Here is a 172194-nt window from a genome sequence, read left to right as displayed (position 1 = left end):
GCTACGACAGATGCCCCATCGTCTTCCTGTCCGCCGTCGCTCTCGCCGCTACCGTCCTCTTCTGGCTCTGAAATCAATGAGTCTGGAGCCTAGCCACGCGAGACGGAAGAGGGATCGAAAGGTGGCGCTATGCCGCGGCCCCCGTCTCGGGATCGGTCGCCGCATAGGGCGGGTGCAGCGTTGCGGGTTCCGGTGTCAGACGGATTCCCTTCTTCCGCACTGCCGCATCGACACGGCCGAAGATCTCGGTCCGGCAGGCGAGTTCGCGATCGTGGCGCGGCACCCAGTATTTCACGCGGTAGGTGATGCCCGCCGGGCCGTAGCGGAAGACCTGCACCTCCGGCGCCCGCCCGGTCATCATGGCGCGGGACGGGGCGAGGGCCTCGTCGATCATGGCTCGCGCATCCCCGACCGGCAGATCCCCCGGCAGCGTCAGCTCGACATGATCGCGATATTCCTGCCGGGGCGCGCTGAAATTGGTGATCCTCTGGCGCGAGATCTGGCTGTTGGGCAGGATGACATAGGTGCTGTCGCGCGTGATCAGCCGGGTCGTGCGCCAGCCGATTTCCTGCACCCGGCCCTGAGCCAGGGTTTCGATCCGCACCCAGTCGCCGATGCGGAAGGGCGCCTCGAACCCCAGCGCCAGCCCTGAGAACACGTCGGCGACGACGTTCCGCACGGCAAAGCCGAGCATCGCCAGCACCAGCCCCGATCCGGTCAGAATGCCCGAAAGATCCTGCCGGAACATCAGCGACAGGCTGATCAGGGTCGCCAGCGCGAACAACGCTGCCCACAGCAGATCCAGCGCCACCTTGGGCACCCGGTGCTTGCCCTTGGGGCGTTCGACCAGCCGGTTCAGGGCCAGCAGATAGAGCAGATGCGCCCCTGAAAACAGCGCCAGCGAGACGATTCCCCGCTGGAGGGCGCCGCTCAGCCCTGCAAGGCCCAGCCCCGCCGGCAGCAGCGCGATGAGCGGCGTGGCAAAGACGGCCAGCAGCGAAAGGCCGATGAATGTGAGAAATGCCGTCAGGCGCTTCGTGCGCGAGGGGATCAGGTCAGCCCTGGTCAAGGCGGCTCTCGATCGTGGGCATGGGCGGCAGCTGTTCGAAGGGGGTGCGGCAGAGCGGGCAGCGATATGCCGCGGCGCGGGGCACGCGGATGCCGCAATGGGAACATTTCGCAGGGGGATGGGGCGGTTTCATGGGATCACCTGTGGTTGCAAGACGGCGAAAAGAAGCTGTCACCCCGACCACGTCCGCTGCATGCCGCAGCTATCGCGGTCGGGGCGAAACATGCGCTTTCTCGCCGCGCAACGATCCCGCAGGTCTACCCACGCGCCTCACCCTCATTTCCAGATTGAAAAACAGCGGTCTTGCGGCGCTGTAGTGTCGATATGGGGTTGAATTCAGGTATTTCAAGGGCTTGCGAGACGCACGCCAGACGGAACGCCTGATCGCCGAGCTTGGCTGGCCCGACATGGCGGTCTGCTCGCTGGAGGGAGCCTCAGCGGCGCTGCGCAGCAATGCCTGGAAAGCCCCGCATCCTTCCCGGACCAGCCGCTCACACCCGAGCCGGATATTTTGCGGCAAACCGCGCCCATGCCGGTGAGCGAAAAGAATCCGCCGGGAAGCTCGGGAGTGCCCGGACCTGCCCGCAGCCGATCGCCGGCTCCCGACGATGCCCTTGTCATGTGGACCTCCCGCAGCCCGGCCCGGGAAATGGAGCCGGAACCCTCGGCCCTTCGGGTCTAATCCGCGACCTTTTTCACGAACTGCGATTTCAGTCCCATCTGACCGATGCCCGGAATCTTGCAGGCGATATCATGATCTCCGTCCACCAGCCGGATGCCGCGGACCTTCGTGCCCATCTTGACGACCGAAGACGAGCCCTTGACCTTCAGATCCTTGATCACGGTGACCGTGTCGCCGTCGCGCAGGACGTTGCCCACGCTGTCACGCACCTCCAAGGCCTCCTCAGAGGTCGTCTCCGGCTGCCATTCGAAGCCGCACTCGGGGCAGGTCAGGAGAGCGTCCACCTCGTAGGTGTAGGCCGAGGCGCATCGGGGGCATGGAGGCAGAGGATCGGTCATGCTGTCCGTATAGCTGCGGCAGACCCAGCAGACCAGACGCCGCGGGGGAGGGGATACGCTCGTCAAGGGCCGGACGAACAGGAGCCGCGCTGCACTGCAGCTTTCCCGAGAGCGGCCGGTCCGGTCAGCATTTCCGCGTCAGCCACCGACCTCGCGCGCACACGTCTTCGGACGGTAGCGGAATAAAGCCCAGCCCCGCCGGGCGCCTGCGTGACGTTCGGCGATTCGCTCACGTCCGCAGGACGTCGCCGCAGGGGCGTAAGATACTCAGGGGGGCTGTGAAAGCCGACTCCGACCCTCTCGCCCTGTTTCAGCAGCTCCCCATCGAGCCGGTGCGGATGCAGCCCACCACCGCAGCAGCGCGGGCGCGCTTTGCCGATCCCGCGCCAGCGCGCCCGCTTGCGGCGGTCCGCCACCGGCGTTTGCGGATCTGGCCGCCGCGGCCCGCGATCCGCACGCCGAAGCCGCGAAACTCTGTGCTCCCGGACCTGCATCGGCTTGCCTCCCTCCGGCATATCGGGCAGCGTCGCGCCGCAGATTGAGAATCGATCCGACGTCTGATTGCAGGCAGTTGGAAACACGCAGAAGTCAGGGCGAGCGGTCCGCAACTCCGCCGGGGAGACCCTTGCCGGGTTCGATGCCAGGCTCGCCACCATCCATTTCGATGGTGACGGTCCCCCCGCTGCGGGGCGCCGGCGCCTCGGCAGCCAGACGGCAGGCCCCATGTCCCATTCCGACAAACCCGAAAAGCCGACGCACACCAAGGCAGATGCGCCCGAATCCGCCGGACCCGACAAGGCCGCCGAACGCGCCGCCCGGCAGGAGCGGAACCGCGCCGACCGCTCGGCGCGGCAGGCCGCCAACAAGGCCGCCCGCGCCGAGCGCAAGCAGCAGCGCGAGGGCAGCGCCGCAGAGCCGCTGGAGAAACGGGCAAAGGCCGGGCAGGGGAGAGTTCAGGCGACTCCCCCGAGCCGGACACCGCCCTTCAACATCCTCGCCGTCGCGCAGTCCGGCCGGTTGGAGCGGCAGGCCGCGTTGCTGGCCGCGAGCTTTCGCCACAGCGCTCCCGATTTTCCCGGCCGGCTGATCGTCGCCGAACCGCAGCCCACCGGCGCGTGGGAGGGCCGCGACGTGCGCATGTCGCCCGAAGGCCGCGCGGCGCTCACCGCACTCGGGGCCGAGATCGTGCCGCTTCACGCGCGGGTCTTCGGCCAGTCCTACCCCTACGGCAACAAGATCGAGGCGCTTTCGCTGCTGCCGGCGGGCGAGCCGTTCCTGTTCCTCGATTCCGACACCCTCGTCACCGGCCGTCTCGATGCGGTGCCGTTCGACTTCGCCCGCCCCACCGCCTCGATGCGGCGCGAGGGGACATGGCCCAAGCCGCCGCTCTACGGCCCCGGCTTCGAGGCGATCTGGAGCTCGCTGCACGACCGCTTCGGGTTGGACTTCGAGTCGTCGCTGGATCTGTCGCAGCCCGACGAACACTGGGAGCGTTATCTCTACTTCAACGCTGGCTGGTTCTGCGGCGCCGATCCGACCGAGTTCGGCCGCCGTTTCCTCGCCTGGTCGCGCGAGGTCCGCGACAATCCCGGCGAGGCGCTCGCCGCGCAGGAACTGGAGCCGTGGCTCGACCAGATCGTGCTGCCGCTGGTGATCCACAGCCTCGGCGGCGGGCGGCCGGGGCCGGAACTGGATGGCATGGATGGGGACGTCACCTGGCACTACCGAAAGCTGTCGCTGCTCTATGCGACGGCGCCCGACAGCGCGGCGCGGACCATCGCGGCGTTGGCGGACCTGCCGGAGCTTGCCCCGATGATGGCCGAATGGCCGGCATGGCAGCAGCTCGTCCGCGGCGGCGATGGCGCGCGGCTGATCCGGCCGATGTTCAACCGCGCCCGCCTTCCCGCGACCGAGCAGCCGATCCGCCATGCGCTCAAAGCCGAAAGCCTCTGGTTGGACTGAAGTGCCGGGACTGACCGGCAGGGATCGGGCCGCCGCTTGCGCGAATGCCGCCCGATCCTGTAGTGCGGAGCCCAGCCGAAGGAGCCGCCATGCGCCATGCCACGATCACCCGCAAGACCGCCGAAACAGACGTCACCGTCACGCTGGGCCTCGATGGCACGGGGGCCTACGCGAACCAGACCGGCGTCGGGTTCTTCGACCACATGCTGGACCAGCTGGCGCGCCATTCGCTGATCGATCTGGACGTGAAGGCCACGGGCGACCTGCATATCGACGATCACCACACGGTCGAGGATACCGGCATCGCGCTGGGTCAGGCGCTGACCCGGGCGCTGGGCGACAAGCGCGGCATCCGCCGCTATGGCAGCTGCCATCTGGTGATGGACGACACGCTGGTCCGGGTTGCGCTGGATCTGTCGGGGCGGCCGTATCTGGCCTGGAACCTGCCCTTCACTGCCGCGACGATCGGCCGCTTCGACACCGAACTGGTGCGCGAGTTCTTCCAGGCGCTGTCCACCCATGGCGGGATCACCCTGCATGTGGACCTGATCCGCGGCATCAACAGCCATCACATCGCCGAGGCGGCGTTCAAGGCGCTGGCCCGCGCGCTGCGCGAGGCGGTCGAGCCCGATCCGCGCATGGCGGGCGTGCTGCCCTCGACCAAGGGTGCGCTGTGATGCGGCTGGTGCTGATCGACTATGACAGCGGCAACCTGCATTCGGCCGAGAAGGCCTTCGCCCGGATGGGCCGCGATGTCGGCGCGGTCGCGGTCGAGGTGACGTCCGACCCCGAGGCGGTGGCCCGCGCCGACCGGATCGTGCTGCCGGGCGACGGCGCCTTCCCGGCCTGCCGCGCGGCGTTCGACGCGCGCCCCGGCCTGCGCGAGGCGCTGGACGAGGCGGTTCTGCGGCGCGGCGTTCCCTTCATGGGCATCTGCGTCGGGATGCAGCTGCTGGCCGATCGTGGCTTCGAGCATCGGGAAACGCCCGGCCTCGGCTGGATCGCGGGCGAGATTCACGCCATTACGCCCGCCGATCCGTTGCTGAAGGTGCCGCATATGGGCTGGAACGACCTTCAGATCCGGCGCGAGCATCCCGTGCTGGCAGGGGTCAGGACAGGGGATCACGCCTATTTCGTCCATGGCTGGCAGTTCGTCCCCAGCGATCAGGATGCGCTTCTGGCCGCGGTCGATTATGGTGGGCCGGTCACGGCGGTGGTGGGGCGGGACAACGTCGTCGGCACCCAGTTCCATCCCGAAAAGTCCCATGACGTGGGGCTGCGGATCATCCGCAACTTCCTGGAATGGCAGCCCTGAGACTTGCGGGCTGCTGAGGCGGGCGCTGCCGCGAGGTGCGGGCATCGCTGCCCATGACCGGCGCGGAAGATCGCCTCACGCCGCCTGTTGAGCAGGCCCCGAGCCGGACTCCTGCTGCCCCGCCCCGCCCGCACCTGAGGGTCGTGTCTCGGCGGTGCGGAAGTGGCCCATCAGCCGGCCCAGCTCGTCCACCTGCGACGACAGCGCCGCAGCGGCCGCCGCATACTGGCCCGACATCGACAGGTTCGCCTGATTGACCCCGTCGAGCTGCGACAGCGCCTCGGACACCTCGTGCACGCCGTGCGACTGTTCGGTGGTCGCGTGGGCGATGCCGGTGATGTTCTGGACCACCCCGCTGACGGCGGCCTGGATCTGATCGAGCGAGATGCCCGCATCGCGCACCAGCCTGACGCCCGCCTTCACCTCGGTCTCGCTCTTGCCGATCAGGTCGGCGATGTTCTGCGAGGCTTTGGCAGATTGCTGGGCGAGGTTGCGGACCTCGTTGGCGACGACGGCGAAGCCCCGGCCGACCTCGCCCGCACGCGCGGCCTCGACGGCGGCGTTGATCGACAGCAGGTTGGTCTGGAAGGCGAAGCCTTCGATGACGCGGGTGAACTCGCCCATCTGGCGTGTGTGCTGGTCGATCCGCTCGATCGCCTCGATCGCCTGCGACACGACCTCGGCCCCTTTCAGCACGACCTGAAGCGCGTCGCGGGCGGCCGCATCCGCGTCGCGGGCGGCCTGGCTGGTCATGGCGATGTTGCCCGAGATCTGCTCGACCGCGGCCGCCGTCTGCTCCATCGAGGCGGCCTGCGCTTCGCCCCGCCGGGCAAGCTCGCCCGCGGCGATGGCGATCGCCTCGGATTCGCTGTTCATCGCGTTGGTGCGGCTGCGCACGTCCAGCACCATGTCGCGGAAACCCGTCATCATGCCGTTGAAGGTTTCCCGCACCGGCCCGAACTCGCCGCCGACCTCGGGGCCGAGACGGGCGCCGAGGTTGCCGCGCGAGAGCGAGCCGAGCCCGGCGATCAAACTGTCCACGGCGGCGCGGCGCTCGGTCACGTCCATCACGAGCTTCAGCACCGAGGCGATCCGGCCCCACGCATCGGTGACGGGAACGTAGCTGCCGTGAACCCAGACGGTGCTTCCGTCCGCACGCACCCGCCTGTACTCGCCCGAGATGCTGACGCCGCCGGAAAGGCGGTTCCAGAGCAGGCGATAATCCTCCCCCTCGGCGTCCTGCGGGGGAACGAGCAAGCGGTGATGGCGGCCGACGATGTCATCCAGCCGGTAGCCGGTCATGGCCAGGAAGTTGTCATTCGCGCCGAGGATCTGGCCCTGCGGCGAGAACTCGATCAGCGCCTGTGCCTGACCCAGCGCCTGCAGCTTGCCGAGCGCGGCCTGCGCTGCGACCTTGGCGGCGGTGATGTCGGTCCCGAGCATGACGATCTGATCCACCTGCCCGGCCGCGTTCCTGACCGGGCTGTAGACGGCGCGGATCCAGTAGCTCGACCCGTCGCGGGCGACGCGCTGGAATTCGCCTGTCTGCGCCTCTCCGGCCCGCAGCCTTGCCCAGAAATCGGGCTGGCCGCGGGACACGGGGTCCGCCGGGTCCAGAAGGATGCTGTGGGGCTGGCCGATCAGCTCGCCCTGCTGATAGCCGCAAAGCTCCAGCTGGCGCGGACTGGCCGAGACGATCCGCCCGTCGGGCGAATGGACCAGCACGCATTGCACCTTGTCGATCAGCGCGAGGGCCGTGTCGGTGTCGTGATGGATGAAGCTGGTGGCAGACATGCGAGGCCCTTTTCCGCTGCGTTGTCCGCAGTGTTAGGGCCGCCCGGTTAAGATCGGGTTAGCTGCGCCGGGACGCTGGCCGGAATCGCCTGAAATCGCGCTCAACCGGTCGCCTGTTCTGCGCTGTCGGACGAGGGCGGGCCGAATCGATGGGCCATCCGGCCCAGGATCTGGTCGCGCGCCGCGCGATAGGCGGCGAGCTTGCCCTCGCGGTCCTCGGCAAGGCCGGTGGGGTCCATGATCGGCCAGTATTCCACATGCACATGCGCGCTGCGCGTCAGTTCCAGCGCGTACCGCTGGCTGGCCGGGGTCAGCGCCACGATCAGGTCGAACTGGCCCAGATCGTCGCCCCAGTCGCGCATGTCCTCGAAGCTGCGCGAGCGGTGGCGGGACAGTTCAACCCCCATTTCGGTGCAGACGGCCACGGCGAAGCCATCCACCTCCATGTCGCTGCGCACGCCCGCCGACTGCACATAGGCGCGGCGGCCGTAGAGCATCTTCATCAGCCCCTCGGCCATGGGCGAGCGAATGGCGTTGTGATCGCAGCAGAACAGGACCGAGCGGGGAAACCGGTCCGTCATGTCAGTCCGGGATCAGCGCGCAGACCAGCGTGAAGAGGCGCCGGGCCGTGTCGATATCGACCTCGGCCTTGCCTTCCAGACGCTCCTGCAAGGTGCGGGCGCCTTCGTTGTGGATGCCGCGCCGGGCCATGTCGATGGCCTCGATCTGGGAGGGGGGCAGCTTGCGGACCGCCTCGAAATAACTGCGGCAGATCTGGAAATAATCCTTCACCACCTGACGGAACGGACCCATCGACAGGTGGAACTCCGCCAGCGCCGCGCCGGATTCGGTGGTCAGGTCGAAGACCAGCCGCCGGTCGCGGACGGCCAGCAGCAAGGCGTAGGGACCGGGCGGGATCTCCACCCCGTCGCGGACCGGCAGGGCGAAGCTGTTGTCTTCCAGCAGGTCGAAGACGGCGACGCGGCGTTCCTGCTCCATCTCCGGCGTGGCGGGGGGCAGGGCGCTGTCGTCGATGTCGATGCGGATGATGCGGGTCATGGCGGTCATCCTTCGTTGAGCGAGTCCAGCCGCGCCTGGACCGAGCGGGCATGGGCGGACAGTCCTTCGGCCGTCGCAAGCTGCACGGCGGCGGGACCGATGGCGGCAAGCGAGCCGGGGCCGAGGCGCGAGATCGTGGTGCGCTTGAGGAAATCCATCACCGACAGCCCTGACGAGAACCGGGCCGAGCGGGCGGTGGGCAGGACGTGGTTCGGTCCGCTGACATAATCGCCCGCGGCCTCGGGCGTCCAGCCGCCCATGAAAATCGCGCCCGCGTGGCGGCAGAGCGCGGCGAGCGGTTCGGGATCGTCCACGCAAAGCTCCAGATGCTCGGGGGCGATGCGGTCGCTGAGGGCGGCGGCCTCGGCCAGATCGCGGGTCACGATGATCGCCCCGTGATCGCGCCAGCTTGCGCCGGCGATGGCGGCGCGGGGCAGGGTGGGCATCAGCCGCTCGACAGCTTCCGCAACGGCGGCGGCCAGCGCCGGATCGGAGGTGACGAGGATCGACTGGGCGTCGGCGTCGTGTTCGGCTTGCGCCATCAGGTCCAGCGCCAGCCATTCGGGGTTCTGCCCCGCCTCGGCGATGATGAGCACTTCCGACGGACCTGCGATCATGTCGATGCCGACGCGGCCGAAGACCTGCCCCTTGGCGGCGGCGACATAGGCGTTGCCGGGGCCGGTGATCTTGTCCACGGGGCGGATGGTTCCGGTGCCGTAGGCCAGCGCCGCGATCGCCTGCGCGCCGCCGATCCGGTAAATCTCGTCCACCCCGGCGATCTGGCAGGCGCGCAGGACCAACGGGTTGACCGCGCCATCCGGTGTCGGCACGCAGACCGCCAGCCGCTCCACCCCGGCCACCCGCGCCGGAATGGCGTTCATCAGCACGGACGAGGGATAGCTTGCCTGCCCGCCCGGCACATACAGCCCCGCAGAGGCAATGGGGGTCCAGCGCCAGCCAAGCTCCGCGCCGGCCGCGTCCGTCCAGCGTTCATCGGCGGGCATCTGGCGCTGGTGATAATCGCGGATGCGCGCGGCGGCGAGGTCCAGCGCCTCGGCGTCCTGCGGCGAGACCTGCGCGGCGGCGGCGTCGATCTCCTCGGGGGTGAAGCGCAGCTGGTCGGGGGTCAGCGTCAAGCGGTCGAAGCGGGTCGTCAGATCGATCAGCGCCGCATCACCCCGCGCGCGGACGTCGCGGATGATCGCAGCGACGGCATCGCCCACATCGGCCGAATCCTCGCGCTTGGCGGCGAGCAGGGCGGCGAAGCGCGCCTCGAAATCGGGATCGGTGGTCGAAAGCGTCACGGGCATGGGCGCGGCCTTTCCTGCGGTCCAGCCCTGTTAGCCGCTGCCGACTGCCCGCTCAAGTGCGCGAGAGCGTCGGAACCCCGGTCGCGCTTGGGTTGTTGTTTGGCAGATAAGGCAATGAAAGGATTTCGCAATGGATGCGGATGTCATCAAGGGCAAGTGGAACCAGCTCAAGGGTTCGGTCAAGCGCGAATGGGGCGACCTGACCGATGACGAGATCACCCAGATCGACGGCGATGCCGACAAGCTGTCGGGCAAGCTGCAGGAACGCTATGGCTGGGCCAAGACGGATGCCGAGGAGAAGATGAACGACTTCTTCCGCCGCAATCCCTGACGCGGCAAGGCAAAGGCCATGAATGGACAAGGGCGCCCACGGGCGCCCTTCTTGATGCGTTCTGCACGGATGGTTTCAGCGCGTGTCGGGCGCGGCGGCCGCGTTGCGCTTGTTCCAGCGCAGCGAGGACAGGAACGACAGCCCGATCACCGTGGCACCGCCAAGGCCGGTGATCGCCTCGGGAATGTGCCACATGCTCTGGGCGAACATGACGATGGACAGGATCAGGATCGACCAGAACGCGCCATGCTCCAGATAGCGGAATTCGGCCAGCGTGCCCTTTTCCACCAGCATGATGGTCATCGAGCGGACATACATCGCGCCGATCCCGAGACCGATGGCGATCAGGAACAGGTTCTGGGTGAGCGCGAAGGCGCCGATCACGCCGTCGAAGCTGAACGAGGCGTCCAGCACCTCGAGATACAGGAATCCGCCCAGACCCGCCTGGCCCGCCGCGGTGGCCTGCCGGCTGCCCCAGCGGTCGAGGACATGCCCCAGCGCGTCCACGGCCAGGTAGGTCACGATCCCCCACATCGCGGCGAACATGAACGTGCCCTCGTCCCCGACCGGCAGCAGGATCGTGAACAGCAGCACGAAGATCAGGACGAACCCGACCTCCATCCCCCGGATGCTGCCCATGCTGCGCAGACGCTTCTCAAGCACCTCGACCCAGTGGACCTCTTTCGACTGGTCGAAGAAGTAGTTGAGCGCCACCAGCATCAGGAACGCGCCGCCGAAGGCCGCGATGGGCAGGTGGGCGTCGCCGATCATCTGCGCGTAGGTGTCCGGGTCGGTCGCGGCCAGCCGGACGGCGGCCCAGGGGCCGATCTGCGCGGCGATGACCACGATGAGCAGCGGAAAGATGATCCGCATCCCGAAGACGGCGATGACGATCCCCCAGGTCAGGAACCGCCGCTGCCAGACCGGCGACATCGTCACCAGCTTGTTGGCGTTGACGATCGCGTTGTCGAAGGACAGCGAGATTTCCAGCACCGCCAGCACCGCGCCGATCAGCAGGAACGAGAGCATCCCCGAAACGCTGTGCGAATAGCCCCAGCCGATCCACGCAGCCAGCAGAAGGCCGGCCACGGTCACGATCAGGGGCCACTTCAGATACGACAGGGTGGACTTCATGCGGGCTCCCGACTCGCTGCTTCGTGATGCTGGGCCTTGCGGCTGGGTCCAGATATGCCCGAGGCGGTCGGACAGCAAGTGTGGCCTGGGCGGCGGCTTGCCTGCAAGGCGGTGCGGGCCGCGCAGGAAATGGACGGGCGGCCCGGCCAGAGGCTCGGGCCCGCCCGCCGTTTCAGGTCAATGCGCCTCGGCCCGCTTGCCGGTGACGGCCGAGATCAGCGGATTGATGACGTGATGGGCGACCGGGATCAGCAGCAGCCCCAGCAGCAGCCCGAAGATCCCGTCGAAGAACGCAGTCACCGCCCAGCCGATGATGCCGGAAACCGACGGCGGCGCGGCGTGCGAGGCGCCCGCGGACCAGTGATGGATCGTGTCGTAGGGCAGGGGGAAGCCCAACTCGTAAAGGCCGTGCAGCACGATGTTGCCGCCGACCCACAGCATCGCGGCGGTGCCGACGATGGTCAGCCCCTTCATGAAGCCGGGCATGAACTTGACGATGCCGATTCCCACGCGCTCCAGGAATCCCGTCCGCCGGCGGGCCAGCGACAGGCCGTAATCATCCGCCTTCACGATCAGCGCCACCGCGCCATAGACGGCGACCGTGATCAGGACCGCCACCGCAAAGAGGACCAGCGCCTTGATCCACAGGCTCTGCTCGGGCGGAATGGTGGACAGCGCGATGGTCATGATCTCGGCCGACAGGATGAAGTCGGTCTTGATCGCGCCCTTGACCCTGGCTTCCTCCAGATGCGCCTTGTCGCCGCCCTGCGCGTCGTGGGCCGCGTCCTCCTCGTGCGGGCCGGAGATCGCGTGCCAGACCTTCTCGGCCCCCTCGAAGCACAGATAGGAGCCGCCCAGCATCAGCAATGGCGTGATCGCCCACGGCGCGAAAACGGTGAGCAGCAGGGCGATCGGCAGCAGGATCACGACCTTGTTGAAGATCGAGCCGCGCGCGATCTTGAACACGATGGGCAGTTCCCGGCTGGCATCGGCGCCGTGGACGTATTTCGGCGTGACCGCCGCATCGTCGATCACGGCGCCGGCGGCTTTCATCCCCGCCTTGGCCGACATGCCGGCCACGTCATCGACGGATGCCGCCGCCACCTTGGCGATGCCCGCCACGTCGTCCAGCAATGCGAGAAGTCCGCTCATCTTTGTCCCTTCGTGTCCTTGCGCCGCTATCGGCCTTGCGCCGGAACGCGCGGCGCGCCGTTCCGGTTCAGCGTCCGCACCTTGCACCCACCTTCCGAATCCGCCATCACCCGTTGACGACAGTGAAAGGGGCGGGCCATGGCCGATCTGGACCAACACGCGAAACCGACCGAGGACATCAACGTCCGCGACGTCTTCGGCGTCGATAGCGACATGAAGGTCAAGGGCTTCGCCGAACGCACCGAACGTGTGCCGGATCTGGACTCGACCTACAAGTTCGATCCCGACACCACGCTCGCGATTCTGGCAGGCTTCGCCTATAACCGCCGGGTGATGATCCAGGGCTATCACGGCACCGGGAAATCGACGCATATCGAGCAGGTGGCCGCGCGGCTGAACTGGCCGACGGTGCGCGTGAACCTAGACAGCCACGTTTCGCGCATCGACCTGATCGGCAAGGACGCGATCAAGCTGGTCGAGGGCAAGCAGGTCACCGTCTTCCACGAGGGCATCCTGCCCTGGGCGCTGCGCAACCCCACCGCCATCGTCTTCGACGAATACGACGCGGGCCGGGCCGATGTGATGTTCGTGATCCAGCGCGTGCTGGAGGCCGAGGGCAAGCTGACCCTGCTGGACCAGAACGAGGTGATCTCGCCCAACCCCTATTTCCGCCTGTTCGCGACGGCGAACACGGTCGGCCTCGGCGACACGACCGGCCTCTACCACGGCACCCAGCAGATCAACCAGGGCCAGATGGACCGCTGGAACCTCGTGGCGACGCTGAACTACCTGTCCCACGACGCTGAAACGGCGATCGTTCTGGCGAAGGTGCCGCAGATGAACACGGAAAAGGGCCGCCGGGTCGTCGCGCAGATGGTGACGCTGGCCGACCTGACCCGCACGGCGTTCATGCAGGGCGACCTGTCCACGGTGATGTCGCCGCGCACGGTCATCAGTTGGGCGCAGAACGCGCGCATCTTCGACAATATTGGCTATGCGTTCCGCCTGACCTTCCTGAACAAATGCGACGAGCTGGAGCGCCAGACCGTGGCCGAGTTCTACCAGCGCCTGTTCGACGAGGAACTGCCGGAAAGCGCGGTCGCAAAGGCGGGTTGACGGCGGCGCTTCAGGCCGAAGCCGGATCAGAGCGAGGTTGCAGATGGCCCGGATCATCTTCCATGTCGGAATGGGGAAAACCGGCACTACCACTATCCAGGCGGCGTTGGCCAAGAGCGCAGATGCGCTGACTGAAACCGGCCATCACTATTTCGGCCAGTGGCTAGGGGAGATTGGGCCGGAGTTTGACCAGTTCGACGGGTTCCAACGCTTCTTGCAGCAATCGCCGGAGCAGTTGCAGCGCCACGCCGAAACGCTGCTCGCGGCCATCGACCGGATCGAGGCCGCGACCGGTGCGCAAACCTTCATCCTGTCGAATGAACAGTATCTGGAAAACCTTACAAGACTGGCCGATTTCTTCCGAGTCATCGCGTCAAAGGCGAGCCTGTGGGTGGTCATATTCGTGCGCTCACCGGAGCAGTGGCTTCCTTCGGCCTATGTTCAGTGGGGCGTCGTTCACAAGACGAACCCGGGGCCGGTTCGCAGCTTCGCCACCAAAGCCCGCGAACTGATGCGGCAGTATGAGTACGTGCGGCAGTGGAAAGAGATGCTGGGAACGGCAGTCACGATCCGCGCCCATGACGACAAGAGCGATGTCTTGCAGGAATTTGCTTCGACAATCGGGCTGTCCCTGCGCCTAGACCAGAATCGCCGGCAAATGCGGCCATCCGTGTCCGAAACCATTCTGCGGGCGGCGTGCAATTCTACCTTGTCCGAGACGGTTCTGCCCGAAGTATATAATACCATTCGGGCAAAGTATATGCCGGCCGGAGTTCCGGTCCACCTGTCTCAAAAGATTTCTCATATCTTCGACTGGTCAGGAATACCGGAGATCCTCGCCGAACACCGCGAGATCGTTTCGTTCATCGAGCACGAGACCGGTATTGATGTCGGTCAGAACATGCCGGTTCCGCCGGCCTATGACGCCGCGCAGCTTTCGGATGAACTGCTCGGTGCAATGATCAGCATCGTTTCGGGCCAGGCGCACGAGATCCGCGATCTGCGGACAAGCGTTGACATGCTGAAGCGGGAACTGTCCGACCTGCGAACGGAGCTTGCGGCAAAATAGGCCGTGGAGATTCACCGGTGGCTCCGGCGGTCGCCCCCTTACACCGTCCGGTCCACCGCCAGCAGCCGCAGCAGCGCGGCATTGCGGGCGCGGGTCAGGTCATCGATGCAGCGCCCCTCGGTTTCGTCCTCGACGCCCTCGATGATTGCGCGCCGGGTCGGCTGGTCCAGCGAGGCCTCGCCCAGATCCTCCCACCAGCTTTCGACTGCCGGGCCGAGATTTTCCATGAACGCCGCCATGCCGCCCGCGCCGCCGCCGAGATGGAAGGTCAGATGCGGCCCCATCAGCGCCCAGCGGATGCCGATCCCGGCGGTCATCGCACGGTCGATGTCGCCGACCGAGGCGACGCCCTCGGCAGCCAGATACACCGCCTCGCGCCACAGCGCCGCCTGCAGGCGGTTGGCGACGTGGCCGGTGATCTCGCGGTCCACGCGGATAGGCTGCTTGCCGAGGCCGGTATAGAACCGCATCGCCGCCTCGATCGCAGCCGATGAGGTGCGGCTGCCGCCGACCACCTCGACCAGCGGGATCAGATGCGGCGGGTTGAACGGGTGGCCGATGACCAGCCGCTCGGGGTGGGTCATGCCGCGCTGCAAGTCGCTGGGCATGATGCCGGAGGTCGAGGACAGGATCAGCGCCTCGGGCGGCAGGGTGCTTTCGATCCGGGCGAGAATGTCGCGCTTGAGGTCGATCCGCTCGGGCGTGTTCTCCTGCACGATGTCGGCGGCTCGCGCGGCCTCGGCGGCATCCTCGTGGAAACTTAGCCGCGCCAGCGCGTTATCGGCCGAACCTTGCGCTATTTCCAGCGCGACAAGGTCGTCCCAGTTGGCGCGGACCTGCTCGCGCAGCCGCGCCTCGGCGCCAGTTGCCGTGTCGCTGGCCGCGACCTCGTGGCCGGCGGCGAGGAACAGCGCGGTCCAGCTTGCCCCGATCGTGCCGGCGCCGATCACCGCGATCCGCATAGGTTGCTGCATGGCGGCCTCCGTCTGTTTGCCTTGCCGAGCAATGCACAGGGTGGCAGCGGCTGCAATGGCCCCGGCTCAGCGCGAAGCATACGCCATCAGCGCCCGGAACAGCTCCGGCGGCAGGTTCTGCGGGTCGGTGATGGTGATGGACGTGCCGGGCGGCAGGGCGGCGGGATCGCCCTCGGCAGGGCGCGAGGGCTGCACGGCGGCGCGGGCCGCCCCTGTATCCAGCGCCTGAAGCGTGCCGGCCAGCGAGGGCATCCGTGTATCCGGCGGGACCGCCGCGCCTGCCGCCTGATCGGCCAGCGCCTGCTCCTGCGCGGCGGCGATGCGGGTGTCGAGTTCCGCCGCGGATTGCTGCTGCATCTGCCGAAGCTGGGCATTCAGCTGCGACTGCACCTGCTCCTGCATCCGGGCGGTGGCCTGCCCCAGCTGCGCCTTCACCGCCTCGACCCCGTCCAGATAGCCGGCGGTGTAGGCGTCCTTCACGCCCGCCTCGCAGCCCGCCTTGGCGCGCAGCACGGGACGCTCCGCCTCCTGCGCGGCAAGAGGGGCGGCAAACAGCGCGGCGAGCAGCAGGGGGGTCATCAGGCGGGTCATGGGGCCTCCGTTCATCTGCCCTCCAACGCCGGGGACCGGCGGGCGGGTTCCTGACCCACTCGACACCGGCGCACACATGTCGGACAAGGGTGGATGACGCCGGCCCCCGAAATCCCCGGCACGCCCGCGCATGACGGGCCGCCCGGAAACCGCGTGAAGCCCGATGAAGAAAACCGACAACCCCGCAGATCCGTTCAAGAAGGCACTGACCGAGGCGACCCGCGCCCTGGCCGAGGAGCATGAGCTGAACATCACCTTCACCGCCGATCCTTCGGGCGTGGCGGGCGACACGATGCGCCTGCCGCAGGTCAGCCGCCGGATGACCCGCGACGAGGTGCTGATGGCGCGCGGCACCGCCGATGCGCTGGCGATGAAGGTCCGCCACCACGACGCCGGGGTCCACGCCCGCTACGCGCCCTCAGGCCCCGTCGCGCGCGAGCTTTACGAAGCGATGGAAACCGCCCGCTGCGAGGCGCTGGGCGCGCGCGAGATGCCGGGCGCGCTGTCGAACATCGACGCCAAGATCGGCTTCGACGCCGAGCGCAAGGGTTACGGCCAGATCCGGCAGGCCTCGGATGCGCCGCTGGCGGTCGCGGCGGGCTATCTGGTGCGGCAGGCGGCGACCGGGCGCAAGCTGCCCGCCGCTGCGCAGCACGTCGCCGATCTGTGGCGGCCCTTCGTGGACCAGCAGGCCGGGGACACGCTGGACCGGGCGGCGCACTCGATGGCCGATCAGGCGGCGTTCGCCCGCATGGCGCGGCAGATGATCGCCGATCTCGGCTATGCCGACCAGCTTGGCGACGATCCCGACGAATCGCAGGACGATGCCGAGGACAACGCCGAGCAGGAAGACGACGATTCCGGCCAGACCCCGCCCCAGCAGCAGGAAGAGGGCGAGGACGCCGAGGTCAGCCCCGAGCGCACGCAGGAGCAGACGCAGGACGAGCGGCAGGCCCAGGTCAGCATGGACGACCAGGCCGACGACGAGATGGCTGACGAGGCCGAGATGTCCGACGCCGACGCACCGCCCGAACTTCCGCCCCCGGTCAGCGAGGCTTCCGCCGACTACAAGGTCTTCACCCAGGCCCATGACGAGGAGATCCGGGCCGAGGATCTGGCCGATCCAGCGGAACTGGAGCGGCTGCGCGCCTATCTCGACAAGCAGTTGGATCCGCTGCGGGGCGCGGTGTCGCGGCTGGCCAACAAGCTCCAGCGCCGGCTTCAGGCGCAACAGAACCGCAGCTGGGAGTTCGACAAGGAGGAGGGCGTTCTGGACGCCGGCCGCCTCGCCCGCGTGGTGGCGAACCCGACCACGCCGCTGTCCTTCAAGGTCGAGAAGGATACCGAGTTCCGCGACACGGTGGTGACGCTGCTGATCGACAACTCGGGCTCGATGCGGGGCCGTCCCATCTCCATCGCGGCGATTTGCGCCGACGTGCTGGCGCGGACGCTGGAACGCTGCTCGGTCAAGGTGGAAATCCTCGGCTTCACCACCCGCGCCTGGAAGGGCGGGCAGTCGCGCGAGGACTGGCTGAAGGCCGGACGCCCCGCGACGCCGGGGCGGCTGAACGATCTGCGCCACATCATCTACAAGAACGCCGACGCGCCGTGGCGGCGGGTGCGGCCCAACCTTGGCCTGATGATGAAGGAAGGGCTGCTGAAGGAGAACATCGACGGCGAGGCGCTGGAATGGGCGCATCGCCGCATGGCCCGCCGCAGCGAGGCGCGGAAGATCCTGATGGTGATCTCGGACGGGGCGCCGGTGGACGATTCCACGCTGTCGGTGAACCCGGCGAACTATCTGGAAAAGCACCTGCGCGACGTGATCGCGATGGTGGAACGGCGCAAGCAGGTGGAGCTGATCGCCATCGGCATCGGCCATGACGTGACCCGCTACTACGAGCGCGCCGTGACGATAACCGACGCCGAGCAGCTTGCCGGCGCGATGACGGAGCAACTCGCCGCGCTGTTCGAAAGCGATCCGAAGAAGCGCGCGCGGGCATTCGGTCATTCTTCACGGCGTTTCGCTGGGTAGGGCGGCGCGTCGGATGATCGGCAAACGGGCGGGGACGGCATGACGCGGCAGGCGGGCGAGGACGGCGCGGGGCTTCAGGATTTCAACGCCGGGGCCGACCCCGCGGCAGCGGCCCCTCGCATTGCAGCGCTGCGCGCAGGGATGGCCGCGCAGGATCTGGACGCGGTGCTGATCCCCCGCGCCGACGCGCATCAGGGCGAATATGTCGCCGATCGCGACGCGCGCCTGCGCTGGCTCACCGGGTTTTCTGGCAGCGCGGGCTTTGCCATCGTCACGGCGACGCAGGCGGCGGTGTTCATCGACGGCCGCTACCGCGTGCAGGTGCGGGCCGAGACAGATCCCGCGATCTTCACCCCCGTCAACTGGCCCGAGACCTCCGCCGCCGACTGGCTGCTGAAGGCGCTGCCCGGCGGCGGCAATGTCGGCTTCGACCCCTGGCTGCACACGCGGGCCGAGATCGCGGCGCTGGAGCGGAGGCTCGGCCCCGCCTCCATCGCACTGGTCGCCATCGACAACCCCGTGGACGCGATCTGGCCGGACCGGCCCGACGGGCCCGAGGGCGCCGTCCGCATCCACCCCGCCGACCTCGCCGGGGCCGAGCCGCATGAGCGCCGCGCCGACATCGCCACCGTGCTGCGCAAGTCGGGCCAGCGGGCGGCGGTGCTGACCCAGCCCGACTCCATCGCCTGGCTGCTGAACATCCGCGGCGCGGACATCCCCCGCAATCCCGTCGTGCAGGGTTTCGCCATCATCGAGGATAGCGGGCAGGTAAGCCTTTTCGCCGAGCCGTCGAAGTTCGATCCGGCCCTGCGGGCCCATCTGGGGAACGAGGTCACGATCCTGCCGCCCGACGCGCTTTCCCCCGCGCTGGTGGGGCTGGCGGGGCCGGTGCGGATCGACCCGCAGTCCGCGCCCGAACGGCTGTTCCGGCTGCTGGAAGGGCAGGGCACCGCCATTGCCGCCGACCCAGACCCGGTCGCGCTGCCCAAGGCCCGCAAGACCCCCGCTGAACTGGCCGGGATGCGCGCCGCCCATCTGCGCGACGCGGCGGCGATGGTCCGGGCGCTGGCGTGGATCGACGCGCAGGTGCCGGGGCGGTTCACCGAAATCGACACCGTCCGCGCGCTGGAACGCTTCCGGGTCGAGGCCGGGGCCCGCGACATCAGCTTCGACACGATCTGCGGTGCGGGGCCGAACGGGGCCATCGTCCATTACCGGGTGACGCACGCCACCAACCGCACCGTGCAGCCGGGCGACCTGCTGCTGCTGGATTCCGGCGGGCAGTATGAGGACGGCACCACCGACATCACCCGCACCATCCCCATTGGCCCGCCGAACGAGGCCGCACGCGATCCCTATACGCGCGTGCTCAAGGGCATGATCGCGCTCAGCCGGCTGCGCTTTCCCAAGGGGCTTTCGGGTCGCGACATCGAGGCGGTGGCGCGCGCGCCGCTGTGGACGGCGGGGCTGGATTTCGACCACGGCACCGGCCACGGCGTCGGCGCGGCGCTCAGCGTCCACGAAGGCCCGGCCCGCATCTCGCGCCGCTCGGGAATCCCGATCGAGCCGGGGATGATCTTCTCGAACGAGCCGGGCTATTACCGCGAGGGCGAGTTCGGCATCCGCATCGAGAACCTGATCGCCGTCGAGGCCGCCGAAAGCCCCGATGGCCGCGACATGCTCGGGTTCGAGACGCTGACCTGGGTGCCCATCGATACGCGGCTGATCGCCCCGCATCTGCTGTCGGGGGACGAAATCGGCTGGCTTGACGCCTATCACGCCCGCATCCGCGAGGCGGTCGCGCCGCTGGTCGAGGGCCCGGACCGGGACTGGCTGATCCGCGTCACGCGCCCCTTGGCCGCAGGCTGACCGTCTTGCGCGGCCCATGCGCCGCGCTATCTTGCCGGCACATCAGCAGGAGCCCCGCATGCCCATCCCCGACGCCGCCCTTTCCGAACTGCGCGAGATCCTGGGCGACCGGCTTTCGACCTCCACCGCCGACCGCGAGCAGCATGGCGGCTCGGAAACCTTCCACCGCGCGCCGCCGCCCGATGCGGTCGCATGGCCGCTGACCACGGCGGATGTCTCGGCCGTGCTGCGGGTCTGCAACGCGCACGGCGTCCCGGTGATCGGCTGGGGCGCGGGCACTTCGCTCGAAGGCCATGCGCTGGCGGTCCGGGGCGGGGTGACGCTGGATCTGACGCGGATGGACAGGGTGCTGGAGGTGCGGCCCGGCGACATGCTCGCGGTCGTCCAGCCGGGGGTCACGCGCGAGGCGCTGAACACCGAGCTTCGCGCGACCGGGCTGATGTTCCCCATCGACCCCGGCGCCAACGCCACCATCGGCGGCATGGCCGCGACCCGCGCCAGCGGCACCACGGCGGTTCGCTATGGCACCATGCGCCCCAACGTGCTGGCGCTGGAGGTGGTGCTGGCGGATGGCCGCATCATCCGCACCGGCTCGCGCGCGGCCAAGGCCAGCAACGGCTATGACCTGACCGGGCTGATGATCGGCTCGGAAGGCACGCTCGGGATCATCACCGAGCTGACGCTGCGCCTGCACGGCCAGCCTGAGGAGGTCGCGGCGGGTGTCTGCGCCTTCCCCACGCTGGAGGACGCGGTGGAATGCGTCGCCATGACCATGCAGGCCGGCATCAAGATGGGCCGGATCGAGTTCATGGACCCGATGGCGATGAAGGCGGTGAACCAGCATCTCGGCTCGGACTACCCGGAGGTGCCGCATCTGATGGTCGAGTTCACCGGCAGCCCCGAATCCGTCCGCGCCGATGCGGAAGGCTTCGGCGCGCTGGCCGAGGAATGCCACGGCCAGGGCTTCCGCTGGGCCACCACGCAGGAAGAGCGGAGCAAGCTCTGGGCGGCGCGGCATCAGTCCTACTGGGCCGCGCTGAAGCTGCGGCCCGGCGCGACCGGCGTCGTCACAGATGTCTGCGTGCCGATGACCGAACTGCCCGCCCAGGTGGCCGCCGCCGCCGCCGACATGGAAGCGGCGGGGCTGATCGGCGATATCGTCGGCCATGTGGGCGACGGGAACTTCCACACGCTGCTGCTGGTGGACCCGGACAGCCCCGAGGAGATCGCGAACGCCAAGGCCGCCGCCACCCGCATGGCCGAAAGGGCGCTGGCGGTCGGCGGCACGATCAGCGGCGAGCATGGGATCGGCATCGGCAAGCGTTCGCTGATGGCGGCCGAGCATGGCGAGGGATGGCAGGTCATGGCGACGATCAAGCGCGCGCTCGACCCGAACAACATCCTCAACCCAGGCAAGCTGGTGCCGGACCTGAACTGAGCCCCGGCTCCTGGACCTGCCTGCCCTGACGGCTTCGTGATCGCGCCGTTCACGCGGCCGCGATGACGCTGCACCCGCCCTGTGGAATAAGTCGGGAAACAAAAACGACCCGAGGGGCAGGCAAAGTGAAGAAGCTTCTGAAGATAGCGGCAGTGCTGTCGCTGGCGGTTCTGACGGCGTGCGGCGGCGGCGGGGGGCCGCGCGGCGCGACCCATGTCGGCGGCGCGGTGCCGGCGCTCGGCGATACCAAGCCGCATGTCTGGACCAGCGGCCATCCCTACAACCTGCCGGTCCACGGCGTGGACGTCTCGCGTTATCAGGGCGATGTCGATTGGCACGCCGCGCGCCGTGCGGGCATCCAGTTCGCCTTCATCAAGGCGACCGAGGGGGGCGATCACGCCGACCCGGCCTTCCGCCGGTTCTGGGCGCAGACCCGCGCCGCCGGGATTCCGCGCGGGGCCTATCACTTCTACTACTTCTGCCGCGGGGGCGCCGAACAGGCCGCCTGGTATATCGCCAACGTCCCGAGGGAACGCGGATCGCTTCCGCCCGTTGTGGATCTGGAATGGGTCCACACGTCGCGGACCTGCCGGTACAAGCCGTCCCCGGCGGAGATTCATCGTGAGGTAGGCATCTTCATGTCGGTGCTGCAGCAGTATTACGGTCAGCGCCCCGTGGTCTACACGACGGTCGATTTCTACCGCGAGGCCGACATGCGCAACTTCCCGGCCGAGTTCTGGCTGCGGTCGGTCGCGGACCACCCGCGCCGGACCTATCCGGGGGCGCGCTGGACGTTCTGGCAGTATTCGGGCACGGGCACTGCACCGGGCTTCAGCGGCAACGTGGACCTGAACGCGTTTTTCGGGAGTCCGTTGCAATGGCGACAGTGGGTGAACAGACGGTCGGTCCGCTAAGGCAGCGGCTGAACAGGGTCAGGGTGCTCATCGAACCTTCCGGGCAGCAGGCCTCCACGGCGACGCTGTGGACGGAGCTTCTGGTCCTGTTCGTGGCGATTCCGGTCGCCATCGCCCTGTTCCTCGACCCCAACCTGATGATCGGCGCGCTGCTGGTCTTCAGCATCCTCGGGCTGCTGCTGATCTGGCGCACCGGCAATTTTCGCTGGCACGAGATGGCCTGGGGCTGGGGAAAGATCCGCTGGGGCCGCACGCTCGCCTTCACGCTGCTGGTGGCGGGCGTCAGCCTGCTGGTCATGCGCGCCACCCATCCGGGCTTCGTGCCGAACCTCTCGCCCCAGAGGCTCGGCTTCCTGCTGATGCTGTGGCTGCTTTACCCGATCTTCTCGGCCTTCCCGCAGGAGCTGATCTTCCGCGTCCTGTTCTTCCACCGCTACGCCCCGCTGTTTCCCACGCGGCGGGCGGCGCGGCTGATGAACGCCTTCATCTTCTCGCTCGCGCATCTGATGTACTGGTCGCCGGTCGTCGCGGTCATGACCTTCGTCGGCGGCTGGATCTTCGCGGATGTCTATCTCAAGCGCGGCCTTCCCGCGGCCTGGCTGCTGCACGCCATCGCCGGGAACGTGCTGTTCACCATGGGGATGGGCGAGTTCTTCTGGTCCGGCAACGTGGTGCGGCCGTTCTGACGCGTTCACCTTGACTTCGCACCCCGCAGCAAGTGTATGCGGGGCCGGATGATCGAAGGGAACCGACCGATGAGCGCCTATCGCAGCCACACCTGCGGCCAGCTGACCGCCGCCGATGCCGGATCGCAGGTCCGCCTGTCGGGCTGGGTCCACCGCGTGCGCGACCACGGCGGCGTCCTGTTCATCGACCTGCGCGACCATTACGGCATCACCCAGGTGATCGCCGACAGCGACTCGCCCGCCTTTCCGGTGCTGGAGAAGCTGCGCGCCGAGACCGTCATCCGCATCGACGGCAAGGTGAAGCTGCGCGATGCCTCGCTGGTCAACCCCAAGCTTCCGACCGGCGAGATCGAGGTCTATGCGACCGAGGTGGAAATCCTCGGCCCCGCCGACGACCTGCCGCTGCCGGTCTTCGGCGACCACGACTACCCCGAGGAAACGCGCCTCGCCTATCGCTTCATCGACCTGCGCCGCGAAAGCCTGCACAACAACATCATGCTGCGCTCGCGCGTGGTGAAATGGCTGCGCGACGCCATGTGGGATGCGGGGTTCACCGAGTTCCAGACCCCGATCATCACCGCCTCGTCGCCGGAAGGGGCGCGCGACTTCCTCGTGCCCTCACGCCTGCATCCGGGCAAGTTCTACGCGCTGCCGCAGGCGCCGCAGCAGTTCAAGCAGCTCATCATGGTGGCGGGCTTCGACCGCTATTTCCAGATCGCCCCCTGCTTCCGCGACGAGGACCCGCGCGCCGACCGCTCGCCGACCGACTTCTACCAGCTCGACATCGAGATGTCCTTCGTCGAGCAAGCGGACGTGTTCGCCGCCACCCAGCCGGTGATCCAGGGCCTGTTCGAGGAGTTCGGAGGCGGGCGCCGCGTTGACGCCGACTGGCCGCTGATCCCCTATGCCGAAAGCCTGCGGAAATACGGCACCGACAAGCCCGACCTGCGCAACCCGATCGAGATGGTTGACGTGAGCGATCACTTCCGCGGCTCCGGCTTCGGCATCTTCGCCAAGCTGCTGGAGCAGGAGGGGACCGAGATCCGCGCCATCCCCGCGCCCGGCGGCGGCTCGCGCAAGTTCGCGGACCGGATGAATGCCTTTGCCCAGCAGCAAGGGTTGCCGGGGATGGGGTATATCTTCTGGCGGAAGCGGACCGCTCACCCAATCCACAGTATCGGCTCCCAATGGGTCGAAAGCGGTGAGGTCGACGAGGACAAATTGAAGTCATTCTTGGAGGTCGCCGACGCACAAGGCGAAGACCTCACGATTGAATGGCTGAAGCGTATCGCTTCATTGCTTCGATCAGGTGATACACTTGACAAATCAGATGCCCAAAAGCTGATCGATGTGCATTTTGGCGCTATCGAGGCTGCCGGTCCCATTGCGAAAGCACTTGGACCTGAGAAGAGCGAAGAAATCAGGGTAAGCTTGAACTTGGGGAAAGATGACGCCGTGTTCTTCCTCGGCGGCAGGCCGTCGGACTTCGAGGCCGTCGCGGGGCGGGCGCGCACCGAGATCGGGCGCGAGCTGAACCTCATCGACGAGGATCAGTTCAAGTTCGTCTGGATCGTCGATTTCCCGATGTATGAACGCAAGGACGACGGCAGCATCGACTTCAGCCACAATCCCTTCTCGATGCCGCAGGGCGGGCTGGAGGCGCTGAACGGCGATCCGCTGGAGGTGCTCGGCTACCAATACGACCTTGCCTGCAACGGCTACGAACTCATCAGCGGCGCGATCCGCAACCACAAGCCCGAGATCATGTTCCGGGCCTTCGAGATCGCCGGCTACGGCCGCGAGGAGGTCGAGAAGCGCTTCGGCGGCATGGTCAAGGCGTTCCGCTATGGCGCCCCGCCCCACGGCGGCTGCGCGGCGGGGATCGACCGGATCGTGATGCTGCTGGCCGACGAGCAGAACATCCGCGAGGTCATCATGTTCCCGATGAACCAGCGGGCCGAGGACCTGATGATGGGCGCCCCGTCCGAACCGACGAACGAGCAGTTGCGCGAACTGCGCCTGCGGGTGCTGCCGAAGGACGCCTGAGCGGCGGCTCGCGGGTCATGAAACCGTGACGTGCCACCGCGCCCCCGCGGTGGCATAACGCCCCTGCGCGCGCCCCAACCCGCAGGAAATCGATCTTGACTCCCGACTTCCCCCACCTCGCCGCGATCCGGCTGGGCTACGGTCTTTCGCCGCTGACGCCCGCCCCGGCGGACCCGCAGGCGGTGCTGCGCTCGGTCCCCGAGGCGGCCGCGCCGGACGGCTGGACGACCCCGATGGCGACCGACGCGCAGCGGCAATTCGCCGCCTCGCGCCGCCAGCGCAATGCGGGCGAGATCGACACCGAGGAGTTCCGGCGCATCCAGTCGGACCTCAACCACCAGCGCCTGTCGGTCCTTCAGCGCCGCGTCGCGCGGGCGGTGGACGCGCCGGCGGGTTTCGGCGAGCGGCTGGTGCAGTTCTGGACCGGCCATTTCGCCACCGTCGCCCGCAACGCCCCCGGCCACATCATGTCCGGCGCCATGGTGGACGAGGCGATCCGCCCGCATCTGAACGGTCATTTCGCCGACCTGCTGTTCGCCGCCGACACGCATCCGATGATGCTGAACTATCTCAACCAGTCGGGCAGCGTCGGCCCGCGCTCGGTCTTCGCCCGCCGCCGGCCTGAGCGTGCGCTCGGGTTGAACGAGAACCTCGCCCGCGAGGCGCTGGAGCTGCATAGCCTGGGCGTCAGCGCGGCGTATTCGCAGGCCGACGTGCGGGAACTGGCGGAACTGCTGACCGGCCTCACCTACGACCAGCGCAAGGGCCGCCACTATCGCCCGGACGCGGCCGAGCCGGGGGCCGAGACGGTGCTGAGTGAAAGCTATGGCGGCCCCGGCACCTCCGGGATGGACGAGATCCGCCGCGTCTTCGGCAACCTCGCGCGCCATCCGGCGACCGCCGCGCATCTGTCGCGCAAGCTGGCGATCCATTTCGCCGCGGACGACCCGCCGCCCGATCTGGTCGCCGCGCTGGAGGCGGTGTGGCTGGAGACGGGGGGCGATCTGGCGCAGGTGAACGGGGCGCTGGTCAGCCACCCGGTGCTTGCGGCGAATCTCCGCGCCAAGGCTCGCCAACCCTTCGACTTTCTGGTAACGGCCCTGCGCGCCTTGGGGCTGGACGGGGCCGCCATCCTGGCGCTCGATCCCAAGCGGGCGAACCAGGCGCTGTGGCATCCGCTGACGGCGATGGGTCAGCCCTTCGCGCAGCCGCGCGGGCCGGACGGCTGGCCCGAGCTTGCCGCGGCGTGGATCACCCCGCAGATGCTGGCGGCCCGGATCGGCTGGGCGCTGTCCCAGCCGGCGCGGCTCTGCGATGCGCTGCCAGATCCCCGCGAACTGGTGGAAACCGCGCTCGGGCCCGCCGCCTCGGGGGCGCTGCGTTGGGCGGTGCCCAAGGCCGAGAATGCGCGCGAGGGGGTGGCGATCATCCTCGCCTCCGCCGATCTCAACCGCCGCTGAACGGAGGACGCCATGCTCAGCCGCCGCTTCCTGCTGAAATCCGCCGCAATGGCCGCCTGCTCGGCGGCGGCGCATCCGCTGATGTCCACGATAACCTTCGCCTCGGTTCCCGGCGACAACCGGCTGGTGGTGATTGTCTTGCGGGGGGCGATGGACGGGCTGGACGTGGTGCAGCCCTATGGCGATCCCGGCCTGCGGGCGCTGCGCCGCAGCCTGTCGCCGGGGCCCGATCAGGGGGCGATCGACCTTGATGGCTTCTACGCCCTCCATCCCGCGCTTTCCCCGCTGCTGCCGTTGTGGCAGGCGGGCGAGCTGGGCTTCGCCCATGCGGTCGCGACGCCCTATCGCGACAAGCGCAGCCATTTCGACGGGCAGGACGTGCTGGAGGCTGGATCGGGCAACGACGTTCCGGTGGACGTCCGGCGCGGCGGCTGGCTGAACCGGCTGCTGCAGGCGATGCCGGGGGTGCAGGCCGAGACGGCGTATTCGGTCGGGTCCGAGCAGATGCTGATCCTGTCGGGGCAGGCCCGCGCGCTCAGCTGGGCGCCCGATGCGCGGCTGGCGCTGTCGGCGCAGGCGCAGCTGCTGCTGGACGCTGTCTATCACGACGATCCGCTGTTCCGCGAGGCGGCGGCGGACGCGGCCGAGATCGGGCTCGATCTGGGCAGCGACGGTCGCAGCAGGGGGCAGACCGGGGTGCGGCTGGCCCGCTTCGCCGCCGACCGGCTGAACGGCGAGACCCGGATCGCCGCCTTCTCGTTGTCCGGGTGGGACACCCACGCGCGGCAGGGTGCCGTGCTGGGCCGGACGCTGGGCGGGCTGGCCGAGACGATCCTCGCGCTGAAGGAAAGGCTGGGGCCGAACTGGGGCCGCACGACGGTTCTGGCCCTGACCGAATTCGGCCGCACCGCGCGCGAGAACGGTTCGGCCGGAACCGATCACGGCACCGGCGGGGCGATGCTGATGGCGGGGGGCGCGGTCCGGGGCGGGCGCGTCCATGCCGACTGGCCGGGCCTGGCCGATGACGCGCTGTATCAGCAGCGCGACCTGATGCCGACGCGGGATGTCCGGGCCTATGCGGGCTGGGCGATGCGGGGGCTGTTCGGCACCGCGCCGGGGCTGATCGAGGACACCATCTTTCCCGGCCTTGATCTGGGCCCCGATCCGCGCATCCTGCGCTGAGTTGCTGCGCGCCGCCAAAAGGACCCCGACATGAACGCCAGTGAAGCCTCTGCCCGCATGACCGGCGAAGTGCCAGCCGCGGCGGGGCGCCCGCTCGGCCCGCCGGTCATCGGCTTCACGCCGCCGCCCGCCCCCGGACCGGACCGGATCGAGGGGCGGTTTGTGGCGCTGGAGCGGCTGGACCCCGCCCGACACGCGGCTGACCTGTTCGCGGCGAACGAGGGGCACGACGAGGTCTGGGACTATCTTGCCCAAGGCCCCTTCGCCACGCTGGAAGATTATCGCCTCTGGCAGGCGGGCGCGGCGGGCAAGGGCGATCCGTTCTTCTACGCCCTGCGGGAGACCGCCAGCGGGCGGGCGCTCGGCGTGGCGTCGTTCATGCGGATCGACCGCGCGAATGGCGTGATCGAGATCGGCGGCATCCAGATCGCCCCCGCCCTGCAACGGACCCCCGCGGCGTCCGAGGCGATCATGCTGATGATCGGCTGGGCGTTCGGTGCCGGCTATCGCCGGGTCGAGTGGAAATGCAACGCCCTGAACGCGCCTTCGATGCGGGCTGCCGAGCGTTACGGCTTCGCCTATGAGGGCACGTTCCGCAATCACATGGTCGTCAGGGGCCGCAGCCGCGACACCGCGTGGTGGGCCATGACCGATGCCGACTGGCCGCTGATCGCCGCCGCGCAGGCGGCATGGCTGGACCCTGCGAACTGCGACGCCGAGGGACGCCAGCGCCGCGATCTCCGGGCGATCCGCGCCGAGCTGGCGCGGACCGAGGCCGGTCAGCCGCTCAGGACACGGCCGCCAGCCGGTCCTGCACCAGCCCGCTGATCCGCGCGAGATCCGCCGCGAGCGCCCGCCCCGCCGAATGATCGCGCGCCAGCGCGGTCGCGGCATCTTCCAGCCGGGGATCGTGCGAGGACCGGGCCACCCCCGCCAGGAACCGGGCGATATAGTCGATGCAGTCGGTGCTTTCCGCCGTCGCCAGCACCTCGGCCACGTGAACCAGATCGTCGCGCAGCGCGCCGCTGTCGGGGATGATCGTGTCGTCCACCACCAGCCGCAGCCCGGTGGGCCGCGCCTCGGGCGGCAGGTTCGACAGGATCGCGTGCTGGAACGCGGCGAGGCTTTCGACGGGCTTCGCCAGAAACCCGTCTGCCCCCGCCGCCATCGCCACGGCCTCGTTGTCGGGATCGCCCGACATGCCCAGCAGCACCGGCACCCGCGGGCTTGCCGCCGCCGCGGCGCGGATCAGCTCGGCCCCGTTGCCGTCCGGCAGGCCGAGATCGACGATCACCACCGCCGGGCGATAGGCCGCCATGTGCCGCCCGGCCGAGCGCAGGCTGTCCGCCCGCCGGATCCGCGCGCCCGAGCGCAGGCAGAGCAGCCGCACCGCCTCGGATGCCAGCCGCGAATCCTCGACCACCAGCACGGTCAGCCCGGTCAGCGGCCGACCGGGCAGGGCCGCGCGCCACAGCGGCGCCGCGTCGTCGCGGGTGATCGGGTGTGTCCTGTCGTCCATCGTCGAACCTCCTGTCCAACGGCCCCTGACGTTTTCGGCGTCGAATCGGCCATGAGGTGACGTTAGTTCAGCCCTGCCTAATGCGGGGTTAACGCTGGCGTCCCCCAAGCCCCTTTCGCTTCGCGCCGCCGGGGCGTAGAACCTGCGCCGAACGCGCTCGGAAAGGAACTGCCATGATCGGTCGTCTCAACCATGTCGCCATCGCGGTGCCGGACCTCGAGGCGGCCGCCGCCCGCTACCGCGACACGCTCGGCGCGACGGTGCGCGAGCCGCAGGACGAGCCCGATCACGGCGTGACCGTCGTCTTCATCGAACTGCCGAACACCAAGATCGAGCTGCTGTATCCGCTGGGCGAGAACAGCCCGATCGCCGGCTTTCTGGAAAAGAACCCCTCGGGCGGCATCCATCACATGTGCTACGAGGTCGAGGATATCCTCGACGCCCGCGACCAGCTCAAGGCCGGCGGGGCGCGCGTTCTCGGCACTGGCGAGCCGAAGATCGGCGCCCACGGCAAGCCCGTCCTGTTCCTGCATCCCAAGGACTTCGACGGCTGCCTGATCGAACTGGAGCAGATCTGATGTCCATCACCTCCGCCGTCGTGCTTTTCGCGACTCTCTGGTTCCTCTGCCTGTTCCTCATGCTGCCGATCGGTCATCGCAGCCAGGAGGAGATGGGCGAGGTCGTGCCCGGCACGCCCGCCGGTGCGCCGCACAATCCGCGGCTGGGGCGCAAGATGATCTGGGCGACGCTGCTTGCGGCGGCGATCTTCGCCGTGGTCGCCTTCGTGATCTTCGCCGACATCATCACCCGCGCCGACATGACGGCGTTCAATCCGCTGGGCGTGTAAGCCCGTGGAACAGGTGGGTGAATGACGCCGCCGCCAGCACGGGCACGGCGATGTTCACCACCGGCACCGTCAGCAGCGCGGCGATGGCGACCCCGAGCGCGACGACGCTGAACCGCTCGATCCGCCGCAGCTCGTCCGCCTGATCGGCGGCCATGTGGCGGCGGGCGGCCATGGCGAAGAACTCGCGCCCCAGCAGCCAGCCGTTGGCGAGGTAGAAGGCGACCGGCGCGAGCGGGCCGAGGAAGGGCGAGGCGATCAGCAGCACCACCGCGATGCCGAGGGCCGCAGCGACGACGGCCAGCGATTCCAGCAGCCCGTCGAGGAAGTCGGTCGGCTCGCCGGCGCGCGAGGGATAGTGGATGCGCTCGACGCTTTCGGCGACCTGTTCGCTGAACAGCCCGGCAAAGCCGGCCGCGACGGGCGCCATCAGCAGGAAACCGATCACCGGGAACAGCGCCAGCGAGCCCCAGGACAGCGCGCCGCCGATCTCGACCGGGCCGATCCACGGAACCGTCACCTGATCGGGGCCGAAAGCGCGGATCGCCCAGAAAATCAGCGCCTGCAGGGCCACGAACAGCAGGATCGTCAGCCCCATGCCAAGCGCCACCACCCCGAAGATGCGAACTCGGAACAGGTCCGACATCCCGCGCATCAGGGCGAGAAGCGCGCTCACGCCAGCCAGGTGGTCAGCGAGGGCACGTCGGCGCGCGGACGGTCGGGGATCTCGGTCTCGCCGCGCGTGCCGATATGGACGAGGCCGACGACCCGCTCGCCCGGGTGGATGCCGAGATGCGCCTGCGCGAACGCGGCCTCGCAGGCGGGGCCGCTGAGCCAGGATGCGCCGTAACCTGCGGCCAGCGCCGCGTTCAGCAGCGACAGCGACACCGCCCCGGCCGAAAGGAACTGCTCCCATTCAGGGATCTTGGGGTGATCCACCGGCGCGGACACCACGGCCACGATCACCGGCGAGCCGAAGGCGGTGCGGGCCTTGGTCGCCGCCGCCTCGTCGCCGCCGTTGCGGGTGACGTGATCGGCCAGCAGCGGGGCGAGCCGGTCGAGGGTGGCCCGTTCCAGCACGACGAAGCGCCACGGGGTCAGCTTGCCGTGGTCGGGCACCCGCGCGGCGATGGTCAGCAGTTCCTCCAGCGCCGCGCGGTCGGGCGCGGGGCCCCGCAGCATCTTCGGAGGGTGCGACCGGCGGCGGCGCAGGAAATCGAGGGTGTCGTTGTCCATGTCAGTCTCCGGTCGCAGGGGCGGGGTCAGGCGCGCAGGATCGAGCGGCCGGCATATTCGGCGGTCGCGCCCAGCATTTCCTCGATGCGGATCAGCTGGTTGTATTTCGCCAGCCGGTCCGAGCGGGCGAGCGAGCCGGTCTTGATCTGGCCGCAGTTCGTCGCGACGGCGAGATCGGCGATGGTCGCGTCCTCGGTCTCGCCCGAGCGGTGCGACATCACCGAGGTGTAGCCCGCGCGGTCGGCCATGCGGATCGCGTCCAGCGTTTCCGACAGGGTGCCGATCTGGTTCACCTTGACCAGCAGCGAGTTGCCGCAGCCCTTGGCGATCCCCTCGGCCAGACGCTCGGGGTTGGTGACGAACAGGTCGTCGCCGACCAGCTGGACCGAGCCGCCCAGACGCTCGGTCAGCAGGCGCCAACCCTCCCAGTCATCCTCGGCGCAGCCATCCTCGATCGACAGGATCGGGTAGTCGGCGCAGAGCGCGGCGAGGTAGTCCACGTTCTCGGCGGCGGTCAGCGACCTGCCCTCGCCGGTCATCTCGTAGCGGCCGCCCTTGAAATATTCCGTCGCGGCGCAGTCGAGCGCCAGCATGATGTCGTCGCCGGGCGTGTAGCCGGCCTTCTCGATGGCCTTCAGGATGAAGTCCAGCGCGTCGCGGGCCGAGGAGAGGTCGGGCGCGAACCCGCCCTCGTCGCCGATGCCGGTGGACAGCCCCGCGGTGAGCAGTTCCTTCTTCAGCGTGTGGAACACCTCGGACCCCATGCGGACGGCCTCGCGGATGTTCTCCGCCGACACCGGCATGATCATGAATTCCTGGATGTCGATCGGGTTGTCGGCGTGTTCGCCGCCGTTGATGATGTTCATCATCGGCACCGGCAGGATGCGCGCGCCCGTGCCGCCGACATAGCGATAGAGCGGCTGGCCGGTCGCGTCCGCCGCGGCCTTGGCGACCGCCAGCGAGACGCCGAGGATCGCGTTCGCACCCAGACGGCCCTTGTTCGGGGTGCCGTCCAGCTCGATCATCAGCCGGTCGATGGCCAGCTGCTCGGTCGCGTCCTCGCCCACGAGGTTTTCCGCCAGCTCGCCGTTGACGGCGGCGACTGCTTCCAGCACGCCCTTGCCGAGATAGCGGCCCTTGTCGCCATCGCGCTTCTCCACCGCCTCATGCGCCCCGGTGGACGCGCCCGACGGCACGGCGGCGCGGCCCATCGTGCCGTCTTCCAGCGTCACATCGACCTCGACGGTCGGGTTGCCGCGGCTGTCGAGGATTTCGCGGGCGAAGATGTCGATGATGGCGGTCATGGGCGCGCTCCGGTCAAGGGGTTTGCGGGGTTGTAACCGGCGCGTCTCCAAGGGGAAAGGCCGTCGAGCCGCAGGCGAGCAATAAGGCGCACCGCTAACCGGAGTGGGGTTCGAGGTCGGCCCAGATCGGCAGGTGGTCGGACGCGCGGCGGGCCAGCGGCGTGTCATGCACCGCCGCCTGCACCACCCGCAGCCGGGGAGAGACCGCGATCCGGTCATAGCGAAGCTGCGGAAACGGCGCGGGCCAGCTTGGCCCCGGCGCGATCACGTCCAGCGGTTGCAGGGATTCCAGCCCCCGGTCGTCGCGCCATTCGTTGAAATCGCCGGTCAGCACCAGCGCCTCGGACCCGATCCGCGCCGCCTTGGCGATCAGCCGCGCCAGCTGCGCCCGCCGGGACGAACGGGCGAGGCCCAGATGGATCGCCACCACCGTCAGTTCCGGCAGCATCAGCGCGAGCGCACCGCGCGGCTCGATCCCCGGCAGCGGCAGGCGGCGCAGCCGCGCCTGTTCGGCCAGTTCGGGCCGCAGCAGCAGCGTCTGGCCGTGCCAGCCGAGCGATTGCGGGCTGGTGCCGACATGGGGGGCCGGAACCAGCCCGGTCATGTCCGCGATCAGGGCGCGCGGCAGCGCCTCGGGCCGGGCGCCGAAGCGGAAATCCACTTCCTGCAATGCCACGATGTCGGCCTGCATGTCGGCGATCACGGCCAGGTTCCGCTCGGGCGCGTGCGGGCCGGTCATGCCCCGGCACTTGTGCAGGTTATAGCTGGCCAGTCTGAACTTCATGCCGCCGTTTGTGCCATCGTCACGCAGGGAAACGCCAGCATTCAGGTGCCGCAGAAGGTCACGCGCACCTCCTGCCCGGCGCTCGGGGGCAGGGACAGGTCGTCCCATTCGGGGCGGGCGTCGAAGGGCAGGGCCAGCGCCTCGTTCAGCCGGTGGAAGGGCGCGAAATCGCCGCCCACCCCGGCGTCGATCACCTGCTGGATGCGGTGGTTGCGCGGGATGCGGGCAGGGTTCGCGCGGGCGGCGAGGTCCGGGTCGGGGTTCCGTGCGCGCCAGTCGGCCGCCCATGCCTTGAACGGCTCCGGGTCGGTGAACTCCGCCGCCGCTTCGCCGGTGACGAGGCCGCGGAAGACGCGGGTGAAATCGGCCTGCTGCGCGGCCATGACGTCCAGCAGCCGCTCGATCAGCGCGCGATCTTCCGGCGCGGGGTCCGAAAGCCCGAGTTTCGCGCCGAAGCGGCGCAGCCAGGCAAACTGGTAAAGCTCGGGGAAGGCGTGGACGATGGTGGTCGCCTCGGCCACGGCCTGCTGCTCCTCGCCCATGACCGGGATCAGGCAGCTTGCCAGCTGCGCAAGGTTCCACACCGCCACGCGCGGCTGTTCGGACCAGGCATAACGGCCCCCCCGGTCGATCGAGGAAAACACCGTGTCCGGGTGATAGCCGTCCATGAACGCGCAGGGGCCGTAGTCGATCGTCTCGCCCGACACGGCCATGTTGTCGGTGTTCATCACGCCGTGGATGAACCCCAGCGCCATCCATTGCGCGACGGTTTCCGCCTGCCGCGCGACGACCGCCCGCAGCAGGTCCATCGCGCCGGATGCGCCCGGATAGTGCCGCGCGATGACGTGATCGGCCAGTTGCTGTAGCCGCTCGGCGTCGCCACGGATGGCAAAGAACTCGAACGTGCCGACGCGGACATGGCTGGAGGCGACGCGCGTCAGTACCGCGCCGGGCAGGGCGGATTCGCGCAGCACCGTCTCGCCGGTGGTGACGGCGGCCAGCGCGCGGGTGGTGGGGACGCCCGCGGCGAACATGAACTCGCTGACGAGATATTCGCGCAGCACTGGGCCGAGCCAGGCCCGCCCGTCGCCCCGGCGCGAGAACGGCGTCGGGCCGGAGCCCTTGAGTTGGATGTCGAAGCGCGCGCCGTCCGGTGCCAAGACCTCGCCCAGCAGCACCGCCCGCCCGTCGCCAAGCTGGGGCACCAGCCCGCCGAACTGATGGCCGGCATAGGCCTGCGCAATGGGCTCGGCCCCTTGCGGCACGGCATTGCCGGCCAGCATGGCGACACCCTCGGGACCCGAAAGCCACTCGGCGTCCAGCCCCAGCCGCTCGGCCAGCGGGCGGTTCAGCGCGACCAGCGCCGGATCGCCGACCGGGGTGGGCGGGGTTCGCGAGAAGAAACCGGGCCCGAGCCGGGCATAGCTGTTATCGAAACGCGGTGCTGTCATGGCGTTGATCTGGGATCGCCGGGTGCGGTTTGGAAGATGGCGGCGCGAAAAAGCCCGCCGGGGTGCGGCGGGCTTTGCTTCGGCACGAGGGGTAATCTTCAGCGCAGCCCGAGCAGCGACAGGATGACAAGCACCACGACCACAAGGCCGACGATATAGATGATCGAGTTCATGAAGTTCTTCCTTGAGAGAGGTTGCGGCCCGAGGGCACCCATGTCCGCCAACGTGCCGTTATGGCTGCAAGTTCCCGCCCATGGTCGGGCAAACCGCTGATTTTGGCGCGGAAATCCCGATTGCCCGATCTGGTTGCGCGAAAACGCGCCCCGTATTACCCATGTCTGCTGGTATGAAGGGGCGCAACCGATGAAATTCCTCGACCTCGCCAAGGTCTATATCCGCTCGGGCGGCGGCGGAGCGGGGGCGGTGTCCTTCCGGCGCGAGAAGTTCATCGAGTATGGCGGCCCCGATGGCGGCGACGGCGGGCGCGGCGGCGATGTCTGGGCCGAGGGCGTCGAGGGGCTGAACACGCTCATCGATTTCCGCTATCAGCAGCATTTCTTCGCCAAGTCCGGCCAGCACGGCATGGGCGCGCAGCGCACGGGCGCGAGCGGCGACGACATCGTGCTGAAGGTGCCGGTCGGGACGGAAATCCTCGACGAGGATCAGGAAACCGTCATCGCCGACCTGACCGAAGTCGGCCAGCGCATCCTGCTGGCCAAGGGCGGCAATGGCGGCTTCGGCAACCTGCATTTCAAGACCTCGACCAACCGCGCCCCGCGCCGCGCCAATCCGGGGCAGGAGGGGATCGAGCGGACCCTGTGGCTGCGGCTGAAGCTGATCGCGGATGCGGGGCTCGTGGGGCTGCCGAATGCGGGCAAGTCCACCTTCCTTGCCGCGGTGTCGAACGCGCGGCCCAAGATCGCGGATTATCCGTTCACCACCTTGGTCCCCAATCTCGGCGTGGTCGGCATCGACGGGCATGAGTTCGTGATGGCCGACATTCCGGGCCTGATCGAAGGGGCGAGCGAGGGCAGGGGCCTCGGCGACCAGTTTCTCGGCCATGTGGAACGCTCGAACGTGCTGCTGCATCTGGTGGATGGCACGTCCGAGGACGTGGCCGCCGACGCGCGGACCATCCTGACCGAGCTTGAAGCCTATTCCCCGATCCTGGCCGAGAAGACGCGCGTCACCGTTCTGAACAAGATCGACGCGCTGGACGACGAGACCATCGCGGAGCGCCGCGCGGCGCTGGAGGACGAGACCGGCGGCGAGGTGCTGACCATGTCCGGCGTCTCCAAGCAGGGCGTGACCGAGGTGCTGCGCACGCTCTGGACCCGGATCGAGCCGACCCGCCGCGCGGAGCCGAAGGATCAGGGAACATGGCAGCCCTGATTCCCGACATCACGAAGGTCCGCCGTCTGGTCATCAAGATCGGCAGCGCGCTGCTGGTCGATGACGGCGGGCTGCGGGCGGGGTGGCTGCACGGCCTCTGCGACGACGTGGCGGACTGGCGCAGGCAGGGGGTGGACGTGATCCTCGTCTCCTCCGGCTCCATCGCGCTGGGGCGGCGGGTGCTGGACCTGCCTTTGGGTCCGCTGACGCTGGAACAGTCGCAGGCCGCCGCCGCCGTGGGCCAGATCCGCCTCGCCCGCGCATATGAGGAGATGCTGGCCCCGCATGGCGTCACCACCGCGCAGGTGCTGGTCACACTGGAGGATTCGCAGAACCGCCGCCGCTATCTCAACAGCCGCGCGACCATGGAAACGCTGCTGTCCCTCGGCGTGGTGCCGATCGTCAACGAGAACGACACCGTCGCCACCGACGAGATCCGCTTCGGCGACAACGACCGTCTGGCGGCGCAGATCGCCGTCACCTGCGGCGCGGATCAGTTGCTGCTGCTGTCGGACGTGGACGGGCTTTACACCGCCAACCCCAAGACCGACCCGGAAGCCCGCCACATCCCCGTGGTCGAGCATCTCACCGCCGAGATCGACGCCATGGGCGGCGATCCGGTCAGCGGGCTGAGCAAGGGCGGGATGAAGACCAAGCTGATGGCCGCCCGCACCGCCGTCTCGGGCGGCTGCGCGATGGCGATTGCCGAGGGTTCGGTCGAACGCCCCCTGTCCGCGGTGGCGGACGGGGCGCGGGTGACGTGGTTCCTGCCCGAGGGCGATCCGCAGGCCGCCCGCAAGCGCTGGATCGCGGCGATGAAGCCGCGCGGCGAGCTGGTGGTGGACGCCGGTGCCGTTCGGGCGCTGTCGCAGGGCAAGTCGCTGTTGCCCGCGGGCGTCGTCACCGTTGCAGGCAGCTTCGGGCGCGGCGATCCGGTGGTGATCCGCGACGATCACGGCGCGGCCGTGGGGCAGGGGCTGGCCCGCTACGATTCGGCCGAGACCCGCCGGATCGCCGGGCGGCGCAGCGACGAGATCGCGGCGATCCTCGGCTACGACCCCCGCGCCGCCCTGATCCACCGCGACGACATGGTGGTCGAGCGGGCGTGAAGCCTGCGATCTTGACACCTGATGGTTTCAGTAGGATATCGGTTCCAAGGCACAGCCAGGGGGCGACATCCCATGTTGATCTGTCACTGTCAGGGAATCAGCGACCGCGATATCCGCGCAACCGTTGCCTGGATGCGGGCATCGGACCCTGACACCGTCGTCACCCCCGGCAAGATCTACCACGCTCTCGGCAAGCGGGCCGATTGCGGCGGCTGCATGTCGCTGTTCGTGTCGTCCATGCGCAGCGCCCCCGGCTTTGCCGTCCCGTCCTGCGACGCCTTGCCGCCGCGCGAGGTTCCGGCCATCCTCCGCAACATGCGAATGAATGTTGCAGGAGAACGGAATGAAGGGCGATCCCAAGGTCATCGAGTATCTGAACAGCGCACTGCGGTCTGAACTGACCGCGGTCAGCCAGTACTGGCTGCACTATCGGCTGCAGGAGGACTGGGGCTACGGCAAAATCGCCGACAAGTCCCGTGCCGAGTCGATCGAGGAAATGAACCACGCCGACCGGCTGATCCAGCGGATCATCTTCCTGGAGGGTCATCCGAATCTTCAGAAGCTGGACCCGCTGCGGATCGGCCAGACCCTGCGCGAGACGCTGGAGGCCGACCTCGCCGCCGAGCACGACGCCCGCAAGCTTTACATGGAAGCGCGGCAATACTGCTCGGAGGTGAACGACCAGGTGTCGAAATCGCTGTTCGATGACCTGATCGAGGACGAGGAAGGGCACATCGACTTCCTCGAAACCCAGCTCCAGCTGTTCGACGAGATCGGCGGCCAGAACTACGGCCTGCTGAACGCCAAGAGCGCCGACAAGGTCGAGTGAACGATTCGGGCGGGGTCCGGTCGCGCACAGCCGCCCCCGCCCGGCATGACCCGCCCCATGACCCGCGCGGCGGCACCGCGCTGGACGCTCCCGCATCGTCCTTGCGCGGAACCCCCCACTTCTCTGGCCGTTCCGCCCTAAGGCAAGCGGGGAACGGCAGATGAGCGTCGCGCAGATCAAGGTCGATGACCATGAACCGCCCGACCTTCCGGCAAAGGCGCGGGAAAGCTACGGCGACGCGCTGGGCTTGGGTGCGGCAAAGACGCTGGTGCGCGGGTTTCTTGCGGGGGTATCCTCGGGCACAGGCGGCTTGCTGGCCAACTGATCTGGTCCACCCGCGGAAACATCGGCGGCGGCGGGGGCATCGCCCGGTGCTTCTGGTTCGCCTACGAGCGCGACTAGCGGCTCAGCTTTTCTCCGGCATATGGCGCAACTCGGCGCGGCGGCGGCGGCGCACTTCGCGCAGATGCGACATATGGGCGGCGTTGGGACCGGGCGGGGGCAGGTCCAGAACCGCCTGCCGCAGCCGGGCGATCCCCTCTTCGGAGTTCTTGGGCAGCGTCGCCGGGTCGATCGCGCTGCCCACCGTGATGCGGTAGGTGTGGCCCGCCTTGTTCAGCACCTCGTTGAACAGGGTCACGTCGCGCAGCGTCGGGTGGATCGCGTCCAGCAGGTAGAACAGCGCCGAGTTGCGCGCCCGCACATGCAGCGGGATGACCGGCGCCCCGAACTTGCGGGCGATCATCACCGCGGATGCCATCCACGGCCGCTCGTGCAGCGTCAGCCCGCGCCGCTTGGCCAGCCGCCCCGACGGGAAGATCAGCCCGATCCGCCCCTGACCCAGCGCGGCGCGGGTGTAGTCCATCGTCGCCTTGGTCTTGGCGTGGCTGCGCTTTTCGACCCGCCATTCGACCGGGGCGATCAGCTCCTCGGTCTGGGGCAGGACGCGGATCATGTCGTGGTTGGCGTAGATGAACAGATCGTCGCGGACCGCCGAGACCACCGCATGCAGCACGATCCCGTCGGCGATGCCGGTCGGATGGTTCGACACGATCAGCGCCGGGCCGGTCGCGGGGATATTCTCCAGCCCGTCGATGCGCAGGTCGCGCACGATCAGCGCCGAGATGCGGCGCATGATCTCTTCGGTGGGCAGGTCGCGGCACTCGGTCGCCAGATCCATCGTGCGCGGATAGCGCAGCAGGCGCATCATCAGCGCCTTGGCGAGCGTGTGATGGGGCTTGCCGGAAAAAAACCACGGCGCCCGCTCCTCGATCAGCGGATCGAGGCGTTGCTGCATCTCCACGCGGGCCGGCAGCCGCGCCGCGTGATCATCTGGCGAGTGGTCCATCATCGTCCGTCAATTATCGCCCTGCGTGAAAGCGGCTGCAAGGCGGGTCAGGCGCCTGCGGCGAGAATGCGCGTGACCATCTCGGAACTGTTGCGGGACAGCCCCGGAAGCGCCGCCAGCCGCGACAGCGCCGCACGGGCACGTTCGCGGCGCTGCGCGTCGAAGCGGGCCCAGGTCTCGAAGACCGACAGCATCCGCGCCGCCGTCTGCGGGTTTGCCGGATCGAGGCGGATCAGCCAGTCCACGACGAAGCCGTAGCCCGACCCGTCCGCCGCATGGAACGCCGCGTGATTGGCCGCAAAACCGCCGATGAGCGAGCGGAAGCGGTTGGGGTTCGTCCACTCGAAATCCGGGCGTTCCGCCAACCCGCGGGCGATTTCGATCGCCTTTTCAGGCGGGGCGGCCTGGACCTGCACCATGAACCACTTGTCCATGACGAGGCGGTTGGCCCCGAAACGCGCCTCCATCTCGGCCAGTGCGCCGTCCGCGCGTCCTGCGCGGACGAGGTCCGCCAGCGCGCCCATCTTCTCGGTCATGTTGCCGGCGCTGTCCCACAGGCTCTGCGCCCGCGCGCCGCCGTCCAGCCGCGACAGCAGCGCCAGCGCGGCGAGCCGCAGGCTGCGGGCGCCGGCCTGACCGGCGTCCGGCTCATAGGGCGCCGCGACGTCCATCTCGGCATAAATCTGCTCAAGCACGCCCTTGTGTCGGGCCGCGAGTTCCGCCGCCAGCGCCTCGCGGGCCTTGTGGATGGAATCGGGGTCGGGCACGCCGCCCTGCGCGGCGATCTCGGTGGCGATGGCGTCCTCGGACGGCAGGCGCAGGATCAGCGCGATGAAGGCCGGGTCGAGGCCCGCGTCGGCCAGCAGCCCGCCCAGCGAATGGCTGAAAGCGGGGTCGGACTCGCCGCCCGTTGTTTTTGCCACCAGCGAGTCCATCGCGAGGTCGTGCCCCGCCTCCCAGCGGGCGAAGGGGTCCGTGTCGTGGGCCAGCAGCACCGCGCGTTCGGCCCGGCCGATCTGCCGCTCGACCGTCACCGGAGCCGAGAAACCGCGCAGCAGCGAGGCGACGGGCCGTGCGCCGAGGCCGTCGAAGCTCCATTCCTGCTCGGCTTCCGTCATCTCCAGCACCTGCGTCGGCAGCACCTCGTCGCCGTTCTGCGAGATGAGCCCGAGGGCGATCGGGATCACGCGCGGCGGCTTGTCGGGCTGGCCGGGCGTCGGGCGGGTCGATTGCGAAAAGCGCAGCGCCAGGCGGCCCGCCGCCTCGTCCCACTCCTCGACCAGCTTCAGCCGCGGGGTGCCGGCGTCGGTATACCAGCGCTTGAACTGCGTCAGGTCGCGGCCGGTCGTGTCCTCGAACACCTTGAGCCAGTCCTCGATCGTGCAGGCCTGCCCGTCATGACGGTCGAAATAGAGATCGAGCGCCGCCTTGTAGTTGCCGTCTCCGACGAGACGCTTGAGCATCCCGATGACCTCGGCGCCCTTTTCATAGACGGTGGCGGTGTAGAAATTGTTGATTTCCTCGTAGTGGTCGGGCCGGGGCGGGTGCGCGAGGGGCCCCGCATCCTCGCGGAACTGCCGGGCGCGCAGCGTCACCACGTCCTCGATCCGCTTCACCGCCGCCGAGCGCACGTCCGACGTGAACTGCTGGTCGCGGAAGACCGTCAGCCCTTCCTTCAGGCAGAGCTGGAACCAGTCGCGGCAGGTGATGCGGTTGCCGGTCCAGTTGTGGAAATACTCATGCGCGATCACCGCCTCGATCCGCTCGTAATCCGTATCGGTGGCGGTTTCCGGTGAGGCGAGCACCAGCTTGGAGTTGAAGATGTTCAGCCCCTTGTTCTCCATCGCGCCCATGTTGAAATCGTCCACGGCGACGATGTTGAACACGTCCAGATCGTATTCGCGGCCATAGACGCGCTCGTCCCAGGCCATCGACTTCTTCAGCGCCTCCATGGCGAACCCCGCGCGGGGCAGGTCGCCGGGGCGCACCCAGACGTTCAGCGCGACCTCGCGCCCGGTCATGGTGGTGAACCGGTCCTCCAGCGCCTCCAGATCGCCCGCGACGAGGGCGAAAAGGTAGCTGGGCTTGGGCCAGGGATCGTGCCACTCGACCAGCCCCGGCTCGGCTGCGTCGGGGTTTCCGTTCGACAGCAGCACCGGCAGATCCGAGCGGATCTGGACGCGGAACGGCGCCATCACGTCGGGCCGGTCGGGATACCAGGTGATGTGGCGGAAACCTTCGGCCTCGCACTGGGTGCAGAAGATGCCGCCGGACAGATACAGCCCCTCCAGCGCGGTGTTCCGCTCGGGGTGGATTTCGACGGTGGTGGAAAGGGTGAAGCGGCGGTGCGGCAGCGCATCGGCCGAGATGGTCAGCGTCTCGCCGTCCATGGTGATGGCGTCCGGCGGGGGCTCGACCCCGTCGATGGCGATGTCGAGGGTCCGCAGGCCGGCCCCGTCCAGCACCAGATCCGCCCCGCGCCCGTGCGGCAGGAAGTTCAGTTCCGCCTCGACGCGGGTGCCGAGCGGCGCGATGTCGAAGCGCAGCCGGGTTTCCGTCAGGGCGAAGGGATAAGGCCGCCAGTCGGCCAGTCGGCGGGTTGTTGCCATCGGAAGCACTCCCGGAAAAAATGTGGCACAAGCGGAACTTGTGGTTTCACGATGTGTTAAGCGCAGGATAGCCGGCTCGCAAGCCGGTGCCCGCGCGGTTGGCCGCCGGACACCAGTTCTCAGGCCGCGCACGTCGCAATTTGATTTTCGAGGAGTGCTGTCATGGCCAACTACGATCCGAACGACCCCCGCCGCACCGACGCGGACCGCACCACCGACCCGGCCGGCCGCAACACGGTCGTGACCGAGACCTATGTCGAGCCGGTCGAGAAGAAGTCCTCGCCCTGGCCGCTCATCATCGGCATCCTGCTGGCGCTCGCTCTGGCCTGGTGGCTGCTGTCCACCTTCATGGGCAATGACGATGTCGTCGTCGAAGATGCGGCCACCACGACCACCACCACCGATGTGCCGGTCGTGACCACGACCGAATCGACCACCGTGGCCGATCCGGCGACCACCGACACGCCCGGCACCGCCGTGAACGAGACCACCGCGACCACGATCGAACCGGTGACCGACGATGCCGCCGTGGTCGAAAGCACCACCGTCGAGACCGAGGCCGTGACCCCGCCGCTGGATGCCCCGGCTGCCGACACCGACGCGAACGTCACCACCACGACCGTTCCTGTCGAGCCGGCCGCGCCCGCCACCGCGAACTGAGCGCGGGTCCGCGATCGAACCGACGCCCTGACGGGCGGTCAGCATGACGCCGCAGCGCTGCCCGCGCTGCGGCTTTTTCCGTGCCGCGCCCGGCTGGCCCGCCCTTGATGCACACGGATTGCGGGCCCGTGCTGCAACACTTGCCGGGCCGCGCGCCGCGACGGCTTGTTTCCGGGTGGTGCGGCCTCTACAAAAATCCGTATTTCCGAAACGGGGGAGGCATGCCGGTGAAGATTGGCGCTTGGAAGGAAACGACCGAAGGTGAGGCGCGGGTCGCCGTCACCCCGTCGTCGGCCACGCATCTGCAGAAGCTGGGGCACGAGGTCTTCGTCCAATCGGGCGCCGGTGAACGCGCCGGTTTCTCGGACGCGCTCTATACGGGCGCCGGCGTCACCGTGCTGCCGACCGCCGAGGCGCTGGCGGCGGCGGTCGATACGGTCGTGAAGGTCCGCCCCCCGACCGAGGCGGAGCTTGAGCTGCTGCGCCCCGACCAGACGATCATCTCGTTCTTCTATCCCGGCCAGAACGCGGATCTGCTGGAGCGTGCCCGCGCGCAGGGCGTCAACGCCATCGCCATGGACATGGTGCCGCGCATCTCCCGCGCGCAGAAGATGGACGCGCTGTCCTCGATGGCGAACATCGCGGGCTACCGCGCGGTGATCGAGGCGGCGAACAATTTCGGCCGTTTCTTCACCGGCCAGGTGACGGCGGCGGGCAAGGTGCCCCCGGCCAAGGTGCTGGTCGTCGGCGCGGGTGTGGCTGGCCTTGCCGCGATCGGCGCGGCCACGTCGCTTGGCGCCCAGGTCCATGCCTTCGACGTCCGCCCGGAAGTGGCCGAGCAGATCGAATCGATGGGGGCCGAGTTCGTCTTTCTCGACTTCCAGGACAGTCAGGACGGGGCGGAGACCGGCGGCTACGCCAAGCCCTCCAGCCCGGAATTCGCCGCCAAGCAGCTCGAGAAGTTCCGCGAGCTTGCGCCCGACATGGACATCGTCATCACCACGGCGCTGATCCCCGGACGGCCCGCGCCGAAGCTGTGGACCGCGGACATGGTGGCGGCGATGAAGCCCGGCAGCGTGGTCGTGGACCTTGCCGCGGAACGGGGCGGCAACTGCGACCTCACCGTGCCGGACGAGCGGGTGGTGACGGATAACGGCGTCATCGTCATCGGCTATACCGACTTCCCGTCGCGCATGGCGGCGCAGTCGTCCGAGCTTTACGGCAACAACATCCGCCACATGATCGCGGACCTGACGCCGGCCAAGGACGGCGTGGTCGTCCACAACATGGACGACGACGTGATCCGCGGCGCGACCGTGACCCACCGGGGCGAGATCACCTTCCCCCCGCCGCCGCCCAAGATCCAGGCCATCGCCGCAGCCAAGCCGAAGGAGCGGCCGCGCGAACTGACGGTCGAGGAGCGGCGCGCGAACGAACACGCCGCGTTCCGCAAGCAGACCCGCTCGCAGGTCGGGACGCTGGTGGTGGGCGCGGTGGTGATGCTGCTCATCGGGCTGTTCGCCCCGGCCTCGTTCCTGTCGCATTTCATCGTCTTCGTGCTGGCCTGCTTCGTCGGCTTCCAGGTGATCTGGAACGTCGCCCATTCGCTGCACACGCCGCTGATGGCCATCACCAACGCGATTTCGTCGATCGTGATCCTGGGCGCGCTGCTTCAGATCGGCTCGGGCTCGTTCTGGGTCGTGCTGCTGGCGGCGCTCGCGGTGCTGATGACCGCGATCAATATCTTCGGGGGCTTCCTGGTCACGCGCCGGATGCTCGCCATGTTCCAGAAGTCGTAAGGGGGCGTCGATGGAGACCACCGTGATCACCACCGCGCCCGCCGCGGTCCTTCCCGTCCTTCCCGTCCTGCCGGCTTATGCCTTCACCACGGCCACCTATGTCGTGTCGGCGGTGCTGTTCATCCTCGCGCTCGGCGGGCTGTCCGGCCAGGAAAGCGCCAAACGCGCCATCTGGTATGGCATCGTCGGCATGGCGCTTGCCGTGCTGGCGACGCTGTTCGGCCCCGGCTGGGGCAACTGGTGGCTGTCGGTCATCATGATCGCCATCGGCGCTGCCGTGGGCGTCGTGCTCGCCAAGCGGGTGCAGATGACCGAGATGCCGCAGCTCATCGCGGCGATGCACAGCCTCGTCGGCCTTGCCGCCGTGTTCATCGGCCTGAACGCGCAGATCGAACTGGGCCGCGTGATCCGCGCCCGCGCGAGCGAGGCGGTCGAGCCCTTCCACGGCTTCGCGCTGATGCTGGCCCACAAGACCCCGGCCGAGATCGCGATGCTCAAGATCGAGGTGGCGCTGGGGGTCTTCATCGGCGCGGTGACCTTCACCGGCTCGATCGTGGCCTATGGCAAGCTGGCCGGAAGGATCGACGGCAAACCGAAGAAGCTGAAGGGCGGCCACATGGTCAATCTCGGCGCGGCGCTGCTGTCGCTGCTGCTGATGATCCTCTACGTGACGGGCTGGGGCCCGGCGATGCTGTGGCTGCTGATCCTGCTGCTGATCGCGGGCTTCATCGGCTGGCATCTCATCATGGGCATCGGCGGGGCCGACATGCCGGTCGTGGTGTCGATGCTGAACAGCTATTCCGGTTGGGCCGCGGCGATGATCGGCTTCACCCTGTCGAACGACCTGCTGATCGTGACCGGCGCGCTGGTCGGCTCGTCCGGTGCGATCCTGTCCTACATCATGTGCCGCGCGATGAACCGAAGCTTCATCAGCGTGATCCTGGGCGGCTTCGGCGGCGAAGCGGGGCCGGCGATGGAGATCGAGGGCGAGCAGGTCGCCATCGACGCCGAGGGTGTGGCCGCCGCGCTGAACGACGCCGACAGCGTCGTCATCGTGCCGGGCTACGGCATGGCCGTGGCGCAGGCGCAGCAGTCGGTCAGCGAACTGACCCGCAAGCTGCGCGATGCCGGCAAGGAGGTGCGCTTCGCCATCCACCCGGTCGCCGGGCGCCTGCCGGGGCACATGAACGTGCTGCTGGCCGAGGCAAGGGTGCCTTACGACATCGTCATGGAAATGGACGAGATCAACGAGGATTTCCCCGACACGGATGTGGTGATCGTCATCGGCTCGAACGACATCGTGAACCCCGCCGCGCAGGAGGACCCGAACTCGCCCATCGCCGGGATGCCGGTGCTGGAGGTCTGGAAAGCCAAGAACGTCTTCGTCAGCAAGCGCGGTCAGGGCACCGGCTATTCGGGGATCGAGAACCCGCTCTTCTACAAGGAGAACACGCGGATGTTCTATGGCGACGCCAAGAAGTCGGTCGATGCGCTGCTGCCCATGATCGAGTGACGCATCTAGCGCATGGGACGAAAAAACCCCCGCTTCGGCGGGGGTTTTCTTTTGGGGGGCCGGATCGGGGGCCAGCTCCCGAACCCCCGGGATATTTGTGGACAGAAGATGCCTGGGGGCTTCGGCGGGGATCGTCAGGGATTGATGATGATCGGGGTGCCGTCGCGGACCATGGCGTAGATGTCCTCCATCTCGGCATCCGTCACGGCGATGCAGCCGGCGGTCCAGTCGCGGTTGTGGGGGGCGAGCACCTTGCCCTCCGGCCCCTGGCCGTGGATGAAGATGTCCCCGCCGGGATGCTTGCCCTGGCTCAGCGCGAAGGCCGCGTCCTGCGTGTTCGGGTAGGAGACGCCGATGGACAGGTGGTAGCGGCTCTCGGGATTGCGGCGGTCGATGTAGTAGAGCCCTTCCGGCGTCTTGCCGTCGCCCGAGTACTGCTTGTGCCCCACCGGCTCGTTGCCGAGGCCCACGTTATAGGCGGCGATGATCCTCGACCCGCTGAAGAACAGCATCTGGCGGGCGTTCTTGTTCACGACGACCTGGGTGACCGGCGGGCCGTCATAGGTCTTGAACTTGCTCGGCCCGCATGAGGCGACGATCGCCAGCATCAGCGCCGCCGCCGTCAGCTTGAATGTCTTGCGCATCTGTCCGCCTGTCCCGTTTTCCCCAGCTTGTGCCACACTGGTCCTGCGAGGCAACCGAGCCGCGGTTCACGAAAGGATGAGCGGGGCGGTGGCGCGCCCCTGCGATCGGTGGCAGACTGGCCGCCCACACCCGCGAAGGAGACGACCGATGAAGACCCTGATTGCCCTCTCTGCGCTGCTGGCGCTCGCCGCTTGCGGCGGCGTGCCGCTGATCCCCGGCATCTGAGCGGACCCATGGCGCGCGCGTTGAAGATGTATGGGCTGTCGCATTGCTCGACCTGCCAGAAGGCGCAGTCTGCGCTGGAAGAGGCGGGCTGGGAGATCGAGTTCCGCGACGTGAAGACCGACCCGCTGGACGAAGCCGGCTGGCAGGCGCTGCTGGACAAGTTCGGCGAGAAGCTGGTGAACCGCGCGAGCCTGACCTGGCGCGGCATGTCCGAGGAGGAGCGGGCCGCCGAGCCGGCGGCGATGCTGGCGGCGAAGCCATCGCTCATCAAGCGGCCGGCGATCGCTGCGGGGGATGAGCGGCTGCTGGGCTGGACGGCGAACGTCAAGCGGGCGCTGGACGTGCCGGTCTGAGCCTCAGCCGAGGTAACGGTCGCGGCGGTGGTTGACGGCGATCACGAGGTTCAGCGCCACCGCGCCGATGAACGACCACGCGACCGTCACCGGATCGCGCACCAGTAGCGCCAGCGCGAACAGCGCCGCGTCGAAGATCAGCTGCACCCAGCCGGCGCGGAAGCCCGTCGCGTCCTGCACATACAGCCCGACGATGCCGATGCCGCCAAGGCTTGCGCCATGGCGGAACAGCGCCAGCAGCGCGCTGCCTGTCATGCCGCCGGTCAGCAGCGCGCCGACCAGCGGATCGACATGGCCGAAGACCAGCCGTCCCGGCAACCACATGGTCAGGGCCGACAGCAGCGCCACGGCGATGAAGCTTTTCACGACGAAGGCGCGGCCGAAACGGCGATAGCCCAGCCAGTAGAAGGGCAGGTTGATGATGAAGAACACCGGCCCGAACGCCCAGCCGGTCGCGTAGGAGACCAGCACCGCCGCGCCCGCCGTCTGACCCGTGACGAAGCCCAGATGCGTCAGCAGCACGAGGCTCGCGGCGGCGACGAAGCTGCCATAGGCGAGGCCCTGCGCGTCCTCCCACGTCGAATGGGGCGGCGCGCGGCTGGGCAGGGGCAGCGGAATCGGGCCGGTGTCGGGGGGGAGGGCGCGTTCGGTCATGGCGAGCGCGAGTTAGCCGCGGCGATGCGGCCATGGCAAGCGCCGCCTCGCCCGACCTGACGCCTGGTATGGGCGGTGGTGCGTTCGCGCGGGCCGCCCAGGCCGATGCTCTCGCAGGATCAGCGGCTCACGCGTCGCCCTTCAGCACCCGTCCGAGCGTGTCGATCAGCTCATCGATCTGCGCTTCCGAAATGATGAGCGGCGGGGACAGGGCGATGATGTCGCCGGTCACGCGGATCAGGATGCCCGCCTCGAACGCCTTGACGAAGGCGTCCATACCGCGCTTGCCCGGCTGGCCGTCGATCGGCGCAAGCTCCACCGCGCCGATCAGGCCCATGTTGCGGATGTCCACCACATGCGGGTGATCGGCGAGGCCGTGCAGCGCGTCTTCCCAGTATGTCTCAAGCGAGGATGCGCGGGTGAGCAGCCCTTCCTCGGCATAGGTATCCAGCGTCGCGATGGCGGCGGCGGACGAGATCGGGTTGCCGGAATAGGTGTAGCCGTGGAACAGTTCGATCACATGCTCCGGCCCGTTCATGAAGGCGTCGTGGATGGCGGCGCTGGTCAGAACGGCGCCCATGGGGATCACGCCGTTGGTCAGGCCCTTGGCGCAGGTGATCATGTCCGGCACGACGCCGAAATGCTGCGCCGCGAAGGGCGAGCCGAGGCGGCCGAAGCCGGTGATGACCTCGTCGAAGATCAGCAGGATGCCATGCTTGCGGGTGATCTCGCGCAGCCGTTGCAGATAGCCTTTGGGCGGCAGCAGCACGCCGGTCGATCCGGCCATCGGTTCGACGATCACGGCGGCGATGGTTTCCGCGCCGTGCAGGGCGACCAGCCGCTCCAACTCGTCGGCCAGATGCGCGCCGTGTTCCGGCTGGCCGCGCGTCATGCGGTTTTCCGGCAGATGGGTGTGGGGCAGGTGGTCCACGCCGTTCAGCGCCGTGCCGAAGAAGCGGCGGTTGCTGACGATGCCGCCGACCGAAATGCCGCCGAAGCCGACGCCGTGATAGCCGCGCTCGCGTCCGATCAGCCGGGTCCGCTGCCCCTCACCGCGGGCGCGGTGATAGGCCAGCGCGATCTTCAGCGCCGTGTCCACCGCTTCCGAGCCGGAGTTGCAGTAGAACACATGCTCCATTTCTTCGGGCGCGATGTCCACGAGGCGGTTGGCAAGTTCGAACGCCGTGGGGTGACCAACCTGGAAGGCGGGGGCGTAGTCCAGCGTGCCCGCCATGTCCGAGATCGCCTCGGTGATGCGCGGGCGGCAATGGCCCGCGTTGCAGCACCACAGGCCCGCCGTCCCGTCGAGGATCTGCTGACCCTCGGCGGCGGTGTAGTGCATGTCCTTCGCCGAGACGAGCATCCGCGGCTGCGCCTTGAACTGGCGGTTTGCCGTGAAGGGCATCCAGAACGCGCGCAGGTCGTTCGGGGCGGGCTTGCGGTCCAGGGGCATGGCGGTCCTCAAATCGGCGGGTCTGAGGGACGCTAGCAGCCGCAGGCCGCCAGTCAAGCCGGACGGCCCCGCCCCATCAAACCCCTTGCGAGAATCGCCGCGCGGGCGCAGACAACGCGGGTTCAGCAGGCGAGGCCGCCGCATCATGTCCGAGCTTTCGTCCGCCGGGGCCGACCCCCGGCGTTCGCCGGATCAGCCGACATTCCATCCCGATCCGCACCCGAAGACCACCCGCGCGGCGCTGGTGGTCTCGTGTCTCGGGGTCGTCTATGGCGATATCGGCACCTCGCCGCTCTATGCGCTGCGCGAGGGGCTGGTCCACGCGCATGAGCATCACATGGTGGAAACCGCCGTGATCGGGATCGTGTCGCTGCTGTTCTGGACGGTCTTCCTGATCGTGACGACCAAGTATGTCGTCCTGATCCTGCGGGCCGACAACAATGGCGAGGGCGGGACGCTGTCGCTGGTCGCCAAGGCGCAGGGGGCGCTGCACCGGCGGACATGGTGGCTGTATCTGACCGGGATCGTCGGCGTTTCGCTGTTCTTCGGCGATTCCATGATCACCCCCGCCATGTCGGTGCTGTCGGCGGTCGAGGGGATGACGCTGGTCGTTCCCGGCTTTCAGGGCTGGGTGGTGCCGGTCACGCTGCTGATCGTGATCGCGCTGTTCTGGGTGCAGCGGAGCGGGACCGAGGCGGTCTCGCGCCTGTTCGGGCCGGTCATGCTGGCGTGGTTCGCGGCGATGGCGGTGCTTGGCGCCTCGCACATGCTGGACGATGCGCGGATCATGCAGGCGCTGAACCCGTTGCGGGCGGCGGGGTTCGTGGCAGGAAACGGCTTCGGGGCGCTGCCGGTCATGGGGTCGGTGTTTCTCGCCGTGACGGGGGCCGAGGCGCTTTACGCCGACATGGGCCATTTCGGGAAGCGGCCGGTCCGCATCTCGTGGCTCGCCGTCGTCTTTCCGGCGCTGACGCTGAGCTATCTGGGGCAGGGGGCGATGGTGCTGTCGCACCCCGAGACGGCGGCGAACCCGTTCTTCCTGATGGCGCCTGCGTGGTTCACGCTGCCGCTGGTGCTTCTGGCGACGGCCGCGACGGTGATCGCCAGCCAGTCGGTCATTTCGGGCGCGTTCTCGGTCGCGGCGCAGGCGGTGCAGCTCGGCCTGCTGCCGCGGCTGGAGATCCGGCACACCTCCGACACGCAGCGGGGGCAGATCTACCTGCCGCGGGTCAACATCATCCTGATGGCGGGGGTCTGCGCGCTGGTGCTGTCCTTCGGCTCCTCGGCCCGGCTCGCCAGCGCCTATGGCATCGCGGTGACGGGCGACATGGTCATCACCTCGATCCTCGCCATCATCGTCTTCCGCCATGCCTGGCGCTGGCCGCTGGTGCTGGGGATCATGCTGCCGATCCTCGGGCTGGAGCTGGTGTTCTTCCTCGCCAACATCCTCAAGGTGCTGGACGGCGGCTGGGTGCCGCTGCTGTTTGCGTCCGTCGTGGTGACGTTCATGGTCACATGGGTGCGCGGCACCACGCTGCTGCAAAGGCGGCTGACGGGCGACTCGGTGGCGATGCAGCTTGTCGCGGACAGGCTGACGGCCAGCCCGCCGGTGATCGTGCCGGGCACGGCCGTCTTTCTGACCGCCGACCCGATGACCGCGCCGCCCGCGCTGATGCACAACCTCAAGCACAACCGCGTGCTGCACGACCGGAACTTCATCGTCACGGTCGAGGTCCAGACGACGCCGCGCGTGCCCGCCGGGGAACGCCTGCGGATCGAGACGATCGGCCCCCGCTTCTGGCGCGTCTGGCTGCGCTTCGGCTATATGGAGCAGCCCAACGTGCCCCGCGCGCTGGCGGGCGCGAAGGAATACGGGCACAGCTTCGACGTCATGGCGACCTCGTTCTTCCTCAACCGCCGCTCGCTGCGGGTGGGCAAGGGGCGGCTGATGCCGCTCTGGGCGGCGCGGCTTTATGCGGGGCTTTACCGGCAGGCGTCCGAGCCGACGAACTTCTACCGCCTGCCGACGAACCGGGTGGTCGAGCTGGGGCAGCAGATCAATATCTGACCGCGCGGCGGAACCCTTGGCCGCACAAGGGCGCTGTCCCGGTGTTCGCAGCGAAAGGAGCCCGCCATGAAGATCGTCACGGGAAAGGACCGCCCCGCGAAGCCCGGCAATCCGCAATGGTTCACCGGCGACGTGAGGATCGAGGCCCTGATCGACGCGCCGGATCCCGCGCGCGTCGCGGCAAGCAGCGTCACCTTCCAGCCCGGCGCGCGGACCGCGTGGCACACCCATCCGCTGGGGCAGACCCTGGTCGTGCTGACCGGACGGGGCCGGGCTCAGCTTGCCGGCCAGCCGGTGCAGGAGATCGGGCCGGGCGACGTGGTGTGGATCGAGCCGGGCGAGCGCCACTGGCACGGGGCCGCGCCCGACAGCGCCATGACCCACATCGCCATTCAGGAAAAGCAGGACGGCAGCGCCGCCGAGTGGTTCGAGCCGGTGTCCGAGGCCGACTACGGCAGCTGACGGTCAGACCAGCGCGACGACCTTCTTGCGCCGCCAGACCAGCAGGTAATACGCGCCCTGACCGATCATCAGCGCACCGAAGCCGCCGACATAGCCCCACCAGATCCCCTGCAGGCCGATCAGCCGCGACATCAGCACCGCCAGCGGCAGTTCGACCAGCAGGACCGACGCGACCGCGATCACCATCGGCGGGATCACCGTGCCGGATGAGCGCATGATGCCCGAGAAGATCGACCCGGCCCCGAACAGCAGCGCCGACCAGCTGACGATATGCAGCAGGTGCTGGGCCAGATCGACCACCTCGGGGTCCGAGATGAACAGCGCCACCAGCGGGCGCGAGAACAGGTAGATCAGCGCGACCAGCCCTCCGGTCAGCGCGAGGTTCATCACCATCGCCGTCCGCAGCACGGCGTCGAGCCGGTCGGCCCTGCCCGCCCCGATCGCCTGCGCCCCGAAGATCGAGGCGGCGATGGCGATGGAGAGCGCGGGAAACTGCGCGTAGTTCTGCACCTGGCTGACCGCGCCATAGGCGGCGGTGGAATCCGATCCGAAGCTGTTGACCAGTCCGATGATGACCAGCCCCGCCATCGAGCCCACCACAAGCTGCAACCCGGTTGGCAGGCCGATCCGCAGCACGGTCTTGAGCAGCTTCGGGTCGGGGATCATCTGCGACAGCAGGACCCTGTTTGGCGCGAGGGGATGCCCCACCATCCGCAGCCACACGCCCAGAACCAGCAGCCCCGCGAACTGCGCGGTCCCGGTCGAGATCGCGGCGGCGGCGACCCCCATGTCCAGTTGCCGCACCATCAGCACCGTCAACCCTGCCGAGACCACGGTCACGACGATCTGCACCAGCAGCGGCCGGATCGAATCGCCGATCCCGCGCAGCAGCGCCGCGACGGCGATGAAGGGGAACAGGAACGGCATCGTCAGGAACGAGGCGCGGGCATAGGCGGTCGCGTTCTCCATGATGTCCGGCGGCGTTCCCAGCAGGCCGAGCAGCGCCGGGGTGCCGACATAGCCGACGCCACCGATCACCAGCCCGAGCGCGACCGTCACCCCCAGCGACGTGCCCGCGACGGCCTGCACCACGTCGTGCTTCTGCGCGCCCCAGGCCTGGCCGATCAGCACGCTGGACCCCGCCGTGATCCCGATCAGGAAGGAGATGAAGAAGAACGCCATCGGCATGAAGGTTGCCATCGACGCCAGCGCGCGGGTGCCCAGCATCTGCCCCACGACGATGCTGTTGATCGTCATGGTCAGCGATTGCAGGATATTCTGCGCGATTAGCGGCAGCAGGAAGATCAGGAAGCTGCGCCAGAGCGGGCCTGTATGCAGCTGGGGTCGGCGGGCCATCGGGCGCTCTCCTTCGCGGGCCGAGTCGCCCTCGGCAGGTCGGCGGACGCTAGTCCCGCGCGCCCGGCTGCGCAATCGGGCCCCGCTTCCGGCGCCGATAGGCCGCGATCGCCGCGTCGATGGAGGCCGTGAACGCCGCCTTGCCCGGCGGCGCCCAGCCGAAAGCGCGGGCGCGGGCCGAGGACATCAGCTTGGCCTGCATCCCCTCGGGCCGGGACAGATCGTGGATGAAGCGGCCCTGCCAGCCGGCGCGGTCCGCGACCATGCGGTAATAGTCGTTCACCGAGTGATCCACATCCGCGCCGACATTCAGCAGCCCCGGCAACTCGTCCAGACGCGGCAGCACCGACAGCATGAACCGCGCGAGATGCTCCACGTCCAGAAACTCGCGCCGCGCGTTGCCGGAGCCCCAGATCTCGACCTCGTCCCGCCCCTCGTCCTGCGCGTCCACGACCTTGGTCACGATGGCGGCGAGCAGATGCGAGGACGCGCTGCCGAAATGATCGCCCGTCCCGAACAGGTTGCAGGGCAGCAGCGTCCGATAGGCCCGGCCCGGAAATTGGCGCGAGATATAGTCGCAGAGCCGCGCGCCGGTGATCTTGGACAGCGCATAGCCCTCGTTCGTCGGCTCCAGCGGGGCGGCAAGGATATCCCCTTCGACCAGCGGCTGGCGGTGATCGCGCGGATACATGCAGGACGAGCCGAGAAAGACCAGCCGCGGCACGCCCGCCTCGTGCGCGCCCATGATGACGGCGTCGTTGAGGCGCAGGTTCTCGACCAGAAAGCCTGTCGGGTCGTCGATGTTCGCCTGTATCCCGCCGACCTTCGCCGCCGCGTGGATGACCGCATCGACCGGATTGTCCGCATACCAGCGCGCCACCGCCGCGCGATCCGTCAGCGGCAAATCGGCCCGCGCGGGGGCCAGCAGCGTCAGATCTGGGACCTCGGGTGCCAGCCACCGCAGCGCGCCGCCCAGCATCCCCGATCCGCCGGTCAGCAGGACGCGCATCAGTTCCTCGCGTAACGGTCTTCGTAGCGGATGATATCGTCCTCGCCCAGATAGATGCCGGTCTGCACTTCGATCAGCACCATCGGCACCTTGCCCGGATTCTCCATCCGGTGGACCGAGCCGAGCGGGATGTAGATCGACTGGTTCTCGGTCATCAGGGTGACGTGGTCGTCCACCGTGACCCGCGCGGTGCCGCTGACGACGATCCAGTGCTCGGACCGGTGGACATGGCTTTGCAGGCTCAGCGAGGCGCCGGGGTGGACGACGATGCGCTTGACCTGGAAACGCTCGGCCAGCACCAGCGTCTCGAACCAGCCCCAGGGGCGGTGGTCGCGGCGGAAGATCTCGGCCTGACGGCGCTTCTTCTCCTTCAGCGCGGCGACCGCGAGCCGCACGTCCTGCGCACGCTTCATGTCGGCCACCAGCACCGCGTCGCTGGTCGCCACCACCATCACGTCCTTCAGGCCGATGCCGACGATCTCCATATCCTCGCTGTCGGACCGCAGCAGCACGTTGTCGCAGTCGATCGCGGTCGAGTTCGCGTCGGTGACGGCGCCGCGAGGGGCGGGGGCAAGCGCCTGCTCCTCGCGCCAGATGGCGTCCCAGCCGCCGAGGTCGGACCAGTGATCCGTGAAGCGCACGACCGACAGGTTGTCCGTCTTCTCCATCACCGCATAGTCGATGGACTGGTCGCGCAGGCCCTGCCACGGCTCGGGCGCAAGCCGCAGGAAGCCCAGGTCGTGCTGCGCCTCGTCCAGCGCCTGCTGGACCGGCTGGAGGTATTCGGGGGCGTGACGCCGGAACGCCTCGATCATGTCGCGGGCGCAGAACAGGAAGATACCCGCGTTCCAGAGGAAATTGCCCTGCGCCAGCATGTTTTCGGCGCTGGCCTGATCGGGCTTTTCCACGAACCGTTCCAGATCGGCGGTCTGCGCGTCGGGATCGCCCGCGACCTGAAGATAGCCGTAGCCTGTCTCCGCCCGCGTCGGCTGGATGCCGAAGGTCACGATCCGGCCCGCCTTGGCCAGCGGGATTCCCGCCTCGACGGCGCGGCGGAAGGCGTCCGCGTCGGGGACGACGTGATCTGACGGCGCGACCAGCAGCAGCGCGTGGGGGTTGTCCTTCGCCACATGCAGGGCGGCCGCCAGCACCGCGGGGGCGGTGTTGCGGCCAACAGGCTCGATCAGGATCGCGGCGGGGTCGACGCCGATCTCGGCCAGCTGCTCGGTCACGATGAAGCGGAAATCCGAGTTGGTCAGCACCACCGGGGCGTCATAGCCTCGCCCCGACATCCGCCGGGCGGAGGCCTGGAACAGCGTCTCTTCCCCGATCAGGTTTGCAAACTGCTTGGGAAAGGACTTGCGCGACACCGGCCAGAGCCGTGTCCCCGACCCGCCCGCCAGCAGCACCGGCACCACGCTGCCTTCTGCATCAAGGTTCATTCCAGCACTCCATAGGCGCGGCGGGCGAGCCGTTCGGTTTCAAGCAGGCGCCGGTCCTCGGCCACCATCTCCGCCACCAGTTGCGGGAACGGCGTGGTCGGCGCCCATCCCAGCTTGTCGCGCGCCTTGGCGGCGTTTCCAAGCAGAAGCTCGACTTCGGTCGGGCGGAAATAGACGGGATCGACCTCGATCAGGCAGCGTTCGGTGTCCGCGACGAAGCCGCGCTCATCGATGCCCGTCCCCCGCCATTCCAGTTCGATCCCGGCCTCGGCGAAGGCCAGTTCGCAGAACTCGCGCACGCTGTGCGTCTCGCCGGTGGCCAGCACGAAATCGTCGGCCTCGTCATGCTGAAGGATGCGCCACATCCCCTCGACATAATCGCGCGCATGTCCCCAGTCGCGCCGCGCGTCGAGATTGCCCAGATACAGCCGGTCCTGCAGCCCCAGCGTGATCGCGGCCACCGCGCGGGTGATCTTGCGGGTGACGAAGGTCTCGCCCCGGATCGGGCTTTCGTGGTTGAAGAGGATGCCGTTCGACGCGAACATCCCGTAAGCCTCGCGGTAGTTCACGGTCATCCAGTAGGCATAGAGCTTGGCCGCCGCATAGGGGCTGCGCGGGCGGAAGGACGTCGTTTCCGACTGCGGCACCTCCTGCACCTGCCCGTAAAGCTCCGACGTGGAGGCCTGGTAGAAGCGCACGTCGCGTTCCATCCCAAGCAGACGGATGGCTTCCAGCAGCCGCACCGTGCCGATCGCGTCGGCATTGGCGGTGTATTCCGGCATCTCGAAGCTGACCTTGACGTGGCTTTGGGCGGCGAGGTTGTAGATCTCGTCCGGGCGGGTTTCAGCCACGGTGCGGATCAGCGCGGTCGAGTCCGTCATGTCGCCGTAATGCAGGTGGAACCGCGTGTTGCGATGCTCGTCGATCTGCAGATGGTCGATGCGGGCGGTGTTGAAGCTGGACGAGCGGCGCTTGATGCCGTGGACGACATAGCCCTTGGCCAGCAGCAGCTCGGCCAGATAGGCGCCGTCCTGGCCGGTGATCCCGGTGATGAGGGCGGTCCTGGTCATCCTGCCGTCCTTTCAGAACCGGTCCGCCACATCCTGCACGACCTCGCGCAGGCGGGCGATCTGCGGGGCGATGGGATAATGGTGGTTGCCGGTGAAGAGGCCGTTGCGGTCCACGTTCTCGGCAGCCTCGACGGTGCCGAAGACCGAGTGGTCCAGCTTCTCGATCACCGGGTTGGCGAGGAAGTTGCCGGTGACGATCGGTCGGCACTCGATGCCCGCCGCCTGCAACGCCGCGACCAGATCGGCGCGGCGTCCCTCCAGCCGGCCCCTGAGGATCATGGCGAAGCCGAACCACGAGGATTCGCCGGTCTCCTGCTGGATGTCGAGGAAGTCGAGCCCGCCGAACGCCTGCTGGAACAGCTGCCCGTTGGCGCGGCGCTCGGCGACGAAGCCCGGCAGTTTTTCAAGCTGCGGGATGCCGAGCGCGCCTTCCATTTCCAGCGGGCGCAGGTTGTAGCCGGGCAGGACGAAGCGGAACTGGCGCACGAAAGGATCGGGATCGCGCGGCAGGTGGGTGTCGTCGGGCAGATCGCGCGTCCAGCCGTGGGCGCGCATCGACAGCATCGTGTCGTAGAGCTTGCGGTCGTCCGTGACGACCATGCCGCCTTCCATCGTGCAGATATGATGCGAGAAGAAGGACGAGAACGTGCCGAAGAGGCCGAACGTCCCGGCCTGCTCGTCGCCGAAGCGGGCGCCCATCGATTCGCAGTTGTCCTCGGCCAGAACGATGCCGTGCCGGTCGCAGATGGCGCGCAGACGGTCGGCCTGAACCGGGTTGCCCAGCAGGTTCACCGCAAACACGGCGCGGGTGCGGGGGGTGATCGCCTGCTCCAGCTTGTCCAGATCGATGTTCAGCGTCGCCGGGTCGATATCGACGAAGCGCAGCGTCAGCCCGGTCTGGGTGACCGGGAAATAGGTCGTGGACCAGCTGACCGCGGGCACGATCACCTCGTCGCCCTGACGCCAGCCCAGGTCGGGGTGCCAGAAGGCCGAGGCGATGGCGAGCAGGTTGGCGGTCGAGCCGGAGGAGGTCATCACCGCGTAACGCTTGCCGAAATGACGGGCGAACGCCTCCTCAAAGGCGCGGACCTCGGGGCCCATCGTGTAGCGGCCCGACGCGATCACCCGCTGGAGCGCGGCGTGCTCCTGATCGTTCCAGGTCGTCGAGGCGAGGGGATAGAACATCGGCGCACCTGCATTCGGCGTTGCGCGATGTGCATAGCGGGCGGCGGCGGTGCTGGCCATGAGATTGGCGCGGAGCGGGCCGATTTCCGCGAGGTGACGGCTTCCTGCCACAGCTTGAGGTTGCGGGCCCGCCGTGTGCCTCGCGCCAGGCCGGCGGCTCTCGCCGGGCACATAGCCCGCAAAGCGACAAGGCCCGCCAGTGGCGGGCCCGGAGTCTCGGTCGCGGTCGGTCGTTTCGGCTCAGCCGCCCCAGGTGCGGACGGGGCCGCAATCCATGTGGACGAAGTTCGATTTGGAATACCGGCCCACGCCGCCCGCCTTGCAGGACGCCGCCGCCTGATACATCTGCGAGACCGAGCGCGATTTCAGCCGCAGGTCGGCGGCCTTGCCCGTCATGTGCAGCGAGTTGCGCGCCACGCCCGAGCTGCGCGAGCGCAGCATGGCGTTGGTGCGGGGCGAGCGGTAGCCCGACAGCATCATGTACGGCTCGTTGGTTTGCAGCAGCCGGTGCGAGGCGGCCGCCACGTCGATCATGCGCGGATCGACCCCGATCACTTCCCCCGTGCGCCAGTCGCGCATGAAGATGTTGATTTCGTTGAGCGAGTCCCGGATGTACTTGCCGTCCACCCAGTATACGGTGTCGATGGTTTCGCCGGTCCGGCCGGAATACATCCGAACGCGGCGATAATCGCCAGCCTTGCGAATGATCCCGAACGCGTTTGCCATCACCGGCGCTGCAGCGACGGACGTGGCTGCAAACACGCCAAGGATGCCGCGGCGCGAGAATTGGATGGTCATGTTCTGATCCGCCTGTCCTGCGTTCATTATTCGTGCCATCGAGTGGCGCGCCCGGTTTAGTCCGGACCTGTTAACAATATGTCACTGCCGCGCGATCAACGGAACCGATTCATTCCCAAACCCGCTTTTACCTGCCAACATCGGCAAAAAGTCGCCGACAACAAAACGGGCAGATGCACATGACCGAGCGTTTCCAGTCACTTGAGCGATACAGCCGTGCCGTGCAAATCAGCACAACCGAACCGTGCGGGCGTCTGGCGGCGCTCGCGGCATTGGTGCTTTTCGTGAACATCGGCCAGGGTGCGCTGGCCGCGCCGGCGCCCAAGCTTGACTTCACGGCCGATCAGTTCGCGTTGGCCGAATCCGTGGCGGGCTCGCCCGGCCTCGCGTCCTTCTACGGCGCGAACGGTCTTGCGCCGGTCTTTCTCGGCCCCGAAGCCGCGCCGCAGCGGCGGGCACTGATCGGGGTCGTCGCCCGCGCGCCCGAACACGGGCTGGCGCCCGCACGCTACCGGCCGGCCGAGCTGCGGCAAATCGACGAACGCGGCCCCTCCACCCGCGGGGACGAGATCGCCTTCGCCCAGAGTCTCGCCGCCTGGGTGCATGACGTCTCGGGCGGGCTGGTCGATCCGCGAAATGTGGACAGCGCCAATCACCGGACGGTCCAGCGCGCCGACCTCGATGCGGTGCTGACCGGGTTCATCGCCGCTGCCGATCCCGCCGCCGTGCTGCGCGGGGTGGAGCCGAGCGATCCGCGCTATCTCGCACTACAAGCGGCGCTGGCCGACCTCGCGAAGCTCAGCGCCCCGTCCACCGCCCCGAAGGTTCCCGCCGGACTCTACAAGCCCGGCGCGACCGGCCCGGCCGTCGCGGCCCTGCGGGAACGGCTCGCCTCCATCGGCTTTCCCGCGTCGGGGGGCGAGAGATATGACGAGGACCTGACCGACGCCGTCCGCGCGTTTCAGCAGCGCGCCGGCCTCAAGCCCGACGGCATCGCCGGCCCCCGCACCATCGAGCGGCTGAACGGGGGCGCGGGGGCGCGGGCGCGGGCTCTGATCCTGTCTCTCGAACGGATGCGCTGGCTGAACGGGCATGACCCGAACGCCCGGCAGGTCTGGGTGAACCTGCCCGAATATACCGCCGAGATCCGCGACGGCGGGCGCAGCGTGTTCGAGACGGGGGTGGTGATCGGCAAGACCGACGCCCACATGGAGACGCCCGAGTTCTCGGACATGATGGAACACATCGTCGTGAACCCCCGCTGGAACGTGCCGCGCTCGATGACCGTGCGGGATTACCTGCCGCGGCTTCAGGCCAACCGCCACGCCGTCGCCCATCTCGACGTGATCGACGGGCGGGGCAGGGTGGTGCCGCGCGATCAGGTCGATTTCAACCGCTACACCGCCGCCAGCTTCCCCTTTCGCCTCCAGCAGAAACCCGGCGACGACAATGCGCTGGGAGAGGTGAAGTTCATCTTCCCCAACCGCTGGAACATCTACCTGCATGACACGCCGACACGCGGGCTGTTCTCGCAGTCGCGGCGGGCATATTCGAACGGCTGCATCCGCATCCAGCGGCCGGTGGAACTGGCTCATGCGTTGCTGGAGGGACAGGTCAACGACCCGGCGGCGACCTATGCCCGCGCGCGGAACTCGGGGCGCGAGGCGTGGCTGGCGCTCGACCCGGACATTCCGGTGCATCTGGTGTATTTCACGACGCTACCGGATGACGACGGCATGATCCGCAGCTATCCCGACATCTACAACCGCGACGGCAAGCTCTGGCAGGCACTGCTCAAGGCCGGGCTGGAAAATGACGGCGGAGAAGGTTAACACGCCAGCGAAAGGAAGGCCGCATGACCCTGACCATGGCCGATCTGGCGCGCGCCCTCGATGCGCGCCTGTGGGGCGAGCCCTCGATCCGCGTGACCGGCGCCGCCGAGCCGGGCGAGGTGGAGCCTGTCGCGGACGGCGCGGGCCGCGTCGCGCTGGCGATGTCGCCGAAATACGCCGAGAACCTGCCGCCGGGCAGCATCGCGCTGCTGGCCGAAGGCGCCGATCCCGAAGCGTACGGGCTGCTGGCCGCGATCTTCGTCCCGCGCCCGCGGCTTGCGATGGCCGGGCTGACCCGCGCGCTGGACCGCGGGCCCGAGATGCCGCAGGGCATCCATCCCACGGCCATCATCGACCCATCGGCCGCCCTCGGACCCGAGCCGTCCGTCGGCCCCTATGTCGTGATCGGTCCCCGAGTGCGGATCGGCGCGCGGGCGCGGATCGCCTCGCATGTGTCGATCGGCGCGGACAGCGTCATCGGCGACGACGCGCTGATCCACGCGGGCGTCCGCATCGCCCACGGGGTGACGGCGGGCGACCGGCTGATCCTGCAGCACGGGGCGGCGATCGGCGGGGACGGGTTCTCGTTCGTCACGCCCGAGGAATCGGGGATCGAGCAGGTCCGCAAAACCCTGGGCGAACGGCAGGGTCCGACCGACCAGCACTGGGTCCGTATTCATTCGCTGGGCGGCGTGACGCTGGGGGACGATGTCGAGGTCGGCGCCAACTCGACCATCGACCGGGGCACCGTCCGCGCAACCTCGATCGGCTCGGGGACCAAGGTGGATAACCTGGTGCAGATCGGCCACAACACGCAGATCGGGCGCGACTGCCTGCTGTGTGGGATGTCCGGCGTGGCCGGGTCGGCGCGGATCGGCGACCGGGTCGTGCTGGCCGGGAAAGCGGCCGTCAACGACAACATCTTCGTCGGCGACGACGTGATCGCGGGCGGCGGCAGCGAGATCTTCACCAATGTTCCGGCCGGGCGCGTGATCCTGGGATCGCCCGCGGTCAGGATGGAAACCCAGATCGAGATCAACAAGGCAACCCGCCGTCTGCCGCGCCTGTTCGCTCAGGTCGCCGAGCTTCAGAAAACGGTTGCACGGCTGTTGGAAAAGGACTGAAACCGGAGCCCCGCATGTCCAAAGACGTCCACGACCGCATCATCGCCATCATCGCCGAACAGGCGATGCTGGACCCGTCAGAGGTCCGGCCCGACATGAGCCCCGCCGATCTGGGCATCGACAGCCTCGGCATGGTCGAGTCGATCTTCGCCATCGAGGAGGCGTTCGACATCTCGATCCCGTTTAACGCCAACGAGCCCGATCAATCGGATTTCGACGTCTCGACAGTCGGCTCGATCACGGCTGCGGTGGAAAAGCTTGTGGCTGACAGGGGATGAATCCGACAGGCTTGAAAGCGGAGGGTGCGACAGGCAGCGACGCGGCGGTGGATGACGCGCCCGCCACGCCGCTGGCGGCGCCCGTGCTGACGCCCGAGCCGCCGCGTTCGGGATTGCGGCGCGTGGTCGTCACCGGCTCGGGCACGGTGAATGCCCTCGGGCTGAACGTCCCCGACACGATGGCGGCCATGCGCGAAGGCCGTTGCGGGATCACCAGACTGGATTTCCGGGATGTCGAGCGGCTGACCGTGCAGATCGGCGCGCAGATCCACGATTGGGAGCCGGAGGCCCACTTCAACCGCCAGCAGATCCTCCTCTACGACAAGTTCACCCAGTTCAGCCTGCTCGCCGCCAAGGAGGCCGTCGCGCAATCCGGCCTCGCCTTCCATGGGGAACTCGGGCTCTGCTCGGGCGTCGTGCTGGGCACGGCCGGCGGCGGGCTGAACACCTGGGACGAAAATTACCGCGTCGTCTATGAGGAGGGGAAGAACCGCGTCCATCCGTTTGTCGTCCCCAAGCTGATGAACAACGCCGCCGCCAGCCATGTCAGCATGGAATTCGGCCTGCGCGGCCCCGCCTTCACCGTCGCCACGGCCTGCGCAAGCTCCAACCACGCGATGGGCCTTGCCTTCCAGATGATCCGTTCGGGCGGGGCCAAGGTCATGCTGACCGGCGGGTCCGAGGCGATGCTGTGCTTCGGCGGCGTCAAGGCGTGGGAAGGGCTGCGGGTCATGTCCAAGGACGCCTGCCGCCCGTTCAGCGCCAACCGCAACGGCATGGTGCAGGGCGAGGGGGCGGGCGTCTTCGTGTTCGAGGATTACGACCACGCTCGCGCCCGCGGCGCCGACATCTTGGCGGAAGTTGTGGGCTTCGCCATGTCCGCGGACGCGCAGGACATCGTCATGCCCTCAGCCCAGGGGGCGGAACGGGCGATCACCGGGGCGATGAAGGACGCGCGGCTCAACCCCGAAGAGGTCGGCTACATCAACGCCCACGGCACCGGCACCGCCGCCAACGACAAGACCGAATGCGCCGCAGTCGCCCATGCCTTCGGCCATCACGCCGACCGGCTGATGATCTCCTCGACCAAGTCCATGCACGGCCATGTCATCGGCGGCACCGGCGCGGTGGAGCTGCTCGCCTGCATCATGGCGCTGCGCGACGGCGTGATCGCGCCGACGATCGGCTATGAGGAGCCCGACCCCGAATGCGCGCTGGACGTGGTGCCGAATACCGCCCGCGAGGCAAAGGTGGACGCGGTGCTGTCCAACGCCTTCGCCTTTGGCGGCCTAAATGCGGTGCTGGCGCTGAAACGGGCGTGACCTGTGCCGCGTGGCGCGGCCGCATGGGTATTTGGACCAGAAAGAAGCCGCGGAAGTTGCGCCCCGGCCACCCCCGCCTTCCGGCAGGAACGGGATGTCTCACCCGATGACCGGGGCGACTTCTCTCTGGGCGGTCATCGGCTCCCCAGCCTGTACCGCGATTCGGAGACTGCACGGAAATCCTTGAGATCAGGTTAACGGACTTCTTTCTGGTTCAAATACCCATGCACCGGTGACGCAGGCGCAGTTGGGCATCTTTCAATCCCGGCGCGTTTCGCCTATTCCCGCTGCGATCAGACGAAGGAGCGGGTCATGGCGAAGATCACCTATATCGAATGGGACGGCGCCCGCCACGAGGTCGATGTCAAGCCCGGCATGACCGTCATGGAGGGCGCGCGCGACAACGGTATTCCCGGCATCGACGCCGATTGCGGCGGCGCCTGCGCCTGCTCGACCTGCCATGTCTATGTGGACCCGGCCTGGGTGGACAAGCTGCCGCCGCGCGATCCGATGGAAGAGGACATGCTGGACTTCGCCTACCAGCCCGACCCCGTCCGCTCGCGCCTGACCTGCCAGATCAAGGTGAAGCCGGAGCTCGACGGGCTGGTCGTGCAGATGCCCGAGAAGCAGATCTGAAAGCGGGCTCGGGCCGCCCAGGCAGCCGGCCGCGCGAAGCGTGACCGGCTGCCTCCTATTGCTGACGCGAAGTCCCGCAGCAGGCGGCCCCTTCCCGCCAGCCCGTCAGCATCATGTCCGCGAAGCCCTCCAGTGCCGTGTTCAGCATCGCGGGCCTGTCGAGGTCCGGGTCGTCCGGCAGCCACATGCGAAGCTGCCGGTCCACATAGAGGCGCGACAGGCCGTAGGAAAACGCGCGCACGATCAGCAGGAGTTCCGTGATGTCCGCGTCGGTGCGGACCTGACCGCGTTCGCGGGCGCGTTCCAGCATCGAACGGGCCAGTTCCTGCAGCGAACCGTGGTAACGCTGCAGCTCGGCGCTATCCACCACCTTCCCGACCGATGGGAGGTTCAGGATCGTGTAGTCGTCCCGGTTTTCGATCGCCCATTCCACCGAGGCCTTGCCCAGTTCGACGAGCTGATGGGCCGGATTGTCGCATCCGGCAGCGGCGCTCAGCCGCCGGGTCAGGTGATCCATCTGCCGGCGCAGGGCGCTTTCGGCAACCGCCTTCAGCACCGCGTCGGTGCCGGGCAGCAGGGCGCGGGCCGTTTCGGGATCGACGCCGGTTTCGGCAGCCAGGCTTTCGGGCTCGCAGCACGGAGGTTCGGGCGCGACCAGCCGGTGGCAAGCCGCGCGCAGAAGTAGCTCCATCGCTGATTCGCCGGGCTCCATCGCCATTCCCCCTCGGGTTGACATTGACTGTCGGCCCGCCGGGCCGACGGCGCAATCCCTCGAAAGGATGTCAGCCTTCCGAACGAGACTGCCGCTTGCGCTCATGCGGATCGAGATAGCGCTTGCGCAGGCGGATCGCCTTGGGCGTGACCTCGACCAGCTCGTCGTCGTCGATATAGGCGATGGCCTCTTCCAGCGACATCCGCACCGGGGTCGTCAGCCGCACCGCCTCGTCCGTGCCGGAGGCGCGCACGTTGGTCAGCTTCTTGCCCTTCAGCGGGTTCACCTCCAGATCGTTGTCGCGGCTGTGCTCGCCGATGATCATGCCCTGATACACCTGCTCCTGCGCGCCGATGAACAGCTTGCCGCGTTCCTCCAGGTTCCAGAGGGCGTAGGCGACGGACACGCCGTCCTCCATCGAGATCAGCACGCCCTGGCGGCGGCCCTGGATCGGACCCTTGTAGGGGGCCCAGTCGTGGAAGATGCGGTTCAGCACGCCGTTGCCCCGCGTGTCGGTCATGAACTCGCCCTGATAGCCGATCAGCCCGCGCGAGGGGACATGCGCGACGATCCGCGTCTTGCCGGTCCCCGCCGGGCGCATCTCGACCAGATCGCCCTTGCGGGTGCCGGTCAGCTTGTCGATCACCGCGCCGGTATAATCGTCATCGACATCGACGATGACCTCCTCGATCGGCTCCAGCCGCTCGCCGTTCTCTTCGCGGTAGATGACACGGGGGCGCGAGATCGACAGCTCGAATCCCTCGCGGCGCATGTTCTCGATCAGCACGCCCATCTGCAATTCGCCCCGGCCCGAGACGACGAAGGCGTCGCCGCCGGGCGTGTCCTCGACGCGGATCGCGACGTTGGTTTCCGCCTCGCGCATCAGCCGCTCGCGGATCACGCGGGACTGGACCTTGTTGCCGTCGCGGCCCGCCAGCGGCGAGTCGTTGATGCCGAAGGTGACGCTGATCGTCGGCGGATCGATGGGCTTGGCCTGCAATGGCGCATCGACCTCAGGCGCGCAGAGCGTGTCGGCCACGGTCGCCTTGGCCATGCCGGCGAGGGTCACGATGTCGCCCGCGACGGCTTCGTCGATGGCGGTCTGGTTCAGCCCGCGGAAGGCGAGGATCTTGGACACGCGGAACTGCTCGATCCGGTCGCCGTCGCGCGACAGCGCCTTCAGCGTGTCGCCGGCGCGGGCGGTGCCGGCCTCGACGCGGCCCGTCAGGATGCGGCCGATGAACGGGTCCGCGCCCAGCGTCACGGCGAGCATCTGGAACGGCTCGTCGCTGCGGGCCGCCTGAACGGGGGCGGGAACGTGGCGGACGATCAAGTCGAACAGGGCCGACAGGTCCTTGCGCGGCCCGTCCAGCGTCTCGTCGGCCCAGCCGCCGATGCCCGAGGCATAGACATGCGGGAAATCCAGTTGCTCGTCGGTGGCGCCGAGATTGGCGAAGAGGTCGAAGATTTCGTTCAGCGTCTGGTCCGGTTCGGCTGCGGGCTTGTCCACCTTGTTCAGCACCACGATGGGCCGCAGCCCGAGCGCCAGCGCTTTCGACGTCACGAACTTCGTCTGCGGCATCGGCCCTTCGGCAGCATCGACCAGCAGGCAGACGCCGTCCACCATGGACAGGATGCGTTCCACCTCGCCGCCGAAATCGGCGTGGCCGGGGGTGTCCACGATGTTGATGCGGGTGCCCTTCCATTCGACCGAAGTCGCCTTCGCCAGGATGGTGATCCCGCGCTCGCGCTCGATGTCGTTGGAATCCATCACCCGTTCCGCCACCGCCTGGTTCTCGCGGAAGCTGCCCGATTGTTTCAGCAGCTGATCGACCATGGTCGTTTTGCCGTGGTCGACGTGGGCGATGATGGCGATGTTGCGGATATCCATGGGAGGGCCTTCCTGGGTTGCGCGGCCCCGTTAGCGCAGCAACCGCCGGAACGCCAGCCGAAAGCCGGGCCGGGCCTGCGTCCTGGCGAGCCGTCTGCGCCGTCAGCGCAGCCCGAGCATCGACAGGATAAAGAGCACGACGACCACCAGGCCGACGATGTAGATGATCGAATTCATGGCAGCTTCCTGTCGTGTGTCGCCGTGTGACGCGGCATTGCGGAATACCGGGTGAACCGCCCATCCCGCCGCCGGGTTCCGGGCGGGCCGATCACGGTCGGGTCACCGTGTCATATCGGCCAGCCATCCGATCCCCGCCTCGGTCGTGATGCGGGGATTGTATTCGGCGCTGATCCAGCCCGCGTAGCCGCTGGCATCGACCGCGCGGAAGAAGCCGGGGAAGTCCACCGGGCCGGGTCCGGGCTCATGCCGTCCCGGCACGCTGGCGATCTGGACATGGCGCGTCCGGGCGGCGTGGGCGGCCCATGTCGCCGCCACGTCGCCGGTGATGATCTGGGCGTGGTAGGCGTCGAATTGCAGCCCCAGATTGGGGCAGCCGACCGCGTCGATGATCTCGGCCGCCTGATCGAAGTCGCGCAGGAAATAGCCCGGCATGTCGAGCGAGTTCAGCGGCTCGATGGTGAGGCTTGCGTGGGGCGCGCGCTCGCAGGCCCATCGCAGGTTCTCTGTGAAGGTCTGCCGGGCCGTCGCGCCTTCGGCCGCCCCGGCCATCACATGGATGTGCAGCGCCCTGAGTTCCTGCGCATGACGCAGCGCGCGCTCGAAATCGCGGCGGAACCGCTCCTCTCCGCCGGGCAGGGCCGCGAAGCCGCGGGGCCCGCCGGCCCAGTTGGGCGGCGGCGCGTTGATGAGGACGAACTCCAGCCCCTCGGTCTGCGCGGCTTTCGTCAGATCGCGCGTCGAGAGGTCATAGGGGAACAGCACCTCGACGCCGCGAAACCCCGCCCGCCGCGCGGCGGCGAAACGTTGCAGCATGGGCAGTTCGGTGAACAGGAAGGTCAGGTTCGCGGCGAAACGGGGCAACGGCTCAGCCCAACACGAAGGTCGCGCCGTCCGAGCGCAGGACGAGCCGGTCCTCGGCATCCACCTGCGCGGCATCGACGAGGCGATAGAAGGTCTTGCGGTCGATCAGCGCATCCAGCCCGCGCCGGACATGGACGTAAGGGCGCGGCGCGCCGTCCCGCTCATCCACGCGGATGGGGTTCTGGGGTCCCGCCGTCACCTCGTCGCCCGTGTTGGTGGTGAAGGTGATCCGGTCCGCGCCGATCTCGGCGTCCACCGCGAGGAACGGCGCGTCCTCGACCGTGATCCCCAGCTTCTCGACCGGAGTGACGAGGAAGAAGCGGTCCCCCTCGCGCTTCAGGATCGAGGCGAAGAGCTTCACCATCTCGGGCCGGGCGATGGGGCGCCCCTCATGGACCCAGGTGCCATCGGCGCGGATCGTCAGGTCCATTTCTCCGCAGTAATCGGGGTTCCACAGATGCACGGGCGGCGGTCCCTTGCGGCCGGCTTGCCGGGCGGCCTCCTCGACCGAACACACGCTTTTGTCAGTCTCGTCCGCCATTGGATGTGGAGCCTTCCCGCGTCGAACCCTATGCTGCGGGCTTAGATCACTTCAGGGACGTTGTCATGGCCGAGGATGCACAACTTGTCGATGAGATCCTGGCGCTGACCGACCGCCTCGCGCAGGCGCGGCAGAGCGTCGAGCGGCGCTTCGTCGGCCAGCACGCGGTGGTGGAGCAGGTGCTGGCGGCGATCCTGTCGGGCGGGCACGCGCTGCTGGTGGGCCAGCCCGGCCTCGGCAAGACGATGCTGGTGGACACGCTCGGCACGGTGCTGGGGCTGGATACCGCCCGCATCCAGTTCACCCCCGACCTGATGCCCGCGGACATCCTCGGCTCGGAAGTGCTGGACGCGCGGGCCGATGGCACCCGCGCCTTCCGCTTCATCCAGGGCCCGGTCTTCACCCAGCTTCTGATGGCGGACGAGATCAACCGCGCCAGCCCCCGCACCCAGTCGGCGCTGCTTCAGGCCATGCAGGAGCGCGAGGTCACGGTCGCGGGTGAGAACCGCCCGCTCGGCCGTCCCTTTCACGTCCTCGCCACCCAGAACCCCATCGAGCAGGAAGGCACCTATCCGCTGCCCGAGGCGCAGCTCGACCGTTTCCTGCTGCAGGTGGACATCGACTATCCCGACCGCGGCACCGAACGCGCGATCCTGCTGGCGACGACCGGGATCGAGGAGGACGCGCCCCATGCGGTCTTCGATGCCGGGGGGCTGGTCGCGGCGCAGCGGCTGATCCGGCGGATGCCGGTGGGCGAGGCGGTGATGGAGGCGATCCTCGATCTGGTGCGCGCCGCCCGCCCCGGCGAGGCCGAGGCGCCCGGCTGGCTGTCCGACACGCTGGCTTGGGGGCCGGGGCCGCGCGCGGCGCAGGCGCTGATGCTGGTCGCGCGGGCGCGGGCGGTTCTGAACGGGCGCTTCGCCCCGACGATCGAGGACGTGGCCGAAATGGCCGCGCCGGTCCTGCGGCACCGCATGGCGCTGTCCTTCGCGGCCCGTGCGCGGGGCGACCGGATCGACGAGATCATCGCCCGGCTCGCCGCCGACCGGACCCGGATGGCGGCGTGAACGCTGCATCGCCATTGGCGGCCAGTCAGCTTCGCGCGCGGGCCGAGGCCGCCGCCGCCGCGCTGCCGGCGCTGCTGCTGTCAGCGGAACGGCTCGCCGCCGCGCTGCAACCGGGCGCGCACGGACTGCGCCGTCCGGGAGTGGGCGAGGATTTCTGGCAATACCGGCCCGCCGCGCCCGGCGACACCATGCGCCAGATCGACTGGCGCCGCTCGGCCCGCTCCGACGCGACCTTCGTGCGCGAGCAGGAACTGGAAACCGCCCATTCCGCGATCATCTGGGTTTCGGCCGGGCAAGGCATGGACTGGACAGGCGACCGCTCCCGCCCCACCAAGCGCGCCCGCGCCGAGCTGCTGGCGATGGCGCTGACGCTGGTGCTGCTGCGCGGGGGCGAGAAGGTCGGCGTCTCGGGCCGCCCGCCGCAAGCGGGCCGGGCGCAGGCGGACCGCATCGCCCATGACCTGCTGGCGCAGGAACCCGCGCCGGGCGATGCCGACCTGCCGGGCACGGGCGATCTGCGCCCGCTGCGGCGGATGATCCTGATCGGCGATTTCCTGACCGACCCCGCGCCTGTCGCGGGCTACCTGCGCACCGCGGCGTCGCAGGGTATCGCCGGGGCGCTGCTGCAGGTGCTGGACCCGGTCGAGGAGGCGTTCCCGTTTTCCGGCGCGGTCCGTTTCCGCTCGGCCGCCGGCGGCTTGCGGCACGAGACGCGCAACGCGGACGCCTTGCGCGACGCTTATCTGGACCGCCTCGCCGCGCAGCGCGAGGCGCTGGAGCGCGCGGCCTCGGCCGCCGGCTGGCGCTTCGGCACCCACGACACGGGCAGCGCGCCCGGACAGGCGCTGCTGTGGCTGCATGGCGCGCTGGCGGGCTGAGGGGGTGCGCGCATGCTGACACTCGGCCCGTTGGGATTTGCCGCGCCGTGGGTGCTGACCGCGCTGATCGCGCTTCCGGTGCTGTGGCTGCTGCTGCGCGCCGTTCCCCCCGCGCCGCGCGAGGTGACGTTCCCCGGCACGGCCCTGCTGGCGGGCCTGCCCGATCCCGCGCCGATCACCCGCCGCACGCCGTGGTGGCTGCTGGCGCTGCGGATGGCGGCAATCGCGGCGCTGATCCTCGGTCTTGCCGGGCCGGTGTGGAAACCCGCGCCGCTGGCCACCGCCACCGGGCCGCTGCTGGTGGTGATGGATGCCGGCTGGCAGGCTGCGCCCGGCTGGACCGCCGCCCGCGCCCGCGCCCTTGCCGTGCTGGAACAGGCGGCGGCAGACGCCCGCCCGGCGGCCCTGCTGCTGGCGGACGGGCAGGCGGGTCGGGGCGAGACGTTGCCCTTCCAGCCCGCCGCCGAGCAGGCCGCCCGCCTGCGCGGGACCGAGCCGCAAGCGTGGGAGACGCGCTATCCGCCCGATCCCTCTGCTGCGCTTGCCGAGGCGCCGGAGGGTTTCGCCACCCTCTGGCTCAGCGACGGGCTGGACCATCCCGGCCGGGCCGAATGGCTGGCAGCGTTGTCCGCGCGCGGTCCGGTCAGCGTGGTGCCGCAATCCGCGCCCGTCCGCAGCCTTCAGATCGAGCCCGGCGCGGCGCCCGCGCTGACCATGCGCTCGACCGCCGACGCGCCGTGGCCTGCCGTGCTGGCGATCGGTCCCGATCCGCAGGGCATACCGCGCACGCTCGCGCGGCTCACCGCGCCGGAAGGCGCGCCCGCCAGCGGCGAAACCACCCTGCCCATCGACCTTCCGTCGGAGCTTCGCAACCGCGTCACCCGCTTCGCCATCGAGGGCGAGGCTTCTGCCGGTGCCATCGTTCTGGCCGACGACCGCGTTCGCCGCCCCAAGGTCGCGCTGGCCGGCGATGTCCGCAGCACCGAGGGGCAGGCGCTGCTCTCGCCCCTGCACTATCTGCGGCAGGCGCTTGCCCAGCGTTCGGACCTGATCGAGGGCACGCTGGCCGAGGTGATCCCCGCCGCGCCCGATGTCATCATCCTGTCCGACGAAATTCTGGAGCCTGACGATTCCGCGCTGCCCGAATGGGTCAGCGATGGCGGGCTGCTGATCCGCTTCGCCGGGCCGCGCATGGCCGGCTCGGACCTTCTGGACCTCGACCCGCTGCTGCCGGTCCGCCTGCGTCCCGGCGGGCGCGATGTCGGCGGGGCGCTCAGCTGGGGTGAGCCGCGCACGATTCAACCCTTCGGTCCCGTCGGTCCGTTCGCCGGGCTGACCGCGCCCGATGACGTGACCGTGCGGGCGCAGCTGATGGCCGAGCCTGACCCGGAGCTGACCGCCCGCACCATCGCCGCGCTCAGCGACGGAACGCCGCTGGTCACGCGCGAGGAACTGGGGCAGGGACAAGTTGTGATGTTCCATAGCTCGGCCAGCGCCGACTGGTCCTCGCTGCCGATCTCGGGCCTGTTCGTCGAGATGCTGGGGCGGCTGGTGCAGTCCGCCGGCAGGGGAGCCGCCAGAGACGAGACGCCCCAGACCACGGACGACGAACCATTCTGGACGGCCGAGCTTGTGCTGGACGGCTTTGGCCGTCCCGCCGATCCGGCCGAGATTGCTCCCGTTGCCGCCGAAGATCTGACGGCGGGCCCGGCCCCCGGCGCCCCGGTCGGCATCTACGCGGCGGGGCAGCGGCGGATCGCGCTGAACGCGGGCGGCGAATTGCCCCCCGCCGGCGCCCCCGCCGCATGGCCCGGCGCCCGAGTGGAGCAGGCCGCCACGCAGCCGGGGCTGAGCCTGCGCGGCTGGCTCGTCGCGCTCGCCGCCGCGCTGCTGGCGATCGACGCCGCGGCATCCGCCGCCCTCGCCGGGCGGCGCGGCGGCGGGATGGCGAAGGGGGTGCTCGCGTGATCCGCCTCGGCCTTCTGCTGCTGGCGCTGCTGATGCCGCCGCCGGTCGCCGCGCAGGAGGGCCCGGACCCGCGCCTCGCGGCGGCGGCGCGGCAGGTGGCGCTCGCCTATGTGCTGACCGGCGATGCCGAGGTGGACGAGACCAGCCGGCAAGGGCTCGACGGCCTCTCGCTGGGGCTGACGATGCGCACGACGGTCGAGCCCGGCGCGCCGGTCGGCATCGACCTCGACCGGGACGACGTGTCGATGCTGACCTTCCTCTACTGGCCCGTCACCGCCGCGCAGCCGGCCCCGTCGCCGTCAGCCTATGTGCGGCTGAACCATTTCCTGCGTTCAGGCGGGATGATCCTTTTCGACACCCGCGACGGCGACATCGCCGGGGCCGGAACGCCGGGCGGGCGGGCCGATCTGCAACGGCTCGCGGCGCCGCTGGACATCCCGCCGCTGGAACCCGTGCCCGAGGATCACGTCCTGACCCGCAGCTTCTATCTGCTGCAGGACTTCCCCGGTCGCTGGCGGGGCAACCCGCTCTGGGCAGAAGCTGCGACCAGCACCGAGGGTCTGCCGGTCGCGGGGTTCCGGCGGCTCAACGATGGTGTTTCGCCGGTCCTGATCGGGGCGAACGACTGGGCCGAAGCCTGGGCGATCGATGACCGCGGCCTGCCGACGCATCAGGTCGGCAGCGGCCTTGACGGCGAGCATCAGCGTGAGCTGGCGCTGAGATTTGGCATCAACCTCGTCATGTATGTCCTTACGGGCAATTACAAATCCGATCAGGTCCATGTGCCCGCGCTGCTCGACCGGCTGGGCCGCGACAGGGGCTATCCGGGCTTGGGTGAGTGGCCGTGACGGGGTTGCGCTTCGATCCTTCGCTGCCTTGGCCGGTGGTGGCGGTCATCGCCGCGCTCGCGCTGCTGGCCGCCGCCTGGGCGCTCTGGCGCGGACTTCCGGGCTGGTCGCTGCGCGGCCTCGCCGGGCTCGCCGCCGCCGCCGCGCTCGCCGCGCCGGTGCTGGAGCGGGGCGTGCGCCACGGACTTTCCGACATCGTGATCCTGCTGGACGACCGCTCGGCCAGCCAGTCGCTGCCGGGCCGCGACGCGCAGACCGACGCCGCCATGGACCAGATCACCGGCCAACTGGCGGCGCTGGCCGGCGTGGAACTGCGCCGCGTCACCGTGGCCGACGATCCCGACGGCACGCTGATCGGCACGGCGCTGACCCGCGCCCTCGCGGCCGAGCCGGAGGCGCGGGTGGCGGGCATCGTCGCGGTCACGGACGGGCAGGCCCACGACGCGGCGATGGTGCCGGCGAACGCCCCTGCGCCGGTCCATGTCCTGCTGACCGGCCAGCCTACCGACTGGGACCGCCGGCTGGTCATCGACGAGGCGCCGGCCTTCGGTCTCATCGACACCCCCGCCGTGATCCGCCTGCGGATCGAGGATCAGGGCGCCGTTCCGCCCGAGATGGTCGGCCGCCCCGCCACCCTGCGTGTCCGGGTGGAGGGCGAGGACGAGCAGGTGATCGCGCTTCCCCCCGGCATCCCGCTGGACCTGCCGGTGTCGATCACCCATGCCGGGCAGAACGTCGTCTCCATCCGCCTCGATCCGCCCGAGGCGGGGGCGCCGCAGCTGACCGAGCAGAACGACGCCGCCGCCGTCCAGATCGAAGGGGTGCGCGACCGGCTGCGCGTCCTGCTGGTCTCGGGCGAGCCGCATGCCGGTGAAAGAACCTGGCGCAACCTGCTGAAATCGGATGCAAATGTCGATCTGATCCATTTCACCATCCTGCGCCCGCCGGACAAGATGGACGGCGTGCCGGTGGACGAGGTGGCGCTGATCGCCTTTCCCACGCAGGAGCTGTTCGAGCAGCGGATCAACGACTTCGACCTCATCATCTTCGACCGTTATCGCGTCAGGGGCATCCTGCCGCGCGACTATTTTGACAATATCCGCCGCTATGTGCAGGAAGGCGGTGCGCTGCTGGTCTCGGCCGGGCCGGAAATGGCGAGCGTGGAAAGCCTGAACCTGTCGCCCATCGGCGATATCCTGCCCGCCCGCCCGACCGGCCGCGTGGTGCAGGAAGCGTTCACCCCGCAGTTGACTGCGGACGGCCACCGCCACCCCGTGACCTCGGGCCTGCCGGGCGCCCCGGCAGAGCAGGGGGGCGAGCCGGGCTGGGGGCGCTGGCTTCAGCGGCAGGACATCATCCCCGATCCCGATGCGCAGGTGGTGATGACGGCGGAGGGCGACGCGCCGCTGCTGGTGCTGGACCGAGAGGGCGAGGGGCGGGTCGCGCTGCTCGCTTCGGATCAGGTCTGGCTGTGGGGGCGCGGCTTCGAGGGGGGCGGGCCGCAACTGGAACTGCTGCGGCGGATCGCCCACTGGTCAATGAAGGAGCCGGAGCTGGAGGAGGAGGCGCTGCTGGCGCAGACCGGCCGCGATCTGTCGGTGACGGTGACGCGCCGGACCATGCAGGACGAGGCCGGGCCGGTCACGGTCACCGCGCCCGATGGCAGCACCGCCGAACTGCCGCTGGAGCCGCAGGAGCCCGGCCGTTTCACCGGCCACTGGCAGGCCCCGGCGCCCGGGCTGTATACTCTCCAGCATGGTGATCTGACCCGGCTGATGGCGCTCGGCCCCGCCGCGCCGCGCGAGTTCGAGCAGACGGTGGCGTCGGGCGAGGCGCTCGCGCCGCTGGCCGAGGCGACGGGCGGGGCGGTGCTGCACCTCTCGGACGGGGTGCCGGATGTGCGGACGGCCCGGCCGGGGCGCTCGGCCCACGGGTGGGGCGTCGGGGGCGAGTGGATCGCGATCACCCCGCGCGAGGCCGCGCAGGTGTCGGGCCTGAGCCGCCGCCCGCTGCTGCCGGACTGGGCGTGGCTGGCGCTGATCGCCGGCCTCGCGCTCGCGGGATGGCTGCTGGAAGGCGGCCGGATAAGGAGTTGGAAGCGATGATGGACCGGCGCGGATTTCTGGTTGGCCTCGGCGGCGCGGCGGCGGCCATGGTCGGCACGGGCGCGGTGGCGCAGACGGTCGGCGCGCTCGCGCCGCTGGCCAGCGCGGCGCCGCGCCGCCGCCCGCCCGCACCCGCCGCGCAGCTGATCGAGGCGGCAAGGCTGAACGGGCAGGTGGCGTTCGTCGCGCTCGGCCCGGACGGGACGGTGCTGGACGCGCGGGAACCTGACGCCGCGCTGCCGCCCGCCAGCACGCTGAAGGCGGTGACGGCGCTTTACGCGCTGGACCGGCTCGGCGCGGATCACCGTTTCACGACGCGCGTCTGGGTGGATGGCGACACGCTGATACTGGCCGGCGGCGGCGATCCGGTGCTGGACAGCGATGCGCTGGACGGGCTGGCGGCCGACACCGCCGCCGCGCTGCAGGGGCGCAGTTTCTCCCGCTTCGCCGTCTGGGGCGGCGCGCTGCCGCGGATCGACGAGATCGCGCCCCCGCAGGCCGACCACCTCGCCTACAACCCCTCCGTCTCGGGGATGATGCTGAACTTCAACCGCGTCCATCTGAACTGGCGGGCAGGCGGTGCCGGGTTGTCGCTGACCGCCCGCGGAAGTCGGGTCGCGCCGCGCGCCTACAGCGTGCGGATCGCGGCGGTGGACCGCGCTGCGCCGCTGTTTGCCTATGAGGGCGGCCCGGTGGAAAGCTGGACCATCGCCGCCCGCGCGATGGGCCGATCCGGCACGCGCTGGCTGCCGGTGCGCCAGCCCGAGCTTTACGCGGGTGACGTGTTCCAGACCCTCTGCCGCGCGAGGGGCCTTGTCCTGCCGACGCCGGAGGTGGCGATGGCAGCGCCGCGCGGCGTCGAGATCGCCCGCATCGACAGCCCGCCGCTGCGCGGGATCCTGCGGGACATGCTGCATTATTCGACCAACCTCACGGCCGAGGCGGTGGGGCTCGCCTCCAGCGGTGCGGGCGATCTGGCGTCGTCGGGCGCTGTGATGACAGCGTGGATGCAGGCGCAGGGCATCGCGGGCGCGTTCCGCTTCGCGGATCACTCGGGGCTCTCGCCCGCCAGCCGGATCAGCCCGGCGACGCTCGCCCATCTGCTGCACGGGCCGGGGCGGATGGCGGGGCTGCCCGCGCTGCTCAAGCCCGACCCGCTGGCCGATGCGCTCGGCTCCGAGTCCCGTGGCCGGGATGTGCGGGCCAAGACGGGAACGCTGAACTTCGTGTCGAACCTTGCCGGTCATGCGCCGGGCGGGATCACCTTCGCGATCCTGACCGCCCAGCCGGATCGGCACGCGGCGACCATCGGCGCGGACCTGCCCGAGGGCGTGCTGGCCTGGACCGGACGGTCCAAGCGGATGCAGCGCGACCTGATCGAACGATTCACGCGCTTGCCGGGTGAGCCGGTCCGGCAGATGACGGCGCAGGAAATCCTGGACGATCCGAGAGGCTAATGATCGCTCATCAGGACGTTGCAGCGAAAACTAAAACCAACTTGTGAACTAAAGCACCCGGTGCCGCGTCACCGCCGACAGCTCGATCGCGGCCGCGTGCAGCCGGTCGATTTCCAGTTGCAGGCGCATTTCGGACAGCATCTGCCATTCGCCCTCGCCCAGCCGGCCATCGGCGGCAGCGACGTCGCAGGCCAGCGCATAGGCGGTGTCGTAAAGCCGTTCCGGCACCGCCTCGCGGATCAGGCCGAACAGGGCGTCCAGCCCGTCCTCTTCCTCGAACAGCGAGAACACCGTCTGCGCGACGGCCCGGATCCGGCTCGCGTCGTAATCCGCGAAGACCGGCGTGTGATCGACCATCCGCTCGATCGCGACCAGTTCCGAGGTCCGCATCTTCGCGTCCGAGGCGGAAGTGGCGACCATCGCGGCGACCAGCGCGTCGCAGGGGGAGAACGAGGGCAGGTCGATGGTCATTGCATGAAGTCCGGCTATTGTTGACGCGGGCCCACTCCGCCGATACGGCAAGCGCCGACGTAACGGAGAGAACCCCATGTCCACCCTGCGCGAAGCCGCGATGAAATCCAAGGCCTGGCCCTTCGAGGAAGCGCGCCGGGTGCTGAAACGCTACGAGAAGAAGGACCCCGAAAAGGGCTATGTCCTGTTCGAGACGGGCTACGGCCCCTCGGGCCTGCCGCATATCGGCACCTTCGGGGAAGTTGCGCGGACGACCATGGTCCGCCGTGCGTTCCAGATCATCAGCGACATCCCGACGCGGCTGTTCTGCTTTTCCGACGATCTGGACGGGATGCGGAAGGTGCCGGACAACGTGCCGAATACCGACATGCTGCGCCAGCATCTGCAGGAGCCGCTGACCACGGTGCCGGACCCCTTCGGCGAATACGAAAGCTTCGGCGCGCACAACAACGCCATGCTGCGCCGTTTCCTCGATACCTTCGGGTTCGAATACGAGTTCATCAGCGCGACCGAATTCTATCGCTCGGGCCAGTTCGACGAGACGCTGCTGCTGGCCGCGGAACGCTACGACGCGATCATGGCGATCATGCTGGCGAGCTTGCGCGAGGAGCGGCAGCAGACCTATTCCTGCTTCCTGCCGATCCATCCGGAAACCGGCAAGGTGCTGTATGTGCCGATCAAGAACGTGGACGCCGCCAAGGGCGAGATCACCTTCGACGACGAGACGGGCCGCGAATGGACGCTGCCAGTGACGGGCGGCAATGTGAAGCTGCAATGGAAGCCGGATTTCGGCGCCCGCTGGGCGGCGCTGGACGTCGATTTCGAGATGTATGGGAAGGATCATTCGACCAACACGCCCATCTATGACGGCATCTGCGAGGTGCTGGGCGGCCGCGCGCCCGAGCATTTCACATATGAGCTGTTCCTGGATCAGGACGGGCAGAAGATCAGCAAGTCGAAGGGGAACGGGCTCAGCATCGACGAATGGCTGACCTATGCCTCGGCGGAAAGCCTGTCCTACTTCATGTATCAGAAGCCCAAGACGGCAAAGCGGATGTATTTCGACGTCATCCCGAAGGCGGTGGACGAATACCACCAGCAGCTTCGCGCCTATCCAGGGCAGACGCTGGACCAGCAACTCGCGAACCCTGTCTGGCACATCCACGGCGGCGAGGTGCCGGAATCGAACCTCGTGGTGCCGTTCCAGATGCTGCTGAACCTCGCCTCGGTCGCGGGGGCCAAGGACAAGGAAGGGCTGTGGGGCTTCATCCGCCGCTATGCGCCGGACACCTCGCCCCAGACGCATCCCGATCTGGATGCGGCGGCGGGCTTTGCCGTGCGGTATTTCAACGATTTCGTGGCACCTTCCCGAACTTTCCGAGCTCCGACCGACAAGGAGCGCGCGGCGCTGGAGGATCTGGCCGGCCGCCTTGCGGCGTGGGACCAGCCGGCAGAGGGCGAGGCGCTGCAGACGATGGTCTTCGCCGTCGGAACCGGGCACGGGTTCGAGCCGCTGCGCGAGTGGTTCTCGGCCCTCTATCAGGTCTTGCTGGGCGCCGATCAGGGGCCGCGCTTCGGGGGCTTCATCGCGCTTTATGGCGTGGACGAGACCCGCGCGCTGATCCAGCGGGCGCTGGCGGGCGAACTGGCGGGCTGACGGCGCTTGCAACCCGTCGTCATCCTCGTCCGCCCGCAGATGGGCGAGAATATCGGCGCCTCCGCGCGGGCGATGCTGAACTTCGGCCTGACCGACATGCGGCTGGTCGATCCTCGCGACGGCTGGCCGAACCCCCGCGCCGTGGCGATGGCCTCGGGCGCGGCGGGGCAGGTGCTGGATCGCGCCCGCGTCTTCCCGACGCTGGCCGAGGCGATGGGCGATGTGGATTTCGCCTTCGCCACGACCGCGCGGGGGCGCGAGCTGACCAAGCCTGTCCATACCCCCGCCACGGCGATGGCCGAGGCGCGGGAACTGACCGGGCAGGGCCGCCGCGTCGGGCTGATCTTCGGCCCTGAACGTGCGGGGCTGGAAAACGATGACGTGGCCCGCGCCAACGCCATCATCACGGTGCCGGTGAACCCCGACTTCCCGTCGCTCAACCTCGCGCAGGCGGTGCTGCTGCTCGGCTACGAATGGACCCGCGACGCGCTGCCGCCCGAGCCCGCGCCGCGCGGCCGCCGACCGGACGCCGAAATCCCCGCGACGCGGCTGGAGATCGAGAAGCTGGCCGACCACTGGGAAAGCCGGCTGACCGAGGCGAGGTTCTTCTTCCCGCCCGACAAGGCCCCGGCGATGCGGCTGACCGTGCGCAACCTCTGGTCGCGCCTGCCGCTGACGCGGGGCGATGTGCAGATATTCCACGGGATGCTGCGGCAACTGACATGGGCCGGACCGGGAAAGCCGCGTCAGGACAGGCCCGACGCCCCGGCAGATTGACCTTTGCGGCCCACAGGGCCAATGTCGCGCCGCAATTGCAGGGATATCGACCATGGCCAAGCGCCCCATCTTTCAGGAGGTGTCCGACACCGCGCCCGCCCCGGCCGCGCCTGCCGGCAACCTGATCGAGACGAACACCAAAGGCGCGCGCACCGCCGTCCGCGCATGGCTCGTGGTGCTGTTCGTCATGGTGGTGGCGATGATCCTGCTGGGGGGCGCGACGCGGCTGACCGGGTCCGGCCTGTCGATCACCGAATGGAAACCCGTCACCGGCAGCTTCCCCCCGACCAGCGCCGCCGCTTGGCAGTCGGAATTCGCCAAATACCAGCAGATCCCGCAGTTCCAGATCGAGAACCCGACCATGGACCTTGCGGGCTTCCAGCGTATCTATTGGTGGGAATGGTCGCACCGGCAGCTCGGGCGGGCGATCGGGCTGGTCTGGGCGGTTGGCTTTCTGCTCTTCTGGCTGACGGGTCGCATGGGGCCGGGCTGGGCGACGCGCTTCCTGACGCTGGGGCTGCTCGGCGGCCTTCAGGGGCTGGTCGGCTGGTGGATGGTCAGCTCGGGGCTGGTCGCGGGAATGACCTCGGTCGCGTCCTACCGGCTGGCGGTCCATCTGGGCCTCGCCTTCGCCATCCTGGGGCTGATCGCGTGGAATATGTTCCAGCTTGGCCGTCCGCAGGGGCAGCTGATCCGCGCCCGCCGCGCGGGTGAGCCGAAGCTGTTTTCCATGACCACCGGGCTGATGCACCTGACCTTCGTGCAGATTCTGCTGGGCGCGCTGGTGGCGGGGATCGACGCCGGGCGGCAATATACCGGCTGGCCCACGATGGGCGGCGAGTGGATTCCCGCCGCCATCTGGGACCCGGCGCTCGGCTGGCGCAACTTTTTCGAGAACGCGGCGACGGTGCAGTTCACCCATCGCATGGTCGGCTATCTGCTGGCGATCTTCGCCGTTGTGGTCTGGGCGCGTGGGCGCCGCTCGCCCCATCCCGTGACGCGGGGGGCGTTCACGGTGATGCTGGTCGCGGTGGCGTTGCAGATCGTGCTGGGAATCGTCAACGTGATCTACGGCTCGCCCCTGCACGCGGCGCTGACGCACCAGCTTGGCGCGGTGCTGCTGTTCGTGCTGGTGATCCGCGCCCGCCACCACGCCCGTTACCCCTATGAAACCAGTGTGAGAGGGACGATCCGATGAATGCAGGCAACGCCCTTTCAACCCTGGTCGAGTTCCAGCACACGACCGAGGCGCTGTCGTCGGTCGCCGAACGGCTCGCCTGGGACCGCGAGACGGTCATGCCGCGCGGCGCCGCCGAGCAGCGGTCCGAGGAGGTCGCCGCGATGGAGGAGATGCTCCACGCCCGCCGCACCGACCCGCGCGTGCCGGAATGGCTGGACGCCGCCCGTCCCGAAACCCCGGCCGAGACGCGCATGGTCGAGCTGATCGACCGCGACTTCCGCCGCGCCAGCGCCCTGCCGTCGCGTCTGGCCACGGAACTGGCGCGCGTCACCTCGCTCTCGCACGGGATCTGGGCCGACGCCCGCGCCGCCGAGGAGGCCGAGGACTTCCTGCCCACGCTCGACGAGATACTGGCGCTGAAGCGCGAGGAGGCCGATGCCTATGTCGCGGCCGGCTTCGGCGGCGGCGACCGCTACGACGCGCTGCTGGACGATTATGAGCCGGACACGACCTCGGCCGACATCTCGCGCCTGTTCGACGCCATGCGGCCGCGTCTGGTGGCCCTGCGCGATGCGGTCATGGGGGCCGACTACCAGCCCGCGCCGCTGTCCGGCCATTTCGCGCAGGAAGCGCAGTTGCGGCTGACCCGCAAGATCGCCACCGCCTTCGGCTATGACTGGAATTTCGGGCGCATGGACATTGCCGTGCATCCCTTCAGCTCGGGCCGCTGGCAGGACAGCCGCATCACCACCCGCGTCGTCGAAAGCGATCCGCTGAACTGCCTCTATTCCACAATCCACGAGGTCGGCCATTCCGGCTATGAGCTGGGGATCGATTCCGATTACGCCTTCACCATTCTGGGGCGCGGCGTCTCGATGGGCGTGCATGAAAGCCAGAGCCGCATCTATGAGAACCAGCTCGGCCGTGGCCGCGCCTTCACGGGCTGGCTGTTCGACCGGATGAGCGACACCTTCGGCGGCCTGTCGTCCCCCGATGCGGATGCGTTCTACGGTGCAGTGAACCGGGTCGTGCCCGGCCATATCCGCACCGAGGCGGACGAGGTGCAGTATAACCTGCACATCATGATGCGCTTCGATCTGGAACGCGACCTCATCACCGGCAAGCTGGCCGCCGAGGACGTTAACGAGGCGTGGAACGCCCGCTTCCTGCGCGACTTCGGCCTTGCGGTGGACCGCCCGTCGAACGGGATGCTGCAGGACATTCACTGGGCCGTGGGGCTGTTCGGCTACTTCCCCACCTATGCGCTTGGCAACGTCTATGCCGGCTGCCTCAACGCCGCCCTGCGCGACGCGGTGCCCGATCTGGACGAGTCGCTCGCCGGCGGCGAGGCGGAACCCGCGGTCGAGTGGCTGCGCGAGAATCTTCAGCGCCACGGCAGCCTGCATCCGCCGCGCGAGCTGATGGAACGCGCGACGGGATCGTCGGTGAGCGAGGCGCCGCTGCTGGATTACCTCGACGCAAAGTTCGGCGAGATTTACGGGCTGTAATCAGTCCTGCAGGGCGGCCAGCGCCCGGCTAGCCTCGTCGGCGCAGGGGGTCAGCGGGCTGCGATCCTCGCCGGGGAAGAACCGGGCGCGGGTCGCGGTGGGCATAGGCGCGGGGCTGTCGATGACGACGCGCGGGCCGATCCGCTCGGACTCCACCTGCCAGCTTGCCGCCAGGCCGATCTGCGCCGCCTTGGTCGCGCCATAAGCGCCGAAGAAGGGCTGCCCGGCGCGGGGATCGTCGAAGAACAGCGCCGCGCCCTTGCGCGCCCGCAGCAAGGGGTCGATCAGCACGATCAGGCCTTGGGTCGCGGCGACGTTGATGGCGATGGATTTTTCCATGTCGCGGGGGTCGATCTGGGCGGCGGGGGCCAGGGGAGCGACGTGAACCGCCGTGTGAACCCACAGGTCGCATCCGCCCCAGCGGCCGCCGATGGCCTGCGCCAACTGGATCATCGCCTGCGGCGTTCCGATGTCCATCGGGGCCAGCGTGGCGCTTCCGCCAGCCTTGCGGATGCGGTCATCCAGTTCTTCCAGCGCGCCCACGGTGCGGGCGACGGCGACGACATGGTAGCCGCGGGCGGCAAGCCCTTCGGCGATTGCGGCGCCAAGCCCACGCGAGGCGCCGGTGACGAGTGCGATCTTCTGTTCCATGCGCGGTGGATTGGCACCCCCCGCGCCGCACTTCAAGGGCGGAAAACTGTTAGCCGTGCGGTTAACTGTATTGCCGCGAATCCGCTGCGGTGCTAGAAGGGTGCATGGTCAGCCTCGATCGCCGGTTTCACGCCCTCGCCGATCCGACGCGCCGCGCGGTGCTGGAGCGGCTGGGGCCGGGTGAGGCCACGGTGGGCGAACTCGCCCAGCCGTTCCCGCTGAGCCTGCCGGCCTTCCTGAAACACCTGCGGGTGCTGGAAGAAGCGGGGCTGATCGAAACCGAGAAGCGCGGGCGGACCCGGATCTGCCGGCTCAGGAACGGAGCCTATGCGCCGCTCGCGGCGTGGCTCGATGACCAGCGGCGCCTGTGGGAGGAGCGGACCGACCGGCTGGCCGAACTGGCGATCGCGATGGAGGAAAGCGCCGATGCAAAGCACGACCAGGATCGAAGGGAATGACCTTGTCATCACGGGGCGAATTGCCGCACGGCCGGAGACGATCTGGCTGGCTCTGACGGATGCCGAGAAGCTGAAGCAGTGGTTCGCGCCCCGCCCGTGGCAGATCACCCACTGCGTGATCGACCCCCGCGCGGGAGGCCGCTTCGAGATGAAGATGCAGGGCCCCGACGGCCAGCCCGAGGAATGCGTGGCCGAGGGCGGGGACGATCCGGGCGCCTGCGTGATCGAGGCCGAGGCGCCGCGCCGCATCGTCTGGACCGACGCCATGTCCGCCGGCTATCGCCCGAACGAGAAGCCCTTCATGACGGCAATCATCACGCTGGAGCCGGATGGCAGCGGCACGATCTACAGCGCCCGCGTCCTGCACCGCAACGAAGCGGACCGGAAGCGGCACGAGGACATGGGCTTCGCCGAAGGCTGGGGCACCTGCATCCAGCAACTGGCGGAGCTGGTGGAATGACGAAAGGGGCGGCCATCGGGCCGCCCCTTCTTCATTTTCGCCGGATCGCTCAGCGCGCCGAGACTTCGGGATAGTCGCGCCGGTCCGCGCCGACATAAAGCTGGCGCGGGCGGCCGATCTTGCCCTGCGGGTCGGCGATCATTTCCTTCCACTGCGAGATCCAGCCCACCGTGCGCGACAGCGCGAAGATCGGGGTGAACATCGAGGTCGGGAAGCCCATCGCGGACAGGATGATGCCGGAATAGAAATCGACGTTCGGATAAAGCTTCTTGGAAACGAAATACTCGTCTTCCAGCGCGATCCGTTCGAGTTCCTTTGCGACCTTGAGGGTCTCGTTGTTCTCGATTCCCAGCAGCGCCAGAACCTCGTCGGCGGATTGCTTCATCACCTTCGCGCGCGGGTCGAAGTTCTTGTAGACCCGGTGGCCGAAGCCCATCAGCCGGAAGGGGTCATCCTTGTCCTTGGCCCGCTTGATGTATTCCGGGATGCGATCGACGCTGCCGATTTCCTGCAGCATCTCCAGCGCCGCCTGGTTGGCGCCGCCATGCGCCGGACCCCAGAGGCAGGCGATCCCCGCCGCGATGCAGGCGAAGGGGTTCGCGCCCGAGGAACCTGCCAGACGCACCGTCGAGGTCGAGGCGTTCTGTTCGTGATCGGCGTGCAGGGTGAAGATAAGGTCCATGGCGCGGGCCAGCGCCGGATCGACCTTGTATTCCTCGGCCGGGACCGAGAAGCACATATGCAGGAAGTTCGCGGCGTAATCGAGGTCGTTGCGCGGATACACGAAGGGCTGGCCGATCGAATACTTGTAAGCCATCGCCGCCAGTGTCGGCAGCTTGGCGATCAGCCGGATCGAGGCGATGTCGCGCTGCTTGGGATCGTTGATGTCGGTCGAATCGTGATAGAAGGCGGACATCGCGCCCACGACGCCGACCATCGTCGCCATCGGGTGACTGTCGCGGCGGAACCCGCGGAAGAAATAATGCAACTGCTCATGCACCATCGTGTGGCGCGTGATCAGGTTTTCGAACGTTTCCATCTGCTGCTTGTTCGGCAACTCGCCGTAAACCAGCAGGTAGCAGACTTCCAGGTAATGCGAATTCTCGGCCAGCTGCTCGATCGGATAGCCGCGATACCACAGCTCGCCCTTGTCGCCGTCGATATAGGTGATGGTGGAATCGCAGGATGCGGTGGAGGTGAATCCCGGATCGAAGGTGAACACGTCCGCTTCCGCGTAGAGCTTGCGGATGTCGATGCATTCCGGTCCGACGGTGGGGGTCAGGACGGGCAGGTCGTAGTCCTTGCCCTCCAGCGTCAGCCTTGCTGCTTTGTCGGCCATGAAAGAAGGTCCTTTCTCATCGGCCGCTCGGGCCGGTTCGTCAACGGGTCAGCCTGCCGCATCCTCGAGCCGGGCGAGGGTTTCGTCACGGCCGAGCGTCAGCATCATGTCGAACACGCTGGGGGTCGCCGTCCTGCCGGCAAGCGCGGCTCGCAGCGGGGCCGCGATCTTGCCAAGGCCGATGCCATGCTTTTCAGCGATGGCATGGGCGACAGCCTCCAGATCGTCTCGCGCCCAGTTACCATTCCGCAGTGCAGCGGTCAATTCTTCCAGTATGCCAATGGATACCGGATCGAGCGATTTAGCCGCTTTCTCGTCACGCTCCACCGGGCGGTCGATCAGCGTAAAACGCGCCTGTTCAATGAGTTGCGGAAGGGTCCTCGATTTCTCCTTGAGGAAGGGCAGGGCCGTCTTCAGCCGCTCGGACTGACGCGAGGTCAATTCGGGTTGCCCGGTCGCGGCCCTGAAGCCGCGCAGATCTTTCAGCAGTGCGGCATCGTCCATGTTGCCGATATGCCAGCCCGACACATGCTCCAGCTTCTTGAAGTCCAGCCGCGCCGGGGCCTTGCCGATTCCCGGCAGGTCGAACCATTCCAGCGCCTGCGCGTCGGTGAACAGCTCGTCGTCGCCGTGGCTCCAGCCGAGCCGGGCGAGATAGTTCCGCATCGCCGCGGGAGGATAGCCGAGCGCCGCGTATTCATGCAGACCGACCGCGCCGTGGCGTTTGGACAGCTTCTTGCCGTCGGTCCCGTGGATCAGCGGGATATGGGCAAAGACCGGGCGCGGCCAGCCCATCGCGTCGAAGACCTGCGCCTGCCGCGCGGCGTTGGTCAGGTGGTCGTCCCCCCGGATCACATGGGTCACGCCCATGTCGTGATCGTCCACCACCACGGCCAGCATGTAGGTCGGCGTTCCGTCCGAGCGCAGCAGCACCATGTCGTCCAGCTGGTCGTTGCGGAACGTGACGTCACCCTGCACCGCGTCCTTGATGACGGTCTGCCCCTCGCGCGGGGCGCGCAGGCGGATCGCGTAGGGGGCGTCGGGGCGGCTGGCCGGATCGGCGTCGCGCCACGGGCTGACGAAGGTCTGATTCGGATGCTCGGCCCGCCACGCCTCGATCTCGGCCGGCGTGGTGTAGCAGGGATACGCGGTGCCGTTCGCCATCATCTCGCGCGCGACCTCGGCATGGCGATCCACGCGGGCGAACTGGCTGACCGGCTCGCCATCCCAGTCGAGGCCCAGCCACGCCAGCCCCTTCAGGATCGCCTCGGTCGCCTCGGGGGTCGAACGGGCGCGGTCGGTATCCTCGATCCGCAGCAGGAACCTGCCGCCCCGCCCCCGCGCATAGAGCCAGTTGAACAGCGCCGTCCGCGCCCCGCCGATATGCAGATAGCCGGTGGGCGACGGCGCGAAGCGGGTGACGACGGGTGCGTTGGTGGGCGCTTTATCTGAGGGCATGGGCGTTCCGGGCTGATGGCGCAGTGCGGTTAACGCTTTGGTAACGCGAGACCCGCTAGGATCGCGGCACTGATACGGGACCATCCGGCAAAGGACAAGGATGTGACGGCGGCGGAGGTCGGACAAGCCGAGGCGGGATGGTGGCGGTGGCGCACGAAGGCCCGGCCCCGGTCGCGCCATGATGCGGTCGTGGTCCGCCCCGACACGGTCGCCCGCGCCGGGCTTTTCATCTGGATTCCCGTCTGGCTGGGCGTGGGCATTGGCGGCTGGTTCGCGCTGAAATCGGAACCGGGCGCAGCGCTCTATGCCGTCCTGACTGCTGTCGGGCTGATCGCCGCGTGGACCACCCTGCGCAGCGTCGCCTGGGCCGAGACGGGGCGCGTCGATCCCCGCGCGGCGGGGCTGATGCGCGGCGCCGCCTTCGCCATCGGCCTGATCGCAGCGGGCGCCTGCGTCGCGGGCCTGCGCGCGCATCGCGTCGATGCCCCGATCCTCGCCTTCCGCTATTACGGCCCGGTGGAGGGCCGGGTGATCGAGATCGACCGTTCGGCCCGCGACCGGATGCGGCTGACGTTGGACCGGGTGGTCCTGCCGGGCCGCTCGCCCGAGCGCACGCCCGAGCGGGTCCGCCTGTCCCTGACCGAGCCCGGCGGCCTGCCGGAAATCCGCGAGCGGGTGATGACCACCGGCCATCTCGGCCCGCCGCCCGGCCCGGCCGAGCCGGGCGGCTTCGACTTCCGCCGCAGCGCCTTTTTCGGGCGTCTGGGCGCGGTCGGCTACACCCGCAATCCGGTGCTGACCATCGCCCCCGCGCCCGAAGGCGGCGCGGCCGCCCTGCAACGCCTGCGCCACCGCGCCTCGGCCGGGATCGCGGACGGCATCGGCGGTCAGGCGGGCGCCGTCGCCTCGGCCCTGATGACGGGCGACCGCTCGCGCATCGCGGAATCCACGAACCAGGTGATGCGCGATTCGAACCTCTACCACATCGTGTCGATCTCGGGGCTGCACATGGCGATGCTGGCCGGGTTCGTCTACGCGGCCTTTCGATGGGCGCTGATCGGGATGCAGGCGGCGCGGCTGATCCCGCTCGGCCCGCCGGTCCACACGGCCGCGGCCCTTGCCGCGCTGGTCGCGGCGGCGGGCTATCTGTGGCTGTCCGGCGGCGGCGTTGCGACCGAGCGCGCCTTCATCATGGTCGCGGTGATGCTGGGTGCGATCCTCGCCGACCGGCGCGCGATTTCGTTGCGGACGGTGGCGCTGGCCGCGACGATGATCCTGATCGCGAGTCCCGAGGCGCTGGTCACGCCCGGCTTCCAGATGAGCTTCGCGGCGACGCTTGCCCTGATCCTGATCGCCGGTCCGTGGTCGCGCGTTTCGCCGCTGCTGCCGTGGATTCTGCGCCCGATTGCCATGCTGATCCTGTCCTCGCTGGTCGCGGGCCTTGCCACCGGCCCGATCGCGGCGGCGCATTTCAACCGCTCGGCGCAGTATGGGCTGCTCGCCAACCTGATCGTCGTTCCGGTCATGGGCACGCTGGTGATGCCGGCCGGGGTGATCGCGGCCCTGCTCGCGCCGCTGGGCCTTGCTGCCCCGGTGCTGTGGGTGATGGGCATCGGCACCAGGTGGATGCTGCTCGTGGCCGAGTGGATCGCGGGCCTCGGTGGCGCCGTCTATGCGGTTCCGACCCCACCCGCAGCGACCCTTCCGCTGATGGGGGGCGGCGCGCTGATCGCCGTGCTGGTCCTGCGCCCCGGCGTCCGGGGGATTGCCCGGTCTGCCGGGCTCCTGGCCGTCGTCGCCGCCGTTCTTGGACTGGCCCTCTGGGCGCTGGCAGAGCGTCCCGCGATCCTGATCGCACCCGAGGGCGGGGCGGTCGGCATCCTCACGCCCGAAGGACGCTCGCTCTCCAAGCCCGCCAACGCCTTCATCGCCGACAGCTGGATCGAGGCGGACGGCGATACTGCCACCGCGGACGAGGCCGCGACGCGCCCCGGCTGGTCGGGAGAGCGCGGCATCCGGACGGCACGGCTCGGCGAGGCCAGCGTCGTCCATCTGACCGGCAAATCCGCGCCGGACCGCCTTGCGGAGATGTGCCGCCCCGGCGTCATCATCGTGACCGACGCGGATGCGGCGCGCGCGCCCGCCGCCTGCACCCTCTTCGATCTGGGCCGCCTGCGCGAAACCGGCTCCATGGCCGGACACCTCAAGGACGGCACCCTCCGCTGGACCACCGCGGCGGACGTCACGGGAAAGCGCCTCTGGTCAGGCGGCTGAGCGCCTCACGCGACCTCGGCGAACACCTTCGTCAGCGCGGCGTCCAGCTTCTCGAACATCTCGTCCATCTGCGCGTCGGTCAGGATGAACGGCGGGCACAGCACGATGGACTGCCCCAGCGGCCGGCAGATCAGGCCCATGTCGGTGCAGGTATTGGCGATCCGCTCGCTGATCGACAGATCGCCGGGGAACGGCTCCTTCGTCGCGGCATCCTTCACCGCTTCCAGCGCCCACATGTAGCCGATGCCGCGCAGCTCGCCGATATTCTCGTGCTTCTGCATGATCTGCCGCAGCCCGGCTTCCATCCGGGGGGCGCCGCGCACGACATTCTCCGCCAGCCCCTCGTTCATCACCACGTCGATCGCCTTCAGTGCGATGGCGCAGCCGACCGGGTGGCCGGACGCGGTGAAGCCGTGCGGAAACTCCTCGATCGGCGAGATCGCCGCATCCAGCCGGTCCGACAGCTCCGGCCCGAGGATCACCGCCCCCATCGGAAAGAACCCGGCGGTGAGGTTCTTCGAGGAGATGATCGCGTCCGGCATGAAGTCGTAGGTCTGGCAGCCCCAGGTGTTGCCGGTGCGGCCGAAGCCGGTGATGACCTCGTCGGCGATCACCGGAATCCCGTGCTTGCGCAGGATCGGCATGACCGCCTGGAAATACCCTTGCGCCGGCGGGATCACCCCGCCCGCGCCCTGCACCGGCTCCGCGAAGAACCCGGCAATGGTGCCCGCCCCCTCGCGGGCGATCACCTCTTCCAACTCGCCGGCGAGCCGGGCGACGAACTCGGCCTCGCTCTCGCCCGGCTTGCCCTCCCGCCAGAAATGCGGGCAGGTCAGGTGGATGAAGCCGGGCAGGGGCAGGCCGAAGACCTCGTTATATGGCTTGCCGGTCATGCTGGCGGAAACCGCCGTGACCCCGTGATAGGCGTTCCAGCGGGTCAGGACCTTGCGCCGGTTCGGGTTGCCCTCGGCCCTGTGCAGGAACCACAGCATCTTGACCATGGTGTCGTTCGCTTCCGACCCCGAGTTGCTGTAGAAGACCTTCCCGCGCGGAAAGGGCGACACCTCGACCAGCTTTTCCGACAGCATCACCGTCTGGTCCGACATCCGCCCGAAGAAGGCGTGATAGCCGGGAAAGCGGTCATATTGCGCCTTTGCCGCCTCGATCAGCCCCGGATGATCGAACCCCGCGACCATGTTCCACAGCCCGGAATTCGCATCCAGCCAACGCCGCCCGTCCACGTCGATGACATAGGGGCCCTCGCCGCGGGTCAGCACGATGGTGCCGCGGCTTTCCACGCTGGGCAGATCGGTGAAGCCATACATCGAGTACTGCTGCGCGCGGGCGGACCAGCTCTTGTCGTCCATGATGATGCTCTCCTGTTGGGCTTGGCCCACGCTAACCGCGCGCCGCGCCGGGTTCAACGCGCCCCCGCTGGCGGAGTGGCGCAAGCGCCGGGCAGGCTGCCGCGAAAACAGCGCCGCGCCGTTCAGGATGCCCGTTCTTCTTCGTCCAAATATCCCGGGGTGCGGGGCAGCGCCCCGCGGCAGGCATTGCGGCCAGCGCGCGCGCTTTCATCGAATCCGCATCTGCGCTATGAGCGCTGGATTGCCCAGGAACCTGCCATGACCGACCAGACCCCCAAGCGGCTCTTCATCAAGACCTACGGCTGCCAGATGAACGTCTATGACAGCCAGCGCATGGCCGAGGCCATGGGCGCCGAGGGCTATGTCGAGACGGACCGTCCCGAAGACGCCGACATGGTGCTGCTGAACACCTGCCACATCCGCGAGAAGGCGGCCGAGAAGCTCTATTCCGACCTCGGGCGGCTGAAACCGCTGAAGGCGGGACGGCCCGATCTCAAGATCGGCGTCGCGGGCTGCGTCGCGCAGGCCGAGGGCGACGAGATCATCCGCCGGATGCCGCTGGTCGATCTGGTCGTCGGCCCGCAGGCCTATCACCGCCTGCCCGCGATGGCGCGCGGCGAGGGACCGGCGGTGGACACCGAGTTTCCGGCCGAGGACAAGTTCGACCACCTTCCCCAGCGCCGCGCCACCCGCCGCGCGCCCGCCGCCTTCCTGACCGTGCAGGAGGGGTGCGACAAGTTCTGCGCCTTCTGCGTCGTCCCCTATACGCGCGGGGCCGAGGTCAGCCGCCCCGCCGCCCGCATCCTGGCGGAAGCCCGCGACCTCGTGACGCGCGGTGTGCGCGAGATCACGCTGCTCGGCCAGAACGTCAACGGCTGGCACGGCGAGGGGGCCGAGGGGTTCGGCGGCCTGATCCGCCAGCTTGCGGAAATCGACGGGCTCGACCGCATCCGCTACACGACCAGCCATCCCAGCGACATGGCCGACGACCTGATCGCGGCGCATCGCGACATCCCGCAACTGATGCCTTATCTGCATCTGCCGGTGCAGTCGGGGTCGGACCGGATGCTGAAGGCGATGAACCGCAAGCATACGGCCGATCAGTATCTGCGCCTGATCGACCGCATCCGCGCCGCGCGGCCCGACATCATGCTGACCAGCGACTTCATCGTCGGCTTCCCCGGCGAGAGCGACGCGGATCACGCAGCCACGCTGCGGCTGGTGGAACAGGTGGGCTTCGGCACCGCCTTCAGCTTCAAGTATTCGCCGCGCCCCGGCACTCCGGCGGCTGGCCGCGCTCTGGTCGATGACGCCGTGGCGGATGCCCGGCTGAAGGAGCTTCAGGCGCTGCTGACGCGCCAGCAGAAGGCCGCGCAGGAATCGATGGTGGGCCGCACCCTCGGCGTGCTGTTCGAGAAGCCGGGCCGGCTGCCGGGGCAACTGGTCGGCAAGTCGGACTATCTGCACTCGGTCTTCGTGGACGCGCCGGATGCGCAGATCGGCGATCTGGTGCAGGTCCGCATCCGCGAGAGCGCCGCGAATTCGCTGGCGGGCGAGCTGGTCTGATCCCTTCGGCGACCCGCATGAGGCGGGGTGGACAAGTGCCCGGCCGACCGCGATAAAACCGTGATCGAACGGCGCCCGGCCCGGACCGCCGCCTGCCAGGGAACCCCGCGCCGCATGCTGATCGTGACCTCGAACGCCGTGACCCCGACGCTTGATCGGACGCCGCTGCTGGTCTGGCCCGGGCCGCATGTGCTGGTGATCCGGCCAGGGTCGGGCTGGTCCCGGTCCGCGATCGCCGGCGCGCAGCCCGCGATGACGGTGATCGAGTATCTTCAGCCGCAGGGCCGCACGGTGGACCTGCTGCGCGATGCCCTCGCCGCCATGCGCCGGACCGTGCAGCCGATCACCGGGGCGCTGCTTTACCTCGACGCGCCGCCCGTCGGGCCGCTGATGCCGCAGTCGCAGATGGCCCGCGCCCGCCGTTTCCCCCATGCGGTCGAGGCGGATGCGGCAGGCGGCGGCCTGACACGGCTCCTGCTGGGCGAGATGGTCGCGACCAGCCCGCTGCTGCCGCGGCTGATCGACCACCTTGCCGCGCGGGGCGTCGATGATGACCGCTTCGCGGACGCCCTCCACACTCCCTTCCTTCAGGCCCCGGCATGAGCAAGCTCGACACAATCTGGAAAGCCCATGCCGCCCGCGCCGGCGTGCTGCAGGACAGGCCCGATTTCCGCTTCGACCCGGTCTTCTACGGCGCCGCCATGCCGGCGGAGCAGCGTGCCCGCCTTTCCCCCCGCGAGCATTTCGAGACATCCGGCAAGAGTCAGGGTCGCCCGGCCAACGGCTTCCGGGCGATGGGCGCGCGAAGCGCCGCCGCCGACCGCGCGCTGGCCGACCTGGTGACGGATGCCGACCTCAAGGCCGCGATCGCCACCAACGACCCCGAGGCGCTGGAGCTTGCCTACGAGCTGATTTCCCTCGGCGATCCGGTGGACGCCGGGATCTCGGATTTCTCGAACGTGGCCTATCTGCGCGTTCACCACGATCTGATGCGGGCGCGGGTGCACCCGCTTCAGCATTACCTGAAATACGGACATGCCGAGGGCCGCTCCACCCTGGCCGCGCTGCGCAAGAAGCGGCAGGCGGGCGCGCGCCCCTATCGGCCGGACCTGCCCACCTGCCTGATCGCCATCCACGAGATGTCGCGCACCGGTGCCCCCATCGTCGGGCGCGACCTCGCGCGCGAGGCGGCCGAGGATCACAACGTCATCGTTCTGTCGCTGCGCGGGGGCGAGTTGCTCGACCAGTTCGTCGAACATGCCTGCGAGGTGGTGATCACCGCCAATCCGCTCCAGGACATGCAGATTTTCAACGATCCGATTTTCCAGCGGATCGACTTCGCGATCACCAACTCGGTCGAGACATGGCCGATGCTGCCGTGGCTGGTCGCCCGCGGCATCCCCTTCGCGACCTATATCCATGAATATTGCGAGTATTATTCGTCCTTTCCGGCGATCTACCACGCGCCGCTGTTCGCCGACCTGCTGGTCTTTTCGTCCGAGACGGTCCGCGACGGCTGGCTGGGGCGGCTGACCGATATCGATCTCGACGTCGAGCGGGATTCGGTCGTGCTGCCGCAGCGGGGCTTCGCGGTGGGCGGGGTGGACCTCGCCACGCGCAGCATCGCGCGGGCCCGGCTGTCCGAGATCGTCGGGCGCGATCTGACCGATGCGCGGGTGATCTGCGGGGCGGGGCATCTGCAATGGCGCAAGGGCACCGACATCTTCGCGATGACTTCGCAGATCTGCCGCCACCGCGATCCCGATACGGTGTTCGTCTGGATCGGCGACGGGCTCGATCCGCAGGACATGCTGTTCGGCGTCTGGATGACGGCACATCTGAAGCGGATCGGGGCGGGCGAGAAGGGCTCGAACCTGTTCACCCTGCCGGCCGGCCCCGCCTATGGCGACGTGCTGGCGGCGGCGGATGCGATGTTCCTGTCCTCGCGGCTGGACCCGCTGCCCAACGTCGTCTTCGACGCGCTGGACCGGGGCTGCCGGATCGTGCAGTTCGACGGCGCCACGGGGTTCTGCGATCCGGTCTATCGCGCCTCGGACCAGTTCGTGACGGTGGAATACGCCAACCCGCAGGCCGCCGCCGACGCGATCCTGGCGCTGCCCCCCAAGGACACGATTGAACGCAAGGCGGCTCCTGCGCCTCAACCGACGCTGACGCGCATCCGCGATCTTCTTTACGCCCGGCTGACCTCGCAGCGCTACTTCGTCCATGGTGCGTCCGATTTCGACATCCCGGTGCTCTACACAACCGACGACTCGGATGCGGAGCTTCGCGCTCGCGAGCGGGAGAAGATGATGCGCTATGGCCGGCGGCGGCTGTGGCGCGATCTGGCCGAGGTGCAGGATGCGCTCGACCGTTCGACAAGCTGGATGCACGAGGGGATGCGGCTCGCCCTCTACGCGAGCGCCCAGCCGCGCGGCGTGCCGGGCTTCGCCATGCATATCCATGCCTTCTACTCGGACCAGCTGGCTGCCGACCTTGACGGCTTCTGCGCCTATGGGCTGGCGCGCCGGATCGTCGTGACCACCGACACGGACCGCAAGCGCGCCGAGATCGAGGCGATCTTCGCCGCCGCCGGCCGCGAGGTCGAGATGCGCGTGGTTCCCAATCGCGGCCGCGACATCCTGCCGTTCCTGGACCTCTTCCGCGAGGGAGCGGCAGGCGAGGATGACATCTGGTGCCACCTCCACCAGAAGAAATCGCTCGGCGTGACGGTCGAGGGCGACATCTGGCGCAGCTTCCTGCAACGCATCCTGCTGGGCGACCGGGACGAGCTGTCGAACGCGCTGGCGCAGGTGGCGCAATCCAAGGTGGGGCTCGTGGCGCCGTTCGATCCCTATTGCCTGTCGTGGAACGCGAGCCGCCCGCTTCTGCAACGCCTTGCCTCGCGCCTGCCCGCTCCGCCCGCCTCCACGCCGCTGCTGTTCCCGGTGGGGAACATGTTCTGGGTCCGCCGCCCAGTGGTTGAAGCGATGAACGCCTTTTTCGGCGACGCCTACCCATGGCCGAACGAGCCGGTCGGCAGTGATGGTTCGGAATACCACTTGATCGAGCGGCTGTGGCCGGCGATGGCCGCGCAGGCGGGGCTGGAGTCGGCGTTCATCCACAAACCCGACGAACGGCGGAGATAGAGGTGCTGATGAGCGGCAGTATTGCCCCTCACGGGTTTCCGGGATCGCTTCCGGGCGCGGTCACGGCTACGGACCATCTGGGAGAACCGAGTGTCTGAGATGAGCGCAAAGCCGGGTACACAGGAATGGCGGGAGCGGAAGCGCGCGGTCAGGACGCGGGCGGAGGCCCTCGTCCAATTGCCGACCCAAGCGCCGGAACCGCCGCGCAAGGCGCTCGTCGTGTTGGGGATGCACCGCTCGGGAACCTCGGCGCTCACCGGGGCGCTGGCGCAGATGGGCTGCGACATGCCCCGGCATCTGATGGCGCCCGAGGAGATGAATCCCAAGGGCTTCTTCGAATCCGATGCGGTCACGGGTTTGAACGAGCAGCTGCTCGCCTCGGCGGGACAGACCTGGTTCAGCTTTCCGCCCTTTCCGCACGACTGGTATCGCTCGGCCGCGGCGATCGAGTTCGCGGAACGGGCCGTGGAGACGCTCCGGGCCGAATACGGGGACTCGCCGCTGTTCGCGATGAAGGACCCGCGCATCTGCCGGCTGGTCCCGTTCTGGGATGCCGCGCTGCGCCGGGCCGGGTGCACGCCGCTTTACGTCTGCACGCACCGGCATCCGCTGGATGTGGCTTCGTCGATGCAGCACTGGGCCGGCTACGACATGGACTATGCGCTGCTGCTGTGGCTGCGGCATGTTCTGGATGCCGAGGCCGACAGCCGGGGCAAGCCGCGGGTGTTCGTGAGCTACGAACTGCTGCTGGCGGACTGGCAAGCCACGATCGCGAGGATCGCGGCCACGCTGAATCTCGACTGGCCGCGTTCGCCCGACGCCGCCGTGGAGGACATGGAGGAATTACTCAGCAGCAAGTTCCGCAATTTCGCCGTGAAGGGCGAGGATGCGGCCACGGCGAAGCGACTGCCCGAATGGGTGCGCGAGGTTTACGCCATCGTCGAACGCTGGGCGGGGCAGGGCGAGGATGCGGCGGATTTCCCGCGCCTCGACGAAATCCGTGCGCAGTTCGATGCGATGACGCCGACCATGGCGGGCATGGTCGCCTCCTTTCAGAGCGGTGCGGTGGAGCGGCGACAGCAGGGGGAGCGGATCGGCAGGCTCGAAACCCGGCTGGTGGAACAGGCGGCAGGCCATGCCGGGCAGATGCAGGCCGCGCATGAGCAGATCGCCCGCCTGACCAGCGCGCAGCGTCAGCGCGAGCAGGAAGTCGCGGACCGCACCCGCGAGGCGGCCGAGGCAAATGCCGCGCTCGCCGCGTTGCAGGTCGGCGCCGACAGGCTGCGCCGGGATCACGAGGCGCTGGGGCAGCTTCACCGGCGCGATTCGCGGCAGCTCGACCAGATGACACAGCGCATCGCCGCGCAGATGCTGCGCGAGGTTGACGCGCGGCTCGACGCTGCCGCCCACGAGCCCGAAGCGCCCGCGCCGAAAGGGCCGAGCGCCGAAGAACGGGTGGGCCTGCTCGAACGGCAGCTGGCCGAGTTGCAGCAGCACAGCAGCGGGCTGGAGAACACGGTCCGCGAGCTGACCTCCAGCACATCCTGGGCGGTGACGCGGCCGTTCCGCTGGGTGTCGGGCCGCTTCCGCCGCCGCTGATCCGCGATGCGGCCGGTCAGCCGCGTTCGAGCGCGGGCTCGGTTGGAGCGAAAGCGGCCAGCAGTTCGGCAACGCCCTGTTCCAGCGGCGTCTCGGCCTGCCAGCCGAGCAGCTCGCGCGCGCGGTTGCTGCACAGCACGCTGCGCGGCACGTCGAAGGCGCGGCCCGGCTCGAAGATGACCTCGGGCCGGCGACCCTGCACCTGCTCGATCAGCGCGAGGATGTCGTTCAGCGTGGTGCCTTTCCCCGCGCCGATGTTGATCTGGGTGCCGTGCGCCCCGGCATCCGCCGCCCGCACCAGGGCGCGCGAGACATCGTCGATATGGACGAAGTCGCGCTCGACGCTGCCATCGCCCCAGATCGTGATCGGGCGGCGCTGCGCCGCGCGGTGGCAGAAGGTCGTCAGCGCGCCGTGCGCCTTGTCGATGTTCTGGCGCGGCCCGTAGGGGTTCGCCAGACGCAGCGACAGCGTCGAAAGCGGCCGCCGGCCGCGGCCATCGTAAAGCCGCAGGTAGTGCTCGCAGGCCAGTTTCGACACCCCATAGGCCGACATCGGCCGCGTCGGGTGATCCTCGTCCACCGGCAGGCGCTCCGGCGGGCCATAGACCGTGCCGCCGGACGAGGCGAAGATCAGCCGCCGCGTCTCGGCCTCGATCGCGCGGTCCAGCAGCATGACCGTGCCGGTGACGTTCTCCTGCGCGTCGGCCAGCGGGTCGCGGTCGGCCTCGCGCGGGAACTTCGTCGCGGCGAGATGGAAGACGGTATCGACGGCCACCAGCGCCTCGGTCAGCAGCTCGCGTTGCAGGAAACTGCCGGCCCAGTGGCTCAGCCGGGGATGGTCGATGCGGCCGGCCACGAAGTCGAGGTTGCGGACGGTCCAGCCTTCCGCCAGCAGCCGCCTGACGAGGGACTGGCCGATGAAGCCGCCGCCTCCGGTGACAAGGGCGATGCGTTCGGTCGAGGCGGGGATCATGCTGCGCTCCGTCTGGCCGGGTGCTGCGCCTTGGCTTAGGGACTGGAGGTCGTCAGCGCAAGCCGCGATCCGCCGCCGAGCGCATCCGCGCTGTGCGAAAACCGGCACGTCAACCCCAACGCGCGGCAACGCTTCGGACCCGGAACGCGGCTGGTGTTCGGAGTAGTTGCCCGCGGGCCCGTCGTGCCGTTCTCGGTGGAAACCTGCGCGGGCAGTGTCCACCCAGCTTCGCTACAGCGCGAGATTGCGGTCCCAGGGGGGCACCGGGCCGCAGCGTTCGGCCATCCAGTCCACGAAAGCGCGCAGCCGCGCGGGCGGGCGGCGGCTCATGGGATAGACGGCGAAGACGCCGTGCAGGTGGGCCGGCGGGTGGTCCAGCGTCAACGGCACCAGCGTCCCGGCCCTGAAATCGTCGCCGAGGATGAAGGTCGGCTGATAGACGATCCCCTGACCCGCCCGCGCCGCCATCAGCAGCGCGTCGCCGTTATTGGCCTGCAGGTTGCCGGTGACGGCGACCTTCACGCTCTCGTCGGGACCGAAGCGCCACTGACCGCCGCCGACGCTCTGCGACAGCGTGTAGTCGAGGCAGTTGTGCCCCGCGAGGTCCGCCACCCGCTCGGGCGCGCCATGCGCCGCCAGATACGCGGGCGCGGCGGCGAGCGAGGTGCGGCAGGGGGCCAGCCTGCGGGCGATCAGGTCGGGCTGGCGCAGCAGACCGACCCGCACGGCGACGTCCCAGCCTTCGCCGACCAGATCGACGGGGCGGTCGTTCAGCGCCAGATCGACCCGCAGCGCGGGATGCCGTGCGGCCAGGTCGGGCAGCATCGGCGCCAGCACCCGCACCCCGAACGACACCGGCGCATTGACCCGCAGCGTGCCCGTGACCTCGACTCGTTCGGCGCTGGCGAAGGCGTCGGCACGCTCCAGCTCCTCGAGTATCCGCTCGGCGCTGTCGAGATAGCGCTGCCCGGCCTCGGTCAGCGTCACCTTGCGGGTGGTGCGATGCACCAGCTTGACGCCCAGCCGATCCTCGAGCGCGGTCATGTGCTTGGACGCCATCGTCTGCGACATCCCCAGCGCCCGCGCCGCCGCCGACAGGCTGCCGAGCGCCGCAACGCGGGAAAAGACCTGAAGTCCGGTGAAGCGGTCCAGCATCGCCTAACTCTCCGGGTGTGAGCTGTCAGCACCAGATCCATGCTTATCAGGATGAACCGCCGCGTCCATATCAGTCCCAACACGACACAAGGAGGTGAAACCATGTTGGACGACACAAGCCATGCCACGGTGCCCAGGGCGGGGATCACGTCGGAAGGCGCCTCGCTGCGCATCGCCACCGTCGCGCTGACCGTGCGCGATCTGGGCCGCGTCAGCCGCTTCTATCAGGACGTGATCGGCCTGCGTCCGATCCGCACCGAGCCGGGCCGCCACCAGCTTGGCGCGGGCGGCCGGGTCCTTCTGGACCTGCGCCACGACCCCGAGGCGACGCTCGCAAGCCGCAAAGATGCCGGGCTGTTCCACGTCGCCTTCCTGCTGCCGACCCGCGCCGATCTTGCCGACTGGATGGTCCACGTCGCTGATAGCGGCGTCCGGCTGGAGGGCGCATCGGACCATCTGGTGAGCGAGGCGTTCTACCTGTCCGACCCCGAGGGCAACGGCATCGAGGTCTATTGGGACCGGCCGAGCGAGGTCTGGACGCATGAGAAGGATGGTCTCGTCAAGATGGCGACGCTGCCGCTGAACCTGCGCGAGTTGCGCGATCTGGCGACCGGGCGGCCCTTCGACGGCATGCCGGGCGGCACGATCGTCGGCCATGTCCACCTGCAGGTGGGCGAGCTGAAGGCGGCGCAGGACTTCTATGCCGGCGTCATGGGCTTCGATGTGGCCTGCCACTATCCCGGCGCGACCTTCCTCGGCGCGGACGGCTATCATCACCACATCGGCACGAATGTCTGGAACAGCCGCGGCGCGGGGCGTCGTCCCGAGGGCGCGACCGGGCTGGCCGAGGTCGGCCTGATTGCCGAGCCGCAGGTGATGAAGGCGCTTGCGTCCCGCCTGACGGCGGACGACGACGGCACGCTTGCGGCCGAAGACCCCTGGGGCACCCGACTGCGCGTCGCCGCAGCCTGATCCCGCACCCTGTCGGACGGGCTTCGGCCCCGTCCGGCTTCCCGATGAACAGCGGCGGGCGAGCTTGCCCGCCGCACCAACCCCGCGGGCCGCGCGCCCGTTCACCACCCGAAAGGAAACACGAATGACGACGACGAACTGGACCACCACGACCTGGACCGCCACCTGGGCCCCCCGCATGCTGTCGGTCCTGCGGATCATGGCCGGACTGCTGTTCATGGCGCACGGCACGCAGAAGCTGTTCGGCTTTCCCGACGTGGCGGACGCCGCGGGCGGTTCGCTGCCGCCGCTGATGCTGCTGGGCGGCATCATCGAGCTGGTCGGCGGGGCGCTGATCGCGCTCGGCTTCTTCACCCGCATCGCGGCCTTCGTCGCCTCGGGCATGATGGCGGCGGCCTATTTCATGGCCCACGCGCCGCAGAGCTTCTGGCCGAACCTGAACGGCGGCGACGCGGCGATCCTCTATTGCTTCGTGTTCCTGTATTTCGTCGTCGCCGGCCCCGGCGAATGGGGCGTGGACGCACAGCGCGAGACGCGCGCCTGAGGCGCTTCTGCCTGTCCCCCGAAACGACAAAGCCGCCCCGAGGGGCGGCTTTGCGCGGGTGGCGGGAACCGCAGCGACCGTGACGGCACAGGTTTCCCCGAAAGCCTGGATGTCCAGGTGGGTGCCGGGTAACAGGACCAGGGCCCTGACAGAGCCAGCCCCCTCGGAAGAGTTATAGGCCAGTGGAAAAGAAGGCCGAACACGAGAAGAGCAGAAACCCGCCGGTTACAACATTTAGGAACCGGCGGGGCCGCTTGCAAGGGGCGGGCGCTTGCACCGTGTTGCCACTTCGTTCATGGTCGGCCGCATGGACGACCAGCTTCCCGACCTGTTGCCGGACTTGCCGGGCCAGCGCCTCGCGCGCGGGGTCTCGCGCCTGCTGATGACGCTGGGTCACGCCCCGCTGGCCGAGTTCGTGCCAGTGCCGGGGCTGCGGGTCGATGTCATCTCGATCACCCCGCAGGGCGAGATATGGATCGTCGAATGCAAGAGCTGCCGCGCCGATTTCACCAGCGATCGCAAGTGGCAGGGCTATCTTGAGTTCTGCGACCGGTTCTTCTGGGCGACCGACTGCGACTTCCCGGTGGAATTGCTGCCCGACGACAGCGGCCTGCTGGTGGCCGATCCCTACGGTGCCGAACTGACGCGGATGGCGCCGTTGAGCAAGCTTCCGGCGGCGCGGCGCACACGGCTGCTGCGCGACGTGGCGCGGGTGGCGGCCTGCCGGCTGATCCGCACCACCGATCCGGGCGCGGGCGACGGCGAGTTCTGAATCGGCCATTGCGGGCCGCCCGGTTTCTGCCTTCGTGGCAGATCAGCGGCGCGGCTTGCCCTTGGGCTTGCCCGGCTTGCCGCCCTTGCCCATGTCGCGCGCGGCCTCGGCGGCGGCGAGCAGCTCCTCGGCGATCTCCTCCGCCTCTTCGGGGTCGAAGTCCAGCGGCAGGTCCACGCCCTCACCCTCGATATAGATGCGGACCATGCCCTGGTCGGTCGGGCCGATCTGGATATTCGCCGCGATGTCGCTCTGGCTGTTGATGCCCATGGCGGGTCCTTTCTCTGTTCGATCCACCTGTAGATCGCGCCCCGGATTCCGGCAAGAGAGGCTTGCATCGTCCCCCGCTCGTCGCTAAATGATCCGCCTGTGCCGCCTTAGCTCAGTTGGTTAGAGCGCTGGATTGTGGATCCAGAGGTCCCCCGTTCAAGCCGGGGAGGCGGTACCACCACAAATTCCCGCGATCCGGTTCCTGCCGCCGTTCCGAGGTGGCGCTTGCCGGAGTCCGTTCTCCGCCACACCGGCGGCGGCGCTCATCGCCAGCTCGGCGACTCGCGGCGGCGGAAGGGCAGGGCCAGCAGGCTCGCCAGCGCCCATCCCAGCAGGAAGCCGATTCCCGCCGCCATGAAGCCCGCGCCCGTCACCGGAACCGCCGGGCGGAAATCGCCCCATGTCGCTTGCAGGGTGTCCACGTCGCGCAGCCGGTGCGGCAGCGCGATCCGTTCCAGCGGCGAGGCCGCGCGCAGCAGCGTCAGATCACCGCGGGCCCGGTCCAGCCGGACGAATACCTGCCGCATGTCGCCGGCATGGGCGTCGCGGAAGCTGGTGCCGGAAAGCTCCGCCAGCGCCTGATCGCGGGTCAGCCCGGCGCGGTCCGCGCTGCGGTCGAAAGCCCCGGCCACCTGCGTCAGCGCATCGACCTGCCCGCCGAGACGCTGCACATACTGATCCGAGAACGCCGGAAACTGCGACAGCGCCACGGCGAACCCAAGCGCGAGGATCAGCCGCAGCAATCCCATCCGTCAGCCCTTGAAGCTGCGAGCGAGGACCGGCGCGTAGATCTCGACCGCCCGCGCGACCGCATCCTGCGGCGACAGTTCCTCGGACTGGCCCGAGCGGCGGCTGGTCAGCTCGACCTTGTTGTTCGCCAGCCCGCGCGGCCCCACGGTGATCCGCCACGGCAAGCCGATGAGGTCCATCGTCGCGAACTTCGCGCCCGCCCGCTCGTCGCGGTCGTCGTAGAGGACTTCCAGCCCGTTCGCCGTCAGTTCCCGCTCGATCGCCGCGCAGGCGCTGTCGGTGGACGCATCGCCCTGCTTGAGGTTGACCAGCCCGACATGGAACGGAGTCACGCCTTCGGGCCAGATGATGCCCTTGTCGTCGTGACTTGCCTCGATGATCGCCCCCAGAAGGCGGCTGACGCCGATCCCGTGCGAGCCCATGTGGACCGGCGTGCGCTGGCCGTCCGGGCCGACGACGGTCGCGCCCATCGGTTCCGAATACTTGGTGCCGAAGTAGAAGATCTGGCCGACCTCGATCCCGCGCGCGGACTTGCGGCGATCCTCGGGGATGTCGTTGAACAGCGCCTCGTCGTGGGTCTCGTCGGTGCGGGCGTAGCGGCTGGTGAACTCCTCCAGCACGGCGGCGCAGGCGGTAGGGTCGTCATAGTCGATCTCGCGACCCCCGAAGGTCAGGTCGGTGATCTGGCTGTCGTAGAAGACCTCCGACTCGCCGGTTTCGGCCAGCACGAGGAACTCATGCGTGTTCTCGCCGCCGATCGGGCCGGAATCCGCCCGCATCGGAATCGCCTGGAGGCCCATCCGCTCATAGGTGCGCAGATAGCTGACCAGATGCCGGTTATAGGCGTGCAGCGCGTCCTCTTTCGTGAGGTCGAAGTTGTAGCCGTCCTTCATCAGGAATTCGCGGCCACGCATGACGCCGAAGCGGGGGCGGATCTCGTCGCGGAACTTCCACTGGATCTGATACAGCGTCAGCGGCAGGTCCTTGTAGCTGTTCACGTTCGACCGGAAGATGTCGGTGATCATCTCCTCGTTCGTCGGACCATACAGAAGGTCGCGCTTGTGGCGGTCGGTGATGCGCAGCATCTCCTCGCCGTAATCGTCATAGCGGCCGGATTCGCGCCACAGGTCGGCCGGTTGCAGGGTCGGCATCAGCAGGGGGATGTGGCCGGCGCGCTGCTGCTCCTCGTGGACGATCTGCTCGATCCGGCGCAGCACCTTGTAGCCCAAGGGCAGCCAGGAATAGATGCCCGCCGCCTGCTGCTTTATCATGCCGGCGCGCAGCATCAGCCGGTGGCTGACGATCTGCGCCTCGGACGGGGTTTCTTTCAGGACGGGCAGGAAGTAGCGCGACAGACGCATTGGACGACCCCAAGGGAGAGACGGGCGAGGAACCGGCCGGCGGGGCCGGACCGAACGTGCAGCCGGGGCGAAAGGCGGGTTGCCCCGCCCGATCCGGCCCGGCACGGTTAGCGCACCCGCCGCGCACCGGCAACGGCTTTGGCGGCTGCGGCCCTGCCCATCACCTTGCATCGCCGCAGGCCCTGCGCCATGTAGAACCGCGTCCTGACAGCGGAGAATCCCATGCGCGTCCCGGTCCACAAGCAGGTCTGGTGGTGGAGCGGCGTGGCCGCACTGATCCTGCTGGCGCTCTGGGGTCTGGGCAACGTGATGACCCCGTTCCTGATCGGCGCGGGCATCGCCTATGTCCTCGACCCGCTGGTGGACCGGCTGGAGGGCAGCGGCCTGTCGCGCACGAAATCCGTCGCGCTCATCACCCTCATTGCGGCACTGGCGTTCCTTCTGGCGGTCACGCTGCTGGTGCCGATGCTGATCCGGCAGATCGCCGGGCTGATCGAGGCCGCCCCGCGCTATATCGAGACCGTGCAGAGCTGGATCTCGACCCAGTTCCCGGCGATCCTGCCCGAGGGCGGCACGCTGCGGCAGGCGCTGACGCGGATGGCCGAGCAGCTGTCGGACCAGGCGGGGCAGATCCTCGTCACGGTGGTCAGTTCCGTGGGAAACGTGATCGGGGTCGTGCTGCTGCTGGTGATCGTGCCGGTGGTGGCGTTCTACCTGCTGCTCGACTGGGACCGCATGGTCGAGCGGGTGGACGAGCTGCTGCCGCGCGAGCATGCGGACACCATCCGCGGCATCGCCGACCAGATCAACGACAGCATATCCGGCTTCCTGCGCGGGCAGGGGCTGGTGACGCTGATCCTCGCGACATTCTATTCGACCAGTCTGTTCGCGGTCGGGCTTCCCTTCGGGCTGGTCATCGGCATCACGGCGGCGGTGCTGTCGATCATCCCCTATGTCGGCGTGTTCATCGGCGGCGTGACCTCGGTCGCGGTGGCGGCCTTCACCTTCTGGGACGAGCCGCACTGGATCGTCGTGGTGCTGGCGATCTTCGTGATCGGCCAGATCGTCGAGGGGAACTATCTGCAACCCAAGATCATCGGCGGCCATGTCGGGCTGCACCCGGTCTGGCTGATGATCGCGCTGGCGGTGTTCGGCAAGCTGTTCGGCTTTGTCGGGCTGATCGTGGCGGTGCCGCTGGGGGCGATCATCGGGGTCCTCGTGCGGTTCTTCGTGGAACGCTACAAGGAAAGCGCGCTCTACACCGGCTCGGTGATCCCGCCCGATCCGCCGCAGCCGACGCTGATCGAACTGGTTCCCAGCGGCACCGTCGCCCGCACCCGCGCCGAGGCGAAGGCCGCCCACCGCGCCGCCGTGGCCGAGGTCAAGCTGGAGGATGCCCATATGCAGGCCCGCCACGCCGCCGAGGACGCGGCCAGACGCGACGGCGCGCGGATGGCGACGGCGACCGTTCCGGTGCTGGACCCCGGCGCCGAAGGCGGGCTGGAGCGGCTGACGATCCAGCCGGAGCTGCGCACATGGGGCGGCAAGACGCCGGACGGCACCAGCCCCGACAACCCCGATGGCGGGCACCCCCATGTCGGCCCCGTCCAGACCGCGCAGGACAGCAGCTGATCCCGTGCGCGAACGGCAACTGACGCTTGACCTGACGACGCCCCCGGCGCTGGGCCGCGCGGATTTCCTGCCCGCCCCGGCCAATGCCGAGGCGCTGGCCCTGATCGACAATCCCGGCGGCTGGCCCCAGGGACGGCTGCTGATCGTCGGGCCGGACGGGTCGGGCAAGTCGCATCTCGCCGCCTTCTGGTCGGCCGAGAACGGCGCGCGGCGCGTTTCAGCCTCGGCGCTGCGGCCTGACTCCGCCGATCTGCTGGTGGCACCCGGCGGGGCGCTGGTGATCGAGAATGCCCACCGCGCGGGCGGCGCCGCGGGGGCCGAGCAGTCGCTGTTCCACATCTGGAACCTTGCAGCCGAGCGCGACTGCCTGCTGCTGATGACCGCCCGCACCCCGCCCCGCGACTGGGGGCTGTCGCTGCCCGATCTCGCCTCGCGCATGGGGGCGATGCCGGTCGTCCGCCTCGGGATGCCGGACGATGCGCTTCTGGGGGCGGTGCTGGTCAAGCTGTTCGCCGACCGCCAGCTTCACCCCGCCGCCGGGGTGATCGAGGCGCTGCTGCGCCGCATGGACCGCGACCTCGGGCTGGCGAGGCGGCTGGTGGCGGCCATCGACCGCAACGCGCTGGCCGAGGGCCGCGCCGTGACGCGGCCGCTGGCGCTGGCGTCGCTGGCCGCGCTGACGGGCGAGGCGGATGACGAGGGGGAGGACGTGCCCGATCCTTTAGGCGAGGCCGGCGAAGTCTTTTCGGGGGACTTGTTCGAGGACGCTGACAACCACGAAGATGCGCTGGAAGAAGCGGACGAACCCGGCCGGGGCGATGCCGAGCCATTCTCTGTGACATCGGAAGACGCCCCCCGCGATGAGCCGCGTGACCCCGCCCCCGGCGGCGCTGCGGTCGCGCGCCGCACCCTCGATCAGGCGGAGAACCAACCCGCAGGCCAGCCTCAGGATGCATCTCCCGAGGCTCCCCCGGTCGCGCCACCCCATGCGCCCCGGACCGCCGAGGCGGAGGACCCGGAGCCCCGCTGTGCTCCCCCGCCCGGCGACCCGTCTCCCGTTTGACTTCGCCGCGCGCCCCGGTTGATGATGCGAGCCGTTTTTCCTGCATCGTGATCCGTTACAGATGACCTTCGCCGATTTCCTGCAAGCCCCGTTTCCGCCCGCCCGCCTGCTGCCGGACGGGGTGCCGGAAGGCCCCGCGCGGTTCTTCAACCGCGAACTCAGCTGGCTCGCCTTCAACTGGCGGGTGCTGGACGAATCCCGCAACATGCGCATCCCGCTGCTGGAACGGCTGCGCTTCCTGTCGATCTCGGCCACCAATCTCGACGAGTTCTTCACCGTGCGCGTCGCCGGGCTGCGGGAACTCAAGCGGGAAGGGAACACGATCACCTCGGATGACGGGCTGACCCCGGCCGAACAACTCGCGCTGGTCAATGCCGACGCGCGGCGGCTGATGGGCGCGCAGCAGGCGGTCTGGAACACCCTGCGGCGCGAGATGGAGGAGGCGGGGATCACGATCCTGACGCGCTCGAACCTGACGGCGGACGAGGCGGAATGGCTTGACCGCTACTTCCTGGAGCAGGTCTTTCCGGTGGTCTCGCCGCTCGCCATCGACCCGGCGCATCCGTTCCCGTTCATCCCCAATCTCGGCTTCTGCCTCGCGGTGGAGCTTGCCCGCGAAAGCGACGGCCGCCAGATCAAGGCGCTGCTGCCGATCCCCGGCCAGCTCACCCGCTTCATCCCGCTGCCGGGCGGCGCGCGGTTCCTGCGGCTGGAGGATCTGCTGCTGATGAATCTCGGCCGGCTGTTCCCCGGCTATCGCGACGCCGGCCATGCCGCGTTCCGGGTGCTGCGCGACAGCGATCTGGAGGTCGAGGACGAGGCCGAGGATCTGGTCCGCGAGTTCGAGACCGCGTTGAAACGCCGCCGCCGGGGCGAGGTGATCCGGCTCAAGATGACCGCGGGCGCGCCGGACGCGCTGCGCAGGCTGATCATGGCGGAACTCAACGTCGATCCCGACGAGATGATCGAGGTCGATGGCCTGCTCGGCATGGCCGACCTGGGCGAGCTGGTTCTGGACAGCCGCCGCGACCTGCAATGGCCCGCCTTCACCCCGCGCGTCCCCGAGCGTGTGCAGGACCACGAAGGCGACATGTTCGCGGCGATCCGGCAAAAGGACATGCTGCTGCATCACCCCTACGAGACGTTCGACATGGTGGTCCGCTTCCTGTCGCAGGCGGCGACCGATCCGAACGTGCTGGCGATCAAGCAGACGCTCTACCGCACCAGCCGCGACAGCCCGATCGTGGATGCGCTGTGCGAGGCCGCCGAATCCGGCAAGTCGGTCACGGCGCTGGTCGAACTGAAGGCCCGCTTCGACGAGGCCGCCAACATCCGCCAGTCCCGGCGGCTGGAGCGGGCCGGCGCGCATGTCGTCTATGGCTTCATGAACTACAAGACCCACGCCAAGATCAGCAGCGTGGTCCGGCGCGAGGATGACCGGCTGGTGACCTATTCCCATTACGGCACCGGCAACTATCACCCGATCACCGCGCGCATCTACACGGACCTGTCGCTGTTCACCTGCGATCCGGCGCTGGGGCGCGATGCGACCAAGGTCTTCAACTTCCTGTCCGGCTATGTGCAGCCCGAGGGGCTGGAAAACCTCGCCATCTCGCCCATCGACCTGAAATCGCGCCTGCTGGACCTGATCGGGCGCGAGGCGGAACTGGCCCGGCAGGGCCGCCCCGGCGCGATCTGGGCCAAGATGAACAGCCTGACCGAGCGCGACGTGATCGAGGCGCTCTATGCCGCCTCGAACGCGGGGGTGAAGATCAACCTCGTGATTCGCGGCATCTGCGCCCTGCGGCCGGGGATCGAGGGGTTGTCGGCCAATATCCGGGTGAAATCCATCGTCGGCCGGTTCCTCGAACACAGCCGTATCGTCTGCTTCGGGGGCGGGCACGATCTGCCCTCGCGCAAGGCCCGCGTCTTCATCAGCTCGGCCGACTGGATGGACCGCAACCTCAACCGCCGCGTGGAGACGCTGGTCGAGTGCATGAACGACACCGTGAAAGCGCAGATCACCAGCCAGGTCATGGCCGCCAACATGGCCGACGAGGCGCAGAGCTGGGTCCTGCAACCGGACGGCCGCTACCTGCGCCACCTGCCCGCCGGGCGGGACGACCTGTTCAACTGCCACCGGTTCTTCATGGAAAATCCGTCGCTTTCGGGGCGCGGCACGGCAGGCGCGCGGGACGTTCCGGCATTGACCCACTCGCATGATTGAACGACACATCCCCCCGAGACGTTGAGCCGCCGACTACGGGGAGATCGCCGATGACCATCAGGACCGTAACCGGGCGCATGGTGTCGCCCTTCGGCAAGGATGGGCGGGGAGCATTGTCGGCGCGCGAGCTGCGGCGCGTCGGCGTGGTCGATGTCGGCTCGAACTCGATCCGCATGGTAGTCTTCGACGGCGCGGCTCGCAGCCCGGCGTATTTCTACAACGAGAAGGTGATGGCCGGGCTGGGGCAGGGGCTCGCCACGACGGGGCGGCTGAACCCCGACGGCGCCCGGCGCGGCCTGACGGCCCTGCGCCGCTTCAGCGCCCTGGCCGAGGGGATGGGCATCCACCCGATGACCTGCGTCGCCACCGCCGCCGTCCGCGACGCCGAGGACGGCCCCGCCTTCCAGCAGCAGGTGGAGCGCGAGACCGGCCTCAAGCTGCTGGTCATCGACGGGCAGGAAGAGGCGCGGCTGTCCGCGCAGGGCGTGCTGCTGGGATGGCCCAGGGCGCGCGGCCTCGTCTGCGACATCGGCGGCAGCTCGATGGAGCTGGCCGAAGTCGGCGGCGGCGACATCGGCAGACGCGCTTCGATGCCGCTGGGGCCCTTCAGGTTGCAGCAGATCGAGGGCAAGGCGCTCAAGAAACACGTCGAGCAAGTCATGGCCGAGGCGGCGCAGACGATGGGCACGCATCATGAGCGCGTCTATCTCGTCGGCGGCTCGTGGCGGGCGATCGCCAGGCTGGACATGGAGCGGCGCGGCTATCTGATGACCGTGCTGCACGAATACCGCATGACGGTGGATGACGTGCTGGCGACGGTCAAATGGCTGGGCGATCAGGACATGGCGACGCTGAAGGCGCGCACCGGGGTGTCGCAGGCCCGGCTCGAACTCGTGCCGCTGGCCGGGCTGGTGCTGCGGCAGTTCGTCCAGACCTTCGCCCCGCCGGAAATCGCCATCAGCTCCTACGGCATCCGCGAGGGGCTGCTGTATGAGCAGATGTCGGATTCCATCCGCAAGCGCGACCCGCTGATCGAGGCGGCCCGCTTCACCGAGCGGCAGATGGCGCGACTGCCGGGCTTCGGCAAGAAGCTGCACCAGTTCCTCGCGCCGCTGTTCCAGGACGTGCCGGAAAGCCGCGAACGGCTGATCCGCGCCGCCTGCCTGCTGCACGACACCAGCTGGCGCGCGCATCCCGACTATCGGGCCGAGGCCTGCTTCGACAATGTGACCCGCGCCAACCTCGCCGCGCTGTCCCACCCGCAGCGCGTCTTCCTGGGACTGGCGCTGCTGCACCGCTACAAGAACAGCCGCGCCGGATCGCCGATGGAGCCGCTGTTCGCGCTGCTGACCCCCGAGCAGATCAACGACGCCGAGATCCTCGGCAAGGCGATGCGCTTCGGCGCCATGTTCTCGGTCCGCGACCCGGCCGAGGCGGGCGAGCTGTCACTGGACCGCAAGGTTGGCCGGCTGACGCTGAAGCTGACGAAGACCGGCCGCGCGTTGATGGGCGAGGTGGCGGAGGCGCGGTTCAAGTCGCTGTGCGCGGCGATGAAGGTTGAGGGGGTGGTGGGGTGAGCGGTGCCCCGCACGGATTTGACGTTTCGGGCTGAGGCAGACATGTCCGCACGTCCGAAAGGCCGCGTGTCCTGCCGCCTGCACCGCAGGGATCTCGGGTGAGGACAAGGCTGAAAGGCACGTTGCTTGGGGCGGCCGCGATCCTGTCCTGGGGCGGGCTGGGGGCGCTTGGCGCGCTGTCGGCGACGCTGCCGCCCTGTCTCGTTCTGGGTCTCTGCTTCGCCATCGCGGCGGGTCTCGGTGCAGCCTATTCTGCGGCCGCTCGCATCCGCCTTGCGCCGCTGCATGCGCCCGGGGTGCTTCTGGCCGCCTTCCTGCTGACCGGTTATCACCTGACCTATTTCGAGGCATTCCATCACGCTGACGCGATCCCCGTCTCGCTGATCAATTATCTCTGGCCGGCATGGTTGATCGTGATCGGCAACCTGTTCTTCGCGTTGAACAGCGGCTGGGCAGGCTATCTGGGGGCGGCTATCGGCTTCGCCGGGGTGGCCGTCATGATCGGCGACGGCTTCGACGCCAATGCGAACGACGTGCAGGGCTACGGCCTCGCTTTGGCCGGCGGTATCCTGTGGGCTACCTATTCCAACCTTCGACGGCGGGCGCGCTTCGACGGGATAGGCGCAATGGTCTCGATCTGCACGCTGGCCGCCCTGTTCTGCTTTGCCGTCGCACTGACCGTCGGCGAGGCGCTCATGCCGTCGTGGCGGGACATGCTCGTGATCCTGCTGTTGGGCATCGGGCCGGCGGGCGGGGCGTTCTTCCTGTGGGATTACGGAATGCGTTTCGGCAATGTCCCGCTTCTGGGCGTGATGAGCTATGCGGCTCCGGTGCTCTCGACCGGGCTGATGGTGTTGCTCGGCATGGGCGAGCCGTCCTGGCGGATGGGGGCGGCGGTCGCCATGATAACCCTCGGCGGGGTGGTGGTCCAGCTGGGTGCGCGGCTTCGGTGAGGCGGGCGGCGAGGATGCGGCGACGGCGCTCTGCCGCCCGTGGGAAGCGAGCCCGGTTCCGCAATCCCGCCAATGCAGAAGCCGAAACCATCATGCAAGAAAGGGCGCCCGAAGGCGCCCTTTCCCGTTCACTCGACCTCTCGGCCAAGCGGATGGATCACATCATGTCCATGCCGCCCATGCCGCCCATGCCGCCGCCCATGCCGGCGCCGGCGGCGCCTTTGGGTTCGGGCTTCTCGGCGACCATGGCTTCGGTCGTGATCAGCAGGCCGGCGACCGAGGCTGCATCCTCAAGCGCGGTGCGGACGACCTTGGCCGGGTCGATCACGCCGAACTTGAACATGTCGCCATATTCTTCGGTCTGGGCGTTGAAGCCGAAGGCCTTGTCGTCGGATTCGCGGATCTTGCCGGCAACCACGGCGCCATCGACGCCGGCGTTCTCGGCGATCTGGCGCATCGGGGCTTCCAGCGCGCGGCGGACGATGGCGATGCCGGCGTTCTGGTCGGCGTTCTCGCCTTCCAGACCGCGCAGGGTCTTCGCACCCTGCACCAGCGCCACGCCGCCGCCGACGACGATGCCTTCCTGCACGGCCGCGCGGGTCGCGTTCAGGGCGTCATCGACGCGGTCCTTGCGTTCCTTGACCTCGATCTCGGTCAGGCCGCCGACGCGGATCACCGCAACGCCGCCGGCCAGCTTGGCCACGCGTTCCTGCAGCTTTTCCTTGTCGTAGTCCGAGGTGGTTTCCTCGATCTGCTGACGGATCTGCGACACGCGGGCTTCGATCTCGGCCTTGTCACCGGCGCCATCGACGATGGTGGTGTTGTCCTTGTTGATCGAGACCTTCTTGGCGCTGCCCAGCATGTCGATGCCGACATTCTCCAGCTTCATGCCGAGGTCTTCCGAGATCACCTGGCCGCCGGTCAGGATCGCGAGATCCTGCAGCATCGCCTTGCGGCGGTCGCCGAAGCCCGGAGCCTTGACGGCCGCGACCTTCAGGCCGCCGCGCAGGCGGTTCACGACCAGCGTGGCCAGCGCCTCGCCTTCGATGTCCTCGGCGACGATCAGCAGCGGCTTGCCCGACTGGATCACGGCTTCCAGCAGCGGAACCATCGGCTGCAGCGAGGACAGCTTCTTCTCGTGCAGCAGGATCAGCGCGTCTTCCAGTTCCGCGACCATCTTGTCGGGGTTGGTGACGAAATAGGGCGAGAGATAGCCGCGGTCGAACTGCATCCCTTCGACGACTTCGACCTCGGTCTCCATCCCCTTGTTCTCTTCGACGGTGATGACACCCTCGTTGCCGACCTTCTGCATGGCGTCAGCGATCTGCTGGCCGATGAAGGCTTCGCCGTTGGCCGAGATGGTGCCGACCTGCGCGACTTCGGCGCTGTCGGATACCGGGCGCGAGGCGGCCTTGATCGACTCGACGACCTTGGAGGTGGCCAGGTCGATGCCGCGCTTGAGGTCCATCGGGTTCATGCCGGCGGCGACCGCCTTCATGCCTTCGCGGACGATGGCCTGCGCCAGAACGGTGGCGGTGGTGGTGCCGTCACCGGCCTCGTCGTTGGTGCGCGAGGCGACTTCGCGGACCATCTGCGCGCCCATGTTCTCGAACTTGTCGGACAGTTCGATTTCCTTGGCGACGGTGACGCCGTCCTTGGTGATGCGCGGGGCGCCGAACGACTTGTCGATGACCACGTTGCGGCCCTTCGGACCCAGCGTCACCTTGACCGCGTCGGCCAGGATGTTGACGCCCTTGAGCATCCGGTCGCGGGCGTCAGTGCTGAACTTGACTTCCTTGCCAGCCATTTGTCTCTTCCTTCTTCAGTTGGTTGAAAGCGTTGCCTGCGAGGGATCAGCCGATGATCCCGAGGATGTCGCTTTCCTTCATGATGAGCAGCTCTTGGCCGTCGATCGTGACTTCGGTGCCCGACCACTTGCCGAACAGGATGCGGTCGCCTTCCTTGACGTCCAGCTTGATGCGGTCGCCGTCTTCGTCGCGAAGGCCGGCGCCGACCGCCACGATTTCGCCCTCGGCGGGCTTTTCCTTGGCGCTGTCGGGGATGATGAGGCCGCCCTTGGTCTTTTCGTCGGATTCGACGCGGCGCACCAGGACGCGGTCGTGCAGAGGTGTGAAGGCCATTGCTAGACACTCCGAATGGTTCAGGTTGGTGTTGGCACTCGACTTGGATGAGTGCCAATCGGGGACGATCTAGGCAGGGCTTCGGGCCAAGTCAACAGCCTGTGACATGGTCTTGGTGGCTGCTTTCGGCCGTGACAAGCTGCGGGCCTTTGACGGGAACGGAAGGGACGAAGATGGGCAGGCTGATCCTTGGGCTGGCGCTGTGGCTTGCGGGCTCGATCGCGGCGCAGGCGGAATGCGTCGGCCGCGATCTCTTCGACGACCTTCCCCCGGACACCCGCGCGCAGATCGAGGCAGAGGCCGCCCGCGTCCCCTATGGCTACGGCACCACTTGGGAGGCGACGAAGGGCGAGGCCAGGCTGCTGCTGGTCGGCACCTATCATTTCACTGATTCCCGCCACGCCGGGACGATCGCCCGGCTTGCGCCCCGGATCGCCGCCGCGGGCGCGCTGCTGGTCGAGGCGGGGCCCGAGGAGGAGGCGCAGCTGAAGCAGCGCCTCGCTGACGATCCGACGCTGATGGTGGACCCGTCCGGGCCGACCCTGCCCGAGCGGCTCGACAACGAGGAATGGGCGGCCCTGTCCGGCGCGATGGCCGAGCGGGGCATTCCGGCCGTCTTCGCGAGCCGACTGCGCCCGTGGTATGTGGCGGTGACGCTGGGCGTCTCGCCCTGCATCCTCGGCCAGCTTCAGGCGGGCGGCGCGGACGGCGCGGGCATGGATCACCTGTTGATCGCCGAGGCCGAGGGCGCGGGCGTGCGGATCGCCGCGCTGGAGCCCTATGACACGGTGTTCGCGCTGTTCGAGGACATGACCCCCGGCGAGGAGCTGGACATGATCCGCTCGGCCCTGACGGCGGCGGAGCGGGCCGACGATTTCACCACCACGACTGCCGAGGCGTTCTTCGACGGGCGGGTCTGGGAATTGTGGGAGTTCTCGCGCCATGACGCCTATGCGAATTCCGGCCTGGCGCGGGCCGAGGTGGACCGGCAGGCCGAACTCGCGCAGGAGCGGCTGATGGATCAGCGGAACCGCAGCTGGATCGCCCCGTTGACCGAAGCGGCCGAGGCCGCCGCCCTGGGCGGCAAGGAAGCCGTCGCCGCCTTCGGCGCGCTGCACCTGCCGGGCGAGAACGGCGTGCTGCGGCTGCTGGAACGCAATGGCTGGACGATTGAAAGGGTGACGCCATGAGCATGATCGAGGAACGCTGGGCCGACGAGGAAGCATGGTGGACCATGAGCGCCGCCGAGGCCTGGCACCGGACCCACCCGTCCTGCGTCATGGCCTTCGCCAGCGGGCTGTTGCAGGGAGAGGAGATCCTCGCCGCGATCGACGGCGGCCCGCGCTGGGACAGCGTCGTGATGACCGACCGGCTGATGGTCGAGGGAGAGGACTGCATCGTGCTGGCCTATCGCGCCACGGCCAAGCGGGCGGAAGGGGGCGATTACGTCGCGCTCTGCACCTCGACATGGGTGCGGCAGGCCGATGACTGGCAACTGATCCAGCACCAGCAGACCGTGCCCGCCGCCGGGTGAGCGGTTGCCTGTGGGCTGAATGACGTAGCCGCCGGGCCAATCGCCGGGGCGTTCCCGCGAGGCGCGGATGTGAAGCCGCAACTCCGGCAGCATGCCGCGCCCTGATCCGGGGGAGCCGCAGGCGGTTGCCTGTTGCATTCTGCCCGTCACCGGGCGGATGGTCGGGCGCGACATCGTGGAGGAAACATGCGGAACCGCTTTATTCAGGGCCGGGATTTCGGCAGCCCGGACCTGCTTGCCCTGCAGACCGAGGAACTCGCCGCGCCCGGACCGGGGCAGATTCTGGTCCGTCACAGCGCCATCGGCGTCAACTTCATCGACATCCTCCTGCGGCGGGGCGAGTTGGCCCGCGACCTGCCCTATCGGCTGGGGCTCGAGGGGGCAGGTGAGGTGGTCGCCGTGGCGGACGATGTCGGCGGGTTCGCGCCCGGCGACCGGATCGTCTATGCGGGCGGGCCGACGGGATCATACGCCGAAGCGAGGGTCCTTCCCGCCGCGCGGGCCGTCAGGCTGCCGGACGGGATCGACGACGACACGGCGGCGGCGGTGTTCTTCAAGGGGCTGACGGCGGATTATCTCGTCCATCGCATGCGTCCGATTGCACCTGGCGATACCGTGCTGTTCACCGCCGCCGCGGGCGGGGTCGGGCAGCTTGCGGTGCCGATGCTCAAGGCGGCGGGCGCGACAGTGATCGGCACCGTCGGCAGCGAGGAGAAGATCGCGGCCGCAACGGGCGTCGGCTGCGACCATGTCCTTGTGCTCGGCTCCGGCGACGCGGCCGAACGGATACGGGAATGGACCGGCGGGCGCGGCGTCGCCATCGCCTATGATTCCATCGGCCGGGCGACGTTCGATCTGTCGCTCGCGTCGCTGGCCCGCTTCGGCCTGCTGGTCAGCTATGGCTGGTCGTCGGGCGACGTGGAGCCCGTTGCCCTCGCACACCTGCGGGACGCGGGGTCGCTGTTCGTGACCCGGCCCACGGTCGCCCATTACATTCAGGAGCGGGGCGACCTGATCGCGGGTGCCGAGCGGGTGTTCGCGGCGCTGAAGGACGGCGTCATCCGGGCGAACATCCATGCGAAGCTGCCGCTCGCCCAGGCCGGGGCCGCGCATGAGTTGATCGAATCGCGGGCGAGCCAGGGGTCGGTGATCCTCGATCCGCGCTGAACGGGCGGGCGAAACGGCGCGGCGCAGGCTGGAACGCTGCGCGACTGGGCCACCGCTGCGGATCATGCTGGTGCAGGTGCCGCCCGCTTTTTCAGGACTCGGCTGTCACCGGGCGATCTCAAGCGCTGGATCATCCCTCCGCCTGTCTGGCGAGCGGTTCCGGCGGCGGGTTGTCGAGCAGGTCCAGAACGGCCTCGGCCGGACGGCAGAGCCGCACGCCCTTGGGCGAGCAGACGATCGGGCGTTGGACAAGGATCGGATGGGCGACCATCGCCTCCAGCAGCGCCTCATCGCTGACGCCCGGATCGGTCAGGCCCAGTTCCTCGGCCGGGGTCCGCGCCACCCGCAGCGCCTCGCGCGGGGTGAGGCCCGCGGCGGCGAAGAGGCCCAGCAGCTGGGGCCGCGTCCAGCCTTCCTTCAGATAGTCGATCACCACCGGCTCCTCGCCCGACGCGCGGATGATCCGAAGGACGTTGCGGGAGGTGCCGCAGCCGGGATTGTGGTGGATCACGATGGTCATGGGTCACTCGACGGATGGGCGCAGGGCGCGGGGTGAGGGGAAAACGCGCCGATCACCGGCGTGGTTCATGAGCGGCTTGGGACGACGGAGAACACGAGGCGATGACGGGAGTGAGCCGAAATTTTCGATCCGGCGGGGTCCGCCCGGCGCACCGCAGCAATCCTGCGGACGCGATGGGGCGGCGGCCCGCCGCGATCCCGATCAGACCGTATCCAAATACAACTCCACCGTTTCCTCGTCCGACAGCTCGGCCATGTAGTGCAGCTCCTGCCGCTTGGTCATCACGAGGTTTTCGATCAGATGCGCCGGGAAGATGCGGCGGATCTCGGGCGAGGCCTCGAAGCAGTCGATCGCCTTGCCCCAGCCGGCAGGAAGCTGCTCCAGCCCCTGCGCGTAGGCGTTGCCGGTGATGTGGGGCGGGCAGGCGGCGCGGTCCTCGATCCCGTTCAGCGCCGCGCCGAGGACGGCGGCGACCATCAGATAGGGGTTCACGTCGCCGCCCGGCGTCCGGTGCTCGATCCGCCGCGCCGCGGGGCTGGAGGACGGGATGCGGATCGCCGAGGTGCGGTTCTCGTAGGCCCAGCCGATGCCGGTCGGCGCGTGGGCGTTCGGCACCAGCCGATCGTAGGAATTCTCGTGCGGGGCGAAGACCAGGGTCGAGCCGGGCATCGCGGCAAGGCAGCCCGCGACGGCGTGGCGCAGCATGTCCGATCCCGCGTCGCTGCCGTCGTCGAAGATGTTGCGCCCCTCGCGGTCCAGCACCGAGAAATGCACATGCATCCCGTTGCCGTTGAAAAGCTCGTAAGGCTTGGCCATGAACGACCCGGCGAAGCCGAAGCGCCGGGCGAGGCCCTTGACCAGTTGCTTGAACAGCCACGCATCGTCCGCCGCCTTCAGCGGGTCGGGCTGGTGCATCAGGTTGATCTCGAACTGGCCCGGTGCGGCTTCGGAAATGGCCGTGTCGGCGGGAATGTCCATCGCCTCGCAGGCGTCGTAAAGCTCGGTGAAGAAGACGTCGAAGGCGTCGAGCGCCCGCAGGCTCAGCGTTTCCGCCCCCGTGCGGCGCTTGCCGGACCGGGGGCTGGGCGGCACCTGAAGATGCTTGCCGGAATCGTCGATCAGGAAGAACTCAAGCTCGGTCGCGACCACGGGGGTCAGCCCGGCGGCCTTGTAGCGATCGGCCACCTGCGCGAGCGCGTGGCGCGGATCGCCGTCATAGGGGCGGCCGTCCGGGTGGAACATCCACAGCGGCAGAAGGCCGGTGGGCGCCTGAAGCCAGGGCATCGGCATGAAGCCCCGCTCGGTCGGCATCAGGACGCCATCGGGGTCGCCCGCCTTGAAGACCAGAGGGCTGTCCTCGATGTCCTCGCCCCAGATGTCCATGTTGAGGACCGAAAAGGGGAACTTCGTCCCCTCGGTCATCAGCTTCTCGGCGAACCGGGCCGGCATCCGTTTGCCGCGCGCGACGCCGTTGAGGTCGGCGGCGGCCACGCGGATCGTTCGGACCTCGGGATGTTCGCGCAGCCAGTCCATGTCGATCACCTGATGTAATTGGGCCGGAAGCGCAGCCGCTTGGCGGAAGCCCCCGGCAGATGCCGGTTCAGCCGCCGGTTGACGACCCCGAAAATGCCGATCAGGCACAGGGTCAGAAGGATGAAATACACCGCCGCGATGGGATAGGCCACGAAGGGATTGTAGGTCCGGTCGGCGATGAAGCTGGCGTAGTAGAGCGCGTCGCCCTGCTGGCGGAAGGCCGGAAAGCCGGAGAAGAACACCAGCGTCGTCGCGTGGAACAGGAAGATCGCCTCGTTGGTATAGGCGGGCCATGCCAGCCGCAGCGTCGTCGGCCAGACCACCCGGCGGAACCGCGACCAGCCGGACAGGCCGTAGGCGTCGGCGGCCTCCAGATCGCCCTTGGGGACGTTGCGCAGGGCGCCGTGGAAGATCTCGGCCGAATAGGCGGAGGTGTTCAGGACCAGCACGATCAGCGCCCCGGCCCAGGCACGCGTCAGCCAGCTCGTCTCCATATGAAGGCCGAACAGCTCGATCCCCTCGCGGGGCAGCAGCACGAAAGCCTGATAGGCGATGAAGAACTGGATGAAGAGCGGGCTGCCCCGGAAGACGAAGATGAACGCCTCGGCCGGGCGGCGCAGAGCCGGGTTGCGGCTGGCCTTGGCGAGCGCCAGCCCAGTTGCCAGCCAGAACCCGATGGCGAGCGCGAGGACGCCGAAATAGATGTTCCAGATCAGCCCGGACGCGATCAGCGTCATCTGCTGGCACAGGGTCAGCCCGGTGCGGGGCAGCGCCTCGCCGATGCCGATCGAGCGCAGGCCGAGATCGGCGATGGCCTGAAGGCACTCGTTCATGGCGCTGCACCCTGCCGCAGCGCCTCGCCCGCCATCGTCGCCTGTCCGTGCGAGAGCCGGGCAGCAAGGCGGTCGATCACCCGCTGCGAAACCCAGGTCATCGCCAGGTAGAAGACGAGGATGCCGAGGAAATAATACAGCCGCCAGTCGGGATGCGGATAGGCATAGGTCGAGGTCTTGGTCCCGCCCAGATCGCGCGCCCAGTAAACGATGTCCTCGACCCCCAGCAGGAACAGCAGCGGCGTGGCCTTGATGAGGATCATCCACAGGTTCGACAGGCCCGGCAGCGCATAGGTCCACATCTGCGGGATCAGGATGCGGCGGTTGATCTGCCGCTCGGTCAGGCCGTAAGCCTCGGCGGTTTCAAGCTGCGCGCGGGGCACGGCGGACATGGCGCCGTTCAGGACGTTGGCGGCGAAGGCGCCGAAGACGATGGAAAAGGCGATGACCGCCAGCATGAAGCCGTAGCCCTGATGGACCCATTCGGCGGCGTCGGACCGGGGCAGCTTGGCGAGCGCGCAGACGACGAACTCGTTGCCCTGCCGCACGGGGACCGTAGGGTCGCAATAGACCCGGCTGCGCAGCCATTCCAGCGCCTGGTCCATGGCGATAGGGACGAACAGGAAGAACAGGATGTCCGGCACCCCGCGCACCATCGAGGTATAGACCAGCCCGAACCAGCGCAGCGGCCGGAAGCGCGAGCGCACCGCGAAAGCCCCGCCGAAGCCGAACAGCAGCGCGATGGGGGCGGTGATCGCCAGCAGCAGCAGCACCGTGCCGAACGAGGCGTAGAACAGCAGATGCTTGCCCGATGTGAGATAACACATCAGCCAAGCCAGCCCTTCGAGGGCGCCGGGATCACTGCAATGGGCGAACATCGGTTCGGGCGGACCGCCGCGCCGTCAGCTGCGACGGTCCATCTTCATGCGGGTCAGTTGGACGCAGCGGGCGCGGCCGCGTCGGCCGGCGCGGCGGCTTCCGTCTCGGCCATGCCGGCGAAGGTCTTGGCCTCGGGGCCGAACCACTTGGCGATCAGCACGTCCAGCGAGCCGTCCTCGATCATCGAGGTGATCGCCGCGTCGAAGCGGGCCTTCAGCTCGGTGTCCGACTTGCGCATCCCGATGCCCAGCCCTTCGCCCACGACGACGGTGTCCTTGCCCTCGACCCAGACCAGCTCGCCGTTCGAGTCGTTGACATAGGGCGCGAGGAAGTCCTTGTCGGCGAACACCGCTTCGGCCTCGCCGTTGCGGACGGCGTCCACGGTTTCTTCGCCGGTGGCGAACTCCAGCACCTCGGCGCCGGATTCCGCGACATAGCCCGCCTGAATCGTGCCGGTCTGCGCGGCGACGAAGCCGGTGATGTCGGCGTCGGGGGTCAGCGCCAGATAGGCCGAGGGCGGGGGCGGGGTGTAGGGTTCCGAGAACGCGATCGCCTGCCGGCGTTCATCGCTGATGTTCATGCCGGCCATGATGGTGTCATAGTTCGACGACACGAGGTTGGGGATGATCGAATCCCAGTCGTTGCGGACCCAGGTGCATTCGGCCTCGATCCGGCGGCACAGTTCGTTGCCCAGCTCGATCTCGAACCCGTCGATCTCGCCCTTGTCGTTGACGAAGTTGTAGGGAGGGTAGGCGCCCTCGGTCCCCATGCGGATCACCTGCGCCGCGCCGGCCCCCGCTGTCAGCGCCAGCAGCGTGGCGGCAATCATCAGTCGCTTCATCGTCGTCTCCCGTTGGATTGTCACGCCATCATCGTGGCGCTGAGGAATTGGCGCAGCCGGTCGGTGCGGGGTGCGCGGAACATCTGATCTGGCGGGCCCTCCTCCTCGATGCGGCCCTGATGCAGGAACACGACATGGTCGCTGACATCGGCCGCCAACCGCATGTCGTGCGTGACCAGGATCATGGTGCGGTGCTCGCCCGCCAGATCCTTGATGACCCGCACGACCTCCTGCTGAAGCTCGGGGTCGAGGGCGCTGGTCGGCTCGTCGAAGAGCAGGGCGCGCGGCTCCATGCACAGCGCGCGCGCGATGGCGGCGCGCTGCTGCTGGCCGCCGGAAAGCTGGGCCGGCCATGCGTCGGCCTTGTCGGCGATCCCGACCTTGGCGAGCAGCTTGCGCGCCCGGTCCTCGACCTGCGCGCGGTCCTGTCCCAGCACGGTGACGGGCGCCTCCGTCACGTTCTGCAGGATGGTCAGATGCGCCCACAGGTTGAACTGCTGGAACACCATCGACAGGTTCGTGCGGATGCGGCGCAGTTGGTTCCGGTCGGCGGGGAGGCGCCCGGCCCCCGCTGCTTTCCATCGCACCGGCTCGCCCTCGAACAGCACCTCGCCGGACTGGCTGTATTCCAGCAGGTTGCAGCAGCGCAGCAGGGTGGATTTGCCCGACCCGGAGGAGCCGATCAGCGTCACCACATGCCCGCGCGGCGCCCGCAGCGAAATGCCCCGGATCACCTCGAGCGGGCCGTAGGCCTTGTGCAGGTCGCGAAGCTCGATCACCGGCACGGCGTCGGCTGGGCTTGGGACAGGGGCGGGAGGGCTGGTCATACGGCGCAATGTGGCGCGAACTCTGCCCCGATTGCAACGGTTTCATGCGGCGCGGGACGTCAGGGCATGTTGCGCACGCGGTCCGCGAAAGGCCGGCGTAAACGAGGCCGGACCGTCCGCGTCAGCTGCGGGCCTGAGCCTCGACGACCTCTTGCCGGGCCACGGCGGATTCGCGGTCGGTCACGCCCAGCAGGTTGGCGGCGAGGCGGATCAGCGCGTCCTCATGCTCGCTGCGGCGGCCATCGGCGAAGGCCACCTGCCACATCGCCGCGATCACCGAGATGCGGCTTTCCAGCGGCACCCGATCCTTTATCATGCGGGTGAAGCGAACCGTGTCGGGCGCCTCTGCCTCGATCATTTCGGCGGCGACGCGATAATCCCTGGCCGCTTCGGGGTCGAACCTGTGGCGCGTCGCGATGATGTGGTCGATATGGGTGCGCTCGTCGTCCGAATAGCGGTCGTCCGCGCGGGCGAGCCGCACCAGCAGCGCGGCCACCGCCATATCGGCATCGTTCGCCGCCAGCGGAGCGGCTTCGGATTCTTCGGAGAACAGGCGGGACAGCAGGCTGCGGAACATGGCGGCATCATAGAAGTTGCATGGCCACTTACAAGAACTTCATGCCGCGCCTGCGAGGGCCGGTCAGCCGTCCCACCCCTCGACGATGGCGATGTCGCCCGTGCTGACCGGATCGCGCAGGGCCTTGGCGGCCTGATATTCGGGGCTGTCGTAGCAGGCCTGCGCGGTGGCGAGATCGGCGAACTCGATCACCACGCAGCGCGGCCGCAGGCTGCCTTCCACCAGCGTCTGCTGGCCGCCGCGCACCAGGAACCGCGCCCCGTATTTCGAAAAGGCGGCGGCGTTGGCAGAGCGGTAGGCCTCGTAGGCGGCGGGGTCATCGACGCTCACATGAGCGATCCAGTAGGCTTTCGGCATCGGTCCTCGGCTAGCAAATATCAATAGCGTTCAGGCACGTAGAGATCGCGCGGCAGCACCTCGCGCTCGTAATCGGGGTTGAACACGCGGTCGGGCAGGGTGATCTCGTCCTGCTCGATGTCGGTATAGGGCACGAGGCTCAGCAGGTGCGAGATGCAGTTCAGCCGCGCGCGGCGCTTGTCGTTGCCGGGCACGATATACCACGGCGCCTCTGGAATGTTCGTGCGCTCGAACATGTCCTCCTTGGCTTTGGTATAGGCTTCCCAGCGGACGCGGGACTGGAGGTCCATCGGCGACAGTTTCCACTGCTTCAGCGGGTCATGGATGCGCATGAGAAAGCGCATCTGCTGCTCCTCGTCGGTGACCGAGAACCAGTATTTCACCACCCTGATGCCCGACCGGACGAGCATCCGCTCGAACTCCGGCACGTCCTGGAAGAACTGCTCGACCTCGTCCTCGGTGGCGAAGCCCATCACCCGCTCGACGCCCGAGCGGTTATACCAGCTGCGGTCGAACAGGACGATCTCGCCGCCCGCGGGCAGGTGGGGGACGTAGCGTTGGAAATACCACTGCGTCTTCTCGCGGTCGGACGGGGCGGGCAGGGCCACGGTGCGGACGACGCGGGGATTGAGGCGCTGGCTGATGCGCTTGATGACGCCGCCCTTGCCGGCGCTGTCGCGCCCCTCGAAGATGACGACGACCTTTTCCTTGTGGTGGGATACCCAGTCCTGCAGCTTGATGAGTTCCGACTGAAGGCGCAGCAGCTCGCGGAAATAGATCCCGCGGTCGAGCTGGTCGGGCCGGGCCTTGCGATAGACCCTGGCGATCGCCGCCGAGAGGGCCGCGTCCTCGAGCTCCAGCTCGATTTCCTCGTCGAGGGTCTCGGCCAGTTCGTTCTCCAGCCAGTCGGCGCCCTCCGCGGGGGTCAGATCGACATGGGTGGGTGGAACGCCGGTATCGGGACGGTCGGTCATCGCAGGCTCCTGCATGGGTTCGTCTGCGGTGTGAAGCATAGTTTCATGACGGAAATGTGGAAGATGTGGTTGGGTTGCGTCGGGGGCCAAGCACGTTCCATGCCCTGCCGGGCGGGTGGCTGGATGCCCCTCTGATCCCGCACGGAAACGGCCCCGGAGTCTCTCCGGAGCCGTGTTGTTGCACATATGACGCGGATCAGTCCGCCGTCAGCAGAGGCGGCGATTCCTTCGTCAGCCGCGGCGTCGCGGGGCCCGAGATGTCGAAGACCGGCTTGTCGTCCTCGATCCGCACCCGGACCACGCCGCCCTTGGTCAGGCGGCCGAACAGCAGTTCCTCGGCCAGCGGCTTCTTGATGTGCTCCTGGATGACGCGGGCTAGCGGGCGGGCGCCCATCTTGTCGTCGTAGCCCTTGTCGGCCAGCCAGCCGCCGGCTTCCTCGGTCAGTTCGATATGCACGCCCCGGTCCATGAGTTGCGCCTCCAGCTGGAGGATGAACTTCTCGACCACCTGCACGATCACCTCGCGCGGCAGCGGCGCGAAGCTGATGATCGCGTCGAGCCGGTTGCGGAACTCGGGCGTGAAGGTGCGCTCGATCGCTTCGGTATCCTCGCCCTCGCGCCGGTCGCGGCCGAAGCCGATCGCCGCGCGGGCCTGATCCGCCGCGCCCGCGTTCGTGGTCATGATCAGGATCACGTTGCGGAAATCGACCTGCTTGCCGTTGTGGTCGGTCAGCTTGCCGTGGTCCATCACCTGCAGAAGGATGTTGAAGACATCGGGGTGCGCCTTTTCGATCTCGTCCAGCAGCAGGACGCTGTGCGGATGCTGGTCCACGCCGTCGGTCAGCAGCCCGCCCTGATCGAAGCCGACATAGCCGGGCGGGGCGCCGATCAGCCGGGAAACCGCGTGCTTCTCCATGTATTCCGACATGTCGAAGCGCAGCAGTTCCACCCCGAGCGTCGAGGCGAGCTGCTTTGCGACCTCGGTCTTGCCGACGCCGGTCGGACCCGCGAACAGGTAGTTGCCGATCGGCTTCTCGGGCTCGCGCAGCCCGGCGCGGGCCAGCTTGATCGACGACGCCAGCGCCTCGATCGCCTTGTCCTGCCCGAAGACCAGCCGCTTGAGCGTCCTTTCCAGATCGCGCAGCACCTCGGCGTCGTCCTTAGAGACGCTTTTCGGCGGGATGCGGGCGATCTTGGCGACCACCGCCTCGATTTCCTTGATGCCGATGGTCTTGCGGCGCTTGCTTTCGGCCACGAGATGCTGGGCCGCCCCCGCCTCGTCGATCACGTCGATGGCGCTGTCGGGCAGCTTGCGGTCGTTGATATAGCGCGAGGCGAGCTCCACCGCGGAGCGGATCGCGTCCGAGGTGTAGCGCAGCTCGTGATGCTTCTCGAAGCTGGGTTTCAGGCCCATCAGGATCTTGATGGCGTCCGGCACCGACGGCTCGTTCACGTCGATCTTCTGGAACCGGCGGCTCAGCGCGCGATCCTTCTCGAAATGCTGGCGGAACTCCTTGTAGGTGGTCGAGCCCATGCAGCGCAGCTTGCCCCCGGCCAGCGCCGGCTTCAGCAGGTTCGAGGCATCCATCGCCCCCCCGCTGGTCGCACCCGCGCCAATGACGGTGTGGATCTCGTCGATGAACAGGATCGCGTCGTCGTGCTCCTCAAGCTCCTTCACCACGGCCTTCAGGCGTTCCTCGAAGTCGCCGCGATAGCGGGTGCCGGCCAGCAGCGCGCCCATGTCGAGCGAATAGATCGTCGCGCCCGCCAGGATGTCGGGCGTCTCGCCGCGGATGATCTTGAGCGCGAGCCCCTCGGCGATGGCGGTCTTGCCGACGCCCGGATCGCCCACCAGCAGCGGGTTGTTCTTGCGGCGGCGGCACAGCACCTGGATGCAGCGCTCGACTTCGTCGGCGCGGCCGATCAGCGGGTCCACGTCGCCCTTTTTCGCCTTTTCGTTCAGGTCCACGCAGTATTTCGCCAGCGCCGAATCGTCCTTGCCGGGCTTGCCGGCCGAGGCTTCGGCCTGCTGTTCCTGATCGGCCCCCTGAACATGCCGGGGTTCGGAAAAGGAAGGATTCTTGGCGACGCCGTGGGCGATGAAGTTGACGGCGTCGTAGCGCGTCATCTCCAGCTCCTGCAGGAAGAAGGCGGCGTTCGATTCGCGTTCGGCGAAGATCGCGACCAGCACGTTGGCGCCCGTCACCTCTGCCCGGCCCGAGGACTGGACATGGATGGCGGCGCGCTGGATCACGCGCTGGAAGGCGGCGGTGGGCACGGCTTCCGAGCCGTCCACATCGGTGATCAGCGTCGAGAGGTCGTCGTCGATGTATTCCGTCAGCATCCGCCGCAATTCGTCCAGATCGACGTTGCAGGCCTGCATGACGTTGATGGCGTCAGGCTCCTCGGTCAGGGCGAGCAGCAGATGTTCGAGGGTGGCAAGCTCATGGCGATGCTGGTTGGCCAGCGACAGCGCGGCATGGATTGCCTGTTCCAGGGTCGTGGAGAAGGTCGGCACGGGCAGGCTCCTGTCAGTCGGCTGGCGGTCTGGATCGCGGTAAGCGGTCCACCTGTCCAGACTGTCATGGTAAGTTTAAGAATCTGTGGATCTGTGCGCAGTTCAAGGGGTAATCTGGCAAAGCCCCCTGAAATGCGCCGGGTTGATCCAGATGTGATCTTCGGGACCGCAATTTTCAAGCAGGACTGGGGCGCAATCCTGTGATCCGGCGGGGAGGATCAGCCCCGGAACTCGTCCTTCATTCTGCGCAGGCGGGCGAAGACCTCGGCGTCCCGGGCGCCCTTCATTCCCAGCGAGGCGGCAAGCTGCGGGGCGCGCAGGAACGGGTTGGTCCGCCGCTCGTCCTCCAGCGTCGCGGGCGAGCAGGGGCGCCGCCCGGCCTTCGTGTCCTCCAGCCGCTGGCGCAGGTCGCCGTTGTCGCCATCGACCGACAGCGCGAAGGCGCCGTTGCCCGCGCAGTAGTCGTGGCCCGAGCAGACCACCGTCTCGCCGGGCAGGGCGTTCAGGCGGCTGAGGCTGTTCCACATCTGGGCAGGTGTGCCCTCGAACAGCCGGCCGCAGCCGAGCGCCATCAGGCTGTCAGCGGTAAAGACCAGCCCCGCCTGCGGCAGATGATAGGCGACATGGCCGACGGTGTGGCCGGGAACGTCGATCACCGTCGCCTGCTCGCCGCAGAGATCGAAGCTTTCGTCGGGCCGCACGGCGCGGTCCAGCCTGGGCAGGCGGGCGGCATCTTCGGCGTTGCCGGTGACGCGGGCGCCGGTGGCGGCGACGATTTCGGGGACGGCCTGGATATGGTCGGCGTGGTGATGGGTCAGCAGGATTTCGTCCAGAGACCAGCCGCGGGCCTTCAGCTCGGCGAGGATCGGCGCGGCTTCCGGGGCGTCGATCAGCACCGTCTGTCCGCCGCCATGAACCAGATAGGCATAGTTGTCGCTCAGGCAGCGGATCGTCACCAGTTCGGCCATGTCGTGTCCTTTCGCTCGCTCGGCCTCAAGCTAGGCGAGGGCGGCGGCGGGTTCAAACGGCAAGCGAATTTTCCCTGCCAACCGCTTGACGCCGCACGGCTTGCGAGGCGTCCTGCTGCCATGCACCTCGATGTCATCGACCTGCGGCGATTCTATTACCAGCGGGCGCTGGGGCGGGTCGTCCAGCGCATCCTGCGGACCCGGATGGAGACCTTCTGGCCGCCCGAGGGCGTGACCGGCATGACCGTGGCCGGCTTCGGCTTCGCGGCACCGCTGCTGTGCCCGTATCTCGCGCCCGCGCGGCGCGTCACGGCGCTGATGCCCTGCCCGCAGGGGGTGATGGCGTGGCCGTCCGGCGGGCCGAACCGCGCCGCGCTCTGCGACGAGACGGCGTGGCCGCTGGATACCGGCAGCGTGGACCGGCTGGTGCTGCTGCACGGGCTGGAAGTGTCGGACCACCCGGCGGCGCTGCTGGCCGAGGCGTGGCGCGTTCTCGGCCCCGGCGGGCGGGTGCTGGTGATGGTGCCGAACCGTGCGGGGCTCTGGGCGCAGACCGATGCGACGCCGTTCGGCTTCGGGCGCAGCTACACGCGCGGCCAGATCGAGGCGCAGGCCCGCGCCGCGGGCTTCGTGATCGAGCGGGGGGTGGCGGCGCTTTATATCCCGCCATCGGACCGGCGCTTCTGGCTGAAAAGCGCGGAATGGTGGGAACGGGCGGGCAGCCGGATCGCCCAGGCCCTCGTCGCCGGGGTGCTGATTGTCGAATTGTCCAAGCAGGTCCACGCCCCGGTCGGGCCCGGCCTGCGGATCACCGTGCCCGGACCGCTCGACGTGCTGGAGGGAATCGCCCGCCCGCGCCCTGCCAGACCAGCGGGGCAGGGCGTCGGCAACGGGATCAGCCATGGCTCCCGGCGGCGCCCTGCGGGGGGCGATGCGGGAACGGATTGACCGTTGATTTCCGGCGGTTTGCCGCCCTTCGGGCGATCCCAGCCGCGGCGGTCGGGACTTTGGGCACCACCGCGCGAGTTTATGCGTTCCATGCAGTTGCACCCGGCGCGAAACTGCTGTTAGAGAGCCGCAGATTTCAGGGGCGTGCCGGCCAAAGGGCGTCCCACCGACCGCGCCTCGCGACTGACCGGCATGAACGCCGGCCCGGCCTGCGGGGCTTCGCGCAAACCAGAGGGGTGTCCGTGGCCAATACCGCTTCGATTTCCGCAAACATCGCCGGGCGGTACGCGCAGGCCGTCTTCGATCTGGCACGGGAGCAGGGCGATCTCGACGCGCTCGCCGGGCAGGTGGACGATCTGGGCCGCGCACTGGCGGAAAGCGAGGATCTGCGCACGCTGATCTCGTCGCCGCTCTATTCGCGCGAGGAGCAGGGAGCGGCCATCGGCGCCGTGGCCGACCGCATGGGGCTGTCGCCCGTCCTCGGCAACACGCTGCGGCTGATGGCGAGGAACAACCGCCTCTTCGCGCTGCCGCAACTGGTCCAGCGGCTCAAGTCGCTGATCGCCGAGGCGCGGGGCGAGGTCACGGCCGAGGTCGTCAGCGCCGCCGCGCTGACCGATGAACAGCAGCGCCGGCTGACCGAGACGCTGGCGCAGAAATCGGGCAAGACCATCAAGCTGGATGCCCGCGTCGATGAAAGCCTCATCGGCGGCATGATTGTCAGGCTGGGCTCGCAGATGATCGACAGTTCGATCCGCTCGAAGCTCGCTTCCCTCCAGAATGTGATGAAAGAGGTCCGCTAATGGCTATTCAGGCTGCCGAGATTTCGGCCATCCTCAAGGATCAGATCAGGAATTTCGGTCAGGACGCCGAGGTGGCCGAGGTCGGTCAGGTGCTGTCGGTGGGCGACGGCATCGCGCGTGTCTACGGTCTGGACAAGGTTCAGGCCGGCGAGATGGTCGAATTCCCCGGCGGCATCCGCGGCATGGTGCTGAACCTCGAAGTGGATAACGTCGGCATCGTGATCTTCGGCGACGACCGTTCGATCCGTGAAGGCGATACCGTCAAGCGCACCCGTTCCATCGTGGACGTGCCGGTGGGTCCGGCGCTGCTGGGCCGCGTCGTGGACGCGCTCGGCAACCCGATCGACGGCAAGGGTCCGATCGAGACGACCGAGCGTCGCGTGGCGGACGTCAAGGCCCCCGGCATCATGCCGCGCAAGTCGGTGCACGAGCCGATGGCGACCGGCCTCAAGTCCGTGGACGCGATGATCCCCGTCGGCCGCGGCCAGCGCGAACTGATCATCGGTGACCGTCAGACCGGCAAGACCGCGATCGCGATGGACACGATCCTCAACCAGAAGAACTACAACGGCCGCGAAGACGACGGCATGAAGACGCTGCACTGCTTCTATGTCGCCATCGGCCAGAAGCGGTCCACCGTCGCCCAGCTGGTCAAGAAGCTCGAAGAGACGGGCGCGATGGCCTACACGACCATCATCGCCGCGACCGCTTCCGAACCCGCGCCGATGCAGTATCTGGCCCCCTACGCCGCGACGGCGATGGCCGAATACTACCGCGACAACGGCATGGACGCGCTGATCATCTATGACGACCTGTCCAAGCAGGCCGTGGCCTACCGCCAGATGTCGCTGCTGCTGCGCCGTCCGCCGGGGCGTGAAGCCTATCCGGGCGACGTCTTCTACCTGCATTCCCGGCTGCTGGAGCGTTCGGCCAAGCTGAACGAGGAGCATGGCGCCGGCTCGCTGACCGCCCTGCCGATCATCGAGACGCAGGCGGGCGACGTGTCGGCCTATATCCCGACCAACGTGATCTCGATCACCGACGGCCAGATCTTCCTGGAAACCGACCTGTTCTTCCAGGGCATCCGCCCGGCCGTGAACACCGGCCTGTCGGTTTCCCGCGTGGGTTCGGCCGCGCAGACCAACGCGATGAAGTCGGTCGCCGGCCCGGTCAAGCTGGAACTGGCGCAGTATCGCGAGATGGCGGCCTTCGCGCAGTTCGGCTCGGACCTCGATGCAGCGACGCAGCGGCTGCTGAACCGCGGCGCGCGCCTGACCGAGCTGATGAAGCAGCCGCAATACTCGCCGCTGACCAACGCCGAGATCGTGGCGGTCATTTTCGCGGGCACCAAGGGTTATCTTGACGGCGTGCCGGTCGGAGAGGTCGGGCGCTGGGAAGCAGGGCTGATCAGCTTCCTGCGCAACCAGCACGCGGACGTTCTGGACTGGCTGACCCGCGACGATCCCAAGATCAAGGGCGAGGCGGAAAACCGGCTGAAATCGGTTCTGGACGCATACGCCAAGTCCTACGCCTGAAGGGGGGACGAGTAGATGCCCAGCCTCAAGGCACTCAAGAACCGGATCGGAAGCGTCAAGAACACGCGGAAGATCACCAAGGCGATGCAGATGGTCGCCGCCGCCAAGCTGCGCCGCGCGCAGGACGCGGCTGAGGCTGCGCGCCCCTACGCCGACCGCATGTCGGCCGTGATGGCGGGCCTGACCGCCGCCGCGGCCGGATCGCAGGACGCGCCGCGGCTGCTGGCCGGCACCGGCGCAGAGCAGCGGCACCTGCTGGTGGTCATGACGTCGGAGCGCGGCCTTGCTGGCGGCTTCAACAGCTCGATCGTCAAGCTGGCCCGCCAGCGCGCGGAAGAGCTGCGCGGGCAGGGCAAGGACGTCGCGATCATGACCGTCGGCAAGAAGGGCCGCGAACAGCTTCGCCGCGACCACGGCAAGAGCTTCGTCCACCATGTCGATCTGTCCGAGGTCAAGCGCGTCGGCTATGAGAACGCGCGCGACATCGCCGACGACATCCTCGACCGCTTCGAGGCGGGCGACTTCGACGTGGCGACGCTGTTCTACAGCCGCTTCGAATCCGTCATCAGCCAGGTCCCGACCGCCCGCCAGATCATCCCCGCGGTGGTCGAGGAGAACGACGAGATCGGCGGCGCCTCGGCCCTGTATGACTACGAGCCCGGAGAGGACGTGATCCTGACGGAACTCCTGCCGCGCTCGGTCGCGACCCAGGTCTTCGCGGCGCTGCTGGAAAACGCCGCGTCCGAGCAGGGCGCGCGGATGACGGCGATGGACAACGCGACGCGCAACGCGGGCGAGATGATCGACCGTCTGACGACGCAGTATAACCGGTCGCGTCAGGCCGCGATCACCACCGAACTGATCGAAATCATTGCGGGCGCCGAGGCGCTCTGACCGTAACGCAGGGGTAGATACATGGCAGCCACGGGCAAGATCACTCAGGTCATCGGCGCCGTCGTCGACGTGCAGTTCGACGATCAACTGCCGGCGATTCTGAACGCGCTGGAAACCGAGAACCACGGCAAGACGCTGGTTCTGGAAGTGGCCCAGCACCTGGGCGAGAACACCGTCCGCACCATCGCCATGGACGCGACCGAGGGTCTGGTCCGCGGCGCGGCCGTCACCGACACGGGCGGGCCGATCTCGGTTCCCGTGGGACCGGCGACGCTGGGCCGCATCCTGAACGTCGTTGGCGAGCCCGTGGACGAGCGTGGCCCGGTCGTGGCCGAGGAAACCCGCGCCATCCACCAACCCGCGCCTGAATTCGCGGCGCAGGCGACCAGTTCGGAAATCCTCGTGACCGGCATCAAGGTCATCGACCTGCTGGCCCCCTATTCCAAGGGCGGCAAGATCGGCCTGTTCGGCGGCGCGGGCGTCGGCAAGACGGTTCTCATCATGGAACTGATCAACAACATCGCCAAGGTGCACTCGGGCTATTCCGTGTTCGCCGGCGTGGGCGAGCGGACGCGCGAAGGCAACGACCTCTATCACGAGATGGTGGAATCGGGCGTCATCAAGGAGGACAACCTGCCGGAATCGCAGGTGGCACTGGTCTATGGCCAGATGAACGAGCCTCCGGGTGCGCGGATGCGCGTCGCGCTGACCGGCCTGACCATCGCGGAACAGTTCCGCGACTCGACCGGGACGGACGTGCTGTTCTTCGTGGACAATATCTTCCGCTTCACCCAGGCGGGCTCGGAAGTGTCGGCGCTGCTGGGCCGTATCCCGTCGGCCGTGGGCTACCAGCCGACGCTGGCGACCGACATGGGCCAGATGCAGGAGCGCATCACCTCGACCAAGGCCGGCTCGATCACCTCGATCCAGGCCGTCTATGTTCCGGCCGACGACCTCACCGACCCGGCCCCGGCCACGACCTTCGCCCACCTCGACGCTACGACCGTTCTGTCGCGCGCGATCTCGGAACTGGGCATCTACCCGGCCGTGGACCCGCTCGACTCGAACAGCCGGATCCTCGATCCGACCGTCGTGGGCGAGGAACATTATCAGGTGGCCCGCGACGTTCAGGGTATCCTGCAGAAATACAAGTCGCTGCAGGACATCATCGCCATCCTCGGGATGGACGAACTGTCGGAAGAGGACAAGCTGACCGTGGCCCGCGCCCGGAAGATCCAGCGCTTCCTGTCGCAGCCTTTCGACGTCGCCAAGGTCTTCACCGGCTCGGACGGCGTGCAGGTTCCGCTGGAAGACACGATCCGCTCGTTCAAGGCGGTCGTGGCCGGCGAATACGACCACCTGCCGGAAGCGGCCTTCTACATGGTCGGCGGCATCGAGGACGTGAAAGCCAAGGCGCAGCGCCTCGCCGCTGACGCGGCGTAAGGGGGCGACATGGCTGATACGATGCAGTTCGACCTCGTCTCGCCCGAGCGGAGCCTCGTCTCCGCTCAGGCGCGCGAGGTCCGCCTGCCGGGCAGCGAGGGCGACCTGACCGCGATGCCGGGCCACGCGCCGGCGATCGTCACGCTGCGGCCCGGAATCGTCACGGTGATCGACGGATCAGGCAACGCGACCGAGTTCGCCGTGACCGGCGGCTTTGCCGAGATCAACGGCGACAGCGTCAGCCTGCTGGCCGAGCGGAGCCACCGGCGCGACGAGATCACGCAGGATGTCTATAACGACATGCTGCGCGACGTGCACCGGCGCCACAAGGCGGCGGAAGGCAAGATCGACAATGAGGGCAACGACATGGTTGCCAGCGCCGCGAAGCTGCTGGGCGACATGCAGGCGCTCGGCACGCATATCGGGCTGGACCCGAACCATTCGACCGTTCCCGACTGATCCGCTGACAAGCTGATCTGCGGCGGCCCCATCCGGGGCCGTTCGCGTCTTGGGGGCTTTCGCCCCGATTAACCCCGCTTCCGAAATCAGCTTGATCGCTTTCCAGAACTGACGTGAGATGCGCCGTTGACATATGATCGTTACATTGAGGGGGATCGGTTGATCCGTTTCGGCGAATCGTCAGTCGGCGTCGCGCGGGGGGCGTTGCTGCTCTTTTCGGCGTTCGAGAATGGCGGCGAGATGTGGACCGGGTCGGGGCCCAGGCTGGTCCGGCAGCGCGTCACCTTCGGCGAAAGCTTCCTCAGCGAGCCGGTGGTCCATGTCTCGCTGGGCATGTGGGACATCGACGCAAGCGCCAACCAGCGCGTCGATATCGAGGCGGACCGGATCACCCCGGAAGGCTTCGACGTGGTGTTCCGCACCTGGGGCGATACCCGCGTGGCCCGTGTCCGCGCCGAGTGGCTGGCTTTCGGTCCGGTCCGGCATACCGACGATTTCGAGGTCTGAGGCCGCCGGCCCAACTCAGGCGCGGTCGAGATTGGCGGCGATCAGCCCCGCCACCTCGGCTGGATGGGTCAGCGGCAGCATGTGTGAGGCCCCCGGCACCGTTGCCCGGCCGACATCCGCCAGCCGCTCGGCCAGCGCATCGACGATCAGCGCCATTTCGGGCGGCGAGTCGCTTCCGGCGATCAGCATCACCGGCGCGTCGATTGCCTCCAGCCCGCCGTCGCGCAGGATCCGGGCGGTGTCGTGGGCCAGGGCGTCGTTGCTGTCCAGCACCAGTTCGATCTGTCGCGCCAGCGTCGGATGGACGGTTTTCGGCATTGCGGGCAGTCCCCCTGCGCCCCCCCAGCGGTCGAGGAACCCGGCCACCGCATCCATGCTTCGCCCCTCGGCGATGAGCGCGCGCAGCAGCGCCACCCGCGCGTCTCGCTCCGGGTGGTCCGACGGCAGCGCGGCGAACAGGACCGGCTCGATCAGGGTGAGGCTCCGCACCGCCTCGGGCGCGCCGACGGCGATCCGCAGGGCGACCGTGGCGCCGATGGAGTGGCCGATCAGGTCCAGCGGCCGGTCGATCATGCCCGCTGCGATCCGCGTGACGGCGGTGTGGAAATCGACGCCGGGTTGCGCCTCCCAAGCGGGGCTGCGCCCGTGGCCCGGCATGTCGAAGCCGCGCAGGTCGATGCGGCTGCCCAGCCGGTCGGCGATGGGCCGCCAGTAGGAACTCGTCCCCATCATGCAGTGCAGCGCCAGCGCCGGCCGCGCCGGATCGCCCGGCCAGTAACGGACGTGAACGTCGTTCACAGCGTCGCCAGATGCCGGTCGAGGAAATCCAGCCGGTCCTGGCCGAAGAACTTCTGCCCGCTCTCCCGCACGACATAGAAGGGCGAGCCGAACACCCCGGCCTCGACCGCGCGTTCAAGGTTGCGGCCATATTCCTCGGCGCCGACGAACAGCCCCCGGTCGGCGATGGCCGGATCGAAGCCCGAAGCCGTCAGCACGTCGCGGATCACCGCGTCATCGGCGATGTCGCGCCCTTCGGCGAACCGCGCCGACAGGAACCCGCGCACCAGCGCGCCGATGTCGCCCGCGCCCGCCTCCTGCGCGGCGATGATGGCATAGGAGGACGGCGCCATATTCGTCATGCCCACGTCCATCCGCAGCGGCATTCCCAGATGCTCGGCCCAACGCGGCAGTTCCTGCGCGCGGTAGTCCATCCGCGAGGCATGGCGATCGGCAGGCCGCACCCCGCCGGTGCGGTCGAAAAGCTGCAGGATGTCCAGCGGGCGATAGGTGACGGACGCCCCATGCCGCTGCGCCATCCGTTCCAGCCGGTCGCCCGCCAGATAGGCCCAGGGGCTGATGGTGCCGAAATAATAGTCGATCTGTGTCATGCGGCCCCCAACGTCGCGGTTTGCCGGGACGCTATCGCGGTGCTAATGCGGGCGCAACTCGCCCGATTCGATGCCAGACCCGGAGACTGCCGATGCCCGCCATGACCGAACCCAAGCTCATCGCGGGGAACGCCAACCGCCCGCTGGCGCTCGCCATCGCGCGGCGGATGTCGATGCATCGCGGCATGAACGTGGCCCCGGTCGATGCGCGGGTCGAGCGGTTCAACGACCAGGAAATCTTCGTCGAGGTGTATGAGAACGTCCGCGGCGAGGACATGTTCATCATCCAGCCGACCTCGAACCCGGCCAACGACAACCTGATGGAGCTGCTGATCATCACCGACGCGCTGCGCCGGTCCAGCGCGGCCCGGATCACGGCGGTGATTCCCTATTTCGGTTATGCCCGGCAGGACCGCCGCGCCAAGGCCCGCACCCCGATCAGCGCGAAACTCGTGGCGAACCTGCTGACCGAGGCGGGCGTGGATCGGGTGCTGACGCTGGACCTGCACGCGACCCAGATCCAAGGGTTCTTCGACATCCCGGTGGACAACCTCTACGCCGCGCCGATCTTCTCGCTGGACATCCAGCATCATTTCAAGGGCCGCATGGACGATCTGATGATCGTCTCGCCCGATGTCGGCGGCGTGGGCCGGGCGCGTGAGATCGCGGCGCGGATCAACGCGCCCATGGCGATCGTGGACAAGCGGCGCGAGAAGGCGGGCGAGATCGCCGACATGACGGTGATCGGTGATGTCGAAGGCAAGACCTGCATCATCGTGGACGACATCTGCGATACGGCGGGGACGCTGGTGAAGGCCGCGCAGCTTCTGATCGACCACGGCGCGACCGAGGTTCACGCCTACATCACCCACGGCGTCCTCTCCGGCCCGGCGGTCGAGCGGATCGAGAACTCGATCATGAAGACGCTGGTCGTCACCGATTCGATCTTTCAGCCCGACCATGTGCGCGAGGCGCGCAACATCCGCGTCGTGCCCACCGCGCCGCTTTTCGCGCAGGCGATCATGTCGATCTGGAACGGCACTTCGGTCTCGTCGCTGTTCGAGCTCGAGACGCTGCAGCCGGTCTACGAGGGGATGTATTCGGCCCTCTGACCCTCAGTCGTCGGCGGCGAGGACCACGAGGCGCAGGATGATGGCCGGCAAGCGGCCATCATCCCATGCGGAGGCGATCGCGCCCTCGCTGAAGCGCTCGATGCGCATGATGGCGGTGACGATCCACTGAAGCTCCTCGAGCGTGGCGCCCGTCAGCCGAGCACGGTCGGCCGCCATCAGCCGCCGTCCTTCGTCGGTCTGCATCCATGCGGACCAGTCGAACGACACGACCAGCCCGTGATCGTAGGCGGCCTTGTGAAAGTCGCTCAACATCGGCGAGAACTCGAACCAGGGCATCTGGATCGCACCCTCGGCGTCGCGCTCACCGCCGCGCCATTCTCCGGCAGGCTCGTCCAGCCGGTCCGCGAAAGCGGCCAGCGCAAGCAGATCGTCGGGGGTCACAGCGCCCGCCATCCGATATCGCGGCGATAGAAGCCCTCCGGCCAGTCCACCGCCTCGGCAAGCGCATAGGCGCGCGCCCGCGCCTCGGCCAGCGCCGCGCCGCGCCCGGTGGCGCTCAGCACTCGTCCGCCCGCGGCGACGATCCGCCCGCCCCGCTCGGCCGTTCCCGCATGGAACATCATCGAGGTCGAATCCTCCGGCAGCCCCTCCAGCCCGCCGATCACGCTGCCCTTGGCGTAATCGCCCGGATAGCCATCGGCGGCCAGCACCACCGTCAGCGCGTGATCGTCAGCCCAGTTGACGGAAACTTCGGCCAGCCGTCCCTCGGCGCAGGCGTGGATCAGGTCCAGCACCTGCCCGCCAAGGCGCATCATCAGCACCTGACACTCGGGATCGCCGAAGCGGACGTTGTATTCCACCAGCCGCGCCTGCCCGTCCCGGATCATCAGCCCGGCGTAAAGCACCCCCTGAAACGGCGTCCCGCGCCGCGCCATCTCGTCCACCGTCGGCTGTACGATCCGCGCCATCACCTCGCGCTGGATTTCGGGCGTCAGCACAGGGGCAGGGGAATAGGCCCCCATCCCCCCGGTATTCGGCCCGGTATCGCCCTCGCCCACCCGTTTGTGATCCTGCGCGGTGCCGATGGGCAGGCAGTTTTGGCCGTCCACGAGGATGAAGAAGCTGGCCTCCTCGCCCTCCATGAACTCCTCGATGACGACCTCGGCCCCGGCCGCGCCGAACGCGCCGCCGAACGCGGCGTCAACGGCGGCCAGCGCCTCGCCCTCGGTCATGGCGACGGTGACGCCCTTGCCGGCGGCGAGCCCGTCCGCCTTGACGACGATGGGTGCCCCGACCCGCGCGACATGGTCGCGGGCCGCGCCCGCATCGGTGAACCGCGCCCAGGCGGCGGTCGGCGCGCCGCAGGCGTCGCAGACTTCCTTGGTGAACGCCTTCGACGCCTCCAGCATCGCCGCGGCCCGAGACGGCCCGAATACCGAAATCCGCGCCGCCCGCAGAACGTCCGCGACGCCCGCAGCCAGCGGCGCTTCCGGCCCGATCACCACCAGATCGATCGCATGTTCCTCGCAGAACGCCACCACAGCGGCGCCATCCGTAATGGCAATATCCGCGCAGCGCGCGATTTCCGCGATCCCCGCATTTCCCGGCGCGACGATCAGCCGGTCGCATTTCGGATTCTGCCGGATCGCCCAGGCGAGCGCATGCTCGCGCCCGCCGCCGCCGAGGATCAGGATGTTCATGCGCCGCCCCTTCAACCAACCTGCGCCGCCTTTAGGCCGCAGCCGATACCGCGGCAAGCTCGCCGGTTCTTCTTCGCTCAAATATCCCGGGGTCCGGGGCAGCGCCCCGGCCGAAGCTTGCCTGCCGCGCGCCGCCGGTCCATCAAGCAGGGATGGACCTGTTCGAAGACGCCGCCCCCGGCAACGCCCCCGCTCTGTCCGTTTCCGAAATCTCCGGCGCCTTGAAGCGCGTGATCGAGGGCGAGTTCGCCCGCGTCCGCGTCCGCGGCGAGGTCGGGCGCGTGTCGCGGCCCGGCTCGGGGCATCTCTATTTCGACCTCAAGGACGACAACGCCTGCATCGCCTCCGTCTGCTGGAAGGGCACCGCCGCGCGGCTGAGCCACCGCCCCGAGGAGGGGATGGAGATCGTCGTCACCGGCCGCCTGACCACCTATCCCGGCCAGTCGAAATACCAGCTTCTGGTCGAGGATGTGGAGCCGGCCGGCCTCGGTGCGTTGATGGCGATGCTGGAACAGCGGCGCCGCAAGCTGGAAGCCGAGGGGCTGTTCCATCCCTCGCGCAAGCGCCCGATCCCCTATCTGCCGCGCGTGATCGCGGTCGTGACCTCGCCCTCGGGCGCGGTGATCCGCGACATCCTGCACCGGCTGCGCGACCGCTTTCCCAGCCGCGTGCTGATCTGGCCGGTGGCGGTCCAGGGCCGCGATTGCGCCCCGCAGGTCGCGGCGGCGGTGCGGGGGCTGAACGCACTGGCCCCGGGCGGGCGGGTGCCCCGGCCTGACCTCATCATCGTGGCGCGGGGCGGCGGCTCGGTCGAGGATCTGTGGGGCTTCAACGACGAGGATGTGGTCCGCGCCGTGGCCGTGGGCACGATTCCCCTTATCTCGGCCGTGGGTCATGAGACCGATACGACGCTGATCGACCACGCCGCCGACCTGCGCGCGCCGACCCCGACGGCGGCGGCGGAACTGGCCGTGCCGGTGCGGGCCGAGCTACTGACCCGGATGGCCGAGGCGCAGTTGCGGATGATGCGCGCGGCGGAAAAGCGCGGCGCGGTCTCGCGCCAGCGGCTCGGGGATCTCTCGCGCGGTCTCGGGCGGCCGCAGGCGCTGACCGAGTCGGCGCGGCAGCGGTTCGACCTGACCGCGCCCCGGCTGGAACGGGCGCTGCGCGGCTTCGTGCGCGACCGGCGGCAGGCCATCACGGCGCTGGACCTGCCGATCTTCGCGCTGCGCGATTTCACCCGCAAGACGCGGGGCCGGTTCGATCTGCTGGCCGCGCGGCTGCCCGCCGCGTCGGGACGCGATCTGGCGGGCAAGCGGCGGCGGCTGGACCTGACCCCGCGCGGAAGCCTGCGCCGCCCGGTGGCCGAGGCGCGGCGGCAGCTTGCCAGCGCCGCGCCCCGGCTGGATGCGGCGGCGCTGCGGACGCGACGCTTGCAGGAGGAGCGGCTCGCCGCGCTTTCCCGCAGGCTCGACGGGGCGCGGGCGCGGACGCTGGCGGATGCGCGGCGGTCCGTGAGTGATCGCCGCAACCTGCTCGACGGGCTGTCCAATCGCCTTCGCCAGATCGCCCCGCGCCTCACCGCCGAGCGATGGAGGGCGCTCGACCGGCTCGACCGGCTGCGGCAGACGCTCGGCCATGCGGAAACGCTCAAGCGGGGCTTCGCGGTCGTGCGCGGGGCCGATGGGGATGTGATCACATCCGCCGCCGCCGCCGCGCCCGTGCCCCGGCTAGTTTTGGAGTTTCACGACGGCTCGGTCGCCGTTCGCCCGGAAACCGCGCCGGGCCGCAAGCGGGCGGACAAGGACGGCGGGCAGAAGTCGCTGTTCTAGCGCGGCTCCAGCGCATCCTTGGGGCGCATCGTCAGCCAGATCAGCGCCCCGCCGGCGAGGATCAGCAGTGGCAGCATGGCGAGGTTCACCGCCTCCCATCCCGCCTGGGCGCTGCCGCCCGAGCAGTTCATCAGCCCGCCCGAGGCGAGCGAGGCGACGAACACCCCCCCGAACACCACGGCGTCGTTGATGCCCTGCACGCGCGCCCGCTCGGCCGGGGAATGCGCCGCCGTCAGCATCGCGGTCGCGCCGATGAAGCCGAAGTTCCAGCCCAGCCCCAGCAGGACGAGGGCGAGGTAGAACTGCCCCAGCTCGACCCCGCTCATCGCGGCGGCGCTGGAGAGGGCCAGGATCACGAGCCCGGCAGCGACGATGCGCGAGGCGCCGAAGCGGTTGATGAGCCAGCCGGTGAAGAAGGACGGCAGGAACATGGCGACAACATGGGCCGAGACGATATTCGCGGCGTCCCCCGCGCTGAAGCCGCAGCCGACCACGGCAAGGGGAGTCGAGGTCATCACCAGGTTCATCAGCGCATAGCTGACCGTGCCGCAGATCATCGCGACGGTGATTTCGGGCGTGCGAAGCAGCTCGCCCAGGCTGCGGCCCTGCGGGGCGCCGGTCCGCGCGGCGAGGGACGGCGCGGGGCTGTCCAGCAGCGCGAAGAGCAGCGGCCCGGCGAGGTTCAGCGCCGCAATGGCGGCGAAGGTGGCCATGAAGGGGACCGCCGTCGCCTCGGTCGTGGCGCGGACCAGCATGGGGCCGAGCAGCGCGGCCACCAGCCCGCCGCCCAGCACCCAGCCGATGGCGCGGGGCTGCAGGTCGGGCGGCGCGGCATCGGTCGCGGCGAAGCGATAGAAACCCTGCGCGGCCATGTAGACGCCGGTCAGGCCGGTCCCGGCGGTGAACAGCCAGAAGGACCCGGCGTAAAGCCCCGCCGCCGCCAGCCCCGCCCCGGCAGCGGCGATCAGGCAGGCGAGCGTGAAGCCCGCCCGCCGGCCCCGCCGCGCCATCAGTCCCGACAGCGGCCGCGCGGAGAGCGCCGAGCCGAGGATCACCGCAGAGATCGGCAGCGTGGCGATGCAGGGATTGGGCGCGAGCATCTGCCCGGCCAGCCCGCCGGTGATGAAGATCATCGACATCTGCGCGCCGAGGACGCCCTGCGCGGCGACCAGCACCCAGATGTTGCGCCAGGCGCGGCGCATGTCATAGGCGGCGCTGGTCACTGCCCGAGCTTCGCCGCCGCACGGGCGCGGGCCTCGATGGCGGGCCAGTCGCGGGCGCGCTGGTCGGCCTCGGGGGCGATCCAGCTGCCGCCGACGCAGGGGACGTTCGGCAGCGCGAGGTAGCGGGGGGCGTTCTCCACCGTGATCCCTCCGGTCGGGCAGAAGGACAGCTGCGGCAGCGGGCCGTGCAGCGCTTTCAGCAGCGCCGCGCCGCCGATTGCCTCGGCCGGAAACAGCTTGAGCATGTCGTAGCCGAGATCGCGGGCCCGCATCGCCTCGGACGCGGTGGCCGCGCCGGGCAGAAGCGGCAGGCCCGCGTCCTCGGCCGCGCGGGCGATGGCGTCGGTCAGGCCGGGCGAGACGGCGAAGGTTGCGCCGGCATCCTTGCCGCGGGCGACATCATCGGCGCTCAGCACCGTGCCGGCGCCGACATGGGCGCCCTTCAGCCCCGACAGCGCCCGGATCGCGGGCAGGGCGGCGTCCGAGCGCAGCGTCACTTCCAGAACCGGCAGTCCGCCCGCGACCAGCGCTCGGCCCAGATCGGGCGCGGTGCCGGCGTCCGTGATCACAAGCACAGGGATCACGGGGGCGAGGGCGCAAAGCTGCCGCATCCGCGCCGATTGCGTCTCGGGGGGCATGGCGGTTCCTTTCCGGGCAGGTCGCCCGGCGGGAGCCTATCGGCAGCCCGGCCCCCGCCGCAAGGGGCGGGCCGCCGCAGGCTCAGCCGCCCGCGCTGCGTCCCGCCGTGCCCGTCCGTGCCGTGGACGAGGCGCCGAAGCCGCCGCGCTGCGCCACCTGCGTCTGCGTCATCGGCGCCTGGCCGATGGTGGACGGGGCGCGGGCGAAGGTGTTGCTCGGCACCCTTGCGCTGCCGCTGTTGCCGGCGAAGCTCTGGTTGCCGTTCGGGGTCGAATAGCCGCCCGGCGTGCGGATCATCGGCTGGCTGAAGACCCCGCCGCCGCGCGACAGCATGGACCCCATCATGTAGCCCACCAGCAGCGGCATGAAGCTGAAGCCGCCGCCCTGATTCTGCTGCGCCGCCGCCGGATCGGCCCCGCAGGCGCCCGCGCCGTGCTCCTGCTCGCACAGCTCCTGGCTTTCATAGCGCGGCGCGGTTTCCAGATGCTCCGCCTTGGCCGCGGCGAACTGGGTCTGGCAGTCGTCTTCTGTGAACCACAGCCCGTCCTCGCGTGCGGCGGCGAGGCAGCTGTCGAGATCGGGGAAGGCCTGCGCGTCCACGCGGTCATCCTCGCAGGCGGCCAGCGTCAGCATGGCGGTTCCTGCCAGCACCAGCGCGACGTGGCGCGAGCGTTTGCGGCGCGGCTTGGTGGTGGACGTGGTGAGGTCGGTCATGGCTTACCCCTCGATGAAATGCGGCTTGAAACGGGACAGGTTGTGGGTGATGCGCGCGCGGTCCTCGCGCATCCCGAGACCGACGCAGGCGCGGCCGACGATCCAGGCGCCCAGAACCGGGTGAAAACCGTCGAACTCGGGTAGTGGGGCGAGGGCCTGCACCACATGGGCGTGGTGCGAATAACTGTCGTCGGGGGCGCGGTCCGTCTCGCGGCCCGCTTCGGTGATGACGACGCCCGCCCCCTCGCGCGAGAAGATGGGCTTGGTCACGAAGCCGCGGGCAAGCTGCGGCTCGGCGGCCGCAATGGCGTCCGCGAACGGGGTCGGCTCGCCCTTGCGGGCGGCCTCCAGATCGGCCGCGAAGAACGCCGGCAGCAGGTTCGGGTGGTCCGGGAACAGATGCCAGAGCAGCGGCAGCAGCCCCTTGTTCGACAGCACCGCCTTCCACGGCGGCTCGATGAACCGGGTCTGCGAGGGCTGCAGGTTCGGCGCGAAGTCGTCGCGCAGCATGTCCTCCCACGGATACAGCTTGAACAGCGTGCCGATCACCCGGTCCTGGTCGTCGGCGAACTGGCCTTCCTCGCTGAGCCCGATGGCGGAGAGGCCGGTGTAATGCGCGCCCAAGCCCGCCTCGCGCGCGGCCCAGGCGATCGCCTCGACGGTGGCGTAATCCTCGGGGTTCTCGCGGTCGGCGGCGAAGTGGATGTCCTCGCCCTGCGGCGCCATCTCGGCCCAGCGAGCGACCAGCGCCTCGTGGATGCCGTTGAACTGGTCGGTGGTCGGGCCGAGGACGCCGGCATCGCGCGACTCCTCGAACCAGAGCCACTGGAACGAGGCCGATTCGTAGAGCGAGGTCGGCGTATCGGCGTTGTATTCCAGCAGCTTGGCGGGGCCGCTGCCGTCATAGGCAAGGTCGAAGCGGCCATAAAGCTCGGGCTCGCCATTCGCCCAGCTGCGTTCGACGAAATCCCAGTAGGGGCGGGGGATGTCGAGCCGGGTCAGCCATTCCTCGGACGCAACGGCGTGGGCGACGGCCTGCCGGCACATCTCGTGCAGCTCGGACGCCGGGTCCTCGATGTCATCCTCGATCTGGCGCAGGGTGAAGCGATAGGCCGAGGTTTCGTCCCAGTAAGGCTCTCCGCCCATGTCGGCGAAGGTGAAGCCCAGCTCGGCGGCGCGCTCGCGCCAGCCGGGGCGTTCGGAAAGGGCGATCTTCTGCATCAAGGCTCCTGTCTGCCGGTCCGATGTGGCGGCTGGGGGCCGCCGATGCAAGGTCAGCCGCCGGCCCGCGCCTCGGCGGCCAGATGCTCGGCCACCTGCGGCGCGTAATAGGTCAGGATGCCGTCGCAGCCCGCGCGCCGGAAGCCGAGCAGGCTTTCGGCCACGACCTCGCGCCTGAGCCAGCCGGCCCGGATCGCGCCCTCCATCATCGCGTATTCGCCGCTGACCTGATAGGCATAGGTCGGCACGCCGAACTGGTCCTTCACCTCGCGGCAGATGTCCAGATAGGGCATGCCCGGTTTGACCATCACCATGTCCGCGCCCTCGGACAGATCGCGGGCAACGCATCGCAGCGCCTCGTCGCGGTTGGCGGGGTTGATCTGGTAGGTCTTCTTGTCACCCACGAACCGGGCCGAGGCGCCGACCGCGTCCCGGAACGGCCCATAGAAGTCCGAGGCGTATTTCGCCGCATAGGACAGGATCGCGACGTCCTTATGGCCTTCCCGCTCGAGCGCGGCGCGCAGCTTGCCGATCCGCCCGTCCATCATGTCCGAAGGCCCGAGGATGTCGGCCCCCGCATCCGCCTGCGCCAGCGCCATGCGGACCAGCGCCTCGATTGTCTCGTCGTTCAGGATGATGCCGTCCCGGACGAACCCGTCATGCCCGTTGATGTTGTAGGGGTCCAGCGCGATGTCGGTCATCACCGCCAGATCGGGCGCGACCTCCTTGATGGCGCGGATGGCGCGGTTGCCGATGTTCTCGGGGTCCCAGGCGCGTTCGCAGGTCTCGTCCTTCAGGTCGGGATCGGAATGGGGAAAGATGCAGATCGCGGGAATCCCCAGCTCCGCGGCCCGCTCGGCGGCCCGTTTCGCCCCGTCCAGCGTCAGCCGCTCGACCCCCGGCATGGATTCGATCCTGCCTTCGCCGCCGGCGATCTCGGTCACAAAGATCGGCCAGATGAGGTTCTGCGCCGCCAGATGGCGCTCGGCGGTCAGGGCGCGCAGCGCGGCGGTGCGGCGCAGCCGCCGCAGGCGGGTGGCGGGGTAGGGGGCGATCACGGGGGTGGCGGGCATGGGTCTTCCTGCTTGCTGTCGGCGGAGTATCACGGGTTTTGCCCCCGGCTGCAAACGCTCGCGGTTTCGCATTCCCTCGCACAACTCCGGGGCCTAAGATAAGGGCTCTTGCGGATTTTCCATGGGCGCTCACGTGGTCGGATATGACGGGTTCATGCAGTTTCTGGACCTGCGGTCCTTCAGTTCGATCTGGTACTGGCTGCTCCTGACGCTCGCCTGGACCTCGGCCGGGCGGCATGTGCTGGGCGTTCCGGCGGAGATCGTGCATCGCGCCCGCCGCGCCGCAGCGGAGGACGGCGGCGACGCCGGCGTCCTGCTGCTGGACTGGCTGTCGCTGATGCTGCCGCGCTGGCAGGTGCCGCCGCGCGACGGGGCGATCCTGCTGGGCGTCGCGGCCTTCGTGCTGACCAGCCTTCTGGTGCTGGGCTTCGGCTACGGGCGCGAACTGGCGCAGGCGGCGTTCCTGCTGCTGGGCCCCTTCGCGGCGCTGCTGGGGCTGCGGGTGCGGCTGGCGCGGCGGCTGGCCCCGGTGCTGGCCGAGGCGCATGAGGGGCGGCTGGATACCGCCAAAGCTGCCGGGGCGGCGGCGGCCGCCATGTCGCGCCACCGGTTGCAGGCGGCGTTCCTGTCGATCATGGCGGTCGCGGCGGCGGCGATCTGGGGCACCGGTTGGGTCATCACGCATCCTTACGGGCTTTGAGCCGCATCCGGGCGGACAGGGGCGCTTGACACCGCCACGGCGCGGTTTACCTCCACCCGCATGGCCGAACATCTGATCCTTTCCGGCGCGCCCGAGGGCATGGACGCCGCGCTCCTGTCGCGCGAGGCGGGGCTTGCCGCCGAACGCGGCGCGCCCGTGATTCACGTTGCCCGCGACGACCGCCGCATGGCGGCCATGCGCGCGGGACTCGCCTTCTTCGCCCCGCAACTCGCGGTGCTGGAATTTCCCGCTTGGGACACGACGCCCTATGACCGCGTGTCCCCGTCGGGCGAGATCATGGCGCAGCGGTTGCAGGTGCTGGCGGCGCTCGCCTCTGGCGTGAAACCGCCTTTCGTGCTGTTGACGACGCTCAACGCGGCCATGCAGCGGCTTCCCGCCCGCGAGACGGTGCGCGGCGCCAGCTTCGCCGCCGTGAAGGGCGAGCGGCTGGACGAGGTGAAGCTGCGCGGCTTCCTGGTCCGCATGGGCTTCTCGCAGGCGCCCACCGTGACCGAGCCGGGCGACTACGCCGTGCGCGGCGGGATCATCGACATCTATCCGCCGGGGGGCAGTGGCCCCGTGCGGCTCGACCTGTTCGGCGACGTGCTGGACGGCATCCGCCGCTTCGACCCGGAGACCCAGCGCAGCCTCGGCAGCCTCGACCGGATCGAGATCGCGCCGATGTCCGAGGTGGTGCTGAACGACGAGGCGATCACCCGCTTCCGCACGACCTACCGCGCCGAATACGGCGGCGGCGCGAACGATCCGCTGTATGAGGCGGTGAGCGCCGGTCAGAAGGTCGCGGGCATGGAACACTGGCTGCCGTGGTTCCACGAGCGGCTGGAGAGCCTCTTCGACTACCTGCCGGGCGCGTCGGTCATGCTGGACGACCATATCGAACAGGTCCGGGCGGGCCGCTGGCACACCGTGTCGGAACAATACGACGCCCGGCGCGAGGCGATGGGGCGGCGCGGCAGCGACAGCGTCTATCGCCCCGTCGCGCCCACGGCGATGTTCCCCGACGAGGCGGAATGGGCCGGCTGGCTTGCCCGCCACCGCGTCCTGCGCCTGTCGGTGCTGCACCATCCGCCCGGACCGGGCGTGCTGGACGCGGGCGGCCGCGTCGGACGGAATTTCGCCCCCGAACGGCAGGCCGAGAAGGCCGACCTGTTCGGCGCCCTCGCCGATCACATCCGCGCCCTGCAGAAGGACCGCCGCGTCATCGTCGCCACCTTCTCGGACGGCGCGCGCGAGCGGCTGTCGGGCCTGCTGGCCGATGAAAGGCTGATCGGCGCGAAACCCATCGCCGACATCCGCGAACTGCCGGACGCGCAGGGCGCGCTGGGGATTGCCGTCTGGCCGCTGGACGAGGGCTTCGTCGCGGACGGGCAGGCGACCGGCAGGCTGGCGGTGATTTCCGAACAGGACGTGCTGGGCGACCGGCTGATCCGCGGCGCAAAGAAGCGGCGGCGGGCGGACAACTTCCTGAAGGACACGACCTCGCTGACGCCCGGCGATCTGGTCGTTCATGTCGAACACGGCATCGGCCGCTATACGGGGCTGGAAACGATCAACGCCCTCGGCGTGCCGCATGACTGCGTGGCGCTGGAATATGCGGGCGGCGACCGGCTGTTCCTGCCGGTGGAGAACATCGAACTCCTGAGCCGCTACGGGCACGAGGAAGGGCTGCTCGACAAGCTCGGCGGCGGGGCGTGGCAGGCGCGCAAGGCGCGGCTGAAGGAGCGTATCCGCCAGATCGCCGACAAGCTGATGCGGGTCGCCGCCGAACGCATCCTGCGCGCCGCCCCGGTGCTGGAGCCCGAGCACCACGAATGGGAGGCGTTCGCCGCCCGCTTCCCCTATACCGAGACCGACGACCAGATGGCCGCGATCGAGGACGTGGCCGAGGATCTGGCCGCGGGTCGCCCGATGGACCGGCTGGTGGTGGGCGACGTGGGCTTCGGCAAGACCGAGGTGGCGATGCGCGCGGCCTTCGTCGCCGCAAGCCAGGGCAAGCAGGTGGCGGTGGTGGCCCCGACGACGCTGCTCGCCCGCCAGCATTTCCGCAGCTTCGCCGAACGCTTCCGCGGCACGGCCATCACCGTGCGCCCGCTCTCGCGCTTCGTTTCGACCCGCGATGCGGCGGAGACGCGGGCGGGGCTGGCGGATGGATCGGTGGATATCGTCGTCGGCACCCATGCGGTGCTGGCCAAGCAGGTCCGGTTCAAGGACCTGGGCCTGCTCATCATCGACGAGGAGCAGCATTTCGGCGTCGCCCACAAGGAGCGGCTGAAGGAGCTGCGGTCCGACATCCACGTGCTGACCCTGACCGCGACGCCCATCCCGCGCACGCTGCAACTGTCGCTGACCGGGGTGCGCGACCTGTCGGTGATCGGCACACCCCCGGTGGACCGGCTGGCGATCCGCACGTATGTCAGCGAGTTCGACAGCGTCACCATCCGCGAAGCCTTGCTGCGCGAGAAATACCGCGGCGGGCAGTCGTTCTTCGTCGTCCCGCGCCTGTCGGACCTGCCCGAAGTGGAAGACTGGCTGAAGGAGCATGTCCCCGAGGTTTCGACCATCGTCGCCCACGGCCAGCTTGCGGCGGGCGATCTGGACCAGCGCATGAACGCCTTCTACGACGGCAGCCACGACGTGCTGCTGGCGACGTCCATCGTCGAATCGGGCCTCGATATCCCCCGCGCCAACACGATGATCGTCTGGCGCGCCGACATGTTCGGGCTGGCGCAGCTTTACCAGATCCGGGGACGGGTGGGGCGGTCCAAGACCCGCGCCTACTGCTATCTGACGACCAAGCCGCGCGTGCCGCTGACGCCGCAGGCGATTCGGCGGCTGAAGTTCCTCGGCTCGATCGACAGCCTCGGGGCTGGCTTCAACCTCGCCAGCCAGGACCTCGACCTGCGCGGCGCGGGGAACCTGCTGGGCGAGGAGCAGTCGGGCCACATCAAGGAAGTCGGTTTCGAACTTTACCAGCAGATGCTGGAGGAGACGATCGCCAAGCTGAAATCCGGCGAGCTGGAGGGCACGCCCGACGATGAATGGGCGCCGACGCTGAACCTCGGCGTGCCGGTGACGATCCCGGAAAGCTACATCCCCGACCTGGACGTGCGGCTGGACCTCTACCGCCGCCTCTCGCAGCTGACGACCAAGGTCGAGCTGGAAGGCTTTGCCGCCGAGCTGATCGACCGTTTCGGCCCGCTCCCGCGCGAGGTGAACACGCTGCTTCTGGTGATCCGCATCAAGGCGATGGCCAAGCGCGCGAACATCGCCAAGCTGGATGCGGGGCCGAAGGGCGCGACGGTGCAGTTCCACATGGACAAGTTCCCGAACCCCGCCGGTCTGGTCGAGTTCCTGACCGAGAACCGCCCCCACGCCCGTGTCGCCGACAACAAGATCGTCGTCAGCCGGGAATGGAAGACCGACGCCGACCGGATCAAGGGCGCGTTCGGCGTCGCTCGCGATCTGGCCGCGAAGGTGAAAGCCGGCGAGACGGGCGCGCAGCCGCGCGCGGAGGCGGAAGGCAAGGACGCTCATCGGAAGACGCCGGTGAATGCTCCGCCCGCCGCCACCGGCAGGACAAAAAGCGCGGGCGCGTCTGCCGCGAAGGTCGCCCCCAAGGCTCCCGCGCCCGTCTCGGCCAAGGCCGGCGGGGACCGGGAGTTCCGGCCCTTCAAGGGCGGCAAGACCGGGCGCGCGGATGCGGCGCGGGCGGTGTTCGATCGCAAGGGCAAGCCGCGCCCGCGGTGAACCGGCGCTCTGCCGGATCGCCCGCCATCAGGACCACGCCCGGTCCATCTGCCGGGTCAGGGTAATCATCGCGGACAGGCGGTCGCGGATGCGGCCGTGGAACTCCTCCAACTGCGCCATCACGGCTCCAAGGCCGAGATCGTGCTGCCGCAGCCGGCCGCTTTCCACCTCGCCGAGGATGCGCACCTGGTCGAGCCCGGCCATCAGCCGCTGGACCGCCTCGGCCTCATGGCGAAGCCGCGCCAGCCGCCCCTGCAATTCCTGCGGGGTCAGCACACCACTGGGCGGCGGGGCAGCGCAGAAATCCCGCAGCATGGCCGTTTCGGGCCGCTCGGCCGGGTTGCCGAACCCGGCGTCGTGGTCGAACTGATCGGCTGCGCGCGCCAGCAGGCGGCGGGCGCAGTCATGGAACAGCAGCCCGTCGAGCTGCGCGAGCAGTTCGCGCGCCGAGCAGTCCTGCCGTCCCGCCGTGCCGCGCAGCCGCGCCACGAGATCGGCCGCAATGCGCTTGTAGCTGTCCGAGATCGCGCTGACCGGCCCGCCCGAAGGCTCCAGCCGCGATGCGAGGATCCGCATGTTGGTGGGAATCAGATAGAGGTTCTGGAACGTCCCCAGCAGCGCGACCTGCGCGTCGGCCAGCTCGGCCAGCGAACGGCGCATCGCCATCAGCTGCGGCACCAGCCCCGAATCCGTGCCCGGTCCGGCCAGCGCCCGCATCTCCTCGCTCAGCGCGTCGGCCATGAAGGACTGGTGGTCGGGAAAGCCCAGCCCGGCCAGCGCGGCGTCAAGGCGGGCAAGCTGCGCCTCCATGCTCTCGTCCGGGGTCTCGGCGGCGCGCAGCGCGGCGTAGATCTTGCGGATGGCGGGAAGCAGCGGCCCCTGCGGATTGCAGCGCACCGAGATATAGCCGTCCTCGACCGGGATCATCACCGCGAAGATCCAGTAATGCCGTCCGTCGCAGGCGAGATTCTTGATATAGGCGCAGGCCGTATCGTCCGCCCCAAGCCGCTGCCAGAGCCGCGCAAACACCGCCCGCGGCATGTCTGGATGGCGCACGATCCGCTGCGGCATCCCAACGAGTTGCGCCGGATCGTAGCCGGTCCCCTTCGCGAACAGCGCATTGGCCGACTGGATCACGCCGCGCTTGTCGGTGCGGGTATAGGACAGGCGCGAAAAATCGAACTGTCGCGCTTCGTCGATGACTCTGGTTGGTCGCACGGCCCTGCCCATTCGCTGACGTTCAGCAGCGATAGCACCGAGCCGTTAAGATCCCGTTGATGCGTGTCAGTCGAAGAACCGGCGGGCGCAGGTCAGGGTCAGCCCGAAGGCGAAGCCGCCGCCCTGCGCGTTGGCCACGGTGCCGCACCACTCGCCCCGGTCCGACATCAGGCTTTTCGTATGCCCGCCCGCCGGCTGATACGCGATCCGCCGGCCGCCGGCCGAAAACAGGTTCAGCGCCCCGCCGGTTCGCGTCGCATAGCCGGCGTGCCCGCCATCGGGGGTGACGATCGCATTCCTCCCGCCCGGCGCGTTGGCGGGATTGGACGGGGCGTTCCCCGGCGCGGCCGATGAATTGGCCGGGTTGCCGGAGGAATTTGCAAACTGCGCCGGCGCGTTGCGGATGTTCGAGGGCGCGTTCGCCCGCGCGCCGGGGCCCAGATCGAAGGGCAGTTGCGTCTGGTCCAGCACGAACAGCACCGACTGGGCACCGGCTGGCCCTGCCGCGAGGGCGAATGCGAGGATCAGGGCGGCTTTCATGGCGGCAGATTAGGGGCCCGGCAGGCTTGCGTCCAGCGGGCGTTGACTCCGGCCGCGCCCCTGCCCATGCAGCGGGGAACCTGACTGGATGGAACGCCCATGCTCAAGACGCGCATCATTCCCTGCCTCGACGTGGCCGATGGCCGCGTGGTCAAGGGGGTCAATTTCGTGGATCTGATCGACGCCGGCGACCCGGTCGAGGCGGCGCGGGCCTATGACGCGGCCGGCGCGGACGAGATCTGCTTCCTCGACATTCACGCCACGCACGAGAATCGCGGCACCATGTATGATCTGGTGACGCGGACAGCCGAGCAGTGCTTCATTCCGCTGACCGTGGGTGGCGGGGTGCGCACGCATCAGGACGTCCGCGACCTGCTTCTGGCGGGGGCCGACAAGGTAAGCTTCAATTCGGCCGCCGTGGCCGATCCGAACGTGGTCGCCGAGGCGGCGGCGCGGTTCGGCAGCCAGTGCATCGTCTGCGCCATCGACGCCAAGACCGTCGCGCCGGGTAGGTGGGAGATCTTCACCCATGGCGGCCGCCGTGCGACCGGCATCGACGCGGTCGAGTTCGCCCGCACCGTCGCTGAAAAGGGCGCGGGGGAAATCCTGCTCACCAGCATGGACCGCGACGGCACCCGCGCCGGCTTCAACATCGAACTGACCCGCGCGGTGGCCGACGCGGTGCCGGTCCCGGTGATCGCCTCGGGCGGGGTGGGGACGCTGGACCATCTCGTCGAAGGGGTCATCGAGGGACACGCGAGCGCGGTGCTGGCGGCCTCGATCTTCCATTTCGGCACCTACACCATCGCCGAAGCCAAGGCGCACATGGCCGCCGCCGGCATACCCGTGAGGATGACATGAGCGTTCCGCACCCGCTCGACCGGCTGGCTGCGACCATCGAGGCGCGCCGCGGCGCCGATCCGGCGTCCAGCTGGACGGCGCAGCTTCTGGCGAAGGGCCCGGCGAAATGCGCCGAGAAGTTCGGCGAAGAGGCCGTCGAGGCGATCATCGAGGCGGTCCGCGGCGACCGCGCCCGGCTGACCGCCGAGGCCGGGGACGCGCTTTATCATCTGCTGGTGATGCTGGCCGCGTGCGATGTGCCGCTGTCCGAGGTCTGGGCCGAGCTGGAGCGGCGCGAGGCGCAGTCGGGCGTTGCGGAGAAAGCGTCCCGCTGACCCGCACGGGCGGGTTGACCGCCGCACCAAGCCGCAGACCGACAAAGAAAGCCGCCCCTTTCGGGACGGCTTTCGGAATGATGGTGGGTGATAACGGATTTGAACCGCTGACATCTTCGATGTGAACGAAGCGCTCTACCGCTGAGCTAATCACCCGGTGACGCGCCTGATAGCGCCTGCGGCGAGCGGCTGCAAGAGGTAAAGATCGCCTGAAACCTGCCGATCGATGACAGGGAAGCTGCGGCGCCGAAGGCGTTGCCCGCAGGCGGCGCCGCGTCCTCCGGCAAACGAAACGGGCGGGGTTTCCCCCGCCCGTTCGATGGTGTCAGCGGCTGCTCTCAGTGAGCCGTGGCCGAGCCGCCGGGATCGTGCCGGGCGGCGAGGCGGGCGGCCTCGGTCGCGGCGGCTTCCTCGGCGGCCTCGTCCCATTCCAGCGGCTCGGGCATCCGCACGAGCGCGTGGCGCAGGACTTCCCGGACGTTCGAAACGGGGATGATCTTCAGCCCCTCCTTCACGTTGTCCGGGATCTCGGCCAGATCCTTCTCGTTCTCCTGCGGGATCAGCACCGTCTTGATGCCGCCGCGCAGGGCCGCGAGCAGTTTCTCCTTGAGCCCGCCGATCGCCAGCGCGTTGCCGCGCAGGGTCACTTCGCCCGTCATCGCCACGTCCTTGCGGACCGGGATGCCGGTCATCACCGACACGACCGAGGTCACCATCGCCAGACCGGCCGAGGGGCCGTCCTTGGGCGTCGCGCCTTCGGGAACGTGAACGTGGATGTCGCGTTTCTCGAACTCCGGCGGGCGGATGCCCAGTTCCGGCGCGACCGACCGCACGAAGCTGGACGCCGCGTCGATCGATTCCTTCATCACGTCGCCCAGTTTCCCGGTCGTCTTCATCCGGCCCTTGCCCGGCAGCCGCAGCGCCTCGATCTGGAGCAGATCGCCGCCGACCTGCGTCCAGGCGAGCCCCGTGACCACGCCGACCTGATCGTCCTTTTCGGCCAGACCGTAGCGGTGGCGGCGGACGCCCAGATATTCCTCGACCTTCTCGGGCGTGACTTCGACCGATTTGGTCTTGCCCTTGAGGATCTCGGTCACGGCCTTGCGGGCCAGCTTGGCGATCTCGCGCTCGAGGCTCCGCACCCCGGCTTCCCGCGTATAGTAGCGGGTGACGTGGGCCAGCGCCTCGTCGGTCACCGAGAACTCGCCCTTCTTCAGGCCGTTCGCCTTGATCTGCTTGGGCAGCAGGTGGCCCTTGGCGATCTCGCGCTTCTCGTCCTCGGTATAGCCGGCCAGCGGGATGATCTCCATCCGGTCGAGCATCGGCCCCGGCATGTTGTAGCTGTTGGCCGTGGTCAGGAACATCACGTTCGACAGGTCGTATTCCACCTCAAGATAGTGGTCCACGAAGGTCGCGTTCTGTTCCGGGTCCAGCACCTCCAGCATTGCCGAAGCCGGGTCGCCGCGGAAGTCCTGACCCATCTTGTCGATCTCATCCAGCAGGATGAGCGGGTTCGTGGTCTTGGCCTTCTTCAGCGCCTGGATGATCTTGCCGGGCATCGAGCCGATATAGGTCCGCCGGTGGCCCCGGATCTCGGATTCGTCGCGCACGCCGCCAAGCGAGATGCGGATGAACTCGCGCCCCGTGGCCTTCGCCACGCTGCGGCCGAGCGAGGTCTTGCCGACGCCGGGCGGGCCGACGAGGCAGAGGATCGGGCCCTTCAGCTTGTCGCTGCGCGACTGCACGGCCAGGTATTCGACGATCCGTTCCTTGACCTTTTCAAGGCCATAGTGATCGGCGTCCAGCACCTGTTCGGCGCGGCCGAGGTCCTTCTTGGTGCGCGACTTCACGCCCCACGGCAGCGCCAGCAGCCAGTCGAGATAGTTGCGGCTGACCGTCGCCTCGGCCGACATCGGGGACATCGACTTCAGCTTCTTCAGCTCGGCTTCCGCCTTCTCGCGCGCTTCCTTGCTGAACTTGGTGGCGGCGATCTTGTCTTCCAGCTCCGCGATCTCGTTCTGACCTTCGTCGCCGTCGCCCAGCTCGCGCTGGATCGCCTTCATCTGCTCGTTCAGATAGTATTCGCGCTGCGTCTTCTCCATCTGGGTCTTGACGCGCGACTTGATCTTCTTCTCGACCTGCAGCACGGACATCTCGCCCTGCATCAGGCCATAGACCTTCTCAAGCCGCTCGGCGACGTTCAGCGTCTCCAGCAGGTCCTGCTTGCGGGTGATGTCGATGCCCAGATGGCCCGAGGCGAGGTCGGCCAGCACGGCAGGCTCGCGCGCCTCGCCGATGGCGGAGACGGCTTCCTCGGGAATGTTCTTGCGGACCTTGACGTAACGCTCGAACTCCTCCGCGACGGTGCGGACGAGCGCGGCAAGGCTGTCGGCGTCGCCCGGCACTTCGGCCAGCGGCTCGGCAGTCGCCTCGAAATGGTCGTCGTTATCGACAAAGCCCGTGATGCTCACACGTTCACGCCCCTCGACCAGCACCTTGACGGTGCCATCGGGCAGCTTGAGCAGTTGCAGCACATTGGCCAGCACGCCGGTGCGATAGATGCCGTCGGCGTCGGGTTCATCGACCGCGGCATCCTTCTGGGCGGCCAGCAGGATCGGGTGGTCGCCGTTCATCACCGCTTCCAGCGCGCGGACCGATTTCTCGCGTCCGACGAACAGCGGCACGATCATGTGGGGAAACACCACGATGTCGCGCAGCGGCAGCACGGCATAGGTCTGGTTGGAAGATGCTTGGGTCATCCTGGTCCTTTCGTGCCCGAGCGTGGCGGCCCCATCATGGCAGCCCTCCGGCCCGGCTTGAGGGTAATCTAGGACCGCGGGGCCGCCGCTTCAATGGCGGCGGCGTTCCTGTGTTGTTCCGAATTGCGCCAAATCTTACCGGTCCGGCCTGGGTCGCAGCGGTCCGGCCTCAGAACGGGATTTCGTCATCGAATTCGGGCCGTGACCCGCCTGCGCCGCCACCTGCGGCGCCACCCGAGCTTCCGCCCGAAGCGCCGCCGCTGCGGCTGCCGCCGCCATAGCTGCCGCCCGAGCCGCCGCCGTAATCGCCGTAACCCTCGTTATAGCCGCCCTGACCGCCACCACCCGAGCCGCCGCCACGGCTGTCGAGCATCGTCAGCTCGCTGCGGAAGGGACGCAGCGCGACCTCGGTCGAGTAGCGGTCGGTGCCGGACTGGTCCTGCCACTTGCGGGTTTCCAGCTGGCCCTCGACATAGATCTTCATACCCTTTTTCAGATACTGCTCGGCCACGCGCACCAGCGGTTCCGAGTGGATCACGACCGTGTGCCATTCGGTGCGCTCGCGGCGCTCGCCGCTGTTGCGGTCCTTCCACGTCTCGGAGGTGGCGATGCGCAGGTTGGCGATCTTGCCGCCGTTCTGAAAGGTGCGGATCTCGGGGTCCTGACCCAGGTTGCCGATCAGAATGACCTTGTTGACACTGCCCGCCATGTTCCGCCCCCTTCGCGTGAAATCTGGGCGCCGGTCTAGACCGGCGGAAGGGCGAACGGAATAGGCGGATTTTCGCCGACCAGCCGGCGCCGCGAAAACTTCGTTCGTGGCGGCTGTCCGGCCCGCAAGTATAGTCCCCCAAAACGAAAACTTGCGGATCGAGAGGGGCAACCATGCAGATCACCGTGTTCACGGGCAAGCTTGTGCGGGCGGCCGTCGTGGCCACCGCCGCCGTTTCGGTAGCGATGCCGGCGGCGGCGGACGGGCTGAGGCTTTCTGGCGCATCGAGCAAGTCGCGCGCCGGCCAGTTCGAGCGTCAGACCCAGCTGATGGATTCGCGTCTGGCCGGTCAGTATCAGCGCTCGCAGCGCCTGCGCCCGGATGCGGGACGCGAGGACAGGGCGGTCGCCGTCATCAACCTCGATGACGCCGCGATCCCCGCCTATCGCGGCAACCAGCGCAGCAAGTACGTGCCCCACGCCCGCGCGATCGCCCGCAAGCACGGCATTCCCGAGGATCTGTTCCTGCGTCTCGTCCAGCAGGAATCCGGGTGGAACCCCTCGGCCCGCTCGCACAAGGGGGCGCGCGGCCTCGCGCAGCTGATGCCCGGCACGGCGGCGAAGCTGGGGGTGAATCCGAACGATCCGATCCAGAACCTCGAAGGCGGCGCCCGCTATCTGCGCCAGCAATACAACGCGTTCGGCAGCTGGCGGCTGGCGCTGGCGGCCTATAACGCGGGGCCGGGTGCGGTGCAGAAATACAAGGGCATCCCCCCCTACCGCGAGACGACGAACTACGTGCGGATCATCGCCGGAAGCTGACTTTCCCATACCGGACCGTCCGACGGCCGCCGCACGAGGCGGCCGTTTTCGTTCGCGCGGGCGAGTTATCCCCGTGGATTGCCGGGTTATCCCCGCAAATGCGCCGCTCGTCACCGATCCTTCACTTTACAACCGGCGCGATTCGGGCCGACGATATGTGGTAGCAGCGCCGGCCTCATACGCCGGTTGTTGTGGCAGCTACCACAAGTTGGGGCAAACCCGACCGAGCAGAGGCAGGACAGTCATGGCACAGACGGACAGCTTCATCCTGAGTGACGAGATTCACCCCATCGACATCGTCGAGACGGTGGCGGCGCATCGCGAATGGGATTTCGACCGGCTCGCCGACGACCAGATCGCGATGGTGGTGGAGGGGCAGTGGCGCAGCTATTCGCTGACGCTGGCCTGGTCGGCGCGCGAGCAGGTGCTGCGGCTGATCTGCACCTTCGACATGGACCCTCCGGCGGAACGGATGGCGGCGCTGTATCAGCTTCTGAACCTCGCCAACGATCAGGTCTGGGACGGCGGCTTCACCTTCTGGGACGCGCAGAAGCTGATGGTGTGGCGCTACGGCCTCGTGCTGGCGGGCGAAGCCGTGGCCGGGCCCGAGCAGATCGACCACATGATCGGCGCGGCCATCGAGGCGTCCGAGCGCTTCTACCCCGCGTTCCAGCTTGCCTGCTGGGGCGATGCCGCCCCGGCCGATGCGATGGCCGTCGCCATCGGGGGTGCGTTCGGGCGGGCGTGATCGACGCTGGACAGCGCGCGCGGCTCTGGCATACCCCGGAAAATGGAACGGACGGGGGGCGGAATGCAACTTTCGGAACTGAATGACCGTGGCCTGCTGCTGGTCGGCTGCGGCCGGATGGGCGGGGCGCTGCTGCGCGGCTGGCTGGCGCGCGGCCTCGATCCCGCCGCCGTTCATGTGATCGACCCGGCCCCGCCCGCATGGCTGGCCGAGGCGGGCGTTCGGGCGAGCGGGGCGCTGCCCGCGAGTCCGGCGGTTCTGGTTCTGGCGGTGAAGCCGCAGATGATGGCCGACGTGCTGCCTTCGCTTCAGGCGGCGGGGCAGGGCGGGGCGCTGGTCCTGTCGGTCGCGGCGGGGGTCACGCTCGACGCCTTTGCCCGCGCCTTTCCCGGCGCGGCGATCGTGCGGGCGATGCCGAACACCCCGGCGGCGATCGGGCAGGGCATCACCGCGATGATCGGCAATGACCGCGCGGGCGCGGCGCAGCTTGACCTCGCCGAGACGCTGCTTTCCGCCGTGGGGCAGGTCGTGCGGCTGGAGGACGAGGCGCAGATGGACGCCGTCACCGCCGTCTCCGGCTCGGGCCCGGCCTATGTCTTCCACATGATCGAGGCGCTGGCCGGCGCGGGCGAGGCCGAGGGACTGCCCGCCGTCCTCGCGCTGGAGCTTGCCCGCGCGACGGTGGCAGGGGCGGGCGCGCTGGCGATGTCCGGCGATGATCCGGCGAGCTTGCGCGAGAACGTGACCTCTCCGAACGGGACCACCGCTGCAGGGCTGGCGGTGCTGATGGATGAACAGGCGGGCCTCGGGCCGCTGATCGGCAGGACCGTCGCGGCGGCGGCCGAACGCTCGCGGGAGCTGGGGCGATGACCGGGACGCAGGCGACCATCGAGGATTTCGACAGGCTCGACATCCGCAGCGGCACCGTCACCCGCGCCGAGCCTTACCCCGAGGCGCGCAAGCCCTCGATCAAGCTGTGGATCGACTTCGGCGAGCTTGGGGAAAAGCGCAGCTCCGCCCAGATCGCGCATCACTACGATCCGGCCGCGCTGGTGGGCCGGCAGGTGCTGGCAGTCGTCAATTTCCCGCCCCGGCAGATCGGGAAGGTCGTCTCCGAGGTGCTGGTGCTGGGCCTGCCCGACGCGGATGGAAACGTGGTCCTGATCCGGCCCGACATGGCCGTTCCCAATGGCGCAAGGATGTTCTGATGAAACTGCTTGTCACCCGCCGCATGACCGACCGCGCCGAGGCCGCGCTTGCCGCCCGCTTCGACGCCACGCTGCGCCATGATTCCGCCGCGCTGACGGTTCAGGAAGCGGCGCAGGCCATGCGCGATTATGACGTGATCATCCCCACGCTCGGCGATGGATTTTCCGCCGAAGCCTTCGCGGGCGGGGGGCTGCGGACGCGGCTGCTGGCCAATTTCGGCGCGGGCTTCAACCATATCGACACCGGCGCGGCCAAGGCGGCCGGGGTGATGGTGACGAACACGCCCGAGGTCGTGACCGACGCCACCGCCGACATCGCCATGACGCTGATCCTGATGACCGCTCGCCGCGCCGGCGAGGGAGAGCGGTTGCTGCGCGCGGGCGGCTGGACCGGCTGGCAGCCCGACCAGCTGCTGGGTCGCCACGTCACCGGCGCGACGGTCGGCATCATCGGCATGGGCCGGATCGGCAAAGCCATCGCGACGCGTTGCCATTTCGGCTTCGGGATGACGGTGGTGTTCCAGAACCGCTCGCCGGTCAGCGGGCTGGAGTTTCCGGCCACGCAACTCGCCGATGTTCCCTCGGTGCTGAAGACCGCGGATTTCGTCGTGCTGGCGGTCCCCGGCGGGCCTGCCACGCGGCACCTGATCGGCGCGGATGAGCTGGCGCAGATGCGGCCCGACGCGTTCCTCATCAACGTCGCCCGCGGCGACGTGGTGGACGAGGCGGCGCTGATCTCCGCCCTGCAGGCGGGCCGGATCGCGGGCGCGGGCCTTGACGTGTTCGAGCGTGAGCCGGTGGTGCCGGACGCGCTGAAGGCGATGGAGAACGTGACGCTGCTGCCCCATCTCGGCACCGCCGCCGAGGAGGTTCGCACCGCAATGGCGATGCGGGCGATGGACAACGTGGTGGCGCTGGACGAAGGGCGCGCGCCGCCGGATCGGGTGGCCTGACGCCCTTTCAGACCTCGTGACGCGGCATGTGCCCCGACACCGCCTTGTGCGGGCGGTTCACGTCCCGCAGATCCACGGTCAGGCACTCGCAATCGGCGGCCAGGGCGCCGTCGCCCGCGAAGGTCAGGATCAGCGTGCCGGTCCCGTCCTCGCCCGGCGTCCAGTCGAGCGCCAGCAGCGACAGCACGGTGTCGCGTTCGGTCTTGTCGATGCCGTCGCTGCGGACGGCGGTCACGTCGCGGATCACCAGCAGCGCCCGTGCCCGCTCATAAGGGCGGCTCTCCGGGTTCTCGTTCAGCGCCGCGCGTTCGGCCACGTCCTCCCAGCGGAAGCGGCTGACGAGCAGGGCGAGCGTGCGGGCAGCCCGGTCGTAGTGGATGTCCCCGACCGTCAGCACCGCGTCCTGCGCCAGGGCCGACAGGATCGGCAGTTCCTCGGGCGTTTCGGCCCGCAGGGCCAGCGGGCCGGGGCCGGCGTCGTGAAAGCTCGCGTCTCGGCTTGGGTCGTTCATGCGCGAATTATTCATGGGCAGGCTCCCTGATCCGTTCGATATCGGCGCCGATGCCGCGCAATTTGCGCACGACCTTCTCATATCCGCGATCGAGGTGGTAGACCCGGCTGACCACCGTTTCCCCCTCGGCCGCAAGGCCGGCGAGGATCAGGCTGACCGAGGCGCGCAGGTCGGTCGCCATCACCGGCGCGCCCTTGAGCCGCTCGACCCCGGTGACGCGGGCATGGCCGCCATGCACGTCGATCCGCGCGCCCATGCGGGCAAGCTCGGGGGCGTGCATGAAGCGGTTCTCGAAGATCGTCTCCTCAAGCTCGCTGACCCCGTCGGCAAGGCACAGCATCGCCATGATCTGCGCCTGCAGGTCGGTCGGAAAGCCGGGGAAGGGCTCGGTCCGCACGTTAACCGCCTTCACGGCGCCGTTCTGGCGGCTGACGGTCAGGCCGCGCTCGGACTCTGTGACGGAAACGCCCGCCTCGTCCAGCTTTTCGCAGAAGCTTTCCAGCAGTTCGATCCGCCCGCCAAGGCACGTCACCTCGCCGCCGCACATGACGGGGGCGAGCATGTAGGTGCCCAGTTCGATCCGGTCGGTGACGACCGGGTGGGTCGCGCCGTGCAGCGCATCGACGCCCTGAATGGTGATGGAGGAGGTGCCCTCGCCATCGATCTGCGCCCCCATCGCCCGCAGGCAGCGGGCGAGATCGACGATTTCCGGCTCGCGGGCGGCGTTGTTCAGGACCGTGGTGCCGCGCGCGAGCGTCGCCGCCATCAGCGCGTTCTCGGTCGCGCCGACCGACACCAGCGGAAAGTCCACCACCGCGCCGCGCAGCCCGCCCGAAGGGGCCTTCGCGTGAACATACCCGTCCAGCAGCTCAAGCGAGGCGCCCATCTGCTCCAGCGCTCGCAGATGCAGGTCCACGGGCCGCGCCCCGATGGCGCAGCCGCCGGGCAGCGAGACGATCGCGTGTCCGTCCCGCGCCAGCATCGGCCCCAGAACGAGGATCGAGGCGCGCATCTTGCGGACGATGTCGTAATCGGCCCGGTGGCTCGACATGGCGTGGCTGGACAGCGCCAGAACCTGCCCGTCCTGCAGGCTGGCGACCTCGGACCCGAGCGATTGCAGAAGCTGCGTCATCGTGCGGATGTCCGACAGGCGCGGCGCGTTGGTCAGCGTCAGCGGCTGGTCGGTCAGCAGCGTCGCCGGCATCAGCGCGAGGCAGGCGTTCTTGGCCCCTGCAATGGCGATGTCGCCGTTCAGCGGGCCGTTCCCGCGAACCAGGATCTGGTCCATCTATCCCTCGCTTTCGTCCGCGCGGTCCGGGCGCTCGATCCCCGCCGGCGGCTCGTTGTTGTCGTCTGTCGTCTCGCCCGTCCGGCTGCGCGCCTGCGCCTTACGCCGCTGCAGGTTCGCGCGCAGCGCCGCGGCGCGGCGGGCATTGCGGTCATCGGCCTCGGGACGTTCGGGACGGCGGGTCATCCGGTCCAATTAGCCGCGCGCGCCTGCGGCGTCCAGAACCGAGAACGGCGGGCGAACGCCGGGACGGCGGAATGCGAGGGATGAGCGCGGTCGGTCGGCTCAGACTTCCTGCCCGCCGAGGAACGTGGCGAATGTCGTGGGGCCCGAGGGGCCGAACAGGACGATGTCATACCGCTCGGGGGTGACGCCGGGGTAGTCCATGCCCGGCGACCCCGCCGGCATCCCCGGCGCCGCGAGGCCGGTCGCCGCCGGGCGCTCGGACAGCAGGCGTTGCAGGGCGGTGACCGGGACGTGGCCTTCGACGACATAGCCATCGACCTCGGCGGTATGGCAGGACGCCAGCGCCGGCGGCACGCCGAGCCGCTGTTTCACGCGGTCCATGTCATCCGACACCTCGACCCTGACCGGAAAGCCCGCCGCCCGGACATGCTCGACCCAGCCGTCGCAGCAGCCGCAGAACCGGTCCTTGGCGACGCTCACCAGCGGCAGGGATTCGGCCTGCGTGCGCGCGGCGAGGGGCAGCAGCAGGGCAAGAGCTCCGCCGCCGACCAGCATGGCCCGCCGGCTGATCGTGGGGATGTTTTGCATGGCGCTTCTCCTGCCGCTGATGTTCTGGGCATCAAGACTAATGACGGCCGCCGAAGGCGTGAAGGCGCGCGAGGGGCGGCAAAGTGCCGCGATGCCGGCAGAAGCCCGCGCTTTACGTCCCCACGTCAGCGGTGAACTCGAAATCCACGTCGAGCGGCCAGAGCGGGCGCGGCACCCGCGTATAGGGCCGGCGATGCGCCTGCGGGGTGGCCAGCCCGCCCGCATCGCAGAGGATCACCTTGCCGGCGATCGGCTCGAACGCGGCGCGGAAATGCTGCATCGATTTCAGGGCCAGCACACGCTGCGCCGTCGGCTCGATCCCGAAGGCGCGGAGTTGCTGCAGGTCCACCATCTGCTGCGTTTCGGTGACGACGAGGATCTGCACCCCGCCCGCCTCCAGCACGGCGGAGGGACCGAAGCTGTGCGCCAGCCCGCCGCGGATCGGCCCGTCGCCGACATAATGCCCGTCCGAGAGGCGCCGGATCACGCCGCTCACCCGCAGCGGCCCGCCGCCGAAAGCCGGATCGTGCCGCCCGCCGAGGTCCAGCGTGACGCTGTCGCCCTCGGCATGGCGATGCAGAAGCGCGGCCGCGTCGCCGTCCACCATCGGTGCGAAGACAGCCCCGGTCACGCCCGCATCCAGCAGGGCTTTCAGCAGCGTCGTGGAATCGCCATAGGCGCCCGCGCCGGGATTGTCGGCATAGTCGGCGATGACCAGCGGCGCTTCGCTCGCGTCGAAGGTCAGCGCTTCGGCCACGGCGTCCTGCACGTCCAGGAACGCGCTGCGCCGGTTCCGCCGCCCGTTCCAGATGCGGGCCGCCAACTCGCGCGTGACGTCACGCGCCGCCTGCCCGGCAGCCGGATCGTTGCTATCGTGGACCGCGAGGACGGTCGGGCCGACGCAGGACACATCCGCGCCGGTGAAACCCGCGTTGACCGAGACGGCCAGCAGCCCCCCGGCCTCCGCCGCCCGCACACGGTCATAGAGCGCCAGCGTCTCGGGAATGTCGGTGCGGCCTGCGTTCGCCTCGTCCAGCATCGGCACATGGGCGCGGATGGTGCGCGGCGCGATCTCTTCCGCCATGGTGCGGTGCAACAGCCGGGCGGCATGGGCGCCGGTCTCGCGCATGTCGATATGGGGATAGGTCTTGTAGGACACCATGATCTGCGCGTCCCGCGCCATATCGGCGGACACCATCGCATGCAGGTCCAGCGTGACGGCGATGGGCAGGTCGGGCCCGACGATCTCGCGCAGCCGGGCGAGCAGGACGCCTTCGCCGTCATCCGCGAAATCGGGCACCATCGAGCCGTGCAGCCCCAGCAGGATGCCGTCCAGCCGGCTTTCGCGCGCCGCTTCGAGGATCGCCCCGGCGATATGCTCATACGCCTCGCGCGTGACGCGCCCGCCGGGCGTCGCATGGGCCGACACCGTGTGCAGGACGCCCCAGCCGCGCTCGCGGGCCACGTCCATGAAGCCTGCCAACTCGGTGTTCGCGTCCTTCCGCCGGGCGACGGCATCGTCGCCGTAAAGCAGCGTGTCGGCGCGGAAGCTGTCGAGCCCGGTGCGCAGGCGCGAGAAGCTGTTGCTTTCGTGCATGAATTCGGCGGTCAGGACGGTGAAGGTCATGTCATCCCCTGCATGGCGAGCCGGACGCGGTGGCCCGCGCCGATCTCCACCAGCCCGCTGGCATCGGCCGGGGCGCGCGGGTCCGGGCGGTGGGTGATGTCCGGCGCGAAGCGCGCGCCGCTTGGCACCGGCGCGGCGGGCGGAAGCTGGCGGCGGTCCGACAGCACCGCGTCCATGTCCGGCACGCTGTCGATCAGGCGGCGCGTATAGGGATGGGTCGGCGTGGCGAAGACCGACTTCCAGCCGCCTTCCTCGACCACCCGGCCGAAATACATCACCGCCACCCGGTCGCTGACATGCTCGACCACGCTCAGATCGTGCGAGATCATGATGTAGGACAGCTTCAGCCGCTCCTGCAATTCCATCAGCAGGTTGATGATCTGCGCCTGAATGGACACGTCCAGCGCCGACAGCGGCTCGTCCAGCACGAGGATGCGCGGGTCCAGCATCAGCGCGCGGGCGATGCCGATACGCTGGCGCTGCCCGCCGGAAAACTCATGCGGGAAACGGCTCGCATGGTCGGGCGACAGGCCCACGCGGGTCAGCATCTCGGCCACCCGGTCGCGGGCCTCGGAACCCTTGGCGAGATCGTGCAGCGCAAGCTGCGCCATCAGCATCCGGCCGATGCTGATCCGGGGGTTGAGCGAGGCGAAGGGGTCCTGGAACACCATCTGCGCGATCCGCGCCCGGTCCTTGCGCGATGGCGCGCCGGGGCCGTTCAGCGGCTTGCCGCGATAGAGAATCCGGCCGACCGTCGGCTCCTGCAAGCCCATCACCGCCAAGGCGGTCGTGGACTTGCCGCAGCCGGATTCGCCCACGATACTGAGGCATTCGCCCTCGTTCAAAGTCAGGCTGACGTGATCGACGGCGCGCAGCGTCTCGCGCGGCTGGAACATCGAGGTGCGGGGCAGGGGAAAATGCACCGAGAGGTCGCGGATTTCCAGAAGGGGCGAAGCTGTCATGCGGCAACCCTCGCCTCGCGCCGGCCGCGCGGTGTGACCAGCGTCGGCGCATCATGTCCGCGCGCCCCGTCGGGCACGATCTCGTCGAGTTCGGTCAGCCGCTTGCGCCCGCCCTCGACCCGCGATCCCAGCCGGGGCCGCGCTGCCAGCAGGCCGCGCGTGTAGGGGTGCAGCGGGTTCGAGAACAGCGCGGCGGTGTCCTGCTCCTCGATCAGCCGGCCCCGGTCCATGACGCCAACCCGCTGGCACATATTGGCGATCACGCCCAGATCGTGGCTGACCAGCAGGACCGCCGTTCCCTCGGCCGTGCAAAGCTCGTGGATCAGCTTCAGGACCCCCGCTTGCACGGTCACGTCCAGCGCGGTCGTCGGCTCATCCGCGATCAGCAGGTCGGGGCGGCAGGCGAGCGCGATGGCGATCATCACCCGCTGCCGCATCCCGCCCGAAAGCTGGTGCGGATAGGCGCGGGCCCGCTCGGCCGGCGAGGGCACCTGCACGCTGTCCAGCGCCTCGACCGCGCGCAACCGCGCCTCGGTCCAACCCATGCCGCGATGGATCACGAACATCTCGGCGATCTGGTTACCGATCGACACGACCGGGTTCAGCGCCGTCATCGGCTCCTGAAAGATCATCGCAATCCGGTCGCCGCGCAGATCGCGGCGGGCGCGGCGCGAGAGCTTCAGGAGGTTCTGGTCCTGATAATGGATCGACCCGCCCGCGACGTTCAGCGGCCGCTTCAGCAGCCCCATGATCGACAGACCGGTGACGCTTTTGCCGCTGCCGGATTCGCCGACGAGGCCGTAGGTCTCGCCCGGCAGGATGTCGAGGCTGATGCCGTGCAGGATATGCGCGCCATGGCGGCCCAGTTTCACGCGCAGGTCGCGGACCGAGAGGAGGGGATCGGGATTGCTCATGCCCGCGCCGCCCCCGCATCGCCCCGTGCGGTCCGCATATGCGGGTCCAGCATGTCGCGCAGCCCGTCGCCCAGCAGGTTGAATCCCAGCACCGTCGCGAAGATCGCAAGGCCGGGGAAGATCGCCGCCCAGGGGGCCGAGCGCAGCAGCTCGCGGGCGTCGGTCAGCATGTTGCCCCAGCTTGGCGTCGGCGGGCGGATGCCGATGCCGAGGAAGGACAGCGCCGCCTCGGCCAGCACGGCGCTGCCGATGCCGAGCGTGCCGATCACCAGCAGCGGGCCGACGATGTTGGGCAGGATCTGGGTGCGCATGATGTTCCAGTCGCCGAACCCCGCCGACTTGGCCGCCAGCACGAAGCTTTGCGATTTCAGCGACAGGGTGGAGCTGCGGGCGATGCGGCAGGTCCAGGACCAGTTGGTCAGCCCCAGCGCGATCAGCAGGCTGGGCAGGCCCGGCCCCAGCACCGCCATGATCGCCAGCGCGAAGACCAGCGACGGGATCGCCAGCATGACGTTGGTCAGCCCGTTGACGAAATCGTCCCAGCGGCCGCCGAAATACCCGGCCGAGATCCCCAGCGCCGCCCCGATGGTCGAGTTGATGATCTGCGAGACCACCCCCACCATCAGCGACACCCGCGCCCCGTAGAGCACCCGCGACAGCACGTCCCGGCCCTGATTGTCGGTGCCCATCAGATGCACCCCGTCGGGCGGAAGCTGCGACGACATGAGGTCGGCGTCCATGATCGGATGGAACGGCGCCAGCAGCGGCGCGAAGATCGCGCCAAGCACGACGATGGTGACGAGCGTCAGCCCGAAGACGAAGTTGAACCGCATCGCTCAGGCCACCTTGATGCGCGGGTCGATCAGCGCATAGGCGAGATCGACCAGCATGTTGATGATGAGGAACCACAGCACGATCACCAGCACCGCGCCTTGCACCACGGGAATATCGCGGGCCGCCACGCTGTCCACCAGCAGCGAGCCGATGCCGGGCCACGAGAACAGCTTCTCGATCACGATCGCCTGCCCCATGAGCGAGCCGATCTGCAGCCCCATGGTCGTCAACACCAGCACCAGCACGTTGCGGGTGATGTGCGCGCGCACCAGCCGCGGCTCGCTGACGCCCTTGGCGCGGGCGGTGCGGACGAAATCGGCGTTCATCACGTCCAGCACGCCCGCCCGCGTGGTGCGCGCCAGCAACGCCATGGGCGACACCCCAAGCGCGATGGCCGGCAGGATCAGGTGGCGCAGGCTGCCGGGCTGATAGCCGAAGCTCGGCAGCCAGCCCAGTTGCAGCGCGAACACATACATCAGCAGCAGGCCCAGCCAGAACTCGGGCACCGACAGGCCCGAGACGGCGGTGACCATCGTCACCCCGTCGAACAGGCTGCCGGGCCGCAGCGCGGCCAGAAAGCCCAGCGGAATGCCGACCACGGCGGCGAAGGTCATCGCTGCCAGCGCTAGCTGCACCGACGGCCACAGCCGCGGCGCCAGCACCGAAGTCACCGGCTCACGCGTGCGGTAGGAAATGCCGAGGTCGAATTGCAGCAGGCCGGTGACGTAGTTCCACAGCCGCACCGGCACCGGATCGTTCAGCCCGAACTGCTCGTTCAGATGCGCCAGCGTGTCGGCGTTCGTCATGTTCCGGCCCTCGGCCATCAGGCTGGTCAGGAAGCTGCCGGGAACGACGCTGAAGATGAAGAAGATGATGAGAACGACCGCGAGGATCGTCGGGATCATCTGCAAGGTCCTGCGGACGATGAAGCCGATCATGGGCGGTCAGTCCCTCCTGCTTGCGAGGCGGCGGGGGCCGGTGTGCGGCCCCCGCGCGGGTTCGGTCACTTCCGCGAGGCGGGGGCGCTGTCGTCGATCCAGATGTCCTCGTAATCCTGGATCGCCAGTTCGACCGCGTTCGGCTTCAGCCCGTGGACCCACGGTTGATAGGCCATCACCGCCTTGTTGTAGTTGAAGAACCACAGCGGCGCTTCTTCCTGCAGCAGGTTGTTGGCCTGCTTCAGCAGCTCAAGCTGCGCTGCCGGATCGGCTTCGGCCCCCGCCTGGTCCAGCAGGGCGTCGAATTCGGGGTTCGAGAACTTGACGTAGTTGCAGGCCGATTGCGGCGTGGCCGAGTGGAAGCAGCGCAGATAGGTCAGCGGGTCCGGCCCGGAGGAGTTCGACCAGATAAAGGCCTGGAAGTTGTCGGACAGGATCTTGTCGCTCAGCACCGAGCCTTCGACCGGATCGGCGGTGACGGTCACGCCGACGCGGGCCAGCATCGGGATGATCGCCTCGACGATCGGCACGCCCCAGCTTTCGTTCGGCGTCGCCGTGACCGAGAAGCTCAGGCCGTCGCCATAGCCCGCCTCGGTCAGCAGCTCCTTGGCCCGGTCGGGGTCGAAGGCATAGGGCTCTGCCGTCTGGTCGAAGGCGGGGGACGAGACCGGCAGCCACGACACGGCGGGGAACGCCTTGTCCTTGAGCAGCCGCGACACGATCAGGTCCTTGTCGATCGCATGGTTGATCGCCTGCCGGACGCGCTTGTCCTGGAATGCCTCGACATTGGGGTTGAAGCCGATGTTGCGGGTATAGACCTCGGCCACTTCGAGGATGTGGTCGGCAAGCTGCGGCTCGGCGCGATACGCCTCGTACTGCACCGGGCCGAGGATGCTGGCGTCGATCTCGCCGTTGCGGAAGGCCACGTCGCGGGCCGCCGCCTCGCCCATCAGCATGATGTCCAGCCGGTCGAGATGGGGCTTGCCCTCCTCGTAGAAGTCCTCGAACCGCTCCAACTCGACCCGCGCGCCGGGGATGTAGTTCGCCAGCTTGAACGGGCCGAGGCCCATGGGCTGGCTGGCAAGCTGCTCCTCGGGGTAGTCCTTGCTGTAGATCGGGGCGAAGTTCGACATCAGCGACCAGCCGGGGTCGGTCAGGTCGGTCATCGTGATCTCGATCGTGCGGTCGTCGATCTTGCGCAGGCCGGACAGATGGTCCGCCGTGCCCGCCTGGAACTCCGCCGCGCCGGCGATGCCCAGCACCTTCTCGGCGCCCGTCAGCGCCTTGGCCGGATCGGCCAGCCGGTTGTAGCTGTAGAGCACGTCGTCGGCGGTGAAGGGCGCGCCGTTGTGGAACGTCGCCTCGCGCAGCTTGTAGGTGTAGGTCTTGCCGTCCTCCGACCGCTCGACCGATTCCGCCAGTTCGAGCTGTGGTTTCCCCTCCTCGACGTTCCAGCTGTAGAGCGAGCGGTTGATGGCCGAGGCGACGATTTCATCCTGCGTGTGCGGAGGCGCGGTGATGTCGAGCGAGGTGATCGACGACGCATAGGGCGCCATGAAGACGAACTTGCCGCCCTGCTGCGGCGTCTCGGCCTGTGCGAGGGCCGACGTTGCCGTGGCAAGCGTCAGGGCGGCCATCAGGCTCAGTCTGGTCAGCATCTTGTTCTCCCTGAATGAAGGCTGTTTCCGCCTTCGTTGATTGTTCGTTGGCTTTCTGGGCGGGCTTCGGGGTCAGACCCTCCCTTCCAGCCGGTCGTGGACGACGCGCCCGCCGAGGACCGTCATCTCGCAGCGCGTGTCGTGCAGGATGTCCTCGGGATCGGCGCTCAGCAGGTCGCGCGAAAAGACCGCGATGTCGGCCAGCATTCCCGGCAGCAACCGGCCCTTGACCGCCTCGTCGCCCGTGGACCATGCGCCATGCTCGGTATAGGCGCGCAGCGCCGCCTCGGGCGTCAGGCGCTCGGCCTCGCCCAGCACGGTGCCCTTGATCGTCTTGCGGGTCAGCATGTTGTGGATGTTGGGGAACGGATCGGGCGAGCAGACCGGCGAGTCGCTGCCGGTCGAGGGTTTGATTCCCAGCCGGTCCCACGTGCCGATGGGATAGCTGTCCGCCGCCCGTTCGGTGCCGAGCACCGAGGCATAGCCGTCGCCGAAGTCGTGCAGGAAGACCTGCTGCGGCGCGGGCAGGATGCCGGCGGCGATCATGCGCCGGTTCAGGTCGTCGCTGGTGAAGCCGCAATGCTCGATCCGGTGGCGGCGGGTGTGGCCGGGATCGGCCTTGCGCACCCGCTCATAGGCGCGGACCAGCTGGTCGATGGCCGCGTCGCCGATGCCGTGGCAGACCATCGTGTAGCCCATGGCGTGATAGCGGTCCACGAGGTCGAACAGCCGCTCGTCGGGCAGCATCCGCACGCCGAAATTCTCGGGCTGGCCGGTATAGGGCTGGCTCATCCACGCGGTGCGGCCCCCGGCCGAGCCGTCGGTGAAAATCTTGACCCCGCCGATGCGGAACATGTCGTTGCCGACCCCGGTGACGAGCCCGACTTCATGGCACGGCTCGACGATGGACGAGCCGGGATCGCCCAGCAGCGTCGCCCAGACCCGGACCGGCAGCCGCCCGCGCAGTTGCGCGAGGTGGTAGGCGCGGATCTCGGTCATGCCGTCGATCTGGCCCGTGGCGGCGTCCATGCAGGAGGTGATGCCGTATTCGATCAGATGCCGCCCGCCCGCCTCGATGCCGTCGATGATGTCATCGAGCGTCGGCGTCGGGCGGGCCGCGCGCAGCGCATCCTGCGCGTTCTCGGCGACGAGGCCGGTCAGCCGCCCGCCCTCGCGCCCGATCACGCCGCCGTCCGGGTCGGGTGTGTCGTGGGTGATCCCGGCCAGCGCCAGCGCGGCCGAGTTCGCGACCGCGACATGGCCGCAGGCGCGGACCACCATCACCGGATGATCCGGCACCGCCGCGTCGAGTTCCTGCGCGGTGGGCATCCGCCCGTCGGGATAGCGGGTCTGGTCGAACCCGCGCGACAGGATCCAGCCGCCCTTGGGCGTCTTTTCGGCCCGTGCCCGCAGCGCGGCGTAAAGCGCCTCGCGTGTCGGCGCCGCCTGCGCGGTCCCGTCCACCCATTTGCGGATCAGGCCGGTCGAGATCAGGTGCAGATGCGCGTCGTTCAGCCCCGGCATGGCGAACCGCCCGTTCAGGTCCACGACCTTCGTGGCGGGACCGATCAGACCGGCGATCTGCTCATCCGTCCCCGTGGCGAGAATCCGGTCCCCGTGGATCGCGACGGCCTGCGCCACCGGCAGGCCATAGCCCGCCCAGACGCGCCCGTTGCGCAGGACAAGGCTCGCGCAACTCAATTCCCGCAACTTCCCTTGAAAGTCAAAGCACTCCCCCTCCAGCGACGCCTTGGCGAAGGGCAGCTTAGCTTGAGCGGGCGGGCGGGTGTCAAGCAGACTGTTGAAATACCGTCGATTTGCCGGGCAGGCGCCTCAAAATGACTGATACGCTGCGGCCGCGCGGGCGGGATTGGCGCGAGGGCCGATTCCACGCTATGGCGGGCACCGAACCGTTACCCCGAGGAATCAATGTCCTATTTCCCGACCTGGCGCCCTGCCACCGGTCCCGTGGTCATGCCCGATGAACGGCTGCCCGCTGCCGAGTCCTTCACCATGGGCATCCAGCATCTGCTGGCGATGTCCGGCTCGACCATCGTCGCGCCCATCCTGATGGGGTTCGATCCGAACGTCGCGGTGTTCTTCTCGGGCATCGGGACGCTGCTGTTCTTTCTCATCACCGGGGGGCGGGTGCCGAGCTATCTCGGCTCGTCCTTCGCCTTCATCGCCGTGGTGCTGGCGGTGCTGGGGCAGGAGGGGGCGACCATCGCCCATGCGCTGGGCGGGATCGTCGCCTGCGGCGCCCTTTACGCGCTGATCGGGGCGGTCGTGATGCTGATCGGCTCGGACTGGGTCGAGCGGCTGATGCCGCCGGTCGTGACCGGCACGATCGGCGTGGCGATCGGGCTGAACCTCGCACCCGTGGCGGTGCAGCAGCTTAACGCCTTCGGCAATCCGACGGCGGCGCACACGACCATCGCGCTGCTGACGGTGCTCTGCATGGCGCTGATCTCGTGCTATGGGCCGCAGGCGTCGCGGCGGATCTCGGTCCTGCTGGCGCTGGTCTTCGGCTATGCGCTGGTGTTGCTGCTTGGCAACGGGCTGGGGATCGTGCCGGGGATCGACTTCAGCAAGGTCGGGGCCGCCGCCTGGTTCGGCCTGCCGCACTTTCAGCGGCCCGAGTTCCACTGGTCCGCCGTCACGCTGATCGCGCCGGTGGCGATCATCCTGGTGGCCGAGAACCTGGGCCACATCAAGGCGCTGGGCGCGATCACCGGGCAGAATATGGACCGCTATATCGGGCGCGGTTTCTTCGCGGACGGGCTTGCGACCGTCGTCGCGGGCTCGGGCGGGGGCACGGGCGTCACCACCTATGCCGAGAACATCGGGGTCATGGCGATGACCAAGGTCTATTCGACGCTGGTCTTCGTGATCGCGGCCGTCGTCGCCATCTGCCTGGGGCTGTCGCCCAAGTTCGGGGCCATCCTGCAGACGATCCCGGCCCCGGTGCTGGCAGGTCTCTCGGTGTCGGTCTTCGGGCTGATCGCCTCGGCGATGGTGCGGATCTGGGTCGAGAACAACGTGGATTTCTCCGATCCGCGCAACCTCTTCACGGTGGGCGTCGCGCTGATCTTCGGCGCGGGAGATTTCACGCTGCATATCGGCGACTTCGCGCTTGGCGGCATCGGCACGTCCACGCTCGCGGCGCTGATCCTCTATCAGCTGCTCGGGATCGGAAGGGCGCGGCGCGAGCGGGAAGGCGGCTGAGGTCTTCGCAGACCTCGGCTTCCCGCTCGCCCCGGATGGCTCAGCGCTTCGGAGACTTCGCGGGCCAGCGCGGCTTTTCCGAAGCGCCCGGCCCGAACTTCGCGCGTCCGGCCTTCGGTGCGGCCTTGCCGGGGGCCTTGCCGGCAGGGCTCCCCGCCTTGGCCGCTCGCGGTTTCCGCGGCGCGGTGCCTTCCTCCGCGCTCCGGGGCGCTGTCTTCGGTCGCTTGGCCGGGGCCTTTGCAGGCTTGCCCGCCGCCTCCTCGGCCGAGCCGTAGCCGCCGTCACGGGGCTGGTGCTTCGCCCGAGCGGCAGGTGCGCCGGCGTCGGCATAGCTGCCCTCGGCCCGAACGCCAGCGGGCCGGGTGCTTGCTTCCGGCTGCTCGTCCCGCGTCGGGGTCCAGCGGGGCCGTGCGTCGGTGCCAACGGGCGAGGCGCTTTTCCGGTTCTGCCGCGGCTCATAGGCGCGGGCGCTACGCTCCGGCCGATCCAGCACGGGTTCGCCGGACAGGCGCCGCATCGACAGGCCGGGTTCGAGTTCGACCTGCTCGCCGAAGCGGGAAGCCAGCGCCGCCGCGATCTGCACGAAGGTCTCGTCCTGGCGCACCCGGATCGCGCCGATGGCGTCGCGGGTGATGCCGCCGGTCTCGCAGATCTTGGGCAGCAGCCAGCGCGCCTCGGCCCGGCCGGTATGGCCGACATTCAGCGCGAACCACACCGCCGCGCCGAACTCGCCGCGCTCGCGCGGGGCGGGCGGCGCACCGGGGGCCGGGGTTTCCGCCAGTTCCTCGGGCACCGGCCGCCCCTCGCGCCACAGCCGCACGAAGGCCGCCGCGACACCTTCGGCGCCGAAACGTTCCAGCAGCAGCGCGGCGGTGTCCATCTCGTCGCCCGACTCGGCGGTCAGGACCGGATGCTCCAGCACCCGCGCATCATCCTTCGCGCGCACCTCGTCGGCCGAGGGCGCCTTGCCCCACTCGGCCTCGACCTTCGCGCCCTGCAGCAGCCGCTGCGCCTTCTTGTAGTCCGCGGGGGTAACGATCAGCGCCGACACGCCCTTGGCCCCCGCCCGGCCGGTGCGGCCGGAACGGTGCAGCAGCGTTTCCGAATTGGTCGGCAGGTCGGCGTGGATGACCAGCTCCAGCCCCGGCAGGTCGATGCCCCGCGCCGCGACGTCCGTGGCGATGCAGACCCGCGCCCGCCCGTCGCGCAGCGCCTGCAGCGCGTGGGTGCGTTCCTG

The 172194-nt window shown here is 68.7% G+C and carries 159 protein-coding genes and 2 tRNA genes (1 of these 161 cut by a window edge); 81 read left to right on the top strand and 80 right to left on the bottom strand.

Annotated elements, in window-relative coordinates:
• Positions 1-127: 127 nt before the first annotated feature.
• The gene (locus KTN05_RS07565; RefSeq protein ID WP_254368048.1) at positions 128-1069 is read right to left on the bottom strand and encodes a mechanosensitive ion channel family protein; all 942 of its coding nucleotides are present in this window, start codon (positions 1067-1069) and stop codon (positions 128-130) included.
• Positions 1070-1747: 678 nt separating this feature from the next.
• Entirely contained in the window at positions 1748-2089 is a 342-nt protein-coding gene (locus KTN05_RS07560; protein WP_217328767.1) for a zinc ribbon domain-containing protein YjdM, read from the bottom strand.
• A gap of 723 nt (positions 2090-2812) precedes the next feature.
• Here KTN05_RS07560 and KTN05_RS07555 point away from each other — a divergent pair.
• From KTN05_RS07555 to hisH, 3 genes are all read left to right on the top strand, one after another.
• Positions 2813-4051: a hypothetical protein gene (locus KTN05_RS07555; RefSeq protein ID WP_254368047.1), complete on the top strand. Its 1239-nt coding sequence runs from the start codon at positions 2813-2815 to the stop codon at positions 4049-4051.
• 89 nt (positions 4052-4140) lie between these two features.
• Entirely contained in the window at positions 4141-4728 is a 588-nt protein-coding gene (hisB, locus tag KTN05_RS07550) for an imidazoleglycerol-phosphate dehydratase HisB (RefSeq protein ID WP_217328766.1), read from the top strand.
• The gene (hisH, locus tag KTN05_RS07545) at positions 4728-5366 is read left to right on the top strand and encodes an imidazole glycerol phosphate synthase subunit HisH (protein ID WP_217328765.1); all 639 of its coding nucleotides are present in this window, start codon (positions 4728-4730) and stop codon (positions 5364-5366) included. The genes hisB and hisH overlap by 1 nt, the downstream gene beginning before the upstream one ends.
• Before the next feature lie 75 nt (positions 5367-5441).
• Here hisH and KTN05_RS07540 read toward each other — a convergent pair whose 3' ends face one another.
• The 4 genes from KTN05_RS07540 to hisD all read right to left on the bottom strand — a co-directional run bounded on the left by KTN05_RS07540 (position 5442) and on the right by hisD (position 9529).
• The gene (locus KTN05_RS07540; protein ID WP_217328764.1) at positions 5442-7160 is read right to left on the bottom strand and encodes a PAS domain-containing methyl-accepting chemotaxis protein; all 1719 of its coding nucleotides are present in this window, start codon (positions 7158-7160) and stop codon (positions 5442-5444) included.
• A gap of 101 nt (positions 7161-7261) precedes the next feature.
• Entirely contained in the window at positions 7262-7741 is a 480-nt protein-coding gene (locus KTN05_RS07535) for a low molecular weight phosphatase family protein (RefSeq protein ID WP_217328763.1), read from the bottom strand.
• 1 nt (position 7742) lies between these two features.
• Complete coding sequence (locus KTN05_RS07530) at positions 7743-8219, bottom strand: UPF0262 family protein (RefSeq protein WP_217328762.1); 477 nt, start codon at positions 8217-8219, stop codon at positions 7743-7745.
• Positions 8220-8224: 5 nt separating this feature from the next.
• Positions 8225-9529: a histidinol dehydrogenase gene (hisD, locus tag KTN05_RS07525; protein WP_217328761.1), complete on the bottom strand. Its 1305-nt coding sequence runs from the start codon at positions 9527-9529 to the stop codon at positions 8225-8227.
• A gap of 130 nt (positions 9530-9659) precedes the next feature.
• Here hisD and KTN05_RS07520 point away from each other — a divergent pair, with 130 nt between their 5' ends.
• Entirely contained in the window at positions 9660-9860 is a 201-nt protein-coding gene (locus KTN05_RS07520) for a CsbD family protein (protein WP_217328760.1), read from the top strand.
• Between the two features lie 75 nt (positions 9861-9935).
• On the opposite strand, the gene KTN05_RS07515 is transcribed toward KTN05_RS07520, so the two are convergent.
• Together KTN05_RS07515 and KTN05_RS07510 are read right to left on the bottom strand one after the other, a co-directional pair.
• A complete protein-coding gene (locus KTN05_RS07515; protein ID WP_217328759.1) occupies positions 9936-10994 on the bottom strand; it encodes a DUF475 domain-containing protein in 1059 nt (352 codons plus the stop codon).
• Between the two features lie 177 nt (positions 10995-11171).
• A complete protein-coding gene (locus KTN05_RS07510) occupies positions 11172-12146 on the bottom strand; it encodes a DUF808 domain-containing protein (protein WP_217328758.1) in 975 nt (324 codons plus the stop codon).
• Positions 12147-12284: 138 nt separating this feature from the next.
• Here KTN05_RS07510 and cobS point away from each other — a divergent pair, with 138 nt between their 5' ends.
• The gene (gene cobS / locus KTN05_RS07505) at positions 12285-13262 is read left to right on the top strand and encodes a cobaltochelatase subunit CobS (RefSeq protein WP_217328757.1); all 978 of its coding nucleotides are present in this window, start codon (positions 12285-12287) and stop codon (positions 13260-13262) included.
• Positions 13263-13305: 43 nt separating this feature from the next.
• Positions 13306-14331: a sulfotransferase gene (locus KTN05_RS07500; protein ID WP_217328756.1), complete on the top strand. Its 1026-nt coding sequence runs from the start codon at positions 13306-13308 to the stop codon at positions 14329-14331.
• Positions 14332-14369: 38 nt separating this feature from the next.
• On the opposite strand, the gene KTN05_RS07495 is transcribed toward KTN05_RS07500, so the two are convergent.
• A complete protein-coding gene (locus tag KTN05_RS07495; protein ID WP_217328755.1) occupies positions 14370-15305 on the bottom strand; it encodes a 3-hydroxyacyl-CoA dehydrogenase NAD-binding domain-containing protein in 936 nt (311 codons plus the stop codon).
• 66 nt (positions 15306-15371) lie between these two features.
• Positions 15372-15896, bottom strand: coding sequence for a hypothetical protein (locus KTN05_RS07490; RefSeq protein ID WP_217328754.1), 525 nt, complete (start codon positions 15894-15896; stop codon positions 15372-15374).
• 163 nt (positions 15897-16059) lie between these two features.
• Between KTN05_RS07490 and cobT the strand changes: the two genes are divergently transcribed.
• The 9 genes from cobT (at position 16060) to KTN05_RS07445 (ending at position 28354) form a co-directional block, all read left to right on the top strand.
• Positions 16060-17931: a cobaltochelatase subunit CobT gene (gene cobT, locus KTN05_RS07485; protein WP_217328753.1), complete on the top strand. Its 1872-nt coding sequence runs from the start codon at positions 16060-16062 to the stop codon at positions 17929-17931.
• Between the two features lie 39 nt (positions 17932-17970).
• Positions 17971-19800: an aminopeptidase P family protein gene (locus KTN05_RS07480; RefSeq protein ID WP_217328752.1), complete on the top strand. Its 1830-nt coding sequence runs from the start codon at positions 17971-17973 to the stop codon at positions 19798-19800.
• 58 nt (positions 19801-19858) lie between these two features.
• A complete protein-coding gene (locus KTN05_RS07475; RefSeq protein ID WP_217328751.1) occupies positions 19859-21238 on the top strand; it encodes an FAD-binding oxidoreductase in 1380 nt (459 codons plus the stop codon).
• Positions 21239-21363: 125 nt separating this feature from the next.
• Positions 21364-22152 carry a GH25 family lysozyme gene (locus KTN05_RS07470; protein WP_371823296.1) on the top strand — a complete coding sequence of 263 codons (789 nt, stop codon included), beginning with the start codon at positions 21364-21366 and terminating at the stop codon, positions 22150-22152.
• Between the two features lie 23 nt (positions 22153-22175).
• Positions 22176-22838, top strand: a complete 663-nt coding sequence (locus tag KTN05_RS07465) for a CPBP family intramembrane glutamic endopeptidase (protein WP_371823295.1) — start codon at positions 22176-22178, stop codon at positions 22836-22838.
• A gap of 69 nt (positions 22839-22907) precedes the next feature.
• Positions 22908-24884 carry an aspartate--tRNA ligase gene (gene aspS, locus KTN05_RS07460; RefSeq protein ID WP_217328748.1) on the top strand — a complete coding sequence of 659 codons (1977 nt, stop codon included), beginning with the start codon at positions 22908-22910 and terminating at the stop codon, positions 24882-24884.
• A gap of 95 nt (positions 24885-24979) precedes the next feature.
• Positions 24980-26344: a DUF1800 family protein gene (locus tag KTN05_RS07455; RefSeq protein WP_217328747.1), complete on the top strand. Its 1365-nt coding sequence runs from the start codon at positions 24980-24982 to the stop codon at positions 26342-26344.
• A gap of 12 nt (positions 26345-26356) precedes the next feature.
• A complete protein-coding gene (locus KTN05_RS07450; protein WP_217328746.1) occupies positions 26357-27526 on the top strand; it encodes a DUF1501 domain-containing protein in 1170 nt (389 codons plus the stop codon).
• A 30-nt stretch (positions 27527-27556) separates the two neighbouring features.
• A complete protein-coding gene (locus KTN05_RS07445) occupies positions 27557-28354 on the top strand; it encodes a GNAT family N-acetyltransferase (RefSeq protein WP_254368046.1) in 798 nt (265 codons plus the stop codon).
• Here the strand turns inward: KTN05_RS07445 and KTN05_RS07440 are convergent.
• Positions 28314-29045 carry a response regulator gene (locus KTN05_RS07440; protein WP_217328745.1) on the bottom strand — a complete coding sequence of 244 codons (732 nt, stop codon included), beginning with the start codon at positions 29043-29045 and terminating at the stop codon, positions 28314-28316. The genes KTN05_RS07445 and KTN05_RS07440 overlap by 41 nt on opposite strands.
• Positions 29046-29218: 173 nt before the next feature.
• Between KTN05_RS07440 and mce the strand changes: the two genes are divergently transcribed.
• Both mce and KTN05_RS07430 read left to right on the top strand, forming a co-directional pair.
• Positions 29219-29623 carry a methylmalonyl-CoA epimerase gene (mce, locus tag KTN05_RS07435; RefSeq protein ID WP_217328744.1) on the top strand — a complete coding sequence of 135 codons (405 nt, stop codon included), beginning with the start codon at positions 29219-29221 and terminating at the stop codon, positions 29621-29623.
• Positions 29623-29892 carry a DUF1467 family protein gene (locus tag KTN05_RS07430; RefSeq protein WP_217328743.1) on the top strand — a complete coding sequence of 90 codons (270 nt, stop codon included), beginning with the start codon at positions 29623-29625 and terminating at the stop codon, positions 29890-29892. Before mce ends, KTN05_RS07430 begins: the two co-directional genes overlap by 1 nt.
• On the opposite strand, the gene KTN05_RS07425 is transcribed toward KTN05_RS07430, so the two are convergent.
• The 5 genes from KTN05_RS07425 to KTN05_RS07405 form a co-directional block, all read right to left on the bottom strand.
• On the bottom strand, positions 29873-30565 hold the full coding sequence (locus KTN05_RS07425) for an EI24 domain-containing protein (protein ID WP_371823294.1): 693 nt from the start codon (positions 30563-30565) through the stop codon (positions 29873-29875). The two genes, KTN05_RS07430 and KTN05_RS07425, sit on opposite strands and share 20 nt — an antisense overlap.
• Positions 30562-31125 (bottom strand): nitroreductase, encoded by a 564-nt coding sequence (locus tag KTN05_RS07420; protein ID WP_217328742.1) that lies wholly within the window; start codon positions 31123-31125, stop codon positions 30562-30564. Before KTN05_RS07420 ends, KTN05_RS07425 begins: the two co-directional genes overlap by 4 nt.
• Positions 31126-31151: 26 nt before the next feature.
• Entirely contained in the window at positions 31152-32429 is a 1278-nt protein-coding gene (gene eno, locus KTN05_RS07415) for a phosphopyruvate hydratase (protein WP_217328741.1), read from the bottom strand.
• A 94-nt stretch (positions 32430-32523) separates the two neighbouring features.
• The gene (locus KTN05_RS07410) at positions 32524-33213 is read right to left on the bottom strand and encodes an endonuclease/exonuclease/phosphatase family protein (RefSeq protein WP_217328740.1); all 690 of its coding nucleotides are present in this window, start codon (positions 33211-33213) and stop codon (positions 32524-32526) included.
• A gap of 41 nt (positions 33214-33254) precedes the next feature.
• On the bottom strand, positions 33255-34664 hold the full coding sequence (locus KTN05_RS07405) for a YdiU family protein (RefSeq protein ID WP_217328739.1): 1410 nt from the start codon (positions 34662-34664) through the stop codon (positions 33255-33257).
• Between the two features lie 363 nt (positions 34665-35027).
• On the opposite strand from KTN05_RS07405, the gene obgE reads away from it, so the two are divergent.
• From obgE to KTN05_RS07380, 5 genes are all read left to right on the top strand, one after another.
• A complete protein-coding gene (gene obgE, locus KTN05_RS07400; protein ID WP_217328738.1) occupies positions 35028-36056 on the top strand; it encodes a GTPase ObgE in 1029 nt (342 codons plus the stop codon).
• Positions 36044-37165, top strand: a complete 1122-nt coding sequence (proB, locus tag KTN05_RS07395; protein ID WP_217328737.1) for a glutamate 5-kinase — start codon at positions 36044-36046, stop codon at positions 37163-37165. The genes obgE and proB overlap by 13 nt, the downstream gene beginning before the upstream one ends.
• 72 nt (positions 37166-37237) lie before the next feature.
• Positions 37238-37561 carry a bacterioferritin-associated ferredoxin gene (locus KTN05_RS07390; protein WP_217328736.1) on the top strand — a complete coding sequence of 108 codons (324 nt, stop codon included), beginning with the start codon at positions 37238-37240 and terminating at the stop codon, positions 37559-37561.
• Positions 37509-37994, top strand: coding sequence for a bacterioferritin (gene bfr, locus KTN05_RS07385; protein ID WP_217328735.1), 486 nt, complete (start codon positions 37509-37511; stop codon positions 37992-37994). The genes KTN05_RS07390 and bfr overlap by 53 nt, the downstream gene beginning before the upstream one ends.
• A gap of 160 nt (positions 37995-38154) precedes the next feature.
• Positions 38155-38319 (top strand): hypothetical protein, encoded by a 165-nt coding sequence (locus tag KTN05_RS07380; RefSeq protein WP_217328734.1) that lies wholly within the window; start codon positions 38155-38157, stop codon positions 38317-38319.
• Between the two features lie 81 nt (positions 38320-38400).
• Here KTN05_RS07380 and KTN05_RS07375 read toward each other — a convergent pair whose 3' ends face one another.
• Positions 38401-39342: a lysophospholipid acyltransferase family protein gene (locus tag KTN05_RS07375; protein ID WP_254368045.1), complete on the bottom strand. Its 942-nt coding sequence runs from the start codon at positions 39340-39342 to the stop codon at positions 38401-38403.
• Between the two features lie 47 nt (positions 39343-39389).
• Positions 39390-41951 (bottom strand): aminopeptidase N, encoded by a 2562-nt coding sequence (gene pepN, locus KTN05_RS07370; RefSeq protein WP_217328733.1) that lies wholly within the window; start codon positions 41949-41951, stop codon positions 39390-39392.
• A gap of 162 nt (positions 41952-42113) precedes the next feature.
• Between pepN and KTN05_RS07365 the strand changes: the two genes are divergently transcribed.
• The 3 genes from KTN05_RS07365 to KTN05_RS07355 all read left to right on the top strand — a co-directional run bounded on the left by KTN05_RS07365 (position 42114) and on the right by KTN05_RS07355 (position 45923).
• A complete protein-coding gene (locus KTN05_RS07365) occupies positions 42114-42611 on the top strand; it encodes a hypothetical protein (RefSeq protein ID WP_217328732.1) in 498 nt (165 codons plus the stop codon).
• 227 nt (positions 42612-42838) lie between these two features.
• Complete coding sequence (locus KTN05_RS07360) at positions 42839-44410, top strand: Re/Si-specific NAD(P)(+) transhydrogenase subunit alpha (protein ID WP_217328784.1); 1572 nt, start codon at positions 42839-42841, stop codon at positions 44408-44410.
• A 10-nt stretch (positions 44411-44420) separates the two neighbouring features.
• Positions 44421-45923 carry an NAD(P)(+) transhydrogenase (Re/Si-specific) subunit beta gene (locus KTN05_RS07355; RefSeq protein ID WP_217328731.1) on the top strand — a complete coding sequence of 501 codons (1503 nt, stop codon included), beginning with the start codon at positions 44421-44423 and terminating at the stop codon, positions 45921-45923.
• Between the two features lie 134 nt (positions 45924-46057).
• On the opposite strand, the gene KTN05_RS07350 is transcribed toward KTN05_RS07355, so the two are convergent.
• Entirely contained in the window at positions 46058-46567 is a 510-nt protein-coding gene (locus KTN05_RS07350; protein WP_217328730.1) for a murein L,D-transpeptidase family protein, read from the bottom strand.
• 234 nt (positions 46568-46801) lie between these two features.
• Here KTN05_RS07350 and KTN05_RS07345 point away from each other — a divergent pair, with 234 nt between their 5' ends.
• Positions 46802-47146, top strand: a complete 345-nt coding sequence (locus KTN05_RS07345) for an arsenate reductase family protein (protein ID WP_254368043.1) — start codon at positions 46802-46804, stop codon at positions 47144-47146.
• A gap of 3 nt (positions 47147-47149) precedes the next feature.
• Here the strand turns inward: KTN05_RS07345 and KTN05_RS07340 are convergent, their stop codons facing one another.
• Both KTN05_RS07340 and KTN05_RS07335 read right to left on the bottom strand, forming a co-directional pair.
• Positions 47150-47800 (bottom strand): YitT family protein, encoded by a 651-nt coding sequence (locus KTN05_RS07340; protein WP_217328729.1) that lies wholly within the window; start codon positions 47798-47800, stop codon positions 47150-47152.
• A gap of 127 nt (positions 47801-47927) precedes the next feature.
• The gene (locus tag KTN05_RS07335) at positions 47928-49253 is read right to left on the bottom strand and encodes an aspartate aminotransferase family protein (RefSeq protein WP_217328728.1); all 1326 of its coding nucleotides are present in this window, start codon (positions 49251-49253) and stop codon (positions 47928-47930) included.
• 145 nt (positions 49254-49398) lie between these two features.
• On the opposite strand from KTN05_RS07335, the gene KTN05_RS07330 reads away from it, so the two are divergent.
• A complete protein-coding gene (locus KTN05_RS07330) occupies positions 49399-51321 on the top strand; it encodes a potassium transporter Kup (RefSeq protein WP_217328727.1) in 1923 nt (640 codons plus the stop codon).
• A gap of 66 nt (positions 51322-51387) precedes the next feature.
• Entirely contained in the window at positions 51388-51783 is a 396-nt protein-coding gene (locus KTN05_RS07325; RefSeq protein ID WP_217328726.1) for a cupin domain-containing protein, read from the top strand.
• A gap of 3 nt (positions 51784-51786) precedes the next feature.
• On the opposite strand, the gene KTN05_RS07320 is transcribed toward KTN05_RS07325, so the two are convergent.
• The 6 genes from KTN05_RS07320 to KTN05_RS07295 form a co-directional block, all read right to left on the bottom strand.
• A complete protein-coding gene (locus KTN05_RS07320; RefSeq protein WP_217328725.1) occupies positions 51787-53139 on the bottom strand; it encodes an MATE family efflux transporter in 1353 nt (450 codons plus the stop codon).
• A 49-nt stretch (positions 53140-53188) separates the two neighbouring features.
• Positions 53189-54148, bottom strand: a complete 960-nt coding sequence (locus KTN05_RS07315; RefSeq protein WP_217328724.1) for an NAD-dependent epimerase/dehydratase family protein — start codon at positions 54146-54148, stop codon at positions 53189-53191.
• The gene (locus tag KTN05_RS07310) at positions 54148-55590 is read right to left on the bottom strand and encodes a mannose-1-phosphate guanylyltransferase/mannose-6-phosphate isomerase (RefSeq protein ID WP_217328723.1); all 1443 of its coding nucleotides are present in this window, start codon (positions 55588-55590) and stop codon (positions 54148-54150) included. Before KTN05_RS07310 ends, KTN05_RS07315 begins: the two co-directional genes overlap by 1 nt.
• Positions 55587-56660 (bottom strand): GDP-mannose 4,6-dehydratase, encoded by a 1074-nt coding sequence (gmd, locus tag KTN05_RS07305; protein WP_217328722.1) that lies wholly within the window; start codon positions 56658-56660, stop codon positions 55587-55589. The genes KTN05_RS07310 and gmd overlap by 4 nt, the downstream gene beginning before the upstream one ends.
• Before the next feature lie 12 nt (positions 56661-56672).
• The gene (locus KTN05_RS07300; RefSeq protein WP_217328721.1) at positions 56673-57845 is read right to left on the bottom strand and encodes a DegT/DnrJ/EryC1/StrS aminotransferase family protein; all 1173 of its coding nucleotides are present in this window, start codon (positions 57843-57845) and stop codon (positions 56673-56675) included.
• A gap of 240 nt (positions 57846-58085) precedes the next feature.
• A complete protein-coding gene (locus KTN05_RS07295; protein ID WP_217328720.1) occupies positions 58086-58643 on the bottom strand; it encodes a DUF882 domain-containing protein in 558 nt (185 codons plus the stop codon).
• 284 nt (positions 58644-58927) lie between these two features.
• Here KTN05_RS07295 and KTN05_RS07290 point away from each other — a divergent pair, with 284 nt between their 5' ends.
• The 5 genes from KTN05_RS07290 to KTN05_RS07270 all read left to right on the top strand — a co-directional run bounded on the left by KTN05_RS07290 (position 58928) and on the right by KTN05_RS07270 (position 63835).
• Complete coding sequence (locus tag KTN05_RS07290; RefSeq protein ID WP_217328719.1) at positions 58928-60475, top strand: L,D-transpeptidase family protein; 1548 nt, start codon at positions 58928-58930, stop codon at positions 60473-60475.
• Positions 60476-60498: 23 nt separating this feature from the next.
• Entirely contained in the window at positions 60499-61599 is a 1101-nt protein-coding gene (lpxD, locus tag KTN05_RS07285; protein WP_217328718.1) for a UDP-3-O-(3-hydroxymyristoyl)glucosamine N-acyltransferase, read from the top strand.
• A 14-nt stretch (positions 61600-61613) separates the two neighbouring features.
• Positions 61614-61877 (top strand): acyl carrier protein, encoded by a 264-nt coding sequence (locus KTN05_RS07280; protein ID WP_217328717.1) that lies wholly within the window; start codon positions 61614-61616, stop codon positions 61875-61877.
• A 113-nt stretch (positions 61878-61990) separates the two neighbouring features.
• Positions 61991-63199, top strand: a complete 1209-nt coding sequence (locus KTN05_RS07275) for a beta-ketoacyl synthase (RefSeq protein WP_217328782.1) — start codon at positions 61991-61993, stop codon at positions 63197-63199.
• 312 nt (positions 63200-63511) lie between these two features.
• Positions 63512-63835, top strand: coding sequence for a 2Fe-2S iron-sulfur cluster-binding protein (locus KTN05_RS07270; RefSeq protein ID WP_217328716.1), 324 nt, complete (start codon positions 63512-63514; stop codon positions 63833-63835).
• Between the two features lie 55 nt (positions 63836-63890).
• On the opposite strand, the gene KTN05_RS07265 is transcribed toward KTN05_RS07270, so the two are convergent.
• From KTN05_RS07265 to KTN05_RS07250, 4 genes are all read right to left on the bottom strand, one after another.
• The gene (locus KTN05_RS07265; RefSeq protein ID WP_217328715.1) at positions 63891-64526 is read right to left on the bottom strand and encodes a WHG domain-containing protein; all 636 of its coding nucleotides are present in this window, start codon (positions 64524-64526) and stop codon (positions 63891-63893) included.
• Between the two features lie 91 nt (positions 64527-64617).
• Positions 64618-66438, bottom strand: coding sequence for a translational GTPase TypA (gene typA, locus KTN05_RS07260; RefSeq protein WP_217328714.1), 1821 nt, complete (start codon positions 66436-66438; stop codon positions 64618-64620).
• A 279-nt stretch (positions 66439-66717) separates the two neighbouring features.
• Positions 66718-67479, bottom strand: a complete 762-nt coding sequence (locus tag KTN05_RS07255) for a hydroxypyruvate isomerase family protein (RefSeq protein WP_217328713.1) — start codon at positions 67477-67479, stop codon at positions 66718-66720.
• A gap of 4 nt (positions 67480-67483) precedes the next feature.
• Positions 67484-68020: a DUF1285 domain-containing protein gene (locus KTN05_RS07250; protein WP_217328712.1), complete on the bottom strand. Its 537-nt coding sequence runs from the start codon at positions 68018-68020 to the stop codon at positions 67484-67486.
• A 65-nt stretch (positions 68021-68085) separates the two neighbouring features.
• Here KTN05_RS07250 and KTN05_RS07245 point away from each other — a divergent pair, with 65 nt between their 5' ends.
• Genes KTN05_RS07245 through KTN05_RS07225 form a run of 6 tightly spaced genes read left to right on the top strand, consistent with a single transcriptional unit; the run spans position 68086 to position 76343 of the window.
• A complete protein-coding gene (locus KTN05_RS07245) occupies positions 68086-69087 on the top strand; it encodes a MoxR family ATPase (RefSeq protein WP_217328711.1) in 1002 nt (333 codons plus the stop codon).
• On the top strand, positions 69084-69965 hold the full coding sequence (locus tag KTN05_RS07240) for a DUF58 domain-containing protein (protein ID WP_217328710.1): 882 nt from the start codon (positions 69084-69086) through the stop codon (positions 69963-69965). The genes KTN05_RS07245 and KTN05_RS07240 overlap by 4 nt, the downstream gene beginning before the upstream one ends.
• Before the next feature lie 12 nt (positions 69966-69977).
• Positions 69978-71933, top strand: coding sequence for a BatA domain-containing protein (locus KTN05_RS07235; protein WP_371823293.1), 1956 nt, complete (start codon positions 69978-69980; stop codon positions 71931-71933).
• Entirely contained in the window at positions 71930-72781 is an 852-nt protein-coding gene (locus tag KTN05_RS18655; protein WP_371823292.1) for a DUF4159 domain-containing protein, read from the top strand. Before KTN05_RS07235 ends, KTN05_RS18655 begins: the two co-directional genes overlap by 4 nt.
• A complete protein-coding gene (locus KTN05_RS07230) occupies positions 72778-74886 on the top strand; it encodes a hypothetical protein (protein WP_217328781.1) in 2109 nt (702 codons plus the stop codon). The genes KTN05_RS18655 and KTN05_RS07230 overlap by 4 nt, the downstream gene beginning before the upstream one ends.
• Positions 74883-76343, top strand: coding sequence for a D-alanyl-D-alanine carboxypeptidase (locus tag KTN05_RS07225; RefSeq protein WP_254368041.1), 1461 nt, complete (start codon positions 74883-74885; stop codon positions 76341-76343). The genes KTN05_RS07230 and KTN05_RS07225 overlap by 4 nt, the downstream gene beginning before the upstream one ends.
• Positions 76344-76391: 48 nt before the next feature.
• Here the strand turns inward: KTN05_RS07225 and KTN05_RS07220 are convergent, their stop codons facing one another.
• Complete coding sequence (locus KTN05_RS07220) at positions 76392-76814, bottom strand: tellurite resistance TerB family protein (RefSeq protein ID WP_217328709.1); 423 nt, start codon at positions 76812-76814, stop codon at positions 76392-76394.
• Between the two features lie 76 nt (positions 76815-76890).
• Between KTN05_RS07220 and KTN05_RS07215 the strand changes: the two genes are divergently transcribed.
• Genes KTN05_RS07215 through KTN05_RS07200 form a run of 4 tightly spaced genes read left to right on the top strand, consistent with a single transcriptional unit; the run spans position 76891 to position 81936 of the window.
• On the top strand, positions 76891-78471 hold the full coding sequence (locus KTN05_RS07215; protein WP_217328708.1) for a lysine--tRNA ligase: 1581 nt from the start codon (positions 76891-76893) through the stop codon (positions 78469-78471).
• 6 nt (positions 78472-78477) lie between these two features.
• A complete protein-coding gene (locus KTN05_RS07210; RefSeq protein ID WP_256449491.1) occupies positions 78478-79248 on the top strand; it encodes an RNA methyltransferase in 771 nt (256 codons plus the stop codon).
• Positions 79249-79300: 52 nt separating this feature from the next.
• The gene (ctaA, locus tag KTN05_RS07205; protein ID WP_217328707.1) at positions 79301-80446 is read left to right on the top strand and encodes a heme A synthase; all 1146 of its coding nucleotides are present in this window, start codon (positions 79301-79303) and stop codon (positions 80444-80446) included.
• The gene (locus tag KTN05_RS07200) at positions 80443-81936 is read left to right on the top strand and encodes a carboxypeptidase M32 (RefSeq protein WP_217328706.1); all 1494 of its coding nucleotides are present in this window, start codon (positions 80443-80445) and stop codon (positions 81934-81936) included. The genes ctaA and KTN05_RS07200 overlap by 4 nt, the downstream gene beginning before the upstream one ends.
• On the opposite strand, the gene KTN05_RS07195 is transcribed toward KTN05_RS07200, so the two are convergent.
• On the bottom strand, positions 81937-82587 hold the full coding sequence (locus KTN05_RS07195) for an SDR family oxidoreductase (protein WP_217328705.1): 651 nt from the start codon (positions 82585-82587) through the stop codon (positions 81937-81939).
• A 104-nt stretch (positions 82588-82691) separates the two neighbouring features.
• Between KTN05_RS07195 and KTN05_RS07190 the strand changes: the two genes are divergently transcribed.
• Both KTN05_RS07190 and KTN05_RS07185 read left to right on the top strand, forming a co-directional pair.
• Positions 82692-83045 carry a helix-turn-helix transcriptional regulator gene (locus KTN05_RS07190; protein ID WP_217328704.1) on the top strand — a complete coding sequence of 118 codons (354 nt, stop codon included), beginning with the start codon at positions 82692-82694 and terminating at the stop codon, positions 83043-83045.
• On the top strand, positions 83014-83505 hold the full coding sequence (locus KTN05_RS07185; RefSeq protein WP_217328703.1) for an SRPBCC family protein: 492 nt from the start codon (positions 83014-83016) through the stop codon (positions 83503-83505). The genes KTN05_RS07190 and KTN05_RS07185 overlap by 32 nt, the downstream gene beginning before the upstream one ends.
• Positions 83506-83554: 49 nt before the next feature.
• On the opposite strand, the gene KTN05_RS07180 is transcribed toward KTN05_RS07185, so the two are convergent.
• Both KTN05_RS07180 and gltX read right to left on the bottom strand, forming a co-directional pair.
• Positions 83555-84844, bottom strand: coding sequence for a citrate synthase (locus KTN05_RS07180; protein WP_217328702.1), 1290 nt, complete (start codon positions 84842-84844; stop codon positions 83555-83557).
• Positions 84845-84892: 48 nt separating this feature from the next.
• Positions 84893-86302 (bottom strand): glutamate--tRNA ligase, encoded by a 1410-nt coding sequence (gene gltX / locus KTN05_RS07175; RefSeq protein ID WP_217328701.1) that lies wholly within the window; start codon positions 86300-86302, stop codon positions 84893-84895.
• Positions 86303-86404: 102 nt separating this feature from the next.
• Here gltX and KTN05_RS07170 point away from each other — a divergent pair, with 102 nt between their 5' ends.
• Positions 86405-88576 carry a ComEC/Rec2 family competence protein gene (locus KTN05_RS07170; RefSeq protein WP_371823291.1) on the top strand — a complete coding sequence of 724 codons (2172 nt, stop codon included), beginning with the start codon at positions 86405-86407 and terminating at the stop codon, positions 88574-88576.
• 5 nt (positions 88577-88581) lie between these two features.
• On the opposite strand, the gene KTN05_RS07165 is transcribed toward KTN05_RS07170, so the two are convergent.
• Positions 88582-89946 carry an aminotransferase gene (locus KTN05_RS07165; protein ID WP_371823298.1) on the bottom strand — a complete coding sequence of 455 codons (1365 nt, stop codon included), beginning with the start codon at positions 89944-89946 and terminating at the stop codon, positions 88582-88584.
• A 255-nt stretch (positions 89947-90201) separates the two neighbouring features.
• Between KTN05_RS07165 and miaB the strand changes: the two genes are divergently transcribed.
• The 4 genes from miaB (at position 90202) to KTN05_RS07145 (ending at position 96257) form a co-directional block, all read left to right on the top strand.
• On the top strand, positions 90202-91509 hold the full coding sequence (gene miaB, locus KTN05_RS07160; RefSeq protein WP_217328699.1) for a tRNA (N6-isopentenyl adenosine(37)-C2)-methylthiotransferase MiaB: 1308 nt from the start codon (positions 90202-90204) through the stop codon (positions 91507-91509).
• A gap of 114 nt (positions 91510-91623) precedes the next feature.
• Positions 91624-92112 carry a hypothetical protein gene (locus KTN05_RS07155; protein WP_217328698.1) on the top strand — a complete coding sequence of 163 codons (489 nt, stop codon included), beginning with the start codon at positions 91624-91626 and terminating at the stop codon, positions 92110-92112.
• Entirely contained in the window at positions 92109-94658 is a 2550-nt protein-coding gene (locus tag KTN05_RS07150; RefSeq protein WP_217328697.1) for a rhamnan synthesis F family protein, read from the top strand. The genes KTN05_RS07155 and KTN05_RS07150 overlap by 4 nt, the downstream gene beginning before the upstream one ends.
• 228 nt (positions 94659-94886) lie before the next feature.
• The gene (locus KTN05_RS07145) at positions 94887-96257 is read left to right on the top strand and encodes a sulfotransferase family protein (RefSeq protein ID WP_217328696.1); all 1371 of its coding nucleotides are present in this window, start codon (positions 94887-94889) and stop codon (positions 96255-96257) included.
• A 16-nt stretch (positions 96258-96273) separates the two neighbouring features.
• On the opposite strand, the gene KTN05_RS07140 is transcribed toward KTN05_RS07145, so the two are convergent.
• Positions 96274-97230 carry an NAD-dependent epimerase/dehydratase family protein gene (locus KTN05_RS07140; protein WP_217328695.1) on the bottom strand — a complete coding sequence of 319 codons (957 nt, stop codon included), beginning with the start codon at positions 97228-97230 and terminating at the stop codon, positions 96274-96276.
• 231 nt (positions 97231-97461) lie between these two features.
• Positions 97462-98385: a LysR family transcriptional regulator gene (locus KTN05_RS07135; RefSeq protein ID WP_217328694.1), complete on the bottom strand. Its 924-nt coding sequence runs from the start codon at positions 98383-98385 to the stop codon at positions 97462-97464.
• A 102-nt stretch (positions 98386-98487) separates the two neighbouring features.
• Between KTN05_RS07135 and KTN05_RS07130 the strand changes: the two genes are divergently transcribed.
• The 3 genes from KTN05_RS07130 to KTN05_RS07120 all read left to right on the top strand — a co-directional run bounded on the left by KTN05_RS07130 (position 98488) and on the right by KTN05_RS07120 (position 100673).
• Complete coding sequence (locus KTN05_RS07130) at positions 98488-99357, top strand: VOC family protein (protein ID WP_254368040.1); 870 nt, start codon at positions 98488-98490, stop codon at positions 99355-99357.
• A gap of 124 nt (positions 99358-99481) precedes the next feature.
• On the top strand, positions 99482-99901 hold the full coding sequence (locus KTN05_RS07125; protein WP_217328693.1) for a DoxX family protein: 420 nt from the start codon (positions 99482-99484) through the stop codon (positions 99899-99901).
• Between the two features lie 307 nt (positions 99902-100208).
• Complete coding sequence (locus tag KTN05_RS07120; RefSeq protein ID WP_217328692.1) at positions 100209-100673, top strand: MmcB family DNA repair protein; 465 nt, start codon at positions 100209-100211, stop codon at positions 100671-100673.
• A gap of 42 nt (positions 100674-100715) precedes the next feature.
• On the opposite strand, the gene KTN05_RS07115 is transcribed toward KTN05_RS07120, so the two are convergent.
• Complete coding sequence (locus tag KTN05_RS07115; RefSeq protein ID WP_217328691.1) at positions 100716-100943, bottom strand: DUF6324 family protein; 228 nt, start codon at positions 100941-100943, stop codon at positions 100716-100718.
• A gap of 101 nt (positions 100944-101044) precedes the next feature.
• On the opposite strand from KTN05_RS07115, the gene KTN05_RS07110 reads away from it, so the two are divergent.
• Positions 101045-101121, top strand: a tRNA-His gene (locus tag KTN05_RS07110).
• Between the two features lie 85 nt (positions 101122-101206).
• Here the strand turns inward: KTN05_RS07110 and KTN05_RS07105 are convergent.
• Positions 101207-101692 carry a DUF2937 family protein gene (locus KTN05_RS07105; RefSeq protein ID WP_217328690.1) on the bottom strand — a complete coding sequence of 162 codons (486 nt, stop codon included), beginning with the start codon at positions 101690-101692 and terminating at the stop codon, positions 101207-101209.
• Positions 101693-101695: 3 nt separating this feature from the next.
• Complete coding sequence (proS, locus tag KTN05_RS07100; protein WP_217328689.1) at positions 101696-103054, bottom strand: proline--tRNA ligase; 1359 nt, start codon at positions 103052-103054, stop codon at positions 101696-101698.
• A 222-nt stretch (positions 103055-103276) separates the two neighbouring features.
• Here proS and KTN05_RS07095 point away from each other — a divergent pair, with 222 nt between their 5' ends.
• The 5 genes from KTN05_RS07095 to KTN05_RS07075 all read left to right on the top strand — a co-directional run bounded on the left by KTN05_RS07095 (position 103277) and on the right by KTN05_RS07075 (position 110506).
• A complete protein-coding gene (locus KTN05_RS07095; protein ID WP_217328688.1) occupies positions 103277-104686 on the top strand; it encodes an AI-2E family transporter in 1410 nt (469 codons plus the stop codon).
• A 4-nt stretch (positions 104687-104690) separates the two neighbouring features.
• Positions 104691-105749, top strand: a complete 1059-nt coding sequence (locus KTN05_RS18075) for a hypothetical protein (RefSeq protein WP_254368039.1) — start codon at positions 104691-104693, stop codon at positions 105747-105749.
• Positions 105750-105810: 61 nt separating this feature from the next.
• Entirely contained in the window at positions 105811-107976 is a 2166-nt protein-coding gene (locus KTN05_RS07085) for an RNA degradosome polyphosphate kinase (RefSeq protein WP_217328687.1), read from the top strand.
• 50 nt (positions 107977-108026) lie between these two features.
• The gene (locus KTN05_RS07080; protein ID WP_217328686.1) at positions 108027-109553 is read left to right on the top strand and encodes a Ppx/GppA family phosphatase; all 1527 of its coding nucleotides are present in this window, start codon (positions 108027-108029) and stop codon (positions 109551-109553) included.
• Between the two features lie 98 nt (positions 109554-109651).
• Positions 109652-110506 (top strand): DMT family transporter, encoded by an 855-nt coding sequence (locus KTN05_RS07075; RefSeq protein WP_371823290.1) that lies wholly within the window; start codon positions 109652-109654, stop codon positions 110504-110506.
• A gap of 157 nt (positions 110507-110663) precedes the next feature.
• On the opposite strand, the gene groL is transcribed toward KTN05_RS07075, so the two are convergent.
• Both groL and KTN05_RS07065 read right to left on the bottom strand, forming a co-directional pair.
• Positions 110664-112313, bottom strand: a complete 1650-nt coding sequence (gene groL / locus KTN05_RS07070) for a chaperonin GroEL (RefSeq protein ID WP_217328685.1) — start codon at positions 112311-112313, stop codon at positions 110664-110666.
• A 46-nt stretch (positions 112314-112359) separates the two neighbouring features.
• Positions 112360-112647: a co-chaperone GroES gene (locus tag KTN05_RS07065; protein WP_217328684.1), complete on the bottom strand. Its 288-nt coding sequence runs from the start codon at positions 112645-112647 to the stop codon at positions 112360-112362.
• 173 nt (positions 112648-112820) lie between these two features.
• Here KTN05_RS07065 and KTN05_RS07060 point away from each other — a divergent pair, with 173 nt between their 5' ends.
• From KTN05_RS07060 to KTN05_RS07050, 3 genes are all read left to right on the top strand, one after another.
• Positions 112821-113837, top strand: coding sequence for a TraB/GumN family protein (locus tag KTN05_RS07060; RefSeq protein WP_217328683.1), 1017 nt, complete (start codon positions 112821-112823; stop codon positions 113835-113837).
• Positions 113834-114181, top strand: a complete 348-nt coding sequence (locus KTN05_RS07055) for a nuclear transport factor 2 family protein (RefSeq protein WP_217328682.1) — start codon at positions 113834-113836, stop codon at positions 114179-114181. The genes KTN05_RS07060 and KTN05_RS07055 overlap by 4 nt, the downstream gene beginning before the upstream one ends.
• 186 nt (positions 114182-114367) lie before the next feature.
• On the top strand, positions 114368-115348 hold the full coding sequence (locus KTN05_RS07050) for a quinone oxidoreductase (RefSeq protein ID WP_217328681.1): 981 nt from the start codon (positions 114368-114370) through the stop codon (positions 115346-115348).
• 130 nt (positions 115349-115478) lie between these two features.
• Here the strand turns inward: KTN05_RS07050 and arsC are convergent, their stop codons facing one another.
• From arsC to gloB, 11 genes are all read right to left on the bottom strand, one after another.
• Entirely contained in the window at positions 115479-115868 is a 390-nt protein-coding gene (arsC, locus tag KTN05_RS07045; RefSeq protein ID WP_217328680.1) for an arsenate reductase (glutaredoxin), read from the bottom strand.
• Positions 115869-116069: 201 nt separating this feature from the next.
• A complete protein-coding gene (locus KTN05_RS07040) occupies positions 116070-117401 on the bottom strand; it encodes a glutamine synthetase family protein (RefSeq protein ID WP_217328775.1) in 1332 nt (443 codons plus the stop codon).
• 5 nt (positions 117402-117406) lie between these two features.
• Complete coding sequence (locus KTN05_RS07035; RefSeq protein ID WP_217328679.1) at positions 117407-118234, bottom strand: ABC transporter permease; 828 nt, start codon at positions 118232-118234, stop codon at positions 117407-117409.
• Positions 118231-119112, bottom strand: coding sequence for an ABC transporter permease (locus KTN05_RS07030; protein WP_217328678.1), 882 nt, complete (start codon positions 119110-119112; stop codon positions 118231-118233). The genes KTN05_RS07035 and KTN05_RS07030 overlap by 4 nt, the downstream gene beginning before the upstream one ends.
• 53 nt (positions 119113-119165) lie before the next feature.
• Complete coding sequence (locus KTN05_RS07025) at positions 119166-119954, bottom strand: transporter substrate-binding domain-containing protein (RefSeq protein WP_217328677.1); 789 nt, start codon at positions 119952-119954, stop codon at positions 119166-119168.
• A gap of 20 nt (positions 119955-119974) precedes the next feature.
• A complete protein-coding gene (locus KTN05_RS07020) occupies positions 119975-120781 on the bottom strand; it encodes an ABC transporter ATP-binding protein (protein WP_217328676.1) in 807 nt (268 codons plus the stop codon).
• Positions 120782-120902: 121 nt separating this feature from the next.
• The gene (locus KTN05_RS07015; RefSeq protein WP_217328675.1) at positions 120903-121358 is read right to left on the bottom strand and encodes a TerB family tellurite resistance protein; all 456 of its coding nucleotides are present in this window, start codon (positions 121356-121358) and stop codon (positions 120903-120905) included.
• Between the two features lie 63 nt (positions 121359-121421).
• On the bottom strand, positions 121422-121715 hold the full coding sequence (locus KTN05_RS07010) for a DUF1330 domain-containing protein (RefSeq protein WP_217328674.1): 294 nt from the start codon (positions 121713-121715) through the stop codon (positions 121422-121424).
• Between the two features lie 20 nt (positions 121716-121735).
• Positions 121736-122689 (bottom strand): polyphosphate kinase 2, encoded by a 954-nt coding sequence (gene ppk2 / locus KTN05_RS07005; RefSeq protein ID WP_217328673.1) that lies wholly within the window; start codon positions 122687-122689, stop codon positions 121736-121738.
• A gap of 196 nt (positions 122690-122885) precedes the next feature.
• Positions 122886-125207 carry an ATP-dependent Clp protease ATP-binding subunit ClpA gene (gene clpA / locus KTN05_RS07000; protein WP_217328672.1) on the bottom strand — a complete coding sequence of 774 codons (2322 nt, stop codon included), beginning with the start codon at positions 125205-125207 and terminating at the stop codon, positions 122886-122888.
• A gap of 218 nt (positions 125208-125425) precedes the next feature.
• Positions 125426-126175, bottom strand: coding sequence for a hydroxyacylglutathione hydrolase (gene gloB, locus KTN05_RS06995; RefSeq protein WP_217328671.1), 750 nt, complete (start codon positions 126173-126175; stop codon positions 125426-125428).
• Positions 126176-126295: 120 nt separating this feature from the next.
• Here gloB and KTN05_RS06990 point away from each other — a divergent pair, with 120 nt between their 5' ends.
• The 7 genes from KTN05_RS06990 to KTN05_RS06960 all read left to right on the top strand — a co-directional run bounded on the left by KTN05_RS06990 (position 126296) and on the right by KTN05_RS06960 (position 132764).
• Entirely contained in the window at positions 126296-127123 is an 828-nt protein-coding gene (locus tag KTN05_RS06990) for a class I SAM-dependent methyltransferase (RefSeq protein WP_217328670.1), read from the top strand.
• A 236-nt stretch (positions 127124-127359) separates the two neighbouring features.
• Positions 127360-127926 carry a F0F1 ATP synthase subunit delta gene (locus tag KTN05_RS06985; protein ID WP_217328774.1) on the top strand — a complete coding sequence of 189 codons (567 nt, stop codon included), beginning with the start codon at positions 127360-127362 and terminating at the stop codon, positions 127924-127926.
• On the top strand, positions 127926-129461 hold the full coding sequence (gene atpA, locus KTN05_RS06980; protein ID WP_217328669.1) for a F0F1 ATP synthase subunit alpha: 1536 nt from the start codon (positions 127926-127928) through the stop codon (positions 129459-129461). The genes KTN05_RS06985 and atpA overlap by 1 nt, the downstream gene beginning before the upstream one ends.
• A gap of 15 nt (positions 129462-129476) precedes the next feature.
• Entirely contained in the window at positions 129477-130355 is an 879-nt protein-coding gene (locus KTN05_RS06975; protein ID WP_217328668.1) for a F0F1 ATP synthase subunit gamma, read from the top strand.
• 21 nt (positions 130356-130376) lie between these two features.
• Complete coding sequence (gene atpD, locus KTN05_RS06970) at positions 130377-131798, top strand: F0F1 ATP synthase subunit beta (RefSeq protein WP_217328667.1); 1422 nt, start codon at positions 130377-130379, stop codon at positions 131796-131798.
• Positions 131799-131807: 9 nt separating this feature from the next.
• Complete coding sequence (locus KTN05_RS06965) at positions 131808-132257, top strand: F0F1 ATP synthase subunit epsilon (protein ID WP_217328666.1); 450 nt, start codon at positions 131808-131810, stop codon at positions 132255-132257.
• A gap of 159 nt (positions 132258-132416) precedes the next feature.
• Positions 132417-132764, top strand: coding sequence for an H-type lectin domain-containing protein (locus tag KTN05_RS06960; RefSeq protein ID WP_254368038.1), 348 nt, complete (start codon positions 132417-132419; stop codon positions 132762-132764).
• Positions 132765-132779: 15 nt separating this feature from the next.
• On the opposite strand, the gene KTN05_RS06955 is transcribed toward KTN05_RS06960, so the two are convergent.
• Both KTN05_RS06955 and KTN05_RS06950 read right to left on the bottom strand, forming a co-directional pair.
• The gene (locus KTN05_RS06955; RefSeq protein WP_217328665.1) at positions 132780-133562 is read right to left on the bottom strand and encodes an alpha/beta fold hydrolase; all 783 of its coding nucleotides are present in this window, start codon (positions 133560-133562) and stop codon (positions 132780-132782) included.
• Complete coding sequence (locus tag KTN05_RS06950; RefSeq protein ID WP_217328664.1) at positions 133559-134152, bottom strand: 2-hydroxychromene-2-carboxylate isomerase; 594 nt, start codon at positions 134150-134152, stop codon at positions 133559-133561. The genes KTN05_RS06955 and KTN05_RS06950 overlap by 4 nt, the downstream gene beginning before the upstream one ends.
• A gap of 92 nt (positions 134153-134244) precedes the next feature.
• Here KTN05_RS06950 and KTN05_RS06945 point away from each other — a divergent pair, with 92 nt between their 5' ends.
• Positions 134245-135264 (top strand): ribose-phosphate pyrophosphokinase, encoded by a 1020-nt coding sequence (locus KTN05_RS06945; RefSeq protein WP_305799896.1) that lies wholly within the window; start codon positions 134245-134247, stop codon positions 135262-135264.
• Positions 135265-135267: 3 nt separating this feature from the next.
• Here KTN05_RS06945 and KTN05_RS06940 read toward each other — a convergent pair whose 3' ends face one another.
• Complete coding sequence (locus tag KTN05_RS06940; RefSeq protein ID WP_217328662.1) at positions 135268-135666, bottom strand: DUF6508 domain-containing protein; 399 nt, start codon at positions 135664-135666, stop codon at positions 135268-135270.
• Entirely contained in the window at positions 135663-136925 is a 1263-nt protein-coding gene (purD, locus tag KTN05_RS06935) for a phosphoribosylamine--glycine ligase (protein ID WP_217328661.1), read from the bottom strand. Before purD ends, KTN05_RS06940 begins: the two co-directional genes overlap by 4 nt.
• A 152-nt stretch (positions 136926-137077) precedes the next feature.
• On the opposite strand from purD, the gene xseA reads away from it, so the two are divergent.
• Complete coding sequence (gene xseA / locus KTN05_RS06930) at positions 137078-138757, top strand: exodeoxyribonuclease VII large subunit (protein ID WP_217328660.1); 1680 nt, start codon at positions 137078-137080, stop codon at positions 138755-138757.
• Here xseA and KTN05_RS06925 read toward each other — a convergent pair.
• The 5 genes from KTN05_RS06925 to hemB form a co-directional block, all read right to left on the bottom strand.
• Positions 138754-139959, bottom strand: coding sequence for an MFS transporter (locus tag KTN05_RS06925; RefSeq protein ID WP_217328772.1), 1206 nt, complete (start codon positions 139957-139959; stop codon positions 138754-138756). The genes xseA and KTN05_RS06925 overlap by 4 nt on opposite strands.
• Positions 139960-139976: 17 nt before the next feature.
• Entirely contained in the window at positions 139977-140618 is a 642-nt protein-coding gene (locus KTN05_RS06920; protein ID WP_217328659.1) for a bifunctional 4-hydroxy-2-oxoglutarate aldolase/2-dehydro-3-deoxy-phosphogluconate aldolase, read from the bottom strand.
• 82 nt (positions 140619-140700) lie between these two features.
• Positions 140701-141333 carry a DUF1190 domain-containing protein gene (locus KTN05_RS06915; RefSeq protein ID WP_217328658.1) on the bottom strand — a complete coding sequence of 211 codons (633 nt, stop codon included), beginning with the start codon at positions 141331-141333 and terminating at the stop codon, positions 140701-140703.
• A gap of 3 nt (positions 141334-141336) precedes the next feature.
• Positions 141337-142554, bottom strand: coding sequence for a glutathionylspermidine synthase family protein (locus KTN05_RS06910; RefSeq protein WP_217328657.1), 1218 nt, complete (start codon positions 142552-142554; stop codon positions 141337-141339).
• 53 nt (positions 142555-142607) lie between these two features.
• Complete coding sequence (hemB, locus tag KTN05_RS06905) at positions 142608-143627, bottom strand: porphobilinogen synthase (protein ID WP_217328656.1); 1020 nt, start codon at positions 143625-143627, stop codon at positions 142608-142610.
• Positions 143628-143748: 121 nt separating this feature from the next.
• Between hemB and KTN05_RS06900 the strand changes: the two genes are divergently transcribed.
• Both KTN05_RS06900 and mfd read left to right on the top strand, forming a co-directional pair.
• Positions 143749-144327, top strand: a complete 579-nt coding sequence (locus KTN05_RS06900; protein ID WP_254368036.1) for a hypothetical protein — start codon at positions 143749-143751, stop codon at positions 144325-144327.
• A 60-nt stretch (positions 144328-144387) separates the two neighbouring features.
• A complete protein-coding gene (gene mfd / locus KTN05_RS06895) occupies positions 144388-148095 on the top strand; it encodes a transcription-repair coupling factor (RefSeq protein WP_254368035.1) in 3708 nt (1235 codons plus the stop codon).
• Between the two features lie 27 nt (positions 148096-148122).
• Here the strand turns inward: mfd and KTN05_RS06890 are convergent, their stop codons facing one another.
• A complete protein-coding gene (locus tag KTN05_RS06890) occupies positions 148123-149313 on the bottom strand; it encodes a PAS domain S-box protein (RefSeq protein ID WP_217328655.1) in 1191 nt (396 codons plus the stop codon).
• Between the two features lie 66 nt (positions 149314-149379).
• Positions 149380-149853 (bottom strand): hypothetical protein, encoded by a 474-nt coding sequence (locus KTN05_RS06885; protein WP_217328654.1) that lies wholly within the window; start codon positions 149851-149853, stop codon positions 149380-149382.
• Positions 149854-149952: 99 nt separating this feature from the next.
• Here KTN05_RS06885 and hisF point away from each other — a divergent pair, with 99 nt between their 5' ends.
• On the top strand, positions 149953-150714 hold the full coding sequence (gene hisF, locus KTN05_RS06880) for an imidazole glycerol phosphate synthase subunit HisF (protein ID WP_217328653.1): 762 nt from the start codon (positions 149953-149955) through the stop codon (positions 150712-150714).
• The gene (locus KTN05_RS06875; RefSeq protein ID WP_217328652.1) at positions 150711-151028 is read left to right on the top strand and encodes a phosphoribosyl-ATP diphosphatase; all 318 of its coding nucleotides are present in this window, start codon (positions 150711-150713) and stop codon (positions 151026-151028) included. The genes hisF and KTN05_RS06875 overlap by 4 nt, the downstream gene beginning before the upstream one ends.
• Positions 151029-151109: 81 nt before the next feature.
• On the opposite strand, the gene KTN05_RS06870 is transcribed toward KTN05_RS06875, so the two are convergent.
• From KTN05_RS06870 to ssb, 3 genes are all read right to left on the bottom strand, one after another.
• Positions 151110-151184 (bottom strand) — tRNA-Val (locus tag KTN05_RS06870).
• Positions 151185-151366: 182 nt separating this feature from the next.
• The gene (gene lon / locus KTN05_RS06865) at positions 151367-153787 is read right to left on the bottom strand and encodes an endopeptidase La (protein ID WP_217328651.1); all 2421 of its coding nucleotides are present in this window, start codon (positions 153785-153787) and stop codon (positions 151367-151369) included.
• Positions 153788-153956: 169 nt separating this feature from the next.
• Positions 153957-154496, bottom strand: coding sequence for a single-stranded DNA-binding protein (gene ssb, locus KTN05_RS06860; RefSeq protein WP_217328650.1), 540 nt, complete (start codon positions 154494-154496; stop codon positions 153957-153959).
• 245 nt (positions 154497-154741) lie between these two features.
• On the opposite strand from ssb, the gene KTN05_RS06855 reads away from it, so the two are divergent.
• From KTN05_RS06855 to KTN05_RS06835, 5 genes are all read left to right on the top strand, one after another.
• Positions 154742-155317 (top strand): lytic transglycosylase domain-containing protein, encoded by a 576-nt coding sequence (locus KTN05_RS06855; protein WP_371823297.1) that lies wholly within the window; start codon positions 154742-154744, stop codon positions 155315-155317.
• A 244-nt stretch (positions 155318-155561) separates the two neighbouring features.
• Complete coding sequence (locus KTN05_RS06850; RefSeq protein ID WP_217328648.1) at positions 155562-156065, top strand: YbjN domain-containing protein; 504 nt, start codon at positions 155562-155564, stop codon at positions 156063-156065.
• A gap of 63 nt (positions 156066-156128) precedes the next feature.
• Positions 156129-156935, top strand: a complete 807-nt coding sequence (proC, locus tag KTN05_RS06845; protein ID WP_217328647.1) for a pyrroline-5-carboxylate reductase — start codon at positions 156129-156131, stop codon at positions 156933-156935.
• Complete coding sequence (locus KTN05_RS06840; protein ID WP_217328646.1) at positions 156932-157273, top strand: tRNA-binding protein; 342 nt, start codon at positions 156932-156934, stop codon at positions 157271-157273. Before proC ends, KTN05_RS06840 begins: the two co-directional genes overlap by 4 nt.
• Positions 157273-158226 (top strand): D-glycerate dehydrogenase, encoded by a 954-nt coding sequence (locus KTN05_RS06835; protein ID WP_217328645.1) that lies wholly within the window; start codon positions 157273-157275, stop codon positions 158224-158226. Before KTN05_RS06840 ends, KTN05_RS06835 begins: the two co-directional genes overlap by 1 nt.
• Before the next feature lie 7 nt (positions 158227-158233).
• Here the strand turns inward: KTN05_RS06835 and KTN05_RS06830 are convergent, their stop codons facing one another.
• The 11 genes from KTN05_RS06830 to KTN05_RS06780 form a co-directional block, all read right to left on the bottom strand.
• Positions 158234-158737 (bottom strand): DUF2948 family protein, encoded by a 504-nt coding sequence (locus KTN05_RS06830; RefSeq protein WP_217328644.1) that lies wholly within the window; start codon positions 158735-158737, stop codon positions 158234-158236.
• Positions 158738-158744: 7 nt separating this feature from the next.
• A complete protein-coding gene (gene murA, locus KTN05_RS06825) occupies positions 158745-160025 on the bottom strand; it encodes a UDP-N-acetylglucosamine 1-carboxyvinyltransferase (RefSeq protein ID WP_217328643.1) in 1281 nt (426 codons plus the stop codon).
• Positions 160026-160211 carry a hypothetical protein gene (locus tag KTN05_RS06820; RefSeq protein ID WP_217328642.1) on the bottom strand — a complete coding sequence of 62 codons (186 nt, stop codon included), beginning with the start codon at positions 160209-160211 and terminating at the stop codon, positions 160026-160028.
• Positions 160212-160310: 99 nt separating this feature from the next.
• Positions 160311-160799, bottom strand: coding sequence for a DUF411 domain-containing protein (locus KTN05_RS06815; RefSeq protein ID WP_217328641.1), 489 nt, complete (start codon positions 160797-160799; stop codon positions 160311-160313).
• A 112-nt stretch (positions 160800-160911) separates the two neighbouring features.
• Complete coding sequence (locus tag KTN05_RS06810) at positions 160912-162426, bottom strand: M81 family metallopeptidase (protein ID WP_217328640.1); 1515 nt, start codon at positions 162424-162426, stop codon at positions 160912-160914.
• On the bottom strand, positions 162423-163388 hold the full coding sequence (locus tag KTN05_RS06805; protein WP_217328639.1) for an ABC transporter ATP-binding protein: 966 nt from the start codon (positions 163386-163388) through the stop codon (positions 162423-162425). The genes KTN05_RS06810 and KTN05_RS06805 overlap by 4 nt, the downstream gene beginning before the upstream one ends.
• Entirely contained in the window at positions 163385-164302 is a 918-nt protein-coding gene (locus tag KTN05_RS06800; protein WP_217328638.1) for an ABC transporter ATP-binding protein, read from the bottom strand. The genes KTN05_RS06805 and KTN05_RS06800 overlap by 4 nt, the downstream gene beginning before the upstream one ends.
• A complete protein-coding gene (locus KTN05_RS06795) occupies positions 164299-165135 on the bottom strand; it encodes an ABC transporter permease (RefSeq protein WP_217328637.1) in 837 nt (278 codons plus the stop codon). Before KTN05_RS06795 ends, KTN05_RS06800 begins: the two co-directional genes overlap by 4 nt.
• A 3-nt stretch (positions 165136-165138) precedes the next feature.
• Positions 165139-166074, bottom strand: a complete 936-nt coding sequence (locus KTN05_RS06790) for an ABC transporter permease (protein WP_217328636.1) — start codon at positions 166072-166074, stop codon at positions 165139-165141.
• A 65-nt stretch (positions 166075-166139) separates the two neighbouring features.
• Positions 166140-167732: an ABC transporter substrate-binding protein gene (locus KTN05_RS06785; RefSeq protein WP_217328635.1), complete on the bottom strand. Its 1593-nt coding sequence runs from the start codon at positions 167730-167732 to the stop codon at positions 166140-166142.
• A gap of 72 nt (positions 167733-167804) precedes the next feature.
• Entirely contained in the window at positions 167805-169442 is a 1638-nt protein-coding gene (locus KTN05_RS06780) for an amidohydrolase (protein ID WP_217328634.1), read from the bottom strand.
• A 219-nt stretch (positions 169443-169661) separates the two neighbouring features.
• On the opposite strand from KTN05_RS06780, the gene KTN05_RS06775 reads away from it, so the two are divergent.
• A complete protein-coding gene (locus tag KTN05_RS06775) occupies positions 169662-170957 on the top strand; it encodes a solute carrier family 23 protein (protein ID WP_217328633.1) in 1296 nt (431 codons plus the stop codon).
• A gap of 40 nt (positions 170958-170997) precedes the next feature.
• Here KTN05_RS06775 and KTN05_RS06770 read toward each other — a convergent pair whose 3' ends face one another.
• Positions 170998-172194: the 3' portion of a DEAD/DEAH box helicase gene (locus KTN05_RS06770; protein ID WP_254368033.1), read on the bottom strand. It continues 834 nt past the right edge of the window; the window shows 1197 of its 2031 coding nt (coding positions 835-2031); the start codon falls outside the window, past its right edge; it ends in the stop codon at positions 170998-171000.

The sequence above is a fragment of the Paracoccus sp. Z118 genome (genome assembly GCF_019061185.1).
In the GTDB taxonomy this organism is placed as follows: Bacteria; Pseudomonadota; Alphaproteobacteria; order Rhodobacterales; family Rhodobacteraceae; genus Paracoccus.
Note: the sequence above shows the minus strand (reverse complement) of the source record. Positions and strands in the feature narration are given on the sequence as shown.

Excerpts from the sequence above, each read along its gene's own strand:
- KTN05_RS07560 (WP_217328767.1), bottom strand. The coding sequence starts at position 2,089 with ATGACCGATCCTCTGCCTCCATGCCCCCGATGCGCCTCGGCCTACACC.
- KTN05_RS07555 (WP_254368047.1), top strand. The coding sequence starts at position 2,813 with ATGTCCCATTCCGACAAACCCGAAAAGCCGACGCACACCAAGGCAGAT.
- hisB (WP_217328766.1), top strand. The coding sequence starts at position 4,141 with ATGCGCCATGCCACGATCACCCGCAAGACCGCCGAAACAGACGTCACC.
- hisH (WP_217328765.1), top strand. The coding sequence starts at position 4,728 with ATGCGGCTGGTGCTGATCGACTATGACAGCGGCAACCTGCATTCGGCC.
- KTN05_RS07540 (WP_217328764.1), bottom strand. The coding sequence starts at position 7,160 with ATGTCTGCCACCAGCTTCATCCATCACGACACCGACACGGCCCTCGCG.
- KTN05_RS07535 (WP_217328763.1), bottom strand. The coding sequence starts at position 7,741 with ATGACGGACCGGTTTCCCCGCTCGGTCCTGTTCTGCTGCGATCACAAC.
- KTN05_RS07530 (WP_217328762.1), bottom strand. The coding sequence starts at position 8,219 with ATGACCCGCATCATCCGCATCGACATCGACGACAGCGCCCTGCCCCCC.
- hisD (WP_217328761.1), bottom strand. The coding sequence starts at position 9,529 with ATGCCCGTGACGCTTTCGACCACCGATCCCGATTTCGAGGCGCGCTTC.
- KTN05_RS07520 (WP_217328760.1), top strand. The coding sequence starts at position 9,660 with ATGGATGCGGATGTCATCAAGGGCAAGTGGAACCAGCTCAAGGGTTCG.
- KTN05_RS07515 (WP_217328759.1), bottom strand. The coding sequence starts at position 10,994 with ATGAAGTCCACCCTGTCGTATCTGAAGTGGCCCCTGATCGTGACCGTG.
- KTN05_RS07510 (WP_217328758.1), bottom strand. The coding sequence starts at position 12,146 with ATGAGCGGACTTCTCGCATTGCTGGACGACGTGGCGGGCATCGCCAAG.
- cobS (WP_217328757.1), top strand. The coding sequence starts at position 12,285 with ATGGCCGATCTGGACCAACACGCGAAACCGACCGAGGACATCAACGTC.
- KTN05_RS07500 (WP_217328756.1), top strand. The coding sequence starts at position 13,306 with ATGGCCCGGATCATCTTCCATGTCGGAATGGGGAAAACCGGCACTACC.
- KTN05_RS07495 (WP_217328755.1), bottom strand. The coding sequence starts at position 15,305 with ATGCAGCAACCTATGCGGATCGCGGTGATCGGCGCCGGCACGATCGGG.
- KTN05_RS07490 (WP_217328754.1), bottom strand. The coding sequence starts at position 15,896 with ATGACCCGCCTGATGACCCCCCTGCTGCTCGCCGCGCTGTTTGCCGCC.
- cobT (WP_217328753.1), top strand. The coding sequence starts at position 16,060 with ATGAAGAAAACCGACAACCCCGCAGATCCGTTCAAGAAGGCACTGACC.
- KTN05_RS07480 (WP_217328752.1), top strand. The coding sequence starts at position 17,971 with ATGACGCGGCAGGCGGGCGAGGACGGCGCGGGGCTTCAGGATTTCAAC.
- KTN05_RS07475 (WP_217328751.1), top strand. The coding sequence starts at position 19,859 with ATGCCCATCCCCGACGCCGCCCTTTCCGAACTGCGCGAGATCCTGGGC.
- aspS (WP_217328748.1), top strand. The coding sequence starts at position 22,908 with ATGAGCGCCTATCGCAGCCACACCTGCGGCCAGCTGACCGCCGCCGAT.
- KTN05_RS07450 (WP_217328746.1), top strand. The coding sequence starts at position 26,357 with ATGCTCAGCCGCCGCTTCCTGCTGAAATCCGCCGCAATGGCCGCCTGC.
- KTN05_RS07445 (WP_254368046.1), top strand. The coding sequence starts at position 27,557 with ATGAACGCCAGTGAAGCCTCTGCCCGCATGACCGGCGAAGTGCCAGCC.
- KTN05_RS07440 (WP_217328745.1), bottom strand. The coding sequence starts at position 29,045 with ATGGACGACAGGACACACCCGATCACCCGCGACGACGCGGCGCCGCTG.
- mce (WP_217328744.1), top strand. The coding sequence starts at position 29,219 with ATGATCGGTCGTCTCAACCATGTCGCCATCGCGGTGCCGGACCTCGAG.
- KTN05_RS07430 (WP_217328743.1), top strand. The coding sequence starts at position 29,623 with ATGTCCATCACCTCCGCCGTCGTGCTTTTCGCGACTCTCTGGTTCCTC.
- KTN05_RS07420 (WP_217328742.1), bottom strand. The coding sequence starts at position 31,125 with ATGGACAACGACACCCTCGATTTCCTGCGCCGCCGCCGGTCGCACCCT.
- eno (WP_217328741.1), bottom strand. The coding sequence starts at position 32,429 with ATGACCGCCATCATCGACATCTTCGCCCGCGAAATCCTCGACAGCCGC.
- KTN05_RS07410 (WP_217328740.1), bottom strand. The coding sequence starts at position 33,213 with ATGAAGTTCAGACTGGCCAGCTATAACCTGCACAAGTGCCGGGGCATG.
- KTN05_RS07405 (WP_217328739.1), bottom strand. The coding sequence starts at position 34,664 with ATGACAGCACCGCGTTTCGATAACAGCTATGCCCGGCTCGGGCCCGGT.
- obgE (WP_217328738.1), top strand. The coding sequence starts at position 35,028 with ATGAAATTCCTCGACCTCGCCAAGGTCTATATCCGCTCGGGCGGCGGC.
- proB (WP_217328737.1), top strand. The coding sequence starts at position 36,044 with ATGGCAGCCCTGATTCCCGACATCACGAAGGTCCGCCGTCTGGTCATC.
- KTN05_RS07390 (WP_217328736.1), top strand. The coding sequence starts at position 37,238 with ATGTTGATCTGTCACTGTCAGGGAATCAGCGACCGCGATATCCGCGCA.
- bfr (WP_217328735.1), top strand. The coding sequence starts at position 37,509 with ATGAAGGGCGATCCCAAGGTCATCGAGTATCTGAACAGCGCACTGCGG.
- KTN05_RS07380 (WP_217328734.1), top strand. The coding sequence starts at position 38,155 with ATGAGCGTCGCGCAGATCAAGGTCGATGACCATGAACCGCCCGACCTT.
- KTN05_RS07375 (WP_254368045.1), bottom strand. The coding sequence starts at position 39,342 with ATGGACCACTCGCCAGATGATCACGCGGCGCGGCTGCCGGCCCGCGTG.
- pepN (WP_217328733.1), bottom strand. The coding sequence starts at position 41,951 with ATGGCAACAACCCGCCGACTGGCCGACTGGCGGCCTTATCCCTTCGCC.
- KTN05_RS07365 (WP_217328732.1), top strand. The coding sequence starts at position 42,114 with ATGGCCAACTACGATCCGAACGACCCCCGCCGCACCGACGCGGACCGC.
- KTN05_RS07355 (WP_217328731.1), top strand. The coding sequence starts at position 44,421 with ATGGAGACCACCGTGATCACCACCGCGCCCGCCGCGGTCCTTCCCGTC.
- KTN05_RS07350 (WP_217328730.1), bottom strand. The coding sequence starts at position 46,567 with ATGCGCAAGACATTCAAGCTGACGGCGGCGGCGCTGATGCTGGCGATC.
- KTN05_RS07345 (WP_254368043.1), top strand. The coding sequence starts at position 46,802 with ATGGCGCGCGCGTTGAAGATGTATGGGCTGTCGCATTGCTCGACCTGC.
- KTN05_RS07340 (WP_217328729.1), bottom strand. The coding sequence starts at position 47,800 with ATGACCGAACGCGCCCTCCCCCCCGACACCGGCCCGATTCCGCTGCCC.
- KTN05_RS07335 (WP_217328728.1), bottom strand. The coding sequence starts at position 49,253 with ATGCCCCTGGACCGCAAGCCCGCCCCGAACGACCTGCGCGCGTTCTGG.
- KTN05_RS07330 (WP_217328727.1), top strand. The coding sequence starts at position 49,399 with ATGTCCGAGCTTTCGTCCGCCGGGGCCGACCCCCGGCGTTCGCCGGAT.
- KTN05_RS07325 (WP_217328726.1), top strand. The coding sequence starts at position 51,388 with ATGAAGATCGTCACGGGAAAGGACCGCCCCGCGAAGCCCGGCAATCCG.
- KTN05_RS07320 (WP_217328725.1), bottom strand. The coding sequence starts at position 53,139 with ATGGCCCGCCGACCCCAGCTGCATACAGGCCCGCTCTGGCGCAGCTTC.
- KTN05_RS07315 (WP_217328724.1), bottom strand. The coding sequence starts at position 54,148 with ATGCGCGTCCTGCTGACCGGCGGATCGGGGATGCTGGGCGGCGCGCTG.
- KTN05_RS07310 (WP_217328723.1), bottom strand. The coding sequence starts at position 55,590 with ATGAACCTTGATGCAGAAGGCAGCGTGGTGCCGGTGCTGCTGGCGGGC.
- gmd (WP_217328722.1), bottom strand. The coding sequence starts at position 56,660 with ATGACCAGGACCGCCCTCATCACCGGGATCACCGGCCAGGACGGCGCC.
- KTN05_RS07300 (WP_217328721.1), bottom strand. The coding sequence starts at position 57,845 with ATGTTCTATCCCCTCGCCTCGACGACCTGGAACGATCAGGAGCACGCC.
- KTN05_RS07295 (WP_217328720.1), bottom strand. The coding sequence starts at position 58,643 with ATGACCATCCAATTCTCGCGCCGCGGCATCCTTGGCGTGTTTGCAGCC.
- lpxD (WP_217328718.1), top strand. The coding sequence starts at position 60,499 with ATGACCCTGACCATGGCCGATCTGGCGCGCGCCCTCGATGCGCGCCTG.
- KTN05_RS07280 (WP_217328717.1), top strand. The coding sequence starts at position 61,614 with ATGTCCAAAGACGTCCACGACCGCATCATCGCCATCATCGCCGAACAG.
- KTN05_RS07270 (WP_217328716.1), top strand. The coding sequence starts at position 63,512 with ATGGCGAAGATCACCTATATCGAATGGGACGGCGCCCGCCACGAGGTC.
- KTN05_RS07265 (WP_217328715.1), bottom strand. The coding sequence starts at position 64,526 with ATGGAGCTACTTCTGCGCGCGGCTTGCCACCGGCTGGTCGCGCCCGAA.
- typA (WP_217328714.1), bottom strand. The coding sequence starts at position 66,438 with ATGGATATCCGCAACATCGCCATCATCGCCCACGTCGACCACGGCAAA.
- KTN05_RS07250 (WP_217328712.1), bottom strand. The coding sequence starts at position 68,020 with ATGGCGGACGAGACTGACAAAAGCGTGTGTTCGGTCGAGGAGGCCGCC.
- KTN05_RS07245 (WP_217328711.1), top strand. The coding sequence starts at position 68,086 with ATGGCCGAGGATGCACAACTTGTCGATGAGATCCTGGCGCTGACCGAC.
- KTN05_RS07235 (WP_371823293.1), top strand. The coding sequence starts at position 69,978 with ATGCTGACACTCGGCCCGTTGGGATTTGCCGCGCCGTGGGTGCTGACC.
- KTN05_RS07225 (WP_254368041.1), top strand. The coding sequence starts at position 74,883 with ATGATGGACCGGCGCGGATTTCTGGTTGGCCTCGGCGGCGCGGCGGCG.
- KTN05_RS07220 (WP_217328709.1), bottom strand. The coding sequence starts at position 76,814 with ATGACCATCGACCTGCCCTCGTTCTCCCCCTGCGACGCGCTGGTCGCC.
- KTN05_RS07215 (WP_217328708.1), top strand. The coding sequence starts at position 76,891 with ATGTCCACCCTGCGCGAAGCCGCGATGAAATCCAAGGCCTGGCCCTTC.
- ctaA (WP_217328707.1), top strand. The coding sequence starts at position 79,301 with ATGGCCAAGCGCCCCATCTTTCAGGAGGTGTCCGACACCGCGCCCGCC.
- KTN05_RS07200 (WP_217328706.1), top strand. The coding sequence starts at position 80,443 with ATGAATGCAGGCAACGCCCTTTCAACCCTGGTCGAGTTCCAGCACACG.
- KTN05_RS07195 (WP_217328705.1), bottom strand. The coding sequence starts at position 82,587 with ATGGAACAGAAGATCGCACTCGTCACCGGCGCCTCGCGTGGGCTTGGC.
- KTN05_RS07190 (WP_217328704.1), top strand. The coding sequence starts at position 82,692 with ATGGTCAGCCTCGATCGCCGGTTTCACGCCCTCGCCGATCCGACGCGC.
- KTN05_RS07185 (WP_217328703.1), top strand. The coding sequence starts at position 83,014 with ATGCAAAGCACGACCAGGATCGAAGGGAATGACCTTGTCATCACGGGG.
- KTN05_RS07180 (WP_217328702.1), bottom strand. The coding sequence starts at position 84,844 with ATGGCCGACAAAGCAGCAAGGCTGACGCTGGAGGGCAAGGACTACGAC.
- gltX (WP_217328701.1), bottom strand. The coding sequence starts at position 86,302 with ATGCCCTCAGATAAAGCGCCCACCAACGCACCCGTCGTCACCCGCTTC.
- miaB (WP_217328699.1), top strand. The coding sequence starts at position 90,202 with ATGACCGACCAGACCCCCAAGCGGCTCTTCATCAAGACCTACGGCTGC.
- KTN05_RS07155 (WP_217328698.1), top strand. The coding sequence starts at position 91,624 with ATGCTGATCGTGACCTCGAACGCCGTGACCCCGACGCTTGATCGGACG.
- KTN05_RS07150 (WP_217328697.1), top strand. The coding sequence starts at position 92,109 with ATGAGCAAGCTCGACACAATCTGGAAAGCCCATGCCGCCCGCGCCGGC.
- KTN05_RS07145 (WP_217328696.1), top strand. The coding sequence starts at position 94,887 with ATGCACCGCTCGGGAACCTCGGCGCTCACCGGGGCGCTGGCGCAGATG.
- KTN05_RS07140 (WP_217328695.1), bottom strand. The coding sequence starts at position 97,230 with ATGATCCCCGCCTCGACCGAACGCATCGCCCTTGTCACCGGAGGCGGC.
- KTN05_RS07135 (WP_217328694.1), bottom strand. The coding sequence starts at position 98,385 with ATGCTGGACCGCTTCACCGGACTTCAGGTCTTTTCCCGCGTTGCGGCG.
- KTN05_RS07130 (WP_254368040.1), top strand. The coding sequence starts at position 98,488 with ATGTTGGACGACACAAGCCATGCCACGGTGCCCAGGGCGGGGATCACG.
- KTN05_RS07125 (WP_217328693.1), top strand. The coding sequence starts at position 99,482 with ATGACGACGACGAACTGGACCACCACGACCTGGACCGCCACCTGGGCC.
- KTN05_RS07120 (WP_217328692.1), top strand. The coding sequence starts at position 100,209 with ATGGACGACCAGCTTCCCGACCTGTTGCCGGACTTGCCGGGCCAGCGC.
- KTN05_RS07115 (WP_217328691.1), bottom strand. The coding sequence starts at position 100,943 with ATGGGCATCAACAGCCAGAGCGACATCGCGGCGAATATCCAGATCGGC.
- KTN05_RS07105 (WP_217328690.1), bottom strand. The coding sequence starts at position 101,692 with ATGGGATTGCTGCGGCTGATCCTCGCGCTTGGGTTCGCCGTGGCGCTG.
- proS (WP_217328689.1), bottom strand. The coding sequence starts at position 103,054 with ATGCGTCTGTCGCGCTACTTCCTGCCCGTCCTGAAAGAAACCCCGTCC.
- KTN05_RS07095 (WP_217328688.1), top strand. The coding sequence starts at position 103,277 with ATGCGCGTCCCGGTCCACAAGCAGGTCTGGTGGTGGAGCGGCGTGGCC.
- KTN05_RS07085 (WP_217328687.1), top strand. The coding sequence starts at position 105,811 with ATGACCTTCGCCGATTTCCTGCAAGCCCCGTTTCCGCCCGCCCGCCTG.
- KTN05_RS07080 (WP_217328686.1), top strand. The coding sequence starts at position 108,027 with ATGACCATCAGGACCGTAACCGGGCGCATGGTGTCGCCCTTCGGCAAG.
- groL (WP_217328685.1), bottom strand. The coding sequence starts at position 112,313 with ATGGCTGGCAAGGAAGTCAAGTTCAGCACTGACGCCCGCGACCGGATG.
- KTN05_RS07065 (WP_217328684.1), bottom strand. The coding sequence starts at position 112,647 with ATGGCCTTCACACCTCTGCACGACCGCGTCCTGGTGCGCCGCGTCGAA.
- KTN05_RS07060 (WP_217328683.1), top strand. The coding sequence starts at position 112,821 with ATGGGCAGGCTGATCCTTGGGCTGGCGCTGTGGCTTGCGGGCTCGATC.
- KTN05_RS07055 (WP_217328682.1), top strand. The coding sequence starts at position 113,834 with ATGAGCATGATCGAGGAACGCTGGGCCGACGAGGAAGCATGGTGGACC.
- KTN05_RS07050 (WP_217328681.1), top strand. The coding sequence starts at position 114,368 with ATGCGGAACCGCTTTATTCAGGGCCGGGATTTCGGCAGCCCGGACCTG.
- arsC (WP_217328680.1), bottom strand. The coding sequence starts at position 115,868 with ATGACCATCGTGATCCACCACAATCCCGGCTGCGGCACCTCCCGCAAC.
- KTN05_RS07040 (WP_217328775.1), bottom strand. The coding sequence starts at position 117,401 with ATGGACTGGCTGCGCGAACATCCCGAGGTCCGAACGATCCGCGTGGCC.
- KTN05_RS07035 (WP_217328679.1), bottom strand. The coding sequence starts at position 118,234 with ATGAACGAGTGCCTTCAGGCCATCGCCGATCTCGGCCTGCGCTCGATC.
- KTN05_RS07030 (WP_217328678.1), bottom strand. The coding sequence starts at position 119,112 with ATGTTCGCCCATTGCAGTGATCCCGGCGCCCTCGAAGGGCTGGCTTGG.
- KTN05_RS07025 (WP_217328677.1), bottom strand. The coding sequence starts at position 119,954 with ATGAAGCGACTGATGATTGCCGCCACGCTGCTGGCGCTGACAGCGGGG.
- KTN05_RS07020 (WP_217328676.1), bottom strand. The coding sequence starts at position 120,781 with ATGACCAGCCCTCCCGCCCCTGTCCCAAGCCCAGCCGACGCCGTGCCG.
- KTN05_RS07015 (WP_217328675.1), bottom strand. The coding sequence starts at position 121,358 with ATGTTCCGCAGCCTGCTGTCCCGCCTGTTCTCCGAAGAATCCGAAGCC.
- KTN05_RS07010 (WP_217328674.1), bottom strand. The coding sequence starts at position 121,715 with ATGCCGAAAGCCTACTGGATCGCTCATGTGAGCGTCGATGACCCCGCC.
- ppk2 (WP_217328673.1), bottom strand. The coding sequence starts at position 122,689 with ATGACCGACCGTCCCGATACCGGCGTTCCACCCACCCATGTCGATCTG.
- gloB (WP_217328671.1), bottom strand. The coding sequence starts at position 126,175 with ATGGCCGAACTGGTGACGATCCGCTGCCTGAGCGACAACTATGCCTAT.
- KTN05_RS06990 (WP_217328670.1), top strand. The coding sequence starts at position 126,296 with ATGCACCTCGATGTCATCGACCTGCGGCGATTCTATTACCAGCGGGCG.
- atpA (WP_217328669.1), top strand. The coding sequence starts at position 127,926 with ATGGCTATTCAGGCTGCCGAGATTTCGGCCATCCTCAAGGATCAGATC.
- KTN05_RS06975 (WP_217328668.1), top strand. The coding sequence starts at position 129,477 with ATGCCCAGCCTCAAGGCACTCAAGAACCGGATCGGAAGCGTCAAGAAC.
- atpD (WP_217328667.1), top strand. The coding sequence starts at position 130,377 with ATGGCAGCCACGGGCAAGATCACTCAGGTCATCGGCGCCGTCGTCGAC.
- KTN05_RS06965 (WP_217328666.1), top strand. The coding sequence starts at position 131,808 with ATGGCTGATACGATGCAGTTCGACCTCGTCTCGCCCGAGCGGAGCCTC.
- KTN05_RS06950 (WP_217328664.1), bottom strand. The coding sequence starts at position 134,152 with ATGACACAGATCGACTATTATTTCGGCACCATCAGCCCCTGGGCCTAT.
- KTN05_RS06945 (WP_305799896.1), top strand. The coding sequence starts at position 134,245 with ATGCCCGCCATGACCGAACCCAAGCTCATCGCGGGGAACGCCAACCGC.
- purD (WP_217328661.1), bottom strand. The coding sequence starts at position 136,925 with ATGAACATCCTGATCCTCGGCGGCGGCGGGCGCGAGCATGCGCTCGCC.
- xseA (WP_217328660.1), top strand. The coding sequence starts at position 137,078 with ATGGACCTGTTCGAAGACGCCGCCCCCGGCAACGCCCCCGCTCTGTCC.
- KTN05_RS06925 (WP_217328772.1), bottom strand. The coding sequence starts at position 139,959 with ATGCGCCGCGCCTGGCGCAACATCTGGGTGCTGGTCGCCGCGCAGGGC.
- KTN05_RS06920 (WP_217328659.1), bottom strand. The coding sequence starts at position 140,618 with ATGCCCCCCGAGACGCAATCGGCGCGGATGCGGCAGCTTTGCGCCCTC.
- KTN05_RS06915 (WP_217328658.1), bottom strand. The coding sequence starts at position 141,333 with ATGACCGACCTCACCACGTCCACCACCAAGCCGCGCCGCAAACGCTCG.
- KTN05_RS06910 (WP_217328657.1), bottom strand. The coding sequence starts at position 142,554 with ATGCAGAAGATCGCCCTTTCCGAACGCCCCGGCTGGCGCGAGCGCGCC.
- hemB (WP_217328656.1), bottom strand. The coding sequence starts at position 143,627 with ATGCCCGCCACCCCCGTGATCGCCCCCTACCCCGCCACCCGCCTGCGG.
- KTN05_RS06900 (WP_254368036.1), top strand. The coding sequence starts at position 143,749 with ATGGGCGCTCACGTGGTCGGATATGACGGGTTCATGCAGTTTCTGGAC.
- mfd (WP_254368035.1), top strand. The coding sequence starts at position 144,388 with ATGGCCGAACATCTGATCCTTTCCGGCGCGCCCGAGGGCATGGACGCC.
- KTN05_RS06885 (WP_217328654.1), bottom strand. The coding sequence starts at position 149,853 with ATGAAAGCCGCCCTGATCCTCGCATTCGCCCTCGCGGCAGGGCCAGCC.
- hisF (WP_217328653.1), top strand. The coding sequence starts at position 149,953 with ATGCTCAAGACGCGCATCATTCCCTGCCTCGACGTGGCCGATGGCCGC.
- KTN05_RS06875 (WP_217328652.1), top strand. The coding sequence starts at position 150,711 with ATGAGCGTTCCGCACCCGCTCGACCGGCTGGCTGCGACCATCGAGGCG.
- lon (WP_217328651.1), bottom strand. The coding sequence starts at position 153,787 with ATGACCCAAGCATCTTCCAACCAGACCTATGCCGTGCTGCCGCTGCGC.
- ssb (WP_217328650.1), bottom strand. The coding sequence starts at position 154,496 with ATGGCGGGCAGTGTCAACAAGGTCATTCTGATCGGCAACCTGGGTCAG.
- KTN05_RS06855 (WP_371823297.1), top strand. The coding sequence starts at position 154,742 with ATGCCGGCGGCGGCGGACGGGCTGAGGCTTTCTGGCGCATCGAGCAAG.
- KTN05_RS06850 (WP_217328648.1), top strand. The coding sequence starts at position 155,562 with ATGGCACAGACGGACAGCTTCATCCTGAGTGACGAGATTCACCCCATC.
- proC (WP_217328647.1), top strand. The coding sequence starts at position 156,129 with ATGCAACTTTCGGAACTGAATGACCGTGGCCTGCTGCTGGTCGGCTGC.
- KTN05_RS06840 (WP_217328646.1), top strand. The coding sequence starts at position 156,932 with ATGACCGGGACGCAGGCGACCATCGAGGATTTCGACAGGCTCGACATC.
- KTN05_RS06835 (WP_217328645.1), top strand. The coding sequence starts at position 157,273 with ATGAAACTGCTTGTCACCCGCCGCATGACCGACCGCGCCGAGGCCGCG.
- KTN05_RS06830 (WP_217328644.1), bottom strand. The coding sequence starts at position 158,737 with ATGAACGACCCAAGCCGAGACGCGAGCTTTCACGACGCCGGCCCCGGC.
- murA (WP_217328643.1), bottom strand. The coding sequence starts at position 160,025 with ATGGACCAGATCCTGGTTCGCGGGAACGGCCCGCTGAACGGCGACATC.
- KTN05_RS06820 (WP_217328642.1), bottom strand. The coding sequence starts at position 160,211 with ATGACCCGCCGTCCCGAACGTCCCGAGGCCGATGACCGCAATGCCCGC.
- KTN05_RS06815 (WP_217328641.1), bottom strand. The coding sequence starts at position 160,799 with ATGCAAAACATCCCCACGATCAGCCGGCGGGCCATGCTGGTCGGCGGC.
- KTN05_RS06810 (WP_217328640.1), bottom strand. The coding sequence starts at position 162,426 with ATGACCTTCACCGTCCTGACCGCCGAATTCATGCACGAAAGCAACAGC.
- KTN05_RS06805 (WP_217328639.1), bottom strand. The coding sequence starts at position 163,388 with ATGACAGCTTCGCCCCTTCTGGAAATCCGCGACCTCTCGGTGCATTTT.
- KTN05_RS06800 (WP_217328638.1), bottom strand. The coding sequence starts at position 164,302 with ATGAGCAATCCCGATCCCCTCCTCTCGGTCCGCGACCTGCGCGTGAAA.
- KTN05_RS06795 (WP_217328637.1), bottom strand. The coding sequence starts at position 165,135 with ATGCGGTTCAACTTCGTCTTCGGGCTGACGCTCGTCACCATCGTCGTG.
- KTN05_RS06790 (WP_217328636.1), bottom strand. The coding sequence starts at position 166,074 with ATGATCGGCTTCATCGTCCGCAGGACCTTGCAGATGATCCCGACGATC.
- KTN05_RS06785 (WP_217328635.1), bottom strand. The coding sequence starts at position 167,732 with ATGCTGACCAGACTGAGCCTGATGGCCGCCCTGACGCTTGCCACGGCA.
- KTN05_RS06775 (WP_217328633.1), top strand. The coding sequence starts at position 169,662 with ATGTCCTATTTCCCGACCTGGCGCCCTGCCACCGGTCCCGTGGTCATG.